Here is a 224,340-nt window from a genome sequence, read left to right on the forward strand (position 1 = left end):
CACGCGCTGGCCTGGCTCGATCAGCAGCTTGGCGGCGATATGGCGCTTCTTGGCCAGCTGTGCCGTTTCCAGGTCTTCGTTGCCCTGCTCGAAATAGGCGCAGGAGTACTGGCGCTCGCTGTCGAGAAACAGCTGATAGAGCCGGTCGTCCAGATCGTAGTGATGCGCCACGTTGGCACGCGATTTGCCGCGCAGATTGTTCTGCAGCAAGGGCCGCAGCTTCATGCGCCAGGCATCGAGCAGGCGCACCGTGGCGCTGACGGGCACCTGCCTGGCGCCGCGCAGCACCAGCTCCAGTACGTCATAGACCGTGCCTTGCTCGACCAGCAGGCGCTGCTGCATGAACAGCTCGCCAAAGTTGAGGTCGGGGTCGCGCAGCAGCGCAAGGACGGCACGTCTGTCGGCAAAGCGCAGGCGCGCCTGAGGCTGGCCGCCGTCGCCGAAGATCAGCGCCTTTCCTGAAGGAGTGATGACTTCGAGCCGTCCCGTGGTGACCAGAGGTGCAAATGCCTGTTGCAGCAATTTTTCGGTCAACCGATCCAGCATGTCAGCTCCTTGAAGCGAAGTGTTGAAAAGTGGCCGGTGAAATCGCTCTAACTCGTGCTGCTGAGCGCTATGCGCTGTATCAGCCGCTGGTTCAATGCATGCTGCCCGGCCTGCCAGCCGGCCAGCGTAGCAGCGTCAATCTGTGTGTCCTGGCCGTCGCCTGCGCTCATCAGTCGCTTCCACCAGGTGCCATAGTGCCATGACGACACGTCGCCCGTGATGTCACTGCCCGCGATCTGTCCGCGCAGCGCATCGATCAGCTGCACGGCCTGCTCTTCCAGCATCCGGCCCTGGTCCCAGTTGGTGCGCACGACTTCGGCGGCGAACACATCCTTGTCTATGCTCAGATACGTGTCCTGCGGCCAGTCATGCAGATGGCTGGACAGCGCCTGTACCAGCTCCGAGATATTGGCAAAGCTGCGAAACGCCTTGCCCGCGCCCAGGCGCCGGGCCCAGCCGGTGTCCACGCCGCAGCTCCAGTAGGTGAGCTTGCCGGCGCGCAGCGGCCGCAGATAGTTCTCCCAGGCGTGGGCCGAGCCAATGTCCTGCGAGGTAATGCCTGCCACATGGACCTGCGACACGGCCGGGTGCATGGCCACGCGTCGCACCCAGGAGCCGCAGTGCACACCCCAGGGAAAGCGCATATTGTCCGGGTGGTTGTCCAGCACCACCACGCGCAGCGGATGCTTGGCGCTGAAGCCCTTCTGGGCAATGCAGCGCTCGATCAGCGGCCAGCTCAGATGGTGAAAGTCGCCGCTGCCCATGAGCACGGTACCGTGCTGCGCGGGCAGCTGCTCCTGCATGGCCTGGGTGAAGCGCCTGAAGCTGCGCAGGCCGCAGCCAAAGCGCACCAGCTCCTGCCACTGGGCGAGCGCAAGCCGCTTCTCCTGGAGCAGCGGGCCTACCGATTCATCGACATCCAGCACCACAGGTGTTTGTTGCATCATGCCTTGTCACTCCACTGGCGATCGCTTTCAAACAGACCGGAGAAGCGCCGGCCCAAGGCGCGCAGCAAGGGGTTGCGGATGAAGACCAGATGCTGCGTCATGGTGAAGCTGGCGCCGAGCTGGGCCTTGACTTCCGGGTCGGTCCAGCCCGCTACATAGTGGGACAGGCCCCGCTCCAGTGCGTATTCAAGATTGACCATCCAGCTCACGAAATAGAGATTCGCTTCGCGCGCTGCGGGGTAGGACAGGCCTATGTATTTGTCGATCAACCTGCCGTCATGCTCGAAGCACAGATTCCAGCCCAGCAGCGCATCGCTTTGCCGATCCCGGTATTCGAACACGATGCCGCCGTTGTCCTCATCGCGCAGCAGGCCGGCCAGGAAGGCGCGAGAGAGTTTGTCGAAATGGATCTCGCTTTGCGCATACACCGCCTCGAACAAGGCGTAGTAGGCGTCGATCCGGTTCTCGTCGGCAAAGGCCGCACCGGTCGGCAGGCGGCGAATGTCAAGCTCGGCACGGCTCTTGAGCTTGCGCCTGAGGCTGCTGCGGCGGTTCTTGGACAGGCCGGCCAGATACTCGTCCGTGCTGGCAAAGCCAAGAGGTACATAGGCCAGTGCTTGGCCTTCGAGCGTCACAAAGCCTTGCTCGGCCAGTGCCTGGGACAAGGCCTTGGCAAAGTCGTTGTCGCTGGCGCTCAGAAGGGGTGATGCCTGCGGCAGATCCTTGACGATGGTGAGCATGGTCCGGCCCGCCACGGCGCGCAGCTGCCGCGCCAGCGTGGCCGCATCCACGCCCTGGGGCAGGGGCGCATACTCGCTGACCGTGCTGCCGATGAAGTCCGTCTTCAGCCTGAGCCTGGAGCTCAGAAAGCGCCCGCCCGGCAAGGACAGAAGACGCGCCTTGAGCGCGTCATCTGCGGTGGTCAGCAAATCGAAGGGGGCGGTGAATGCTGGCGCCGGCCATTCCTTCAGCAAGGCAAAGCCTTCTGGAGGATGGTTGGTGAACTGCTGCAGCAAGCCACTGGGTTCGAGCTGGTTGCGGAAATTTTCCGTCGCCATTTCGCCTTTTTGTAGTCGGTTGTGATGGCGCCTGAGTGTGTCTGCAGCGCAGAAAACTGGCACAACCCAAGCAAGAGACAGCGAGCAAGACCTGGGCGGCCCCCGCCGCCGCACAGCGAGGCTGTCGTCCCCCTCCCGAAGACAGAGGGGAAAGCGGCGGGGCCGCCTAGGCAAAGCCGCTCAGGGCGGTTACGCCTTTTTAGCCTTGCTCAGCAACTGATCCAGCAGCACCATGGCTTCGTCGATCTCGCTGCGCGAAATCATCAGCGAAGGCGCGAAGGTGATCACGTTCTTGTAGTAGCCGCCCACGTCCAGCACCAGGCCGCGCTTCTGGCCCTGGTATTCCAGGCCGCCTTCGAGGCCGATGTCCACCATCTTGTCCAGCAGCGCCTTGTTGGGCGTGAAGCCGTCCTCGGTGCAGATTTCGGCGCGCAGCGCCAGGCCCAGGCCGTCCACATCGCCGATTTCCTTGTGGCGCTTTTGCAGCTCCTTGAGGCCTTCGAGGAAGTAGGCACCCGATTCGCGCACCTGACGGCCGAAGTCCATCTCGTGGGTCATCTTCATGACTTCCAGGCCCAGGGCCGTACCCAGCGGGTTGGAGGCAAAGGTGGAATGGGTGGATCCGGGCGGGAACACCGTGGGGTTGATCAGCTCTTCGCGTGCCCACAGGCCGGACAGCGCATTCAGACCATTGGTCAGTGCCTTGGCAAACACCAGTACATCGGGCTTGATGCCGAAGTTTTCCACCGACCACAGCGTGCCGGTACGCCAGAAGCCCATCTGGATTTCGTCGACCACCATCAGCACGCCGTGATCGTCCAGCACCTTCTTCAGACCCTTGAAGAAGTTGGGAGGAGGAACCACGTAGCCGCCCGTGCCCTGAATGGGTTCCACGTAGAAGGCCGCGTATTCGCACTGGTTGGTCTTGGGGTCCCAGACCGCGTGGTATTCGTTCTCGAACTTGCGCGCGAATTCGCGCACGATCTGGTCCGCATACTCCTCGGACGTCATGCCCTTGGGACGGCGGAAGGGGTAGGGGAAGGGGATGAACTGCGCGCGGTCGCTGAAGTGGCCGAAACGGCGGCGGTAGCGGTAGCTGGAGGTGATCGAGGACGCGCCCAGCGTACGGCCGTGGTAGCCGCCTTCGAACGCGAACATCAGGCTCTTGCCGCCGCTGGCGTTGCGCACGACCTTCAGCGAGTCCTCGATGGCTTGCGCGCCGCCCACGTTGAAGTGCACGCGGCCGTCGTGGCCCCATTTGCGCTTGGCGTCTTCAGCAATGAACTTGGCCAGTTCGATCTTGGTGGGGTGCAGATACTGGCTGGCCACCTGGGGCAGCTCCTGCAGCTGCTCGATCATCTTGGCCTCAAGACGCTTGTTCTTGTAGCCGAAGTTGACGGCCGAATACCACATCTGCAGATCGAGGTAGGACGTGCCTGCATCGTCGTACATATAGCTGCCTTCGCAGCCCGTGAAGATCTTGGGAGGATTGACGTAGTGGACGGTGTCGCCAAACGAGCAGTATTTGGCTTCGTCAGCCAGCAATTGGGCAGTATTGATCACAGCAGAAAGCGCTCCGCAAAAATGGATTCAGTCAACGGTATGCGGCAGCAGTGTGCGTTTGCAATATTTCCGGGCTGTCGAGCATTTGTGTGGGAATTGTGGAGAGCTCTGCGTCGGCCGATTTTCAGCGCCGCAAATGGCGGCGACAGATGTCCGGGCGCGCGCAGCTGCCTGCAGCAGCTTGCCCGGCCCTGTTCAAAGTACGGGGCGCGGCTCGCTGCCGCTCGTCGAGGCGGCGTCCAGACCGCTGCCGAATCCGGGCCGATCAGCCCAGTGCCACCACGCGCAGCACCTCGGCGCCATAGGCATCGAGCTTCTTGGTGCCCATGCCGCTGACTCCCTGCAGCTCCTGCAGGCTCTGGGGGTTGAGTTCGGCAATCGATGCCAGCGTGGCGTCGTGGAAGATCACATAGGCCGGCAGATTGTGAGACTTGGCGACTTCGGCGCGCCAGGCCTTGAGATTGATGAAGCGAACCTGTGCGTCGGGACCCAGATTGACCGCAGCTGCATTGGAGGCCGATTTCTTGCCCTGCTTCTTGCTGCGCGATGCGGCCACGGCCTCGCGCAGCTGCACCTGTATCTCGCCCTTGAGCACGGCACGCGAGCCCGCGGCCAGACACAGGGTGTCAAACACATGGCCGCTGTTCTCGCTCACCACCTTGTGCAGGCCCAGGGCACCCGTGGCCAGCAACTGGCGCATCACGGCGCGCAGCTGTGGCTCCGAATACTCCTTGCCGATGCCGAAGGTGGATACCTTGTCATGCCCGTACTGCGTGACCTTGTCCGTCTCCTTGCCGCGCAGCACGTCCATGATGTGGCCCGCACCATAGGTCAGGCCGCTGGCCTCGTGCACGCGGAAGATGGTGGACAGCAGCTTGCGTGCCGCATCCGTGCCATCCCATAGCGCCGGCGGCTCCAGGCAGTTGTCGCAGTTGCCGCAATGGGTGCGGGCAACGGCCTGCAGTGGCTTGCCATCCAGGCTCGGCTCCTGTCCATATTGCTCGCCAAAATAGGCCAGCAGGCGTACGCGGCGGCAGTCGGTGGCCTCGGCCAGACCGAGCAGGGCATCGAGCTTGCCGCGCATCACCTGCTTGAACTGTTCCTCGGCCGGGCTTTCGTCGATCATGCGGCGCTGGTTGACCACGTCGCTGAGACCGTAGGCCATCCAGGCATCGGCGGGCAGGCCGTCGCGGCCCGCACGGCCGGTTTCCTGGTAGTAGCCCTCGATGTTCTTGGGCATGTCCACATGAGCCACAAAGCGCACATCGGGCTTGTTGATGCCCATGCCGAAGGCAATCGTGGCGCACATCACCACGCCTTCTTCGCGCAGAAAACGGTCCTGATGGTTCTGGCGCATGTCCTGGGGCAGGCCTGCGTGGTAAGGCAGGGCATTGATGCCGTTCTGCACCAGGGTCTGGGCCAGCTCCTCGACACGCTTGCGCGACTGGCAATAGACCACGCCGGCCTCGCCCTCGTGCTCGCGTTCGATAAAGCGCAGCAGCTGGTTGCTGACGTCCTTTTTCTCGGCGATCTTGTAGCGGATGTTCGGGCGGTCAAAACTGCTGATGAAATGCTGGGCCGCTTCCAACTGCAGGCGCTCGATGATGTCGGCGCGCGTCAGCGCATCGGCCGTGGCCGTCAGCGCGATGCGCGGCACATCGGCATAGCGCTGGTGCAGCACACTCAGCGCGCGGTATTCAGGGCGGAAGTCGTGTCCCCACTGGCTCACGCAATGCGCTTCGTCGATGGCGAACAGCGACAGCTTGCCCTGGGCATGCAGATCGTCGAGCAGACCCAGAAAACGTGGCGTGTTCAGACGCTCGGGAGCGGCATAGAGCAGGGTGATGTCGCCGCTTTGCAGGCGCAGCTCCACCTCCTGCGTCTCGTCGTAGCTCAGGGTGGAGTTCAGATAGGCGGCGCTGATGCCGGCCTCATGCAGTGCGCCGACCTGGTCGTGCATGAGCGCGATCAGCGGCGAGACCACGATCGTCACGCCATGGCCGAGCTGCTGGCGCGCAATGGCCGGAACCTGGTAGCACAGCGATTTGCCGCCGCCCGTGGGCATGAGCACCAGCGCATCGCCGCCGTTGATGACATGCGAGACGATGGCCTGCTGGGGGCCACGGAATTGCTCGTAGCCAAAAACGGCTTGCAGAATGGATTGCGCGGAAGACACCGGGTACTCTTGAATCGATAGCTGGTAGCGCTTGCTGTATATGGGGAAGAGGCCGATTTGGCCTCTGGTGCAAGCATCAGAACTGGCCCTATTGTGCGCTGCGACCCGGCGCGCTGCCCGGGCCGGGTTATGCGCAATCAGCCAGCCTGCCCTATGGTGGAGGGCGAAAAATGCGCATCCAGCTCGTAGAGATCGGCGGGATAGGTCAGGCGCACAAAGGTGATGGGCAGCTGCCCGGTCCAGGTACGGCGGTCGATCACCAGGCAGGGAAAGCCGGGCTTGATCTCCAGCAGGCCGGCGGTTTCCTCGCTGGCTGCCTCGGCGCGAATGCGGTGTTCGGCCGAGCTCCAGGGCACGTGGTTGACCATCCAGGAGCTGGGACTGTGCTCGGTGAACGGCTCGTGCTCGGCGTCCGGCACGGATTCGAGATTGATCAGGCGGTCTTCGATGCAGAACGGACGCGATCCCGCCATGTGCAGGCACAGCACATGGACGATGGAGGCCGGCCGGGCCATGCGCATGGCCTCCATGTCCTCGCGCGTGCTGCGCCTTTGCGTGCGCCCGAGCAGCCTGCTCGAATACTCCTGCCCCATGCCCAGCACCACCTGGCGCAGATCGGGAATCTCCAGCACGGCAGAGCTGGTTTGCGGGCGCGTCACAAAGCTTCCCGCCTTGCGCTTGCGCACCAGCAGACCGGCTTCTGCCAGCTTGTTGAGCACCTTGCTCACCGTCATGCGCGAGCATTGGTAATGGACGGTCAGTTCCATCTCCGACGGGATGCGATAGCCGGGCGGCCAGCGGCCACTGAGAATGTTCTGTTCAATCTCGGTGAGAATTTTCCCGTGCAGCGACATGGAAGAGTGTTTGTCCATGGAGTGGATTACACCAGCAAATCCGGCCGGGTGCCGCTGCGCCTTCTAAGCGTTCAATACGGAGCGTGCAATGATGGTGCGCTGAATCTCGGAAGATCCTTCGTAGATGCGCAGAATGCGGGCGTCGCGCACATAGCGCTCCAGGGGCATTTCCCGGGTATAGCCGTAGCCGCCATGGATCTGCAGCGCCTCGTCGGTCACGAAGCCCACCATCTCCGAGGCGAACAGCTTGGCCATGGCCGACTGCTGGGTGAACGGCTGCCCCTGCTGGCGCAGTGCCAGGGCCTGCATGGTCAGCGCCCAGGCAGCTTCCAGGCGCAGCTTCATGTCGGCGAGCTTGAACTGTATGCCCTGCTTGTTGGCTATCGGTTCGCCGCCCACCAGACGCTGGTTGGCCCAGTCGGCCGCCGCCTTGAGTGCGGCCTCGGCGATGCCCAGAGAGGTCGCAGCCACGTCCAGGCGGCTGTTGTCCAGCACCTTCATGGCAGTCTTGAAGCCGCTGCCCTCGGCACCGAGGCGGTTGGCGGCAGGAACGCGCACGCTGTCCAGCGAGACTTCAAAGGCATGGCCGCCACGAATGCCCATGAGCTTCTCGGGCGACGAAATCTGTATGCCGGGCAGATCGCGCGGCACGATGAAGGCGCTGACCCCGCGTGCCGCAGCTTCCGCATCGGTCTTGGCGAACACCACCATGAAGCGGGCCTCCGCCGCATTCGAGATGAAGTGCTTGACGCCTGTGATCAGATAGTCGTCGCCGTCGCGCACGGCCCGGGTACGCATGTCTGCAGGGTGGGAGCCGCCGCGCGGCTCGGTCAGCGCAAAGGCCGCCAGCCATTCCCCGCTGGCGCAGCGCGGCAGCCATTGCTCGCGCTGCGTTTCGTCGCCGGCTATGAGAACGGCATCCGTGCCCAGGTAGTGAGCACCGATCATGGACGAGGTCGCGGCGCAGGCGCGCGAGATGGCGACCAGCGACATCAGCATGGCGGTGGGGGTGACGCCCGGTCCGCCAAAGCGTTCCGGCAGATTCATGCCCATCACGCCCAGCGCGGAAAGGCCGGGCACATGGCGCGTGGCGGAAAAGGCTTCCTCGTCCATGGCCTGGGCCACGGGCGCCAAGGTTTCCTCGGCAAAGCGTGCAACGGCATCGGCAACGGCCTGATCTTCTTCGGTCGCGCCCAGACGAATCAATGACATGGCGGTCTCTCCTTGTTTTCTACCAATCAAAATCAACCCAAAGCGCCTGCTTCGCGCAAAGCGGCAATGGCATCCGTGCTGCGGCCCAGCCAGCTTTGCAGCAGCAGCTCCGTGTGTTCGCCCAGGGCCGGTGCGCGTTGCGCACGATTGGGCAGAGCGCCGTTGAAATGCACGGGCTGTGTCGGCAGCTGCAGGCCCGGGAGGCGTTCGTCCTCGACCTCGCAGAGCAGGCCACGCGAGCGGATCTGCTCGGAGTTCAGGGCCTGCTCTATGTTCCAGATGGGGGCTGCGGGAACGCCTGCCGCTTCGAGCCGCGCCACCACATCGGCCACATCGTGCTGCGTGCTCCAGCCCTCCAGCGCGGCGCGCAATGCGGGCTCGTTGGCCGAGCGGGTTTCATCGCTGGCAAAACGCGGATCGCTGGCCAGCTCGGGCAGGTTCATGGCAGCAGCGGTGGCGTCGAACAGCTTCTTGTTGAGCACGGCCAGGGCGTAATGGCCGTCACGTGCCCTGTAGACGCCAAACGGCGCCGAGAGCGGATGCCGGTTGCCCACACGCCGGGCAGGCTGGCCGGTGAACAGATAGCGCGACATCGATGTCGCCAAAAAGCTCAGCGTGGTGTCGAACATGGCGACATCGACATGCTGGCCGACTCCGGTTCTCTGCGCCTGCAACAGGGCCGCCAGTGTCGCCCAGGAAGCAAACAGGCCGGCAACCACATCGCTGACCGCCTCGCCGACCAGGGTGGGCGCGCCTTGAGGCTCGCCCGTGGCCTCCATCAGGCCGCTCATGGCCTGAACAATGATGTCGTAGGCCGGGCGGTGGGCCAGCGGGCCGGTCTGGCCAAAGCCGGAGACGCTGACATACACCAGCCGGGGATTGAGGGCGCGCAGCGTTTCGGGGCCGATGCCCAGGCGCTCGGCCACGCCCGGCCTGAAGTTCTCGACCACCACATCGACCTGCCGGGCCAGCTCATGCACCACGGCGACCGCATCCGCATGCTTGAGGTCCAGCACCAGGCTTTGCTTGTTGCGATTCATGACCGTGAACAAGGCGCTTTGCCCATTCTTCATGGGGCCGATGGCGCGGTAGTCGTCGCCCTGGGGCGGCTCCACCTTCACGACTTCCGCGCCCAGATCGGCCAGCAAGGCCGTGGACATGGGGCCCGCCAGAACCCGGGTGAAGTCCAGGATGCGGATGCCGTCCAGCGGACGGGAGGCAGTTTTTTCGGTTGATGCAAGCATGGGAGTCCTGCTGTTGATCTGAAGCGATGCCTGCATGCTGCCCAAAACATGAATCAATAGAAAATATTCATTTCCCATTCACTGGATTCAAAAAATTGATTCAGATAAATCTGCGCCAGCTCGAATATTTTGTCGCCGCGGCACGCCACGGCAGCACGGCCAAGGCGGCGCTGGCCATCAATGTTTCACAGCCCTCCATCTCCAAGGCGATTGCCGACCTGGAGGCCCAATGGAGCGAGAAGCTTTTTGTGCGCAAACATGCCGTCGGGCTGGACCTGACCGCGGCAGGGCTGGCCAGAAGCCGGGAGGCCCTGAGTCTTCTGGAGGCTGCGCAACTGCTTCAGGAGCCACGCAAGCAGGCGGTTTCCGGCACGCTGAGGCTGGGCTTTCTGAGCACGCTGGGCGCGCTGTGGATTCCGCAACTGCTCACCCAGATGCAAAAGCGCCACCCGTCCATCGACATCGAGTTGATCGAAGGGGACATCGCCTCCCTGACGCGGCAAGTGGAGCGAGGGGAGATCCATGCTGCACTGCAATATGACCTGGGCCTGGCTCGCCCTTTGCTGACCATGCACCCGGTTGCCGCGTTGCCGCCCTATGCCTTGCTGCCTGCCAGGCACGCCCTGTCTGCGGCGCCCAGCGTGAGTCTGGCGGAGCTGGCCCAGTCGCCGTTGCTGCTGATCAACCTGCCTCAGAGCAGAGAGTACTTTCTCTCGCTGTTTCGGGAGGCGGGCGTGGTTCCCACGGTGAACTATGAACTGGCGTCGATAGAGCTGGTGCGTTCCATGGTCGCCAACGGGCATGGCGTCAGCGTTCTGACCACGCGGCCGGTGGTCGACCGAACCCACGACGGCAAGCGGCTGGTCTGCAAAAGAATCAAGGGCCGCGTCGCCAAGCAGGCCGTGGTGCTGTCGGTGCCCAGGAGCAATGCCTCGGCGCTGATTGCACCATTTCTGACCGTGGCAAAAAGCGTGATTGCACCCGACTAGCGCAACGCGGGGGCTGTTTTGGTGCGCGCCCACAAGGCCGGCGGAGGCGGCTCGCGGGCGAGCGAATTGGCACATAGCTTGCTTTTGTGGATTGTTGACTCATGTCTATACAGCTGGGAAATACGGTAACTATGGCGCTCGGGTAAGCCTGTATATACATGTTCAATCAGCAATCGCAAACTTCGCTGTCTGCACTGTCGTGCAAGGCTTGAAGTCCGCATCAACAACCGAACTGCTTTGGCATCGACCGAGGAGAGTCCCATGAAATCGACACGTCGCGTTCCAATCTGGCAACTGGCATTAGCCGCAACCGTTCTAGTGTCTGCTGCACAACATGCAGCGGCTCAGGAGACCAAGATCGTCCTGGGCATGTCGGGATGGACAGGCTTTGCGCCGCTGACGCTCGCGGACAAGGCCGGGATCTTTAAGAAGAACGGCCTCAATGTCGAAATCAAGATGATTCCTCAGAAGGACCGGCATCTGGCGCTGGCCTCGGGGGCCGTGCAATGCGCCGCCACCACCGTGGAGACGCATGTGGCCTGGAACACCAATGGTGTGCCGATCGTGCAGATCTTCCAGATGGACAAGTCCTTTGGAGCGGACGGCATTGCCGTGCGCAACGACGTCAAGAACTTTGCCGATCTGAAAGGCAAGACCGTCGCCGTCAGCGCGCCGGGTACGGCTCCCTACTTCGGGCTGGCCTGGATGCTGAACAAGAACGGCATGACCATGAAGGACATCAAGACCGTGTCGCTGGAGCCCCAGCCTGCGGCACAGGCCTTTGTCTCCGGTCAGAACGATGCGGCCATGACCTATGAGCCCTACCTGTCCACGGTGCGCGCCAACCCTAGCGCAGGCAAGATTCTGGCCACCACCATCGACTACCCGATGGTGATGGATACCGTGGGCTGTGATCCCAAGTGGCTCAAGGCCAACACGGCAGCCGCCAAGGCGCTGACCCAGTCCTATTTCGATGCCATCGCCATGATCAATTCCGACAAGGAAAAGAGCTACGAAATCATGGGCGCGGCCGTCAAGCAAAGCGGCGAGCAGTTCGGCAAGTCGGCAGCCTTTCTGAAATGGTCGGACAAGGAGGCCAATCAGAAATTCTTTGCCAGCGACCTGCTGCCTTTCATGAAGGAGTCTGCTGCCATCCTCAAGGAGGCCGGCGTGATTCGCAGCATTCCTGAGAACTACGGCGTCATGTACGACGCCAGCTTCATCAAGTAAGCGCAAAGAGGTTGCACATGGAAGCGGTATCACCTTCTATCAAGTCTGCATCACCCGCATCGGTTCAGGTGGCATCGCCTTCCGTGAGGCCGGCTCGCCGGCGCTACATGGCCCCTCTGGAGCCTGTCAGCCCCAAGGCCAAATGGCTGCTCGGCACGGGCTTCTTCGTGCTGTTCCTGCTGATCTGGTCGGCCGTCACCTTTGGCGGACTGGTCTCGCCGACCTTTCTCGCCAGCCCGCTGACGATGCTGCGCGAAGGCATTTTGCTGTTCACGGAGTTCGACTTTCATCATGACATCGGCATGACCGTATGGCGCGTCATGGGGGGCTTCATATTGGCCAGCGTCGTGGCCGTGCCGCTGGGCATTGCCATGGGGGCCTGGAAGCCCGTGGAGGCGTTCTTCGAGCCCTTTGTCTCGTTCTGCCGCTACCTGCCCGCCTCGGCCTTCATCCCGCTGCTGATTCTCTGGGCCGGCGTGGGCGAAGCCCAGAAGCTGCTGGTCATCTTCATCGGCTCGGTGTTCCAGATCACCCTCATGGTGGCCGTGACCGTGGGCGGTGCGCGCAAGGACCTGGTGGAGGCCGCCTACACACTGGGCGCCAGCAATACCGGCATCGTCAAGCGGGTGCTGATTCCCGGTGCCGCCCCGGGCATCGCGGAAACCCTGCGCCTGGTGCTGGGCTGGGCCTGGACCTACGTGATCGTCGCCGAGCTGATCGGCTCGTCCTCGGGCATCGGGCACATGATCACCGACAGCCAGGCGCTGCTCAATACCGGACAGATCATCTTCGGCATCATCATCATCGGGCTCATCGGTCTGGTGTCGGATTTCATCTTCAAAACCGTCAACCGTCGCATGTTCGAATGGAGTTCCCTGTGATGAACCAGCTGTCCATTCAAGGCGTTTCGCGCACCTTCACCAGCCACAAAGGCGTCAGCACCCAGGCCTTGCTGCCGGTGGATTTCGAGGTCCGGGAGAACGATTTCGTGACCATTCTGGGCCCCTCGGGCTGCGGCAAATCGACGATGCTGCGCATTGTTGCGGGTCTGGATTTCCCGACGACAGGGCAGGTGCTGCTGGACGGGAAACTGGTGCAGGAGCCTGGCGCCGACCGCGGCATGGTGTTCCAAAGCTACACCTTGTTCCCCTGGCTGACCGTGGCGCAGAACATCCGCTTCGGGCTGCGCGAGAAAGGCGTGAGCGAAGCCATTCAGAAAGAGCGCAGCGACTACTTCATTGCCAAGGTGGGTTTGCGCGGGTTTGAGAATCACTATCCCAAGCAGCTGTCTGGAGGCATGCAGCAACGCACGGCGATCGCGCGTGCGCTGGCCAACGATCCCAAGATCCTGCTCATGGACGAGCCCTTCGGTGCGCTGGACAACCAGACCCGGGTTCTGATGCAGGAATTGCTGCTGGGCATCTGGGAGGCCGAGCGCAAGACGGTGATGTTCGTGACCCACGATATCGATGAAGCCATCTTCATGGCCAATCGCGTGGCCGTGTTCAGCGCGCGTCCGGGCCGCATCAAGGCAGACATTCCGGTCCATCTGCCGCACCCGCGCCACTACACCGTCAAGACCTCGCCCGAGTTCATGGAGCTCAAGGCCCGGTTGACGGAAGAGATTCGCGCCGAGTCACTGGCTGCGGCTGCTCACTGAGGCCTGCATCATGAATGTCCGAGACCCTGCACAGCGCAAACCGGCTCCTGCCGCCCAGATGCCGCTCGCGCTGTACCAGCAGGTCAAGGACCATGTGCTGCGCAAGATCGGCGACGGATCGCTGGCCGCCGGTGCGCGCGTACCTTCCGAGCAGGAACTGGTGAACGAGTTCGGCGTGGCGCGCATGACGGTGAACCGCGCGCTGCGCGAACTGGCCGAGCAGGGCGTGATCGTGCGTGTGGCCGGTGTCGGCTCCTTCGTGGCCGAGGAAAAGCCGCAATCGACCCTGCTGCGCATCGCCAATATCGGTGAAGAGATCACCCAGCGGGGGCATGACCATCGCTTCGAGCTGCTCGACATGCGCCGCGAGTCCGCCTCGCCCGAGGTCGCTGCGGCGCTGGACCTGGCGGTCGGCGCCTCGGTCTTTCACCTGCACGGCGTGCACTTCGAAAACGAGCTGCCGGTCCAGATCGAAGACCGCTATGTGAACCCCCGTCTGGTCCCCGACTTCATGGACCAGGATTTCTCTGCCGTGCAACCCTCGGTCTATCTGGTGCGCAATGTGCAGTACGACCAGATCGAGCATGTGGTCGATGCGATCTTGCCTACGGCCGAGCAGGCTCGGCTGTTGCAGATGGCTCTCGACCAGCCTTGCCTGATGCTCACGCGCCGTACCTGGCTGCGCGGCGTCCCTATCACCTGGGTGCATTGCGTGCATCCGGGCATGCGCTACCGACTCGGTAGCCGTTTCCGAACCGATTCAGTGCACGGCGGCTGATCCCGGCCAGGCCCTTGAATCCCTCAGTACGTTTTTGTTTCTCTTGACTGTATAGACAGGTATAGCCATGAACACGACCACCACCCAAGAGCTCTCGAACTCCGAACTGGAACTGCATCCCGGCGAGCTCACGCTGGCTCAGCTGCGCCGCATTCAGGACGGCGGCGTGCAGCTCAGCATGGCGCAGGCTGCCTATGGCGCCATGCGCAAGGCCGAGGCGCATGTGCAGCACATCGTCGATGAAGACCAGGTGGTCTACGGCATCAATACCGGTTTCGGCAAGCTGGCTTCGACCAAGATCGCCCATGAGCGTCTGGCCGAGCTGCAGCGCAATCTGGTGCTTTCGCACAGTGTCGGCACGGGCGAGCCGCTGCCGGATCATGTGGTGCGCCTGGTTCTGGCCACCAAGGCCGTGAGTCTGGCCCGCGGGCATTCGGGAGCCCGCACGGCGTTGGTGGACGCGCTGCTGGCCCTGGCCAATGCCGATGTCCTGCCCGTGATTCCCTCCAAGGGGTCGGTAGGGGCTTCGGGCGATCTGGCGCCGCTGTCACACCTGGCCTGCGTGCTGATCGGCGAGGGGCAGGCCAAGGTGGGCGGCAAGCTCGTTTCCGGCCGTGAGGCCATGCAGCATATCGGCCTGGAGCCCTTTGTGCTCGGCCCCAAGGAAGGGCTGGCGCTGCTCAATGGAACCCAGGTTTCCACCTCGCTGGCGCTGGCCGGCCTGTTCCAGGCCGAAAGCGTGCTGGCCGCAGGACTGGTCGCAGGTTGCCTGACGCTGGAAGCCATACAGGGCTCCATCAAGCCCTTCGATGCGCGCATCCACGCGGCACGCGGCCAGCAGGGACAGATCGCCGTGGCGGCTGCCGTGCGCTCGCTGCTGGACGGCAGCGCCATCGACCCCTCGCACCCCAATTGCGGGCGCGTGCAGGACCCCTATTCCATCCGCTGCGTGCCGCAGGTCATGGGCGCCTGCCTGGACAATCTCAGCCATGCCGCGCGCGTGCTGGTCATCGAAGCCAATGCAGCCTCGGACAATCCGCTGGTGTTCGATAACGGCGACGTGATTTCGGGCGGTAACTTTCACGCCGAACCCGTGGCTTTCGCCGCCGACATCATGGCCTTGGCGATCGCTGAAATCGGCGCCATCTCCGAGCGTCGCATGGCCTTGCTGCTGGACACCGGACTATCGCGCCTACCGGCCTTTCTGATCGAGGACAGCGGCGTCAACTCGGGCTTTATGATCGCCCAGGTCACGGCGGCTGCCCTGGCGGCCGAGAACCAGTGCCTGGCCCATCCCAGCAGCGTGACCAGTCTGCCCACCTCGGCCAACCAGGAAGACCATGTCTCCATGGCCACCTATGGCGCGCGTCGCCTGGCAGACATGGTCAGGAACACGGCCGTGATCGTGGGCGTGGAGGCCATGGCCGCAGTCCAGGGCATGGACTTCGACCGCCGGCTCAAGAGCTCGCCGCTGATCGAGGAGCAGTACGCGCTGATCCGCAGTCAGGTGCCCTATCTGGACAAGGACCGCTATCTGGCCCCCGATATCGAAATCATGCGTCTGTGGGCGCTGGAAACCGCCTGGCCCGAGGTGTTGCAGAGCATTCTGCCGAGCACGGAGCGCTGAAACTGCTGCCTACAACCCACACCGCAAAAATCGCCGGTGCCCCAGGCCAGGGGTGCCGAGCAAGAGCCGCCTCGCAGCGAGGGCGCCGTCCCCTTGGGGGAAGGCGGCGCAGCCGCTCAGGGGGATCAGAAATTTCCCGCGAACTGGTAGCGCGAAGCCGGGTGCCACAGGGCCGAAACCGAGGCCACCTGGCCCTGGGAGCGGGTTCTGCGGCGCAATACCAGACAGGGTTCGGTGACCTCCATGCGCAAAAGCTCCGCCACCTCGGCCGTGGGCATGCTCGCTTCGATGGAGAAATTCACGCCCTGCAGCGGAGCCACGCGCACCAGGTAGGCATTGGGCGTCTGGCTTGCAAAGTCCTGGCTCAGATAGTCGGGAGCCACGGCCGGATTCACATAGCGGTCTTCGATCTGGATGGGGACATCGTTCTCGAAGTGCACGACCACGGAGTGAAACAGATGGGTGGCGGCGCTCAGCTCGAACTGGCGCAGCAGGGCGGCATCGACCTTGCAGCGCTCGAGCCGCTGCAACTCCCCCCGGTGCCGGTGGCCGCGTGCGCCAATTTCGTCGGCGATATTGCGCAGCTCCACCAGGGTGGCCTGGTACTTCTGCTGGGCCACGAAAGTGCCCGAGCCCTGGACACGCGTCAGTGTTTTTTCGTCGCTGAGCTCGCGCAGCGCGCGGTTGACGGTCATGCGCGCCACATTGAACTGCTTGACCAGGGCGGCCTCGCTGGGAATGGCCTGGCCTTCCTGCCATACGCCACTTTGAATCTGCTGCAGCACATGGTCTTTGATGCGCTGGAACGCAGGTACGGCGGCGGTGGTATCGGTTCGCGACATAGGGTTTGTGTGGATCAGAAAAGCTGTCTAGATGATTGACGTGGGTGGGAGTAAATCACAAAATTCGTCTATACAACTTCGCGAAAATAAATGAAAGTTGTTCGGACATATAAGAGACATCCAGAGGGATTGACGGAGCAATTCATGAGTATTGATACAGCAACGCTGGGTTCCTCTGGCGCCATAGAGACCAGAACCATAGACATGGTTCCGGAGAGCGAGCGCCACGGCTCGCCCTCCAGCCAGTTCACCCTCTGGTTCGGAGCCAATTGCCAGATCACGGCCATTGTCGACGGAGCGCTGGCCATCGTGTTCGGCGCCGAGGCCATGACGGCCATCATCGGTCTGCTGATCGGCAACATTCTCGGCGGCATCGTCATGGCCCTGCATTCGGCCCAGGGCCCGCGCCTGGGCCTGCCCCAGATGATTTCCAGCCGCGTGCAGTTCGGCGTCAAGGGCGCGGCCCTGCCGCTGCTGCTGGTGATCCTTATGTACCTGGGCTTCGCGGCCACGGGCACGGTTCTCTCGGGCCAGGCCATCAACCGCATGTTCGATTTCTCGGCCCCGCAGACCGGCATGATCATCTTCGGCACGCTGACCGCCATCGTGGCCGTGGTGGGCTATCGCCTCATCCACGTGCTCGGCCGCGTGGCCACGGTGATCGGGCTGCTGGGCTTTGCCTACCTGGCCGTGCGCCTGGGCATGCAGTACGACGTGGCCAGCGCCTTCGGCCAGAAGCCCTTCACCTGGGCGAGCTTCCTGCTCACCATCGCGCTGTCGGCCGGCTGGCAGATGACCTTCGCGCCCTACGTCGCCGACTACTCGCGCTACCTGCCGTCCAACACGCCTACGTCGCGGGCCTTCACCACCACCTTCATGGGCAGCGTGATCGGCGCGCAGATCGCCATGACGCTGGGTGTGCTGGTCGCCGCGCTGGGTGGCCAGTTCCTGAAGAACCAGGTCGGCTTCATCGGTGACCTGGCTGGCCCGGCCGCCATCGTGATCTACCTGGTGATCGTCTCTGGCAAGCTCACGGTGAACTGCCTCAATGCCTACGGCGGCTTCATGACCATCCTGACCACGGTCAGCGGCTTCAACAACAAGACGCAGATCTCTCCCGTCGCGCGCATCGCCTACATCGTCGGCTTCGTGCTGCTGTCGCTGGTGGTGGCCTTGCTGGCCAGCGCCGACTTCCTGAACAACTTCAAGAACTTCGTGCTGCTGCTGCTCGCCGTCTTCGTGCCCTGGAGCGCGGTGAATCTGGTGGACTACTACCTGGTGTCCAAGGAGCGGGTCGACATTCCCGCGCTATACGACCCCCAGGGCCGTTATGGCAGCTACAACTTCATGGCGCTGGGTTGCTATGTGCTGGGCATCCTGGTGCAGATCCCGTTACTGAACCAGGCGCTGTACAAGGGTCCGCTCGCCTCCATGCTGGGCGGTGCCGACATCTCCTGGATCGTCAGCCTGCTGGTGACATCGCTGGTGTACTACCCACTGGCCAAGCGGTCCATGAAGGTGCCTGCGGCCATGATCTATCCCAAGTGCAGCCCGGCCCCAGCCGTCGAGCCCGACTTCTACGCCGAGGCAACCCGCTTCCGCGCCGAGCCGTAACGCCTTTTCCATATTCTCTCCATTACTGTCAAAGGAGCAGCCATGACTACCCCTACCGATTCGCGCATCGACCCCACCCGCGTCATCCGCGCCCCTCGCGGCAACCAGCTCAGCTGCAAGAACTGGCTGACCGAAGCGGCCTACCGCATGATCCAGAACAACCTCGACCCCGAGGTCGCCGAGAACCCGCAAGCCCTGGTGGTCTACGGCGGCATCGGCCGCGCCGCCCGCAACTGGGAGTGCTACGACCAGATCCTGGCGTCCCTCAAGGAACTCAATGAGGACGAGTCCCTGCTGGTCCAGTCGGGCAAGCCTGTGGGCGTGTTCAAGACCCATCCGGGCGCGCCCCGCGTGCTAATCGCCAACTCCAACCTGGTGCCCAAGTGGGCCACCTGGGAGAAGTTCAACGAGCTGGACCGCAAGGGCCTGTTCATGTACGGCCAGATGACGGCCGGCAGCTGGATTTACATCGGCAGCCAGGGCATCGTGCAGGGCACTTTCGAGACCTTTGTCGAAGCCGGTCGCCAGCACTACAACAACGACCTGACCGGCAAGTGGATTCTCACGGCCGGCCTGGGCGGCATGGGTGGCGCCCAGCCCCTGGCCGCCACGCTGGCCGGCGCCTGCTCGCTGAACATCGAATGCAAGCAGTCCAGCATCGACTTCCGTCTGCGCTCGCGCTACCTCGACGAACAGGCCACCGACCTGGACGACGCACTGGCCCGCATCCAGCGCTACACCCAGGAGAAGAAGGCCATCTCCATCGGCCTGCTGGGCAATGCCGCTGAAATCCTGCCCGAGCTGGTCAAGCGCGCCAAGGCCGGCGGCCCCAAGCCCGACATCGTGACCGACCAGACTTCGGCCCACGACCTGATCAACGGCTACCTGCCCATGGGCTGGACCGTGGCACAGTGGGAAGCAGCCGCTGCCGACCCCAGCCAGCACGCCAAGCTGACCAAGGCCGCGGCCCAGGGCTGCGCCGTGCATGTGCAGGCCATGCTGGACTTCCAGGCCATGGGCATCCCCACGGTGGACTACGGCAACAACATCCGCCAGGTGGCATTCGACGAGGGTGTGAAGAACGCCTTCGACTTCCCCGGTTTCGTGCCCGCCTACATCCGTCCGCTGTTCTGCGAGGGCAAGGGCCCGTTCCGCTGGGTGGCGCTGTCGGGCGACCCCGAGGACATCTACAAGACCGACGCCAAGATCAAGGAGCTGTTCCCCGAGAACAAGCACACCCACCGCTGGCTGGACATGGCGCGCGAGCGCATCGCCTTCCAGGGCCTGCCCGCACGTATCTGCTGGCTGGGTCTGGGCGAGCGCCACAAGGCGGCCCTGGCCTTCAATGAAATGGTCAAGAACGGCGAACTCAAGGCCCCCATCGTCATCGGTCGCGACCACCTGGATACCGGCTCCGTGGCCAGCCCCAACCGTGAGACCGAAGCCATGAAGGACGGCACGGATGCCGTCTCCGACTGGCCGCTGCTCAACGCCCTGCTCAACACTGCCGGCGGCGCCACCTGGGTCAGTCTGCACCACGGCGGCGGCGTGGGCATGGGCTACTCGCAGCACTCCGGCATGGTCATCGTGGCCGACGGCACCGATGAGGCCGCTGCGCGGCTGGCGCGCGTGCTGGTCAACGACTGCGGCTCGGGCGTGATGCGCCATGCGGACGCAGGCTACGAGCTGGCCATCGAGACCGCGCGCAAGCAGGGCCTGAAGCTGCCCATGGTGAAGTAAGCGCCATGGCCGCCGCGCACATGACTCAACGGAGAATCCTCCGTGCTCCCGCATTGCTGCGTGGCGTCGCCCTGGCCGCGGCGCTGCTGGTGCCCGGCTGGGCGGCCGCGCAGGAGCCCGCCGCGATCGATCGCCTGATGGGCGAGATGTACCCGCAGCTGGATACGCTGTACAAGGATCTGCACGCCCACCCCGAACTGGGCTTTGCCGAGACCCGTACCGCCGCTCGGCTGGCGAAGGAGCTGCGCAGCCTCGGCTTCGAGGTGACGGAGCAGGTCGGCAAGACCGGCGTGGTGGCCCTGCTGCGCAACGGCACGGGCCCCACGGTGATGGTCCGTACCGACATGGACGCGCTGCCTATGGAGGAAAAGACCGGCCTGTCCTATGCCAGCCGCGCCAAGACCACCTGGAACGGCCGCGAGACCTTCGTGGCGCATAGCTGCGGCCACGACGTTCACATGGCGGCGTGGGTCGGCGTGGCGCGCACGCTGTCGGCTCTGAAGTCGCAGTGGCGCGGCACGCTCATGCTGGTTGCCCAGCCCGCGGAAGAAACCGGCGCCGGTGCGCGTGCCATGCTGGCCGACGGACTGTTCACCCGCTTTCCCAAGCCCGACGTGGCGCTGGCGCTGCACACCGACCCGCGCCCCATCGGCACCGTCAGTTATGCGGTGGGGCCGATGACCTCGGCCGCCAACGAGGTGCAGATCACCTTCAAGGGCCGTGGCGGCCACGGCTCGGCGCCACACAAGGCGCTCGATCCGGTGATGATTGCCGCGCGCTTCATCGTCGACGTGCAGTCGGTCGTCAGCCGTGACAAGGACCCGATGGAATTCGGCGTCGTCACCATCGGCGCGATGCAGGCGGGCAGCTCGGGCAACATCATCCCCGACCGGGTGGTGCTGCGCGGCACGATCCGCAGTTACGCACCGGCGGTACGCGCGCAACTGCTCGACGGCGTGCGCCGTGTCGCGCTTGCCTCGGCCGCAGCGGCTGGCGCGCCGGAGCCCGATATCTCGCTGCCGGACACCAGCTCCGCCACCGTCAATAACCCGGCCGTCGTGGCGAAGGTCGAGTCGGTGCTGAAGGCCGCATTGGGGGCCGACAACGTGGCGCGCACGCCGCCGCTGACCACCAGCGAAGACTTCGCCGAATACGGCGCCGAGGGCGTGCCCTCGATGTTCTTCCTGGTCGGCGTCACCGACCCGCAGGAAGTGGCCGCCTCGCAGCGCCCCGGCGGCAAGCCGCTGGTGTTCAACCACTCGCCGCAGTTCGCGCCGCTGCCGGAGCCCTCCATCAAGACCGGCGTGAAGGCCATGAGCCTGGCGGCGCTGGGCTTCCTGGGCAAGCCTTGACACGCATCATTGCGTGCCAGACGGCTGCGGCCCCGGCTCGGTACTCCCGCGCTGGGGTACGCCGGTTCTAGCGCGGCGTTTGTTTTAATTCTTTGTGCTTTTGATCGATGCAACGCTTTGACCTGAACCAGATTGCGCCCAGCCCGTGGAAGAACGGGGGCGGCAGCACGCGCGAGATTGCCTGCTGGCCGCAGGGTGCGGGCATGGACAGCTTTGGCTGGCGCGTGAGCGTGGCCACAATTGCCCAGGCCGGCCCGTTTTCTGCATTTCCGGGCATAGACCGCCAGATCATGCTGCTTGATGGCGACGGGGTACGGCTGCACAGCGCCCAGGCCGGGCTCGAGCATGCATTGACCGAGCGCTGGCAGCCATTCGCCTTTTCGGGCGATATGGCGCTGGATTGCGATCTGCTGGGCGGGCCGTCCAGCGACTTCAATGTCATGACCCGGCGCGGACAGTGGTCGGCCAGTCTGGAGCAGCTCGGTGGCCAGGCAGAGGCGGGGCTGAGCGCCGCAGGGCTTTGCATGGTGCTGGAGGGTGGCTGGAAATGCGCCGACGGGCGGATACTGCAAGCCGGTCAGGGCCTCTGGTGGACCAGCCCCCAGGCCGAGCCGCTGCTGGCGCAGGACGAGCAGGCCAGGCTGATTCTGGTCAACCTGACGCCGCACAGCTGAAACAGGAGCAGCTTGCGCGCTTTGGTTGGTCATTTCAATATGTATTGATATGAAAAATCAGGAGTGGCAAGCGCATGAAGCTATGAAATTAGTAGTTTCATGGTTTGAATTGCCGTAATCGAACACTAGGAGCATCGCCATGACGCAAGTTATTTCCCATCCTGCAGTCTCTGCCGACGGCTGCTGGTACAACCTGCGTCTGGCGCCGGAGCTGTATGTCTCCGAAGTGGCGGATATTCCCGAGGGCACGCTGGCCTGCATCGTGGTGCAGCAAGGCCGCATGGTCTGGGTGGGCCCGCAGGATGCCATGCCCGCCGAATACCAAGCGCTGCCCCTGCATGATGGCGCAGGGCGCCTGGCCACGCCGGGCCTGATCGACTGCCACACTCACCTGGTCTATGGCGGCGAGCGTGCCAACGAGTTTGCCATGCGCCTGGCCGGGGCCAGCTACGAAGAAGTGGCCCGTGCCGGCGGAGGCATCGTCTCCAGCGTCAGGGCCACGCGCGAAGCGTCGGAGGACGAGCTGGTGGCGCTGGCGTTGCCGCGTCTCGAGCAGTTGCTGGCCGAAGGCGTGACGGCCATAGAGATCAAGTCGGGCTACGGCCTGGCCCTGGAACACGAGCGCAAGCAACTGCGTGCCGCAAGGCGCCTGGGCGAGCTGTGTGCGGTGACCGTGCGCACCACCTTTTTAGGGGCCCATGCGCTGCCGCCCGAATATGCGGGTCGCAGCCAGGAATACACGGATCTGGTCTGTCAGGTCATGCTGCCGGCGCTGGCCGCCGAAGGCCTGATCGATGCCGTCGATGTGTTCTGCGAGCGCATTGCCTTCTCGCTGGCAGAGACCGAGCAGGTCTTTCAGGCGGCCAAGGCCTTGGGCCTGCCCGTCAAGCTGCATGCCGAGCAGCTGTCGAATATGGAGGGTGCAGCCCTCGCGGCCCGCTATGGTGCGCTGTCCTGCGACCACATCGAGCACCTGTCCGAACACGGCATTGACGAGATGAAGAAGGCCGGTACCGTGGCCGTGCTGCTGCCCGGAGCCTTCTACACGCTGCGCGACACCAAAGTGCCGCCGATTGAGGAATTAAGGGCCGCCAAGGTCCCCATGGCCGTTTCTACCGATCACAATCCGGGTACCTCCCCGTGCTTGAGCTTGCTGCTCATGGCCAATATGGCTTGCACGCTGTTCCGTCTGACGGTTCCCGAGGCTCTGGCAGGCATCACCCGGCATGCCGCGCAGGCTCTGGGTCTGCAGGACGAGCAAGGCCTGATTGCCGTGGGCCGTCCCGCCAACTTCGTGCTCTGGCCCGTGAAGCAGGCTGCCGAGCTGGCCTACTGGTTCGGCAGCAAGCCTGACTGTACGGTGGTGCGCCAGGGCCTGATTGCGCAGCAAGCCAAAGCCTGAAAGCGGGGAGCGCGAAAGGTTGCTGATGTCTCACGAACAATTTCTCAATGAACTGATTTCCACCCTGGGCGCCGATGTGGCGCTGCACGGCACGGACACGCCCGAGCGTAGCCGCACCGACTGGAGCGGCACGCCGCCCCAGCAGCCGTTGGCGCTGGTGCGCCCACGGACCACGGAGGAAGTCAGCGCGGTCATGCGTCTGTGCAGCGCCCACCGGATTGCGGTAGTGCCGCAGGGCGGTCTGACCGGGCTGGCCGGTGCAGCGGTTCCGATGGAGGGGGCCGTGGCCCTGTCGCTGGATCGCATGAACCGCATCGAGGACATCGATGCCAAGACCGGGCTGATGCAGGTGCAGGCCGGTGTCACCCTGCAAGCCGTGCAGGAAGCTGCCGTCGATGTCGGCATGGTGTTCGGCGTGGATCTCGGTGCTCGCGGCAGTTGCCAGATCGGCGGCAATGTCTCCACCAATGCGGGCGGCAACGGCGTGCTGCAGCACGGCATGATGCGCGAGCAGGTGCTGGGCCTGGAAGTGGTGCTGGCCGACGGCACGGTGCTGCCCATGCTGCGCCCCATGATCAAGAACAACACGGGCTACGACCTCAAGCAGTTCTTCATCGGTGCCGAAGGCACGCTGGGCATCATCACGCGCGTGCTGCTGCGCCTGCGTCCCGCGCCCCAGGCCACGGCCACGACGCTGGTGGCCATGCCCGATTTCGACTCGGCCCTGGCCGTGCTCAAGCGCATGCAATCGCGCTTCGGCAACAGCGTCGCGGCCTATGAGCTGATGTGGGACAGCTTTGTGCAGGCCTCCATGTCCTGGCTCAAGCTCGCTGCGCCTTTTGAGCAGCGCTACCCCTTGCTGGCCCTGATCAATGTGGACGGCAAGGACGAGGCGCAGCTGCAGGGCGATCTGCAGCAGGTGCTTGAGGAAGCCATGGAGGCCGGCGAGGTGCTCGATGCCATCGTGGCCCAGTCGGTCGCACAGGTGCAGCAGCTGTGGAAGCTGCGCGAGGCACCGGCCGAGCTCAACAACAATATGCATCCCGCGATCAACTTCGACGTGAGCCTGCCCCAGGCCGACATCGGCCGTTTTGCCGAAGCCTGCATGCAGGCCTTTGCCGCGCGCTGGCCTGGTCACCAGGCGCTGTACTTCGGCCATGTGGGCGACGGCAACCTCCATGTCTCGGTGGATGGCAAGACCGTCAACGGCGAATGCGAGCAGGTGGAGGAGCTTCTCTACCGCATCGTGGGCGAGATGCAGGGCAGCGTCTCCGCAGAGCACGGCATCGGCCTGCACAAGAAACCGTATCTGGGCAACAGCCGAACGCCTGCGGAGCTGGCGGCGATGCGGGCCATCAAGCTGGCCCTCGATCCACTGGGCCTGATGAATCCCGGAAAGGTGTTTGATCTATGACGAATTCCCTGGTGGCCTCGCTGGCCCGTGCCCAGGTGCGCCCGCTGCCTGCGTACAACGCCGGCCTGTCCAACGAAGCGGTGCGGGCGCGCTATGGCGTGACCGATATTGCGCGACTGGCCAGCAATGAAAATCCCTTCGGTGCCAGCGCCTCGGTGCGCCGGGCGATTGCCGATGTGGCCAATGATGTGGGCAACTATCCCGATGCCAACTGCACGGCCTTGCGCGAAGCCATTGCCGAGCGCACGGGGCTGCCCGCCGGGCGCCTGGTGTTCGGCGACGGCTCGGAAGACCTGATCAAGATTCTCTGCGAGGTCTTTCTCGCCCCCGGCGATCTGGTTGTGACCCAGCGTCCCGTGTTCGGCCTGCACGAAATCTATCCGAAGATGATGGGCGCGGAGGTCGAGCTCCTCGACCTCAACGAGGAGCTGGGCTTCGATTTGGGCGCCTGGTGCGCTGCAGTGGCCAAGGCCCCCAAGATAGCCTTCCTGCCCAACCCGTCCAACCCCGTGGGCTGCATGATGGATGCGGCGCAGTTTGCGCAGGTGCTGGAGGCCACGCCCGCCAACACCGTGCTGGTGGTGGATGAGGCCTATTACGAATACGCGCTGCATGACGACGACTACCCCGATGTGCTGGCCATGCTGGAGGCGCGTGTCGGGCCCTGGATCGTGCTGCGCACCTTCTCCAAGGCCTGGGGCCTGGCCGGTCTGCGCGTGGGCTACGGCATGGCCGACAGCGCCGAGCTGGTGAGCCTGATGGACAAGGTGCGTTCGCCCTTCAATGTGAACATGGCGGCCCAGCGTGCGGCGCTGGCCGCCTGGAACGATCCCGCGCACATGCGCAGCGGTGTGGCGACCACGGTGGCGCTGCGCGAAGATCTGCGCAGACGGCTGCTGGCGCTGGCAGGGCCGGGCCGGCCGCTGCAAGGCCTGCGCATTGCGCCTTCGGTGGCCAACTTCCTGTTCCTCGACCTCGGCCGTCACAATGGCCCGGTGACCGAGGCGCTGCTCAGGCAGGGCGTGATCGTCAAACCCTGGAAGGAGCCCGGCTTCGAGCATTTCCTGCGCGTGTCCATAGGCACCGAAGGCGACAACGTGCGTTTTGTGCAGGCCTTGCTGGCCGCGCTCGAGGCCTGAGCCATGAAGCTGTTCCGGGGCTGGACGATTGTGGCGGCGGCCCATGGCCTGCTCGCCCTGGCCTTCGGTGCAGCTTATTCCTTTGGCGCTTTTTTCAAGAGCATCCAGACGCAGTTCGATGCGGGCCGTTTCTCCGTGGGCTCGCTGTTTGCAGTGACGGCTTTGCTGTATTACTGCGTGGGCGCTGTTGCCGGCCCCCTGGCCGACCGCATAGGCCTGCGCCGCGTGACTGGTGCGGGGGTCTTGCTGCTGGCCACAGGCTTTGCGCTGGCCAGCCAGACCCGCTCGCTGGCGCAGCTGTTCGTGGTTTTCGGCCTGTTCGTGGGCGCTGGCGTGGGCCTGATCTACGTACCGGCCCTGGTGGCCGTGCAGCGATGGTTCATACGGCTGCGCAGCCGTGCCTCCGGCCTGGCCTCGGCCGGCACCGGCGTCGGCACCTTCGCCGCGCCGCTGTTTGCGGGCTGGCTGCTGGAATTGCAGAGCTGGCAGATCACCATGCAGTGGTTTGCGCTGGCCATCTTGCTGCTGGGACTGCCGGCCGCGCTGTCCATGGTCGGCCAGCCCTCGCAGCTGGGCCTGAGCTGCGACGGCGATCCTCACCCTGCCCAGGCGCAAGCTCAAGCGCAGGGCATGGAGCTGTCCCAGGCCGTGCGCAGCAGCAGCTTCGGCTGGTTTTTCCTGGCCATCTTCCTGGCTTCGGTGAGCCTGTTTGCGGCCCTGGTGCATATCGCTCCCATGGCCCAGGGCCTGGATATCGATGCCGTTTCAAGCCAGTGGCTGATCGCCCTGATAGGCGCTGGCAATGTGCTGGGCCGGCCGCTGCTGGGCGGTCTCGGCGACAGGCTGGGAGCTCTGCGTCTGCTCATGGGTCTGAGCATTTTTCTGGCCCTGCTGCACCTGCTGTGGTGGCAGGCACATGGCTGGGCCGCGCTTGCCGTGTTTGCCCTGCTGTTCGGCGCGGCGCATGGCGGCTGCATCGCCCTGTTTCCCGTCCTTGCCGCCCAGTGGTTCGGCACCTTGCGGCTGGGTGCCATTTTGGGCATTCTTTACATCAGCGTGGGGCTGGCGGCAGTCGTCGGCGCCAGCGCGTCCGGCTGGGTGTTCGACCAGACTGGCGGCTACACCCAGGCCATCCAGGTCAGCGCCGCGCTGGCCTTGCTGGCTGTGGCTGCGCTGGCGCTTGCGGCCCGTGGCCAGCGTTTGGTTTCATCTCCTTCAGGCATTTCGAAATGATCATGCACTCTTCCTCCTCCAGCGGCACACTTTTTGCCGAAGACGCCTTACTGCCCACGGGATGGGCGCGCAATGTCCTGCTCAGCTGGGATGAGAGCGGGCGTCTGGCCGAGGTGCTCACCGATGTGGATCCGCAAAGCGGCGAGGCCGGCGAGGTCGATACCGCCATCCGCGCCGCTGGCCCGCTGATCCCCGGCATGCCCAATCTGCACTCGCATGCCTTCCAGCGTGCGTTCGGCGGGCTGACCGAGTTCCGTGGCCAGGCGCAGGACAGTTTCTGGAGCTGGCGCAAGCTGATGTACGGCTTTGCCAACCGCATGACGCCCGAGGCGCTGGAAGCGATTGCGACCTGGCTGTACCTGGAGATGCTGGAGGCAGGTTACACCTCGGTCTGCGAGTTCCACTATGTGCACCATGATGTGGGCGGCAAGCCCTATGCCAACGATGCCAGCCTGTCCCTGGCGCTGCTGCGTGCGGCGCAGAAGACGGGCATAGGCATGACCTTGCTGCCCGTGCTCTATCAGACCAGCGGCTTCGGGGGTCTTCCGCCTCGCGAGGATCAGGCTCGCTTCATTCGCAGCACGGACAACATGCTCTCCTTGCTGCAGCAGCTGGAGCCCGTGACCAGGGCGCAGCAGGCAGCCCTGGGCCTGGCTCCGCATTCGCTGCGCGCCGTGCCGCCGGACAGCCTCAAGGCCGCGCTCGCAGGCCTGCACGCCATGCTGCCCAAGGCGCCGGTGCACATCCATATCGCCGAGCAGACCCAGGAGGTGGATGACTGCCTGGCCTGGAGCGGTCAGCGCCCCGTGCAATGGCTGCTCGAGCATGCGCCCGTCGATGCGCGCTGGTGCCTGGTTCATGCCACGCATATGACGCCCGAGGAATATGCGGGCGCGGCTCGCAGCGCTGCCGTGGCCGGCATCTGCCCCACCACCGAAGCCAACCTCGGTGATGGGATTTTCGATATGCCGGCGTGGCTCAGGCATGGCGGCCGCTGGGGCATTGGCTCGGACAGCCACGCCACGGTCAACGCGGCCGAAGAGCTGCTGATGCTCGAATACAGCCAGCGCCTGAACCTGCGCCAGCGCAATGTGCTCGGCGGCGGTGCCCAGCCCCAGGTGGCGACTTCCATGACTTTGCAGGCGGTGGCCGGCGGTGCCCAGGCATCCGGCCGCGCCATTGCCGGTCTGGCCGTGGGCCAGCAGGCCGACTTCGTGGTGCTCGATGCCCGGCATGTGGCCCTCAACGGCCTGCCAGCCGACAGCGGTCATGCGGCCCATGTGTTTGCAAGCCATCGCACTTCGGCCATAGCCGATGTCTGGGTTCGCGGCCAGCAGCGCGTGCAGGCAGGCCGCCATGCGCTGCACGAGGTTGCGCAACAGGGCTTTGTCCTGGCCCGCAAGGCATTGCTGCAAGGCGCCTGAGGGCGGCTGCATTCAGATTTTTGACAGAAGAGAGACGCTCCATGAGCCAAGCCATCGCCCCCTTTGTCTTCCACCAGGGTACGGCACCGCTGCTGATTTCCATGCCGCATACCGGCACCCATGTACCGGCCGACATTGCGGCCAGGCTCACGCCCGAAGGGCGCGAAGTCCACGACACCGACTGGCATATGCCGCAGCTCTACGACTTCGCCAAGGCGCTGGGCGCATCCATTCTGGTCGCCACGCATTCGCGCTATGTCATCGATCTGAACCGTCCGCCCGATGGTGCCAGCCTCTATCCAGGCCAGAGCGTGACCGGGCTGTGCCCGGTTGACGGCTTCGACAGCAAGCCCTTGTATGCAAGCAAGGACCAGGAGCCCGACGAGGCGGAAGTCGCGCGCCGCCGCGAACTCTACTGGCAGCCCTATCATGCGCAGCTGCGCGCCGAGCTCGATCGCATCAAGAGCCAGCACGGCGTGGCCATGCTGTGGGATGCGCACAGCATCCGCTCGGTGCTGCCGCGCTTTTTCGAGGGCAAGCTGCCCGATCTGAACCTGGGCACGGCCGACGGCAAGAGCTGCGCGCCGGCGCTGGCCCAGCAGCTGCTGGACATTGCACGGCAGGCGCCGGACCACACCAGCGTGCTCAACGGCCGCTTCAAGGGCGGCTTCATCACGCGCAACTATGGTCAGCCGGAGCAGGGCTTCCACGCCGTGCAGCTGGAGATGACACAGTCCAGCTATATGCAGGAGCAGATGCCGTTTGACTATCTGCCCGAGGTCGCGGCCCGTATCCAGCCCACCATGCAGCGTCTGCTGCAGGCCGTGCTGGCCTTCGCCCAGGCCAGCGGCCGCTGAGCCCTGGCCGAGGCTAATGGTCCTCGGCCTGCAGCTCGTCGCCTAGCCAGCGGCGCGGCCCCGGGCCGCCGCGCTGGCATTGGTCGCCGGGGTTGTACATGCTGCAGACCTTGAGCGACAGACAGCCGCAGCCTATGCACTGGTTGAGGCTGTCGCGCAGGCGCTGCAGCTCGGTGATGCGCTCGTCCAGCCGCTGCTGCCAGATGCGCGACATCTTCTGCCAGTCGCCGCCCGTGGGCACATGCCGCGTCGGCAGCCGTGCCAGCTGCGCGGCGATCTCCTCCAGCGTGAAGCCCACGCGCTGCGCAAACACGATGTAGGCAATGCGCCGCAGGCCCGAGCGGTGGTAGCGCCGCCTGCCGCCGGCGCTGCGCACCGATTCGATCAGACCCAGCGACTCGTAAAAGCGCAGCGCCGATGCGTTGACGCCGCTGCGCTGCGCGAAGTCGCTGATGCTCATCAGCGGATCATCCTCAGTTTTCATGATGTCTTTCTCCGGAGCTTGACTTAAAGTTCACTTGAACTTGAAGAATGCCGCCATTGTGATCGATAGCCGGTGGAGCCGCAATCAACGGCCCAAGCGCTGGCCGGAGTTCTTCTGATATCCGTAGCTGTATTCGCTTGATGAAAAACGACTTCAGATGGTTTTGTGCCTGAAGTCATTTGGTGAATTGCGGCAGCAGCTATCTTTATTGAATCTCTCTCAGCCACCTGCCAATGCTTGTCACAAGCCTGGCTGCTCCTGCGTCTTGTAGGCAGAGGTGGCCGTTCCGTCAGGCCTGCTGCCGCCAGCAGGGCGGGCGCATTCATTCAGGGAGAGTCCATATGTCAGTCCATTCCACGCCGCCGCTGCGGCCCTTGCTGCTGGCCGGCGGCTTCGCGGCGCTGGCCCTGCTTTCCGGCTGCGGCCGCCCCGGCGCGGGTGATGCCCATGCCAGCAACGGCCCGCCGCCCGCGCCCGAGGTACAGGTGGCCGAGGTCGCCTTGCAGGCCATACGTCCCTGGGACGAGTTCAACGGCCGCATCGAGGCCGTGGAGTCGGTGCAGCTGCGCTCGCGCGTGTCGGGCTATATCGAGCGCATCGCCTTCGCCGAGGGCCAGGAGGTGAAGAAAGGCCAGCTGCTGTTCGTGATCGACCAGCGGCCCTATCGCGCGGCCCTGGCCAGCGCCCAGGCCCAGCTCGAACGCGCACGTGCCGCTGCAGGGCTGGCGCAGACGCAGGACCAGCGCGCGCGCCAGCTGGTGGCCGAGAATGCGGTCTCGCGCGAAGAGGCCGATACAAGGGCCGCAACACTGGCCCAGGCCACGGCCCAGGTGCGCGCGGCAGAGGCCGAGCTGGCCACCGCACGGCTGCAGCTAGATTTCACCGAGGTGCGCTCGCCCATCACGGGCCGTGCCAGCCGCGCCCTGCTCACCGTGGGCAATATGGCCCAGGCCGACCAGAGCGTGCTGACCACCCTGGTCTCGCAGGACCCGGTGTATGCCTATTTCGATGCCGACGAGCACAGCTTTCTGCGCTACCAGAAGGCTGGCCTGAGCGGCCGGGGCCGCGCGGTGCGCGTGGCCCTTGTCGGCGACAGCGGCTTTGCCCATGCGGGCGCGCTGGATTTCAGCGACAACCAGCTCCAGCCGGGCACGGGCACCATGCGCCTGCGCGCGCGCCTGGCCAACCCCGACCGGGTGCTGACGCCAGGCCTGTTCGCACGCGTGCAGATGCAAAGCGGCCAGGATCCGCAGGGGGGCGAGTCCCAGGCGCTGCTGATCGACGACAAGGCCGTGCTCACCGACCAGGACCGCAAGTACGTCTATGTGGTGGGCGAAGGCAATGTGGCCGAGCGCCGCGACCTCACGCTGGGTCGCATGGTCGATGGCCGGCGCCTGGTGGAAAAAGGACTGGCCGCGGGTGATCGGCTGGTGGTGGGCGGCGTGCAGCGCATCTACTACCCCGGCATGCCCGTCAATCCCAGGCCGGTGGCGGCAGCGGCCGTGCAGCCTGTGCCCGCCGCTGCGCAGTAAGGGGGGAGTGCCATGGACTTCTCCAAGTTCTTCATAGACCGGCCCATCTTCGCGGTCGTGCTCTCCATCATCATGTTCGCCGTCGGCCTGGTGGCCATTCCGCAGTTGCCGGTGGGCGAATATCCCGAGGTCGTGCCGCCCAGCGTGGTCGTGCGCGCCACCTATCCGGGAGCCAATCCCAAGGAGGTCGCCGAGTCGGTGGCAGTGCCCCTGGAGGAAGCCATCAACGGGGTCGAAGGCCTGATGTACATGAAGTCGGTCGCGGCTTCGGACGGCAGCCTGCAGGTGGTCGCTACCTTCCGCCCCGAAATCGACCCCGACACGGCAGCTGTTCGCGTGCAGAACCGTGTCAGCCAGGCCCAGAGCCGGTTGCCCGAGGAGGTGCGACAGTTCGGCGTGACCACGCAGAAGCAGGCGTCCACGCCGCTGATGTACGTGGGCCTGGTGTCCCGCGACGGCGCGCATGATGCGCTGTATCTGCGCAACCATGTCACGCTCAAGATCAAGGATGTGCTGGCACGCATTCCCGGCGTGGGCGACGTGGGCATCTACGGCGCGGGCGACTATGCGATGCGCGTCTGGCTGGACCCGCACAAGGTGGCGGCACGCCAGCTCACGGCCGGCGAGGTGATCGCCGCCATCCGCGAGCAGAACATCCAGGTCTCGGCCGGCCAGCTGGGCGCGGAGCCCAGTGCGCAGAAGTCCGACAAGCTGCTGTCCATCAATGTGCGCGGGCGGCTGAAGACGGCCGAGGAGTTCGGCAGCATTGTGCTCAAGAGCGGCGAAGGCGGCCAGGTCGTGCGTCTGGCCGACGTGGCGCGCATCGAGCTGGGCGCCAGCGACTACACGCTGCGCTCGTGGAGCGACACCAAGAACATGGCTGCCGTGGGCATCTTCCTGTCACCGGGCGCGAATGCGCTGGGCGTGGCCGAGCAGGTCTACGCGGCCATGGACCGGCTCTCCAAGGACCTGCCCGGAGGCGTGGCCTTCGAGTCCGTCTGGGACCCCACGGTCTTTGTGCGCGACTCGATCAAGGCCGTGCAGAGCACGCTGATCGAGGCCGTGATCCTGGTGGTGCTGGTGGTCATCGTCTTTCTGCAGACCTGGCGCGCCTCCATCATTCCGTTGCTGGCCGTGCCTGTGTCCATCATCGGCACTTTCGCGGGCCTGTACCTGCTGGGCTACTCGATCAACACGCTGACGCTGTTCGGCCTGGTGCTGGCGATCGGCATCGTGGTGGACGACGCCATCGTCGTGGTCGAGAACGTGGAGCGCTACATCGAGCAGGGGCACAGCCCGCAGGAGGCTGCCCATTTGGCCATGAAGGAGGTCTCCGGGCCCATCATCGCCATCGCCCTGGTGCTGTGCGCGGTCTTCGTGCCCATGGCCTTTCTCAGCGGCGTCACGGGCCAGTTCTACCAGCAGTTCGCGGTGACAATCGCCATCTCCACGGTGATCTCGGCCATCAACTCGCTGACCCTGTCGCCGGCACTGGCGGCCAAGCTGCTGCAGCCGCATGGCGCACCGCGCGACGCGCTGGCGCGTGTCATCGACAAGGGCCTGGGCTGGCTCTTCCGGCCCTTCAACCGCTTCTTCGATCGCAGCGCTCATGGCTACCAGAATTCGGTGGGCCGCTCGCTGCGTCGACGCGGCCTGGTGTTCGCGGTCTATGCGGCGCTGCTGGCCGGCACTGCCGTGCTGTTCCATGCCGTGCCCGGGGGCTTCATCCCCATGCAGGACAAGCTCTACCTGTTTGCCGGCGCCAAGCTGCCCGAGGGCGCGTCGCTGAACCGCACCGATGCGCTCACGCGCCAGATGGTGGAGACGGCCAAGAGCGTGGATGGCGTGGACATGGTCGCGGCCTTCGCGGGCTTCAATGCGCTGCAGTCCACGACCACGCCCAATCTGACCAGCTCCTACATCATGCTCAAGCCCTTTGGCGAGCGCACACGTAGCGCCGAGGCCATCAATGCCGAACTGGGTGCCAAGTTCGCGCAGATCGAGGGCGGCTTCGCCTATGCGCTGATGCCGCCGCCCATCCAGGGCCTGGGCAACGGATCGGGTTATTCGCTGTTCCTGCAGGACCGTGCAGGCCTGGGCTATGCAGCGCTGCAGCAGGCGCTTGAGGCCTTTCAGGCCGAGATTGCCAAGACACCGGGCATGACCTACCCGGTCAGCAGCTATCAGTCCAACATCCCGCAGCTGGAAGTGAAGGTGGACCGCATCAAGGCCAAGGCCCAGGGCGTGGCGCTGACCGATCTGTTCCAGACCCTGCAGGCCTATCTGGGCTCGGTCTACGTCAACGACTTCAACGCCTTCGGCCGCGTCTGGCGCGTGATGCTGCAGGCCGATGCCGACTACCGCCAGGCCGTGGAGGACATCGCCCAGCTGCGCACGCGCAACACGCGCGGCGAGATGGTGCCCATAGGCTCCATGGTCACGGTGGTGCCCAGCTACGGGCCCGATCCGGTGTTGCGCTACAACGGCTTTCCGGCCGCCGACCTGATCGGCGACTCCGATCCGCGCCTGCTGTCCTCGGCCGAGGTGCTGACCAAGCTGCAGGAGATTGCGCAGCGCACGCTGCCGCGCGGCATCGAGCTGGCCTGGACGGACCTGAGCTACCAGCAGGTCGAGCAGAGCCATGCCGCAGCCGTGGTCTTCGTGATCGCCGTGATGCTGGTCTTTCTGGTGCTGGCCGCGCTGTACGAAAGCTGGACCCTGCCGCTGGCCGTGATCCTGATCGTGCCCGTGTGCATCTGCGCGGCCCTGTTCGGCGTCTGGCTGGCCGGGGGCGACAACAACGTCTTCGTGCAGGTGGGCCTGGTGGTGCTCATGGGCCTGGCCTGCAAGAACGCGATCCTGATCGTGGAGTTCGCACGCGAGCTGGAGATGCGCGGCTCGCCCATCGTCGATGCCGCGCTGCAGGCCTGCCGTCTGCGGCTGCGTCCCATCGTCATGACCTCCATCGCCTTCATCGCGGGCGCCGTGCCATTGCTGATCGGCGGCGGCGCGGGCAGCGAGGTGCGCGCGGCCACGGGCGTGACGGTGCTCTCGGGAATGCTGGGCGTGACGCTGTTCGGCCTCTTCCTCACGCCGGTGTTCTACGTCACGCTGCGCCGCCTGTCGGGCCGGTCGCTGGCGACCCGCACGCCTGCCCATCCTGCTTCACCTGTTTCACCCACATCCCTGGAGGGCAGCCATGTCTGAGATCCGCAAACCCTTGCGCCGGCATGCTCTGGCATATGCCGTGGCGGGCCTTTCGGCCTTGCTGGCAGGCTGCGCCGTCGGCCCCGATTTCCGCACGCCCGAGCTGCCCCAGGCCGGCGCGCAGTTCGCGCGGGCCGAGCCGTCCGCAGTCCCGCAACAGGCATCGCCAGAGACCGGCTCCGACGCCGCGTTCTGGCGCCAGTTCCAGGATGCGCAACTCACGCAACTGGTCGAGCAGGCCCTGCGGGCCAACCAGGATCTGCGCGCTGCGCTGGCGCGGCTCGATGCGGCCCAGGCCCTGCTGCGCGAGAGCCGTCTTGATCAGCTCCCGACGCTTACCCTGTCGGGCCAGGCGCTGCAGCAAAGACGCAGCGAAAGCCAAGCCATGGGCGGGCCGCGCAGCCAGCGCAGCTACAGCGCCGGAATCAATGCGAGCTGGGAGCTGGATCTGTTTGGTCGCGTGCGTCGCAACATCGAGGCAGGCAGAGCCGATCTGCGGGCCAGTGCCGCTGATCTGGCTGCGCTGCAGGTCGCCATTGCGGCCCAGGTCGCGGCCAGCTACGCCGACCTGCGCGGCTGGCAGCAGCGCCTGCAGCTGGCCGAGGCCAATGCCGTCAATCAGCAAGATACGCTGCGCCTGGTGCAGCTGCGGCTGGCGCATGGCAGCGGCACAGACTTCGACCTGGCGCGCGCCCAGGCGCAGCTGGAGACCACGCGCTCGCGCATTCCCGCGCTGCAAGCCCGGATCGCCGTGGCCCAGCATCGGCTGGCCGTGCTCACCGGCCAGGTGCCCGAGGCACTGATCGCGGCGCTGGACGTGCCGGCCGCGTTGCCGCGGTTGCCGCAGACCATCGCTCCCGGCACGCCCGCCGACCTGTTGCGCCGTCGCCCCGATGTGGCCGCCGCCGAGGCGCGTCTGCATGCGGCCACGGCGCGGGTGGGCGTGACCACGGCCGAGCTGTTCCCGCGCCTGTCGCTGGGCGGTCTGCTGGGCAGCTCCGCTCTCAGCACGGGCGCGCTGTTCGGGGCCGGCAGCGCCAGCCGCAGCGTGTTCCTGGGCGTGGACTGGTCTTTCCTCGACGTGGGCCGCGTACGCGCGCGCATCGCTGCCAGCGAAGCGGGCGCCCAGGTCGCGCTGGCTCAGTACCAGCAAAGCGTGCTGCTGGCGCTGGAGGACACCGAGAACGCCCTGGTGCTTCTCACGCGCACCCGCAGCGAGGACGCCCATCTGGCCCAGGCCGCCGAGCAGCGTGCACGGGCCGAGCAGCTCGCGCAGCGCCGCTACCGCCTGGGCAGCGTGGGCCTGTACGAGGTGCTGGACGCGCAGCGCGACCTCTATGCGGCCCAGGACGCGGCGGCCGACAGCCGCGCGCGCGGCCTGCGTGCCGCCGTGGCGCTGTACCAGGCGCTGGCTGGCGGCTGGGAGGGCCAGTCGCCGGCCAGGCCTATGATGGCGTTGCAATGACGCTTTCGCTGTTTCCTGCCGACTCCCTGCCCGCCGAAATCATTGATGACGGTGCCGTGCTGCTGCGCGGGTTTGCGGCAGCCGAGGAGCAGCGCTGGGTGGCCGAGGTGACGGCTTTGCAGACGCGGGCCGCATTTCGCACCATGCAGGTGCCCGGCGGCAAGTTCATGTCGGTGGCGATCACCAACGCTGGCGGCTGGGGCTGGATTTCGGATCTGCAGGGCTATCGTTACAGTGCCGTCGATCCGCAGACCGGCAAGCCCTGGCCTGCCATCCCGGCTTTTCTGGGCGAGCAGGCCGCCAGGGCTGCGGCGCTGGCCGGCTATCCGGGCTTTGCACCCGATGCCTGCCTGATCAACCGCTATCAGCCGGGCGCGCGCATGGGCTTGCACCGCGACCAGGACGAGCATGACTTTGCTGCGCCCATAGTCTCGGTCTCGCTGGGCTTGCCCTGTCGTTTTCTCTGGGGCGGGCTGACGCGCCAGAGTCCCACCCGGCGCCTTGCGCTCACCCATGGCGATGTGCTGGTCTGGGGCGGGCCCTCGCGCCTGGTGTTTCATGGCGTCGCTCCGCTCATGGAGGGCCAGCACCCGCTGCTTGGCAATGAGCGCTGGAATCTGACGTTCCGCATGGCCAAGGCTCGCTACCCGGCAGGCCAGCCATCGGAATAGGCGCTGGCGACAGGGCAATGCCCGGCTGCCCGGCAAAGTCGGCTAGCTTTCCTACAATGGCGGTCTATGAGCCAGTCGCACCCCACCCCCGCCTACACTCGAGCCCAGGAGCTGCCCGCAACGCTTGCCAAGCGCCTCGTCATTCTTGACGGCGCCATGGGCACCATGATTCAGCGTTTCAAGCTGGGCGAGGCTCAGTATCGCGGCGAGGGCTATGCCGGTGCCGACGGTGCGGGCGAGCGCTTCAAGGACTTCGCCCATGACGTCAAGGGCAACAACGAACTGCTGTCGCTGACCCGTCCCGACGTGATTCGCGACATCCATGAGAAATACCTGGCTGCCGGCGCCGATCTGATCGAGACCAATACCTTTGGCGCGACCACGATTGCGCAGGAGGACTATCACATGGCCGATCTGGCCTATGAGATGAACCTCAAGAGCGCCCAGCTGGCGCGTGCGGCCTGTGACAAGTACAGCACGCCCGATCACAAGCGTTATGTGGCCGGCGCCCTGGGCCCCACGCCCAAGACGGCCTCCATCAGTCCTGATGTGAACGACCCTGCCGCGCGCAACATCACTTTCGAGCAGCTGCGCCAGGCCTATCTGGAGCAGACGCTGGCGCTGATTGAAGGCGGTGCCGACGTGATCCTGGTCGAGACCATCTTCGACACCCTCAACGCCAAGGCCGCGCTGTTTGCCGTGGACGAGGCCTTCGAGCAGACCGGTGAACGCCTGCCCATCATGATCAGCGGCACGGTCACCGATGCCTCGGGCCGGATTCTGAGCGGACAGACCGTGACGGCCTTTTGGCACAGCGTGCGCCACAGCAACCCGCTGTCTGTGGGCCTGAACTGCGCCCTGGGTGCCACGCTGATGCGTCCCTATGTGCAGGAGCTGGCCAAGGCGGCTCCCGACACCTTCATCAGCTGCTACCCTAATGCCGGCCTGCCCAACCCCATGAGCGACACCGGTTTTGACGAAACGCCCGAGATCACCAGCCGTCTGGTGCACGAGTTCGCGGCCGAAGGTCTGGTCAATATCGTGGGCGGCTGCTGCGGCACCACGCCCGACCATATCGGAGCCATTGCCAAGGCTGTGCAGGCCACGGCCACGCGCAAGCTGTTCTACCCGGCCGAGGCCTGATTCCGCCTGGAATGGTTCGCCCCTGACCCGCGCTTCGGATCGCCGGTGTGAACCATGCGGCCCCGGCACGATCCGGGCAGCCCTGGTGCTTGAGCCACAAGCATTGGCAGCTCTTTTTCCGATGCTTATCCGCAGGGGCGGGCACAATGCCCTGATTCCGGCTTTGCTGCCCCGCCACCGACGACCGCATGACTGCACCACTGCAACCCGTTGCCTCCGTACTGCCCGTGTCCGTGCCCACGGGCCAGGCGGCTGCGCAGGCCGGCAATGTGGCTGCAGCCGCTGTCTCGGAGCTTCCCGCAGCGCAGCAACCGCCTGCTGCTCAAGCTGCGCCCCCGGCGACCAGCATGGTGCAGTGGTCGCCGCAAACCTTGCAGAACCTCAAGCTCCAGGCTTTTGAGCATCTGATTGCGCAGCTGGCACTGCAGGTGCAGGCCCAGCCCGGTGCGCCTGCGGCGAGCTGGCCCAGTCAGGGCCTGCCAGCGGCCGTGCAGCAGTTTGTGCAAAGCCTGCTCGCGCAGGTTCAGGTCAGCCTGCAGGGACAGGCCCAGCCCTTGCAACTGCTGGCCGGCCAGCAGGGATCGGTTGCGCTGATGCAGGCCTTGGCGCAGGCTGCGGTGTCTGGCGCGCAGCCGCCCAGCTCGGCTTTGCAGACGGCTGCGGCCCTGTCGCCCACGGCGGCCGTGGCGCTGGAGCAGGCACAGCAGGGCATGGCTGCAACCGCTGCTGGCGGCGCTGCCGCACCGCGTCTGCCCCAGCTGCAGAACTGGCTGGTGCAGCAAGGCACGCTGGTCACGCCGCAAGGCGAGCGCAGCTTTTCCCTGACATTGCAGGTGCCCGCCGCCTGGGCGCAGGCTGTTGGCGCGCCAAGCATCCCGGCAGCCCAGGGGCCGGGGACGGCCCTGCGCCTGCCCATGGCGGATCCGGGTGTCTTGAGCAGCGGTCCTCTGGCTCTGGTGGTGCAACCGCAGTCGTCGGTGGCGACCAGCACACTTGCTACCAGCGCATTGCTGTGGCTGGAGCTGCAGCCCGTCACGGCGAGTTCCGCTCAGGCGACGCCGGTACAGATGGCCGGTCTGCCTCTGGCCATGCCCGCACCGGCGCTGGCGCAGGAAGTGCAGCAACTGCTGCAGAACAAGTCCGATCCCTGGCTGATGATGGCCGCGGCCCAGGCTGCCAATGCCCTGCCTGTGCCGCGCCGCAGCGGCGAGCACCGTTCGCATCTGTGCATGACCGAAGGCTGCCAGTACCAGGGCCTGGCACCCTGCGCCCAGCCGTTCTGCAGCGAGATGAATCGCATCTGGGCCGCCTCCGGCGTGGCGCGCAGCGGCTGAACCAAGCTGACGCAGGGCTGGACTCTGCGCGTGCCGCACTTTCATAATGCTTCCCGTTGCCTGCTTTTTGAGCAGGCTTCTCGGGTCGGAATTGGCAGCCAGGCTGCCAGCCATGTTCCGGCTGTCTTCAGTGCATCAGGCAGGGCCTGACTGCCTGTCATCACCTCATCTCACAGGTCTTCGACCTTCTCTGTCTTCTGCTGTGCCAAGAGCTGGCTGCGGGGCAGTGACTTCACAATTCAAGGAGAACCACCGGCATGCGCTTGCGTACTGGCATTGCTTGTTCCACATGTTTCACTCTTTTGTCTGCCGTGCTGCCTGCGGCGGCCCAGTCGTCCAGCGTCAGCATTGGCGGTCTGATCGACGGCGGCATTTATCGCGGCTTTGATGGCACGGCGCAGGCCGGCACGATTCAGCGCAGCAATCTTGCGATTGCCGGCTGGGAGGACCTGGGCGGTGGCCTCAAGGCCACCTTCCGTCTGAGCGCACGTTTCGATATCGATACCGGGCGTCTGGAGGATCAGGGCCGCAAGCCGTTCTGGCACGACGAGTCCACGGTGGGCTTGCAGGGCGGCTTTGGCCACTTGCGCCTGGGCCGCGCCCTGTCGGCCATGTGGTCGCAGGACTGGAAGTTCGACCCCTGGGCCAATTTCAACCGCATTTCCTCGCCCGCCTGGTATCAGTGGCACTACCTCACGCCTACCGACCGCTACAGCAACAACGGCACCGCCGAGTATGGGCGCATGGCCAATGGCATCTTCTACGACTCGCCCACGGTGGCCGGCTTCACCCTGCATCTGAGTGCCTCGCCGGAGCGCACCGAGGTACCGCTGACCTTGCGCCGCGAAGGGCGCGGTTATTCGGCCTCTCTCAACTACGACTCGGAAAGCCTGAGCGGGATGCTGGCCTTCGAGCGCAACGGCAGCGGTGACAAGGACACTTTCGTGGCTGGCAAATACCGCTTTGGCGCAGCCGCCGTGATGGCCGCCTGGGACTATTCGCGCGTGGCACAGACGGCACTCTCGGCCAAGGCCGTGACGTTGGGCGCTACCTATCAGATGGGACAGACCACGCTGAAGGCCGGTTATGGACGCCAGCGCATGCAGGAGCAGACCAATCATTTCTACTCTCTGGGCGCCGACTACGCGCTGTCCAAGCGCACCACGCTCTATGCCAGCCTGGGGCGCAAGAGCTACGAGTACGGCGCGGACTCGGGAACTTCGTTCGGCGTGGGCATGGCTCACGCCTTCTGAGCCCAGGCCTCCAGCCCCACAGCCGCAGCCTTGCTGCGGCTTTTTTGCGCCCGGTGCGAATGTCCAACAAGAGTTGAGGGAATTAAATCCGCCAGTTTGGGGTGTTTGTCCGCCTTTGCACGGGCGGTACAGCACCGTTTCTGGCCCTGATCCAGGCCTTGTCCGGGTAAAAATCACCAAAACCCGTGTTTTTTGCCGATATCTACGCTCTTCCTCGTTGAACTCCAAGGTCTGAATCTGGTGTATTCCACTTAATTGAGTGCACAAGAGCTCAATTTGGCAGAAGTTATGGCTGGCTGTTTCTAATGAGTGCTGAAAATCTGTCAAATGCATTGAAATAGCGCTCAAAAATAGCGCTTCTTGTTGCAACTCTTTGGTGAGCAACTATTTGCATGCGGGCTCTGTAAATCCTTGATTTTTTTGCCCAAAATGCGCGGCATTCCCCCGATTGAGGAGAGACCGCGATGTCCTATTCCGTGCCCGAGCAAGACAACCCAGTGCGCGCCGCCGACGCGCAGCAAGCCGCTGCCTGCGGCAGCCAGACCATGCACTGGCATGCGCCGGCCAAGCCCGCCGCGGCTCCCGAAGCGCAGCGCTGGCCCGTGGAGGCAGTGCAGTCCTTGCTGGACCTGCCTTTTCTGGACTTGTTGCACCGTGCTCAGAGCGTGCACCGTGAGAACTGGCCTGCAGGCGAGATCGAGCTGGCGACCCTGTTGTCTGTCAAGACCGGCGGCTGCCCCGAGAACTGCGGCTATTGCCCGCAGTCGGCCGAGTTCGATACGGGCGTGAAGGCCGAGAAGCTGATGAGCGTGGAGGAGGTCACCCGCGCCGCCAAGGCGGCCCAGGATGCCGGAGCCACCCGCTTTTGCATGGGCGCTGCCTGGCGCGCGCCCAAGGACCGCGACATCGAGAAGATGAACGAGCTGATCGGTGCCGTGAAGGGACTGGGCATGCAGACCTGCGCCACGCTGGGCATGCTGCAGCCCCACCAGGCAGCATCGCTGCGCGATGCGGGTCTCGACTACTACAACCACAACCTCGACACCGCGCCCGAGTACTACAAGGATGTGGTCAGCACGCGCCAGTACCAGGATAGGCTGGACACGCTGGCTGCCGTGCGTGATGCGGGCATCAGCGTCTGCTGCGGCGGCATCATCGGCATGGGCGAGACCGAGGTCCACCGTGCCGGCCTGATTGCCCAGCTCGCGAACATGGAGCCCTACCCCGAGTCCGTGCCCATCAACAGCCTGGTGCCCGTGCCCGGCACGCCGCTGGCCGACAGCGAGCCGGTGGATCCGCTGGACTTTGTCCGTGTGATCGCCGTGGCGCGCATCACCATGCCCAAGGCCCGCGTGCGCCTGTCGGCGGGCCGCCAGCAACTGGGCGAGGCCGTGCAGACCCTGTGCTTCATGGCGGGAGCCAATTCCATCTTCTACGGCGACAAGCTGCTGGTGACCGGCAATCCAGATGTGGAGGCCGATACCACCTTGATGCGCAAGCTGGGCCTCAAGGGGCTGGGGGCATCGGCTGCAAGCTGATCCCTGAATCTTCCCCGGCCATCGCGCCGGGGCTTTCTCATTGCAAATTGCATGGCCCTGCCTCTGGTGCGGGCCAGGCCGCGCTGCGCCTGCGTTTTGACAAGGCGGGTGATTCGCCTCAGGAGTTTTTGATGGAACACAGTCTTGCCAGCCGCAGCGTGCGCCATGTCTGGCACCCCTGCACCCAGATGAAGCGGCACGAAGCCGCGCCGCCGATTGCCATTGACCACGCCACCGGGCCCTGGCTGGTGGACACCGAGGGCCGCCGTTATCTGGACGGCATCAGTTCCTGGTGGGTCAATCTGTTCGGTCACTCGCATCCGCATATCCGGGCGGCGCTGACCGAGCAGATGTGCAAGCTCGATCATGTGATGCTGGCCGGCTTCACCCATGCCCCCGTGGTCGAGCTGTCCGAGCGCCTGGCCGGCCTGACCGGCCTGGGCCATGCGTTCTACGGCAGTGACGGTGCTTCGGCCACCGAGATCGCACTGAAGATGAGCGCTCATTACTGGCGCAACCAGGGGCATCCTGCCAAGCACCGCTTCGTGGGCCTGGCCGGCGGCTACCACGGCGAGACGGTAGGCGCGCTGTCGGTCACCGATATTGCGCTGTTTCGCGATGCCTATGGCCCCCTGCTGCGTCTGTCGGCCACAGTGCCCAGTCCCGATGCACGCCAGGCCAGGCCCGGCGAAACCGCTGCCGATGTGGCACGCCGCGCAGCAGAGGGTCTGGAGTCCTGGTTGCAGGCGCATCACCAGGAGACTGCTGCCCTGATTCTGGAGCCGCTGGTGCAGTGCGCCGCCGGCATGGCCATGCATGACGCCGAATACCTGCGTCTGGCCCGTGCGCTGTGCGACCGCTATTCAGTGCATCTGGTGGTGGACGAGATCGCCGTGGGATTTGGCCGCACCGGCAGCCTGTTTGCCCACCAGCAGGCCGGTATCAGGCCGGACTTCATCTGCCTGTCCAAAGGGCTGACCGGCGGCACGCTGCCCTTGTCTGCCGTGCTGACCACCGACGCGGTCTATGCCGCTTTTTATGACGACGATGCCGCTCGCGGCTTTCTGCATTCGCATTCCTATACCGGCAACCCCCTGGCCTGTCGCGCTGCCGTGGCCACGTTGGAGCTGTTCGAGCAACTGGACCAGCTGGCTGCCAATCGGCAGCTGGCCCGGAAAATCAGTGCTGCATTCGCCGGGCTGAATGCTCACCCCCGCGTCAGCAACGCGCGCCAGCAGGGAATGATCTGGGCCTGGGACATCGATACTGCCTTGCCGGACTTTGCACAGCGCTACCACGAGGCGGCTCTGGATCTCGGTCTGCTGCTGCGCCCCATAGGACGCACGCTGTACTGCATGCCGCCCTATGTGCTGAACGATACCGATATCGCCCACCTGGGTCAGGCCGCGCTGGCCGCGTTGAATACCACCTTGCAGCAGGAAGCGGAGCTCGCCGCGAAGAAGGGAAAAGCATGATCGGCTGTTTCGTCACGGGCACCGATACCGGTGTGGGCAAGACCCTGGCCAGCTGCGCGCTGCTGCACGCACTGGCAGGCCACCATTCGCGCGTGGTGGGCATGAAGGCCGTGGCCGCAGGCGCCGAGCCCGACGGGCAGGGCGGCTGGGTCAACGAAGACACGGTGGCCTTGCGCGCGGCCTCCACGCTGGCCGTGCCGGCAGCGCTGGACAACCCCGTGCTGCTGCCCGACCCCATGTCGCCGCATATTGCAGCCCGGCGCGCGGGCGTGGAGGTGACGCTGGCGCCGATTCTCGACGCCTACCGACAACTGGCCGCACAGGCCGACGCCGTGGTGGTCGAGGGCGCGGGTGGCTGGCGCGTGCCGCTGTCCGAGACTCTGTGCATTGCCGATCTGGCCGTGGCGCTGCAACTGCCGGTGGTGCTGGTGGTGGGGCTGAAGCTCGGTTGTCTGAACCATGCGGTGCTGACCGCAGAGGCGATTCGCGCCGCCGGCTTGCCGCTGGCGGGCTGGGTGGCAAGCCGTGTGGAGCCGCAGATGCTGGTGCCCGAGGAAAACATGGACTGGCTGCGCAACCAGCTGGGACGGCTTGGCGCTCCGCTGCTGGCCGATATTCCGTGGCAGGCCACTCCCGATCCTCGCCTGACCAATTTCTCCTTGCCCAAGGAATGGCAATGACCGCATCTTCCAATTTCTGGCTGCAGGATATTCCACAGCAGCTGGCAGCCCTGGACGCCGCCGCGCTGCGCCGTACCCGCCGTACCGTGGCGCCCCTGCAAGGCGCGCGCATTCTGGTCGACGGGCAGCCCATGCTGCAGTTCTGCAGCAACGACTATCTGGGGCTGGCACAGCACCCGGCCATGATTGAGGCGGCCTGCGCTGGTGCGCAGGATTTCGGTGTGGGCTCGGGCGGCTCTCCAATGGTCAACGGCCATAGCACGGCCAATGCCGCGCTGGAGGAAGAACTGGCCCGCTTTGTGCAACTGCCCCGTGCGCTTTACTTCTATGCCGGGTTTGCCACCAACGCCAGCATCATCCCGGCGCTGGTGGGGGCGGGCGACGCCATTTTCTCTGACGCTCTGAACCACGCCAGCCTGATCGACGGCTGTCGCCTGTCGCGTGCCCAGATCCACCGTTTCGAGCATGGCGATCTGGCTGCCTTGGAGCAGTTGCTGGCTGCTTGCCCGGTGCAGCGCAAGCTGGTGGTGAGCGATGCCGTCTTCAGCATGGATGGCAATGTGGCAGATATCGAGGGGCTGCTGGCACTGTGCGAGCGCTACGACGCGTTGCTGCTGCTGGACGATGCCCACGGCTTCGGCGTGCTCGGCCCGCAAGGCCGTGGCAGCCTGGCGGCTGCGGGGCTGACAGGGGTCAAGGCCTCGCCGCGTGTGCTTTACATGGCCACGCTGAGCAAGGCGGCTGGCGTGTCGGGGGCCTTTGTTGCAGGACATGCGCTGCTGATCGAATGGCTGCTGCAGAAAACGCGTAGCTATACCTTTGCGACCGCCGCCCCTGCGATGTTGGCGCGCGCATTGCAAACCAGTCTGCAGCTGATTGAGGAGCAGAGCGCTTTGCGCGAGCAGCTGCAGGCTCGGATTGCCCAGCTGCGTGCGGGGCTGCAGCCCTTGTTGCAGGGCAAGGGCTGGCGGCTTTTGCCATCGGACACGGCCGTGCAGGCACTGGTGGTGGGCGGAAATGACGCTGCGCTCGGCCTTATGGAGGGGTTGCGCCGCCATGGCCTGTGGGTGCCGGCGATTCGCCCTCCCACCGTGCCCGTGGGCACGGCGCGGCTGCGTATTGCCTTGTCGGCGCTGCATACCGAGGCCGATGTGAAGCAATTGCTGGCGGCGCTGCAGGAGCTTGCCGGCTGAGGCCTGGCCGTTTTGCGCTGGCGCGCCGGTCGCTGTCAGTGGCGTAGCGCCTGCAGTACCTGCGCCAACTTCCTCGCGGCGACTTCCAGCTCATGCGGTGTGTGAGCGGCAAATCCCATGAGAAAACCCGCCTGTTGCGGGCTTGATGCATGCAGCTGCGTCAAGCCGAGCAGGTCTATGCCCGCCCTGCGCGCGCTATCCACGGCGGCGCGTTCAGCAATGCCGTGCAACAGGGTGCAAGGCATCTGCATGCCTCCCGCCGGCACCCGTGGCTCTAGGAAGTCGCCCAGATGCTCGCGCACCAGCCGCGCCAGCACATCGCGTCGCTCGGCATAGACGGCGCGCATGGTACGCACATGCGCACCCAGGTGCCCGCCTTCGATGAACCGCGCCAGCGTCAATTGCGCAATCGCTGCGCTGTGTCCATCCAGCAAGGTTCGCGCCACCGTCATGGGGGCGACCAGCGAAGCCGGCAACACCATATAGCCTATGCGTAGCCCAGGGAACATCGACTTGGTGAAGGTGCCGACATAGATCGTGCGCTCGTGCTGATCCAGCCCCTGTACGCAGGCCATGGGCTTGCCGGCGTAGTGAAATTCGCTGTCGTAGTCATCTTCGATGATCCAGGCCTGCTCCTGCTGCGCCCAGGCTATGGCGGCCAGCCGGCGATCCAGAGCCAGAGTGGTGCCCGTAGGGAACTGGTGGGAGGGTGTCAGAAACACCGCCCTGGCAGCGGGTAGGGTCTGCAGTAAGTCCACCCGCATGCCGTCGCCGTCCAGCGGCACGGGCACACATTCCAGCCCGGCCGCATCGAAGGCTTTGCGTGCGCCGTGATACACAGGGTCTTCGATGAAGATGCGATCACCGGCATCGAGCAGTACATTGGCGCACAGGGTCAGAGCCTGTTGCGAACTGGTCAGCACCAGCACGCGCTCGGGCGTGGCACGCGCGCCGCGCTCCAGGTTCACATAGGCGGCAATGGCCTGGCGCAAAGCCTTGGTGCCCTGTGGCGGACTGTGCAGCAGAGCCCGGGTGCCGTGCTCCTTGAGCACCTGCCGCTGCAAGCGCTCCCAGGTCTGAAGCGGGAAGTTGCGTGTCTCGGGCACACCGGGCGCAAAAGCGCGTGGCGCGAGGAAGTCACGCAGGCCACCGCCCGCGAACATGGCTGCGCCGCGTTGGCTCAAACGCAGGGCGGGAACGCGCGCCAAAGGACTTTGCATCAGGCCGCGTCCCGGAAGGCGTTGCACCTGCTCGGACACAAAGCTGCCGCTGCCCGTGCGTCGTTCGATAAAGCCTTCGGCATGCAGCTGGCCATAGGCGGCCTCCACCGTATCGCGCGAGACACCCAAGGATTGGGCCAGGGCTCGCGATGCCGGCAGGCGCCGGCCCACGTCCAGCGCGCCATCGAGGATCAGGTGCCGTATGGCCCGCTGGATGCGGGCATGCAGCGGCAAGGCGCCATGAGCGGGGTCTCCGATCCAGGCTTTGACGGATTCGAGTTGGGCGTGCTTGAACAAATGGTCTGTATTCCTACAAAAAAGTGGCTGGGGGTATCAGGCCATTTCGATTCTATAAATCTGTTGCCCCATGGGGTCAATCACTTTTCCGGGAGCCCTTGCAAGACCATGTCAACCACCCACTCGCCTTCGTCTCTTCGCTGGAACGATCTCACACATCCCATAGTGGCAGGCCTGATCTCGGTCATCGTCAACTACGGCGGTACCTTCATCCTTGTGTTCCAGGCGGCCAAGGTGGCGGGCCTCGGCCCCGAGCTGACGGCCTCCTGGGTATGGTCGATCTCGATTGGCGTAGGGGTGACAGGTCTGCTGCTGAGCTGGGTGACGCGCGAGCCCATCATCACGGCCTGGTCCACACCTGCTGCGGCATTCCTGGTGACTGCCTTGGCGAGCACGCCCTATGCCGAAGCAGTGGGGGCCTACCTGGTCTCCGCGCTGGCTTTCGTGGTGCTGGGACTGTCGGGATATTTCGAGCGCGTCATCCGGCTTATTCCTGCCGGCATTGCGGCCGGATTGCTCGCGGGCATCCTGCTGCAATTCGGTATCAAGGCGTTTGGTGGCATGAGCGTCGATCCCATGCTGGCGGGCCTGCTGATCGCGACCTATGTGGTGCTCAAACGGATTTCGGCACGCTATGCCGTCGTCGGCATCCTGGTGCTGGGGCTGGTCTTTTTGCTGTCGCAGAATCGGGTCGATCTGTCCGGGCTGGAGTTGCAGCTTGCTGCCCCAGTGTTCACCAGGCCGGAGTTCTCGCTCAATGCCTTGCTCAGCGTCGCGCTGCCGCTGTTTCTCATCACGCTGACCGGCCAGTACATGCCCGGCATGCTGGTGCTGCGCAACGATGGCTTCAAGACCAGCGCCAATCCCATCGTCACGATCACGGGTCTGGGCTCGCTGCTCATGGCTCCGTTTGGCTCGCATGCGTTCAACATCGCCGCGATCACGGCCGCAATCGCTACCGGCCCGCAGGCGCATGAAGATCCCTCCAGGCGCTGGATTGCCGGCGTTGCTGCAGGCATGTGCTACATCCTGGTCGGCGTGTTCGGGGTCACGCTGGCGGCGGTCTTCATGGCCTTTCCCGCCACCTTCATCACCACGCTGGCAGGTCTCGCCCTGCTGGGCACCATTGGCGCCAGCCTGGCCACGGCCCTGGCGGATGCCAAGGTGCGCGAGGCCGCGCTGATCACCTTCCTGGCCGCCGCCGCCAACATCACGTTGCTGGGTATTGGCGGCGCCTTCTGGGGACTGGTCATAGGGCTGCTCGCCTATGCCGTCCTCAACGGCCGGCTGCCGTTGAGCGCACAGCCGGGCGCGATAGCCGCCATGGAAAAAGGATGAGGTGATGCCCATGACTTCAGAAACCCCGACCCGTCACGATCAACATGGCCTGTACCCCGAGGCCGGCACGATAGAGGATTTGCGCCGCAACCTCGCCACCGTGCAGGAGCGCATTGCATCTGCCTGCCAGCGCGTGGGGCGTGATCCAGCCAGCGTGCGCTTGCTGCCCGTCAGCAAGACCAAGCCGCAAGCCAGCCTGCGTCTGGCTTATGCAGCGGGCTGCCGCCTGTTGGGCGAGAACAAGGTACAGGAAGCGTTTGGGAAATGGGAGTCCATGCAGGACCTGGCCGATCTGCGCTGGTCGGTCATCGGTCACCTGCAGACCAACAAGGCCAGACTGGTGGCACGTTTTGCCAGCGAGTTCCAGGCATTGGACAGCCTGCGCGTGGCAGAGGCGCTGGACAGGCATCTGCAGGCCGAAGGGCGGTCGCTGGACGTGTTCGTGCAGGTCAATACCTCGGGCGAGGCCAGCAAATATGGCTTGAATCCCGAGGATGTGCCGGGTTTCATCCAGCAACTGCCCGTGTTTTCCGCGTTGCGCGTGCGTGGTGTGATGACGCTGGCGCTGTTTTCCGCCGAAGCCGAACGGGTGCGTCGGTGTTTCATTCTCCTGCGCGAGCTGCGCGATCAGCTGCAGCAAAGCGCGCCTGCGGGCATGGAGCTGGATGCGCTGTCGATGGGGATGTCCGGCGATTTCGAGATCGCCATCGAGGAGGGCGCTACCGTGGTGCGCGTGGGGCAGGCCATCTTCGGCGCGCGTCCGTTACCCGATAGCTATTACTGGCCAACGCGCTCTGATCCGGATACGCCGGAATCCGTTACCGATTGATATGGCATAGGCGCAATCGCAGGTGGCTTGTGCCTGCGCTGTGCGTTGCGGCCGTAGCAAGCCGGCCAACCTGCCGCCAAGTCCTGCAGGCGCAATGCGCGCTTTTGCCGCTGAGACCGGGCATTGGCCCGCTGCAGAGTTCTCTTGAACTGGTTGATATCCGCCAGTTTTCTTTTACATCCCACGGAGCAATGCATGCCACAAACCGATTCCCATCTGATGAGGGCATACGCCCGCCAACCTGTTTCTTTTGTGCGCGGTCGCGGTGCCCGCCTCTGGGACGAGCAGGGGGTGGAATACCTGGACGCCATCGCCGGCGTGGCTGTCACCAGCCTGGGTCATGCCCATCCGGAGATCGCCGCCGTCATGGCCGAGCAAGCCGCGACGCTGCTGCATACCTCCAACGTGTTCCGTATCGACTGGCAGGAGCAGCTTGGCGAGCGCTTATGCGCGCTCGCCGACATGGAAAAGGTGTTCTTCTGCAATTCGGGTGCCGAGGCCAATGAGACGGCTCTCAAGCTCGCCCGCTTGCACGGGCATCGCAAGCAGGTGGCCGAGCCGCAAATTCTCGTGATGGAGAACGCTTTTCATGGCCGCACGCTGGCGACACTCGCCGCCACGGGCAACGCGGCCAAGCAACAGGGCTTCGAGCCGCAGATGCCGGGCTTTGTGCGCGTGCCCTATGACGACATCGATGCAGTGCGCCGTGCGGCCCAGGAAGTACCTGGTATCGTCGCCGTGCTGGTCGAGCCCGTACAGGGCGAAGGCGGCATCCGTGTCGCCAGTCGCGGCTACCTGCGCGCTCTGCGCGAGCTCTGCGACAGCCAGGGCTGGCTGCTGATGCTCGACGAGATACAGACCGGCCTGGGCCGTACGGGGGCCTGGTTCGCGCACCGGCACGCCGGTATCACGCCCGATGTGATGACCCTCGCCAAAGCACTGGGCAATGGTGTTCCCATTGGCGCCTGTCTGGCGCGTGGCTCCGCCGCGAACCTGTTCTGTCCCGGCCAGCACGGCTCCACCTTCGGTGGCAATCCGCTGGCATGCCGCGTGGCCTGCGCCGTGCTCGACATCATGGAAAGAGACGGCATTGCGCAGCGGGCAGCCCTGCTGGGCGAGCGCCTGTTGGCCGGGCTGCGGCTGGCTCTGGGAGGACACCCAGACGTGCAGGCCATCCGAGGCCTGGGCCTGATGGCAGGGATCGAGTTGAACCGTAACTGCCAGGAGCTGGTCGGCCGCGCGCTGTCCGAACAGCGATTGCTGATTACCGTGACCCGTGAGCGCACGATCCGGCTGTTACCGCCGCTGATCTGCGACGAGGCGCAGATTGACGACATCGTTGCCAGAGTCGCCAGCCTGTGCCAGGACAGTGCACCAAGCCGCCACGCTGTTTAGCTGCCGGTGCGTGAGCGCTGTGGCCGAAGTCGTCGCTGGTCCGATGAGGTCGTTCCTGGCGCCGCATTCCGGGCTCTGATGCGCGGTCCTGCATGCCTGCATCGCGTCGGGTGCAGGCATGTCTACGCTTTCTGAATCGATAAAAAGCCGCTGTGCTTGCAGCGGCTTTTTGACGGGAGCAGGCCGGTCTACTTGCCTGCTCCCTCCACCTGCTTGGGGACGCGGGGAGCCACGGCGCACATCAGCTCGTAGCCCAGTGTGCCGGCAGCAGCGGCTACCTCGTCGATGGGCAGCACGGCGCCATTGCTGGCGCGACCCCAGAGCGTGACCTCGCTGCCCAGCCTGGCCTTGGGAACGGGGCTCAGGTCCACGGCCATCATGTCCATGCTGACGCGGCCCAGCGTGCGGGTGCGCACACCGTCCACCAGCACGGGCGTACCCGTGGGGCAGACGCGCGGATAGCCGTCCGCATAGCCGCAGGCCACCACGCCCAGGCGCAGTGGTCCGTCGCATTGAAAACGCGAGCCGTAGCCCACGGTGTCGCCGGCATGCAGCTCCTGCGTGCCAATGATTTTTGACGACAGCGTCATGGTCGGCTCAAGACCCCAGTGAGCCGCATCATGGGTGGGAAAGTCTGGCGAGCTGCCGTAGAGCACGATGCCGGGGCGCACCCAGTCGCAGCGCACATTGTTTTCATCACCATGCAGCAAGGTGGCAGCGCTGTTGCTGACGCTGCGCTCGCCGGGCAGGTCCAGCGTGGTTTCGTGAAAGACCCTGAGCTGGTGATCCAGGCCATGCTCCACATCGGCATCGCTGAAGTGGGTCATGAACGAGATCTCGTCGACCTGGGGCAGAGCGTTCAGCCGCGCATAAGCCGCACGAAAACGCTCGGGTGTAAAGCCCAGCCGGTTCATCCCGCTGTTCATCTTGAGAAAGACACGGTGGCCGACCTGGGTCTTGTGGGCGGCCAGCCAGTCGATCTGCTCGTCGCAGTGCACTGCATGCCAGATGCCCAGACGCGAGCAGATTTCCAGGTCGCGCAACTCGAACACGCCTTCGAGCAGCAGGATGGGGCCGCGCCATCCCAGATTGCGCACGCGCTGGGCCTCATCGAGGTCCAGCATGGCAAAACCGTCCGTCGCTCGCAGACCCTCAAACACGTTTTCGATACCGTGGCCATAAGCGTTGGCTTTGATCACGGACCACAATTTGGCATCAGGGACGGCTTGCCGTACCCGCTCCAGGTTGTGGCGAACGGCTTCAGGATGGATGGTGGCAGTAATGGGACGAGGCATGGTTTTTCTCAATCAGACCAGTGGGATTCTGGCACTGTCAGCTGGAGCCTGCGTGATATAACCGCCAGTCACTTGCCACGGGGTCTATTATTTCCTTGGCATCGGTCCGTCCGGTGCCAGTTACAGCTAATTCATGAAGCGCGGTTTCTACACCATCATGTCAGCGCAGTTTTTCAGCTCGCTGGCAGACAACGCCTTGTTTGTGACCGCTGTAGAGCTGTTGCGTGCCAATGGTGCCCCCGAGTGGCAACGTGCTGCCCTGGTGCCCATGTTCGCCCTGTTCTATGTGGTCCTGGCCCCCTTTGTCGGAGCCTTTGCGGACGCCTTGCCCAAGGGCAAGGTCATGTTCATCAGCAATGCCATCAAGGTGATGGGTTGTCTGATGATGCTCTTCGGCCATCATCCCTTGATCGCCTACGCCGTCATCGGGCTGGGCGCGGCCGCCTATTCGCCGGCCAAGTACGGCATCCTGACCGAGCTGCTGCCGGCCTCTCAACTGGTCAAGGCCAATGGCTGGATCGAGGGGCTGACGATCACCTCCATCATTTTGGGCGTGCTGGTAGGCGGCCAACTGGTGGGGCCGACCATTTCCCAGCATCTGCTGGGCTTTGACTTCCCGTATTTCAATACCGGCGTGGACACCCCTGCCGAGGCCGCAATTGCCCTGCTGATCCTGATCTACGTCGTGGCGGCCTGGTTCAATCTGCATATTCCGCTGACGGGCGTGGCCATGCGCCCGCTGCGCGAAGACCCGAACAAGAGCCTGGTTGCCAATCTGCTGGGTCTGCTGCCCGACTTCTGGCAGTGCAGCAAGCGCCTGTGGGCCGACAAGCTGGGCCAGATTTCGCTGTCCACCACCACGTTGTTCTGGGGGGCTTCGGGCAATTTGCGCTATATCGTGCTGGCCTGGGGAGCTGCGGCCCTGGGTTACAGCACCACCCAGGCCTCGGCCCTGGTGGGGGTGGTGGCAATCGGTACGGCCGTCGGTGCGGTGCTGGCATCCATGCGCATGCGCCTGGACAACGCCACGCGTGTGATCCCCCTGGGCGTGCTCATGGGCCTGCTCGTGGTCTGCATGATCTTTATCGACAATCTCTGGGTGGCCGTGCCCTTCCTCATTCTGCTTGGCGGTTTGGGCGGATTTCTGGTTGTTCCCATGAATGCGCTGCTGCAGCATCGCGGCCATAATCTCATGGGCGCGGGTCGCTCGATTGCGGTGCAGAACTTCAACGAGCAACTGGCCATTCTGGCCATGGGCGGCTTCTACAGCCTGTCCACCAAGATGGGGCTGACTGCCTTTGGTGCGATCACGGTATTCGGTCTGCTGGTTGCCGCTAGCATGGTGCTGATCGGCATCTGGCACTGGAATAATTGCAGAAGGCACCCGGCAGAGGTTGAAAAGCTGCTGGAAGTCGCCCGCCGCGACTGCCATTGAAGCTCTGCAGCTGGCGCCGGCAAGCTGCATTCACTACACGATCAATAGCTTCTAACGCTTGCAGAGCAAACGTTAGAAGCCTTTTTTATGCATAGTCCACTGCCTGTATTTGCGCTGCTGCTCAATGCCCTGATCTGGGGCTTGTCATGGTGGCCGTTTCGTCTCATGCATGAGGCCGGACTGCATCCGCTGTGGGCCACGGCATCGATGTATGCGCTGGTGCTGGCCGGTCTGCTGGCGCTGCGTCCCGCCAGCCTCAGGCAGGCCTGGCAATACCCGGTGCTCCTGCTGCTGGCTGCCAGCTCGGGCCTGAACAACGTGGCTTTCAACTGGGCCGTGACCGTGGGCGACGTGGTGCGCGTCATCCTCTTGTTCTATCTCATGCCCGCCTGGGCGGTGCTGCTGGCCTGGAAGCTGCTGGGCGAAAAGCCCACGCCCATGGCGCTGCTGCGCCTGTTGCTGGCCTTTGGCGGTGTGGTGCTGGTGTTGCTGCCCGCCGATGCCTCGCTCTCCGGGTTGTTTGCCGGTCTCACCCTGGCCGATGCGCTGGCCGTGTTCGGCGGCTTCATGTTTGCGCTGACCAATGTGTTGCTGCGCCGCTTTCAAGGCATTCCGGCCCAGGCCCGCATGCTGGCCATGTTTGCCGGCTGCATGAGCATGGGCCTGCTGACCGCCTTGAGCGCCAGCAGCGCTGGCATGGTGCCGGGCTTTCCTGCTTTTGATAGCAGTTGGGCCTTTCTCGCACTTGGCTTGGCCGTGGTTTTGATGTTTGGCAACTGGGCTCTGCAATTTGGCGCAGCGCGTCTGCCCTCGGGTGTGACCTCGGTGGTCATGCTGTCGGAAGTGGTGTTTGCCAGCATCTCCTCGGTGCTCATCGCCCACGAGCAGCTCAGCGCACGCACGCTGGCCGGCGGTGCGCTCATCATGGGAGCAGCCTTGCTGGCCACCTTGGGCAGAGCCCCGAGAAAATAGCCCAAACCACATCAAGGACACCGAGGAAGGGCCTGGGCCGGCCGCGCCGCCCCGCACCGAAGGTGTCGTCCCCCTCCCGAAGAGAGAGGGGGAAGGCGGGGCCGCCCAGGCGCACAGCGCCTCAGGGGGTCACATCAGCTTCCCCGCCAGGATCAGGTACCCGGGTACCCAGCCCGTAAGCACGCCCTGGGCAATGCACAGCCAGCCCGTGGGGCGTTCAATGCTTTTCCTCAGGGCCAGCAGCGCGAAGAACAAGGCCCAGAGTACGGCCCAGGCGGCCCAGTTGACGCCCATCCACCAGTCCAGCCCCGAGCTGGCGCTGGTCAGCGTATCGAGGGCGACGGGAACAGCGGTGATCGCCACGAACAGGCTGAACCAGCCCAGACCCCGGCCGTCGGCACCGCTGAAGCGATTGAAAGCCACCCAGAGATAGGTGAAGGCGAACAGCAGGGTCAGAGCGCCGCTCTTGACCGATGCCGCATCGGCTGCCGGACCGAAGATGCTGGCCAGACCAATACATAGCGACACCACCCCGGTGAAGATATTGATGACCCAGATTTCCTTGTCGGCAATCTTGCCCAGCATCCACAGGCCGTTGAGAAACAGCACCGCACCCACATAAAACAGCGACAAACCCAACCACATACACGCTCCTTGGCTGCAGGCCGGTGCAGCGCGGCCAGGATTGTGGGGCCGAGCGGGGCGGGGCGGAACCCTGGGCGAACGCAAAAGAGTCTTGCGCCATGGGTCGGGAATGGGCTCAGAAACCCTCGTCCCGACCGCCACGCAGGCGGCGATACAGCGTGCCGCGCGAGATGCCCAGGGCGCGCGCGGCCTGGGAGACATTGCCGCCATGCTGGTCCAGCGTCTCCCGGATCAGCTGCGCGCTGTGCTCGCGCAGCGTCGCCAGGGGCTGTGCCTCGGCGACGGGCGTTGCTTCGGTGGTTGCGGGGCTGGCCTGGTCTTCCACGCTGCTGGTGTCCAGGTGCGAGCCAAGGCCATGCGAGGTTTGTAGATGCGCCTGCATCCAGACGCCCAGGCCGCTGGCCAGGCGCAGCGGCGCGGGGCCGGGCTGGCCGCTCAGTTGCAGCAGGCGCGATAGATCATGGCCCAGCAGTTCCTGCGCGCTGCACGCTGTGTCCAAGGGCTGGCCGATGAGCTGGGCGGCGGTGCCGTTCATCCAGGCGACGCGGCCATCGGCGGCCACGCCCATCAGCGCCTGCAGCGGCGTGTGCAGCAGGGCAGGCGTCACCTGAAAGCGCAGCACCAGATGCTCGTGCGACTGAGCCTGCAGCAAGGTGTTTTCGATGGTCGTGGCGTACATGCCGACCACGGGAGCGGCATCGAAACTGAAATGCTGCTGCTCCACCATCAGATTGAGCACCCCGGCCAGGCGGCCGTGCACGTCGCGTATGGGGGCTGCTGCGCAGCGGAAGGCGTGCAGCTCGTCGAAATAGTGCTCGCCGTTGGTGACGGTGCAGGCCTGGCCGGTGGCGGCGACGATGCCCGGGGCGGTCGTGCCCATGGCCTGCTCGGACATGTTCAGGCCGACCCGCTCGTCACGGGGCCTCATGGATGCTGGGGAGACATGGAGCACGATGCCCTTGTCGTCCGTCAGCATCACGCGCGTGCCGGTGCCCGCCAGCGCCTGCTCCAGGGTCGGCAGCTCGTGCTGCAGTGCCTGCAGCAGGCCGCGGCAGCGCTCCTGCGTGGCATGCAGCCGACTGGGGCTGACCGGAGCCAGAGCCAGCCGCCGTCCATTGCAGTGCTGGCGCTGGCTGCGCAGCCAGGACTGGATGACCGCCTCGCTGACCAGGCCCGAGGGGCGTATGCCGGCCTCGAAGAACTGGCGGCGAGCCTGCAAGGCCCGCTCCGCCCCGGTGCTCGAGAAGCACTGCTGTAGCGCGTCCATCGCGCGTGGCTCATCAACGTTCATGTCATGCCCAGGCTGTCCGCAGGAGCGGTCAATGTGTTCCGCAATGGAACAGTTCTAGCCTGGGGAAATCCCGATCATGAAGAAAAACAGGCGATACACCATGCTTTGCGGCATAGCAATCACAACAGGAGACCTCGATGAAACGGCTGATCGACAACTCTCGCGGACGGCCCGGCCGCATGGCCTGGATGCTGGCCGCCTGCCTGGGCAGCGCAGCGGCCCTCGCGCAAGCCGACGACCCTGCGGCGCAGGCCGCGGCCGCCGTGCAGCGAGTCGATGGCGCTTTCATCCGTGCCAATGCCGCCAAGACGCCCGACTGGCCCACCATCGGCGTGGACTATGCCGAGACCCGCTACAGCCGCCTCGATCAGATCAATGCCGCCAACGTCAAGGACCTGGGCCTGGCCTGGTCGTACAACCTCGAATCCACGCGCGGCGTGGAGGCCACGCCTGTCGTCGTGGACGGCATCATGTACGTCAGTGCCTCGTGGAGCGTGGTGCACGCCATCGACACTCGTACCGGCAACAGGATCTGGACCTATGACCCGCAGGTCGACCGCAGCACCGGCTTCAAGGGTTGCTGCGACGTCGTCAACCGCGGCGTGGCGCTGTGGAAGGGCAAGGTCTTTGTGGGTGCCTGGGACGGCCGCCTGATCGCGCTGGACGCTGCCACCGGCAAGGAGGTCTGGCAGAAAAATACCTTCGAGGGGCAAAAGGGGTCGCTGACCATCACGGGTGCGCCGCGCGTGTTCAAGGGCAAGGTCATCATCGGCAACGGCGGTGCCGAATATGGGGTGCGCGGCTACATCACGGCCTATGACGCCGAGACCGGCGAGCAGAAATGGCGCTGGTTCAGCGTGCCCGGCGATCCGTCCAAACCCTTTGAGGACGAATCCATGAAACGCGCCGCCAGGACCTGGGACCCCAGCGGCAAATGGTGGGAGGCCGGCGGTGGCGGCACCATGTGGGACAGCATGACCTTCGATGCCGAGCTCAACACCATGTACGTGGGCACGGGCAACGGCTCGCCCTGGTCGCACAAGGTGCGCAGCCCCAAGGGCGGCGACAACCTGTACCTGGCTTCCATCGTGGCCCTGGATCCCGACACCGGCAAATACAAGTGGCATTATCAGGAAACGCCGGGCGACAACTGGGACTACACCTCCACCCAGCCCATGATCTTGGCCGATATCAAGATCGCCGGCAAGCCGCGAAAGGTCATACTGCATGCGCCCAAGAACGGCTTCTTCTTCGTGCTCGACCGCACCAATGGAAAGTTCATCTCGGCCAAGAACTTCGTGCCTGTGAATTGGGCCAGCGGCTACGACAAGAACGGCAAGCCCATCGGCATTGCTGCGGCACGCGACGGCAGCAAGCCCCATGACGCGGTTCCCGGCCCTTATGGCGCGCACAACTGGCACCCCATGTCCTTCAACCCCCAGACTGGCCTGGTGTATCTGCCTGCGCAGAACGTGCCCGTCAACCTGATGGACGACAAGAAGTGGGAGTTCAACCAGGCCGGACCGGGCAAGCCCCAGTCGGGAACGGGCTGGAACACGGCCAAGTTCTTCAATGCCGAGCCGCCCAAGAGCAAGCCTTTTGGGCGCCTGCTGGCCTGGGACCCGGTTGCGCAAAAGGCTGCCTGGAGTGTGGAGCATGTCTCGCCCTGGAACGGCGGCACGCTGACCACGGCGGGCAATGTGGTGTTCCAGGGCACGGCCGATGGTCGCCTTGTGGCCTATCACGCGACCAGCGGCGAAAAGCTGTGGGAAACGCCCACGGGCACCGGTGTGGTGGCCGCGCCCAGCACCTATATGGTGGACGGCAAGCAGTATGTCTCGGTGGCAGTGGGCTGGGGCGGTGTCTACGGCCTGGCTGCGCGCGCCACCGAGCGCCAGGGGCCGGGCACGGTCTACACCTTCGTCGTGGGCGGCAAGGCCAGGATGCCGGAATTCGTGGCCCAGCGCACAGGCCAGTTGCTGCAGGGCGTGAAATACGACCCCGCCAAGGTCGAGGCGGGCACCATGCTGTACGTGGCCAACTGCGTGTTCTGTCATGGCGTGCCTGGCGTGGACCGCGGCGGCAACATTCCCAACCTGGGCTACATGGACGCGAGCTATATCGAGAACCTGCCCAGCTTCGTCTTCAAGGGCCCGGCCATGGCGCGCGGCATGCCGGACTTCACGGGCAAGCTGTCGGGCGATGACGTGGAGTCCATCAAGGCCTTCATCCAGGGTACGGCGGACGCCATCCGGCCCAAGCCCTGAAGCTTGCACTTCACCGCGCCGATGCGTCGGGCCGCCGGAGCGTCGGACCGCCGGTGCGCCCGAGTCACGCACCGGCGGGCCCAGATCGCAAACCTCTTCTTTTGACTCGATACCAAGGAAATAGCCTCATGCAAGACCATCTGCAGTTCTATATCGACGGCCAATGGGTGAATCCGGTCAGCCCGCGCAGCCTGGAGGTCATCAATCCCTCCAACGAGCAAGCCATTGCCCGCATCAGCATGGGCTCGGCCGCCGACGTGGACAAGGCCGTGGCCGCCGCGCGCCGCGCCTTCGAGAGCTACTCGCGCACCAGTCGCGAAGAGCGCCTGGCCCTGCTGGCCAAGGTGCTGGAGGTCTACCAGAGCCGCTACGGCGACTTTGTGCAGACCATCTCGCAGGAGATGGGGGCGCCGCTGTGGCTGTCTAAGGCGGCGCAGGCCGCCATGGGCGTGGCCCATCTGAGCTCCACCATCGAGGTCCTCAAGAACTTCGCCTTCGAACATGTGCAGGGCAGCACGGCCGTCGTGCATGAGCCCGTGGGCGTGGTCGGCATGATCACGCCCTGGAACTGGCCCATCAACCAGATCATGTGTAAGGTCGCCCCGGCCCTGGCCGCTGGCTGCACCATGGTGCTCAAGCCCTCGGAGGTCGCTCCGCTCAACGCCCTGCTCGTGGCCGAGGTGCTGCACGAGGCGGGCGTGCCGGCCGGCGTCTTCAACCTCGTCAACGGCGACGGCCCCGGTGTGGGCGAGGCCATGTCCTCCCACCCCGGCATAGACATGATGACCTTCACGGGCTCCACGCGCGCGGGAATTGCCGTGGCCAAGGCCGCGGCCGACAGCGTCAAGCGTGTGGCCCAGGAACTGGGCGGCAAGTCTGCCAACATCGTGCTGGATGACGCCAACCTGCAGAAGGCCGTGACCCAGGGCGTGCAGGCGGTGCTGATGAATTCGGGTCAGAGCTGCAACGCACCCACGCGCATGTTTGTGCCGCGCGCCCTGCATGGGCAGGCCGTGGAGATCGCCCGTAGCGTCGCCGGCGCAGCGACCGTGGCCGATGCGCTGGCCGAGGGCATGCACATGGGCCCCGTGGTCAGCGAGGCGCAATGGGGCAAGATCCAGGCCCTGATCCGCAAGGGCATTGAAGAGGGGGCGACCCTGGTGGCGGGCGGAACAGGCCGCCCCGAAGGGCTGGCCCGGGGCTACTTTGTCAAACCCACGGTGTTTGCCGACGTGAGCAATGACATGAGCATTGCACGCGAGGAAATCTTCGGTCCCGTGCTGGTGATGATTCCCTACGATGACGAGGAAGACGCCATCCGCATGGCCAACGACACGGTGTACGGCCTTTCGGGCTATGTGCAGTCGGGCAGCCTGGAGCGTGCGCGCCGCGTGGCCGCGCGCCTGCGCACGGGCATGGTCCACCTCAACGGCGCGGGGCCTGACTTCAATGCGCCGTTCGGCGGCTACAAGCAGTCAGGCAATGGCCGTGAATGGGGCGAGCACGGTTTCCGCGATTTCCTCGAAACCAAGGCAGTCATGGGCTACGGCGCGGCCTGATCTATTCAAAATCAATAGCTGCTGGTGCATGTCTGGTACGCGCCAGCAGCTATTTTTATTGAATATTCTGCTGGCGGCGACGCGCGCGTTCCAGCTGCTGTACGACCTGACGCGGATTCATGCCGTACATCTCGGCGAACTCCTGCTCCGAAGTCTGGCCGCTGAGCTGGAAGGAGCGCAGCAGCGCCTCGTCCTTGGCGGCGCGGGCATCGGCCTCGGCCAGGGCATCTACTACCAGGGCGTTGGTCTTTTCGTCACGGCCCTGCACGCGCTCGGCGTATTCCTCGCGCGTGAGACCGGAGGCTTCGTAGGCGACGACGATGCGGTTGCGCAGCTTGGGCGTCAGGTCTTCCTGCGTGCGCTGCTGGCGGCGGCGGAAGACTTCGATCAGCGCGTGGTGAACATGCTCGGGCAGAGTGGCTTCCACGGGCTGACCGCTCAGGTCATGGCGCTGCTGACCGCTGGCCATGGCCGCCAGATAGCGACCGGAGCGGGTGTGCTGCTGCAGCGCGCTCTTGAGTGCGTCCTTGTCCAGCTCCGGGTGGGCGGCCAGCAGGTCTTCAAAAATGCCGCGCTTGAAGGGCAGCAGCTGTTCGCCGAACAGGGCCGGGTGCCACTGTGCCAGCTGCTCCAGCAAGGGGTGTTGCGGACGTGCGGCCTGCGGGGCGGCTTTGGCTGCGGGAGCCGGGTTCTGGCGGCCACGGCCGCCTCGGCGCGAGCGTGAGCCGGGCTGCGAGTCCTGCACGCTGTGCTGCGATGCCGCTTGCGAGGCTTTCTGCTCTTGTGATTCAGACACGATTTCAGTCATGGCAAAGCCCGTGGGCCTGGGAAAACAAAACCCCCAATCATGCCAGCATTGCAAACTGCAGTGGCATGCGGGGGTGTCAGCCGGTGGCCAGGGCCTGATCCAGCAGCTCCACCCAATGCATGACCGGGACCTCGGTACCGTTTTGCAGATGGACGATGCAGCCCATATTGGCCGAGAGAATCGCTGCGGGCTTTTCTGGGGCGAACGGCTCGTCCAGTGCGGCGATCTTGCGGTCGCGCAGCTGGTGCGAGATTTCAGGCTGCAGCACCGAGTAGGTACCTGCAGAGCCGCAGCACAGATGGGATTCGGTGCGCGCCACGCGCAGATCGAACCCCAGCTCGCGCAGGCCCGCTTCCACGCCGCCGCGCAGTTTCTGCCCATGCTGCAGCGTGCAGGGCGGGTGATAGGCCACGGGGGCCCGGGGCACCGTGATGCGGTCCTTGAGCTTGTCCACCAGCTCGGGCAGCATGTCGGGCAGCAGTTCGCTTAGGTCGCGGGTCAAGGCGCTGATGCGCGCGGCCTTGTCGGCGTATTGCGGCTCCAGCCGCAGCAGATGACCGTATTCCTTGACGGTGACGCCACAGCCCGAGGCGTTCATCACGATTGCCTCGACCTCGCCGCGCTCCACCAGCGGCCACCAGGCGTCGATATTGGCGCGCATCTGGGTCTTGCCGCCGTCCTGGTCGTTGAGGTGGAACTTCACCGCGCCGCAGCAGCCGGCCTTGTCGGCAATCACGGTCTGCACGCCCACGGCGTCCAGCACCCGGGCCGTGGCGTAGTTGATGCGCGGCATCATGGCCGGCTGCACGCAGCCTGCCAGCAGCAGCACCTTGCGCGCATGTTCCTGTGCGGGCCAGGCTCCGGCCTCCTGGGCGGCCGGAATTTTTTCGCCCAATGACTCCGGCAGCAGGCCTTTCACGGCGCGGCCCAGCTTCAGCGCGGGGGCGAACAGCGGGGAGTTCATGCCCTCCTTGAGCAGCCAGCGCTGCAGCTTCTCGCCCGCCGGGCGTTCGACCTGTTCATCGACGATCGTGCGACCGATATCGACCAGATGGCCGTACTGCACGCCGCTGGGGCAGGTGGATTCGCAGTTGCGGCAGGTCAGGCAGCGGTCCAGGTGCAGCTGTGTGGCCCGCGTGGGTGTTTGCCCTTCGAGCACTTGCTTGATCAGATAGATGCGGCCGCGCGGGCCGTCCAGCTCGTCGCCCAGGGTCTGATAGGTGGGGCAGGTGGCGGTGCAGAAGCCGCAATGCACGCATTTGCGCAAGATGGCTTCGGCTTCCTGGCCTTCTGGCGTGGCACGGTATTCGGGCGCGAGATTGGTTTGCATGGGGTGCTGTCCTTGTTCTTACCAATGCGCCGAGAGACGGTTCACATTGAGAATGCCGGCGGGGTCGAATGCCTGCTTGAGCCGGGCATGCAGCTGTGCCGATGTGCGGCCGGCCGGGCTGGCCTGCGCATGAACATCAAGATCGCTGTTGGCGCTTGTCTGATTGGCGTCCTCGGCTCTGAAAAGAGAAGCGGACCCGCCGGCTGCCTGCGCGAGTTGCTGCAAGGCTGCGGCAGCCGAACGCGGGGCCTGCACCCAGCGCTGAGCTCCATGCCAGTCGATGAACGGGCCTGCTGCACCTTGCGGCAGCTGCAGCGGCGCCGTGGTCGCGGGAACGGACAGACGCCACAGGCAATGATTGGCAGCGCGCTGCTGGAACCAGGGCAGGTTCAGATCGCGGCTGGCGCTCCAGTCGGCGGCAACGGCGTCGCTGTCCAGCCGCTCGCCACCCAGGCGCAGCGTGGCGGCCTGAACGGCGGCGCGGGCACCGCGCAGTCGCAGATACAGCGTGCCCTTGCCGTCTTCTTCCAGCCAGTTGCTGGCATTGAGCGGCAAAGGCTGGCCGCCCCAGTGATTGAGCCAGTCCAGAGCCTGTTCCTGGCTGCAGGCGTCAAAGCGCAGCGTGGCCTCGGCCGGAGCCACGGGCAGAACCTTGAGGCTGATCTCGGTGATCAGGCCCAGCGTGCCCCAGCTGCCCGTCATCAGGCGCGAGACGTCATAGCCGGCCACATTCTTCATGACCTGGCCGCCGTAGCGCAGCAGCTCGCCCTGGCCGTTGATCATCTCCAGGCCCAGCACGAAGTCGCGTACTGCTCCAACGCTGGCACGCGACGGACCGGACAGGCCTGCGGCGACCATGCCGCCCACGGTGCTGGCGGCGCCGAAGTGTGGCGGCTCGAAAGCCAGGCACTGGCCCTGGCTGGCCAATGTTGCCTCCAGCTCGGCCAGCGGCGTGCCAGCGCGAACGGTGACCACCAGCTCGCTGGGCTCGTAGCTGACGATGCCGCTGAGCGCGCGCGTGGACAGCGGCTCGCCCTGCAGACGCAGGCCGTAGAAGTCCTTGCTGCCGCCGCCGCAGATGCGCAGCGGGGTCTTGTCACTGGCAGCGGCGCGAATGCGCTCGCCGAGCTGATTGATTTGGCTGGTGGCTGAATCCATGGCCTGCATGGTAGCCGGGGCGCCCCCGGGGCAGGAAGGCCTGGTCTTTGATTTTTTTGAAAAGCAGGCGTGAATAAAAAAGCCCCGCAGTTCGCACTGCGGGGCAACGTAATGAAACTGAACTTGCGAAGAGCCTGCCGCTTAACGGGTGTAGGCCACCTCGCCGTGAGAAGTGATGTCCAGGCCCTGGCGCTCGGACTCTTCCGAGACACGCAGACCCACGGTCAGATCGGCAATCTTGTAGGCCAAGAAGGAGACCACGCCGGACCAGACGATGGTCACCAGCACGCTCTCGACCTGCACCCACAGCTGATGCGCCATGTTGTAGCCCTCGGGCTCGATACCGCCCAGGCCCTTGGCGCAGAACACGCCGGTCAGGATGGCACCCAGGATACCGCCGACGCCGTGGACGCCGAACACGTCGCAGACGTCGTCAACCTTGAGCAGGCGCTTGAGGCCGGACACGCCCCAGAAGCACAGAGGGCCGGCGATGATACCCATGACGATGGAGCCCATGGGGCCGACAAAGCCGGCGGCGGGGGTGATGGTCACCAGACCGGCCACGGCACCCGAGGCAGCGCCCAGCATGGAGGCCTTGCCGCGCAGCAGCGCTTCGGCCACGATCCAGGAGATGGCGGCAGCGCCGGTCGCGAGGATGGTGTTGATGAAGGCCAGGCCGGCAGCGCCATTGGCGGCACCGGCAGAGCCGGCGTTGAAGCCGAACCAGCCCACCCACAGCAGGGAAGCACCCACCATGGTCAGCGTCAGGCTGTGAGGGGGCAGGGCTTCCTTGCCGAAGCCGATGCGCTTGCCCAGCATGTAGGCACCCACCAGACCGGCCACGGCGGCGTTGATGTGCACCACGGTGCCGCCCGCGAAGTCCAGCGCGCCATCGGCACCCAGCAGACCGCCGCCCCACACCATGTGGGCCATGGGGATGTAGCTGAAGGTGAACCACAGCACGGAGAACACGATCACGGCCGCGAACTTGATGCGCTCGGCAAACGCTCCCACGATCAGCGCCACGGTGATGGCGGCGAAGGTGGACTGGAAGGCCACGAACACATATTCGGGGATGGTCTTGAGCATGGACGACAGCGTGTCAGGCGTGATGCCCATGAGGAACAGCTTGTCGAAGCCTGCGAAGAACTTGCCCTCGCCGCCAAAGGCCAGCGAGTAGCCGTAGATGGCCCACAGCACGGTGATCAGCGAAAAGATCACGAAGACCTGGGCCAGCACGGACAGCATGTTCTTGCTGCGCACCAGGCCGCCGTAGAACAGCGCCAGGCCGGGGATGACCATCAGGATCACCAGCATGGTCGAGGTCAGCATCCAGGCGGTATCGCCGGCGCTCAGGGTGGGAACGGCCTCGGCCGCTGCTTCGGCCACAGGCGCTGCGGCGGCGGCAGCCGTTGCAGCTTCCTGGGCAAAGCCGGTGGCGCCGGCAGCCAGCAGGCCCAGTCCCAGGCCTGCGCTCAATAGTTTCTTGATCATGGCAATCTTTCTCAAAACGGTTCCAGAGAGACTGGGCCTTTACAGGGCCGCGTCGCCGGTTTCTCCTGTACGGATACGGATCGACTGCTCCAGCGCCTGCACAAAAATCTTGCCGTCGCCGATCTTGCCGGTACGGGCTGCGCCCTCGATGGCGTCGATGGCGGCATCGACCAGATCGTCGGCAATCGCGGCCTCGATCTTCAGCTTGGGCAGAAAGTCCACCACATACTCGGCACCGCGGTACAGCTCGGTGTGGCCTTTCTGACGGCCAAAGCCCTTGACTTCGGTCACGGTGATGCCTTGAACACCGATTTGGGAAAGAGCTTCACGCACTTCGTCGAGCTTGAAGGGTTTGATGATGGCGATCACCATTTTCATGACGGGCTCCTGAAAAATTAGAAAGTCTTGGAGAGCGTCAGAATCAGACGCGCCTTGTTCACATCGCCGAAGTAGGCCTTCTTGTTGGCGCCGGTCACTGCCGCAGCGGCAGAGAAGCCGTCGCCCAGGTCATAGGCACCACCGACGCTGTAGTCCACATAGTTGGGAACGCCCAGGTCCTTGATGTCGCTGGAGAAATGGGTGTAACCAACTGATGCTTTCAGTGTCACCTTGGGCATCACTTCCTGGCTGTAGGAGAACTGCAGATAACCGGTATTGCGGCCCTTGAGACCCGAGCCCGCCTTGGCGCCGGCCCAGCCGAAGTAGTCCTTGGACACCGTGTGCGAGTACTTGGCCGTGAACGGGCCGTAGGTGCCGGAGCCGTAGATCTCGGTGGTGTTGCCGTTGGCGTTGCCCGAGTACACATAGGTCAGCATGCCCACGTCCCAGTCCACATCGGCAGCCTTGAACTTGTAGCCGCCGTAGAAGTCGGTTTCCAGCGAGTTGCCGGGCAGCCAGTCCACGGAGGAGTTCCAGTTGCCGACGTAGAAGCCGCTGTCGCCGAACGTGTAGTCAAAACCGCCTTGCAGCGCGGGCTTGACGGCCCTGGTACGGCTGGCGTCCTGGTCCTGACCGCGGAACTTGTAGTTGGTGGTCAGGGCAACGTTGGCGGAGAGCTGGGCATGGGCCCACATGGGGGCGACAACGGCGCAGGCCAGGGCGGCAGTCTTGGCGAAAGTCTTGAAACGGCTTGCAGCGGGACTAGGCATTCAGGGTTCCTCCGGTTTGAAAATTTCGTGGCAAAAATCTCGGATGAACTCTCAAAGCACAGACCGTGCCAGTCTCTGCGGTGGCTGCGGCGCGGTTCGCTGCCCAAGGCCCTAGAACAGGCAGCGGGCCATAGCTGCCCGGTACAAAAAGCTACGAATTTTCACAATCACTGAGCGCAACTTTCGCCACCCGGTTTGCGGCCTGAACCGAATGCACCAGGATGGTGCGTTTTTGCAATGCACCGCCATGGCCCGGTTTTTATCCGGTTTTTTGCACCAAACAGGTGATTTGAAAGTGAGTGCATGCTCTCTGTTTGGGCGCGAACGCAAAAAAGCCCATCGCCTGGGCGATGGGCTTGCAGGCAGCGCTCAGCTCAGAAGCTGGCCTGCGGCAGGTCTGCCTTGGTGAACACCAGCGAGACCTTGGCTTCCTCGGGAATCGGCGGCAGCTCCTGATTCCAGTGCTCCCAGGCGCTGCGCAGCTCGGCCAGACGCAGGGGCTCGCGATCACGCAGATTGGCGCGCTCGCGCGGGTCGCTGGTGATGTTGAACAGGTATTCGATGCCCTCGATCTGCAGATATTTCCAGTCGCCGCGTATCAAGGCCTTTTGCTCGCGGTGCTTCATGCGCCAGGCCAGGTCGCGCTCGGGCATCCAGCTTTGATCCTGCATCAGGGGCAGCAGGCTGATGCCGTCCAGCGGATAGTCGGCATGTGCGGCTACGCCCGCTGCAGCCAGGAAGGTGGCCGACCAGTCCATGGTCAGGCTGGGCGTGTCGCAGACGGCGCCGGCCGTCATGCGCGCCGGCCAGCGGGCCAGCAAAGGCACGCGGATGCCGCCTTCGAGCAGGTCCATCTTCTGGCCCACGAAAGGCCAGGTATTGGAGAAGCGCTCGCCGCCGTTGTCGCTGGTGAAGACGATGAGCGTGTTCTCGCTCAGGCCTTTTTCCTCCAGCGCATCCAGCAGCCAGCCTATGCCTTCGTCCATGTGATGGATCATGCGCTGGTAGGTGTCGATGGAGCCGCCGTCGATATGCTTGCCCATGCCTTGCAGGCGCTCGGATTCGGCGCGGTCCTCGCGCGTCAGCCAGGGCCAGTGCGGGGCGCTGTAGTGCAGCGAGAGGTAGAAGGGCTGCTCGGCGCTCTGGCGCTTGACGAAGTCCACCGCGCGGCGGCTCAGCAGATCGGTGAGGTAGCCGTCTTCGGTGTGCGGCTCCTCGTTGATCCAGAAGTCGGGGCGCCCGCGCGGGTCGCAGTGGGCGAAGTAGTCGGCGCCGCCGGCATGAAAGCCGTAGAACTCCTCGTAGCCCGACAGGCGCGGGCCGAAATGCGGCGGGTAGCCCAGATGCCATTTGCCGACCAGGGCCGTGGCGTAGCCGGCATCGCGCAGCAGCGAGGCCACCGTGGGGTGATCGGGCGGCAGACCCAGCACCTTGTCGCCATGCACGCTGGCGATGGGTTCCTCGGCCGCACCGCGCAGGCGGTACTGCCAGCGGCCCGTGGCCAGCGCAAAGCGCGTGGGCGAGCACACCGAGGAGTTGGAGTAGCCGCGTGTGAAGCGCAGGCCCTGGGCGGCCATGGCGTCCAGGCGCGGCGAGACGTCAGTGGCGTTGTTGTGCGCATCGCGCGCACCGGTGCAGCCCAGGTCGGCATAGCCGAGGTCATCGGCCAGGATGAAGATCAGATTGGGGCGGGAGTCGGTCATGAGATAGCGGAGAACATTCAAAAACAGGAGCTTCTATCGATTGTTATGCAAGGATTTTGGATAGATTTGATGCTGAAAATGTTTGGTAACAAGCGATAGCTGCTCCTCAAACATCAGGGCTTGAAGCCCGAGCGCTGAACCACCGGCGCCCATTGCGCGCGGTAGGCCTTGAGCATTTTTTCCGTGTCCTGCGCGCTGCTGACCACGGGCACCAGGTTGGAGGCGGCGAACTTCTGCTGCGTGTCGGCTTCCTTCATCACCTCCTGCACCAGTTGGGACAGGCGTTGCACCGTGGCCGGCGCCATGCTTTGCGGCGCGAACAAGGTGTTCCAGCCCGTGCCGACCAGGTTCACGCCCAGCTCCTTGAGCGTGGGAATGCCGGGTGCCATGCTGCTGCGGCGCTCGCCCGAGGTGGCCAGCACGCGCAGCTTGCCCGCCTCGTGCTGGGCGATCTGGGTGTCTAGAGTGTCCACGGCGATGGGGACCTGCCCGCCCATCAGGTCGGTGAGCAGCGGGCCCGAGCCCTTGTAGCCCACGACCTCGACGGGCACCTTGGCGGTCTCGCCCAGCATCAGCGCGAAAAAGTGCGGCAGGCTGCCCGTGGCCGGCACGCCGAAATTGGCCTGCTGCGGATTGGCCTTGAGCCAGGCCAGCAGATGCGGCAGCTCCTTCACGGGCACGGCGCTGGCCACGGCCAGGCCGAACTCGTAGCGGTTGACCTCGCTGATGGGGCGGAAGTCCTTTTCCGGCTCGTAGCCCGAGTCCGGAAACACCAGCGGCGCGACCACCATCACGGCGGGATTGGCCAGCAGCACGGCGGGCTGGGAGGCGGGCGCGTTCTTCACGTACTGGGCCGACAGGCGGCCGCCTGCGCCGGGCTTGTTTTCCACGATCACCGGGCTGCCGAGGCGGGCCTGCAGCCGGTCGGCCACGATGCGTGCCACGCGGTCGGTGGCGCCGCCGGGCGGATAACCGACCACCATGCGCAGCGGTGTCTTGTTGGGAAACAGTGCATGGCTCTCCTGGGCCTGCAGCGCGCCGCCGCCCAGCAAGCCTGCGCTCAGGCAGAGCCCTGCGGCGAGCTTGCCGAAGATTCTTCTTTGCATCGTCATGTCTCTCCTGGTCTGTGGTCCGCGCCGGTACCGGCTCGCAGATTCACACCATTAATGATTGGAAACCGGGCAGTGTAGGTGGGTTCCGGCACCGGCCTGAAGCGCTCAGATGGCCGGCGCCCGTGCCCGAGGCATCAATCGGGTTTCAGATTGATCTTGCGGGTCAGCGCTTCCCATTTGTCGGAGATCTCGCGCACCCTGGCCTGGGCCTGCTCGGGGCTGCTGCCCACCATCTCGATATCCACGGCCTTGACCCGCTCCTGCTGCTGCGGCGAGCGGATGGCGGCATCCATGGCTGCGAGAAAGCGCTTCTGGATCTCGGCAGGAACGCCCTTGGGAGCCGCCAGCAGCAGCCAGTAAGTGCCGTCGAAATCGGGGTAGCCGGACTCGGCAATCGTGGGCAATGTCGGCAGCAGCGGCGAGCGCGTGCGCCCCGAGGTGGCCAGGGCGGTGACGCGACCGCTCTGGATCTGGGGCAGCACTGTGGGTGCCGCCAGGAAGCCGCAGTTCACCTGGCCGCCCATGAGGTCCTGCATGGCCGGTGCCGGCCCCTTGTAGGGCACATGCACCATTTTCACGCCGGTGCTGGACAGCAGCGACTCCATGACCAGATGACCGGGCGAGCCCGCGCCGCCGGTGGCATAGGTCAGCTCGCGCGACTTGGCGGCCTCCAGCATGTCCTTGACGGACTTGAAGCCGAGGCCGGGGTTGCAGATCAGGGTCTGCGAGAACCTGGCGGCGGCGTTGAGCACCACGATGGCATCGCTGGAATAGCCGATGTTCTTGTAGATATGCTTGTTGACGGTGAGCACCGGGTCCATGGCCCACAGCCAGGTGTAGCCGTCGGCCGGGGCTCGGGCGACCTCGGCCGCACCGATATTGCCATTGGCACCGGCCCGGTTTTCCACGATCACGGCTTGACCTAGTGCCTTTTGCACGGCCGCTGCGAGCGGGCGCACGGCGATGTCGGAAGGGCCGGCGGGCGGCGTGGGAACGATGATGCGTATGGGCTTGGCGGGCCAGTTGTCGGCAGCATGGGATGCCGTCAGAAGCGCGGCGGCCGCCAGCCCGGCCAGAGTGCGGCGGGCGATACGGGTGCAAGGCATGGTGTCTCCTGTCGTTTTCTTTGGAGCCACTGTAAGCAGTGACTCGATAATGGATCTAATCCATCATTCCTAGAGAAAACCCACAAAGACCCATGACCAAGGCGCAGCGCCACCCCTGGCGGCAGCCGTCCGAGCTGGACGATCTGTTCCTCTACCATCTGGCCTGCCTGATGAGCTCGGCCGGGACCATGGTGGTGCGCCTGTGCGAGGGCGGCTTCGGAATCACCCGGCGCGAGTGGCGCATGATCGGCCTGCTGGCCACCAAGGGCGCCATGCAACCCTCCAGGCTCGCGGAGCTGGCGCAGCTCGATCGCACGCGCACCTCGCGCACCATCTCCACGCTGATTGCCAAGGGGCTGCTGCACAAGCAGGGCATGGCCGGCGACGGGCGCCAGGCCATGGTGCAGCTGACGGACGCCGGGCTGGCGCTGCACACCCAGCTGTTTCCGCAGATACAGGCGATCAACCAGGAGCTGCTCGGCGACGTCAGCGATGCCGAGCTTGAGGTGTTGTCCCAGGTGTTCGAGCGCGTGCGCAATCGGGCGGCGCTCATGCAGGAGCAGGGCAGCTTTCCCAAGGCCGAGCGCCGCCGTGGCCGGGCTGCCGGCAGGCAGCCTGCCCGTGACGACGACGCCGCCGGCTGACGGCCTGTGCACACCCCTATTGCCTGTTTGAGCCGCTGGCGCATACGCTAGGCCCTACAGTCCGGCTTGAAGGGGAGGAGCGTGATGGGTCTGGCACTGGTTCAAAGTCGTGCACTGCTGGGCTTGCAGGCACCGGCTGTCACGGTGGAGGTCCATCTGGCCAACGGACTGCCTTCGTTCACCCTGGTGGGTCTGGCGGATGTGGAGGTCAAGGAGGCCCGCGAGCGCGTGCGCGCAGCCATCGTCAATGCGGGGCTGGAGTTCCCGAACAATCAGCGCATCACGGTCAATCTGGCTCCGGCGGATCTGCCCAAGGATTCAGGCCGCTTTGATCTGCCGATAGCGCTGGGCATTTTGGCGGCCAGCGGGCAGATCGATGCACAGCGGCTCGCCGATTATGAGTTTGCAGGAGAGCTGTCGCTGACCGGTGCCCTGCGCCCGGTACGCGGCGCCCTGGCTACTGCGCTGGCCCTGCAGCGTCAGCAGCAGCGCGTGCGGCTGGTGCTGCCGCCAGACAGTGCGCTGGAGGCCGCCTTTGTGCCGGCCATCGAAGTCTTCGGCGCCGCGCATCTGCTGGATGTGGTCAGGCAGTTCATCGCGCATGACGCCACCCTGTCGGAGCAGGGCGATGACGTGGAGGGCTGGCAGCGGGTGCACTCCAGACCTGCTGAAGCTTCTTTGCCGTCGCTGGATCTGCGCGAGGTGCGCGGCCAGATGCAGGCCAAGCGCGCGCTTGAAATTGCAGCTGCCGGCGCTCACGGTGTGCTGATGATCGGCCCTCCTGGTTCGGGGAAATCCATGCTGGCCCAGCGCTTTGCGGGTTTGCTGCCAGGCATGACCGATGAGGAAGCGCTCGAAGCCGCCGCCATTGCCAGCCTCAGCGGTCGTTTCACGCCGCAGCTGTGGCGCCAGCGGCCATTTGCCGCTCCTCATCACACGGCCAGTTCCATCGCGTTGGTCGGCGGCGGCTCTCCGCCCCGGCCCGGCGAAATCTCCTATGCCCATTGCGGGGCGCTTTTCCTGGATGAGCTGCCCGAGTTCGCGCGCAGCGCCCTGGAGGCTCTGCGAGAGCCGCTGGAGACCGGGCGCATCACCATCGTGCGGGCCGTGCAGAGGGCGGAGTTTCCGGCCCGTTTTCAGCTGGTGGCAGCCATGAACCCCTGCCCCTGCGGTTACTGGGGCTCGCGCATCAGGGCCTGCCGCTGCTCGCCCGATCAGGTGGCACGTTATCAGGCACGCATCAGCGGTCCCTTGCTGGACCGTATCGATCTGCATGTGGAGGTGGCGGCACTGTCGCCCGAGGAGTTGCTGGCAGCGCCCGAAGGGGAGAGCAGCGCTGCCGTGCAGCAACGCGTGAGCGCGGCCAGGGACAAGGCCTTGCAGCGTCAGGGCCTGCCCAATCATCAGTTGCAGGGGGCACAGCTCGACACGCATCTGCAACTGGAGCCCGAGGCGCTGACCTTTGCCCACAAGGCTGCAGCGCGCCTTGGCTGGTCGGCGCGCGGCACGCACCGGGCGTTGAAGGTGGCGCGAACCATTGCCGATCTGGCGGACTCGGATGCCATCACGCAAACCCATCTGGCCGAGGCATTGCAGTACCGCCGCGCGCTGATGCAGCCGTGATGTCCTGCCGCTCTCAGGCGGCAAGAGCCAGCGCCACGGGCTGTGCCCGTGTGGCCTGCGGATTGACACCCAGTACCTGCGCAAATGCATGCAGTGCCGGCGACCAGCCTTGTACGGCAGCGGTCACAAAACAGGTGTCGACAAAGGCCAGCTCCTGTCCGCTCCTGCCGGGAAGAGTCATCCAATGCACGCCAAAGCGCTGCTGCTGGGCCTCGACCAGCGAGCGCGACAGCAGCGCATAGCCCATGCCGGCAGCCACGCAGCCGAGGATGGTGTCCAGCATGCCCAGCTCCATGATGCGTACCGCCGTCACCCCCATGGAGGCCATCAGCAGCTCGATCCGCTGGCGGTAGCTGCAGCCCTGGCGAAAGGCCAGAAACACGGAGCTGCTGAACTCTGCTGCGGTGGGGAAGCGCGTCAGCGGCTGTCCGCTGACCAGCACCAGCTCTTCACGAAATACCGGCCAGGATTGCAGCTCGTTTTGTGGTGCGGCACCGTTGATGAAGGCACAGTCGATGTGACCGGCCGCCAGCTCCATCAGCAATGCGGCGCTGGGCTGGGCGTCCAGCTCCAGGTCGATACCCGGATGCTGCCTGCGCAACTCGGCCAGCAGTGGCGGCAGACGCAGTGCGGCCGTGGTTTCCATCGAACCTATGCGCAAGGCGCCCTTGACCTGGCCGGCTGCAAATTGCCGGGCCTGCAGCATGGCCAGCACCCGGTCATGCGACTGCAGCATCTGCCGCGCAGATTCCAGCAGCGTGCGTCCGGCCGGAGTGGGAAAGACCGGGTTGGCTCGCATCAGCAGCTGCACGCCTGCTTCGTCCTCGAGCTTTTTGATATGGGCCGTGACATTGGATTGCACGGTGTGCAGAAGCTGGGCTGCGGCACCAAAGCTGCCGCTTTCGCAGACGGCTTCGAACATGCGCAGGGATTTGAGTTGCATATGCGGCTCCAATATCTTGAATTGAGATGCAAGTCATCATTTTGAATCATTGGACATGATCGAGTCGCAGCGTTTAGGCTTGATGCCAATTTCCCTCCATAACCCGAGCTGTGATCGAACGCAAAGAACTTCCCCTGCTGTTGACCGGCTTCATGGCCACCCTGAGCGGCGTCGGCCTGGCTCGTTTCGCCTATACGGCGCTGATGCCGCAGATGGTGCATGCGGGCTGGTTCAGCGGCGAGCAGGTGGCTTATCTGGGGGCCGCCAATCTGCTCGGCTATCTGATCGGGGCTTTGGTCGCCGCGCCGCTGGCCGAGCGCATGGGCGCGCTGCGCGTGCTGGTGATCTGCTGGGTGGCCGTGATGCTGAGCTTTGCAGGCTGCAGCCTGCCCCAGCCCATGGCCCTGTTCTTTGTCTGGCGGCTGGTCTCGGGCATTGCCGGTGCCGCGCTGATGGTGCTGGGCCCGTCGGTGGCCATGGCTGCAGCAGCGCCGCAGCGCCGTGCCACGCTGGGCCCGCTGATGTTCTGCGGCATTGGCGTGGGCGCCTTGCTGGCCGCCACGCTGGTGCCCATGTTTGCGCGCAGCAGCCTGAGCGCCGTCTGGTGGGCGTTGACGGCGCTGTCTGCGCTGGCGCTTTATAGCGGCTGGCATGCTGCGCGCCAGATCCCGCTGCATGCACCGGTGGCTATCCAGCCCACGGCGGTCGCAGCCTCCAGCACAACGCCGTGGAGCCTGGCGGTGATTCTGGTGCTGGTCGCCTATGCCTGCGACGCCTTCGGCTTTGTGCCGCACACCGTGTTCTGGGTGGACTACCTGGATCGCGAGCTGCAGCTGGGCGGCGCCTATGCCTCGACGCAATGGGCATTCTTCGGGCTTGGCGCGATGGTCGGGCCGCTGTGTGCGGCCTACTGTGCCACGCGCTGGGGCTGGTGGGGTACGACCACGGGCGCCTATGCCCTCAAGGCCGTGGCCATCGGCCTGCCGCTGGCCTGGGCCGGTTTCGGCGGCCATGCGCTGTCGGGCTTTCTGGTGGGGGCGCTGTCGCCGGGCATGGCAGCCATCACATCGGGCTATCTGATGCAGCTGATCGGCCCCGGCCAGCACAAGAAAATGTGGGGCTACGCCACGGCGGCATTTGCGCTGTTGCAGGCCAGCTCCGGCTATCTGATGGCATTCGTCTACGCCAGCAGCGGCAGCTATCGCCAACTGTTCGTGCTGGGCTGCGCGGCGCTGGGGCTGGGCGCGCTACTGGTGGCCTCAAGCCGCCTGGCCCGCACTGCGCAATGATCAGGATCGAGAAGTGACAACCGGGAGACGCACGATGAGCAAACTACCTTTGTGGATGACAGGCCTGGGTCTGCAGCATCCCATCATTCAGGCCCCGATGGCCGGGACCTCGACCCCGCAACTGGCGGCTGCCGTGAGCAATGCATACGCCCTGGGTTCGGTCGGCATAGGCGCCTACGGCCTTGAGCAGGCGCGCCAGCACATCGAGCAGACGCGTGCGCTGACCGATCGCCCCTTCAACGTCAACCTCTTCTGTCATCGTGCGCCGGTAGCAGATGCCGAGCGCGAAGCGCAGTGGCTGCGCTATCTGGCGCCGGAGTTCGAGCGCTACGGCGCGTCCGTGCCGTCTGGCCTGCGCTGCATCTACGAGTCAGCGCTGGGCAATGCGCGGTTGCAGGCCATGCTGCTGGAGCTGCGCCCTGCCGTGGTGAGCTTTCATTTCGGCCTGCCGGAGCAGAGCTTTGTCGATGCCTTGCGCGCCGCCGGCATCACCACGCTGGCCTGTGCCACCAGTCTCGACGAGGCGCGCCAGATCGAGCAGGCCGGGGTGGATGTGATCGTGGCCCAGGGCATGGAGGCGGGCGGCCATCGCGGCGCTTTCGTGCCCGAGCAGGACAGACTGATGGGGACTTTGGCGCTGGTGCGGCTGCTGGCGCGCGAGTCCCGCCTGCCCGTGGTCGCCGCTGGCGGCATCATGGACGGCGCAGGCATCGCTGCCGCTTTGCAGCTCGGAGCCTGCGCCGTACAGATGGGTACGGCCTTCATCCTCTGCCCCGAATCCGCAGCCAGCCAGGCCTACCGCGCCGAGCTGCAAGGCGACAGCGCGCAGCACACGGCTATCACCGCCGCCATTTCCGGGCGTCCTGCGCGCGGCATGTTCAACCGTCTGCACCAACTGGGACGGGACTATACGGGAGCGCTGCCCGCCTATCCCATGGTGTATGACGCGGGCAAGGCGCTGCACCAGGCAGCCAGCGCGCAGGGCAGCAGCGACTATGCCGCGCACTGGGCCGGGCAGGGCGCACCGCTGGCTCGCGCCATGCCAGCGGCCGAGCTCGTGCGCACGCTGGCGCAGGAGCTGGAGCAGGCGGAGCACGCCTGAGCGGGCTGGAGCGGATATTCTGTGCGCCTGGAGCAACCATCTGATTTGATAGCTGTCATCGCTTGTAATGCATAAGATCTGGATTGTTTACGCCAAGATTTGAATACTGACTCGCGATGACTGCTATGGTTTTAGCTGTTGCAGCGAATGACCGATGCATCCTTTGAAGCGAACAGACGTCGCACCGCATCGGCGCGCCGCGTCAGCACCGCGCGCTGGTTGACGTAGCCCTTGTCGGTGATCTCTCCGGCCTCCGCGTCCGGCGGATCGGCCAGCACCAGCGCACAGCCGGGGCTTTGCGAGCTGCCCGCGCCTGCGTCGCGCTGCTCGTGCATCACGCGGCGCAGTGCCTGTGCCAGGGTTTCGGGGGCGGCAGCGCCTGCGGGCGTGGCAAACACCAGCAGACCCAGCTCGTCGCGGTCGTGGCCTGCGATGACGATGTCCTGTACCCATGGCGCCAGGCGCGACACCAGTTCCACGCGCAGCGTTCCCACCGAGACCCAGGTGCCGCTGGAGAGCTTGAAGTCCTCGGCCACGCGGCCGTTGAAGATGACGCCGCGCTCGGGCCGCTGCTCGTCCACGACGAAGCCTGCGTCGCCGATGCGGTAATAACCTTCCTCGTCGAAGGCCGCAGCCGTTTCGCGCGGTGCGTCGCGGTAGCCGGGGAAAACCGACACGCCCTTCACGCGCATTTCCTGCTTGTTGCCGTTGGGCACGAACTTGAGCTCCAGCCCGGGCAGCGGCGCACCTATGCAGCCTGCGCCGTCGAGCTGCCAGTGGGCCGAGGTGATCGCGGGCGAGGTCTCGGTGCAGCCCCAGGACGTGGTCAGCCACAGGGGGCGGCCCGGGCGCACGCGCTGGGCCACTGCCTCCAGCCGCTTCCAGGTCGAGGGGGCCAGCGCCGCAGCTGCGTAGAAGGCCAGGCGAAGGCGCGAGAGCATGTCCGCCGCCAGCGCGTCGTCGGCCTCCATCAGCGGCAGCACCATGTCGAAGCCGCGCGGCACGTTGAACCACAGCGTGGGGCGGACTTCGCGCAGATTGCGCACCGTCTTCTCGATCAGACCCGGTGCGGGCCGGCCCTCGTCGATGTAGAGCGTGCCGCCGTGCGCCAGTACCAGATGCAGGTTGTGGTTGCCGCCGAAGGTGTGGCTCCAGGGAAGCCAGTCCACGAGCACGGGCTTTTCCTGCTCCAGGAAGCGCCAGGTCTGCGCCATTTGCTGCTGGTTGGCGCACAGCATGCGGTGCGTGTTGATGACGACCTTGGGCGTGCCTGTGGAGCCCGAGGTCAGCAGGTATTTGGCATGCGTGTCGGGCGCGATGGCCTCATAGGCGGTGCGCACGGCGGCCGTCTCGGGTCTGGCCATGAGCGCCTCGAAATCCAGCCCGCCAGGCCAGTGCTGTGCATGTGCGCTGAAGACGCAGGGCGTGCGGGTTTCGCAGGCCGCCAGCGCCGGTCCGTACAGGCGCGCGTCCGATGCGTAGATCAGCGCGGGCTGCAGCACCTGGAGCATCTGGCGCAGCCGTCCGAAGTCGCGCGCCGTGCGCGAGTAGGCACTGGACAGCGAGCAGGCTGCCCGGCCCACGTGCATGGCGGCCAGCATCAGCACCGCGTGATCGATGGCGTTGTCCGACAGGATGACCACAGGGCCGGGGGGCAGATCCAGGTCCAGCAGCCCCTGGGCCGTGCGTCCCACGGCCTCGCGCAGCTCGCCCCAGCTCAGCATGCGCCAGCCGCCGCTGCCGTCGGGCGTGCGCTCGGCCAGGGCCGGCGCCTCGGGGGTCTCGCGCGCCCAGCGTTCCAGCCACTCGCCCACGCAACGTGCATAGGGCTTGAGCGCCACGGGCGATCGCAGCACGAAGCTGCCGTCGTCGAGATCGATGCGCAGGCTTCGCGGCGGGGCCACCTGCTGCGGATCGGACAGGAAGTCTATGGCTTGCATGCATGCTCCTTTATGTGGGCTCAGAACAGCGAGCCCTGGGCCTTGGCACGTATCAGGTCGGCCAGCAACTCGTCGCGCGTGCGCTCCAGCTCCTCCTCGCGGCGCATGCCGCGCGCCTCTGCCACGCCCTGCACCACATGAGCCTTGAGCGCCTCTGTCATGGCCGGATTGCCAAGATCGCGCCACCAGCTTTCGATGGGGCCGCCCAGGTGCTCCAGCAGATGCTGCATGCCGCCCTGTCCGCCAGACAGATGCAGGTTCATGAATGGCCCCATCAGCGCCCAGCGCAGGCCGGGGCCGTGGGCGATGGCCGTGTCGATGTCGCTGACGCTGGCCACCCCCTGGTCAACAAGGTGAAAAGCCTCGCGCCACAGCGCGGCCTGCAGGCGGTTGGCGATGTGGCCAGCGATCTCGCGCCGCACATGAATGGGGCGCTTGCCCAGCGCTGCGTAGAAGTCCGTGGCGCGCTGGATGCTGTCTGGCGAGGTGGCATCGCCACCACCCACTTCCACCAGCGGAATCAGGTGCGGCGGATTGAAGGGATGGCCCAGAACCACGCGCTGCGGCGTCTTGCAGCGTGCCTGCATGCCGCTGACCGGCAGACCCGAGCTGCTGCTGGCCAGCAGTACCCGGGGTGGTGTGGCCGCGTCCATGCGCGCATAGAGGTCAGCCTTGAAGTCGGCGCGCTCGGGGCCGCTTTCCTGCACGAAGTCGCAGCCGTCCAGCGCACGCTCAAGTTCGGCGTCGAAGCGCAGGCGTTCGAGCGAAGCTCCATCCACCAGCCCCATGCGTTGCATGGTCGGCCAGTGGCGCTGCACCGCTTCGCGCAGGCGCTGCTCGGCGCCGGGTGCTGGATCGGTGGCCGTCACATCCAGGCCGCGCGCCAGGAAGAACGCTGCCCAACTGGCACCGATCACGCCGGTGCCGACCACGGCCACGCGCCGTATCACGGGTGCGGCTGCGCTCATGATGTCTTCCATTGCGCGCAGCGCGTCTCGGCGCGTGTGGTCCAGGCGGCCTCGCCCCGGATGGTCTCGACCACCTTGTAGTAGTCCCAGGGCTCTCTGGATTCGGCCGGCGTCTTCACCTGCATCAGATGCATGTCATGCACCATCAGGCCGTCGGCGCGCAGCCAGCCATCCTTGACGAACATGTCGTTGAAACGGGTCTTCCTGAGCTGTTCCATCACCTTGGTGCCATCGTCCGTGCCCGCGGCCTGCACGGCCTTGAGGTACTGCAGCGTGGCGGAGTAGTCGCCCGCATGGAATGAGGTTGGCATGCGCTTGTGCTTGTCGAAGAAGCGCCGCGCCCATGCGCTGGCCTCGGGGCTCTGGTTCCAGTACCAGCTGTCGGTCAGATACATGCCCTGTGCTGTCTTCAGGCCCAGGGCGTGCACGTCCTGAATGGTGATGATCATGCCCGCGAGCTTCATCTTCTGCGCCAGCCCGAATTCCGCCGCCGACTTGATGGCGTTGACCGTGTCGCCGCCTGCGTTGGCCAGGGCCAGTACATCGGGCTTGGCCGCCAGAGCCTGCAGCATGAAGGACGAGAAGTCGCTGGCGCCCAGCGGGTGCTTGACCGCACCGGCCACGTTGCCGCTGCCGGCTTCGAGCACTTTGGCGGCATCGGCCTGAAGCGCATTGCCGAAGGCATAGTCGGCCGTCACGAAGAACCAGCGCTTGCCGCCGCTCTTGAGCACGGCGCTGGCCGTTCCGCGCGCCATGGCCACCGTGTCGTAGGCATACATGACCGTGTAGGGCGAACACTGCTCGTTGGTGAGGCTGGAAGCACCCGAGCCGACCACGAAATAGGGCTTGCGCTTATCGCGTGCCACGCCCGCCATGGCAATGGCTGCGCCCGAGTTCACGCCACCGATCAGCATGTCGAAGCGCTCCACGTCGAACCATTGGCGCGCCTTGGCTGCGGCGATATCAGCCTTGTTCTGGTGGTCGGCCGCCACAAGCTCGATCTTCTTGCCGTTGATGGCTCCGCCCATGTCGGCGATGGCCATGCGTATGGCCTCTGCGCCTGCCGGTCCGTCGTAGTCGCGGTATACGCCCGACATGTCGCTGATGAAGCCTATGCGTATCACATCGTCCGAAATCTGAGCTGCTGCCGTGGCCGCACCGGCCAGCGTCACGGCGCCGGCCAGGGCCTTGCATGTGAAGTTCATGATGCTGTCTCCTCGTTGTTGTGCGAACTGTGCTGCGTCGTGTGCTGCTCAGGCAGCCTGTGCCATGGCGGCGGGCGCGAACGCGGGCAGCGGCATGCCGCCGCGTTGCAGCCCCATGATCTGACGCGCTTCCTCGGGTGTGGCGGGCTCCATGTCGAGCTCGCGGATCAGGCGCACGATGCGCTCCGTCAGCTGCACATTGGTGGCCAGCTCGCCCTGGCGGTAGTAGAGGTTGTCCTCCAGGCCCACACGCGCATGGCCGCCCAGCAGCAGCGCAGCCACATTGGCCTCCAGCTGTGAGGGGCCGATGCCGCTGACGCAGAAGATGCTGTTGGCGGGCAGAACGTCCACCATCTGCTGCAGATAGCGCGGCGAGAACGGCATGGCGTTCTGGAAGTTGCGGTGGACGTTCATCACCAGGTTGATGAAGTGCGGTGCGGCATCGTGGTCTTCCTCGATCAGCGTGGTCACGTCCTGCAGGATATGGGTGTGTGCGAAGACTTCCCACTCTGGCTTGATGCCGCGTGCCTTCATGCCTACGGCCAGCTCGCGGCCCCGGGACAGCGGCGTGTCCATGAGGATCTCGCGCCCGCCGAAGCTCAGGTTCAGCGTGGTCGCATCCAGCGTGCACATCTCGGCGCCTGCGTCCATGCCCTTGATGCGTTCCTCCCAGGCGATTTCCCAGCGCCCGCCCTGCAGCTCGCGCACCATGTCGCCGTGCACGCCACCACCCGTGGAGTTGTTGATCACGATGTCGCAGCCCGCAGCGCGGATGCGGGTGTTGATGTCGCGGTAGATGTCGGCATTGCAGGTGGCGCCGTCGTCGGGGCGGCGCGCATGGATGGCGGCCACGCTGGCGCCCGCATTGCAGCAGCGCACCACGTCCTCGGCGATCTCGTCCGGCTGGGTAGGGAGATGGGGGTTCTGCGATTTGTGGGCCATGCCGCCCGTGGGGGCAATGGTCACGATCACCTTGCGCTTGCTCATGGCGTCTCCTGATGCGTGGGGTTGGGTCGTCAGCTATTATTTTTTTCACCCCTGCACGAATCAGTCGTTGCGATGACATTTGACCTCGGGGTAAGTACGCAAGGAGCTTCACCATCGCCCGCCATCACCGCTCAACGGCCGCGGCCCGTCCCACCCTCGACGAACTGCTCTCCGGCTCGGCCTGGTTTCCCGTGCTCGACGTTGCCGTGCGCGAACGCGTGCGTGCCGAGATGCGCGAGGTGGACCTGCCCGCGGGCACTGCACTGTGCCGCATGGGCGATGCGCCCCGACACTGGTATGGCGCCATCGAAGGGCTGCTCAAATGGTCGGTGAGCAGTGCCGACGGCCGCTCGGTCACGCTGGGAGGTCTGTCGGTGGGCAGCTGGTTCGGCGAGGGAACGGTGCTGCGCGGAGTGGCGCGCACGGCGGACGTGATCGCTCTGCGAGACAGCCGCGTGGCCTTGATGCCTGCCGAGGTCTTTGAATGGCTGCGCGGCAGCGAGCGCAGCTTCGAAGCCTTTTTGCTGCGTCAGATCAACGAGCGCATGCACTGGTTCCTGGGCAACTTTGCGGCCCACCATCTGCTCGATACCGACAGTCAGGTGGCGCGTGCACTGGTAGGCCTGTTCCACCCCTGGCTGCATCCGGGAAGCGACCCGCGCCTGCGGGTGTCCCAGGAGGAGATCGCCAACCTCTCTGGCCTGTCGCGCCAGCGCTGCAACGCAGCGCTGCGGCGCCTGGCGGCGGCCGGCCAGATAGAGATCGAATACGGCGGCATCACCGTCATCGACCTGCCGCGGCTGCGATCACGCGTGCTCGCAGCTGCGTCGTTCTAGCGGCCAGATTCGCTCTGCGTCACGTTGCTCTCGCCGTGCTCATGGTAGGCAGCGATGGCGTCCATCAGTTCCTGCAGCTGGGCCGATACCTGCTGCTCCTCGCGCACCAACATATAGCGGGGGCGCACTGCCCAGGCGTCGGTCAGCGGCACGCGGCAGACGCGCGGCAGGCCGCGGTAGCGCTGGGCCACGGTCTCGGGAACCACGGCCACGCCCACGCCTGCCGCGACCATGCGGCACATCGAGTCGAAGCTGGACAACTGTATGCGCAGCTTCAGCGTGGTGCCCAGTTGCTGGCTCAGCCGCTCCAGAAAGGTCTGCAGCGTGCTGCCGCGGTGCATGCCCACAAAGCGCTCGTGCAGCACATCGGCAAAGGCCACGCTGCTCATGTCCGCCCAGCGCGCTGTGTCGGGGGTCACCAGCACCAGCCGGTCGGTGCTGAAATGCAGCACGCGCAGGCCGTGCGTGTCCACCTCGCCAGCCACGATGCCCAGGTCGGCGCGGCCGTCGCGGATGTCGGCGGCAATGCCGGCATTGGGGTGCTCCTGCAGATCCACGCTGATGTGCGGGTGCTGGGTGAGGTAGGCCGCAAGTATGTCGGGCATGAACTCCGTCACGGCCGTGGTGTTGGCGAATACGCGCACATGGCCGCGCAGGCCCGCGCCGTACTCCTGCAGGTCGGCTTGCAATTGCTGCGAATGCTGCAGCATGGCGCGCGCATGGTGCAAAAAGGCCTCGCCGGGTGCCGACAGTTTTACCCCTCTAGCCTCTCGTATCAGCAAAGGCATGCCGGCCTGCTCCTCCAGTGCCTTGACACGTGCGCTGGTGGCTGCAAGCGATAGGTGAGATTGTTCAGAAGCCCTTGTCAGGCTTCCTGTCTGTGCTATCAAAACAAAGAGTCTTAAATCCTTGAGATCGAATTGCATGGCGGCTCATGGTTTATACCAATCAAGTCAAGGCTTCGGAAAAACAAAAGGCTTGATTCCAATATCAGAGATTGTGCACAGAGCTGGCGCCAGCGAGCATAGGGCTATCAACCCCAAAAGAGGAGACAGTCGCCGTGCCAGTCCGATCAGCCCCGCCCTCCACTCCAGCGGTATCGCGCCGCAGCCTCTGCGCCGGCGCCCTGCTGACTCTGGGCCTGCCGACCTGGGCGCAGACCTCCTATCCCGCCCGCCCCATCGTGCTGGTGGTGCCCCAGGCAGCGGGCGGAACCAATGACATCGTGGGCCGTATCGTGGCGCAGAAACTGGGCGAGAAGCTGTCCGTGGGCACGGTGGTCGAGAACCGTCCCGGTGCGGGTGGCAACATCGGTACCCAGGCCGTGGCCAAGGCCGCCAGGGACGGCCATACATTGCTGATGACCATCAGCAGCAGCCAGGCCATCAATCCCGCACTCTACAAGTCGCCGGGCTTCGATCCGGTGGGCGACTTCACGCCGGTGAGCATGATCGGCGCCGTGCCCAATGTGCTGCTGGCCCATCCATCATTTCCTGCCCGGACTGTTCCCGAGCTGCTGGCCCTGGCCAGGTCCAAGCCCGGTGAATTGCAATATGCATCGGCAGGCAACGGTACGCTCAACCACCTGCTGGGCGAGATGCTTAACCAGATGGCCGGCGTGCAGCTGCAGCATGTCCCCTACAAGGGCGTGGCGCCGGCACTTAACGATGTGCTGGGCGGGCAGCTGCCGCTGCTGTTCGGCAGCCTGCCGTCCACGCTGCAGTACATCAAGTCGGGCAAGCTGCGGGCACTGGCGGTCAGCAGTGCAGCGCGCTCGCCCTTGCTGCCCGACGTGCCCTCGCTGGGTGAGTTCGTGCCCGGCTACAACGGCACGCTGTGGATTGCCCTGTTCGCGCCACGCGGCCTGCCGCCTGCGGTGATGAGCCGGCTGCGCGAAGGCATGCAGCAGGCCATGGCGGACAAGGACATGCGCGCCCAGTTGCAGGCCCAGGGCGTGGAGCTTGCGGGCACGCCAGAGCGTCAAGTCACGCCCGACGAGCTGGCTGCCGTCCTCAAGCAGGACATCGCCAAATGGGCGCATATCGTGAAGACCTCCGGCGCCACGGTGAACTGAATCTCTTCCAGCACTTCCATCCATGCACCCGAACACTGTCCAGATCGACGCAGCCGCGCTGACCAAGCTCCAGTCTTGGCAGGAGCGCAGCGAGACCATGTCAGACATCATCACCGCCGCCCCGCTGAGTGCCCTGTCGGCCACGCTGGACCGGGATGACCCTGCTCCCGCACACGGTACGCCGGTGGCGCCGCTGTGGCACTGGCTGTATTTCCTGCCGCATGCGCGCCAGAGCGAGATCGGCCCCGACGGGCATCCCCGGCGCGGCGGCTTCCTGCCGCCCGTGCCGCTGCCGCGCCGCATGTGGGCGGGCGGGCGGCTGCGCTGGGAAGCGGGCAATCCGCTGCGTGTGGGGCAGCAAGTGCAGCGCGTCTCCACCATCCGCAGCGTGCAGCACAAGACCGGACGCTCGGGCGAGTTGCTGTTCGTGCTGGTGGAACACCGGTTCTCGAACCAGGACGGTCTGGCGCTGACTGAAGAGCACGACATCGTCTACCGGGCCGCTGCAAGGCGCGGCGACCCGGTGCCGCCACCGCAGCAGCCGCCGCTCGCGGGCCAGGCTGCCTGGTCGCGCACCATCGTGCCCGATGACGTTCTGCTGTTTCGCTACTCGGCGCTGACCTTCAACGGCCACCGCATCCACTACGACCGCCGGTACGTGACCCAGGTCGAGGGCTACCCGGGCCTGATCGTGCATGGTCCGCTGATTGCCATGCTGCTGCTCGATCTGCTGCGCCGCCAGGTGCAGGGCGCCAGGGTGGTCGCGTTCGACTTCAAGGCCTTGCGACCGACCTTCGACCTGCATCCTTTCAGCGTGCACGGAAAGCCGCGCGAGGACGGCAGGACCATCGACCTGTGGGCGCAGGACCACGAAGGGCTTCTGACCATGCAGGCCACGGCCACAGTGGCTTGAAGACTGAAACCCATAGCTGATAGCGCTTGCTGGACAAGCGTTTGTCGCCAGAAGGCTTGAAATGATCGAACACACCAGCTCCAACAACCACCATGAGATCCGCGATGCCATCCGTGCGCTGTGTGCGGAGTTTCCCGACGAGTATTTCCGCAAGATCGACGAGCAGCGCGTCTACCCCGAAGCCTTCGTCAACGCGCTCACGCAGGCAGGCTGGCTGGCCGCGCTGATTCCGCAGGAGTACGGCGGCAGCGGCCTGGGCCTGACCGAGGCCAGCGTCATCATGGAGGAAATCAACCGCTGCGGCGGCAACTCGGGCGCCTGCCACGGCCAGATGTACAACATGGGCACACTGCTGCGCCATGGCTCGCCTGCGCAGAAGGAGAAATACCTGCCGCGCATCGCCTCGGGCGAATGGCGGCTGCAGTCCATGGGTGTCACAGAGCCCACCACGGGCACGGACACCACCAAGATCAAGACTAGCGCCGTGAAAAAGGACGGGCGCTATGTGATCAACGGCCAGAAGGTCTGGATCAGCCGCATCCAGCACAGCGACTTCATGATCTTGCTGGCGCGCACCACGCCGCTGGCAGAAGTGAAGAAGAAAAGCGAGGGCATGTCCATCTTCATGGTCGATCTGCGCGAGGCCGAGAAGAAGGGAATGACCGTGCGCCCCATCCTCAATATGGTCAACCACGAGACCAACGAGCTGTTCTTCGAGGATCTGGAAATTCCCGAGGAGAACCTGATTGGCGAGGAAGGAAAGGGCTTCAAGTACATCCTCGACGGCCTGAACGCCGAGCGCACGCTGATCGCGGCCGAGTGCATAGGCGACGGCTACTGGTTCCTGGACCGTGTGACGAATTACGTGAAGGACCGCCAGGTGTTCGGCCGTCCCATCGGCCAGAACCAGGGCGTGCAGTTCCCGATCGCCGATGCCTTCATCGAGGTCGAGGCTGCCAATCTCATGCGCTGGAAGGCCTGCGAACTGTTCGACGCGCGAGAGTCCATGGGCGCTCAGGCCAATATGGCCAAGTATCTTGCGGCCAAGGCCAGCTGGGAGGCCGCCAATGCCTGCATCCAGTTCCACGGTGGCTTCGGCTTTGCCTGCGAGTACGACGTGGAGCGCAAGTTCCGCGAAACCCGCCTCTATCAGGTGGCGCCGATCTCCACCAACCTGATCTATTCCTATGTGGCCGAGCACCTGCTGGGTCTGCCACGTTCGTTTTGAAATGGAAGACCCCCTGAGTCGCTTCGCGCCTTCCCCCTGAAAGGGGGCATACGGGCGGCCGGCGACAGCCCGCTGCGGGGCGGTGCGGCCGGCCCAGGCCCTTGCTTGCTGACCCTGGCTTTGAGCGCGCCAGTTGTTCGGGTCGTGAGTTTCGCCAAAGTGCAATGGATTTCCAAGATGAAAAAACATAGTCTTCGCCCCCTCGACGGCATCACCGTCGTTTCGCTGGAACATGCGGTGGCTGCGCCTTTCTGCACCCGCCAGCTCGCCGATCTGGGTGCGCGCGTGATCAAGGTGGAGCGACCCGGTGCGGGCGACTTTGCGCGTGGCTACGACCAGCGCGTCAACGGCCAGTCCTCGCACTTCACCTGGATCAACCGCAGCAAGCAAAGCCTGGCGCTCGATCTCAAGCGGCCCGACGCACTGGAGGCTCTGATGCAACTGCTCGAAGGCGCCGACGTGCTGGTGCAGAACCTGGCGCCCGGCGCGGCCGCGCGCATGGGTCTGTCCTGGGAGGTGCTGAAGGCCCACAACCCCAGGCTCATCGTCTGCGACATCAGCGGCTATGGCGCCGACGGTCCCTACCGCGACAAGAAGGCCTACGACCTGCTGATCCAGAGCGAGGCGGGGTTTCTCTCGGTCACGGGCACGGAGCAGGTTCCGTCCAAGGCCGGCATCTCGGTGGCCGACATCGCGGCCGGGATGTACGCCTACACCAATATTCTTTCGGCCCTGCTGCTGCGAGGCCGTACGGGCGAGGGCAGCCATATCGACGTCTCCATGCTGGAGGCGCTGGGCGAGTGGATGGGTTACCCCATGTACTACGCCTGGGACGGCGCGCCGCCGCCGCCGCGCACGGGCGCATCGCATGCCAGCATCTACCCCTATGGCCCCTTCGAGGCAGGCGACGGCGGCACGGTGATGCTGGGCCTGCAGAACGAGCGCGAATGGAAGCTTTTCTGCGAGCAGGTGCTGCTGCAGCCTGCGCTGGCCAGTGATGCTCGTTTCGACAGCAATGCGCAGCGCAACGCCAACCGCGAGGAGCTGCGAGCGCTGATTCTGGATGTGTTCAACGCGCTGGATGCGGCCCAGGTCGTGCAGCGGCTGGACGCGGCAGGCATTGCCAATGCGCGAGTCAACGACATGGCGGGTCTGTGGGCCCATCCGCAGCTGGCCGCACGCCAGCGCTGGTGCAGTGTGGGAACGCCGGCCGGGCCGGTGCAGGCACTGCTGCCGCCCGGTGCCAACAGCGCCTTTGACTACCGCATGGAGGCTGTGCCCTCCGTAGGCGAGCACAGTGCGGCCATCCTGGCCGAGCTGGGCTGGTCGGCCGAGCGCATCCGTGCTCTGTACGCCGAAGAAGCAACTCTGTGAAAGCTGTGCGCAGCGTATGCGCGGGAGTGATTCCATGAAGAACGAGACCCAAGTGAGCATTCATCCGCTGGCCCGGTTCGCGGCCACGCTGTGCTGGGAGGGTGTCCCGCTGCAGGTGCAGCGCCGCGCCGAGGATCTGTGGGTGGACTGGTTCGGCTCCGCTCTCGCAGGCCAGAACGCGCGCCCCGTGCAGAGCATCACGCGCTTTGCTCTGTCCCAGGGGCCGGCCGCGGGCCCCTGCGAGATACTGGGCAGTGCCGCAACCAGCTCACCGCTGATGGCGGCCCAGGCCAACGCCGCTGCTTCGCATGTGGCCGAGCAGGACGATGTGCACAACGGCTCGGTGTTCCACCCTGCGGCCGTGGTCTTCCCGCCCGCGCTGGCGGTGGCGCAGAGCCTTGGTGCCAGCGGCGTCGAGCTTATGCAGGCCTGTGTGGCCGGCTATGAAGTCGGCATCCGGGTGGGCGAGTTTCTGGGCCGCAGCCACTACCGCATCTTCCACACTACGGCCACGGCAGGCACGCTGGCGGCGGCTGCCGCCGTGGGTCGTCTGCTCAAGCTGACACCCGAGCAGATGCAGCATGCCTTCGGCTCGGCCGGCACGCAGTCGGCGGGGCTGTGGGAGTTTCTGCGCACAGGCGCCGACAGCAAGCAGCTGCACACGGCGCATGCTGCCTCAGCAGGACTGACGGCCGCCTTCCTGGCGCAGGACGGCTTCACGGGCGCGCAGGACATCTTCACGGGGCCGCAGGGACTGGCTGCAGGCATGTCCACGGATGCCGACCCGGCACGGCTCAGTGATGGACTGGGCACACGCTGGGCCACGGCCGAGACCTCGTTCAAATGGCATGCCTCATGCCGCCACACCCACCCGGCCGCCGATGCGCTGCTGCAGGTCATGCAGGACCATGACCTGATCCCCGCCGACCTGGCCCAGGTCACCTGCCATGTGCACCAGGGCGCCATCGATGTACTGGGCCCCGTGGTCAGGCCGAGCACCGTGCACCAGAGCAAGTTCTCCATGGGCACCGTGCTGGCGCTGGCGGCGCGTCACGGTCATGCGGGGCTGACGGAGTTCGACCGCGACTATCTGGCACAGGAAACCGTGGAGCTGCGCGACAAGGTGAGCATGGAGCTTGATGCCGAGGTCGACGCGGCCTATCCCCGACGCTGGATAGGCAAGGTCAGCGTGCAGACCACGGATGGCCGTTTGCTCAAGGGCCGTGTCGACGAACCCAAGGGCGACCCCGGCAACACGCTGTCGCGCGAGGAAATCACGGCCAAGGCGCTGCGGCTGATTGCCTATGGCGGCCATGTGCCCGCCGAGCGCGCCCAGGCAGCGGTGGCAAGGCTGTGGCAGGTCGCGCAATGGCCGCGCGTGCAGCGCCTGTTGGACTGAGTTTTCCCGCCGGCCCCGGCCGGCGGATCCAAGGGAAAGGCTCCGTCACAGAGCGCCTCCCGCTTCCACCAAAGTGCACAGGAGACAAACCATGCAAAGCACAAACCCTTTCCGCCGCCGCCTTGTTCACGCAGCGGCCGCCGCCTGCGCGCTGGCGGCATGCGCCGGCGCCCAAGCCAGTTCCTGGCCGGAGAAGCCGGTTGTCCTTGTCGTTCCCTACAGTGCGGGCGGACCTACCGACGTGGTGGCGCGCCTGCTGGCCATCCCCATGGGACAGGTGCTGGGCCAGAGCGTGCTGGTGGAAAACACCGTGGGAGCGGGCGGCACCATCGCACCGGCCCGCGTAGCCAAGGCCAAGGCGGACGGCTACACCATCCTCATCCACCACATGGGCATGGCCACGGCGCCGGCGCTGTACAAAAAGCTGCCCTACGACCCGCTCAAGGACTTCGAGTACATCGGTCAGGTGCTGGACGTCCCCATGACCCTGCTGTCGCGCAAGGACTTCCCGGCCAGCAACTTCGCCGAGCTGCTGGACTACGTGAGGAAGAACCAGGACAAGGTCTCTCTGGCCAATGCTGGCATCGGTGCCGTGTCCCAGTTGTGCGGCATGCTGTTCATGCACCAGGCGGGCGTCAAGCTCACCACCGTGCCCTACAAGGGCGCGGGCCCGGCCATGAACGACCTCATGGGCGGTCAGGTGGACTTGCTGTGCGACCAGACCACCCAGACCGTGCCCGTGATCAAGGACGGCCAGCGAGCAAAGGTCTTCGGCGTGACCACGCCCAAGCGTCTGTCGTCCCTGCCCAGCATTCCGACGCTGGACGAGCAGGGCCTCAAGGGCTTTGACGTCAAGGTCTGGCACGGCATGTACGCGCCCAAGGGTACGCCCAGGGAGGTGGTCATGGCCATCAACAAGGCGCTGAACGTGGCCATCAAGGACGAGAACGTCAAGAAGCGAATTGCCGAACTCAGCTCTGACCTGGTGACGCCTGAGAAGGCCACGCCCGAAGGCCTGCGCACCCACCTGCAGGCCGAGGTCGCGCGCTGGGACAAGGTCATCAAGGCGGCCGGCGTCTCGGCCGAATAAGCACTCCCGCAAGGACATACGCATGCACGATCTGGCACGACAGGCCACCTCCTTTCTTTTCATTCCTGCCACGCGCCCCGAGCGCCTTGGAAAGGCCATGGGCAGCGGTGCCGACATGGTGATCGCCGACTGGGAGGACGCCGTGGCACCGGCCGACAAGGAGGGCGCGCGCCAGGCGCTGGCCCAGGCCGTGGAAGCGCTGGAAGGCGCGCAGCGCGCACGCCTGCTGGTGCGCATCAACGCGGAAGGAACACCCTGGCATGCCGAGGACCTGCGTGCGCTGGCGCAACTGGTGGAGATGGGCGTGGCCGGTGCAGTGGTTTCCAAGGCAGAGCGTGCCCAGACCCTGCATGCGGTGGCCCGGGCTGCTGGAGCGCAGGCGGCCTTGCTGCCTCTGATCGAGAGCGTGGCCGGACTGGACGCCGCTGCTGCTCTGGCTGCCGCTCCTCAGGTGGTGCGGCTGGCCTTCGGCCATCTGGACTTCCAGGTCGATGCAGGCATGGCCTGCGGCCAGGACGAAGAGGAGCTGCTGCCCGTGCGCATGGCCCTGGTCCTGGCCTCGCGCCGCGCCGGCATTGGCGCGGTCGTGGACGGCGTGACCGTAGACATGTTCAACCCCGAGCGCCTGGCACTGGACGCGACGCGCGCCAGGCGCATGGGCTTTGGCGGCAAGCTGTGCATTCACCCGGCCCAGGTGCAGCCGCTGCACGCTGTCTTCGACCCCGACACCGCTGCAGTGACCCAGGCGCAGCGCCTGCGCCAGGCACTGGCCGAGGCCGGCGGCGGTGTCTGCGTTCTGGACGGCCGCATGGTCGATGCGCCCGTGCTCCATATGGCGCAGCAGACACTGGCCCGCCACGCCTGGGCTCTGCAGCGCATGCATCGCAATACATAGTCTTATCGGACGTTGCCGGGTGCCGTGGTTTGCTCCAGATTCATTCTGCTTCAAGACACAAAGGAAAGAGCATGAACCAGGCTTTGGTATGTGTGGTGACGGGGGCCAGCCGTGGCGTGGGTCGGGGAGTGGCGCTGGCGCTGGGCGCGTCGGGGGCCACCGTCTATGTCACCGGGCGCAGTGTGAAGGAGGGCGACTCGCCCTTGCCCGGCACGGTGGGCAGGACGGCCGCCGATGTGACGGCTGCCGGCGGCCAGGGCATTGCCGTGGCCTGTGATCATGGCGATGATGGCCAGGTAGCGGCGCTGTTCGAGCGCGTGCGCCGCGAGCATGGCCGGCTCGATATTTTGGTCAATTGTGCGATTGCGATTCCCGATCCGTTGACCGTACCCGGCCCCTTCTGGCAGAAGCCGCTGGAGATGACCGGGCTGCTCGATGTGGGTCTGCGTTCCACCTACGTGGCCAGTCATTGCGCGGCCGGCCTGCTGATCGCGGCGCGCGGCCTGGTGGTCAATATCTCGTCGGCAGGCAGCCGCTGCTATATGCATGGGCCGGCTTATGGCGCGGGCAAGGCCGGCACGGACAAGATGAGCTTCGACATGGCCCACGATTTCAAGCCTGCCGGCGTGAGCGTGGTCTCGCTCTGGCCCGGACTGGTCAGGACCGAACGTTCCGAACGCGTCTGCGCGGCCGAACCCGACAAATACGGCGACAGCTTCGACAGCGCCGAAACGCCGCAATTCATAGGTCGGGTGGTACTGGCCTTGCATGGCGATGCCGACTGCCTGGAAAAGCGCTCCGGCGGCGTGTTCTATACGGCCGAGCTGGCCAGCGAGTACGGCGTGCAGGATATCGATGGCGCGCAGCCTGCGTCGCCGCGCGCCTACTTCGGCGCGCCACCGGAGTTCAGTCCGGTGGTGGTCGAATAGGTCGGTGCACTGACTGCACGCAAGAGCAGGGCCGTTGTGGCGACTACACTGCGGCCTTCTTTGCTTTTGCTGTACCGGTTCGTGTCTGCTTCTGTCTCCCTTTCCCGCCGCCGCTGTCTGCTTCTTCCCTTCTCTCTGGCTCTGGGTCTGTCGGCCTGTGCCACGACCACCCCTGAACAAAGTCAGGATGAGCTGATCCAGCGCTTTTACGCGCTGGTTGCGGCCGGTGATTTCGACGCCTGCATTGCCCTGGTCTCGGCACGCAATATTTCCAGGGAGCAGCTGGCGAGTTTTGAGTACAAGCTGCGCCGCATGCTGGCAGGCTCCAAGGGAATGATCGACTCCAAGGGCGGCCTGGCCAAGGTGGAGGTGGTGGAAAGAACGCTCTCCGAAGACGTCGTCAAGCTGCGGGTGCTGGTCAGCTATCGCGATGGCAGCACCCGCCGCGAGCGCATCAATCTGTTTCAGGAACAGGGCGTCTGGAAAGTGCAGCTGTGATTTCTCGGCGGCTGGCAACGGCCGCTGTGATGGCGCTGTCGGCCTGCTGTGCCGGCCTGGCTTTTGCAACGCCGCAACTGCCGCCGCAGGCTGCGCCGGGCGATCTGATCTTTCGCCAGGGTACGGAGAACGTCAGCCAACTGGTGCAGGCCGTGGACGGTGGTGACTTCAGCCATGTGGGCATGCTGGTGGGCCGGCCCGGTCACTGGCAGGTGCTGCATGCCACGCCGTCCGAACGCGAGGGCCAGCCCGATGCCGTGGTGCTGGATTCGCTGGACTTTTTCCTGGGCGTTCAGCGCGCTCAGGCCTTTCGCCTGTATCAGGTCGCGGCAGACCCCGGTGCGCGCGAGCGGGCCGTGACCTGGGCCATGGCGCAGCAGGGTAAGCCGTTTCAGCTGCGGAGTTCGGGTCAGGGCGTCTATTGCACCACGCTGGTCTGGCAGGCTTGGCTGCAAAGCGGCGTGGACCTAGGGGTGGTTTTTACCGAGGTGGAACTGCCGATTTTCGGGGGGAGCTACCTGCTGCCCGGAAAGCTGCTGCGCTCATCCCGTTTGCGCCCGCTGACGCCATTGCTGTCGTTACGCTAGACCAGGGTTTCAGACGCCCAGATATTGCTGGCGCACTCCCTTGTCGCCTGCCAGTTCGGCCATGCTGGCTGCGTGTACGATCTGGCCCTTTTCCAGTACATAGGCCCGGTCGGCCACGACCTCGGCAAACGGCAGGTTCTGCTCGCTGAGCAAGATTCCTATGCCCTGCGCCTTCAGCTCCAGAATCGTGCGCGCCATCTGCTCGACGATCAGCGGAGCAACCCCCTCGGAGGGCTCGTCCAGCAGCACCAGACAGGGCTGGCCCATCAGCGTGCGGGCCACGCTCAGCATCTGCTGCTCGCCACCGCTCATGCGCCCGCCCAGGCGGTCAGGCATCTCGCCCAGGTTGGGGAAAAGCGCAAACAGTTTTTCGGGCGTCCAGTGCGGAACGGCCTGGCCATCGGGCCAGCGGCGAGGCTTTTGCTTGCCGACCTCGAGGTTTTCCAGCACCGTCAGTTCGGTGAAGATGCGGCGATCCTCGGGCACATAGCCCAGGCCGCGCTGCGCGATCTGGTGCGGGGCCTTTTTTTCCATCGCCTCACCCATGAAGCGGATACTGCCCTCGCGGCGCGGCACCAGAGCAGCAATGCTTTTGAGCGTGGTGGACTTGCCCGCGCCATTGCGCCCCATCAGCGCCACGACTTCGCCCCGCCCCACGGCCAGAGATACCTGATGCAGGATATGGGCCGCGCCATACCAGGCGTTGAGGTTCTGGACTTCAAGCAATTTTTGGCTCTTGCCCTTATCCATCAATCGCTGGTTGCTATGCATTTGATTCATTGCTGTTTTTCAAGAACGAGGCCGGTACCGAGGTAGGCTTGCTGCACGCGCGCATCGTCGCGAATGGCTTGCGGCGTACCTTCGGCCAGCAACTGGCCGCGCACCAGCACGGCCACACGGTCCGCCTGACCGAAAACCACATCCATGCTGTGCTCGGTAAACAGCACGCCCATGCGGCGCTGCTGCGCAAGCTGGCGCGTCAGCTGCATCAACGCGACACGCTCGCCCGGGGCCATGCCGGCCGTGGGTTCGTCCATGAGCAGCAGCAGCGGATCATGGGCCAGCGCCATGGCCAGCTCGACTCGTTTCACATCGCCATAGGCCAGAGCGCTGCAGGCTCGATCGGCCTGAGCCGCCATGCCCACCTGCTCCAGCAGGGCCAGTGCGTCGGAACGCCGGTGGCTGGCGGCACGCTGCCACCAACTGAAGATCCTGCGATCGGCCGACAGCAAAGCCATCTGCACGTTTTCCACCACGCTGAGCGAGGCAAAAGTCTGTGCAATCTGGAAGGTGCGTCCCACACCCTTGCGCCAGATGGCGCGCGGCGGCAGGCCTGTGATGGACTGGCCGTTGAGCAGCACCTGGCCACTGTCGGGCGGCAACTGGCCGCCGACCATATTGAAGGTGGTGCTCTTACCAGCGCCGTTGGGGCCGATCAGGGCCAGCAGCTCGCCCGCCTGCAGGCTGAATGAGACCTGCTGCACGGCCTTCACGCCGCCAAAGGCCTTGCTGACGTTCTGTACCTGCAGCAGCTTCATGTCCTTGCTCCTGCTTTGTCCTTGGCGCATACCTTGCCACATGTGCGCGACCACAGCAGCTGCGCATAGCCTGCAATGCCCTGCGGTGCCAGCAGCACCAGAATCAGCATGGTCGCCCCCATCAGCGCGCGCCAGTATTCGGTGTTGCGTGCCACGGTGTCGTGCAGCCAGGTAAAGGCGGCCGCGCCCACCACGGGGCCGGCCAGTGTCTGCACGCCGCCCAGCAGCACCATGACCAGTGCATCCACCGATTTGGTGACCGACATGGCGTCGGGCGCAACGCCGCCCTTGCTGAAGGCAAACAGCGCTCCGGCCAGACCGGCAAACAGCCCGGCGATCACGAATGCCGTCCACTGAATGCGTCGCACGTCGATGCCGATCGCATCGGCCCGCAGCGCCGAGTCGCGCGATGCGCGCAGCGCATATCCCAGAGGAGAAAATAGCAGGCGACGAAGCAAATAGATGCCAAGCGCGCAGATGCCCAGAGCCAGCCAGTAAAACGCCGGGCCCTGCGATGCCCATTCGGGGGGCCAGACGCCGGTCAGGCCGTTGCTGCCGCCCGTGAAGTCATCCCACTGAAAGACGATGGCCCAGCTGATCTGCGCAAACGCCAGCGTCAGCATGGTCAGATAGACGCCCGACAGCCGAACGCAGAACCAGCCATAGAGCAGGGCGCCCGCAGCGGCGGCCAGGGGGCCGAGCAGCAGCGCCGCTTCCATGGGCAGATCCAGCGTACGCACCAGCAGTGCCGCACCGTAGGCACCCAGGCCAAAGTAGGCCGCGTGACCGAAGGAGTGCAGGCCGCCGGGCCCGAGTATGAAGTGCAGACTGCTCGCGAACAGCGCGGCGACAAAGATGTCGGCCAGCAGCACGGTGGCGTAGCTGCCGCCTTCGGAGCCGCTGGCCATCATTGGCAGCAGCACCAGCAGGGTCAGCAGGCCCAGCCATGCGGCTGCTGCTCCACGGCCAGCAGGATGTAGCGGTTGTTCGGGCTCGCCAGCGCTGCGTGCCAGCGCCTGTGGCTTGCCCAGCAGGCCCCAGGGCCGCCAGATCAGCACCACGGCCATGACCAGGAACTCCACCACCAGCGTGAGCTTGGAGAACGACAGCTCAAGACCCGCGATCTCCTGCACGCCCAGCCAGATGCAGACGGCTTTGAGCTCCGCCACCAGCAACGCGGCAATGAAGGCGCCCGGTATGCTGCCCATGCCGCCGACCACGACCACCACAAACGCGGCGCCAATGGTGAGCATGTCCATCTCGAGGCTCGCGGGCTCGCGCGGCAGCTGCAGCGCTCCGCCCAGGCCTGCCAGCAGCGTACCCAGTGCGAAGACGGCGGTGAACAGCCAGGCCTGGTTGACGCCCAGGGCGCCCACCATTTCGCGGTCCTGCGTGGCGGCACGCACCAGGGTGCCAAAGCGGGTCCTGGTCAACAAAAGCGTCAGGCCCAGGAGGACGCAGGGACCGACCGCTATCAAGAAAAGATCGTAAGTGGGGAACTGGCGGCCCAGAATCTCCACCGAGCCTTCAAGCCCTGTGGCACGCGGGCCGAACAGTTCCTCGGGGCCCCACAGCCACAGCGCAGCATCCTTGATGACCAGTACCAGCGCAAACGTGGCCAGCAGCTGAAACAGCTCTGGCGCCTTGTAGATGCGACGCAGAAGCAGTGTCTCGGTCAGCGCACCGAGTGCGCCGCAGGCCAGCGGAGCCAGCAGCAGCGCGGGCCAGAAGCCGATATGGGGCGAGAGCAGGTCCACGCTGCTGTAGGCGATGAAGGCACCCAGCATATAGAACGAGCCATGGGCGAAGTTGATGGTGCGGGTGACACCGAAGATCAGCGACAGCCCGACCGAAACCAGAAACAGCGAAGATGCGCTGGCCAGTCCGTTGAGCAGCTGGGCCAGCAGGCCGGATGCACTCATGCTGCGTAGCTCCTGAAGCTCGACATAGTGTGTTCAGAGATGAAAAAGCCACCTGCTGCAGTGCAGGTGGCCTGGTATTTTCGCCGAAGCGAAATCAGTTCGCTGTCACGGGGCGCAGCTTCTTCACTTCCTCGTCCGTGGGCTGGTAGTTCTTGCCGTCGGCATAGTGGTAGTTGACCAGCACGCCGCGCCCCAGCTTCTCGTCATAGGCGGTTTTGCCGATATAGGCGCCCATGGTGGACTGGTTGTCCTGTGCCCGGTAGGTGATGGGGCCGAAAGGTGTGGCGACTTCCAGGCCCTTGAAGGCCGCAATCAGTTTCTCGGTGTCGGGGTCGCCCTTGGTCTTGCGCAGGCCCGCAGCAATCGACTGGATGGCGTTGTAGCCCACGATGGTGCCCAGACGCGGGTAGTCCTTGAACCTGGCCTGATAGGCCTTGAGGAAGGCAGCGTGCTCGGGGGTGTTGATGGAATACCAGGGGTAGCCGGTCACGGTCCAGCCGACAGGCGCTTCCTTCTTGAGCGGATCCAGGTATTCGGGTTCTGCCGTCAGCAGGCCCACGACTTCACGACCCTTGAACAGGCCGCGTGTATTGCCTTCGCGCACGAACTTGCCCAGGTCGGTGGCGAACAGCACGTTGAAGATGGCATCGGGCTTGGCGTCAGCAAGCGCCTGCACGACGGAGCCGGAGTCGATCTTGCCCAGCGCAGGTGCCTGCTCGGCCACAAACTCGATATCGGGCTGCTTGGCCTTCATCAGCGTCTTGAAGGTGGCAACCGCGGACTGGCCGTATTCGTAGTTGGGGTAGACGATGGCCCAGCGCTTCTTCTTGAGCTTGAGCGCTTCCTCCACCAGCATGGCGGTCTGCATATAGGTGGAGCCGCGCAGACGGTAGGTGTAGTGATTGCCGTCGGCCCAGACGATCTTGTCGGTCAGCGGCTCGGAGGCGAGGAAGAAGCGCTTTTTCTGCTTGGCGTAATCGGTCAGTGCCAGGCCCACATGCGAGAGAAAACTGCCCGTGAGCACATCGATCTTTTCGCGCGTGTAGAGCTCTTCGGCGGCACGCACGGCATCGCCCGGCGTGGCGTTGTCGTCGCGCACGATGAGCTGCAGCTTCTTGCCGGCAATGCCGCCTGCGGCATTGACCTGTTCAACCGCCAGCTCCATTCCCTTCTTGTAGGGCTCCAGAAACGCGGGTTGGGCCTTGTAGCTGTTGATTTCGCCAATCTTGATTACGCCCTGTGCCCAGGCGGGCAGGGCGGCCAGTGTCAGCAGGGGCAGGGACCAGCGCAACTGCATTGTCATTCTCCTCGATGCTAGGTGGGCGACCATGGCCTGAGACACAGGGTCGCCGCAATTACTAATGCTCAATCTGAGCATTTATATAGACAAATAAAGCGCTTGTTCAAAGCGCGTGGGGACTGATCCTAGAGCAGCGTTTTCCCTGAGTCAAGAACGACGGGGCAGTTTTTCGTCGATACCGCGGTATCGGACAGCTTCATTCTGCTTATCACTATTCGATCTCAAGACATTCATGTGTGATTCACCCGTTTCTGTGCAATTGCCGGACAATATAGGTCTTGTCCCGCTTGGCAACCGGCAGCCAACGCGCTAGCAGCTCCGACCTGCAGTGCCCCGCCACCGCCCAGCATTTGCCGCGCAGGTTTTCTGCTTAGAGTTTTTATTTCAGACGAATCATGAGTGCTTTTCTTGAAGAACGCGTGCTGTCCGTCCACCACTGGACCGACCGTCTTTTCTCCTTCACCACCACCCGCGACACATCGCTGCGCTTTTCCAACGGCCATTTCACCATGATCGGCCTGAAGGTGGATGGCAAGAACCTGCTGCGCGCCTACTCCATTGCCAGCCCCAATTACGAAGAGCATCTGGAGTTCCTGTCCATCAAGGTACCCGAAGGCCCTCTGACCTCCAAGCTGCAGAACATCCAGGTGGGTGACACCATCATCGTGGGCAAGAAGCCCACGGGCACGCTGCTGATCGACTATCTGCTGCCCGGCAAGAATCTGTATCTGATCGGCACGGGCACCGGCCTGGCTCCCTGGCTGGCTGTGGCGCGCGACCCCGAGACCTATGAGCGTTTCGACAACGTGGTCGTGGTGCATGGCGTGCGTCAGGTGCAGGAGCTGGCCTATCAGGAGCTGTTCGAGAAGGAATTGCCCGAGCACGAATTCCTTGGCGATATCGTCAAGGGCAAGCTGCACTACTACCCCACGGTGACACGCGAGCCCTTCCGCAACCAAGGGCGTATCTCCGCCCAGATCAACAACGGCACCTTCCCGCAAAACCTGGGTCTTCCCGATCTGAATCCCGAGACCGATCGCGTCATGCTGTGCGGCAGCCCCGCCATGCTGTCCGAACTCAAGGAGCTGCTGGAAAAGCGCGGTTTCAAGGAAGGCAACACCACCACGCCCGGCGACTTTGTCATTGAGCGTGCGTTTGTGGAAAAGTGATTCCACCTCGCCCCGAGCAAAAGGCCTGCATCAGCAGGCCTTTTTACATTGTCGACATGGCGCAGATGGTTGCGAGCCCAGGTATGGCAGTCGATCTCGGCGGCTTCATATGTTCTCCCCTGCATTTTCGGGAAGACGCTGCACATCCATGGGGGTGGCGCTGGATGGCTTGCGCGAGACAAACGGGATGCCCAGCTGGACCTTGGATTTGCTGCAGGCCTTGGCCGTGGCGGCCGAGAACAGCAGGATGGCCGAGGTGAAATAAAACCACATCAGCACGACCACCAGCGAGCCGGCTGCGCCATAGGCCGATACCACGGCGGCGGTGGACAGATACCAGGCCAGGGCCTGCTTGCCTATGGTGAACAGCGCGGCACCCGTCAGCGAGCCCAGCAGCAGGTATCTGGTGACGGGTTTGATGCCGGTACCCATGCGCATCAGGCCCCAGAACAGCAGCACCGCAATGCCGAAGGACAGGCCTTCGTTGATCAGTCCCATCAGCGGGCCCAGCGGCACAAGCTGCAACTCGTCATTGGCCCATTTGGTGATCATCTGGATGGCGGTCGAAAGCACCATGGACACCAGCAGCAAAAAGCCCAGGCCCACGACATAGCTCAATCCCCACAGACGTGAGATGGCCATGCTCCACCAGGGCTTGTTCTCCTGCGGGCGAGACTCTTCGCCCATGGACCAGAGCTTGTCCAGTGAGGCCTGCAGCTCCACAAATACACCGGTGGCGCCCGAGAGCATCATCACCAGACCGAGTACGGACGCGAGCGAGCCCTGATTGGCATTCTGGGCGCTGGCCAGAGCGCTCTTGACGACCTGTGCTGCGCGCTCCCCGACCACGCTCTGTATCTGGCTGATCAAGGTGCTTTCCACATAGCTGCGATCCAGCCACCAGCCGAGCAGCCCCACGACGGCCAGCAACAGCGGCGCCAGGCTCAGCATGCCGTAGAAAGACATGGCGGCACTCATGCGCAGACCGTCGGCCTGCAGCCAGAGCTGTACGGAGTCGATCAGCGGTTGCAGGGGGTGGGCGAGGCGTCGCAGCTTGTGCTGCCAGCCGGAGGTATCAAAAGCCATGTGTCGAATTCTGGTTGCTGAACCATGGTGGTTTTGTCAGCCTATGTCTGCTGGCAGTGAGTACAGGCAAATATTTTGTAATTTCCGCCTGCATTCTGGCAACTCTGTCATGGTGGTCGATTTCAGCGGTTTCAAGTTTTCATCCTTTATCCGTTGAGCGATGAATGCTCACTTTTTTGAGTTATGAATCCAACTTCGTCGGCTTCTTTAAAGAAAGCGCATCGGGGTTTTCTCTAGTCAACTACGCTTGGCGACTCTCTGTGTGTCGTAGTTCAATCCGGGTTTGCACCAGTCAAAGTGCAACCATTGGACTACAAAAAAATGCCTTCCCTCTTCAAGAAGGCTGGCAAGACGAGACACATTACATGCAGACTTCCTTTTCCACCGCTTCTCCTGCAGATCGCGTGCTTTGCCCTGTCTTGCGCGAGCGCATCATGACGGCGGACCAGGCCGCCGGCCTGATTCAATCCGGCATGACACTGGGCATGAGCGGTTTCACACCCGCAGGTGCACCCAAGGCTGTGCCCCAGGCACTGGCACGCCGCATTGAAGAGCGCAACGCCAACGGCGGAAACTTCCGCATCAGTCTGTGGACGGGAGCTTCGACCTCGCCCGAACTCGATGGCGCACTGGCCAAGGTGCATGGCATCGAGCGCCGTCTGCCCTATCAGTCGGACCCCACGGTGCGCAGGGAGATCAACGAGGGCCGCATGCAGTATGTGGACATCCATCTGTCCCATGTGGCGCAGCATGTGTGGTTCGGTTTCCTCGGTCATCTTGACGTGGCGGTGATCGAGGTGGCGGGTGTTTTGCCCGATGGTCGCCTGATTCCATCGACCTCGGTGGGCAACAACAAGACCTGGCTGGAGCAGGCTGACAAGATCATTCTCGAAGTCAACAGCGCCCAGCCCGCCGAGCTCGAAGGCATGCACGATATCTACTACGGCGCGGCCGTGCCGCCAAAGCGCAAGCCCATACCCATGGAGCATCCGTTCGACCGCATCGGCGAGCCCTATCTGCATTGCGACCCGAGCAAAGTGATTGCCGTGGTGTCCACTGCCCAGCGCGACAGGCTGGCGGCGTTCACGGCACCCGATGAAGGCTCCATGCGCATTGCCGAGAACATCATCGACTTTTTGCAGCACGAGGTGAAGGCGGGTCGCCTGCCGCCCGAGTTGCTGCCGCTGCAGTCGGGTGTTGGCAATATCGCCAACGCCGTGCTGGCGGGGTTGAACAAGGGCCCGTTCGACCACCTGAACGCCTATACCGAGGTTCTGCAGGACGGCATGCTGGACATGTTGGAGTCGGGCAAGCTAGATACCGCGTCGACCACCTCGCTGGCGCTGAGCCCGGCGGCCATGGAGCGCTTTCTGGCCAACATCGACTACTACCGCCAGCGCATCATGCTGCGCCCGCAGGAGATCTCGAACCACCCGGAGCTGATCCGTCGCATGGGCCTGATTTCGATGAACGCGCTGATCGAGGCCGATATGTACGGCAACGTCAACAGCACGCATGTCATGGGCTCGTCCATCATGAACGGCATTGGCGGCAGCGGCGACTTTGCACGCAACGCCTATCTGTCCATCTTCATGACGCCATCCACGGCCAAGGACGGCAAGATCAGCTGCATCGTGCCCATGGTCTCCCATGTCGATCACACCGAGCACGACGTGCAGGTCATCGTGACCGAGCAGGGCCTGGCCGATCTGCGCGGCCTGGCTCCGGTGCAGCGCGCGCGTCTGATCATCGAGAAATGCGTGCACCCCGATTACAAGGTGGCGATGAGCGAGTATCTGGAGCGCGCGCTGCGCGACGCACCGGGAAAGCACACGCCGCATTTGCTCGACCAGGCTTATGCCTGGCATCAGCGCTATCTGAAGACGGGCTCCATGCAGGCCTGAGGGCGCACGCGCAAACCGGAAACGCTGCCATGGCAGCGTTTCCGGCGATTCTGTCTGCAGCTCAGGCAGCAGCTTCGCAAAGCGCTCTGGATTGGCAAGCGTTTCAGAGGTGAGGGCGCCGTACGGCTTCAGGTCACCGGGGCCGGGTTGAACAGCACCAGCGCGTTATGCAACTGCCAATGTTCGGCCCAGGTCTTTTTGCGACCGCTGGCGACATCGAGCATCAGCCTGAACATTTCCCAGCCTATGTCTTCGATCGTGGCCTCGCCGTCGGCAATGCGTCCGGCGTTGATATCCATCAGATCGTGCCAGCGTCGCGCCAGGTCGCTGCGCGTGGCCACCTTGATCACCGGCACCTGTGCCAGACCGTAAGGCGTGCCGCGGCCCGTGGTGAAGACATGCAGGTTCATTCCGGCCGCCAGCTGCAGCGTGCCGCAGATGAAGTCGCTGGCCGGCGTGGCCGCATAGACCAGGCCCTGGCTGATGTCGCGATCGGCCAGCCGCTGGCCCGGCGACAGCACGCCGGTGATGGGGGCCGTGCCGCTCTTGATGATGGAGCCCATGGCCTTCTCGACGATGTTCGACAATCCGCCTTTTTTATTGCCCGGCGTGGTGTTGGCGCTGCGGTCCACGCGGCCCTTTTCGAGATAGGCGTCGTACCAGGCCATTTCCTCGATCATGGCTTCGGCCACCTCGGAGCTTGCGGCGCGCGAGGTTAGCTGGTCGATGCCGTCGCGCACCTCGGTCACCTCGCTGAACATCACGGTGGCGCCCGCGCGCACCAGCAGGTCGGTGCAAAAGCCCACGGCGGGGTTGGCCGTGACGCCGCTGAAGGCGTCGCTGCCCCCGCATTGCACGCCCACCACCAGGGCGCTGGCGGGCACGGTCTCGCGGCGGCGGGCGTCGAGGCGGCGCAGATGCTGCTCGGCCTGGCGCATGATGGAGTCGATCATGGACATAAAGCCCACATGGGCCTCGTCCTGCAGGCAGACCACATCGAGTGCTGGTTCGCGTTCGTCGACGATGGGAAAGCTGCCCGGCGGCAGCAGGCGCTCGGGCTGCAGCTTTTCGCAGCCCAGGCTGACCACCATGACCTCGCCGCCGAAGTTAGGGTTGCGGCTGATATTGCGCAGCGTGCGCTGCGGGATCTCGGCGCCCACGGCATCGATGGCCACGCCGCAGCCATAGCTGTGCTCCAGGCCCACCACGTCGTCGACATGGGGGTATCGGGGCAGCAGCTCGGACTTGATGCGGCGCACGGCAAAGTCGAGCACCCCGGCCACGCACTGCACCGTGGTGGTGATGGCCAGGATGTTGCGCGTGCCTACCGTGCCGTCCGCATTGCGGTAGCCCTCGAAGCTATAGCCTGTCAGCGGCTCCAGCACGGGCGGCTTGACGGTGGCGATGGGCAGGCCCTCAAGCGAGCGTGCTTCGGGCATCTGCAGCAAGCGCTCGTGCACCCAGCTGCCGGCGGCAATGGGCTTGAGCGCATAGCCGATGATCACGTTGTAGCGGCGCACCTCGCCGCCCTCGGGAATGTCCACCAGTGCCACCTTGTGCGCCTGCGGCACCTTGTCGAGCAGCGTGAGGCCGGACGGCAGCACGGTGCCCGCAGGCAGGCCGCCGTCATTGGCCACGATGGCCACGTTGTCGGCCGCGTGCATGGTGATGGAAAGCGGAAGTGGGGTACTCATGGCAATGTCTCAATTTTCTAGAGGGCCAGCACGGCTACGGCGCAGCCCAAGGCGAGGGACACCGAGCAAGGGCCGCCCCGCAGCGATGGTGTCGTCCCCCTCCCTTGCGAAGCAAGTTAGAGAGGGGGAAGCCGCGAAGCGGCTCAGGGGGGCCTTACTTATTCAGCCTTTATTCCAGCAGACTTGATCACCTTGGCCCACTTGCTCACCTCGGCCTTCTGATAATCGGCCAGCTCGACGGTGCTCATGTTCGACGGCAGCATGCCGAAGTTCTTGAGGCGGGCCTGGACTTCGGGGGTGGCGATGATCTTCAGGATCTCGGTATGCAGGCGGTCCACGATAGGCTTGGGCGTGCCCGCAGGGGCGAAAACGGCCTGCCAGGAGCCCATGTCGAAACCCTTCTCGCCGGCCTCGGCAATCGTGGGTACATCGGGCAGCGATTCCAGGCGCTTGGAGCTGCTCACGGCGATGGGGCGCAGCTTGCCGGACTGGATGTGCGGGCCGACGACCAGGGCAGTGTCGAACATCATGTCCACCTGTCCGCCCATGACATCCTGCACGGCGGGGCCGCTGCCCTTGTAGGGCACATGGGTGAACTTCACGCCGGTCTGGTAGGCCAGCAGTTCCAGCGCCATGTGGTTGGAGGTGCCGTTGCCCGGAGAGGCAGAGGTCAGGCCGCCCGATGAGGCCTTGGCCTTGCTGCCGGCCAGCACGTCGGCCAGAGTCTTGTAGGGGCTGGAGGCAGGCACCACCAGAACCAGAGGGCCGGAGCCGAGCATGGCGACGGGCGTGAAGGACTTGACGGGGTCATAGTCCAGCTTGGAGTACAGGCTGACATTGATGGCGTGCGAGCTGATGGTGCCGCCCAGAATGGTGTAGCCGTCGGCCGGGGCGCGTGCCGCCAGGGCCGAACCCACGCTGCCGCCGGCGCCGCCCTTGTTCTCGATGACCACGGGCGTGCCCAGGGCCTTGCTCAGCGGCTGAGCAATCACGCGCGCCAGGGTGTCGGTATTGCCGCCGGGGGGGAACGGCACCAGATAGGTGATGGGCTTGCCCGTGGGCCAGTTGCCCTGTGCCAGGGCCGGTGTGGCGACAAGGGATGTGCCCAGCAGCAGGGCGCTGGCGGCGAGGGTGGATTGAAGCAGGGTGCGGCGTTGCATGATGGTTGTCTCCGGTTGAAAAGCGTCTTTTCGCGCTGTGGAAAGGGGGGCGATCGAACCAGCTCGGCTTGGGCTGGATGTTTGCTCTTTGCGGTCTTTTCTGTGCAAGGGCTGGAGTTCAGAAGCGCGGTTGCTTGCCGGTGAATTCCGGGTCGTATTTGCGCATCTGGCCCAGGTCGTCGCGGTTGCGGATGCCGCAGTGCAGATAGTTGTCGTGCAGGCGGGCCAGGGCTTCGCGATCCAGGGTCACGCCCAGGCCAGGCGTGGTGGGCACGCGCAGGCTGCCCTGCTCGAACTGCAGGCGACCGCCTTCGACGACTTCCTCGTCCTGCCATGGATAGTGGGTGTCGCAGGCATAGGTCAGCAGGGGCACGCTGGCGCACAGATGCGTCATGGCCACCAGGCTCACGCCCAGGTGGGAGTTGCTGTGCATGGACAGGCCCAGATCGAAGGTGCGGCACAGCGTGGACAGGCGCTGTGTGGCGCGCAGGCCGCCCCAGTAATGGTGGTCGCTGAGTACGATCTTCACGGGGCAGCCCATGTCGGCGTTGCGGCGGAACTCGGCAAAGTCCGTCACCACCATATTCGTGGCCAGTGGCACATCGCACTCGGGTGCCACGGCGGCCATGCCGTCCAGGCCCGGGGCCGGGTCCTCGTAGTACTCAAGCACGCCGCGCAACTGCTGCACGATCTTCAGGCTGGTTTCCACGGTCCAGTTGCCGTTGGGGTCGATGCGCAGCGGTGTGCCGGGGAACGCCTCGGCCAGCGCCAGTATGCCGGCGGCCTCCTGCTCGGGCGGCAGCGTGCCGGCCTTGAGCTTGATGCTCTGGAAGCCGTACTGATCGATCATGCGCCGGGCCTGGGCCACCAACTGGGCCGGCGCCAGGGCCTCGCCCCAGGCGTCGGGTGCATAGGGCTGGTCCACATGCTCGGCGTATTTGTAGAACAGATAGGCCGAGTAGGGCACGCGGTCGCGTGCGGGTCCGCCCAGCAGGTCGACGATGGGGGCCTGGGCCATCTGGCCCTGCAGGTCCAGCATGGCGACCTCGAAGGCGCTGACCACCTTGGCCACGGTCTTGGAGACATGGGTGCCAGGGGCCAGCGAGAACTGCTGACCTAGAAATTCCGAGGCCGTGAGCTTGGGCGGAGTGACCAGGGCGGCGACACGGGCCTCCATTTCATTGAGGGCCCAGGGCGAGAGCCCGACCAGGGCCGGTGCGGCCTTGGCCAAAGCATCCAGCATGGGCTGGTCGCCATAGCTCTCGTTGATGCCGACCAGGCCGGAAGCAGTTTCGATCTCGATGATGGAGCGCAGCGCCCAGGGCTCGTGAATGCCGGCGGCGTTGAGCAGCGGCGGATCACGGAAGGCAATCGGCGTGATGCGGATGTGGCGGATCTGGTGAGAAGTGCTCATCTTGAGATGACTGATGCGGCGCAGGAGCTGCGGACCGAAGTTGAAATAGGGAGGTTTTGTGGTATGTTGTCGTACAACTGAAAGCCATTATCATCAGGCTCATGAGTACTCAGACATCGGAATTACCCCAATCAACCCCGTCTTTGCCGCTGACGGAGGGGTACGCGCTGCGCAGCAAAGCCAGCAAGGGCAGCCGCAGTCTGGCGAATCTGTTGTCCGAGGAGTTCGAGCACAAGATCCGCCAGGGCCTGCTGCATGAGGGGGACAAGCTGCCCACCGAGTCCGAACTCGTGCGCAGCTATGACGTCAGCCGCACCGTGGTGCGCGAGGCGCTGTCCAAATTGCAGGCTGCAGGGCTGGTCGAGACCCGCCATGGCATAGGCACGTTTGTGCTGCCCGCGCGCCAGAGCGCAAGCCCCATGCTCAGCGCGCGCGAGCTCAGCGAGTCCGTCGATGTGCTGGCTGTGCTGGAGCTGCGCATCAGTCTGGAGACCGAGGCTGCCGGTCTGGCAGCCCAGCGCCGCAGCGAAGCCCATCTGCAGGTCATGAGCGAGGCTCTGCAGGCGTTCGAGCATCATTTCGCCCTGGGGCACGACACCGTCGAGCATGATCTGGCCTTTCATCTGAGCATCGCGCAGGCCACAGGCAACCGGTATTTTCAGGACATCCTGCAGCACTTCGGAACGCTGCTGATTCCGCGCAATCGCATTGCCTCCATGCATACGCCGGCACGCGATCCCGACTATCTGCGCCGGGTGAACCGCGAGCACGAGGAGATCTATGCCGCCATCGTGCGCCAGGACGCCGATTCGGCCCGTGCCGCCATGCGCATCCATCTGACCAACTCGCGGGAGCGTTTGCGCCTGGCCCAGCGTCTGAGTCTGAGCGCAGAGTCCTGAGCCCACTGCGCCCAGGCGCTTGGGTGGGACAGCGCCTGACCGCAGTAACGGGCTGCCAGTGCCAGCGGCATGCTGCGGCCTCTGTGTCCCCGCTGCGCGGAGCCCTTTACGATGATTCAAAAATAATAGCTGCAAGCGCTCTATGGTATTCAGCTTGAAGCGTATTTAATGGGTGAGAGTGGCGCCAGTTGAAGCCTGGTAAACGGCGGTGCCCCGTGCTTACCCTTAGAAAAAATGTCTTGGTGTTCAAAAAAACCTAGTTGTATGATGACTGACCACAACAAGGAGACATTTCACCATGGTCCGACGCTCGCACTTTCTGCGCTCTCTGCTGGCCCTGGCGGCCGGCGGTTTGCTGTCGTCCACATTGCTGGCTGCCGATGCCTGGCCCAGCAAGCCCATCCGTCTGGTCGTTCCCTATCCGCCCGGCGGCAGCTCCGACATCATTGCGCGCTCCATCGGGCAGCTGATTTCCCAGGAGCTCAAGCAGACCGTGGTGATCGACAACAAGCCCGGCGCCAATGGCAATTTGGGGGCTGAATTCGTCGCCCGCGCACCGGCCGACGGCTATACCTGGCTGCTCTGCGATCTCGGTGCACTGGCCATCTCTCCCTCCATCTATACCAAGCTCAGCTTCGACCCTTCCAAGGCGCTGCGCGGTGCGGCCATGCTGGCCTATTCGCCCCATATGCTGGTGGTGCATCCCTCCGTTCAGGCCGGCAATCTCAAGGAACTGGTGGAGCTGTCCAAAAAGCAGGACCTGAACTTTGCCGTTACCGCATCGGGCAGTGCCCCCCATCTGGCTGGCGTGGAGCTGGCCCGCATCACCGGCGCCAAATGGGTGTATGTGCCCTACAAGGGCGGCGTGCAGTCGGTGCAGGACACGGTAGCCGGCCAGACCCAGGTGCTGATGAACGGCATGCTGGCTACCTATCCGCATGTGCAAAGCGGCAAGCTCAAGCTGCTGGGCATTTCCAAGAACACCCGCATGCCGCTGATTGCCGATGTGCCGACGCTGGCGGAGCAGGGCGCACAGGGTTTTGCCTCGGGCACCTGGCAGGGCGTGGTGCTGCCCGCCAAGACGCCTGAAGCCGTGGTGCAGCGTGTGAACCAGGTGTTGCTCGCTGCCATCCGCTCCACCGAGGTCCGCTCCCGACTGACCGGCCAGGGTGCCGAGGTCGTCACGATGACGCCCGCCGAAACCGACAAATTCTTCAACGCCGAGCGCGCGCGCTGGCGCGCCGTGGTGCAAGCCGCCCAACTGCAGCTGGATTGAGCTGCCAGATCTTTTTTGCTCTCTTCTTTTCAAGGATTACCATGACACCCCAAGACCTCAAAGACGTGATGAGTTCCGGCCTGCTGTCCTTCCCCGTGACGGACTTCGATGCCCAGGGCAACTTCAATGCCAAGGGTTATGCCGCACGCCTTGAATGGCTGGCACCCTATGGCGCCAGTGCCCTGTTCGCCGCTGGTGGCACCGGCGAATACTTCTCGCTGTATGGCGAGGAATACGGCCAGATTATCAAGACCGCCGTGGATACCTGCCGTGGCAAGGTGCCCATCATCGCCGGCGCAGGCGGCCCCACACGCAACGCCATCGCCCATGCCCAGGAGGCGGAACGACTGGGTGCCCACGGCATTCTGCTGATGCCTCATTACCTGACCGAAGCCGGCCAGGAAGGCCTAATCGCCCATGTGGAGCAGGTCTGCAAGAGCGTGAAGTTCGGCGTCATCGTCTACAACCGCGACCGCTCTCGCTTCACGCCTGAATCCCTGGCCATCCTGGCCGAGCGCTGCCCCAACCTGGTGGGCTTCAAGGACGGTCTGGGCAATATCGAGACCATGTCCTCCATCTTCATGAAGATGGGTGATCGCTTCGCCTATCTGGGCGGACTGCCCACGGCCGAGGTCTACGCGGCCGCCTACAAGGCTCTGGGCACGCCCGTGTATTCCTCTGCCGTCTTCAACTTCATCCCCAGGACGGCGATGGCGTTCTACGAAGCCGTGCGCACCGATGACCAGGCCACGCAGCACAAGCTGCTCAAGGAATTCTTCATGCCCTACCTGAAGATCCGCAACCGTGTCGAAGGCTACGGCGTGAGCATCATCAAGGCCGGCGCCAAGCTGGTCGGCCACGATGCCGGTCCCGTGCGCGCTCCCCTGACCGACCTCAAGCCTGCCGAGATGGAAGAACTCAAGGTCCTGATCGACAAGCTCGGCCCCCAGTAAGACCCGATGCAGGGGTCAGGCCAAGAACCGGGCCCCGCGTCTTCAGGAGACAAAGCATGAAAAAGATACTGATCACGCTGGGTGCCACCCTGGCCCTGGCCGCCCAGGCGGCTGGCAACTTTCCCGACCGGCCCGTGAACATCATCGTGCCGTTCCCGGCTGGCGGCTCCACCGACACGGTGGCGCGTGCGGTGGCCCTGAGCATGGCCGAGCAACTGGGCAAGCCCTTTGTCGTGGAAAACCGTCCTGGAGCCACGGGCACCATCGGTGCGGGAGCCGTCAAGCGCGCTGCGGCCGATGGCTACACCTTGCTGGTGGCATCGCTGGGCCCCTTTGTGGTGACCCCGCATATGGTGAAGAACGTGCCCTATGACGCCAGCAAGGATTTCGACTACATCACCATCCCCGTGCAGGCGCCCAATGTGCTCGTTGCCAGCCCGACGCAAAAGGCCCGCAGCGTGAGCGAGGTGATTGCCGCGCTCAAGGCCAATCCCGGCAAGATCAGTTTTGCAAGCTCCGGCAATGGCTCTTCGGATCATTTGTCGGCCGAGCTGTTCTGGCAGCAAACGGGCACCGAAGCCGTGCATGTACCCTACAAGGGCGGAGCACCGGCCATCACCGATCTGCTGGGTGGACAGGTGGATTTTTCCTTCCAGAACGTCAACGCCGTGCTGCCCCATCTGCGTAGCGGCAAGCTGCGCGCCATTGCCGTGACCGGTAGCCAGCGTTCGCCTGTGCTGCCCGACGTTCCCACACTGGCCGAGTCCGGCGTCAAGGGAGCCGAGGTCTATTCGTGGCAAGGCATGGCCGCTCCCAGGGGCTTGCCGGCGGATGTCAAGTCCAGACTGGCCAAGGCCGCCATTGTCGCCGTGCAGCAACCCGATATCCGCAAGCGCTTTGTGGAGCAGGGGCTGGAAATCGTGGGCAACACGCCCGAAGAATTCACACGCTTTCAGGCCCAGGAGAACGAGCGCTGGAAAACCCTGATCCAAACGCGAAAGATCACCGCAGATTGAGCTAGAAACAACGGGATGGCCCCCAGGCCGTTTCCCGCAGGCCTGCCACCACGCAGGCCCTTTTCACAGGGGCTTTCAGTCCCCGCAAGTTCCAAGGATTCCAAGGCATGGCGACCATCCGACCACGCGTTCTTCAATACGGCAAGATGCCGCTGACCCAGCTTGATGCCGAACTGGCTCAGGCCTACGAGGTGAGCATCCTCTCCGAGCAGCCCGATCCCGAGCGCTTTCTTGCCGAGCATGGCGGCCAGTTCGAATATGCGGTCACCTCGGCCGCCATGGGCCTGCCCGCCCGTGTGGTCGACGCCCTGCCCAAGCTCAAGTTCGTGAGCAGCTTCGGCGTGGGATTCGATGCCCTCGACAAGGACGCCCTGCTGCGCCGCGGCGCGCGTGTGGGCTATACGCCGGGCGTGCTCGACGACTGTGTGGCCGACCTGGCCTTTGCCCTGCTGCTGGACGCCACGCGCGGCCTCAGCGAGTCCGACCGTTTCGTGCGCCGCGGCGACTGGAGCAAGAGCCGTTTCGGCATCCGCACCCGCGCCAGCGGCAAGCGTCTGGGCATCTTCGGCATGGGCCGCATCGGCAGCACCGTGGCGCGCCGCGCCTCGGGCTTCGACATGGAAGTGGCCTATCACAACCGCCGCCCCGTCGAAGGCTCGCCCCACCAGTACCTGCCCTCGCTGCTGGAGCTGGCACGCTGGGCCGACATCCTGGTCATCACCGCCGCCGGCGGCGAAGGCACGCGCCACCTGGTGAATGCCGAAGTACTGGCCGCCATGGGCCCACAGGGCTTCCTGGTCAACGTGGCGCGCGGCAGCGTGGTCGACGAAGCCGCCCTGGCCGATGCTCTGGAGAACAAGCGCATCGCCGGTGCGGGCCTCGACGTGTTCGAGGACGAGCCCCGCCCCCTGCCTGCCCTGCTGGCCCTGGACAACGTGGTGCTGGCCCCCCATATCGCCAGCGGCACCCATGAAACCCGCCGCGCCATGGCCGACCTGGTGCTGCAGAACCTGCAGCAGTTCATCGCCACGGGCCGCCCTGCGGCCGAGGTGCCCTGGTCCGCCGCGCAGTGATTTCCTTTTCCTTCCGAGTCTGTTGAAGAGTCTTCCCATGTCCACTACCCCGACCATCACCGCCATCGAAGTCATTCCCGTCGCCGGCCGCGACGGCATGCTCATGAACCTCAGCGGCGCGCATGCGCCCTACTTCACGCGCAACGTCGTGCTGGTGCACGACAGCGCGGGCCGTACCGGGGTGGGCGAGGTGCCGGGCGGCGAAGGCATTCGACAGGCTCTGGAGGACAGCAGGCAGGTGCTGATCGGCCGCTCTGTCGGCCAGCACCTGCAGCTGCTGCAAGAGCTGCAGAAATCCCTGGAAGGCCGCGACACAGGCGGCCGCGGCCTGCAGACCTTTGACCTGCGCATCGGCGTGCACGCGGTCACGGCCATCGAATCCGCTCTGCTGGATCTGCTGGGCCAGCACCTGGGTGTGCCCGTGGCCGCCCTGCTGGGCGAAGGCCAGCAGCGCGATCGCGTGGAAATGCTGGGCTATCTGTTCTTTGTGGGCCCCAGCGACAAGACAGGACTGGACTACGTCAAGCCCGGCGAAGACAAGCTGGGCACGGACGACTGGACCCAGGTGCGCCACATGACGGCCATGACGCCCGAGGCCATCGTGCGCCAGGCCGAAGCCGCCTACGCACGCTACGGCTTCAACGACTTCAAGCTCAAGGGCGGCGTGCTGGCTGGCGAGCAGGAAGTGGAGGCAGTGACGGCCCTGGCGAAACGCTTTCCCGACGCCCGCGTCACCCTGGACCCCAACGGCGGCTGGCTGCTCAAGGACGCCATCCGCCTGATGCGCGACATGCGCGGCGTGCTGGCCTATGCCGAAGACCCCTGCGGCGCCGAAGGCGGTTTCTCGGGCCGTGAAGTCATGGCCGAATTCCGTCGTGCCACCGGCCTGCCCACGGCCACCAACATGGTTGCAACCGACTGGCGCCAGATGGTGCACGCCCTGTCGCTGCAGTCCGTGGACATCCCCCTGGCCGACCCCCATTTCTGGACCATGGCCGGCTCGGTGCGCGTGGGCCAGACCTGTCGCGACTGGGGCCTGACCTGGGGTTCGCACTCCAACAACCACTTCGACATCTCGCTGGCCATGTTCACCCACGTGGCCGCCGCCGTGCCCGGCAAGGTCACGGCCATCGACACGCACTGGATCTGGCAGGACGGCCAGTACCTCACGCAGCAACCCTTGCAGATCAAGGGCGGTTTTGTGGAAGTGCCCAAGACCCCCGGCCTGGGCGTGACCGTGGACCGCGAGGCGCTCAAGCGCGCCAATGCCCTGTATCTGGAGCACGGCCTGGGCGCGCGTGACGACGCCATTGCCATGCAGCACCTGATCCCCGGCTGGAAGTTCGACAACAAACGGCCTTGCATGGTGCGCTGAGCACCCCCTGAGCGGCTGGCGCCGCTTCCCCCTCTCTCGCTGCGCGGGAGGGGGACGACACCTTCGCTGCGGGACGGCCCTTGCTCGGTGTCCATCGCTTTGGGCCGCGCCTGCTTCAAATGCAGCGCCCAACTAGCTCACCTCTTTTATCGAATCTCTCTTTTGGAGCATTTCATGTCCCGTTACGACAACCTCATCAACGGCCAGTGGACGGCTGCTGACAGCTATTCCCCCAACACCAACCCCAGCGACCTGTCCGATGTGATCGGCGAGTACGCCCAGGGCGGTGCCGAGGATGTGCAGGCCGCCGTGGCCGCCGCCACCGCCGCTTTCCCGGCCTGGTCCACCTCGGGCATCCAGGCGCGTTCCGACGCCCTGGACAAGATCGGCACGGAGATCCTGGCGCGCAAGGCGGAGCTGGGCGAGCTGCTGGCGCGCGAAGAAGGCAAGACCCTGCCCGAAGCCATTGGCGAAGTCGGCCGCGCCGGCCAGATCTTCAAGTTCTTTGCCGGTGAATGCCTGCGCCTGACGGGCGAGAGCGTGCCTTCGGTGCGTCCCGGCATCGGCGTGGAAATCACGCGCGAGCCCATCGGCGTGGTCGGCCTGATCACGCCCTGGAACTTCCCCATCGCCATTCCCGCCTGGAAGATCGCCCCGGCCCTGGCCTTCGGCAACTGCGTGGTGCTCAAGCCCGCCGACCTGGTGCCCGGCAGCGCCTGGGCCCTGGCCGACATCATCCACCGCTCGGGCATTCCCGCCGGCGTCTTCAACCTGGTCCTGGGCCCGGGCCGCGTGATCGGCGAAGCCCTGGTGAGCCATGCCGATGTGGCCGCCATCAGCTTCACAGGTTCGACGGGCGTGGGTCGCGGCATTGCGGCGGCCTGCGTGGCTTCGGGCAAGAAGGTGCAGCTGGAGATGGGCGGCAAGAACCCCCAGATCGTGCTGGACGATGCCGACCTGAACCAGGCCGTGGAACTGTCGGCGCAAAGCGGCTTCTACTCCACGGGCCAGCGCTGCACGGCATCAAGCCGCCTCATCGTCACCGACAAGATCTACCCGGCCTTCATCGAGGCCCTGCAGGCCCGCATGGCCCAAATCAAGGTCGGTGACGCACGCGCCGCCGGCACCGATATGGGCCCCGTGGTCAGCCAGGCCCAGCTGGAGCAGGACCTGAGCTACGTGGAGATCGCCAAGGCCGAAGGCGCGCGCCTGGCCGCCGGCGGCGCCCGCGTCGCCTGCCACACGGGCAGCGGCAAGGACGGCTTCTACATGGCGCCCACGTTGTTTGTGGACACCGAAGCCGGCATGCGCATCAACCGCGAAGAAGTCTTCGGCCCCGTGGCCAGCGTGATCCGCGTCAAGGACTACGAAGAGGCCCTGGCCGTGTCCAACGACACGCCGTTTGGCCTGTCGGCCGGCATTGCCACCACCAGCCTCAAGTACGCCACGCACTTCAAGCGCCACAGCCAGGCCGGCATGGTCATGGTCAATCTGCCCACGGCGGGCGTGGACTACCACGTGCCGTTCGGCGGTCGCAAGGGCTCAAGCTACGGCCCGCGCGAGCAGGGGCGCTATGCCCAGGAGTTCTACACCACGGTGAAGACGGCCTATACGCTGGCCTGATGCTTGGGGGCTGTTCAAGCAAGCTGCAAAGCTTGAGCGGCCCATTTTTCAGAAGAAGAGCGAGCATGCCCGGGCCGCGTCGGCCTTGCTGCGAAAGCTGCTACGCTGCGGCCCAGGTTTTCGCTCTTCTCTTCCATGGATTCGCTCACCCCTTTGCGCGCCTTTCGGCGCATTGTTGAACTGGGCAGCATTGCCAGGGCCGCCGATGCACTCGATCTTTCCTCGGCGGCTCTCAGCAAGCAGTTGCGCGCGCTGGAAGCACAGCTGGGTGCGGTGCTGATCCAGCGCACCACGCGCCGCATGAGCCTGACCGATACCGGCCGGGCCTACTACGCCGAATGCTGTCGGCTGCTCGATGGCTTTGACACGCTGGAGCAATCGGTGCGGGCGCAGTCCGAGCTGGTGACGGGGCGGCTGCGCGTGAACGCGCCGCTGTCGTTTGCGCTGAGCACGCTGGCGCCGCTGCTGGCGCGCTTTATGCAGCGCCATCCGCAATTGCAGATCGACCTATCCATGGAAGACCGGCTGGTGGACGCTGTTGGCCAGGGCTTTGATGTCTCCATACGCCTGAGCGCCGAACTGGCGGACTCATCGCTGATTGCGCGGCGCCTGGCCTCGCTGTCGCAAATGTTGTGCGCTTCGCCGGCCTATTTACAGCAACACGGCCGCCCGGCCAGCGTGGCCGCACTGCGTGGCCATGCACTGCTGAACTACAGCTTGGCACAGGCTGACGACGGCCTGCAAGTTCCGAGCGAAGCACGAGCCAGCGTCAACAACAGCCTGATGTTGCGGGAGCTGCTGGTGGCCGGCCTGGGCATCGGTGCACTGCCGTCCTTTCTGGCCCGGCCCGCCATCGCTCAGGGCCAGCTGGAGGCATTGAGCCTGCAAGACTGGGCAGAGCCGCCACGCCATGTCTACGTGGTCTACCCCACGCAACGCCACCTGCTGCCCAAGGTGCGCGCCTTTGTGGACTTTCTGGCAGAAGAGCTGCCTGCGGCCATGGGCGGCGATTCTTGACGCCGGATTAAGAGTCTCTCAAGCGCAGGCCTCTTACTCCTGCGAGGCCTGGGCCCTACGCTTGCTGTCCATCAGCCATGAAGGACACAAGCATGACGCAATGCCATGATTTTTCCTGCGCTCTGCCCGCGCAGGTCGCAGCTCATCCAGCCCCTGACCCGGTACTGTCCGCGGCAGTTGAGGCTGCTCCCACCATCGATTTCTTCCACGACGTGGTTTGCGGCTGGTGTTATGTGATGTCACCACGCCTGCGCCAGGTGGCCGGCGAGCTGGGCCTGCGCGTACGTCAGCGCAGCTTTGTGCTGCAAGCCTCCCGCGCCGAGATGGTGGCAAGGTTTGGCTCCATGGTGCAGGCCAAGCAGATCATTCTTGGGCACTGGGAGGCCTGCGCACGGCATGACGATACGCAGCGCATCGACATCGAAGGCATGCGCCGCGAAACCTTTGAGTACCCCAGTGGCCTGGCCGGCGCACTGGCCTGCCAGGCTGCCCAGATCCTGGAGGGCGACGAGGCCCACTGGAATCTGTTCGATGCCATACAGCACGCCCATATGAGTGCCCATCGCAACATAGGCGACGCCGAGGTGCTGCTGGACATTGCCACGCACACCGGCTTCGAGCGCAATGCGTTTGCACGCTGCATGGAAAGCACCGAGGCCTTGAACATGGTTCACCAGGACATCGCACTGGCTCAGCACCTGGGCCTGCGCAGCATTCCCACCTTGATCGCCCAGGGCCTGCCACCGCTGCAGACCCAGCCCCTGAACATGCTGCGTGAACGGCTGCGCGCCCTGGTGGGCTAAGCCATTTCCTCTCACTTTTTCACTGGCGCCGAAAGGCGCACCGCTTCTTAGGAAACACTCATGAACTTCTCTTTCCGCGCCGGTGTCCGGCGCTTGCCCACCCTGTTGCTCGCGATGGCAGCAGCGTTCTCCGGCCTGGCTCATGCCCACGGTGGCCACACGTTCCCGGCCGGTGCCGGCCAGGATGTGGGCACCAGCCCCTGGGGGCCGGGCGACGAGATCGGCCGCCTGAACCTGATAACGCCCGCCTCGCGCGCTGCCATCCTGCAGCGCATCGCAGGTGGCCAGGTCTATGACCTCGCCACCGAGTACTACGTGGGCATGCCCAGCTGGCAGGACGCCGGCGATCCGCACTACCAGTTCTGGATGACGCACACGCCACGCGGCACCGTGGTGGACGACCCCATGAACGTGGGCAAGAACATGAACGCCACGCGCAGCTACACGGGCACGGCGTTCTCCATGTACAGCCATACGGGCACGCACATCGACGCACTCAACCACTTCGGCATACGCGGCAGGATCTGGAACGGCTTCAGCGCCGACGAGCATCTGGGCGACCGCGGCTGGCAGCGCACAGGCATAGAGAAATTCCCGCCACTGGTGGCGCGCGGCGTGCTGATTGACGTGGCTGCGGCCAAGGGCCTGGACATGCTGCCCGACCAGTACCGGATCACGCGCCAGGACCTCAAGGACGCGCTGGAACGCCAGAACGTGACGCTGCAGAAGGGCGATGTCGTGCTGATTCGCACGGGACGCATGAAGCTCTACGAGCAACCCCAGGCCTATATGGCCAAACCGCCAGGGCTGGGCCTGGATGCCGCACACTTTCTGGCCGAGGATGCCGGCGCCATGATTGTCGGCGCTGACAACCTGAGCCTGGAGACTTTCCCCTCAGAAGTGGACGATGACTATGTGCCGCTGCACAGCTACCTGCTGGCCCAGCAAGGCATTCCCATCATGGAATTGGTGGCCCTGGACGGGCTCTCGCGCGACAAGGTCTATGAGTTCGCCTTCATAGGAAACCCGTTGAAGATCCGAGGCGGCGACGCCGCGCCGCTGCGCCCGATTGCCATTCCGGTGCGCTGAGTGCGGCACTTCACGCGGCCCGTGCCGGACCTGCCCCTGCAGTGCCAGTCGCGCAGCGATGCGGGAGTGGCGCAGGCACCCGGTGCCTCAGGGGGTCAGAAAAACAGTGTCCGCACCCAGGGAGCTGCCAGCACGTTGACGGCACCGGCAATCATCATCACCAGCGATGCCATCACGGCCTGCACCTCGCCGGCCTGGCGCGCCCTGGCCACGCCGCTGCCATGGGCGGCTCCGCCCCAGCTGGCGCCCGTGGCCAGCTTGCTGCGGATGCGGGGCAGCACACGCAGCACGGTCTCGCCCAGCAGCATGGCACTGACACCGGTCAACAGCACGAACAGCGCCGCCAGATCGGTGGGGCCACCCAGCACTTTCTCGGCCTCGATCGCAAACGGTGTCGTGATGCTGCGCACGGCCAGGCCTTTTTGCAGCGCCTCGGACAGGCCGAACATATCGGCAAACGCAATGGTGGTGGAGATGGACACCAGGCTGGCCACAACCACGCCGGTGGCAATCGACATCCAGTGCTTGCGCAGAAGCTTGCGGTTCTCGTACAGAGGCAGTGCAAATGCCACCGTGGTGGGGCCCAGCAGCCAGACCAGCCAGTGTGTCTGGGCGATGTACTGCGGGTAGCTGACATGGGTCAGCAGCGACAGGCCGATCAGCACCATGGGAGTGGCGACTATGGGCATCAGCAACGGGTGGGGATGCTTGCGATACAGGCGCTTGTTGACCCAGTAGCAGGCCACGGTGGCCAGCAGCGACAGCAGGCCGATGACTTCATTCGACAGCATGGCTTACTCCTCATCCAGGGCAGAGGTATCGCGGCTGGACTTGCGCCTTGCCAGCCACAGCTCGAAGCGGTAGACACGATCGACTGCCAGTGCGGTCACGGCCATCACGCAGGCTGTGCTGGCCACGATGACGGCCAGAATGCGCAAGCCCTGATGGCGGATCAGATCGGGGTATTCGGTGACCACCAGCATGGCGGGCACGAAGAACAGCAGCATCTCGGCCAGCAGCCAGTTGGTGCCGCTTTGCAGCCAGCGTGCCTTGACCAGGCCCGAAAAAAGGCCCACGGCCAGCAGGCCGAAACCGATCAGGCCGGCGGGCATGCTCCAGCCGAAATGCTGGCGCAGCACATCCATGGCAATCCAGATGGCGCTGAGCAGGCACACTTGCAGCACGGCCTTGAGCAGTGGCCAGAGTGTCTGGGCGAAAGAATGGCTGCCGCCCTGGGCGCGAGGAGCGACAGCTTCCGTAATCTGTGACATGGGTGAATTCTAGGGTTTTTACCTATATTCATAAAATGACTTATTTTCATTTTTTCCATGCGTAAAAGGAATTGTCATGGACTTGCGCGCCCTGCGCTATTTCATCGAGGTTGTGCGCCAGAACGGCTTCACCCGCGCGGCCGACACCCTGCATGTGACCCAGCCCACCATCAGCAAGATGGTCAAGGCGCTGGAAGATGAATTCGGTGGCCGCCTGCTGCTGCGCGAGGGGCGGGGCGTGCAGCTCACCGATGCCGGCCAGGTGGTCTATGACCGCGGGATGGAGATTCTCGAGCAGGCCCAGCTGCTGCGCCGCCAGGTGGCCGAGGTCGACCACATCACGCGCGGCGAGCTGTCCCTGGGCATCATGCCCACCACGGGCCATTACATGGCGCCGGTGATCGCGCTGTTCCAGCAGCGCTATCCGGGTGTGAACCTGCAGGTCAACGAGCAGGGGGCGCGTGCCCAGTACCAACTGATTCAGGAAGGCAAGCTGGACATGGCGCTGGGCTTGTTCGCGGCCCCCGATCCGGCGCTGGAGCGCTACACCGTGGCGCGCCAGAAGACGCGCGTGGTGCTGCCCGCCCGGCAGGTGGCAGATCCGGGCCAACCCATGCGCTGGAGGGATCTGCGCGACCTGCCGTTTGTGCTCTACACCTCGGACTTTGCTCTGCACGAGCATGTGCTGCAGCAATGCGAGGCGGCTGGCTTCACGCCACAGGTCAAGCTGCAGACGCGCTACTGGGATTTCATAGGCCATCTGGTCGCGGCCCAGGTGGGCGTGGCTGTGATGTTCGAGCATGTCATCGCCCGCTATGACCCGCTGCGTGTGGCCAGCCGCCCGCTGGTGGAGCCCGAGATCCCCTGGGATGTGGCGCTGATGTGGCGGCCCGGCTACCTGTCGCGTGCGGCCCAGGCCTGGCTGAACTGCGTGCGTGAGGTGTATCCACAGCCGCTCCTCGGTGCTGCTGTTCCGGATTTTCAAAACTGATAGCTGTTTTCCATTGTCCAGTAAGCGATACAAGGCTTTTTGATGCTTGATGCTAGTCCAGGTCTTTGTTGCTAAGCTTGTTGCCATGCCCCGCCCGTTCTCTTCCAATCGCTCCAGCAACTTGCGCCGCAGCACCGTGGTGCGCCAGCCCGCGCCCCGGCCTGAAGTCACGCGTCTGCTGTGCTTTCACAAGCCTTATGGAGTGCTCAGCCAGTTCACGCCCGAGGGCAAATGGCAGGGCCTCAAGGACTGGATCGATGTGCCTGGTGTCTATGTGGCGGGCAGGCTCGATGCCGACAGTGAAGGCTTGCTGCTGCTGACCAATGACGGCCAGTTGCAGGCCCGCATTGCCGATCCGCGCCACAAGATGGAGAAGACCTACTGGGTGCAGGTCGAAGGCATGCCTGACGAGGCCGCTTTGCAGCGCCTGCGCGACGGCGTGGAATTGAGCGACGGCAAGACACTGCCCGCCAAGGCCCGCCTGATAGAACCCCAGCCTCTGATGTGGCCGCGCAACCCGCCGATTCGCGTGCGCCAGAACATTCCCGATTGCTGGATCGAGCTCATCATCCGCGAGGGCAGGAACCGCCAGGTGCGCCGCATGACGGCAGCCGTCGGCCACCCCACGCTGAGGCTGGTGCGCATGGCCGTGGGGCCTTATTCGATTGAAGGGCTGGAGCCCGGCCAGTGGCTGGATGTGTTGCCGCTCAGTGGTTCCTAGCGCAAAGTATCGAGCCGCTGCAGCTCATCTTCATCTTCCGGCAGGGCTGCTGCCTGCCAGCGCGGCAGAGCCGGCCAGGGGCGAAAGCGAATCCAGCCCACTTGCACCTCCTGTAGATTGCCCCGCAGCAATCGAAGAGCGGTCGCCAGCTCGGATTGGCGAGTCCGCACGCATTCGCGCAGCGATTGCATGGCTTGCTGGCCACGCCCGAAAAAGCGCTGTCTGCCCAACCAATCGGGGGACGGTTGACATTGGGCATAGGCCAGAGGCAGGCTGCTGGCCTCTCCTTCCACCACGGAAATCAGGGCTTGCAGATGCATGTTGAGTTGCTCCTGCGGCATCAGGCCCGCCAGTTGCAACTCCAGCGCATCCTCATGAAAACGATAGCGTGCGGGCAGGGCGGCGCTCAGGGTATAGCTGCCGCCGCTGCGCGAGCGGGCTCGGTGACTCAGGATGCGGCTGCCTTGCTCCAGCATCGGGCGGACCAACTGCAACAAGGCCTGCTGGTGCTCGGCATCGTTGTGCTTCAGGGGGATGCGCAATTGCGTGCTGTCATAGCCCCGCCATTGCTCGCGCCAGACCATCCAGCCCGCCGTATGCGGTACGAAGAAAATCAGGGTGATCAGGGACAGCATGGGCACAATGCCCGCCGCCAGCGACCAGGCGGCCCTGATCTTGGCAGCGGCAGCGGCCTCCTCACCCAGGCTGACTAGATTGCCGCTCAGTTTGATGAGGGTGGCAAGACTGATGGCAAATACCAGACCACAGATCAGAGAAAGCAGCTCGGGCGAGTAAAGGCTGTCGGGCAGATGAATCAGGGTGGCCAGTGCGGCGGCGCATCCCAGCAGAACCACGGCTGCGGACAGCAGATAAAACAGGGCGCAAGGGGCCTGCTGCTGGACATCGAGAGCCGGGTTCTGCTCCAGCTCGCGCAGCAACTGCCTGCGGCGCCACCAGCGCAGCGGTTGCCAGAGCAGGGCGCTGACCGCCAGGCCGGCGAGCATGCTGATGAACAGCGCCGAAAAAGCCCATAGCAGCAAGGCTGCCATCAGCAAGATACCCAGTCCGACCAGCCAGCTCATGCCCGCGATTGTCCTTTTGAATTGATAGCTGCTTGTGTTTGATGGACAAGCAATCTAGCCTGTTGTGAATGAAAAATCGCGCTGCCTGCAATCGCAGGTCAGCGCGATGGTTTGATGCTACAGGTTCAGCTGCAGCTCTTGTTGTTGGCGCCATGCATGCCGGCGGCCTTGGCATCGGCCTCGCTCATGTACTTGCCGTTCTTGGTGGTGCCGTAAAAGCGGGTGCCGTGGCAGTGGTAGATCTTGCTGTCCTCATTGGCCCAGACCTTGCCTGCACCGCCGCCAGGTGCGGCGGTCGAGGCCGGCTTGGCGCCTGCAGCAGCCTTGGCAGTGGCCTGCTGATCAATGCCCTTGCGGCCCGAGCAAGCTCCCTTGGAGGACGCCGCGCTCATGGTGGAGCCATCCTTGCAGACAAAGGTCTGCATGTCCGCCTTGGCAGCAGCAGGGGCCGGCGCAGCCTTTGCTGCGGGTTCTACCGCCGGCTTGACGGGCATGGGGGCTGTTTTGGCGGCCGGTGCGGCAGGCGCCGCTGCCGGTGCCTGAGCAAGGCTCGCCCATGAGCTGCTGACCAGGGCTGAAGCCAGGCAAATTTTCCATAAATTGCGCATACGAACTCCCTCCAATAGATGTGATGTCACAAGGCGTGACAGGCGCATGCTGCTACGGAAGACCTGATTCCGCAAGCTTCGGCCGTCAGGCTTCAGGTCCCGCTGACATAGGGGTTCAGCTTGCGCTCGCGGCCAAAGCTGCTTTCCGGGCCATGCCCGGGGATGAAGATCGTCTGGTCACCCATGGGCCACAGGCGCTGAACGATGGAGTCGATCAGCTGCTGATGATTGCCCTGCGGGAAGTCCGTGCGGCCTATGCTGCCGGCAAACAGCACATCGCCGACAAAGGCGCGGTCGATCTGCGGTGAGTGGAAGACCACATGGCCGGGCGTGTGACCTGGGCAGTGGCGCACGTTCAGCGTTTCCTGGCCGATGCTCACGGTGTCGCCGTCATGCAGCCAGCGCGTGGGCACAAAAGGCTCGGAATGGGGAAAGCCGAACATGGCGCCCTGCTGGGGTAGACCGTCGATCCAGAACTGGTCGCCCTCATGCGGGCCAATGATGGGTAGCTCGTACTTGGCCGCCAGCTCGCTGGTGCCGCCCGCGTGGTCGATATGGGCGTGGGTGATCCAGATGGCCTTGAGATTCAGGCCCAGGCGTTCCACCTCCCACTCGATCTGCTCGATATCTCCGCCGGGGTCGATGACGGCCGCATCCATGGTCTGGTCGCACCAGACGAGAGAGCAGTTCTGTTGAAAGGCTGTGACGGGGACAGTGTGATATTGCAACATGGGTGACTTGTATTTTTCGGGCGTTTGCGTAGTCTCGCGGGCTGCGAACCCCGCAAGCATGACACGGCATGACACGCGCATCAAAAATGCCCGCTCAGATTCTGGCGTCATCCCTCATTTGAGCTAGCATGGATGCGAGTGCCCCATTTTGGTGCGGGCTGCTAAAACGTATTTGTGCTGCAAGGCAGCGGGCATTCGCTTCATGGGAGGCGCCCCGACACAGTTTCAAGATCGTTCAGGCCGTGCCAATGCCCATGCAAGCAAGTTCCTCCTGCGGTAGGAATGGTTGGGGGGCGGGTCGGCCTGAAGGGAACCAGTTTTTAAACTCCAGGAGACTCCTCATGTCTACCTCTTCCAACCCGCCGACCGACGCCCAGCGTAGTGACGCCCAGCGTGGCAACGCCCAACGCATCGGCATCCCACGGGAAACCTTCCCGCTGGAAAAGCGCGTGGCCACCGTGCCCGATGTGGTTGAAAAACTCATCAAGTTGGGTTTTTCGGTCGCCATCGAATCGGGCGCCGGCGATGCCGCCAACTTCAGCGATGACGCTTATCGCGCAGTGGGTGCCGAGGTGCTGCCCAACGCTGCGGCGGTCTGGGCTGCCGCCGACATCATCTTCAAGGTGCGCCCGCCCACCCCGCAAGAAGTCGCGCTGATGCGCGAAGGCCAGATCCTGATCGACTTCATCTGGCCGGCCCAGAATCCCGACCTGATGCAGCAACTGGCTGCCAGGAAGGTGACGGTGCTGGCGATCGACTCGCTGCCCCGGACATTGAGCCGCGCGCAGAAGATGGATGCACTGACCTCCATGGCCGGTGTTTCGGGTTACCGCGCCGTGATCGAGGCCGCCAACGCCTTCGGCCGCTATTTCAACGGCCAGATCACGGCCGCAGGCAAGGTGCCGCCAGCCAAGGTCTTCATTGCCGGCGCAGGTGTGGCCGGTCTGTCGGCCATTGGCACGGCCGCCAATCTGGGCGCCATCGTGCGCGCCAACGACACGCGCGCCGAAGTGGCCGATCAGGTCACATCGCTGGGCGGTGAGTTCGTCAAGGTCGACTACGAAGAGGACGGTGCTGGCGGCGGCGGCTATGCCAAGGTGATGAGCGAGGGCTTCCAGGCTGCGCAGCGCCAGATGTATGCCCAGCAGGCCAGGGAGGCCGACATCATCATCACCACCGCGCTGATCCCCGGCAAACCGGCGCCCAAGCTGATCACGGCCGAGATGGTGCAGAGCATGAAGCCCGGCAGCGTGATCGTCGACATGGCGGCCGAGCAGGGCGGCAACTGCGAGCTGACCGTTCCCAACGAGGCTGTGGTGCGCCACGGCGTGACCATCATCGGCTACACCGACCTCGCATCGCGCCTGGCCAAGCAGTCGTCCACGCTGTACGCCACCAACCTGCTGCGCCTGACGGAAGAGCTGTGCAAGGCCAAGGATGGCGTCGCCGTGGTGAATATGGAAGACGATGCGATTCGCGGCCTGACCGTGGTCAAGGACGGCGAAATCACCTGGCCTGCCCCGCCCCTTGCCCAGGCACCCAAGCCAGCCCCCAAACCGGCCGCGGCTGTGGTGGAACAGAAGAAAAGCGGTCATGGCCATGGCGCTGCCGGCCCGCTGCCTGCCAAGACCTTGGCCATTATTTTTGCGATTGCCGCCCTGGCCTTCTGGTTCATCGGTGCCTACGCGCCGGCGGCCTTCCTGGGCCACTTCACGGTGTTCGTGCTGGCCTGCTTCATCGGCTACATGGTGGTGTGGAATGTGACACCGGCCTTGCACACGCCGCTGATGAGCGTGACCAACGCCATCTCCAGCATCATCGCCATTGGCGCTCTGGTGCAGATTGCACCGCCGGGAACGGCGGGTACCGCTCGCCCTGATGACTTGATTCGTTGGCTGGCCTTTGCAGCGCTTGTGCTGACTGCCATCAATATGTTTGGCGGCTTTGCCGTGACACGTCGCATGCTGGCCATGTTCCGCAAATAAGAAGAACGAGCACAAGAGAGAAACATCATGTCCCAAAGTCTCGCAACGGTGGCCTATCTGGGGGCTGCCATTTTGTTCATCCTCAGCCTCGGTGGCCTGTCCAACCCCGAAACCTCGCGCCGCGGCAATCTGTTCGGCATGGTCGGCATGGCGCTGGCCGTGCTGGCCACCGTGTTCGGCCCGCGCGTCGATGCCGGCGGCATCGCCTGGATCGTCGGCGCGCTGGTGGTCGGTGGCGGTATCGGCCTGTATGCGGCCAAGGTCGTCAAGATGACCCAGATGCCCGAGCTGGTCGCCCTCATGCACAGCCTGGTCGGCCTGGCCGCCTGTCTGGTGGGCTTTGCCAGCTATGTCGATACCTCCATCGAGCTCGCCGGCGCAGAAAAAGCCATTCACGAGGTGGAAATCTACGTGGGCATCCTGATCGGTGCCGTCACCTTCTCGGGCTCGCTGATAGCCTTCGGCAAGCTCAACGGCAGGATAGGCGGCAAGCCGCTGCTGCTGCCCGCACGCCACTGGCTCAATCTGCTCGCGCTGCTGGTGGTGATCTGGTTCGGGCGCGAGTTTCTGCATGCCCAAACCGTGGCTGACGGCATGTTGCCGCTGATCGTGATGAGCGTCATTGCGCTGCTGTTCGGCGTGCACATGGTCATGGCCATTGGTGGAGCCGACATGCCCGTGGTGGTGTCCATGCTCAACAGCTACTCGGGCTGGGCGGCTGCGGCGACCGGCTTCATGCTGGGCAATGACCTGTTGATCGTCACCGGCGCGCTGGTGGGCTCCTCGGGTGCGATCCTGAGCTACATCATGTGCCAGGCCATGAACCGCAACTTCATCAGCGTGATTGCGGGCGGCTTCGGCTCCGGCGCTCCCGCCAAGAAAGGCGATGCTTCTGCGGCTGCCGAGCCCCAGGGCGAAGTGGCGCCCGTCAGTGCAGCCGAGACCGCCGAGATGCTGCGCGAAGCCAAGAGCGCCATCATCGTGCCCGGCTACGGCATGGCCGTGGCCCAGGCCCAGCACACCGTCAATGAAATCACCCGGACCCTGCGCGAGCAGGGTGTGGATGTGCGCTTTGCCATCCACCCGGTGGCGGGCCGCATGCCCGGCCACATGAACGTGCTGCTGGCCGAGGCCAAGGTGCCTTACGACATCGTGATGGAGATGGACGAGATCAACGAAGACTTCCCCGAGACCGACGTGGCCATCGTCATCGGCGCGAACGACATCGTCAATCCGGCAGCCCAGGACGATCCCGAGAGCCCCATCGCCGGCATGCCGGTGCTGGAAGTCTGGAAGGCCAAGACTTCCATCGTGATGAAGCGCTCCATGGCCTCCGGTTATGCGGGCGTGGACAATCCGCTGTTCTACAAGGACAACAACCGCATGCTGTTTGGCGATGCCAAGAAGATGCTGGACGAGGTGCTGGGGGCACTGAAGAGCTGATGAGATGGAGTGGCCTCTGCTGAGGCGCTCTGCCCCCTCTGCCGCCTTGCTTTGCAATGCGGGAGCCCGGTGTCCCGGGTTGTGGCATATGCCTGTTCTTGAAATGCCTGCGGTTTTCGGCCGCAGGCATTTTTGCTGTCAGAGATGCTGAACGGCGATTTCACCGAGCAGCACGGCGGCAATCACCAGCATCAGCGTGCCAGACAGGCGCGAGACGGCAAGCGCGGCGGCAGGCCGCGAGCGCAGCACGCTTTGGGAGCTCCAGCCCACGCCGAAGTAGACCACGGCGCAACTGGCTGCATGGACCGCGCCCAGAGCCATGATTTGCGCAAACACCGGCCAGCTCTCGGCAGGCCGCACAAACTGCGGCAGCAAGGCCAGCAACAGCAACAGCTGCTTGGGGTTGAGGCCGCTGACGCTGGCTCCCTTGACCGTCCAGTGCCAGCGCGTGCCGCTCTCGGCGTCGCCGGCGCTGCCTATGGCTGCCGGGCTGCGCCACAGGCCCACGCCCATCCAGGCCAGGTAGAGCGCGCCGGTGGCAGTCAAGGCGGTGAGCAGGGCCGGGTTGCGCGCCACCAGGGCGCCCACGCCCGCAGCCACGGCCAGCGTGGCCAGCAGCGCGCCGCAGGCCAGGCCCAGCGTGGCGGGCAGCACCAGCCGCCGGCCACGCAGACCGGCCGAGATCACATAGGCCCAGTCGGCCCCGGGCGTGAGCACCAGAAGAAAGGAGACGGCCCAGAAGGCGGTCAAGGCGGCGTAGGACACGAAATTCCCTCGAAAAGCGTTGATGCCGAGAGAATATGGAAGAGGAGAGAGAATGTGCTCTCAATATTCGCCGCCTATCGGCTTGAAATTGGAAGAAACTGCCTCGTGAACTCGCTGGATCGAAAAATTCTTGCTGCGCTCGAAAACAATGGCCGCCTCACGGTGACCGAGCTGGCCGAGCAGGTGGGCCTGAGCCTGTCGCCCTGCCACCGGCGTGTGCGTGCGCTGGAGGAATCGGGCGTGATTCGCGGCTACCGCGCCGAGCTGGACCCCGCGGCGCTGGGGCTGGATTTCTCGTCCCTGGTCTTTGTCACGCTCAAGGACAGCAAGTCCGTGCCTGCGTTCGAGGACGCCGTGGCCCGGCTCGACAATGTGGTGCAGGCCCAGCGCCTGTTCGGTGATCCCGACTATCTGCTGCAGGTCGTGGTGCGCGATCTGCCTGCCTACCAGCGGCTTTATGACGAGCAGCTGACCCGGCTGCCCGGCGTGCTGCGCATGACTTCCACGCTGGTGATGAAGCATGTGGTGAGCAACAGGCCGCTGACGTCTGCGATGGAATAAGCCATGAAAAAAGCGCCCGTGACGTGAATCACAGGCGCTTTGGTGTTGCCGATGGCGCTCCTTATTTAGGAGCTTTTGGCGCTTTACTATCAATGCTTTTGATTTGAAATCAATTCAGAAGCTATATTTGTAAAGCACTTGATGCTCCTGAATCGGGAGCATTGGAGCTCAGGAGCCCAGCTTGAGCGAGCCCTTCATGAGGGCCGAGTGACCGGGGAAGGAACAGAAGAAGGCATAGTCAGTGCCAGCCTTGAGCTTGCTCGCATCGATGTCGAACTTGGTAGTCTCGCCGCCACCGATCACCTTGGAGTGAGCCAGCACGCGTGCATCGCCGGCCTTCACATAGTCGGCGCCAGCACCAGCGGCCATGCCATCGGTGATCACGGCCTGCATGTCGGCAGCGGTGCTGACCACGATGTTGTGGCCCATGGCGGTCTTGGGCATCTTGCCCACATGCTTGAGAGTCACGCTGAACTTCTTGCAGGACTTGGGCACATCGATGCTTTTGACATTGAACTGCATGGCATCGTTGCTTTCAACGACGGCTTCGCAGCCTGCCGCCATGGCGGGTGCGCTCAGGGCACCGACTGCACACAGGGCCAGGGTCATCAGGATCTTCTTCATTGGCTATTCCTTTTCCTAAAAGCGAAACGGGAACCGCTGTGGCCTTGTCGCCCTCCAGGTTCCGCAGTTCATTCTTTCGGAAACCTGCCCAGCCGGCTCAGTACAACTCATGCTCGCATGGGTTGTACTGTTGCACCTTGCGCTAACTCAATTCGCCGAGCATGCGTGCGTTCACTGCCTTGCAGGTCGCTGCCGGCGTTGCTTGCGCGCTTCAGATCGCCATGTCGTAACCAATGGTGATGGGCGCGTGGTCCGAGAACTTCTCGCCCTTGTAGATGGACTCGGTTCGCGCCAGGGCCGCGATCGCCGGTGTGGCCAGGTGGTAGTCCAGTCGCCATCCCACGTTGTTGGCATAGGCCTGGCCCCGATTGCTCCACCATGTGTAGCAGGCATCCGTGGTGTCGGGCTGAAGCTGACGATAGACGTCGACCAGACCGCCGCTGGCCTCGGTCTTGTGCAGCAACTTGCTCATCCAGTCGCGCTCTTCGGGCAGGAAGCCGCTGTTTTTCTGGTTGCCGCGCCAGTTCTTCAGGTCTTCCTTCTGGTGCGCGATATTGATATCGCCGCAGAGCACGAAGTCGCGCTCGGCCTTGAGGTGCATCAGGTGGCTGTGCATCTTGGCGAGAAAGCGGAACTTGGCCTCCTGGCGCAACTCGCCCGAGCTGCCGCTGGGAAAGTAGGCGCTGATGACGGAGAACTTGCGGCCTGGCGTGTCGAAGCGGGTTTCGACATAGCGGCCCTCGGCGTCGAACTCTTCGATATCGAAGCCCACGACCACATCGCTGGGCTCGTGGCGGGTATAGACGCCCACGCCCGAATAGCCCTTCTTCTCGGCAAAGTGGAAGTAGCCCTTCATGCCGGCCAACACCTCGAAGCGCCCGGCCATATCCGAAGCCTGGGCCTTGATTTCCTGGACGCAAATACAATCCGGCGCAGTGGCTTCGATCCAGGCTTCGGCGCCTTTGGTCGTGGCAGAGCGGATACCGTTGAGGTTGAGGCTGGTTAATTTGAACAAGGATGAATCCATGGTGGTGAGTGAGAAGCCAATGGGCGGTGCAGACCGTCTGGCGCAGGATTTTGTGCAGTTTGCCGTCGATGCGGGCGTGCTGCGTTTTGGTGAATTCAAGACCAAGGCCGGGCGCATCAGCCCGTACTTCTTCAATGCCGGCCTGTTCGACGATGGCGCCAAGATGGCCCGTCTTTCCGAATTCTATGCAAAAGCCATTCTGGCCAGCGGCATGGAGTTTGATATGGTCTTCGGGCCTGCCTACAAGGGCATCCCTTTGGCAGCCACGGTTGCGGTGGAACTGGCGCGGCAGGGCAAGAACGTACCCTTTGCCTACAACCGCAAGGAAGCCAAGGACCACGGTGAAGGCGGTACTTTGGTGGGCGCTCCCCTCAAGGGCCGCGTGCTCATCATTGACGACGTGATGTCGGCCGGTACGGCCGCGCGCGAGTCGATTGCTATCATCAAGGCGGCCGGTGCCGAGCCGCATGCCGTGGCTATCGCTCTGGATCGTCAGGAAATGGCGACAGAGAATGGCCAGGACGTGCCGCACAGCGCCGTGCAATATGTGCGCAATCAACTGGGCATGCAGGTCTGTGCGATTGCCAAGCTGGCAGATCTGTTGCTTTATCTCGAGCAGCAGGGCGGGGATGCCGGCCGCGAGCATCATGAGCGCGTGCTGGCCTACCGTCAGCGTTATGGTGTTGAAGACAAGGAATAAACACGCAAATGAAGCAGGCCTTGCATGCAAAACTGAGTTTGTATGTGGTAGCTACCGTCTGGGCAGGCGCCATGCCGGCTCAAGCCCAGGCCCCAGCCAATAGCGGCGGTATCTACGCCTGCACGGATGCCAATGGGCGGCGCATCACGGCCGACAGACCTATTGCCTCCTGCGTCGATCGCGAGCAGCGTGTGCTTGGTACCACGGGCGTCGAGTTGCGCCGCGTGGGCCCCACGCTGACCGATCAGGAGCGCAGTGCACAGGAGGCCAAGCGCCGCCAGGACCAGGCCGAGCAGCAACGCCTGCGTGAGGAGCGCTCGCGTGACCGCGCGATGCTGGCGCGCTTCCCCAATCAGGGCGTGCATGACGCCGCCAGAGCCGAGGCCATTGCCCAGGTCAACGATGTGATCGGCGTGGCCCAGCAGCGCCAGGTCGATCTCAAGGAACGCCGCCGCAAGCTCAATACCGAGCTGGAGTTCTATCAGAACGACCCGAAGAAGGCTCCCGCCAATCTGCGCCGCCAGCTGGACGACAACACGGAATCTCAGGCCGAGCAGCAGCGCTTCATCAAGCAGCAGGAAGAGGAAAAGCAGCGCATCAACCAGCGCTTCGATGCCGAGCTGCAGCAGCTGCGCAAACTATGGGCTGATCTGCAGCCGGCCGCAACGCGCTCGCACTGACGGCTGTGCCTTCAGTCTTCGTGGCCGTCTTTGTGCATGGCCATGACCCGACCCAGCAGCAGGGTCGCAATCCAGGCCACTCCGGCGATGATCAAGGGCATCTGCACCAGCAACGGTGCCTGAGCCATGAGCATCAGCGCATCGGCTTGCCACAGCGCCCCATAACCCTTGAACAAGCCATAGGCCAGCCATAGCAGCAGGCCTGCGCTGGCAATGGCGGCCATGCTGCGCATATTGCGGCCGTCACGGCTGCCTGCGGGGATGCGCAGGGCGGTACGCCATAGCCAGCCCACGGCGGCCAGTACCAGCAGCACGCAGGCCGCAACGGACAGCGGCATCCACAACGAAAGAGGAATCAGCGACATGGCGCCGCACTTTAGCCCAGTTGATCCCTGGATGAAAAAGAAAATGCCCACCGAAGTGGGCATGCATGAAGGGGCTTGTCAGCGGCTCAGTTTGCGCGCCAGACCACATGGTGGCCCGGCACGGACTGAATGCCCAGCACGGTGGCGTGGTGGGCGAGCAGCTCTTCGAAGGTCTTGGTGATTTCGCTGCTGGCAGTGCTGCCTTCATATTCCGTGGCCACCTGTGTCGCGGTAAAGGAACTGGCTCCAAAGCTTTGCACGATGTTGCGCAGCTTGTCGAGGTTTGGGGTGAACACGGCGTCCATGGCAGCAACTCCTTTTCGGGCAATCAAACCAGTACTGCCCATAGTTTATCCAGCAGCCCAGGTCAGGCAAGAGGGCCTTTGCCCGCATGGCTATTGATTGATGGAGAGCAAGGTGCGAATCACGTCGGAGCGCGTGATGACGCCGACCAGGGTCTTGCCTCGCAGCACGGCAATGAACTGCACGCTGTGCGATGCCAGCTCGTGCAGCAGATCGCCCATGGGTGTGTCTTCCTGCACGCTCATCTCTGGTGCGCGCATCAGTTCCTGGGCTACGGATTGCACCTTGGATGGCCGGCTGCGCAGGCGCTGCCAGAGGTTTTGCTGCAGGCGCGCGCGGTGATCCTGCCAGAGCCAGTCGAACAGGTCGGCGCGCAGCACGCGGCCAATCAGCTCACCTTGCGCATCGACCACGGGAAGGCTTTTGATCAGATGGCGGTGAAACAGCTCGGCGACCTCTTCGAGCGGAGTCTGAGGGCTCACGGTCAGGAGCTTGGCGGACATGACGGTGCCGCAGTTCACGCTGGACAGCCGGCGCTTGATGGCTTCCTCCTCGGCGGCGGCCAGCAGCTCGCCCAGATCCTCGGGTGTCAGGTTGTAGCTTTGCTCGAAGCGCTGCAACAGCTGCTCCAGATCCTGCTCGCTCAGCGCCAGGCGCGTGGTGGGGCGCTGGGTCTTGGCCGCTTGATGCGGCTGGTGCAGGTAGGGACGGCCGCAGGCGCGGTGGTAGAGCACTCCGACTGCTGCAAGGACGCCTGAGAGCACGGCCATGGGAATCAGCAGATGCCAGCCCAGTGGCGCCATCTGGGCCGCAGCCAGTACCGTCAGCAAGGCCACGGCGCCACCCGGCGGGTGCAGGGCACGCAGCAGCAGCATCAGGGCAATGGCTCCTGCCACGGCCAGCGCGGCCAGCGAGGTCTGGGACAGCGTGGGAAACGCCCAGAGCAGCAGCAAGGTATAGAGCGCAGGCACGGTGTTGCCGACGACACAGTTCCAGGGCTGGGCCAGCGGGCTGCTGGGCACGGCGAAGACCAGCACGGCGGTGGCGCCCAGCGGTGCGAACAGGAACAGGGTGTTGGGAAAGAAATGCTCGACCAGCCCCACCAGAATGCCGGCCAGCGCCAGACCCAGGCCTGCGCCGATGCTGGCGCGGATCAGCTCTTTCCAAGAAGGGCGCGAGGCCACCGGCCCCAGGCGCTGCCACATTGTTTGCATGACGGACATAGGCTCAGGCTACGGGGCGCAAATTTGATAGCTGCTCCCGCAATGTTGTATTGATTAATGCGGCAATTCTGTCAAAAAAAGCTCCACAGGGTGAGTTGTGGAGCTTTGGCGGGATTGGCACCGCTTCAGGCGGTTGCGGCGGCTTGAACGGCTCCGGCACTCAGCATTTCGGCCAGCTGCTTGCGGCCCGAGGGCTGCTCGCGCTCGCGCAGATCGTCGGGCAGAGTGGCTGCATCGGCGCGGCGGCCCACGGCGATCACGCATTCGGGCACCAGATGCTCGGGCAGGTTCAGCACCTTGCGGGCTTCATCGGCAGAGAAGCCGCCCATGGCGTGGGTGGCCAGACCCATGGCATGGGCCTGCAGCGCCAGATAGCCCCAGGCGCAGCCCGCGTCGAAGCTGTGCTTGGCGGCGGAAGCCTGCCTGTCCGACAGCAGCACGATCAGCGCGCCGCCATTCAGGCACCAGCGGCGGTTGGCTTCGTTGGGGATCTGCGAGAACGCCTGCCAGTTCGCGTCATCGCGCAGGGCGTAGGCAAAGTGCCAGGGCTGCTTGTTGCTGGCCGAAGGCGCCCAGCGGGCGGCTTCCACCAGCTGCTCGATCTGGGCAGCGCTCAGTGCTTCAGGCACAAAGGCGCGCGGCGACATGCGCTCGATGAATTGCGTGTGGACGGGGACGGTACTGCTACGGGTGGTGCTCATGGTGATATCGCTGAACTGAAAAGAAAAGGGCCCGCCTACTGTACAGAGGCGGGCCCGAAACCATAGCGCAAGCTCCGGCCTTTGTGCCGGAGCCGGAAAATCAGGACTTCTGACCCGATTGCGCGCCGATACCGCGCAAATGGCGCTCCATGCGGAACATCACCAGCGCCATCATCACCATCACCAGGCAGGAAATCAGCAGCGTGGCAAAAGCCGTGTCCATGCCCAGAAACTCCCACTTTTCCTCATCGGGGTTGTCGCCGCGCAGCTTGGCGGCCGTGCGGTCGAACGACAGTGTGTAGTTGGTCAGCAAGGTGTTGACGATCTGCGGGGCGGACTGCTGCTGCAGCTTCTTAGTCAGGCTTTCGTTGCCCAGCACCTTCTCCAGCGCTACGGGCAGCCCCTTGATGTAGGCCGCATACGAGCCCTCGCCATGCTCCATCTCGGCGGCCTGGGCACGGTCGTTGATTTCGGAGGCCAGGTTCACCGGATCCATCAGCATGGCGTCTTCGCCCGAAGCCTCGGCGGCTGCCGCAATCGCTGCATCGGCTGCAGCATCTGCGGCGGCACGGGCCATGCGGTCCTCGCGGGTCAGCGAGATGCGGCGAGCCGTCCAGGCGGCATCCACTTCGGCTGCGGCCGCGTCGGCAGCCTCCTTGTCGCAGCAGGAGTTTTCACGTGCCTCGCGCATCTTGATCTGGCGGTTGACATCGTCGGCCGAGGGCAGGGCATCGCCCTTGAGCAGGGGGTGGATGGGATCCAGCCCCTGGCTGCTGTTTTCCGTTTCTACGCGTTTGCGCGCAGCCGTGTCCCGGTAGATGAAGCCACGCAGCAGGCCGTCGGCCTTGCGGAAATCCGGACGCAGGGCGGGGTCGGCCAGACGCTTTTCCATGGGCACGGCGTTGCCGAGTACGCTCAGGTCGCGACCGGTCTCTTCTTCCATGTACTTGAGGTCGTAGGGCGCATCCTTCCAGTTCAGCGCCGTTGCGCCGGCAGTGGCGGTATCGGGCTTCTTGGGCTTGTAGTGGTCCCAGATCCAGTGGCCCATGCCAAACAGCACAAAGATGGAAAAGGCGAGCAAGACAAGACGCAGAACTTGAATCAGCAAATCTTCTGCGCGGCGCAAGAGGGTCAGCATAGGCAGCAAATCCTTGTAAAAAGCTTGAGTGGTCTGCACTTTCAACTATGAAATTGGAAGCGCGTGAATGATCGCGATTGTAGGAAGCGAATCGGAAAGTCGTAATTTGTTACAGCTGAGTCGACAAATGCACGCTTCCGTCCCGCCCAGCGCTCGTTTTTGGGCCGGGGACGCCGGTGCTGCTCCTCTTCACTTCATGAAGGGGCGATGCACCCAGATCCTGTAACGGAATTACGAAACCGCTGTAATGGAGTTTTGATGGATCGAGGCTGGATCATGGGTAAGACGTCGCTGGATAAATCGAAGATCAAGTTTTTGCTGCTCGAGGGCATACATCCCTCCGCGCTCAAGGTGCTGCATGACGCGGGCTACACCAATGTGGAGGCACTGACCGGCGCGCTGGACGGCGAGGAGCTCAAGCGCAAGATTGCCGATGTGCACTTTGTCGGCATCCGCTCGCGCACCCAGCTCACGGCCGATGTGTTCGCGGCCGCGCAGAAGCTGGTGGCCGTGGGCTGCTTTTGCATCGGCACCAACCAGGTGGATCTCAACGCAGCGCGCGAGCGCGGAGTGGTGGTCTTCAATGCGCCTTACTCCAACACCCGTTCGGTGGCGGAGCTGGTGCTGGGCGAAGCCATTTTGCTGCTGCGCGGCATCCCCGAAAAGAATGCCGTCTCCCACCGCGGCGGCTGGAAGAAGAGCGCGGAGAATTCCTTCGAGATCCGCGGCAAGACGCTGGGCATCGTCGGCTATGGCTCCATCGGCACTCAGCTGTCGGTGCTGGCCGAAGGCCTGGGCATGAAGGTCATCTTCCACGACGTGGTGACCAAGCTGCCGCTGGGCAATGCCCAGCAGAGCAGCGGTCTCAACGAGCTGCTGGCCCAGTCCGACATCGTCACCCTGCATGTGCCCGAGCTGGCCTCCACCAACGGCATGATGGGAGCGGCGCAGATTGCCGCCATGAAGCCCGGCAGCATTCTCATCAATGCATCGCGCGGCACGGTGGTCGATATCGAGGCGCTGGCGGAATCGCTGCAAAGCGGCAAGCTGCTGGGCGCGGCCATCGACGTCTTTCCCAAGGAGCCCAAGAGCAACAAGGACGAATTCCTGTCGCCGCTGCGTGGCATGGACAACGTCATCCTCACGCCGCATATCGGCGGCTCCACCATGGAGGCGCAGGCCAATATCGGTCTGGAAGTGGCGGAAAAGCTGGTCAAGTACAGCGACAATGGCACAACCACATCGGCCGTCAACTTCCCCGAAGTGGCGCTGCCCGAGCACCCCGGCAACAATCGCATCCTGCATGTGCACGAGAATCGTCCCGGCATTCTCTCTGCCATCAACCAGGTGTTTGCCGACAACGGCATCAATATCGCAGGTCAGTACCTGCGTACCGATGAAAAAGTGGGCTATGTGGTGATCGATATCGATGCCAAGTCCTCGGCGCTGGCGCTGGAAAAGCTCGCGCAGATTGCGGGCACCATCCGCTGCCGCGTGCTGTTCTGAAGCCTTGGCAGCTGAACGGAAAAGGAGACCCTGGTCTCCTTTTTTCATGGACCGGCCATTGGCGATGCCAGGAGCTGGCCCGAAGGGGCGCGGCGGACATGGTGTTGCGCGCCGCTGATGCTAGGCTTGTGCCGTTACAGACCCTCCCGCTTGCACAATGAATACACCAATCAAGAGAGAGTTCACCTTTCGTGGCGTGCTGCTTGGCGCGCTCATCACCCTGGCGTTCACCGCCGCCAACGTCTATCTGGGGCTCAAGGTCGGGTTGACCTTTGCCTCGGCGATTCCCGCCGCCGTGATCTCCATGGCGCTGCTCTATCGCTTCAAGGATTCCAACATCCTTGAAAACAATCTGGTGCAGACCCAGGCCTCCGCGGCCGGCACCTTGTCTTCGGTCATCTTTGTGCTGCCGGCGTTGCTCATGCTGGGGCTGTGGACGGGTTTCCCGTTCTGGCAGACGGCATTGATCTGCGCGGCCGGCGGCACGCTGGGCGTGCTCTACACCGTGCCCCTGCGCCGCGTGCTGGTGGTGCAGTCCGAGCTGCCCTATCCCGAGGGCGTGGCCGCTGCCGAGGTGTTGCGCGTAGGCGATGAGCAGCGCCATCTTCACGATCCGGAGAACCAGGGCAAGCCACGCAGTTCGGGCTTGCGCGAGCTGGGCTGGGGCACGGGGCTGGCCGCGCTGTTCGGCTTTTTCAGCGGCGGTTTGCGTCTGCTTGGCGATGCCTTCAATTTCTGGATTCCCGCAGGCAGCGTGGCCTTTCGCGTGGCGGCAGGCTTTTCGCCCGCCCTGCTGGCTGCCGGCTATCTGATGGGGGCGGCCGCAGGCATTGCCGTGCTTGCGGGGCTGGCGCTGTGCTGGGGCGTGGTCGTGCCCTGGCTGACGGCCCAGGCTTCTCCTGCGGCCGGCCAGGCGCTCTCCGAGCTGTCCACCCAGCTCTGGGGCAGCAAGGCCCGCTTTCTGGGGGCGGGCGTCATCGGCATCTCGGCGCTGTGGACCGTGGCCACGCTGGCCAAGCCCATTGTCCAGGCGATTCGCAACCAGCCTGCACGCAGCGTCGCCGAGGGCGGCGGTGGCGACGAAACCGACAAGGACATGCCGCGCAGCTGGATGCTGACGATAGGAGCCGCCGCCCTGGGCGTGCTGTTCCTGGTGGTCAATGACTTCATCGCCGGGCATATGCCCGATCTGGCCGCTGGCGCACGCTACGGCCTGGCGGCCCTGTGCGTGCTGTTCGCGGCCCTGTTCGGCTTTCTGGTGGCGGCGGCCTGCGGCTATATGGCCGGTCTGGTGGGCTCGTCGGCCAGTCCCATCTCTGGCATCGGCATCATCGCCACCCTGCTCATGGGCGTGGCCCTGCTGGCGCTGCATGCCCTGGTGCCGGCCTATGCCAGCGCCGTCGCTGGGCAGATGGGCATTGCGCTGGTGCTGTTCATGGTTTCGGCCGTTCTGGCCATGGCTGCGATCTCCAACGACAACCTGCAGGATCTCAAGACCGGCTATCTGGTGGGGGCCACGCCCTGGCGTCAGCAGATCGTGCTCATCATCGGCTGCCTTGTGGGCGCGCTGGTCATACCGCCCGTGCTGGATCTGCTCTACAACGCCTACGGTTTTGCCGGCAGCATGCCGCGTGCCGGCATGGACCCGAATCAGGCCCTGGCCGCGCCGCAAGCCACGCTGATGATGCAGATTGCCAGCGGCATCTTCAAGGGCTCGCTGGACTGGAGCATGCTGGGTCTGGGCGTGGCCGTGGGCATTGTCGTCATCCTGATCGATCTGACCCTGCGCAAGAGCGGCAAGGGTGCGCTGCCGCCGCTGGCCGTGGGCCTGGGCATCTATCTCCCGCCCACCATAGGCCTGACGCTGACCATAGGCGCGGTGCTGGGCTGGTGCATTGCCAGAGCCATCAAGGCCTATGCGCAGCGCGGCGGCAAGGACTGGACGGCGGCGGCCGAGGAGCGCGGCCTGCTGCTGGCCTCCGGCCTCATCGTGGGCGAGAGCCTGATGGGCCTGTTGATTGCGGCACTCATAGGCTTCAGCGGCAAGGATGCGCCGCTGGCCCTGGTCGGCGAAGGCTTTGCGCCCGCCATGTGGCTGGGCCTGGCCTATTTCGTGGGCCTGTGTGTGTTCTTTTATCGCCGGGTGCTGCGCAAATGAAGACAGGAAGATTCGACGGGGAACAGGCCGAATATCGCCGGGGCAACTTCGGCTTCGCCCATGAGTGGCTGCAGGAGTTCAAGACGCTGGACGAGGTGCTGGAGCGGCTGGACGCGCTGCGTGCCGCCGACCCTGCACATCGCTACCTCTGCACGCTGGACGATGTGAGCCAGTGCAGCTACACCAGCGGCCATGCGAGCCAGGATGAGCGCCTGTATCTGGATGACCCCGAGGACATGGACTGGGACGACCCGGCGCAGGAGCAGGCCCTGGCGCTGGCTTCGCTGCAGCACCGGGTGGCGCAGCTGCAGCGGCCCGAGCTGGTGCAGGTCTGCGGCACGCTGCTGCTGGCGGCCGAGGATGTAGATGCCCTGCTGCAGGCCAACGGCAGTCCCGAGGTGCTGCTCGACGAGGTGGTCTATGTCCAGCGTCTGCCCGTGCCCAGCGACGAGCTCATGATTGCGGGCCAGCCAAATGGCTATTTCAGCGCGGACTGGGACAGTTTTCAGAACCACGCTGTCATCCGCCATCTTGCGGTGCAATATGGCTATCGCTTCTTCGGCATGGGCGCCGCATGGATGGGGTTTGTGCGCAGCAGCCTGCCCGATGCGGTGCTGGTCGATCGGCTGATAGAGGATTTGCGCATGCTCTACGGCCAGGGGCAGGGCGAGGTGCGGGAACATGCGGGCTGGGTACAGCTGGCGTCTGTGCTGCTATCTCGGCGTACGCTGATGCTGGGCTATGCCGAGAATCTGGCCGAAGGCATGGGGCTGGATCAGCCGCCCTATGAAAGCGCCATGAAAAGCTGACAAGGCTGGATTCATCACCGCCGGAGCCGGCCATGGGATGCCCGGTTTCAGCGGTGATGGTTTTATAGTGTGCGGGCTACCCCCGCGGCGCAGGCCGCTTTTTGCAACTGAAGGAGAAACCAATGGCAGGTCATTTCGAGTTGAGCAAGAGCAGCGATGGGCAGTTCCGGTTTGTGCTGAAGGCCGGCAATGGCGAGATCATCCTCACCAGCGAGCTGTACAAGGCACGGGCGGCGGCCGAGAGTGGCATTGCCTCGGTGCAGACCAACAGCCCGCTGGCCGAGCGCTATGAGAAAAAGACCGCCAGCAACGGCAAGGAGCATTTCAACCTCAAGGCGGCCAACCATCAGGTTATCGGCACAAGCCAGCTCTATGCCTCGGCGGCCTCGCGCGATGCGGGCATCGAGTCCGTCAGGAAAAACGGCGCGACGACGGTCGTCAAGGATTTGACGGGCACTTAACGCATCGCCGGACAGCTCCTGCTGGGAGCGTCAGAGGCCTTTCAGGCCGCTTTGTGATGCCCGTCCACGAACTGCTCTATGGCGCTCCAGAAGCCGTTGGCGCGGAAGATGGTCGAGTGATTCGCCAGGGCGAATTCCTGCACCTGCACCGCCTTGTCCCTGAGGCCGTGCAGCAGGGCGTCGGTGCGCTCGGGCTGCACCACCTGATCGCGTCCGGCGCGCAGCACCAGAATCGGCCCATGGTAATTGCGTAGATGCGCGGCAGAGTCGAACGGGTCGCGCAGCAGCAGTTCCACAGGCAGCCAGTCATACATGCCGCGCACCGTGTTCAGAATGCTGTCGAAGGGCGTGATCAGCACCAACTGGTCCGGCTGGCGCAGGTCGGCCACGGCAGCCGCCACGCCCGTGCCCAGGCTGCGGCCGATCACGGTGATGGGCAGTTGTGGGTGCAGACGCCTGACCTCATCGAACAAGGCTGCGGCATCGAGCTCCATCAGCTCTTGCGTGGGCTCGCCCTCGCTGGCGCCGTAGCCGCGGTAGGCCAGCATATAGATATCGCTGTGCGGCAGGCTGCGCGACAGCTGCTGGCGCCGGTGGGCAATGTTCTCGGCATTCCCGCCAAAGTAGATCACCGCATTGCGCGCCTTGCCGTCGGCCGGGTGCAGCTGCCAGCCCCGCAGCAGCACATCGGCGCGCTGCAGCGAGAAATCGGTGCTCTCGGCCGCCACCCGTGTGCCGCCACCCGGAAAAATCATCTCGCGCTGCTGCGCAAACATATAGCTGCAGATACAGATATAGACCGCCAGGCACAGGGCCAGCAGCCAGAGCAGGGGCTTGAGCAGCTTGGAGAACATGGAGCGCAAAGATATGGGGTTTGCGCCGGATTGTGCGCAGATTTGTGTGGGTTTGGTGTGCGCTTTACCTTGGATTTATGTAATCAACGGTGGCTTTTGAAAAAGATAGCTGTCAGTGCTTGATGTTTTGTTTTGATGAGATGCCTTGTTTGGTTGCTGGTTTACATGAGGGCATGTTTTACAAAGCCAACGACATGCCTGCTTTGCTTGCAGAGGGCGGGTCTCGGCCCGCCTGCCGACCTGCTTTCTGCTGCCGGTATGCCGGACCACCAGAAAGTAGGCAAAGAGCCTGTCCCTACTGCCCACGTCCTCTTCGCTGCGCTACGGGGCAACCTGCGCCGCCCACCTCTTGCGGCTATGCGGCCCAACTCACTTCGCGGCATGCCGCTCCGTTCGAACAAACGGCCGCATATTTGAAGACGATGCAGTCGCACTCTGCGGTGCAACTGCCAGCCCCAAGAGGCCGCTGCCGCAGGCGTGGGCACAAGGGGCGAAAACTGGAAACGGGATAGCTTCTTTAAATTTTTAGCTACTTGCTTAATCTGGATAAGCGCTAGAGGCCGGTTTCGTCAAAACTCAGGCAGTCCGCCTGTACCCGCATCCACCCGTGTGTCAGCGCCTGCGGCACGCGGTTCGGGCTGCGGGCAGCGCTGTCGAAGGACAGCGTTGCATCGTGACCTGACATTGACCTGCGGGCTGATTCAGTTGGAGTCCCTTGTTTCCTGCGAGCATGTGGCGACCTGATCAAGCAGCCCTCACGCCCCCGGCAAAAAGTACCCCGCCTTGTGCTGATTCCGACTGCTGCTGACACATAGCTTCAACCGCGCCTCCATGTACTGGCGCACTTCCGAGCGGTCGCACATCTGGGCCAGGTCTTCCCAATAGAGCAGGCTGGTGAAAGAAGGCTTCGCGGACTCAGCCGCGTCGCCCTCGCTCACTTCTGCGGCGCGCGAAGGGGTGGGAACATAGATAGGTCCATTCATCGGGGCGTAGTGCTGCACGGGGCGGCCTGCTGCTTCCTCCTTGCGCCTGGAAGTCAGCACAAAGTAATGCTGGCGGGCGTCTGCCAGATGGGACTTCTTATCGGCGTCGAAGACCTTGTCCAGCCGCTCCAGCCCTTTGGCCACATCGGCGGCGTAAGTCCAGTTGCTCAGGTATTTGGTCTCGATGAACAGAAAGACCTGCCGTGCGGGGTCTGAGATGAGCACATCGGCCAGCTTGCTGCGCAGGCGCTCGTGGCACAGGTAGGCGTGGGTGTCGAAGGAGATATGGGGGGACTGAAGGCCGAGGTCGTCGCGGCCCGTGACTTCCTGGATGTAGCGGTTGAACTGGACGATGCGCTTGGCATAGCCGGCCGTGAATTCGTTGAAAAAGTAACCGGCAAAAAACTTGCTGCAGAGGTTGCGCTCTTTTTCGGATTCGATGAGTGAGGCGTTCGAGAAGATCACTGATTTTTTCCTGGGCAGGCGCCACAGGGCATGGGGACCGAGGACTGGGATGAGCTGCAAGTAATAAGGCCGCAGGCATATGCTGCCTGCGGCCCTGGAGCGTGCTCCCATTATCTGGGGGCAGAGGCACGCCTTGAGGGACGTGCTTGTAACAGAGTTAGGCCAGCTTGGCCTTGAGCAGCTCGTTGACCTGGCTGGGGTTGGCCTTGCCCTTGGAAGCCTTCATGACCTGGCCGACCAGGGCGTTGAAGGCCTTGTCCTTGCCGGCGCGGTATTGCTCCACGTTGGCGGGGTTGGCGGCGATTACCTCGTCGATGATGGCTTCCAGTGCGCCGGTGTCGTTGGACTGCTTGAGGTCCTTGGCTTCGATGATGGCGTCCACATCGGAGCCTTCACCGGTCCACAGCGCCTCGAACACCTGCTTGGCGGAGTTGTTGCTGATAACGTTGCCGTGGATGCGGGCGATCAGGGTGCCCAGTTGCTCGGCGGAGACCTTGACCTGGTCCATGCCGATCTCTTCCATGTTCAGGCGGCGCGAGATCTCGCCCATGATCCAGTTGGACGCCAGTTTGGGCTGGCCGCAGGCCTTGGCGGCGGCTTCAAAGTAGGCGGCCATGGCCTGGCTTTGCGTCAGCGTGGTGGCGTCGTACTCGGGCAGGCCGTATTGCGCTACAAAGCGCGCGGCCATGGCGCGGGGCAGCTCGGGCATTTCGGCCTTGACCTGCTCCACCCATTCGGGCGCCACGACCAGCGGAGGCAGGTCGGGGTCGGGGAAGTAGCGGTAGTCGGCCGCATCTTCCTTGGTGCGCATGGCGCGGGTCTCGCCCGTGTCGGGGTTGAACAGCACGGTGGCCTGCTGGATCTTGTGGCCGTCCTCGATCTGCTCGATCTGCCAGAGGATTTCGTAGTCGATGGCGATCTGCATATTCCTGAACGAGTTCAGGTTCTTGATCTCGCGGCGCGTGCCCAGGGGCTGGCCGGGCTTGCGCACGGAGACGTTGGCGTCGCAGCGGAATGAGCCTTCCTGCATGTTGCCGTCACAGATGCCGATCCAGGTGACGATCTTGTGCAACTCCTTGGCGTAGGCCACGGCTTCGGCGGTGGAGCGGATATCGGGCTCGGTCACGATTTCCAGCAGCGGCGTGCCGGCGCGGTTCAAATCGATGCCGGACTGGCCGATGAACTCGTCGTGCACGGACTTGCCGGCATCTTCCTCCAGGTGGGCACGCACCAGACGCACGGTCTTGAGGACGTTGTTCTTGCCCTCTTCCAGATAGAAGCTGACTTCACCGCCTTGCACTACGGGGATCTCGAACTGGGAGATCTGGTAGCCCTTGGGCAGGTCGGGGTAGAAGTAGTTCTTGCGCGCGAAGATGGAACGCGGCGCAATCGTCGAGCCCAGCGACAGGCCGAGCTTGATTGCGCATTCCACGGCCTTTTTGTTCATCACCGGCAGCGTGCCGGGCAGGGCCAGGTCCACGGCGCTGGCCTGGGTGTTGGGCTCGGCGCCGAAGGCGGTGCTGGCACGGCTGAAGATCTTGCTGTTCGTGGCCAGCTGGGTATGGGTTTCGAAGCCGATGACGACTTCGTAGCCATTGATTAGTTTCACAGTCATGTTCTTGCTTCAAAAAGTGGGCTGTATCCATGGCGCCGCGCATGAAACTGGCGCGGCCCGATCCAGGGGCAGCGAGCAAGGGCCGCCCCGCAGCGAGGCTGTCGTCCCCCTTGAGGGGGAAGGCGCGAAGCGACTCAGGGGGTGTTTCATTTAAATGCCAACAGGGCTCTTCAGGTGGAAGTCTGTCGCTTGCTGGAAGCGGTGGGCCGCGTTCAGCAGTTTGGCTTCGCCGAAGTAGTTGCCGATCAGCTGCAGGCCCACGGGCATGCCGCCGTCGCCGAAGCCTGCGGGCAGGGACAGGCCGGGCAGGCCGGCCAGCGATGCGGGCAGGGTGAAGATGTCGGCCAGATAGTTGCTCACGGGATCGGCCTTGCCGCCAATGGCCCAGGCCGTCGTCGGCGCGGCCGCGCCGGCGATGACGTCGCAGTCCTTGAAGGCAGCCTGGAAGTCGTCGGCAATCATGCGGCGGATCTTCTGCGCTTGCAGATAGTAGGCGTCGTAATAGCCTTCGGACAGCACATAGGCGCCGATCATGATGCGGCGCTTGACCTCGTCACCAAAGCCTTCGGCGCGGGTCTTTTTGTACATATCGTTGAGGTCTTCGTACTTGGCGGCGCGGTGGCCGAACTTCACGCCGTCAAAGCGCGACAGATTGGACGAAGCCTCGGCCGGAGCCAGGATGTAGTACACGGGCACGGACAGTTCGGTGCGCGGCAGGCTCACGGGCACCAGCTTGGCGCCCAGCTTTTCGTATTCCTTGAGCGCTGCGTCGACGGCTGCGCGGACATCGTCGGACAGGCCTTCACCAAAGAACTCGGCGGGCACGCCGATGCGCAGGCCCTCGATCGAGTCACCCAGGCGGGCGCTGAAGTCCTCGGCGGGGTAGTCCAGGCTGGTGGAGTCGCGGTCCAGATCGGGGCCGCACATTTCGGAGAGCAGCAGCGCGCAATCTTCGGCGCTGCGGCCCATGGGGCCGGCCTGGTCGAGGCTGGAGGCAAAGGCGATCATGCCGTAGCGGCTGGCGCGGCCATAGGTGGGCTTGATGCCGGTGATGCCGCAGAACGAGGCGGGCTGGCGGATGGAGCCGCCGGTGTCGGTACCGGTCACGGCCGGGGCCAGACGCGCGGCCACGGCAGCGGCGGAGCCACCGGACGAGCCGCCGGGCACGCGCTCGGTGTTCCAGGGGTTGCGCACGGGCTGTGCCGCGTCAAAGCCCACGGGGGCCACGGCCGAGTTCTCGTTGGCGCCGCCCATGGCGAATTCGTCGCAGTTGAGCTTGCCCAGGGTGACCACGCCGGCATCGGCCAGCTTCTTCACCACGGTGGCGTCAAACGGCGACTTGTAGCCCTCCAGCATCTTGCTGGCGGCGGTGGTGGGGAAGTCCTTGGTGACGAAGATGTCCTTGTGCGCAATGGGCACGCCGGCCAGCTTGCCGCCCTTGCCTTCGGCAATCAGGGCGTCGGCCGCCTTGGCCTGGGCCAGGGTGGCGTCTTCATCGATGGCGACAAAAGCGCCCAGCTGCTGGTGCTGCTTGGCGCGGGCCAGGAAATGCTGGGCGGCTTCGGTGGCTGAGACCTGCTTGGCGCGCAGCTGCGCGGCCAGCTCGGCCACGCTCAATTGGTGGAGTTCGGTTTGGCTCATGTTCTGATGTGTCCCGCGCGTTTATTCGATGACCTTGGGCACGAGGAAGTAACCCTTTTCGGCTGCAGGGGCGTTCTGCATGTTGGCGTCGCGGTTATTGCCCTCACTTACCAAATCGTCACGTAGCCGTAAGGCGACGTCCTGGATGGCTGCCACCGGATGTGACAGAGGGCTGACGCCCGAAGTATCCACAGCCTGCATTTTTTCGACGATGCCGAAAAAGTTGTTTAGTTGCGCGAGCATGCGCTTACTTTCGTCTTGCGACAGTTCAAGGCGGGCCAAGTTGGCGATGCGCGCAATGTCTTGATCGTTCAATGCCATAGAAATTATTTAACAGGGCCGCCGCGTGTAAAGCAGTGTTTCTAACCCTGACAGTAGAAGTTATTCACAGGGGATACGGTATTATCTCGGCTTTGCCGCAATACCTCCGTTCGGCTGGTCATTGTGCAAAAAATGCCCACCACCCAGACTCCATTACCTTACATCCCGGCGACGGCTAGCCGATGCGCAAGCCGTGCCTGAGAGGACCCTGAATGTTCGGAGCTTTCCGTCGGTACTTCTCCACCGACCTTGCCATTGACCTTGGCACAGCTAACACCCTGATTTTCGCCCGAGACAAGGGCATTGTTCTGGACGAACCTTCGGTGGTTGCGATCCGTCACGAAGGCGGCCCCCACGGCAAGAAGGTGATTCAGGCTGTCGGCCGCGAAGCCAAGGCCATGCTGGGCAAGGTGCCCGGCAACATCGAAGCCATTCGCCCCATGAAAGACGGCGTGATCGCCGACTTCGTGATCACCGAGCAGATGATCAAGCAGTTCATCAAGATGGTGCATCCGCGCTCGGTGCTGACGCCCAGCCCCCGCATCATCATCTGCGTGCCCTGCGGCTCCACCCAGGTCGAGCGCCGCGCCATCAAGGACGCCGCCGAAGCTGCGGGTGCCACGGCCGTGTACCTGATCGAAGAACCCATGGCTGCCGGCATCGGCGCGGGCCTGCCCGTCTCCGAAGCCTCTGGCTCCATGGTGGTGGACATCGGCGGCGGTACGACCGAAGTGGGCGTGATCTCGCTGGGCGGCATGGTCTACAAGGGCTCGGTGCGCGTGGGTGGCGACAAGTTCGATGAATCCATCATCAGCTATATCCGCCGCAACTACGGCATGCTGATCGGCGAGCCCACGGCAGAACTGATCAAGAAGCAGATCGGCTCGGCCTTCCCCGGCTCCGAAGTCAAGGAACTGGAAGTCAAGGGCCGCAACCTGTCCGAAGGCGTGCCGCGCAGCTTCACCATCTCTTCCAACGAAGTGCTGGAAGCGCTGACCGACCCCCTGAACCAGATCGTTTCCGCCGTGAAGAATGCGCTGGAGCAGACGCCTCCCGAGCTGGGTGCCGACATTGCCGAGCGCGGCATGATGCTGACTGGCGGCGGTGCGCTGCTGCGCGATCTGGATCGTCTGCTGGCCGAAGAGACGGGTCTGCCCGTGCTGGTGGCCGAGGAGCCGCTGACCTGCGTGGTGCGCGGCTGCGGCATGGCGCTGGAGACCATGGATCGCCAGGGCAGCATCTTCACCAGCGATTAATCGCTGTGCAATGTGGTGTTTTGCGGCACGCGGCATAGTGCGCGTACCGCAGCCACTTCCATGAACAGGGCCTGAGTCCGTGATACGCCTGCATACCGCGCTCTCTTTTTGCATTCCTTCTGATCCAGGTGGCCGTGCGCATGCGGCCATGCTGCGGGAGCACGCATGAGCCTGGACACCCTGGACCACCGCGCTCCATCACTGTTCAAGCAACAGGCCTCGCGCACTTCCCAGCTTGCCCTCTACAGCGCCTTGGCGCTGTTTTTGATGGTGGCCGACGCGCGTTTCAAGATCACCACGCCGGTGCGCGCGGCCTTGTCGGTGGCGCTGTCGCCCGTGCAATGGCTGGTGGCCCAGCCCGTGCTGGCCTACCAGAACGCCAGCCGCTATGCCGAGGTGCAGCAGCAGGCCGTGGCCCGCGAGGATGCTGCGCGCAAGGAGTTGGTCGTCATGGCTCAGCGCGCCGAGCTGGCCGACGAGTTGATCAAGGAGAACGAGCATCTGCGCTCCATGCTGGAGTTGCGTGAGCGCTCGTTGACGCCGGGGCAGGTGGCCGAGGTGGTCTATGACAGTCCTGACCCCTATACGCGCCGCGTGGTGATCGACAAGGGGCAGGCGGACAATATTGCGCCGGGCTCGCCCGTGCTCGATGAAAAAGGCGTGATAGGCCAGGTCACGCGCGTCTATCCGACGCGTGCCGAGGTCACGCTGCTGATCGATCGCGATCAGGCCATTCCCGTTTTCAACCCGCGCACTGGCGCGCGCAGCGTCGCCTATGGCGATGCATCCTCGACCCGCGCCGGCGGATTGGAACTGCGCTTCATGCCCAGCAACGCCGATGTACAGGTGGGCGATCTGCTCACCACCAGCGGTATTGACGGGCTTTATCCCACGGGCCTGCCCGTGGCCAAGGTGGTGACCGTGGACCGCCGTGCCGATTCTGCCTTCACCCGCATCTACTGCGAGCCCGTGGGCCGCGTGCAGGGTGTGCGCCATGTGATGGTGCTCAAGCCCCAGGGCCGTACCGAGCATCCCGAGGCCGCCAATATGCAGGCCCAGGCCGATGCCGAGAAGGCTGACCGGGCTGCCAAGGCACGTGGCAAAAAGGAGGCGGCCGCTGCCGAAAAGGAGAAGGCCGCCGCTGAGAAGGCGGGGACCAAGGCCGCCAAGCCTGCAAAGGATCCCGCATGATCATGCCGCGCGGCCAGCAGTTGTTGCTGCCGGTCAATCCTCTGTTCATCGTCGTCACCCTGGTGATAGGCCTGGCCGTCAACATGCTTCCGCTGGGTCGCATAGTCTGGCTGCCGGACATGTTGCTGCTGCTGCTGGCCTTCTGGAGTTTGAACCAACCGCAGCGCGTGGGCCTGGGTATTGCCTTTGCACTGGGGCTGGTCATGGATGTGGACCGAGCCTCGCTGCTGGGTCAGCATGCACTGGCCTATACCTTGCTGGTCTTCGTGACGGGCTGGATGAGTCGCCGCCTGCTCTGGTTCTCGAGCCCCGTGCAGGCCCTGCATCTGCTGCCGGTGTTTGCTGCGGCGCACGGCATTCAGGTACTGCTGCGTGTCGCGACGGGAGGTATCTTCCCTGGGCTGGAGTTTCTGATAGCTCCAGTGATCGAGACCTTGCTGTGGCCCGTGGTCAGCGCTTTGCTGCTGGCGCCGCAGCGCCGTGCGCCGGACAGCGATGAAAACCGGCCTCTGTAGATGAAAGCCCCCTTGAGTCGCTGCGCGCCTTTCCCCCTCTCGCTTCGCGGGGGGGAACGACTGCCTCGCTGCGGGGCGGCCCTTGCTTGCAGTCACTGGCTTGGCGTGCGGGGAGCCTGCGCATGATGGAGATTCGCAACACCGAAGTCGAGCTGCAGCGCTTCCGGATGCGTGCAGTCGTCATGGGCTGCGTGGTATTTCTGGCGTTCTGTCTGCTGGTCTGGCGTCTGCTGGTGCTGCAGGTCGAGCGCCATGAGGAGTTTGCCGAGCGGGCCGAGAGCAATCGCACGGCGGTGGTCCCCATCGTGCCCAACCGGGGCCAGATCCTGGACCGCAACGGCGTGGTGCTGGCGACCAATTACTCGGCCTATACGCTGGAGATCACACGCTCCAAGGTCGAGGATCTGGACGAGACCATCGAAGGGCTGTCCGGGGTCATTGAGATCACGCCGCGCGACCGCCGCAAGTTCAAGCGGCTCATGGATGACTCCAAGAGCTTTGAGTCGATTCCTATCCGCTCGCGCCTGACGGATGAGGAAGTCGCCAAGTTTGCGGCCCAGCGCTATCGCTTTCCGGGTGTGGACATCAAGGCCCGCCTGTTTCGCACCTACCCGCTCAAGGAGACCGGCAGCCATTTGATCGGATACATCGGTCGTATCAATCAAAGGGAAAAGGAAGAGATCGACGACTCCGACGATGCGGCCAACTACCGTGGCACCGAGGTCATGGGCAAGCTGGGGGCCGAAAAGAGCTATGAGCTGCAGCTGCACGGTCAGACGGGCTGGGAGGAAATGGAAACCTCGGCTGGCGGCCATGCCGTGCGCCGCCTGGGCAGTCGCCCTGCCACGCCGGGACACAGCCTGCAGCTATCGGTGGACATCAAGCTGCAGAAGATGGTGGAAGACCTCTACGGCAACCGCCGCGGCGTGGCCATCGCCATGGATCCGCGCAATGGCGAGGTGCTGGCCATGGTCAGCAAGCCGACCTACGACCCGAATCTGTTTGTCGACGGCATCGACCAGGAAAGCTGGAAGGCACTCAACGAATCGCTGGACCGCCCTTTGCTCAACCGCTCCATGCGCGGCACCTACCCCGTGGGCTCGACCTACAAGCCCTTCATGGGCCTGGCGGGCATAGAGACCGGCAAGCGCACGCCGGGCACGGTGATCCAGGACGGCGGCTCCTGGACTTTCGGCGGCCACACCTTCCGCTCCGGCCATGCGCTGGGCCCGGTGGATCTGGCGCGCGCCATCCAGCATTCCAGCAACGTCTATTTCTACACGCTGGCCAACGAGATGGGCGTGGATGCGATCCACGACTTCATGAAGCCGCTGGGCTTTGGCCAGATCACCGGCATCGACCTGCCCGGCGAGGTGCGTGGCGTGCTGCCCAGCAAGGAGTGGAAGCGCAAGACCTACAAGCGCGCCGCCCAGCAGCAATGGTTTGCAGGCGAGACGATCTCCCTGGGCATCGGCCAGGGCTACAACAACTTCACCATCCTCCAGCTCTCGCATGCGCTGGCCACGCTGGTCAACAACGGCTTGAGCTTCACGCCCCATGTGGGCAAGGAGCTGATCGACTCCGTCACCGGTACGCGCACGGCCATTGTTCAGCCGGCACCCGTCAACCTGGGCTACAAGCAGAGCAATGTCGATGCCGTCAAGCGTGGCATGGTGGGAGTGGTGACTGGCGGCACGGGTCGTGGCGTCTTCGGCAGTGCCAGCTATCTGTCGGGTGGTAAGACCGGCACGGCCCAGGCAGTAAGCGTGGGCCAGAAGGAAAAGTACAACGCTGCGCGTCTGGCCGAGTACCAGCGCGACCATTCGCTCTATATCGCCTACGGCCCGGCCGAAGCGCCCAGGATTGCCGTGGCCGTGATTGTGGAGAATGCAGGCTTCGGTGCAGCGGCTGCCGCACCTATCGCACGCCGCATACTGGACTACTGGCTGGTGGGCAACTATCCCAGCGAGGCTGATATCGCTGCCGTGCGCCAGGGCAAGGCAGGCGCACCGATCGGCACGCCGCGCCGTGTGGAAGATATCTCGGTGCTGTCCGACGACGAAACAGCACCTTGATAAATTGATAGCTGTTAACGCTTGCTGTGTAATGGTTTAACGCAGAAAAGCGTCATAGCCAGTTTTCAGAATCAGCAGGCTGACCACGCCGATGAAAATCGTGCGCACAAAGCCCGTGCCGTGGCGCAAGGCCATCCAGGTGCCCAGCATGCTGCCCAGCACATTGGCCACGGCCAGCGGAATCGCAAAGTGCCACCAGACATGGCCCTTGAGAGTGAACAGCAGCAGTGCCGCGGCGTTGGAGGCCAGGTTCAGCAGCTTGGCGCTGGCCGAGGCGTTGAGGAAGTCATAGCCCAGCAGGCGCACGAACAGGAACACGAAGAAGCTGCCTGTGCCCGGGCCGAAGAAGCCGTCGTAGAAACCGATCAGCAGGCCGATGGCGCTGGCGGTCAACATCTCGGTGCGCCCTGCCAGGCGCGGCTCGTGGTCGCGGCCCAGCTCTTTTTTGGCCAGGGTGTAGCCCAGCACGCCCAGCAGGATGAAGGGCAGCAGCTTGCGCAGAAAATCGGGCGAAATCAAGGTGACGGCCCAGGCTCCGAGAAAAGCTCCCACCAGCGTCGTGCCGATGGCGGGCAGCAGCGTAGCCCAGGTGATATGCACACGCTTGCTGTACTGCCAGGCGGAAATGGCCGTGCCCCAGACGGCGGCGCTTTTGTTAGTGCCAAACAGCGTGGCGGGCGTGGTGGTGGGGAAGGCTGCAAACATGGCCGGCACCAGAATCAGTCCGCCGCCTCCCACGATGGCGTCAACAAACCCGGCCAGGGCCGAGGCGAGGGAAACAAGAATCCATTCCATGGAGCAAATGCCTGCAATTGGTGCATGCCGTGAGCAACGCGCGTTGCCGCTGGGCGGCGCTGCCGGAGGCGGGATGAAGAAGCCAGGGAGAGAGCGGGCTTGAATGCCCGAGGATGGCGCCGGCATTGTCGCACCGCTGCCTCAAGCCTGTGCGCAGGCATAAAAAAAGCGCCCACTGTGGGGCGCTTTTGAACGCATCTTTGATGCTTTTATATGTATTGGTCTGGTTGTGTCGAGTTGTCTCCTCGGCCCTCCATGCTGCTTCGTGGAGCAGCGAGAGTGACGAGAATGTAAGGGCTGCACCTGTGTGGTGCATTGGGGAATTCCCTTGGGTTATATCAAAAACGTCTGACAAATGAATCAGAAAGTTTCGTGACATCCTTATGAGTTTTGAGATATTTCAAAAACAATAGCGTCATATGCTTATGAGCAAAAGATCTCTGAGGGCTTTGATTCATAGGGCATGACGCCGCGCGGAATTCTTCCGCTCGGACAGACGTTGCGCTCCAGAGCGAATTTCGGGCGCTGACGGGCTTTTCGCAGTGAATCGCTCGGCTTTTCGAGAGGCCGTTTTTCAGGTCGCGTCACGAATCCACTGCGCCGCCTTCTCGGCCATCATCAGCGTCGGGCTGTTGGTATTGCCGCTGGTGATGGTGGGCATGGCGCCGGCATCGACCACGCGCAGACCCTGCACGCCTCGCACCTTGAAACGGCTGTCCAGGACTGCCATCGGGTCGTCGGCGCGTCCCATCTTGGTCGTGCCTACGGGGTGGAAGATGGTGGTGGCGATATCACCGGCCAGACGCGCCAGCTCTTCGTCGCTCTGGTATTGAGCACCGGGTTTGAACTCTTCGGGTTGGAAGAGCGCAAGCGCCGGCTGGCTGACGATGCGCCGCGTGACGCGCAGGCTGTCTGCCGCCACCTGCCGGTCTTCTGCCGTGGATAGGTAATGGGGTGCAATGGCCGGAGCCTGGCGGAAATCCGCACTTTGCAGTTGCACCGTGCCGCGGCTGCTGGGGTTGAGGTTGCAGACGCTGGCGGTGAAGGCGGCAAAGTCGTGCAGCGGCTCGCCAAAGGCATCCAGCGACAGCGGCTGCACGTGATATTCCAGATTGGGGTGGGCCAACGCCGGATTGCTGCGTGTAAAGGCACCGAGTTGCGAAGGCGCCATGCTCATGGGGCCGCTGCGCTTGAGTGCGTATTCCAGGGCGATGGCCGCCTTGCCCCAGAGACTGCCGGCCATGGTGTTGAGCGTCTTGGCGTTCTGCACCTTGTAGACCGAGCGGATTTGTAGATGGTCCTGCAGATTGGCGCCCACGCCGGGCAGATCGCGGCGCACAGCCATCCCATGGCGCTGCAGCAATTCGCCGGGGCCTATGCCCGACAGCTGCAGGATATGCGGCGAGTTGACCGCACCCGCGCAGAGCAGCACCTCGCGCCCGGCCTGCACAGTCACCATCTCCTCTCCGGTCCAGACTTCGGCGCCGGTGCAGCGCTGGCTGCCGTCCGGCAGATCTTCCAGAATCAGCCGGCGCACCTGGGCGCGGGTCCACATCTCGAAGTTGGGACGGCCGTAGCAGGTGGGGCGCAGAAATGCCTTGGCAGTGTTCCAGCGCAGACCTGACTTCTGATTGACTTCAAAGTAGCCCACGCCCTCGTTGCAGCCGCGGTTGAAGTCGTCGGTGGCAGGAATGCCTGCCTGCTGCGCGGCCTGGGCAAAGGCGTCGAGTATGTCCCAGCGCAGACGCTGCTTCTCCACGCGCCACTCGCCGCTGCCGCCGGTGCTCTTGCTGCCGTGCAGGCGCATGAATTCTTCGCTGGCGCTGCCGACGGCGTCGAGACGCCAATGGTCTTCATGCTGTTTGAAGGCCGGCAGGACCTGCTCCCAGCGCCAGGTGTCGTCGCCGGTCAGCTCGGCCCATTGCTCGTAGTCGCGGGCCTGGCCGCGCATATAGATCATGCCGTTGATGCTGGAGCAGCCGCCCAGTGTCTTGCCGCGCGGGTAGCGCAGGCTGCGACCGTTGAGGCCGGGGTCGGGCTCGGTCTGATAGAGCCAGTCGGTGCGTGGGTTGCCTATGCAATAGAGATAGCCGACGGGGATATGGATCCAGTGGTAGTCATCCTTGCCGCCGGCTTCGATCAGCAGAATCCGGTGATTCTTGTTGCGGGTGAGACGGTTGCACAGCAGCGAACCTGCTGTGCCTCCGCCAATGACGATGTAGTCGAACTGGGTATCACTCATGGGCAGATCAAAAGGCCGGTACAGCTAGGCGCAGAGGCCAGAGCATCAGGCAGTCATGGGCAAAAAGGCTGGTTCATTAGGTGTGATGAGCTTGCGGGTGTCGATAGGGAAAGCGCTCGCATACTCCTGTTTTGGAAGCTGTCGGCGCAGTGCTGGTTTTGACTTTCGCGGATTTTTGATAAAAATTGCAACGCTATCATTACGTGGCATGCGGCAGCGGCCTACGTGCTGTGCTTGGCATGTTCCCCGCGTGGCGCGTTATGCTGGCCCCTGCGGCCAGCCCGCCTCCCTCAAGTTCTAGGAAGCTTTTCTTTGTCCAGCTCAGACCAACTACCTCAATGTCCGCTGCAGTCCCGCGAGGGTCAGCAATGGGCCGTGCCTGTGGGCCGCTGGAGTGCAGCAGAGCTGGGCGACCGCCATATCTGGCGCCGGCTGGCGCCGCAGATCAGGGCGGTGCCCAAGGGCGCGGCCTGGGATTTGCAGCAAATGGTCTGGTTCGACCATATCGGTGCGCAGCTGCTGTGGGAGCAATGGGGCAAGGCCTGGCCGGCCCACTTGCTGACGACCAAGACCCAGCGCTCCATGCTGGAGCGTGTGGCCAGGTTCAGTGAAGTGCCCGAGTCCAAGCCCGAGCCCTCGGGATGGATGTGCGAGGTCAATCGACTGGGCCAGATGGTGATCGATGCCTGCGGGCACTTTTTCAACTTGATCCAGCTGGTTGGTCAGTTGCTGCTGGACTGCCTGCGCTTGCTGCGCAATCCGTTTCGTGGCCCCTGGCGCGATATTTCGGGCCACCTCTATGCGACGGGGGCGACAGCCTTGCCGATCACGGCGCTGGTCGGCTTTCTGATCGGCGTGGTGCTGGCCTATCTGATGGCGCTGCAGTTGCGCCAGTTCGGGGCCGAATCCTTTATCGTCAACATTCTTGGCATTTCGCTGATCCGCGAACTCGGGCCGCTGCTGGCGGCGATTCTGGTGGCTGGGCGCAGCGGCTCGGCCATCACGGCGCAGATCGGCGTGATGCGCGTGACCGAAGAGCTCGACGCCATGCAGGTCATGGGCATTTCCCAGGGGTACCGGCTGGTGCTGCCGCGTGCGCTGGCTCTGGCCGTGTCCATGCCGCTGGTGGCGTTGTGGACCATTCTTGCGGCACTGGCTGGCGGCATGGTCGCGGCGGACCTGACCATGGACATCACGCCCTCCTATTTCGTGCAAAGCCTGCCTGCGGCCGTGAAGATCGGCAATCTGGTACTGGCCATGGGCAAGTCCGTGGTGTTTGGCGTGCTGATCGCCCTGATCGGCTGCCACTGGGGCCTGAAGGTAGAGCCCAATACCCAGAGCCTGGGGCGTGGCACCACGGCGGCGGTGGTGTCATCCATCACCATGGTCATCATCGTGGATGCCATTTTCGCCATCCTCTTCAGAAACGTGGGCTTTTAGGATGAACTACCCCCTGTGCGGCTTCGCCGCTTCCCCCCAAGGGGACGACACCTTCGCTGCGGGGCGGCCCTTGATAGGCGTCTCTGGCTTGGGTCGCGCCAGCCTCGTGGAGCGGGGGGCACGCAAATGACAGAGGTGATGCACAACCGCCGTATCGAGGGTGCCGTGGGCGATTACGCGCCGCCACAGGATGTGAAGCCGCTGGTGCAGGCAGTGGACCTGTGGACCGAATTTGGCGAGGGCGAGTCGCGCTTTGCCGTGCACCAGGACTTGAACTTCGATGTCTACCCGGGCGAGATTCTTGCCTTGGTGGGCGGCTCCGGCACGGGCAAGACGGTGCTGCTGCGCCAGATACTGGGGCTGCTCTCGCCATCGCGCGGCACGGTGACCGTGGATGGCAGGCCCTCGCGCGAGGTCATCAGCGGCGAGCTGGCGGCGAGTCAGGTGGGCATGCTATTCCAGCAAGGGGCGCTGTACTCGGCCTTCAACGTGCTCGACAACATCGCATTTGCGCTGCGTGAGCAGGGCACCCTGCCCGATGCCGTGGTGCGCGATGCGGCCATGGTCAAGCTGCAGATGGTGGGCCTCAAGCCCGAGCATGCCTCGCGCATGCCTGCAGACCTGTCGGGCGGCATGATCAAGCGTGTGGCGCTGGCGCGTGCACTGATGATGGATCCGCCGCTGCTGCTGCTCGACGAACCCACAGCGGGGCTGGACCCCAAGGGCTCGGACGAGTTCTGTGAGCTGCTGCGCGATATCCATGCCGAGCTGGGCCTGACCGTGATCATGGTCACCCACGATCTGGATACGCTGTTCGCGCTGTCCACGCGCGTGGCCGTGCTGGCCGAGAAAAAAGTGCTGTTCACCGGAGCCCCGCGCGACGTGGCCAGGATCAAGCACCCGTTTATTGAACATTTCTTCCAGGGAGAGCGTGGCCGCCGTGCCATGGCCCCGGTGCAAGGCGGCGTGGCCGCAGAGGAAAGCTGATGGAAAACAAGTCCCATGCCATGGCTGCCGGCATCTTCGTGCTGGTGGTGGCGACCCTGCTGGCAGGGCTGGCCGTCTGGCTGACGCGCGACAACCGCGAATACCAGCTCTATGAAATGTCCACCAAGGACGGAGTCAGCGGCTTGCAGCCCCAGGCCACGGTGCGCTACAAGGGCGTGCCCGTGGGCAAGGTGGTGCGCATCGGCTTTGACCCGCAGATTCCTGGCAATGTGCTGATTCGCATTGCCGTGGGCGAGGACACGCCGGTCACGCCGGCCACTTACGCCCAGCTCGGCTATCAGGGAGTGACAGGTCTGGCACATATCCAGCTCGACGATGACAGCAAGTCTTCGCAGCCGCTCAAGCCCGGGCCCAGCGGCCTGCCGCGCCTGCCCATGAAGTCATCGCCGCTGAACATGCTGGCCGACCAGGGGCCGGTGCTGCTGGAGCGGGTTGACGAAATTTCACGCCGCCTCAATTCCATGCTGGGTGAGGACAACCAGAAGCGGGTGAGCGTGGCGCTCGACAATATCGCTGCCGCATCCGGCGGGATCAAGGATCTGGCCGAGACCATGAACAAGACGGCCAAGGACTTTCCACAGATCACGGCAGATGCGCACCAGACCCTGCAGTCCCTTACCAAGGCCGGCAATGCCGCCACGGGCGTGGCGACCGATCTGCAGCAGACCGTGCGCAAGGTCAATGCCCCCGACGGCCCGCTGCAGCAGATTGCCGAGGGCACGCAGGCCCTGTCGCAGGCGGCCGAGTCGCTGGGACGCAGCACCTTGCCGCGCATGAACGGCGCGGCTGACGATGTCTCGCGCGCCGCGCGCACCATGGGCGCGGCCGCGGGCCGCTTCAATGACAACCCGCAATCCGTCATCTACGGCCAGGGAATGGGCTTGCCAGGTCCCGGCGAGCCAGGGTTCGTGGCGCCGGCCAAGTGAAGCCGCAACAAGGACACGACTTGCGCAAATTCGGATCAGGCAGGCTGTTTTTCGATGGAAATGCCTGCTGCCCAGCCTGGCTGGCCTAAGTCCCAAAGGAATCAATATGGCAGACACAAAGACTTCATTCACCGGCCGCGGAGCATGGCGATTGCTGGGCGCTTCTTCCCTGGTACTGGCGCTCGCCGCCTGCTCGGGCCTGCCCACGGCGCCCACGCAGCCGGTGCGCTATGACCTGGGCGTGGCCGACCTGGCCGCGCCGGCCGCCAACGCAGCCGCCCCTTTGGTGGCGCCGGTGCCTCTGGTGCTGGCCGAAGTCCAGGCTCCGGGCCTGCCCGAGGGCCTGACGGCCATGTTCTACCGTCTGAACTACAGCGACAGCCAGCAACTGCGTGCCTACCAGAACGCGCGCTGGAGCCTGCCTCCCGCCCAGATGGTGGAGCAGCGCCTGCGCATGCGTCTGGGGCTGGAGCGCCCCGTGCTTTCGGGCAAGGACAATGTCCGCCCCCTGTTGGCCGACAAGCGCTCGATTGCGCAGCTGCGCGTGACGGTGGACGAGTTCAACCAGGTCTTCGACAACGCCAGCAACAGCCGTGCGCTGCTGCGCCTGAGCGCCAGCCTGATCGGTGTCGGCGAGAGTGCAGGCAACCAGTTGCTGGGCCAGAAGGTGTTCACGGTCGAGGTTCCGGCTGCCTCGGCCGACGCAGCCGGCGGTGCCCAGGCCATGGCACGCGCGGTGGATGAGGCGGCTGTCCAGCTCAGCCGCTGGTTGCAGGGTTACGGGCGCTAGGGCCTGACCAGTCCCAGGCATTTCCGCTCCCAAAGCCCTGCCATGCAGGGCTTTGTTGATTCCGGGCAAGTCCTGCTTACTCGCGGGCAGCTGCTTTGCTGATGTGGGTCAATGGCCGGGCCGGGCCTTGTTCTTAAGCTGCCAGTTCCTCAACCTCGCACAAGGAACTGCCATGGCCAGCCTCGAATGGAATGCCGCTCTCATCCTGGATTTTCCCGTCATGGACGCGGTGCATGAAGAGTTCGTCACCCTGCTGGCCCAGGTGGAAGCTGCGGGCGACGAGCAGCTGTGCGCGCTCTGGGACGAGCTGATTGCCCATACCCAGCAGCACTTCGATCAGGAAGACCGCTGGATGCAGACCACGGGCTTTGCCACGGGCAACTGCCACAGCCAGCAGCACAAGGTGGTGCTGGCCGTGCTGCGCGAGGGGGCGGTCAAGGGCGGGCAGGGCGATCTGGCCACGATCCGCCATATGGCGGCCGAGCTGGGTCCGTGGTTCAGCCACCATGCGCAGAACATGGATGCCGCCCTGGCCCTGCATATGCGCCGCGCGGGCTTTGACCCGGTGACCGGCGCGGTGCTGGTGCCCGAGGCTTTGCCTGCAGAGCCGATCACCGGCTGTGGTGGTGCCTGTGGTGAAACTGAAAAAATGGAGTGGTAACTGCCTGAAACTGGCACGCGCTAAGGAGAGAGACAGCGAGCAAGCGCCGCCGCGCCGTCCCCCTTGGGGGAAGCGGCGCAGCCGCTCAGGGGGTCAAGGGTATATTGCCGGGGAGGCCAGGATGGGGAAGATCTTGATCAGTCCGCCGGCCATCACCTCGATGGCCAGCGCGGCCAGAATCAGTCCCATGAGCCGGGTCATCACATTGATGCCGGTCTTGCCCAGTACGCGGGCAATCGGGTGGGCCAATGAAAAGCACACCATGATGGCTGCGGCCACCACCACGCCGTAACCGACCAGCGCCACATGCTGCCAGATGGTGCGCGCCTGATCGGCATAGATCACCACGGTGGACATGGCGGCAGGCCCGGTCAGCAGCGGAATGGTCAGCGGCACGACGGCAATGCTGTTGCCCTCGGCGGCCTTTTCGACGCCGGCTGCCAGCGTGGCATTGTTGGGGCGGTCTTCGGCGGGACGGGCGTTGAGCATGTTCATCGCGCTGATCAGCAGCAGCAGACCGCCGCCGACCTGAAAGCTTTGCAGCGAGATATTGAAGAACTGCAGAATCTGCAGCCCCAGCAGGGCGCAGACCGCAATCACGCAGAAGGCGGCAAAGGCGGCGGTGCGAATCGTCTGCCAGCGCTGCTCGGCGTCGAAGCCGGCCGTGTAGTGGATGAAGAACGGGACGATGGCCAGCGGGTTGATGATGGCGACCAGGGTGATCAACGGCTTGATATCCATTACAGCTCGCCTCCTGGCATGGGGGGCTTCTTGCGACTGTCGGCCTTTTGTGGGGCTGAGATAGCTTGCATCAACACTCCTGTGAAAAAATGGCCGAATCATCGACGCGGCATCAGCCATTACAGCATTGCTGGCGGCCGCGTCGCGGATTTCCCTTTTGAACCATGTTAAGGAGCTTCGCAATGGGCAGCTTTGTTGAACTGACAGCCGTGGATGGCGCAAAAACCCCGGCTTATGTGGCCATGCCCGAGGGCCAGGCACGCGGTGCCATTGTGGTGCTGCAGGAGATCTTCGGCGTGAACTCGCATATCCGCTCCGTGGCAGACCGCTACGCAGCCCAGGGCTATGTGGCCGTGGCGCCCGCCATGTTTGCCCGCGTCAAGCCCGATGTGGAGCTGGGTTACAGCGAAGAAGACATGAAGGCCGGCTTTGCGCTCAAGACCGCGGTAGAAGCCCTGCCCGAGCCGGGCGCGCTGCGCGATGTGGAAGCTGCCGTGGCCCATGCGGCGACTCTGGTGCCTGGCGGCAAGATCGGCGTGGTGGGCTTTTGCTGGGGCGGCCTCATGACCTGGCGCTCGGCCTGCAATCTGGCCAGCGTCTCGGCTGCAGTCTGCTATTACGGTGGCGGCATGACGGGCGAGCTGGAAGCCAGCCGTCAGGCGCTGTGCCCGGTGCTGGCCCACTTCGGCAGCAAGGATCATTACATCTCACTGGAGTCCGTCGAAGCCTTCAAGAAGGCCCAGCCCAAGGTGGAAGTCCATATCTACGAGGCCGACCATGGCTTCAACTGCGATCAGCGCGGCTCCTACAACGAAGCCGCTGCAGCGTTGGCAGGTGAGCGCACTCTGGCCTTCTTCGCCCAGCATCTGGGTTGATATAAAAACAATAGCTGCTTGTGCTTTATATATAAGCGCAAGCAGCTGTTTTTATCTAAAGCCCGTTGCCGCTGGGCGGTCCCCCATCAGAGACATCAAGCAAGCGCCGCCGCGCAGCGAGGATGTCGTCCCCCTTGGGGGAAGGCGCGGAAGCGCCTCAGGGGGTCATTCTTTTTCTTCGCTTTCCAGATAGCGTCGGCGCCAGAAATAGGCCACCAGCACCACGGTGATGAACACCATGGCCACCAGCGCCCAGATGAAGCCGTCCTTTTTGTGCACGAACGGGATGAACTCGAAGTTCATGCCGAAGATGCCGGCAATCAGGTTCAGAGGCAGAAAGATGGCCGTCACCGTGGTCAGCGTGCGCATGATGTCGTTGGCGCGGTTGCTCTGAGCCGAAAAGTGCATCTGCACGGCGGTCTCGGCGCTTTGCTCCATGCGGTGAATGTGGTGGGTCACGCGCTCTATATGTTCGAGCACGTCACGCGAGCGCACGCGCAGCAGTTCGCGCTCATGCTGGCGCGCAGGTGTGTGCTCGGGCGGCCATCCCTCCAGCGCCTCGGTCCAGTCCTGCACGGCGGCACGCTGGTCTTCGCAGATTTCATCAAGCTGGTGCAGCGCCAGGCGCACGTCGAGCACGCTGGCCCAGTTGCTGAAACGCCTGTTGGGCTTGAGCAGTGCCATCTGCCAGTGGTCGATCTGGCGCGTCAGTGTGCGGCGCAGGTCCAGATAGCCGTCCACCATGCCGTTGACCATGCGCAGCATCAGGTCGGCAGGCTCCACGGGCATCTTGGTGCTGACCTGGCGGCTGTCAGTCTTGGCGGGGCCGGAAATCAGGCGTTGCCAGAAGTTTTCCAGCACAAAGCAGCCGTCGGGATGCACGGACAGCAGGATCTGGTCATACAGCGCAAAGCCCACGGGCTGGGTTTCCACGCGTTGCAGCACCGGCGCTTCGCGCTGGCCGCTGTGGGCCGGGTTGTGCGATGGAGGCGGGGCGCTGGATGCAGCACTGCCGGTGCCTGCCATCACTGCAGGCAGGTCTGGCGGTGTGGCCACGGCTGGCGAGGCGGGGCTTCCATTGAGCGGCGGCAGATGGGCGTTGGCCAGGCGGCGGAACACCAGCACGTCGTACACCGAGGTGTAGTCGTAATTGGAAGGGATTGCCGGATTCAGCAGGTCGGAGACATGCAGGTCCACGAGGGCGGAGCCGCCCAGCCTGACCAACATGGTCTGAATGGCCGGCAGCTGAGCCTCCAGCTCCGAGCGTGTGCAGGAGACCCAGTAAAACCCCGTTGTTGCCGCCTGCGTGGGCAGTCCGTCAACAGGCTGGGCATAGAGGGGAGAGATATGCAGCACGCGCATGGGGATAGGCAGTCTCGATGTCAGTGCAAAAAGCAGATGCAAAACGGCCCGTGCAAGCTGCACGGGCCGTCAGATCATGCCTGAAATGCTCTCAGGCGCAAGCATGACCTGCGCTGACAGCTATCAATTTTGTTACAGGCCGCGCAGCTTCTTGGCGGCGTCGATGGCAAAGTAGGTCAGGATGCCGTCGGCGCCCGCGCGCTTGAAGGCCAGCAGGGCTTCCATCATCACGGCGTCGTGATCGAGCCAGCCGTTGGCGGCAGCAGCCTTGAGCATGGCGTATTCGCCGGACACCTGATAGGCGAAGGTCGGTACCTTGAACTCGTCCTTGACGCGGCGCACCACGTCCAGATACGGCATGCCGGGCTTGACCATGACCATGTCCGCGCCTTCGGCGATGTCCTGCGCCACTTCGCGCAGGGCTTCGTCGGTGTTGGCGGGGTCCATCTGGTAGACATTTTTGTCGGCCTTGCCCAGGGCGCCGCGTGTGCCCACGGCGTCGCGGAAGGGCCCGTAGAAGGCGCTGGCGTACTTGGCGCTATAGGCCATGATGCGGGTGTGAATATGGCCTTGCAGCTCCAGTGCCTCGCGGATGGCGCCGATGCGGCCGTCCATCATGTCGCTGGGGGCCACCATGTCCACGCCGGCTTCGGCATGGGCCAGGGCCTGACCGACCAGCACTTCCACGGTGTCATCGTTGATGATGTAGCCGCTCTCGTCGAGGATGCCGTCCTGGCCGTGGCTGGTGTAGGGGTCCAGGGCCACATCGGTCATCACGCCCAGCTGGGGGAATTCCTTTTTCAGCGCACGCACCACGCGCGGGATCAGGCCGTCGGGGTTCAGGGCTTCCTTGCCATCTGGGGTCTTGAGGCTGGATTCGATGGCGGGGAACAGCGCCAGGTAGGGAATCTCCAGCTTCACGCACTCCTCGGCCACGGGCAGTAGTAGGTCCAGGCTCAGGCGGTCCACGCCGGGCATGGAGGACACGGCCTCGCGCTTGTTCTGACCTTCATGCACGAACACGGGGTAGATGAAGTCGTGCGGCGTCAGCACGCTCTCGCGCACCAGATTGCGGGTGAAAGCATCGCGGCGCAGGCGGCGCGGACGATTCTGGGGAAAAGGAGTAGGGCTGGACAAATGCATGGGGAAAATTGTGCCCCATTCGTCATGGCTTGGCTTGCAGCTGCGTGACTATTCCATGACGGCCGGCGCGACAAGGCCCGAGCTTCGAGGTAAAGACGCGGCGCGCAGCGGCTGTGGCGCAGCGCAGGCCTTTACACTGGCTCCATGCTATGGGTCAAAGCCTTTCACATCGTTTTTGTCGCCAGCTGGTTTGCTGGTCTGTTCTACCTGCCGCGCATCTTTGTCAACATCGCCATGGTCACGCCGGGCTCGGTGGCCGAACGCGAGCGCCTGCTGCTGATGGCGCGCAAGCTGCTGCGCTTCACCACCATGCTGGCCGTGCCCGCGCTGGGACTGGGCCTGTGGCTGTGGCTGGGCTGGGGCTTCGCGGGCGGCTGGCTGCATGCCAAGCTGGCCGTGGTGCTGCTGGTCATCGGCTACCACCACAGCTGTGCCGTGCTGCTGCGCCAGCTGGCGGACAACACCTGTCATAAAAGTCATCGCTGGTTCCGTTTCTATAACGAAGTGCCGGTGCTGCTGCTGATCGCTGCCGTGATTCTGGTGGTGGTCAAGCCCTTCTGAATCTTGCGCTGAGAGTAGGAGGCGACTGTGTCCGATTCCGCGGTGCCGGTGATTTCCATGCGCCATACCTCGGCCTGGCCGCTGGCGCTGGTCTATGGCCTGCTCATCGTCTTTGCCAGCCTGTTCCCGTTCGACGGCTGGCGCGCCCAGGGCATAGATCCCAGCGTGTTCCTGTTCGCCAGGATTCCGCCGCCTTACTGGACCTGGTTCGACGTCAACACCAATATCGTCGGCTATGCGCCGCTGGGCTTTTTCCTGGCGCTGGCCCTGATGCGCTCGGGCCAGCCCAGGCTGGCCGTGCCGCTGGCTTTTCTTGCCGGCACGCTGCTGTCGCTGTGCATGGAGTTTCTGCAGATCTATCTGCCGCGCCGCGTGCCGTCCAATCTGGATCTGGTGCTCAATGCCGGCGGTACCTTGATCGGTGCCTTGCTGGCTGCGCTGCTGGAGAGGCTGGGGGCTCTCTCGCGCTGGAGTGCATTTCGCAACCAGTGGCTGGGCGAGGGCGGTGCTGGCGTGCTGGTGCTGCTGGCGCTGTGGCCGTTTGCGCTGCTGTTTCCGGCAGCAGTGCCGTTTGGCCTGGGCCAGGTGCTGGAGCGCATCGACGACACCTTGCAGGACTGGCTGCTGAACACGCCGTTCGAAGACTGGCTGCCGCTGGGCGATTTCGCCATGACGCCGCTGTCGCTGGTGACGGAGATGCTATGCGTAATGCTGGGGCTGTGGATTCCCTGCCTGCTGGCCTATTGCGCCGTGCGCCATATGGGCCGCCGCGCGCTGGCCGGACTGCTTCTGGTGGCGGCAGGGGTGGGGGTGACAGCACTGTCGGCCGCGTTGAGCTGGGGTCCGGCCCATGCCTGGGAGTGGGTGGATCTGCCGGTGCGCCTGGGTGTCTGGGGTGGGCTGGGTCTGGCCGTGATTGCATTGCCTGCCTCGCGCAGCATGTGCGCCGTGCTATTGCTGCTGGTGCTGGTGCTGCATCTGAGCATCCTCAATCAGGCGCCGACGAATGTGTACTTCGCCCAGACCCTGCAGGCCTGGGAGCAAGGCCGTTTCATCCGCTTCTACGGCCTGGGCCAATGGCTGGGCTGGCTCTGGCCTTACGTGACACTGGCGTATGTAGTGATTCGACTCTCACGTCGCCAACAGCCTGCCTAGAATGATCCACCATGAGCGACATCCAGAATCAAGACCAGGCCGGCGGCTACTACCAGCGTCATATTTTCTTTTGCCTGAACGAGCGTCCCAACGGTGAGGACTGCTGTGCTCTGCATGGCGCCAAGGCGGGCTTTGACCACTGCAAGCGCAAAGTCAAGGAAGAGGGGCTTGCCGGAAAGGGGCAGGTGCGTGTGAACAAGGCCGGCTGCCTGGATCGCTGCGCCGGCGGTCCCGTGGCCGTGGTCTATCCCGAGGCTGTCTGGTACACCTTCATCGACGACAGCGATATCGATGAAATCGTCGAATCCCATCTCAAGAACGGCAAGGTGGTCGAGCGCCTGGTGCTGCCCGAAAGCGTGGGGCGCTGATCTGGCTGCCTTAAGTCCTTTGGCCGTCCCGACAGGCTTGCGGCAAGGCGGCGCTTGTCTGGTGCGGCCGACTTTGGGCTTGCTTGTTCAGGAACTTTAAGCGTTTTCAAGCGTCAGCCCAATTACAGCAAGCGCAAAAAGCTACAACTAGGATAGCAATCGTGAATTCCCAGACCGAACGACTGACGCTCACCGGCACCGCCGGTGCCATTGAGGCCCTGCGCGATGCGCCGCAACTGGTCGAAGGCCAGAGCCCCAAGGGCGTGGCCATCATCGCCCATCCGCATCCGCTGTTTGGCGGCACCATGGACAACAAGGTGGTCCAGACCCTGGCGCGTGCCTTTGTTCAGTGCGGCTACACGGTCGTGCGTTTCAACTTTCGCGGCGTGGGTGCCAGTGCCGGCGAATATGACGCCGGCAAGGCCGAGCTGCAGGATTTGCTGGCCGTGGTGCAGCAGGTGGCTCCCGAAGGCCCTGTAGCTCTGGCCGGCTTTTCCTTCGGCGCTTTCGTCACCAGCCATGCGCTGGCCCAGCTCTGGGGTACAGGCCGGGTGCAGAAGGCCGTGCTGGTAGGCACCGCCGCCAGTCGCTTCGAAGTGGCTCCCGTGCCTGCCGAGGCCCATGACCAGACCCTGGTGATCCACGGCGAGGCGGACGACACCGTCGAGCTATCCGCAGTGATGGACTGGGCGCGCCCGCAGATACTGCCTGTTACCGTGATTCCGCAGGTCGGCCATTTCTTTCACGGACAATTGCCTCTGCTCAAGAGCCTGGTGGTGCGCCACCTGAAGTCCCTGTAAGAGCCATTTCCCACACCTTGACGCACGTGAATTGCTGCCCCGTCTTGGTTAACTCCCTTTTCATAGCGCCAGGCCGAGGTATATCCTTGGCTTTGGCCGTTTTCGACGGTAAATCACCGCGCTTACCTTTGCTTTAGCGAGAGTCCTCTTCATGAAGCCCATCTACTCCACACTGCGTGTTCTGGCCGTTGCTGCCGCAGTGGCGCCCGTGTTTGCCATGGCACAGGTGGCGGCCCCTGTTCCTCCCGAAATTGCAGCCCGCAACTATCTGCTGGTGGACGTTACTGCCGGCCAGGTGCTGGGTGCCAAGGACGTCGATGCTCCCGTCGAGCAGGCATCGCTGACCAAGCTGATGTCGGCCTATGTGGTGTTCGACGCCCTGCGCTCCAAGAAAATCACGCTGGAGCAGCGCATGCCAGTGAGCGAGCGTGCCTGGAAGATGCCCGGCTCGCGCATGTTCATCGACCCCAAGATGCAGGTGCCCGTCAATGACCTGCTCAGCGGCATGATCATCCAGTCCGGCAACGATGCCACCATGGCATTGGCCGAGGCTGTGGGCGGCACGGCCGAGAACTTCGTCAAGATGATGAATGACCAGGCCAAGGCCCTGGGCATGAAGAACACCAGTTACAAGAACCCCGAAGGACTGACCGAGCCCGGTCACCTGACGACGGCTCGTGATCTGTCCATCCTGGCCCAGCGATTGATGCATGACTTCCCCGAGTACATGCACTACTACGCCACCAAGCAATACAGCTACCCCGGCACGCCTGCCTCCAACGGCAGCAACCGCAATGCCTTGCTGTTCCGCGATCCCACCGTGGACGGCCTGAAGACCGGCCACACCAACGCCGCAGGCTATTGCCTGGTGGCCACGGCCAAGCGCGACCTGCCCAATGTGGGCCAGCGCCGCCTGCTGTCCATCGTGCTGGGAACGGCCAGCGAAAAGGCGCGTGCCAACGAAAGCCAGAAGCTGTTGAACTGGGGTTACACCGCTTTCGATGCTGTCAAGCTGTTTGATTCCGATCAGCCCGTGGCTACTCCCGCCGTCTGGAAGGGCGCTGCCAATGCCGTCAAGATTGGCAAGGCCGACGGCGCCGTGGTGGTGACCGTGCCCTCGGGCACCGGCGGCAAGCTGACCACCGAGGTTGTGCGCCAGGATCCGCTGATCGCTCCTATCGCCAAGGGCCAGTCCATGGGCGTGCTCAAGGTCAAGTCGGGCGCGGATGTGGTGGCCGAGGTGCCGCTGGTAGCGCTTGAGGCCGTCGAGCAGGCCGGCTTCTTTGGCCGTCTGTGGGACACCATCCGCCTCTGGATCAAGTAAGTTCCCTGGCAGGCAGGAGGCGCTCCTGCCGGCGATAGCCCTTGGTCGGTCATGCAAAGTGTCTTGCTGCCTGGGGGCTATTGCCCACAGGTGGTTGTGCTGATTTGCACAAGCTGGTACATTCGAGGGCTTTTCGGAATTTCCGAAGGGATTCACGTTTCCGCATCGGCATCTGTTGCTGCGGATAAACCTTTTGCTTTCACGAAGCAAATTCACGTTTAGGGACGTTTAATTAATGCCAACCATTAACCAACTCGTGCGTCAGGGCCGCACGGTAGAAGTTGTTAAATCCAAGAGCCCTGCTATGGAAAACTGCCCCCAACGCCGTGGCGTGTGCACCCGTGTGTACACCACCACTCCCAAGAAGCCTAACTCGGCTCTGCGTAAGGTGGCCAAGGTTCGTCTGACCAACGGTTTCGAAGTGATTTCGTACATCGGCGGTGAAGGCCACAACCTGCAAGAGCACAGCGTTGTGCTGGTGCGCGGTGGTCGTGTGAAGGACTTGCCCGGTGTGCGTTACCACATCGTGCGCGGTTCCCTGGACCTGCAAGGCGTCAAGGACCGTAAGCAAGCTCGCTCCAAGTACGGTGCCAAGAAGCCTAAGGCTAAGTAATCAGCCCTGGTTTTTTGAAAACAAACGGTGTTTGATTCGCCTGACTGGCGCGGTCAAACGTAGTGGCCCTGAGCACGAATGTTTTGTGCGGGTCGAGTAAGTGAGAGTTTTGAATAGCTCTCGCGGTATCTGAAAAGATGCCAACTGAAGCAAAGATAGAGGTAAAAAATGCCACGTCGTCGCGAAGTCCCCAAACGTGAAATCCTGCCGGATCCCAAGTTCGGCAATGTAGAGCTGTCCAAATTCATGAACGTGATCATGGAAGGCGGCAAGAAGGCGGTTGCTGAGCGCATCATTTACGGCGCTCTGGACCTGATCGAGAAGAAGCATCCCGGCAAGGACCCTCTGGAAGCTTTCGTTGTTGCCATCAACAACGTCAAGCCCATGGTTGAAGTGAAGTCCCGCCGTGTTGGCGGTGCCAACTACCAGGTGCCCGTGGAAGTGCGTCCCGTCCGTCGTCTGGCTCTGGCCATGCGCTGGATCAAGGAAGCCTCCCGCAAGCGTGGCGAGAAGTCCATGGCTCAACGCCTGGCCAACGAGCTGCTGGAAGCTACGGAAGGCCGTGGCGGCGCCATGAAGCGTCGTGACGAAGTGCACCGTATGGCCGAAGCCAACAAGGCCTTCAGCCACTTCCGCTTCTAATCGGAATCTCGCTCGAGATACAGGGCCGCATGCAAAAACTTGCTGCGGCCTTGTGTCGATTCTGAGCGCCCCCATATAGAGCTGCTGCCTCCTGCGCACAATGCGGGGCCGGCAGTACTCCCATACGATCAAGCAAGGATCCATCATGGCTCGCAAGACCCCCATTGAGCGCTATCGCAACATCGGTATTTCCGCTCACATTGACGCAGGTAAGACAACCACTACAGAACGTATCCTGTTCTATACCGGTGTGACCCACAAGCTGGGCGAAGTGCACGACGGCGCTGCCACCACCGACTGGATGGAGCAAGAGCAAGAGCGTGGTATCACCATCACTTCCGCTGCAGTGACCTGCTTCTGGAAGGGTATGGATCTGTCCTACCCAGAACACCGTTTCAACATCATCGACACCCCCGGTCACGTGGACTTCACGATTGAAGTGGAACGTTCCATGCGCGTGCTGGACGGTGCTTGCATGGTGTATTGCGCTGTGGGTGGCGTGCAGCCCCAGTCCGAAACCGTGTGGCGTCAGGCCAACAAGTACAAGGTGCCTCGTCTGGCCTTCGTGAACAAGATGGACCGTACCGGCGCCAACTTCTTCAAGGTCTATGAAGGCATGAAGACTCGCCTGAACGCGAACCCTGTGCCCGTGGTGATCCCAATCGGCGCTGAAGAAAACTTCCAGGGCGTGGTCGATCTGGTCAAGATGAAGGCCATCATCTGGGACGAAGCTTCCCAGGGCATGAAGTTCGAATACCAGGACATCCCCGCCGAGCTGGTGGAAACCGCCAACAAGTGGCGTGAAAACCTGGTGGAAGCCGCTGCCGAAGCTTCGGAAGAGCTGATGAACAAGTACCTGGAAGAAGGTACTCTGACTGAAGAAGAAGTGAAGCTCGGCGTGCGTACCCGTACCCTGGCCACCGAAATTCAGCCCATGCTTTGCGGCACCGCGTTCAAGAACAAGGGTGTGCAGCGCATGCTGGACGCCGTGATCGACTATCTGCCCGCTCCTGTGGACATCCCTGACGTTACCGGTACCGACCCCGATGACGAAGAGAAGAAGCTGAGCCGCAAGGCTGACGATGCTGAGAAGTTCTCGGCTCTGGCCTTCAAGCTGATGACCGACCCCTTCGTGGGCCAGCTGACTTTCGTGCGCGTGTACTCTGGCGTTCTGTCCAAGGGTGAGACCGTTCTGAATGCCGTCAAGGGCAAGAAGGAACGTATCGGCCGTATCGTGCAGATGATGGCCAACGACCGCGTGGAAGTGGAAGAAATCCGTGCTGGCGACATCGCTGCCTGCGTGGGCCTGAAGGACGTGACCACCGGTGAAACCCTGTGCGACATCGCCGCGCCTATCGTGCTGGAGCGCATGGTGTTCCCTGAGCCCGTGATTGCGCAGGCTGTGGAACCCAAGTCCAAGACCGACCAGGAAAAGATGGGTATCGCTCTGTCGCGTCTGGCTGCAGAAGATCCTTCCTTCCGAGTGCGTACCGACGAAGAATCCGGTCAGACCATCATCGCCGGTATGGGCGAACTGCACCTGGAAATCATCGTTGACCGCATGAAGCGCGAATTCAACGTGGAAGCCAACGTGGGCAAGCCCCAGGTTGCCTACCGCGAAACCATCCGCAGCACGGTCAAGGACGTGGACGGCAAGTTCGTTCGCCAGTCCGGCGGTAAGGGCCAGTACGGCCACGTGGTTCTGACTCTGGAACCCCAGGAAGCCGGCAAGGGCTTCGAGTTCGTCGACGAAATCAAGGGTGGTGTGGTTCCTCGCGAATACATCCCTGCGGTGGAGAAGGGCGTGATCGAAGCTCTGACTTCCGGCGTGCTGGCTGGCTACCCTGTGGTGGACGTCAAGGTTCGTCTGACCTTCGGTTCGTACCACGATGTGGACTCGAACGAAATGGCGTTCAAGATGGCCGCTATCTTCGGTTTCAAGGAAGCTGCCCGCAAGGCCAACCCCGTCATCCTGGAACCCATGATGGCTGTGGAAGTGGAAACGCCTGAAGACTACGCTGGTACCGTGATGGGCGATCTGTCCTCGCGTCGCGGCATGGTTCAGGGTATGGACGACATGGTTGGTGGCGGCAAGGCCATCAAGGCTGAAGTGCCTCTGTCCGAAATGTTCGGCTACGCCACTTCGCTGCGTTCCATGACTCAAGGTCGTGCCAGCTACACCATGGAGTTCAAGCACTACGCTGAAGCTCCTCGTAACGTGGCTGAAGCCATCGTTGCTGCCCGCGCCAAGTAATTGACGCAGGTTTGACGAATCCGTCATAATCTACGGCTTCCAATCGCGGCAGTCCTTTGAGGATTGCCGCGATTTTTGCCGGTCTGCGATCCCATGCCGTCCTGTTTCCTGTGCGGGGCGAGTCAGCAATGAGGTGCAGACCTTAAACATCACACAGGTTTTTGCTCTTTCGGAGAAATCATGGCAAAAGAAAAGTTCGAACGTACCAAGCCCCACGTGAACGTGGGCACCATCGGTCACGTTGACCACGGCAAGACCACCCTGACTGCTGCTATCGCTACCGTGCTGTCCAAGCACTTCGGCGGTGAAGCCAAGGACTACTCGCAGATCGACAACGCCCCCGAAGAAAAGGCTCGTGGTATCACGATCAACACTTCGCACGTTGAGTACGAAACTGCCAACCGCCACTACGCTCACGTGGACTGCCCCGGCCACGCTGACTATGTGAAGAACATGATCACTGGTGCCGCTCAGATGGACGGCGCTATCTTGGTTTGCTCCGCTGCTGACGGCCCCATGCCCCAGACTCGCGAGCACATCCTGCTGTCGCGTCAGGTGGGCGTGCCCTACATCATCGTGTTCCTGAACAAGGCCGACATGGTGGACGACGAAGAACTGCTGGAACTGGTCGAAATGGAAGTGCGCGAGCTGCTGTCCAAGTACGACTTCCCCGGTGACGACACCCCCATCATCCGCGGCTCCGCCAAGCTGGCCCTGGAAGGTGACCAGTCCGACAAGGGCGAGCCTGCCATCCTGAAGCTGGCTGAAGCTCTGGACACCTACATCCCCACTCCCGAGCGTGCTGTTGACGGCGCCTTCGTGATGCCCGTGGAAGACGTGTTCTCCATCTCCGGTCGTGGTACCGTGGTGACCGGCCGTATCGAGCGCGGTATCGTCAAGGTCGGCGAAGAAATCGAAATCGTCGGTATCAAGGACACCGTCAAGACCACCGTCACCGGCGTGGAAATGTTCCGCAAGCTGCTGGACCAAGGTCAAGCTGGCGACAACGTGGGTCTGCTGCTGCGCGGCACCAAGCGTGAAGACGTGGAACGCGGCCAAGTGCTGTGCAAGCCCGGCTCCATCAAGCCCCACACCAACTTCACTGCTGAAGTTTACGTGCTGTCGAAGGACGAAGGCGGTCGCCACACTCCCTTCTTCAACAACTACCGTCCCCAGTTCTACTTCCGTACAACTGACGTGACCGGCTCCATCGAACTGCCCGAAGGCAAGGAAATGGTGATGCCTGGCGATAACGTGTCGATCACTGTGAAGCTGATCTCCCCCATCGCCATGGAAGAAGGTCTGCGCTTCGCTATCCGCGAAGGTGGTCGTACTGTGGGCGCTGGTGTGGTTGCCACGATCATTGCCTAATTCTTAGAAAAGCTAGGAATTAACAATGTCTAAGCAAAAAATCCGCATCCGTCTGAAGGCTTTCGATTACAAGCTGATCGACCAGTCTGCAGCCGAAATCGTTGATACCGCCAAGCGTACCGGCGCCATCGTCAAGGGTCCCGTGCCCCTGCCGACACGCATGAAGCGCTTCGACATCCTGCGTTCGCCTCACGTCAACAAGACCAGCCGTGACCAGTTCGAAATCCGTACGCACCAGCGTCTGATGGACATCGTGGATCCGACTGACAAGACTGTTGACGCTCTGATGAAGCTGGACCTGCCCGCAGGTGTGGACGTCGAGATCAAACTGCAATAAGAGTTTTGAAAGCCTCGCAAGAGGCTTTTAAGGGTCTTTGTTTAACGCGAACTTGCTTGAAAAAGCAGTTCGCGTTAAAATTTGGAGCTTCGCCTTTGATGCGAAGTTTTATTAACCTTCTTTTGTGTGCTAGGCATGATTGCTAAAGCACAACGCTGGGCCAATTGCAGTTTCAGCGGCAAAAGTTTTGGAGCAAACAAATGAGTCTGAGCAACTCCCTGGGGTTGCTGGGTCGCAAGGTGGGCATGATGCGTCTGTTCACTGATGATGGGGACGCAGTGCCTGTCACAGTGGTGGATGTTTCTAACAACCGCGTGACTCAGGTCAAAACCCAAGAGAACGATGGCTATGTGGCCCTGCAGGTCACTTTCGGTGCACGCAAGGCTTCTCGCGTGACCAAGCCTCAAGCCGGCCACCTCGCCAAGGCGGGTGTCGAAGCCGGTGAAGTGACCCGTGAATTCCGCGTGACTGATGAAACCGCTGGCAAGTATGCCGCTGGTGCCGTTCTGCCTGTGGCAGAGCTGTTCAGCGTTGGCCAGAAGGTGGACGTGCAAGGCACCTCCATCGGTAAGGGTTACGCCGGCACGATCAAGCGCCACAACTTCAGTTCGCAGCGCGCTTCGCACGGTAACAGCCGTTCGCACAATGTTCCCGGTTCTATCGGTATGGCACAAGACCCCGGTCGCGTGTTCCCCGGTAAGCGTATGACTGGTCACATGGGCGACGAAACCGTCACTACTCAAAACCTCGACGTGGTTCGTATCGACGAAGCACGCCAACTGCTGTTGATCAAGGGTGCCATTCCTGGTGCCAAGGGTGGCTTCGTTTCCGTGCGCCCCGCGATCAAGGCTAAAGCTTCCAAAGGAGCGAACTAATGCAGCTCGAACTCCTGAATGAACAAGGCCAGGCCGCTTCCAAGGTGGAAGCTCCCGAGACTGTGTTCGGTCGTGAATTCAACGAAGATCTGGTCCACCAGCTGGTGACTGCCTACCGTGCCAACGCACGTCAAGGCACTCGCGCCCAGAAGGACCGTGAACAAGTGCGTCACACCACTGCCAAGCCTTTCAAGCAAAAGGGTACAGGCCGTGCACGTGCTGGTATGTCCTCCTCGCCTCTGTGGCGTGGCGGCGGTCGAATCTTCCCCAATCTGCCCGAAGAAAACTTCTCGCAGAAGATCAACAAGAAGATGTACCGCGCCGGCATGGCTTCCATCCTGTCTCAGCTGGCCCGCGAAGGCCGTCTGGCAGTTGTGGAATCCCTGACGCTGGATACCCCCAAGACCAAGGTGCTGGCAGACAAGTTCAAGGCTATGAACCTGTCTTCGTCGGTGATGGTGATCGCTGAAGAAATCGACGAGAACCTGTACCTGGCATCCCGCAATCTGAAGAACGTGTTCGTGGTTGAGCCGCGCTATGCAGACCCCGTGTCGCTGGTGCACTACAAGAAAGTGCTCGTCACCAAGGGTGCGATCGACAAACTCAAGGAGATGTTCGCATGAGCACTACCAAGTTTGACGAAGGTCGTCTGATGCAAGTGCTGGTCGCTCCCATCGTGTCCGAAAAGGCCACTCTGGTTGCTGAAAAGTCCAATGCTGTGACATTCAAGGTGCTGCAGAACGCTACCAAGCCCGAAATCAAGGCCGCTGTGGAATTGATGTTCAAGGTTGAAGTGGCTGGCGTGTCTGTGGTGAACACCAAGGGCAAGACCAAGCGCTTTGGCAAGACCGTGGGCCGTCGCGACAATGTGCGCAAGGCATACGTGATGCTCAAGCCCGGTCAAGAGCTGAACCTGTCTGGGGAGGCTGCGTAATCATGGCTGTTATCAAGCTCAAACCTACGACCCCCGGCCAACGCGGCGCGGTGAAGGTTACTCGCGACCACCTGCACAAGGGTGAGGGTTTTGCCCCCCTGCTGGAAGCTCAATTCCAGAAGGCCGGTCGTAATAACAACGGTCACATCACAACTCGCCACAAGGGCGGTGGTCACAAGCACCACTACCGTGTGGTGGACTTCAAGCGCAACAAGGACGGTATCCCCGCCAAGGTTGAGCGCATTGAATACGACCCCAACCGTACTGCCCACATCGCTCTGGTGTGCTACGCAGACGGCGAGCGTCGCTACGTCATTGCTCCTCGCAACCTGGAAGTCGGCGCTACCATCATCAGCGGCTCCGAAGCTCCTATCCGCGTGGGCAACACCCTGCCTATCCGCAACATCCCCGTGGGCTCGACCATCCACTGCATCGAACTGAAGATCGGTGCCGGTGCTCAGATCGCTCGCTCGGCTGGTACCTCCGCCACTCTGCTGGCTCGCGAAGGCATCTACGCTCAAGTGCGTATGCGTTCGGGCGAAGTCCGCAAGGTGCACATCGAGTGCCGCGCCACCATCGGTGAAGTTGCCAACGAAGAACACAGCCTGCGCCGTCTGGGCAAGGCCGGTGTGAAGCGTTGGATGGGTATTCGTCCTACCGTCCGCGGTACGGTCATGAACCCTGTCGACCACCCGCACGGTGGTGGTGAAGGTAAGACCGGTGAAGGCCGTCACCCAGTTGACCCATGGGGCAATCTGACGAAGGGCTACCGCACCCGTAACAACAAGCGCACACAGACCATGATCGTGTCGCGCCGTAAGAAGTAAGGGGTAGCAAATGACTCGTTCTCTTAAAAAGGGTCCGTTTGTTGACCATCACTTGCTGGCCAAGGTCGAAAAGGCCATCGCCACCAAGGACAAGAAGCCAGTGAAGACCTGGTCGCGTCGCTCCATGGTCCTGCCCGAGTTCATCGGTCTGACCATTGCCGTGCACAACGGCAAGCAACACGTGCCGGTTTATGTGACTGACCAGATGGTTGGCCACAAGCTGGGTGAATTCGCGCTGACTCGTACCTTCAAGGGTCACCCTGCGGACAAGAAAGCCAAGAAGTAAGGAATAGAACATGTCTGAAACACGTGCTGTTCTCCGTGGCGTCCGCCTGTCTGTTGACAAGGGTCGCCTGGTCGCGGATCTGATCCGCGGCAAGAAGGTGGATCAAGCTCTGAACATTCTCCAGTTCACGCAGAAAAAAGCTGCCGTGATCGTGAAGAAGGTTCTGGAATCCGCTATCGCCAACGCTGAGCACAACGACGGCGCCGATATCGACGAACTGAAGGTCAAGACCATCTACGTCGAGCAAGGCACTACGCTCAAGCGTTTCACTGCTCGCGCCAAGGGCCGCGGCAACCGCATCAGCAAGCCTACCTGCCACATCTACGTGACAGTGGGTAACTGAGGCCTTAAGGAAGAATATGGGACAGAAAATCCATCCTACCGGCTTCCGTCTGGCGGTGAGCCGCAACTGGGCAAGCCGCTGGTACGCTAGCAACCGTGACTTCGCCGGCATGCTGGCCGAAGACATCAAGGTGCGCGAGTACCTGAAGGCCAAGCTGAAGAACGCCGCCGTGGCTCGCGTTCTGATCGAGCGTCCTGCCAAGAACGCCCGCATCACCATTTTCTCGGCTCGTCCGGGCGTGGTGATCGGCAAGAAGGGTGAAGACATCGAAGCCCTGAAGAAGGAACTCGCTGCTCGCCTGGGCGTGCCCGTGGCTGTGAACATCGAAGAAGTGCGCAAGCCTGAAATCGATGCCAAGCTGATCGCTGACTCCATCTGCCAACAGCTGGAAAAGCGCATCATGTTCCGCCGCGCCATGAAGCGTGCCATGCAGAACGCCATGCGTCTGGGTGCTCAAGGCATCAAGATCATGTCTTCCGGTCGTCTGAACGGTATCGAAATCGCTCGTACCGAGTGGTACCGCGAAGGCCGCGTGCCTCTGCACACTCTGCGTGCCGACATCGACTACGGCTTCTCCGAAGCCAAGACGACTTACGGCATCATCGGCGTGAAGGTCTGGGTCTACAAGGGTGACACCCTGGGCCGCAACGATCTGCCCGCCGTGGAAACGCCCCGTCCTGAAGACGAGCGTCGTCCTCGTGGTCCCCGTCGTGACGGTCGCCGTGATGGCCGTGATGGCGCTGGCCGTGGTGGCCGTCGTCCCGCAGGCACCAATGCCGCTCCTGCCGATGGCAGCGACAAGCCTGCTGGCGCTGGTGCTGATTCCGTTAAGCGCGTTCGTAAGGCCGACGCGCCCGCTACAGCAGCGGACGGTAAAGGAGAATAAACATGCTGCAACCTGCACGCCGCAAGTTCCGTAAGGAACAAAAAGGCCGCAACACCGGCATCGCTACCCGTGGCAACTCCGTTGCCTTCGGCGATTTCGGTTTGAAGTCTACTGACCGTGGTCGTCTGACCGCACGCCAGATCGAAGCTGCACGTCGTGCAATTTCCCGTCACGTCAAGCGTGGTGGTCGTATCTGGATCCGCGTGTTCCCGGACAAGCCCATCTCTACCAAGCCCGCCGAAGTGCGTATGGGTAACGGTAAGGGCAACCCCGAGTACTACGTGGCCGAAATCCAGCCCGGCAAGGTGATCTACGAAATCGTGGGTGTGCCTGAAGAGCTGGCCCGTGAAGCGTTCCGCCTGGCTGCTGCAAAGCTGCCTCTGCGCACGACCTTCGTGTCCCGTCACATTGGTGCTTAAGGAGATCAACATGACGAAATCTGCTGAACTCCGCCAAAAAGACGTGGCTGGTCTGGAAGCTGAAGTGAAGTCCCTGCAAAAGGCTCACTTCGGTCTGCGCATGCAAAAGGCCACGCAACAACTGGGCAACACTGCGACCATCAAGGCTACACGCCGTGACATCGCTCGTGCCAAGACCATCCTTGCTGAAAAGCAAGCCGCCAAGTAAGGAGCCGACATGACGGAAGCTAAAACATCCCTCAAGCGCACCTTGATTGGCAAGGTGGTCAGCGACAAGCGTGCCAAGACTGTGACCGTTCTGGTGGAACGCCGCGTCAAGCACCCCATCTACGACAAGATCATGATCAAGTCGAGCAAGTACCACGCTCACGACGAGCAAGGTGAGTACAAGCTGGGTGACGTGGTTGAAATCACCGAGAGCCGTCCTCTCTCCAAGACCAAGAACTGGGTTGCTACCCGCTTGGTTCAAAAGGCTGCTCTGGTGTAAGCCTAACCAGGCCCGCCGGCTGCAAAGCCCTTGAAAACGACCCACAATGCTGTGGGTCGTTTTTTTATTTGGGCCGCCAAGAATGCGGTCCGTGCTTTGCAACAAAGGAGATAGTCATGATTAAAGTTGGTGATACCCTGCCCGCAGTGACCTTGATGGAATATGTGGAAGTGGAAGGCAATGGCTGCAGCCTTGGTCCCAACCCCGTGAAGCTGCCCGAGGCTCTGGCCGGCAAGACTATTGCCGTGTTTGCCGTGCCCGGCGCATTCACGCCCACCTGCTCCGAAAAGCACCTGCCAGGCTATGTGGCCAAGGCCGAAGAGCTCAAGGCTGCCGGCGTGGACGAAATCTGGTGCCTGGCCGTGAACGATGCTTTCGTGATGGGCGCCTGGGGCCGCGATCAGAAGGTGGCTGGCAAGGTGCGCATGATTGCCGACGGCGATGCGGCATTCGCCAAGGCGACCGGCCTGACGCTGGACCTGAACGGCAAGGGCCTGGGCCTGCGCGCCAACCGCTTCTCCATGCTGGTCAAGGACGGCAAGGTTGCGACCCTGAACGTGGAAGCTCCCGGCAAGTTTGAAGTCAGCGATGCCGGCACCATGCTGGCTCAAGCCAAGGCTTGATGGCTGAAGCCCTGAGTTGCTGGGCGCGGGAATGACGCTCTCGCCGCAAGGCGGCTTGGCACCACAGAAAAAAGGCATTGCCAAACTGGCAATGCCTTTTTCGCATCAGAGGCTCAGAACAGATTCGCCTTGAGGTAGTGCGCGCCTGGAAGCGGGTTGTGATAGTAAGGTTCGATGGGCTCGAAGCCCAGGTCCACATACAGTGCGCGGGCAGACTCCATGTCGTCCAGGGTGTCGAGCAGCACATGGTCATAGCCAGCCTGGCGGGCAATGTCGAGCATTGCTTCGGCCAGTTGACGCCCCAGGCCGAAGCCACGAAAAGCCTTGCGCACGAACAGGCGCTTCATCTCGGCGGCGTTGGGGTAGTCCGAGTCGTCCAGAGGACGCAGTGCGCAGCAGCCCGCAATGCTGCCATCCACGCGAGCCAGCAGAATCTGTCCACGAGGCGCAGCATATTCGCCAGGGAGGGCGGCGAGTTCGGATTCGAATCCTTGAAATTCCAGGTCGATGTTCAGGCTGTCCGCATACTCCTGAAAGATCTGGCGCACAGCACCCATTTCCTCCAGGCTGGGCGTCAGCAAGTCCACGGCAGGCTTGTCCACGGCAACTAGGCAATGATGAAAGAAGGCCCAGTGTAGCGGCAAGTGCTTTACATGGTTAAAGCAGCTGCCTGCAGCGTCAGAACTCAGAAAGCAGCGCTCTGGCCCAGTTGATGGACCCACCAGGAGAGAGCGCTTGCCACCACGGCCAGCAGTGCGGCCAGAACCCGGGTGCTGGCGGTGTCGCGGCTCGCAGCAACGGGTTCCTCCAGCAATTTGTCGCCCGTGACCATGGCCGGGACCAGTTTGTCGCCCTTGAGGCTGTAGCCGATGAGGGCCAGCAGATGCAGTGCGACCAGTGCGTAAATCAGGTACTGGCCCCAGTGGGCGTGGTAGTCGGTGGCCTTGGAGATCAGCTCGCCGGACACAAAACGCGTCAACGGTCCGCTGAAGGCAATTTCATCATCGCTCATCAGCCCGCTTGCTATCTGCGCTATCAGAACGATTAGCATCGCGATGACCGACAGTGAGCCCAGCGGGTTGTGGCCTGCGCGGTCCTGCGTGGTCGACGCGCCACTGAGATAACGCCTCATGGCCGCCGCAGAAGGGATGAAGCTGCCAAAGCGCGACCAGTACCCGCCGACCAGGCCCCAGAGAATGCGAAAGATCAGCAAGGCCAGCACGACCTGTCCCAGCAGCAGATGCCAGTTCATGGCATTGCCGCCCATCTTGGCGGTGACCACCAGGGCCACGATGCAGATTGCCAGCAGCCAGTGAAACAGCCGGGTGGGCAGATCCCAGATGCGTACCTTGTGTGGCCCTGCTGCGGCAGGTCGAATAGGGTTTGTCATGGCTTGTTCATCGCGAATCGACACCGGCATTGTGCCTGCATGGCGTCGAAAGCCAAGCCCGGAAGGGGCAGTGCGTGCTTTCATGTTCCTCTGCCATACTGGACAGGCAGCCGCCTGCGGCAGGCTGTAGAACCAAGAAAGGATACCCCGATGAAAGCTTTTTCCACTCTGGCATTCGCTGCTGTGGTTGCCACCGTGGCCCTGCCTGCCTCGGCACAGTTCGCCAAGGCTGAAGATGCCATCAAATACCGCCAGAGCGCCCTGAGCGTGCTGGGCACGCATTTCAGCCGTCTGGGCGCCATGGCCAATGGCAAGATGCCCTTCGATGCCAAGAGCGCGCAGGAAAGTGCGGAAATTGTGGCCTTCATGTCCAAGCTGCCCTGGGCCGGCTTCGGCGCCGGCACCGAAGGCGGCAAGGCCAAGCCTGAGGTGTGGAAGGAGCAGGCCAAGTTCCATGATCTGTCGGGCAAGATGGAAGCAGAAGTCGTCAAGCTCAATGCTGCCGCCAAGACCGGTAATCTGGACAATCTCAAGACGGCTTTCGGCCCGGCCGCCAATAGTTGCAAGAGCTGCCACGACAGCTTCCGGAATAAGTAGCCCCCTGAGCCGCTGCGCGGCTTCCCCCAGGGGACAGCATCTTCGCTGCGGAGCGACCCTTGCTCGATGCTCCAGGCATGAAAAAACCGACCATTGGTCGGTTTTTTTTGTGAGCTGCTGTCGCTTGCTATTTCTGTGTTTTAGGCGCTTTTGATGTTGAAATGACCTGCTATCAAGCGCTGTAAGCTATGGCTTTTAATCAAGCTGCAGCTGGTTGTGCCAGCAGCTTCTCGATCAGCTTGTGCAGTTGCTCAAAGTCAGGCGCGCCGATATAGCTTTTCACGATCTCGCCGCGCTTGTTGACGATGAAGGTGGTGGGTGTGAGTTGCACATCGCCCCAGGCCTTGGCCACGCTGCCGGTGTTGTCCAGCGCGACCTGGAAGGGCAGCTTGCGCGATTCGACAAAGTTCACGACATAGCTGGGCGGGTCGTAGCTCATGGCCACGGCCAGGGTGTCAAAGCCCTTGCCCTGGTACTTCTGGTAGGTGCTGATGATCTCGGGCATCTCTGCCACGCAGGTGGTGCAGCTGGTGGCCCAGAAGTTCACCAGCGTCACCTTGCCCTTGAGGTCGGCCGTGGTTTTCTGGCTGCCGTCCAGCAGCACAAAGGTGGATTGCGGCGCCGCGGTCTGCCCTGCACCCGAATACACCCAGGCCCCGACGCCGATGACGGCGGCCGCCACAATGCCTGCGATCCAATGTTTGCTTGCCATAGAGTTTGATTGTGCACAAATCTTCAGCACCTTGCTGATCTGTGGGTTGGTGTGTCAAACCCGCTAAAAGTTCAGTTCTTACTGCTTGACCCACGGGTCAACCCTAGGCTTGTGTGACAGGTCGGGCCCGTGCCGCTGCCGATAATGGGCCATGAAGAAAACCGGACTCTGGGCTGCGACGCTACTGGTCAGCTGCGCGCTGCTGGTCGCCTGCAGCCCGGCGCTGAACTGGCGCACCACCCAGCTCAAGGATGCGCCGCTGCAAGCACTCTTGCCCTGCGATGTGCAGACAGCCACCCGGCCGATAGAGCTGGGGCTGGGTCAGGTACAACTGTCGGTCGTGGGCTGCGAGGCCCAGGGCGCGACCTATGCGGTGTCGCATTTCGCCGTGGCCGAGCCTGCACGTGCTGCCGAGGCACTGACGTTCTGGCAGCAGGCAGTGCTGGCGCAGCTGAAGTCGGCAGACGGTGCTGCCGCAAGGCTCGATGCCAGGGGCGATGGCCTGTGGGTGCCCAAGGGCACGTTGAATCTGCCGCAGTCCCTGCGCATGACCTTCGAGGGGCTCGGTCCCCGGGGGCAGAAAGTGGTGGGGCATGGTCTGTGGTTTGCTCGCCTGGAGGGCAGTGGCGCCAGGGTCTATCACGCAGTGATCTATGCCGACAAGCTCAGGTCTGCCGAGGCCGAGATGTTTTTTTCGGGTCTGCAATTGCAATAAGTCCCATCCAGATCATGAGCTTTGTGCTTCATCCACCTCATTGCCCTTGTTGATGGCGGCAACAGGCCATAATTTGCTTTCAAGAACTGTGACTACATGACCACGCGCATTCTTTTGCTCACTCACGCTCCTCTGGCCGCTGCATTGCGCGAATGCGCCCTGCATGTGTTTGCCGATAGCGCTGACGACTTGCTGGCCCTGGACGTGCCTTCCGAAGAGGCGCCCGAGGCCACGCTGGAGCGCGCCCTGGCCATGCTGGTGGCGCATGGCGGTCTGGATGCACCGACCCTGGTGCTGACCGATCTGTTTGGCGCCACCCCATGCAATGTGGCCCAGCGTCTCACGGGCCTGTTGCAGGCCAGGCTGGTGGCGGGCGTGAACTTGCCCATGCTTTTGCGCTCCATAGGCTATCGGCATGAGCCGCTGGATGCCCTGGTTTCGCGGGCCATGGTGGGCGGCAGCCAGGGGGTGATGCAGGTGGCCGGCAGTTCCCGACAAAATCAAAGCGCACGACCTTCCAATGATCAAGACCAATATCACCATCAGCAATAAATTGGGCCTGCATGCCCGTGCATCGGCCAAGCTCACCAAGCTCGCCGGCAGCTTCCCCTGCGAGGTCTGGCTGACCAAGGGCGAGCGCCGCGTCAATGCCAAGAGCATCATGGGCGTGATGATGCTGGCGGCGGGCATAGGCTCCGAGCTGGAGCTGGAAACCGATGGCGCACAGGAGCAGGAAGCCACGGATGCGCTGGTGGCCCTGATCAATGACAAGTTTGGCGAAGGCCAGTAAAGGCTGCCTCGCCTGTGCCGCGGCTTGACCGCGTGCAGGTGGCAGTTGGACGGTTAGCTCTTTTGATAGCAGGCAGGGTCTTGCTGTTAATGAAGTAGAGCGGTTTTGATGCTGTAGTGCAGCGATAGTTGGCGCTGACTGCTGCAAAAACAAGAGCAAGAAGCAAGCAAAAAGCAATCGCGAAATTCGCGAAAGGGCATTCGCCATGACATTTGCCATCCACGGCCTGGCCGTCTCACGGGGGGTTGCCATCGGGCGCGCGGTCGTTGTGGCCTCCAGTCGCATGGAGGTGGTGCACTACTTCATCCGGCCCGATCAGGTGGAGTCGGAGATCCAGCGTGCCCGCACGGCACGCAATGCGGTGATTGATGAGCTGCGCCGGCTTCAGGAGGAAATGCCCAAGGACGCGCCCGGCGAGCTTGATGCGCTGCTCGATGTGCATCTGATGCTGCTGCAGGACCAGGCACTGGCCGAGGCCATCCGCAACTGGATCTCGGAGCGTCTGTATAACGCCGAATGGGCGCTGACCACGCAGCTGGAAATCGTCTCGCGCCAGTTCGACGAGATGGACGACGAGTACCTGCGCGAGCGCAAGGCCGATCTGGAGCAGGTAGTGGAGCGCATTCTGCGCCACATGAAGGGCGCGGCCAGTCCGCTTGCGCAGGTTGCTCCACCGTTGTCTCCGACGGGCGCTGCACCTGCAACCGATGGACAGCAGCTGCCTCTCGACGTCACCACGGAAACCCCGCTGGTGCTGGTGGCACAAGACCTGTCGCCAGCGGACATGCTGCAGTTCAAGAGCAAGGTCTTTGCGGGCTTCATCACGGCCGTGGGCGGCAAGACCAGCCACACGGCCATCGTCGCACGCAGCATGGACATTCCGGCCGTGGTTGGCGCGCGGGCCGCAAGCCAGCTGATTCGCCAGGATGACTGGGTCATCATCGACGGCAACGAGGGCGTGGTCATCGTGGACCCCACACCCATCATCCTGGCGGAGTACAGCTTTCGCCAGCGCCAGACCGAACTGGAGCGCGAGCGCCTGACCCGTCTGCGCTACACGCCGTCCCTCACCATGGATGGGCAGAAGGTGGAGTTGCTGGCCAATATCGAGCAGCCCAGCGACGGGGCGGCGGCCGTGCGGGCTGGCGCAGTCGGGGTGGGGCTGTTCCGTACCGAGTTTCTGTTCATGGGGCGCAGCGGCAATCTGCCCGGCGAGGAAGAGCAGTACCGTGCCTATCGCGAGGCCATAGACGGCATGCAAGGCATGCCGGTCACCATCCGCACGCTGGACGTGGGGGCCGACAAGCCGCTGGACAAGGCACAGCCCAAGGACTACTACCTCAACCCTGCGCTGGGCCTGCGCGCCATACGCTGGAGTCTGGCCGACCCCGTGATGTTCCGCACCCAGCTGCGCGCCGTTCTGCGCGCGGCAGCGCACGGGCAGATCAAGCTGCTGTTTCCCATGCTGGCCCATCGCAGCGAGATCGAGCAGACCCTGGCCCAGTTGCGCCAGGCGCAGCATGAGCTCGATGTGCGCGGCGTCGCCTACGGCCCGGTCAAGCTGGGCGCCATGATCGAGATTCCGGCGGCCGCCCTGACGGTGCGCAGCTTTCTCCAATATTTCGACTTTCTGTCCATAGGCACCAACGACCTGATCCAGTACACGCTGGCCATCGACCGTGCCGACGAAACCGTGGCCCATCTCTACGACCCCATGCATCCGGCGGTGTTGCGCCTGGTGGCGGAGGTCATCGCAGCGGCCAATGCCGCAGGCAAGGAAGTCAGCGTTTGCGGCGAAATGGCCGGTGATCTGAGCATGACCCGGCTGCTTTTGGGCCTGGGGCTGCGCAGCTTTTCCATGCACCCCGCGCAGATTCTGGCCGTCAAGCAGGAGGTGCTGCGTGCGGACTCCAGCAAGCTTGCTCCCTGGGCCACCGAGGTGCTGGGCAGCGAATGCCCGGCGCAGATGCTGGCGCCCTGAAGAACCCAGGGAACGACCTCGAGGCCGGCAGAAAAGGGATGGATGAATTACGCACATTCGCAGGAAATCGCCCGTGCGCTCGAGCCGGTGCTGGAAGAGGCAGCGCTTGCGCAGCAACTGGCTGCGCAAGCCAGGCCGGCCGTGTGGCTGCAGACCACTGCGGTGAAGGATGAAGCGGAGATTGCGTCCGGCAGCACCAAACTTGGCGGCTGTCCCGACCTGCCAGCCGGTGTGGCCTGGCCCGAGCGAGGACGCTATCCGGACCATGAGCAGCGGGTGAAGCCCCATCGCGAAGACAGCCTTGCTCCCGACAGCCGTTGGCGATGGGCCAGGCCGGAGCAAGTCCAGCTATTTCGCAAAGAGGCCTTGCAGCACGTCGCAAGGCTTGAAAGCACTTTTCCGCTGAGCTTTGTGGCGCAGATCAACTTCGCCGAAGCTCGCTCCGCCGGGACTCTGGATGCGGATTTCCCCGAGTCTGGACTGCTGTCCGTCTTCTACGACCTGATGGAGCAGCCCTGGGGTTTCGATCCTGCCGATGCCTGTGCGCTGAAGCTGATCTTCTCCGAGGGCGATGCCGAGCTCGAGCGGCGCCCGCAACCGCCGGCGCTGCTAGAGCTGCCCGATCACTGCCAGCTCGCTCCTATGGCCTGCGAACTGCATGCCTGCGTCACGGCCTTGCCCCTGGAGAGCGCCGAGTGGGGTTCGCAGGGCCTGGAGCTTGACGAAGAGCAGCGTGACCGCTTTGTCGAATGGTGGTTCGATGACGCACAAAACGCTGCCAGCAGCGGTGGAGAGGATAGCGGCTGCCATCGCATCGGTGGCTGGCCCACACCCGTCCAGGGGGATATGCAGACCGAATGCGCGCTGGTGGCTGCGGGGCATTACTGCGGTAATGGCGATGCCTACGCGGACGAGGCCACGCGGGCCGTTCGCGATACCGCAACGCAGTGGCTTTTGCTGCTGCAGATAGGCTGCGATGAAAAAGGCGGCATGGGCTGGGGCGATGAAGGCCAGCTCTATCTGTGGATGCGCCGAGACGATCTGCGCGCACGTCGCTTTGACCGGGCGCGGTTGGTGCTGCAGTGTTGCTGAAACCCGCCTGCGCCGTGGCTGCAGGTGTCAACGGTTGCGAAATGGCTGCGAAACAGGTGTTTGGAGATTTCTTTTTGTGGGAAATGAAAATTAATTGATATTGATTCTCATTTGATGTTACTATCCATCCCAGCTTGCAGCACAGGACTCTGGTGGGGTATCAAGTGCTGCATGGCTCAGTTTCATCGTGGGGCGACTCGTCGGGCCTGTTCAGCCTGCAGTCGTTTTTGCCAGCCAGCGGTTTGCCGGTTAGCCAGGCGTTTTTTCGATGCAAACAGTGGGTTATCAAATTTCATAGCTCTTGGCGCATGGTCTGTAACGATCCTGCTATGAATTGACTACGTAAGCTTTACTAGAAAAGCGCAACAAGCTCCTTATTCAGGAGCTTTATTTTTTTGGCAAATCCTGGAGCGTGCAGCACTGCTCGTCGCGTGCGGCCATGAAAAAAGCAGCCCTCGGGCTGCTTGTGGGTGAGTACTTTCTTCGGTGCTCAGACGCCTGCGGCATGTGCCTGCTGGTCGGCGTGGTAGCTGGAGCGCACCATGGCGCCGACGGCGGCGTGGGTGAAGCCCATCTTGTAGGCCTCTTGCTCGAACATCTTGAAGGTGTCGGGGTGCACATAACGGCGCACGGGCAGGTGGCTGTTGGTGGGCGCCAGATACTGGCCGATGGTCAGCATGTCGATGTTGTGGGCACGCATATCGCGCATCACCTGCAGGATTTCCTCGTCCGTCTCGCCCAGGCCCACCATGATGCCGCTCTTGGTCGGGACATCGGGGTGCAGTTCCTTGAACTTCTTGAGCAGGTTCAGGCTGAACTGATAGTCGGAGCCGGGGCGCGCTTCCTTGTACAGGCGCGGCGCGGTTTCCAGATTGTGGTTCATCACATCGGGGGGGGCCGACTTGAGGATTTCCAGCGCGCGGTCGTCACGGCCGCGGAAGTCGGGCACCAGGATCTCGATCTGCGTCTCGGGCGAGAGCTCGCGGATGTTCTTGATGCATTCCACGAAGTGGCCCGAGCCGCCGTCGCGCAGGTCGTCGCGGTCCACGCTGGTGATCACCACGTACTTCAGGCGCAGCGCGGCAATGGTGCGCGCCAGATTCAGCGGCTCGTTCACGTCCAGCGGATCGGGGCGGCCATGGCCCACGTCGCAGAAGGGGCAGCGGCGCGTGCACTTGTCGCCCATGATCATGAAGGTGGCTGTGCCCTTGCCGAAGCATTCGCCGATATTCGGGCAGCTGGCTTCCTCGCAGACCGTGTGCAGATTGTTCTTGCGCAGAATGTCCTTGATTTCGTAAAAGCGCGTGCTGGGGCTGCCGGCCTTGACGCGGATCCATTCCGGCTTTTTGAGGACTTCGGCCTGCTCCACCTTCACGGGGATGCGTGCCAGCTTGGCGGCAGCCTTCTGCTTGGCCAGCGGGTTGTAGTTTTCGGCGGACTGCGCTTCGCGCACGACTTCATTGGTGCTCATGATCTTGCCTTCAGGGTGAGAGACGCGCCTTCAGCTGGCGGCCCAGCACGGATGCGGCCTCGTCCCAGGTTGTCTGTACGCCGATTGTAGAAAGGTCCACCGTTCTCAGCCCTGCGTATCCGCAAGGGTTGATTCGCAAATAAGGTTCCAAATCCATATCGACATTGAGGGCCACTCCGTGGTAGGTGCTGTGGCGGCTGACCTTGATACCCAGGGCGGCAATCTTGCCCAGGCCCTCGAAATGCGGCTCGGGCGCCGGGCTGCCCGGTTCGCGATGTTGCGGACGCTGCTCCAGCATGGCATGGCTGCGCGGATCGTCCAGGCGCACATAGATGCCGGGGGCGCCTGCCACGCGGTGGCCGGTGACGCCGAAATGATCCAGCGTGCGGATCACCGCATCTTCCAGCCGATACACATACTCTTTGACGAAGTAGCCCATGCGTTGCAGATCCAGCAGCGGATAGGCCACCACCTGACCGGGGCCGTGATAGGTCACCTGGCCGCCGCGATTGGTTGCCACCACGGGAATATCGCCGGGGTTCAGAACATTTTCAATTTTGCCGGCCAGCCCCTGGGTGAAGTGGGGTGAGTGCTCGCATACCCATACTTCGTCACGTGTAGCCGAGTTGCGTGTGCGCGTGAACTCCTGCATCGCGACCACGGTTGCTTCATAGCCGGTGCGGCCCAGAAAGCGCAGGTCCATGGCTTCGGGGGGCTGCAAGGCGGAAGCAATCGGGTTATGGCTCACAGCACGACCTTCACCAGGGGGTGAGAGGTCAGTGCGCGGTAGGTATCGTCCAGCTGCTCGCGGCTGGTGGCCGTGATGGTGATGGTCACGCCCAGGTAGTTGCCGCCAGAGCTGGGGCGCAGCTCCACCGTGCTGGCGTCAAAGCTGGGGTCGAATTTTTCGGCGATCTTGGTGATTTCATGCACCAGATGCTCATTCTTGACGCCCATCACCTTGATGGGGAACTGGCTCGGATACTCGATCAGCGAATCCTTGCGCGGGTCTTCTTGCTGGCCGTTCTCGTTGGCGGCAGATGGGTTGGGCGTGTCGCTCATGAAGAGTCCTTGGCTGGAATGAAAAATTGCCGTTGGTGAAACAGCCGGTCAATGAGTAAGAAAGATTGTGCGCCACGCCGGGCAGCCCTGCGCGCGTGGGCCTAATCCATGGCTTGGCGAGGCCCGCCAACCGGCAAAGCCCCTGGTAGGCGGCAGACAATTCAGGGTAATCAGGTATTTCAATTAGGGCACACTCGCGCCGCACCAAAGCTGAGGGTGGCAGATGTTGTCACTCAGCGACAACCCTCAGGTCTTGTCAAAGACGTTTTGCGCATGACAGTATCAACCCCTATCTAACGACGGGGGTTTTTACTTATAATCAGAGGCTTTGTAAAAAAGTCTTGCCTGGTCAGCGGTGTGAAAGAAAACATGACAAACATGCCCGCTGATTTTCAGGATGAGGACGAAGTCGAAGACTTCAAGCCCCTGACTGCACAAGAAGCCTCTGCATGGCGTTCGCGCTTTCCGCAGGTTTCTGTCTGGCGCATCGTCATCGTTCAGACGCTGGTCGGCGTTATCGTGGCTTTGCTGTCGTGGTTGATGACGGGGCGAGCAGCCGCAGGCTGGTCGGCGGCGTATGGAGCGCTGGCGGTCGTGTTGCCAGCAGCGCTGTTTGCAAGAGGTGTGGTTCGTCAACGGCCGGGAGGTGCCGGGGCGGCCATGGCGGGGATTTTCGGTTGGGAACTGGTGAAGCTGGTGCTGTGCATCGCGATGCTGGCGGCTGCGCCAAAGTTGGTTCCCGATCTCAGTTGGCTGGCGTTGCTGGCCGGTTTGATTGTTGTGATGAAAACGTATTGGGTTGCACTGCTGGTGCGATCCAGTGTCCGAAAAACTGAAGCTTAAGAAGAGAGTTGACGATGGCCGCTGATGCGCACGCCCCAACTGCAAGTGAATACATCGTTCACCACTTGCAACACCTGCAAAACATCAAGCAGAAGTCCGTCATTGATTTCTCAGTCATCAACTACGACTCGATCGTGGTGGCTGGCGTTCTGGGTCTGCTCGGCATCTTCGTGCTCTGGCTGGCTGCCCGCAAGGCGACTTCTGGCGTGCCCGGCCGCTTCCAGGCCGCCGTGGAAATCCTGGTCGAGATGGTGGACAACCAGGCCAAGGCCAATATCCACAACGCCCAATCGCGCAAATTCATCGCTCCTCTGGCACTGACCGTCTTCGTCTGGATCTTCCTGATGAACGCCATGGACATGCTGCCCGTGGATCTGCTGCCCTATCTGTGGCAAGGCGCTACCGCCGACGAACACGCCTATCTGCGTGTCGTGCCCACCGCCGACCTGTCCACCACGCTGGGCCTGTCCTTCGCCGTGCTGGTCCTGTGCCTGTTCTACAGCGTCAAGATCAAGGGCATGGGCGGCTGGGCGCATGAACTGGTGACTGCACCGTTCGGCACTTCCAAGAATCCCGTCTTCGCCCTGATCCTGGGCGTGGTGAACCTGCTGATGCAGGTGATTGAATACGTTGCCAAGACCGTGTCGCATGGCATGCGACTGTTCGGCAACATGTACGCTGGTGAGTTGGTGTTCATGCTGATTGCCCTGATGGGTGGTGCGGCGGCTATGTCGCTCTCTGGTGTGTTGCTCCCCGTGGGGCACATCATTGCAGGCTCTATCTGGGCAATCTTCCACATCCTGGTGATTACCCTGCAGGCCTTCATTTTCATGATGCTGACGCTGATTTACCTCGGCCAGGCACATGAAGCTCACTGACCTTTCCCTCTTCAACCTTTCTTTCCTTTAATCCCTAGGAGTCATCATGGAAAACGTTCTCGGTCTCGTCGCTCTGGCTTGTGGTCTGATTGTTGGTCTGGGCGCTATCGGCGCTTCGATCGGTATCGCCCTGATGGGTGGCAAGTTCCTGGAATCTTCGGCACGTCAGCCTGAGCTGATCAACGAACTGCAAACCAAGATGTTCATCTTGGCTGGTCTGATCGACGCCGCCTTCCTGATCGGTGTTGCTATCGCCCTGCTGTTCGCTTTCGCCAACCCCTTCCAACTGGTGGCCTAAGCTCCGATCAACGCCCTAAATAGAAAGGTGTTGCCGTGAGTATCAACGCGACCCTGTTCGTTCAGGCCATTGTTTTCCTGATCCTGGTGCTGTTCACGATGAAACTCGTGTGGCCCCCGATTGCGAAGGCACTGGATGAGCGAGCCCAGAAAATCGCCGATGGCCTCGCTGCTGCCGACAAGGCCAAGACCGAACTGACCGCTGTCAACAAGCGTGTCGAACAGGAATTGGCCCAGACGCGCAACGAAACAGCTTCGCGGCTTGCGGACGCCGAACGCCGCGCCCAGGCCATCATTGAAGAAGCCAAGGCCCGCGCGACAGAAGAAGGCAACAAGATTGTTGCTGCTGCCCGCGCTGAAGCTGACCAGCAAGCCATTGCTGCCCGTGAAGCCCTGCGTGAGCAAGTGGCAGCGCTGGCCGTCAAGGGTGCCGAGCAGATCCTGAAGAAGGAAGTCAATGCCGGTATCCACGCTGATCTGCTGAACCGCCTGAAGACAGAGCTGTAAGGAAAGCAAAAAATGGCAGAACTCGCCACCATTGCCCGCCCTTACGCCGAAGCATTGTTCAAAGCCTGCGCCGACAAGGCTGCAGACTTGAACAGCACTGTCGCTTGGGTGGAGGAATTGGCGGCGATTGCCGCCAATCCGCAATTGCGCCAACTGGCCGACAACCCGAACGTGAGCGACGCGCAAGTGTTCGATCTCATCACGGGTGTGGCCAAGTCGGCATTGCCCGAGTCCGCACGCAACTTCCTGCGTGTGGTCCTCGAAAACGGCCGTCTGGACGTGCTGCCTGAAGTGGCAGCCCAGTTCCGCAGCCTCGTGAACAGCAAGAGCGGCTCTTCGGATGCCGTGGTGTACAGCGCTTTCCCGATTGAGGATGCAGCGCTGGCCGAGCTTGGCGCCACGCTGGAAAAGCGCTTTGGCCGCAAGCTGAATCTCACCGTGAAGCTCGATGAATCGCTGATCGGTGGCGTTCGCGTCGTGGTGGGCGACGAGGTGCTGGACACCTCCGTCAAGGCCCGTCTGGAACAAATGAAAGCGGCCCTCACCGCGTAATGCGCTTGAGGTCTCGGCTAACACACAAGAAAGAAGGAAAGAGTCATGCAACTCAATCCCGCAGAAATTTCTGAACTGATCAAGAGCCGCATCGAAGGGCTGGCTGCTAGCACTGACGTCCGTAACCAAGGCACCGTGGTGTCGGTGACTGACGGTATCGTGCGCGTGCACGGCCTGTCGGACGTGATGGCTGGCGAAATGCTGGAATTCCCAGCAGGCGCCGACGGTCAACCCACTTACGGTCTGGCTCTGAACCTGGAGCGCGACTCCGTGGGCGCCGTGATTCTGGGTGCTTACGAGCACATCGCAGAAGGCAACACCGTCAAGTGCACCGGCCGTATCCTGGAAGTGCCCGTGGGTCCCGAGCTGGTCGGCCGCGTGGTGAACGCCCTGGGTCAGCCTATCGACGGCAAGGGCCCCATCAACGCCAAGATGACGGACGTGATCGAGAAGGTCGCTCCTGGCGTGATCGCACGTCAATCCGTGGATCAGCCCCTGCAGACCGGTATCAAGTCCATCGACTCCATGGTTCCCGTGGGCCGTGGTCAGCGTGAACTGATCATTGGTGACCGTCAGACTGGTAAGACGGCTGTCGCTATCGACGCCATCATCAACCAGAAGGGCCAGGGCGTTATCTGTATCTACGTGGCTATTGGTCAGAAGGCTTCTTCGATCAAGAACGTGGTGCGCTCTCTGGAACAAGCCGGCGCGATGGACTACACCATCGTCGTGGCTGCCACCGCCTCTGAATCTGCTGCCATGCAGTACGTGTCGGCCTACGCTGGCTGCACCATGGGCGAATACTTCCGCGACCGCGGCGAAGACGCTCTGATCGTTTATGACGACCTGTCCAAGCAAGCCGTGGCCTACCGTCAAGTTTCGCTGCTGCTGCGCCGTCCTCCCGGACGTGAAGCTTTCCCCGGCGACGTGTTCTATCTCCACAGCCGTCTGCTGGAGCGTGCCGCTCGCGTGAACGCCGACTACGTCGAAGCCTTCACCAAGGGTGAAGTCAAGGGCAAGACCGGTTCTCTGACCGCTCTGCCTATCATCGAAACACAAGCTGGCGACGTGTCCGCTTTCGTTCCCACGAACGTGATTTCGATTACCGACGGCCAGATCTTCCTGGAAACCAGCCTGTTTAACGCCGGTATCCGTCCCGCTATCAACGCCGGTATTTCGGTGTCCCGCGTGGGTGGTTCCGCTCAGACCAAGGTTGTGAAGGGCCTGTCCGGCGGTATCCGTACCGACCTGGCTCAGTACCGTGAACTGGCTGCCTTTGCGCAGTTCGCTTCCGACCTGGACGATGCAACCCGCAAGCAGCTGGACCGCGGTGCCCGCGTGACCGAACTGCTCAAGCAGGCTCAGTACTCTCCTCTGTCGACCGCTCTGATGGCTTCTTCGCTGTTCGCAGTGAACAAGGGCTTCATGGACGACATCGAAGTCAAGCAAGTGCTGCCCTTCGAATCTGGTCTGCACCAGTTCCTGAAGACCAGCCACGGCGCTCTGCTCGACCGTCTGAACGAAAAGCGTGCTTTCGACAAGGAAGGCAAGGACGAAGCTGAACTGACTGCAGCCATTACTGCATTCAAGAAGTCCTTCGCTTAATACCGGCGAGGAGTCATCATGGCAGCAGGTAAGGAAATACGCGGCAAGATCAAATCGGTGGAAAACACCAAGAAGATCACCAAAGCCATGGAAATGGTGGCTGCATCCAAAATGCGCAAGGCGCAGGACCGGATGCTGGCTGCCCGTCCATATAGCGAAAAAATCCGCAACATTGCAGCCCATCTTGGCGAAGCTAACCCTGAATATGTGCATCCGTTCATGCAAGTGAACGATGCCAAGAAGGTCGGCGTCATCGTGGTGACGACCGACAAGGGTTTGTGCGGCGGCATGAACACCAACGTGTTGCGTGTCGTCACCAACAAGTTGCGCGAACTGCAGGATGCGGGTGTTGCGACAGATGCAGTGGCCATTGGCGGCAAGGGACTGGGTTTCCTGAACCGTGTCGGTGCCAAGGTGGTCTCTCACGCTACAGGCTTGGGCGACACGCCTCACCTTGACAAGCTCATCGGGCCTGTCAAGGTGTTGCTGGACCAATATGCTGAAGGCAAGCTGAGCGCGGTGTACCTGGCGTACACCAAGTTCATCAACACCATGAAGCAGGAGTCGGTGGTGGAGCAACTGCTCCCCCTGTCGTCCGAAAAATTGCAAGCCGAGAAGACGGGTGCATCGTGGGAATACATCTACGAACCTGACGCTCAAAGCGTCATCGACGAACTGCTGGTTCGTTACGTGGAGTCCCTCGTGTACCAGGCAGTTGCGGAAAACATGGCGTCCGAGCAATCGGCGCGCATGGTGGCCATGAAGGCCGCTACCGACAACGCCGGCAACGTCATCAGCGAGTTGAAGCTGGTCTACAACAAGACGCGTCAGGCAGCGATTACGACCGAGTTGTCGGAAATCGTGGCAGGCGCAGCCGCTGTGTAAACGGCTTTAACGAACAAACAGATTGGAGCAAAAAATGGCTCAAGTACAAGGCAAGATTGTTCAATGTATCGGCGCCGTGGTGGACGTGGAGTTTGCCCACGGCCAGGTGCCCAAGGTGTATGACGCCTTGAAGCTGGAAGGCTCGGCCCTGACCCTGGAAGTTCAGCAGCAGCTGGGCGACGGCGTGGTGCGTACCATTGCCCTGGGTTCTTCGGACGGTCTGAAGCGTGGCCTGATGGTCACCAACACCGGCAACCCCATCACCGTTCCCGTGGGTAAGGCTACCCTGGGCCGCATCATGGACGTGCTGGGTAACCCCATCGACGAACGTGGTCCCGTGGACCAGACCCTGACCGCTGCCATCCACCGCAAGGCTCCTGCTTACGACGAACTGTCGCCTTCGCAGGAACTGCTGGAAACCGGTATCAAGGTGATCGACTTGGTCTGCCCCTTCGCCAAGGGCGGCAAGGTGGGCCTGTTCGGTGGTGCCGGTGTGGGCAAGACCGTGAACATGATGGAACTCATCAACAACATCGCCAAGGCCCACAGCGGTCTGTCGGTGTTCGCTGGTGTGGGTGAGCGTACCCGTGAAGGTAACGACTTCTATCACGAAATGTCCGACGCTGGCGTTGTGAACCAAGAGAACCTGGGCGAGTCCAAGGTTGCCATGGTTTACGGTCAGATGAACGAGCCCCCAGGAAACCGTCTGCGCGTGGCGCTGACCGGCCTGACCATGGCTGAGTCGTTCCGTGACGAAGGCAAGGACGTGCTGTTCTTCGTGGACAACATCTACCGCTACACACTGGCCGGTACCGAAGTGTCCGCTCTGCTGGGCCGTATGCCTTCCGCCGTGGGCTACCAGCCTACCCTGGCTGAAGAAATGGGCAAGCTGCAAGAGCGTATTACCTCCACCAAGGTTGGCTCGATCACTTCCATCCAGGCCGTTTACGTGCCAGCGGATGACTTGACCGACCCCTCGCCCGCCACCACTTTTGCTCACTTGGACTCCACCGTGGTGCTGTCCCGTGACATCGCTTCGCTGGGTATCTACCCCGCTGTGGATCCTCTGGACTCCACCAGCCGTCAGCTGGACCCCCAAGTGGTTGGCGAAGAGCACTACAAGGTGGCTCGCCAAGTGCAGGGTACGCTGCAGCGCTACAAGGAACTGCGCGACATCATCGCGATTCTGGGCATGGACGAACTGGCTCCCGAAGACAAGCTGACCGTGGCTCGTGCTCGTAAGATCCAGCGTTTCCTGTCTCAGCCTTTCCACGTGGCTGAAGTGTTCACCGGCGCTCCCGGCAAGTACGTTCCCCTGTCTGAAACCATCCGTGGCTTCAAGATGATCGTGAACGGCGAAGCCGACCACCTGCCCGAACAGGCTTTCTACATGGTTGGTACCATCGACGAAGCCTTCGAGAAGGCCAAGAAGCTGGCTGCCTAACTGGCTTGCACCCCCTGAGCGGCTTGCGCCGCTTCCCCCTCTCTTTCAGGAGGGGGACCGCCCTCGCTGCGGGGCGGCCCTTGCTCGGCGTCTCTGGCTTGGGGTGTGCTTGTTTTAGGACCAGTTTTTACCTTTTCTAGGAGCAAAGATGAACACTATTCACGTTGATGTGGTCAGTGCCGAAGAGTCCATCTTCTCCGGTGAAGCGCGCTTTGTCGCCTTGCCCGGTGAAGCGGGCGAGTTGGGCATTTATCCCCGCCACACACCGCTGATCACCCGTATCAAGCCGGGTTCGGTGCGCATCGAAATGCCTGACGGCAGCGAAGAGTTCGTCTTCGTGGCCGGCGGCATTTTGGAAGTGCAACCCAACTGCGTGACCGTGCTGTCCGACACCGCCATCCGCGGCAAGGATTTGGACGATGAAAAGGCGCAAAAGGCCAAGGCTGCGGCCGAGGAAGCCCTGAAGAACGCCAAGGGCGAACTGGACATCGCTCGTGCGCAGTCCGAGCTGGCCGTGATGGCAGCTCAGATTGCGGCTCTGCGCAAGTACCGCCAGAAGCGTTGATGTGCTGTGCCCATGAGCACATGCATTAGCAGCAAAAAGCCACCGCATGCGGTGGCTTTTTTTATGGACTGTTGCTGCGGAAATCGAAGCGCACTGTGCTTGTCCCAAAAGGAACTGATCCCGAAACCAGCAGGATTCCGAACCGCGGCAGCGCGCAAGCAGCTTAGCCGTTGCAGGCGGCCTGATAGCCGTAGACCACGGAGCTGTCCTTGGGGTCCACATGGCGTGATTTGCGCACCACGGCCTTGCTGGGGTCTTCGCAGAGGGCTCGGATCTGGGCTTCGCACTTCTTGGGGTCATCCTCCTTGAGCTTGCAGCTCAGTGCGTAGTCGTATTCAGCCGGTGCTTCGGCGCCTCTGGGGCTGATGGAGGAGCAGGCGCTCAGTGCCAGGGCAGAGCTGATGACGGCCAGAGAGAACAGAGATTTCTGCATGCTTGAGTGCTTTCTTAAGAAAATACGGCTGCCCCAAAACTAACACAGCCATGCGGGTAAAAAGGTTTTTTCTGGATGGGGCCCACCTGCTTTTTGCATCACCGGGCCTGTTCGCGGTGCCAAAAACAACAAAGGACATGGATGCGCTACAGCGGTACCTTGACGCAATGGAATGACGAGCGTGGCTTTGGCTGGATAGAGGCCGATGGCGGTGGCGAGCGTCTGTTTGTCCATATCAGTGCTTTTGAGCCGCGCCCGCCCGCAGAGCAGCGTCCTCGGCCCGGTCTGCGCCTGGAGTTTTCCGTTGGCATGGAGCAGGGCAGAAAACGCGCGCTTCAGGTTGCATGGCGCGCTGGCGGCCCAGTGCCTCAGGCACGGTCTTCTTCGGTGCGGCGCAACAGCCCTTCTGCAGGGCGTTTGCAGTCCTCGCGTGCGGTGCCTCAGGGCTGGCATGCCTCCAGTGGCTTCAGCTATGGCGTGTTGCTGGTCTGGCTGCTGATGATGCTGGCCACCGCCGTGATTTGGGGCATACCGCGTATCCTCTGGCTGACCTATGCAGGCCTGAGCATGCTGACCTTCATGGCCTACTGGCAGGACAAATGGGCCGCCCAGAAGGGGCAGTGGCGCACGCCGGAAAACACGCTGCAGACCATGGCGTTGGCCGGAGGCTGGCCCGGTGCCCTGCTGGCCCAGCAGTGGCTGCGCCACAAAAGCAGCAAGACCAGCTTTCAGCTGCAGTTCTGGCTCATGGTCCTGATCAATGTGGTGGCCGTGCTCTGGCTGTGTTCGCCGTATGGGCGACATGTGCTGGCCTGAGGCCTCTGAGGTCTGCAGCCGGTGGGTGCGGCTGCAGAACCGGATCAGCGGTTGCGGCCCGGCAGATGCCTTTGGACCACGGGTGTATCGGGCAGGTTTCGCTGCGTGTTGGCCGCGGATTTGCGCGGGAAATGCGCCTGCAGTTGCCGGTTGACGCGCTCCAGTGCCGATACCAGGCCCATGCTGAAATGCCCGCCCTGGAAGGCGGACTGCATATCGCTGATCAGCGTTTGCCATTGCTCGGCGTTCATGGTGCGGTCCAGGGCGCGGTCGGCCACGATTTCTATGGCGTGGTCGGCCAGCAGCAGGTAGATCAGGACGCCGTTGTTGTGCTCCGTGTCCCAGACATGGAGCTTGGCGAACTGCGAGAGCGCGCGCTCGCGAGCCGTGGCATCGCGCCAGATGTAGCTCCAGGGCAGGCCGGCCTCGACGCAGATGCGGACCTGGCCGGTGTGGCCCAGCTCGCTTTTGGCAATCAGCAGCTCCAGCTCCTTGAGCGTGGCAGGCGGCAAGGCCTTGCGCAGATGCTGTTCGGCCCAGCGGTGTCGCACCAGACGTGCCAGGCGTTGAAAGACATTGCTCATTTCACCAGTCCCCCGAGGCGCCACCGCCACCAAAGCTGCCGCCGCCACCGGAGCTGAAACCGCCTCCCGAGCTGAAGCCTCCCCCGCTGCCGCTGCTCCAGCCGCCGCCCCCGCCGGTACTGATATACGGTCCGCCTCCGCCCCGCGAGAGGTTGGAGAGCAGGGTGAAGATCAGGCCAACAACGCTGGCCACGCCTGCAATCAACAGGCTGGTGGTGATCACATAGGCGGCCGTCCCGGCAATGCCTCCGATGATCAGCGAACCCAGCACGCGGCCGAAGATAGCGCGGGCGGCGGCAATCCCGATCGGAAAGCCGAAAAACAGCAGCGGAAGCAGAAAGTCCAGATTTTCGGACCAGGATGGGCCCGACTTGCGCGCCTCGGACTGCGGCGCGGGCAGTTTCTCGCCGTGAATCAGCAGGCTCATCTGCTCGATGGCGGCAGACAGGCCACCCGCATAGTCGTCGGCGCGGAAGCGCGGCTTCATGGCGCCGTCGATGATGCGTGCGGCCTGGATGTCGGGAATCGCGCCCTCCAGCTTGCGCGCCACCTCGATGCGCATGCGCCTGTCGTTCTTGGCCACGACGATGAGAGAGCCGTCGCCTATGTCCTTGCGCCCCAGCTTCCAGTTGCTGGCCACGCGCCAGGCATAGGCGGCAATGTCCTCCGGAGCCGTGGTGGCGACCATGAGCACGGCGACCTGGGCGCCGGTCTCGTCCTCCAGCTTCTTGAGCTGCTCGCTCAGCGCCTGTTGATCGCTCTGGCTCAGCGTGCCGGTCTGGTCGATGACGCGCGCCGTCAGCTCGGGCACGGGCTGCAGCTGAGCGCCTGCGCCACCCTGCGCCAGGGCTGGCAGCGCCGACAGCAGCACCATGCTGGCAAAAACAATAGCTGCAAGCGCTTTGTAGAAAAGGGCTTGAGGCGATTTTTGCATGGGTTTAAAGAGCTGTGCGCGCAATTACTTGCTGCCGGCAGGCGCTGCGGGTGTGGAAAAGTCAACGGCTGGTGGTTGCGAGATCTGGGCTTCGTTCTGTACCGTGAAGGTCGGCTTGACCTTGTAGCTGAATACCTTGGCCGTGATATTGGTGGGGAAGCTGCGCGCCAGCACGTTGTAGGCTTGTACGGTGCCTATGTATTCGTTGCGCGCCACGGTGATGCGATTTTCCGTGCCCTCCAGCGTCACGCGCAGATCGCGGAACGCCTGGTTGGCCTTGAGTTCGGGGTATTTTTCCGCCACCACCATCAGGCGCGAGAGCGCGCTGGAAATCTCGCCCTGAGCCTGCTGGAACTTGTTGAAGGCTTCGGGGTTGTTGATCAGCTCGGGTGTGGCCTGAATCGAGGTGGCCTTGGCGCGTGCTTCGATCACCCTGGTCAGGGTCTCCTGCTCGAAGTTGGCCTCGCCCTTGACCGTGGCGACAATGTTCGGGATCAGATCCGAGCGGCGCTGGTACTGATTCAGCACCTCGCTCCAGGCAGCCTTGGATTTTTCATCCAGGCGCTGAAAGTCGTTATAGCCGCAGCCCGTGAGGGAGAGCATGGAGGCCGCAGTTGCGATTGCCAGAAGCCAGCGTTTCATGGGTGTTTCCATTCACGAGATTGAGACGGAAACCATAGCATAAGGCCTTGGCAGGCCAGTGTGCGAGCGCAGCCTGTTGCCCTGTCCGCTGCCCGGTGGCGCTAGCATTGCAATCATGTCCACTGTTTCTCCACTCGATGCCCTGCGTGGCGCACAGCGTCCCGGCCCGAAAACTGCGACCTTGCCGCGCCTGTTGCTGGTCGGGGCCACGGGGCCGCTGGGCAACGAGGTGCTCAGCCGCGTGGTAGGCGCGCAGAACTATGCGCTGGTCCAGGTGCTGGCACGCGAGCCCTATGTCCAGGGCCTGCGTGGCATGGAGTTGCTGACGCAACTGCACGGCGATGTGCAGCAATGGCCTGTGCAGAGCGCCGATGTGGGCCTCATCATGTTTGAGCCTCCGCGTCCCTATTACCAGCGCGAGCGCGCCTTGTGGACGCCCCGGCCCGATCAGCTGCAGGCGGTGGCGCAGTGGATGCAGCGCTGTGGTGTGCATACGCTTGCCGTGGTGCTGCCCCACGATATGGGCAGCCTGCCCCAGGCTTTGAAGCAGGGGCTGGCCAATCTCAATGAGCAAGGCGTGGCCGCACTGGGCTTCGAACGGCTGATTTTTGTGCGCTCGGCCAGAGAAGCCCAGAAAATCAATGCAGGCCATTGGCTGCAGCGCACGGCAAAGATCATGCTTTCGGCGCTCAGCTATATGCTGCCGCAGACGGAGCGGCCGGTGCGCGCCATGCATGTGGCCCGTCTGGTGGAGGCAGCCTTGCTCAAGGCACCGCCGGGAATTCATGTGGCTCCGCCTGAACTGGTCTGGCGTGCGGCACAGAAAGACGCCCTGCAGTCAGAGCTGCGCAGCTGGTTGGGTTCCTCATGAATTTCGAACAATTTCGTGCACCTTGGTGGCAGCCCGGAGGTCATGTCCAGACCATTTGGGCTGCACTCTGTGCGAAGGGCGGAGAGTCTCCGGCGTGGCGGCGCGAACGCTGGGATACGCCCGATGGCGATTTCATCGATATCGATTTTTCAAGCCGCCTGGCAAGTGCAAGCGCTCCCACACTGGTGCTGTTTCATGGCCTGGAAGGCTCTTCCTCCAGCCACTACGCCAAGGCCCTGGCACAGGTCTGCGCGCAGCGCGGCTGGCATCTGGCCGTGCCGCATTTTCGCGGCTGCAGCGGTGAGCCCAATCGCTTGCTGCGTGCTTATCACTCTGGCGACTCGGACGAGGTGGACTGGATTTTGCGCCGGCTGCAGCAAAGCGCGAGCGGCGAATTGCTGGCAATGGGTGTATCGTTGGGCGGCAATGCCCTGGCGCGCTGGGCCGGGCTGCAGCAGCAGGCGGCTGCAGAACTCGTCAAGGGTGCGGCAGTGATTTGTGCGCCGCTGGACCTGGTGGCCGGAGGCGTCAATCTGGGCCAGGGGCTCAATCGCTGGATCTACACCCCCATGTTCATGCGTACCCTGGTGCCCAAGGCCCTCGCCAAATGGCAGCAGTCGCCGGGGGTGTTCGATAGGGAGCGGCTGCAGCGCGCACGCACTCTGCATGACTTTGACGATGTGTTCACGGCCCCGGTCCATGGTTTCAGGGATGCTGATGATTACTGGAGCCGGGCCTCGGCCAAGCCCCTGCTCAAGCAAGTGGCCGTGCCCTTGTTGCTGCTCAATGCGCGCAACGATCCGTTTGTGCCGGCGCACAGTCTGCCCAGGCCCGATGAGGTCAGTGCCACCGTGCAGCTATGGCAGCCGCCGCACGGCGGACATGTGGGCTTTGCCAGCGGGGCCTGGCCTGCCCATGTGCAGGCCATGCCGCTGGCCGTGACCGAATGGCTGGAGCAGTGGCTCTGAGCGTTCGCAGAATAATCAGGAGATGAGTGATGGATGACATCGTGAAGCAGGCCATGGCGAAATGGCCCAACGTGCCGGCCTGCAGCGGCTGGCTGGGTCTGGATGCGCGCGGCCAGTGGTGGCTCAGAGACGAGCAGGCCCAGGCATGCGGCGCGTTTGCCGGCGGCAAGCCCGGAGCCAGGGGCAATCTGCTGCGCCACGAAAAGCTGGCTGAATTCATCGGTCGCAACTATTTGGCCGAGTCAGATGGTCGCTGGTATTTCCAGAACGGCCCGCAGCGTGTGTATGTGGAGCTGGAGAGTGCGCCATGGATATGGCGTCTGCGATGCACAGAGCATGGCCTGCGGCTGAGCAGCCACACGGGCCAGGAGCTGGCGATCGAACAGGTGCAGCAGGTGCTGCTGGATGAACAGGGGCGGCTTTTCCTGGCGTTGCCGCAGGGCCTGGGCATGGTGCACAGCCTGGACATGCTGGATGCCGCGAATGCGCTGGAAGGCGGCGTGCTGCCCGAGGTGCAGGAGGTCGACAGCGCTTCGCTTCCATTGACGTTTGGCTTTGTGCCTAGCCCGCAGGCTCATCAAGTCTGATCGCTGCCTGTACTGGCGTACAAAAGGCGTCCGGTCAAAAATAACAAAACCGGCCAAAGGCCGGTTTTTGCGGAGCAAAGAGCAGAGCTTACTTGGCTGCATCCACCATGTACTGAATGGCGGCCTTGAAGTCTGCGTCCGAAGCAGTGGAGCCGCCCTTGGGAGGCATGGCCCCAACACCTTGAGTGGCCTTCTGCACCATATCGTCCATGCCCTTGGCAATGAAAGGTGCCCAGGCAGCCTTGTCGCCAAACTTGGGAGCTCCGGCTACGCCACTGGCGTGGCAGGCCATGCAGGTGGTGTTGTAGATGTTCTTGCCCACATCGGAGGCCGCGGCAGCTGCGGGAGCCGGGGCGGATGAAGGTGCTGGCTCGGCGGCTGCAACAGCTGCTGCAGGTGCAGCGGCGACGGGGGCCGCAGGTGCTGCTGCGGGGGCATCACCGGCTGCTGCGCCGGCTGCAGGCTGGGGCTCGGGGAAGTTGGCGCCGGCAGCATTGCTCATATAGACCACGCCACGGGCAATTTCCGTGTCATTGAACTCGCCGCCACCCTGGGCCGCCATTGCACCCTTGCCGGCCAGGGCAGAGTGCACCAGCGTTTCCAGACCCTGCTTGATGCGCGGGCCCCAGGCTGCTGCATCCTGGAATTTGGGTGCGCCGGCTACGCCGGTTTCATGGCAGGCCGCGCATTGCGACTTGAAGACTTCCGCGCCACCGCGCAGAGGGCGGTTGGCATCACGAATTTCTACCGTTCCCACTTTTTGCAGACGCATGGCCTTGGCCATTTCGGCATTGGCCGTGCCTGCGCCCGTGGTGTCGGACGAAGTCACGAACTTGACCAGACCGATGATGACGAAGATGGGAACCACAAACGAGAAGAAGACGGCAAGCAACAGCTGCTTGGGTTTTTTAATGGGGCCTGTATGGGCTTCTTCGTGGTGTTGCTCGCTCATGAAGTCCTCTGAGATCGTGGGATGGGGATGAACAAACCATTATAGAAGTGAGGGTTAAGAACGCCAGTGCACGACGATCCGGGTTGACGGCTGCTGCATAAAGGAGTTGAGTTGGATCAACTTTGTGCAGCCAATTTGTGGCGTGCATGAAAAAAGGCGTCCGAAGACGCCTTGTGTGAGAGTGCAAATCTTGGCCCGATTACTGGGCTGTAGTTGCTGCCGCAGGGTTGTTGCTGGCGCTTGCCTCCGTCCAGCCGCCGCCCAGCACCTTGTAGAGATTGACTTGGTTTTGCAGCTGCGCCAGGCGGACCTGAACCACGGATTGCTCCAGTGCAAACAGTGAACGCTGCGCATCCAGCAGATCCAGGTAGCTGGCCACGCCGTTGGTGTAGCGCAGGTCCGACAGCTTGTAGCGAACCTGCTCGGCCTCCAGCTGACGCGATTGGGCATCAAGCTGATCCTTGAGTGCTCGGCGATTCACCAAGGTGTCGGACACCTCGCGGAAGGCCGACTGAATGGAGCCTTCGTATTGAGCCACGGCAATCTTCTGGCTGGCTTCTGCAACCTGCAGATTGGCGCGATTGCGGCCTGCATTGAAGATGGGCAGATACAGCGAAGGCGCAATCGTGAACGCCGCAGAGTCCGACTTGAGCAGATCGGAGATGTCGGAGCTTGCGAAACCTGCCGAGGCGGTCAGGGAGATGTTCGGGAAGAACAGCGCACGTGCCGCACCAATGCTGGCATTGGCGGCAATCATGCTTTGCTCGGCCTGACGGATGTCGGGCCGGCGCAGCAACAGGTCAGAAGGCAGGCCCGAAGGAACATCGGCCAGGGCAGGCAGATCGCGCAGTTGCTTGCCTTGCATGCTGGTCATCAGATCGGCAGGCAGAGTCTGGCCCACGAGCAGGGTCAGGGCGTTGACGTCGCGCTCGCGCTGACCGGCTTGCTGGGCCAGCGTGGCGCGTGCGCTTTCGGTCAGCGACTGAGCCTGGCGGTAGTCCAGCTCGGAAGCGACACCGGAGTCCAGTCGCAGCTTGGTCAGCTTGATGGACTGCTCGCGTGTGCCCAGGGTACGACGGGAAATGGCCAGCAACTCCTCGTCAGCCTGCAGGTTCAGCCAGGTGTTGGCGACCGTTGCAATCAGACTGATCTGGGCCGCTTTGCGGCCTTCCTCAGTCGCCAGATACTGGGCCAGAGCTTGCTGCTTGAGGCTGCCGATGCGGCCCCAGAAGTCAATCTCCCAGCTGGGCATGGAAAGGCCTGCCATGTACGAGTTGGCATAGCGGCCCGTGGCGGCACTGGGCTGGCGGCTGGCGCTGCCTGCCACACCGAACTCAGGAAACTGGGCGGCACGCTGGATCTGGTACTGAGCCTGCGCCTTTTCGATGTTGAGCACGGCCACACGAAGGTCGCGGTTGTTGTCCAGCGCGAGCTGGATCACCTGCTGAAGGCGAGGGTCCGTGTAGAACTGCTGCCATGGGATGTCGGCGGCCGCGGTGGTGCCAGCCTGCTCGTCGGCGGCAGAGTAATGCTCAGCCACCGGAGCGGCAGGGCGCTCCAGCGTGGGGATGAAGGAGCAGCCGCTGGCCAGCAGCGCGCCGGCCAGTGCTACGGGTAGCAAGGTTTTATTCATGTTGCGAGCCTCCCTGTGCTGCAGAAGTTGCCGCCGGGGGAGTGGCGTTGGAGTCCTGCTTGGACTTCTTGCCAAACAGATTGAACACGGCCACAAAGAACACGGGCACCAGGAACACGGAGATCGGCGTGCCAATCACCATGCCCCAGAACACGCCGGTGCCGATCTCCTTCTGGCTGGCAGCGCTGGCGCCGGAGGCGATGTACAGCGGCACCACGCCCAGAATAAAGGCCAGCGAGGTCATCAGAATCGGACGGAAACGCAGATGACCGGCTTCCAGCGCGGCTTCCAGCGCGCTCTTGCCTTCCGCATGCAGGTCCTTGGCGAACTCCACGATCAGAATGGCGTTCTTGGCCGACAGACCGATCACCGTGATCAGCGCCACCTGGAAGTAGATGTCGTTGGGCATGCCGCGCATCAGCATGCCGGCTACGGCGCCGAACACGCCCAGAGGCACGACCAGCAGCACGGACAGCGGGATGCTCCAGCTTTCATACAGTGCGGCCAGACACAGGAACACGGCCAGGATGGAGAACGCATACAGCAGCATGGCCGAGGAGCCCGCCTTTTTCTCGTCCAGAGACTGGCCGGTCCACTCGTAGCCGAAGCCGTCGGGCAGCTCCTGGGCCAGCTTTTCCATTTCCTTCATGGCGTCACCGCTGGTAAAGCCGGGCTTGGCCTGACCAGTGATGCTCATGGAGGGGTAGCCGTTGTAGCGTGTCAGCTGCATGGGGCCGCTGATCCACTTGGCGCTGACCATGGTGGAAAGCTCCACCAGTTGGCCTTGCGCGTTGGGCACCGTCAGGCGCATCACGTCCTCGGGCTGCATGCGACGAGCCGCATCGGCCTGGATGGTCACACGCTGCATGAAGCCGTTGTTGGGGAAGTCCGTGGAGTTGGACGAACCCAAAGCGGTCGCCAGCGTGGTGGCCAGATCGCCCATGCTCACGCGCTGGGCATAGACCGCATCGCGGTTGATGTCGACCTGCCATTGTGGGGCGTCATCCACGCCATCAAAGCGCACGCCGGCCAGAACCGGGCTCTGGTTGGCCTTGGCAACCAGCTGGTTGCGGGCTGCCAGCAAGGCTGCATGACCCTTGCTGCCACGATCCTGCAGGCGGAAGGTGAAGCCATCGCTATTGCCCAGTTCCGAGATGGATGGAGGCACCAGGGTAAAGATGAAGCCATCGCGCAGCGCTGACATGGCGCCCTTGGCTCGGTCGGCGAAAGACGTGGCGTCCGAGCCCGGGGCTGTGCGCTCGGACCAGTCCTTGAGCGTGGTGAACGCCAGACCCACGTTCTGGCCCTGGCCCATGAAGCTGAAGCCCAGAATGCTCACGATGTGATCGACTTCGGGCTGGCTCAGCACAAACTTTTCCAGCTCTGCAACGGTCTTGCTCGTGCGTTCCAGGCTGGCGCCGGGAGGCAGTTGCGTCAGCGAGATGACATAGCCCTGGTCTTCCGTTGGCAGGAAGGCCGTAGGCAGTCGCATGAACATGAAGACCACGCCGGCAATCACCAGCAGATAGACGATAAAGGCTTGAGCGGAGCGCTTGACCACACCGGAGAGTGCGGAAGAGTAGCGCTTCGTGCCTGCGTCAAACTTGCGGTTGAACCAGTTGTAGAACGGGCCGAGCAAGCCGGTCTTCTTGTCGTGCGCGTGGCCCTTGGGAATGGGCTTGAGCATGGTGGCGCAAAGCGCAGGCGTCAGCGTCAGCGCAAAGAAGCCCGAGAAGAAGATCGAGATGGCCATCACCAGCGAGAACTGGCGATAGATGTTGCCCGTCGCGCCGGAGAACATGGCCAAGGGCAGGAACACCGTCACCAGAATCACGGTGATGCCGACCACGGCGCCCTGGATCTGGCCCATGGCTTTGATGGTGGCTTCCTTGGGCGGAAGGCCTTCCTCGGCCATGATGCGCTCGACGTTTTCCACCACCACGATGGCATCGTCCACCACGATACCGATCACCAGCACCATGGCGAACATGGCCAGAATGTTGATGGTCAGGCCGGCCACCAGCATCACGGCAAACGTGCCGAGCAATGCAATGGGGACCACGATGGTAGGGATCAGGGTGTAGCGGATGTTCTGCAGGAAGATCAGCATCACGATGAACACCAGCACGATGGCTTCAAGCAGCGTGTGCACCACCTTTTCGATGGAAATCTTCACGAACTTGGAGGTGTCGTAGGGCGAGGACCACTTCACACCGGCAGGCAGGAAGGGCTCCATCTCGGCCATCTTGGCCTTGACCAGCTTGGCAGTTGCCATGGCGTTGGCAGTCGAAGTCAGCTGCACGGCCATGGCCACAGCAGGCTTGCCGTCCAGGCGGGACTCGAAGGCGTAGCTCTCGATGCCCAGCTCGATGCGGGCCACATCCTTGAGGCGCACGGTGGAGCCGTCGGAATTGGAGCGCAGAACCACTTCACCGAATTCTTCGGGCGTGGTCAGCTGGCCGGGCACCACGATCGTGGCAGTGGTAGTGGTGCCGGGTGTGCTGGGCAGGTTGCCAAGGGCACCACCGGAGATCTGCTGGTTCTGCGCGGCAATCGCTGCGTTGACCGATGCAATCGACAGACCGAAGCCCTGGAGCTTGGCAGGATCCACCCAGACGCGCATGGCACGACCCGATGCAAACAGCTGCGCCTTGCCCACGCCGTCCAGACGTTGGATTTCAGGCACCACATTGCGGTTCACGTAGTCGGCAATGTCGTCACGCGAAGTCTCTCCAGACTCGGCCTGGAAGGCCAGAATCATCAGGAAGTTGCTCATGGACTTGTCCACGCGCACGCCCAGGGCCTGAACGACCTGAGGCAGGCGAGGCAGCACGCGCGAGAGGCGGTTTTGCACGTCCACCTGCGCCAGATCGGGGTTGGTGCCTGGAGCAAAGGTGACGGTCAGCGTGCCTTGGCCACCCGCAGGGGCGGAGGCTTCCATATACATCAGACCTTGCGCGCCGTTGATTTCGCGCTCGATCAGTTGCAGAACGGAGTCCGTCATGGTCTGTGACGTGGCGCCCGGGTAGGTCGCTGTCACGTTGATGGTCGGAGGTGCGACCGATGGGAACTGTGCCACCGGTAGCTTGGTGATGGAGATCACGCCCGCAATGATCACGAAAATCGCGATCACCCAGGCAAAGATCGGTCTGTGGATGAAAAACTTTGACATGGATCGTGCCTGTTACTTGGCTGCCTGGCCTTCGCCAGCACCTTCGGCTGGTGTGGTGGCTTTCTCTTGCGCAGGTGCGGCGGGGGCCGCAGCAGAGGGTTGTGCTGGTGCGCCGGCAGCCGCATTGTTGATCTCGACGGGCTTGACCTTCTTGGCCCCCATACCCACCTTGATCAGGCCGTCCACCATGACTTTTTCTCCAGCTTTCAGACCGGATGTGACAACCCAGTTATTGCCACTGGACTGACTGATCTGAACGGGGCGTGGTGCCACGGAGCCATCCTCGGCCACGATCATGACGAAGTTGCCCTTTTCGTTGCGGGTCACGGCTTGTTGCGGAATCAGCGCGGCGTTCTCGACCTGTGCCTGCTCCAGGTGCACGCGTACGTAAGTGCCGGGCAACAGCAGTCCGTCGGGATTGGGCAGCTCCGCGCGCACGCTGACCTGGCCGGTAGTCGGGTCCACGGTCAGGTCGGTGAACAGCAGCTTGCCGGTATGTGCGTACTCCTTGCCATCGTCCAAATAGACGTGGACGCGCGCTGCGTTGTCACCTACCTTTGCTAACTTGCCGGAACCGAGCGCTTCACGCATGCGCATGATGTCGGAAGAGGACTGAGTCAGGTTCACGTACAGCGGGTTGACTTGCTGAATGGTCGCCAGCTGCGTGGCTTCGCCCTGGCCGACCAGAGCGCCTTCCGTCACCAGAGCGCGGCCGATGCGTCCGGAGATGGGGGCTGTCACGCTGGCATAGCCCAGGTTGACGTTGGCATTGGTGACTGCCGCCTTGCCTGCCGCAACTTGTGCCAGTGCCGCCTTTTCGTTGGCAATGGCCGTGTCGTACTCCTGCTTGCTGATGGCATTGGCTTCCACCAGGGGCTTGTAGCGGCGTGCGGTGGCAGATGCCTGGGCGAGATTGGCTTCGGCCTGTGCCAGGGTCGCCTGAGCGCTCTGCAGGTTGGCCTTGTATGGGGTGTTGTCAATCTGGAACAGGGCTTGGCCAGCTTTGACATCCGAGCCTTCCTGGAACAGGCGCTTTTGAACGATGCCGGCTGCGCGGGCGCGAACCTGAGCAATGCGCGATGGCTCCAGGCGGCCTGGCAGATCGGAGATCAAAGGCACGTTCTGCATGGATACCGTCACTACACCTACTTCGGGTGGCTGTGCCTGAGCGGCTGCTTGTGCTTTTTGAGCTTCCGCGTTTTTGTCACTGCATGCGACTAGGCCCAGTGCAGCAGCCAAGCTCAGGCCGATGACCATGGAGCGGGTGCCGGATGCGGCTGAATGGGACTGATTGTCGGGAGCCTGGTTTGCTTCATACATCGGGTGCATGAACGTCCTTCCGGTTGACATTGTGAAAACGAGAAAAGAGCGCTGTCCGCAGTGGAGCGCTCGTTCGGGTGGAAACCCTAGATGGTTTCCTGCATATCGGTGCTAGGGAAATTATACATACATGCATAAATGTATAATTGCAAACGCTGCGTAAAGCAGTTGAGAAATGGCTTTTCTCGCGGCGATCTATGGCCGGCGATTGATGAAGAGGGTGAGTGATGGCTCGAAGAACCAAGGCTGAAGCGGATGAGACGCGCACCAAGCTGCTGGATGCGGCTGAAGAGGTGTTTTTCGAGAAAGGTGTATCTCGAACCTCTCTGGGCGATATCGCGCAGCGTGCAGGGGCTACACGCGGGGCGGTGTACTGGCACTTCAAGGACAAGATGGATGTCTTTGTTTCCATGCTTGGGCGCATATGCCTGCCTTTCGAAGAAATCTGTGACGACAGGTATGGTGACCTGTTGCCGCTAGAGCGCATTCGTCACTCCATCCTGTGTGTGTTCGAGAGCTTGGACGAGGATGAGCGCAGACGCAAGGTGTTTGAAACGGCGCTATTCAAAATGGAATACGTGGGCGAACTGGCTGATGTGCGTTTGCAGCATATAGAAAGTTCAGGCTTCGCTCGGGAAAAATTTGCGCACGACCTGGCGGCTGCGGCACAGGGGCAGTCCGTGCAGTTGTCGGTATCCCCGGAAGAGGCTGCTCTCGGTTTGCACTCTCTTTTTGTAGGTCTTATACATGGTTGGGTATTGACGGAAGGGAGTTTCTCATTGGTCAAGGTTGGTTCGATGTCGGTGGATGTCTACTTGTCTGGTTTGGGATTTCAGGTGAATTTGTGATTTGGGTGTCCAAACCCGTGCAATAATTGCGGCTGTTGAATTGTTGTTGGCCGTGCAAGCGGCCTGACGGATTCGCGGCTGTAGCTCAGTGGATAGAGTATTGGCCTCCGAAGCCAAGGGTCGTGGGTTCGATCCCCGCCAGCCGCGCCAGCATCGATCTTCGGCAAGAAAAAAGAAATTTCAAAATTTCTTTTTAAGCTGGAAATAGATGCTACAATTCAAGTCTCTTCGGAGGGGTGGCCGAGTGGTTAAAGGCAGCAGACTGTAAATCTGCCCGCTAACGCGTACACAGGTTCGAATCCTGTCCCCTCCACCAGCAATGGTTGAGAAGAGCGATTGCTAGAAATAGCAGTCACGTGCAGTAGTAAATCTGTGCGGGAGTAGTTCAATGGTAGAACCCTAGCCTTCCAAGCTAATGACGCGGGTTCGATTCCCGTCTCCCGCTCCAGTTTGCGAGCAAAGATTTTAGAAGTTGTTTTTGCAGCTTCTTTGCCCATGTGGCTCAGTGGTAGAGCACTCCCTTGGTAAGGGAGAGGTCGCGGGTCCGATTCCCGCCATGGGCACCATTTTCTGGTGCGCTCGCTTGATAGGGTTGCGCCGAAATCCTCTTGCAGTGAATTAATTTTTTCGGAGTCGGAAAAATGGCAAAAGAAAAATTCGAGCGCACCAAGCCCCACGTGAACGTGGGCACCATCGGTCACGTTGACCACGGCAAGACCACCCTGACTGCTGCTATCGCTACCGTGCTGTCCAAGCACTTCGGCGGTGAAGCCAAGGACTACTCGCAGATCGACAACGCCCCCGAAGAAAAGGCTCGTGGTATCACGATCAACACTTCGCACGTTGAGTACGAAACTGCCAACCGCCACTACGCTCACGTGGACTGCCCCGGCCACGCTGACTATGTGAAGAACATGATCACTGGTGCCGCTCAGATGGACGGCGCTATCTTGGTTTGCTCCGCTGCTGACGGCCCCATGCCCCAGACTCGCGAGCACATCCTGCTGTCGCGTCAGGTGGGCGTGCCCTACATCATCGTGTTCCTGAACAAGGCCGACATGGTGGACGACGAAGAACTGCTGGAACTGGTCGAAATGGAAGTGCGCGAGCTGCTGTCCAAGTACGACTTCCCCGGTGACGACACCCCCATCATCCGCGGCTCCGCCAAGCTGGCCCTGGAAGGTGACCAGTCCGACAAGGGCGAGCCTGCCATCCTGAAGCTGGCTGAAGCTCTGGACACCTACATCCCCACTCCCGAGCGTGCTGTTGACGGCGCCTTCGTGATGCCCGTGGAAGACGTGTTCTCCATCTCCGGTCGTGGTACCGTGGTGACCGGCCGTATCGAGCGCGGTATCGTCAAGGTCGGCGAAGAAATCGAAATCGTCGGTATCAAGGACACCGTCAAGACCACCGTCACCGGCGTGGAAATGTTCCGCAAGCTGCTGGACCAAGGTCAAGCTGGCGACAACGTGGGTCTGCTGCTGCGCGGCACCAAGCGTGAAGACGTGGAACGCGGCCAAGTGCTGTGCAAGCCCGGCTCCATCAAGCCCCACACCAACTTCACTGCTGAAGTTTACGTGCTGTCGAAGGACGAAGGCGGTCGCCACACTCCCTTCTTCAACAACTACCGTCCCCAGTTCTACTTCCGTACAACTGACGTGACCGGCTCCATCGAACTGCCCGAAGGCAAGGAAATGGTGATGCCTGGCGATAACGTGTCGATCACTGTGAAGCTGATCTCCCCCATCGCCATGGAAGAAGGTCTGCGCTTCGCTATCCGCGAAGGTGGTCGTACTGTGGGCGCCGGTGTGGTTGCCACGATCATTGCATAATTGATTTGTAGGGGTATAGCTCAATTGGCAGAGCGTCGGTCTCCAAAACCGAAGGTTGTAGGTTCGATTCCTACTGCCCCTGCCACCTCTTAATGGTGGAATCAACAAGAGCCCGCCTTTGGCGGGCTTTTGTGTCTTGAAATTGCACATTTTTGTGCATTTGAAACAAAATATGGCCACTACTCAGGTTGAAACAGTCAGCTCTGCTGCTGACAAAGCAAAATTAGCCGCTGTTGCGGCTTTAGTTGTTGCTTCTATTGCTGGCTTTTATCTGTTGAGCAAGCAAGGTGCGCTGGTTCAGTGGGCGGCTCTGATTGTCGGCCTGGTGCTGGCTGCTGGCGTGTTTCTGATCTCTGAGCCGGGCAAGCGCTTCATTGGCTTTGCTCGTGATGCTTGGCGTGAGGTGAAGAAGGTGGTCTGGCCCACCCGCAAGGAAACCATGCAGATGACACTGTATGTCTTTGCGTTTGTGGTGGTGATGGCCTTGTTCTTGTGGTTCACCGATAAGACGCTTGAATGGGTCTTGTACGACTTGATTTTGGGCTGGAGGAAGTAATGGCTGATGCAGTCGAAACAGATGTGAATGGTGGAGCAGCGGGACCCGCCAATCCCGATCTGCGCTGGTATATCGTCCATGCCTATTCGGGTATGGAGAAGGCTGTCGAGCGCAATATTGCGGAGCGTATTGCTCGCTCGGACATGCAGTCCAAGTTTGGCCGCATCCTGGTGCCTTCCGAAGAAGTGGTGGAAATGCGCAACGGCACTCGCCGCACCACAGAGCGCCGCCTGTTCCCCGGTTATGTGTTCGTCGAAATGGTGATGGATGACGATACCTGGCACCTGGTGAAGCACACCAGCAAGGTGACCGGTTTCGTCGGCGGTGCCAAGAACCGTCCTGCCCCCATTTCTGAAGAAGAAGTTCGCAAGATCGTCGACCAGATGCAGGAGGGTACCGAAAAGCCCCGCCACAAGGTCGAGTTCATGGTCGGCGAAATGGTTCGTGTCAAGGAAGGTCCGTTCGCGGACTTCAACGGCTCCGTCGAGGAAGTCAACTACGAAAAGAACCGTCTGCGTGTCTCGGTCACCATCTTTGGCCGCGCGACTCCTGTGGAATTGGAATTCTCTCAAGTTGAGAAAACTTGAGATTCGCAATAGAATCTAGGGCTTCGCATTTTTTGACTCGATGCGAAGCTTTTTTGTAGAGTCAGCAACCTCGGGGAGCTGTTTGCAGATATTGCAAATGGCGCTATACCCGTAAGGAGCTCAACATGGCGAAAAAAATCGTCGGCTTCATCAAGCTGCAAGTGCCAGCTGGTAAGGCCAATCCTTCTCCTCCCATCGGTCCTGCGCTGGGTCAGCGCGGCCTCAACATCATGGAATTCTGCAAGGCGTTCAACGCCCAGACCCAAGGTGTCGAGCCCGGCCTGCCTCTGCCCGTGGTGATCACGGCTTTTGCTGACAAGAGCTTCACGTTCATCATCAAGACCCCTCCCGCAACCGTTCTGATCAAGAAGGCTGTGAAGCTGGACAAGGGCTCTTCCAATCCTCTGAAGAACAAGGTTGGCAAGATCACACGTGCTCAGCTGGAAGAAATCGCCAAGACCAAGCTGAAGGACATGAACGCCGCTGACGTTGACGCTGCTGTGCGTACGCTGGCTGGTTCTGCCCGTTCGATGGGCGTGATCGTGGAGGGTGTGTAAATGGCCAAGTTGACCAAGAAGCAAAAAGCTCTCCAGGGCAAGGTTGATTCCAACAAGCTGTACTCTTTCGCTGACGCCGTGGCGCTGGTGAAGGAAGCTGCAACTGCCAAGTTCGATGAATCCATCGACGTGGCCGTGCAACTGGGCGTGGATGCCAAGAAGTCGGACCAAGTGGTGCGTGGCGCCGTGGTGCTGCCTCACGGTACCGGCAAGACTGCTCGCGTGGCTGTGTTCGCACAAGGCGCCAAGGCTGAAGAAGCCAAGGCCGCCGGCGCTGACGTGGTCGGCATGGACGACCTGGCTGCTCAAGTCAAGGCCGGCGACATGCCCTTCGACGTGGTGATCGCTGCTCCCGACGCTATGCGCGTTGTGGGTCAGCTGGGTCAGATCCTGGGCCCCCGCGGCCTGATGCCCAACCCCAAGGTTGGCACCGTGACTCCTGACGTCGCTACGGCCGTGAAGAACGCCAAGGCTGGTCAGGTGCAGTTCCGCGTGGACAAGGCTGGTATCGTGCACGGCACGATCGGTCGCCGTTCGTTCGATGCCGACAAGCTGCAGGGCAACCTGGCTGCTCTGATCGATGCACTGAACAAGGCCAAGCCTGCTTCCAGCAAGGGTCTGTACCTGCGCAAGGTGGCTGTTTCGTCGACCATGGGTGTGGGCGTTCGCGTCGATACACAATCCATCTCGGCGTAATTGCTAGAAATCGTCAGATGAGCTTTGCTCATCTGGTGTGGTGGGCTGCGGGAGTTGTTGCTCCTGCAGGTCATCCAAGACCGTTGGTGTGATTTGATCACTTAATCACGAAGGCCAACGCAGATGGCGATCCCGCTGCAGATGGAAATTTTTCCTAAACAGTTGGTCGCTGCAACAAGAGCGTGTATGCAGGGCTTGCCTTGCATATGCATTTGAAGGAGTAGACCTTGAGTCTTAATCGCAGTGAGAAAGAAGCGGTCATCAACGAAGTGACCAGCCTCGCCGCTAAAGCTCAAACGCTTGTGATCGCGGAATACCGTGGCATCACGGTCGCCGACATGACCAAACTGCGTGCCGATGCTCGCAGCAAGGGTGTGAGCCTGAGCGTGTTGAAGAACACCCTGGCCCGCCGTGCTGTTGCCGGTAGCGCGTTTGACGTGGTGGCTGACCAGATGACTGGTCCCCTGATCTATGGCTTCTCTGAAGACGCAGTGGCTGCCGCCAAGGTGGTGGCCGACTTCGCGAAGACCAACGACAAGTTGGTGATTCGCGGTGGCGCGTTCGGAGGCAAGGCCCTGGACATCGACGGCGTTAAGCAACTGGCAAACATCCCCTCCAAGGAAGTACTGCTCGCACAACTGTGCGGCTTGCTCATGTCGCCTATCTCGCGTACAGCCGTTGTGCTGGGCGCTCTGGCGGCCAAGAAGGGCGAAGGCTCTGCCGAAGCGGCAACAGAAACAGCCGCAGCCTGAGTGCTCGGCAAAACCAACCAATTTTAGGAAATCAAAATGGCATTCGATAAAGACGCATTCCTGACCGCCCTGGACAGCATGACTGTTCTGGAACTGAACGACCTGGTCAAGGCTATTGAAGAGAAGTTTGGCGTGTCCGCCGCTGCTATGGCTGCTCCCGCTGCTGGCGGCGCTGCTGGTGGCGCTGCTGCTGCTGAAGAAAAGACCGAGTTCAACGTCGTTCTGACCGACGCTGGCGCTAACAAGGTGTCCGTGATTAAGGCTGTGCGCGAAATCACCGGCCTGGGTCTGAAGGAAGCCAAGGATCTGGTCGACGGCGCTCCCAAGACCGTGAAGGAAGCCGCTCCCAAGGCTGACGCTGAAGCCGCTGTAAAGAAGCTGGTTGAAGCCGGTGCCAAGGCTGAACTGAAGTAATTCAGTGAAATCAAGGGCTGGAGACTCGTAAAAGGGTCTCCAGCCTTTGGCGCTTGTGGAGTGCGCTTAAAGAACACACCAAAAAGCAGGTTTCCTAGGGAGTCTGCTTTTTAGTGTCTTCTGACAATCCGACAGCAGAAGATGCCTTGGTTCGGGCGATGTGCAACGCATCGCCGTCAGCCATGGTTGGTAGTGGCCAACCGCCAAGCCCGCAGGAGAACCCTGTGGGGCAGTCGTCGCAGACCCAGGACTCATGTCTTTGCCCGGAGATCTCATGGCCTATTCTTATACCGAACGCAAGCGAATCCGCAAAAGCTTCGGGAGCCGCGATAGCGTGCTCGAAGTGCCTTATCTGCTGCAGATGCAAAAAGATGCCTATACAGCATTCCTGCAGGCAGATGTAGCCCCCAAAAAACGTACCATTGATGGCCTGCAAGCGGCCTTCAATTCCGCCTTCCCCATCGTCTCCCACAATGGTTTTGTGGAGATGAAGTTTGTCGAGTACAACCTCGCCAAGCCCGCTTTCGACGTGCGTGAATGCCAGACCCGTGGTCTGACCTTCGCCTCCGCTGTCCGCGCCAAGGTCCAGCTGATCATCTATGACCGCGAGTCCTCCACGGCTCAGTCCAAGGTGGTCAAGGAAGTGAAGGAACAAGAGGTCTACATGGGCGAAGTGCCCCTGATGACCGACAAGGGTTCGTTCATCATCAACGGTACCGAGCGCGTGATCGTGTCTCAGCTGCACCGTTCGCCTGGCGTGTTCTTCGAGCACGACAAGGGCAAGACCCATAGCTCGGGCAAGCTGCTGTTCTCGGCTCGCATCATTCCTTACCGCGGCTCCTGGCTGGACTTCGAGTTCGACCCCAAGGACCTGCTGTACTTCCGCGTCGACCGTCGCCGCAAGATGCCCGTGTCGATCCTGCTGAAGGCCATCGGCATGACGCCCGAGACCATCCTGGCAACGTTCTTCGTGAACGACAACTTCCGCCTGATGGACAGCGGTGCGCAGATGGAATTCGTGGCCGATCGCCTGAAGGGCGAAGTCGCGCGTTTCGACATCACCGACAAGTCCGGTAAGGTCGTGGTCGCCAAGGACAAGCGCATTACCGCTCGCCACACCCGCGAGCTGGAGCAGTCCGGCACCAAGTTCGTCAGCGTGCCCGAAGACTTCCTGCTGGGTCGTGTGCTGGCCAAGAACATCGTTGATCCCGATACCGGCGAAATCATCGCCAAGGCCAACGAAGAACTGACCGAAGCCCTGCTCAAGAAGCTGCGCAGCGCCGGTGTGCAGGACGTTCAGTGCATCTACACCAACGAACTGGACCAGGGCGCCTACATCTCGCAGACCCTGCGCACCGATGAAACCGTGGACGAGTTCGCTGCCCGCGTTGCCATCTACCGCATGATGCGCCCTGGCGAGCCTCCTACCGAGGACGCCGTGCAGGCCCTGTTCCAGCGCCTGTTCTACAACGCCGACACCTATGATCTGTCGCGCGTGGGCCGCATGAAGTTCAACGCCAAGATCGGCCGCGAAGGCGCGACCGGTCCCATGGTGCTGTCCAACGAAGACATCCTGGCCGTGGTCAAGATCCTGGTGGACCTGCGCAATGGCCGTGGCGAAGTCGACGATATCGACCACCTGGGCAACCGCCGCGTGCGTTGCGTGGGCGAACTGGCCGAGAACCAGTACCGCACCGGTCTGGCGCGTATCGAAAAGGCTGTGAAGGAACGTCTGGGTCAGGCCGAGCAAGAGCCTCTGATGCCTCACGACCTGATCAACTCCAAGCCCATCTCTGCGGCCCTGAAGGAGTTCTTCGGTGCCTCGCAGCTGTCGCAGTTCATGGACCAGACCAACCCTCTGGCAGAAATCACGCACAAGCGTCGTGTTTCCGCTCTGGGCCCAGGCGGTCTGACCCGCGAACGTGCCGGCTTTGAAGTGCGTGACGTGCACGTGACCCACTATGGCCGTGTCTGCCCTATCGAAACGCCTGAAGGTCCCAACATTGGTCTGATCAACTCGCTGGCTCTGTACGCCCGCCTCAACGAGTACGGTTTCATCGAAACCCCGTACCGTCGCGTGGTGGACGGCAAGGTGACGATGGACATCGACTATCTGTCGGCCATCGAAGAAGGCAAGTACGTGATCGCCCAGGCCAACGCCGATCTGGATGCCGAAGGCAATCTGGTGGGCGAGCTGGTGTCGGCCCGTGAAGCCGGTGAATCGACCCTGGTGTCGGCCGAGCGCGTGCAGTACATGGACGTGTCGCCTGCGCAGATCGTGTCCGTGGCCGCCTCGCTGATTCCGTTCCTGGAACACGATGACGCGAACCGTGCCTTGATGGGCGCCAACATGTCGCGTCAGGCCGTGCCTGTGCTGCGTCCTGAAAAGCCCATGGTCGGTACCGGTATCGAGCGCGTTGCTGCCGTGGACTCCGGCACCGTGGTCACTGCCAAGCGCGGCGGTATCGTGGACTATGTCGATGCCACCCGCATCGTGATCCGTGTGAACGACGACGAAGCCGTGGCCGGTGAAGTCGGCGTGGACATCTACAACCTGATCAAGTATCAGCGTTCCAACCAGAACACCAACATCCACCAGCGTCCCATCGTCAGCCGTGGCGACAAGCTGGCCAAGGGTGATGTGCTGGCGGACGGCGCTTCGACCGACCTGGGCGAAATCGCCATCGGCCAGAACATGCTGATCGCGTTCATGCCCTGGAACGGCTACAACTACGAAGACTCGGTGATGATCAACGAGCGCATCGTGGCTGACGATCGCTACACCTCGATCCACATCGAAGAGCTGGTGGTGATGGCTCGCGACACCAAGCTGGGTGCCGAAGAAATCACACGCGACATCCCCAACCTGTCCGAGCAGCAACTGAACCGCCTGGACGAGTCCGGCATCATCTACGTGGGCGCCGAAGTGCAACCCGGCGATGTGCTGGTGGGCAAGGTCACGCCCAAGGGCGAGACCACGCTGACGCCTGAAGAGAAGCTGCTGCGCGCCATCTTCGGCGAGAAGGCTTCCGACGTGAAGGACACTTCTCTGCGTGTGGATCAGGGCTCGCAAGGTACCGTGATCGACGTGCAGGTGTTCACGCGTGAAGGCATCCAGCGCGACAAGCGTGCCCAGCAGATCATCGACGATGAACTCAAGCGCTTCCGCCTGGACCTGAACGACCAGTTGCGCATTGTTGAAGCCGATGCTTTCGACCGTATCGAGAAGCTGCTGACCGGCCGTGTGGCCAACGGCGGTCCTCAGAAGCTGTCCAAGGGCGCCAAGATCGACAAGGCCTATCTGGACGGCGTGGAGAAGTTCCACTGGTTCGACATTCGCCCTGCCGAAGACGATGTGGCCGCTCAGCTGGAGTCCATCAAGAACTCCATCGAGCAGCAGCGTCACACCTTCGACCTGGCGTTCGAAGAAAAGCGCAAGAAGCTCACGCAAGGCGACGAGCTGCCTGCCGGCGTGCTGAAGATGGTCAAGGTCTACCTGGCCGTCAAGCGTCGTCTGCAGCCCGGCGACAAGATGGCCGGTCGTCACGGCAACAAGGGTGTGGTCTCCAAGATCACTCCTGTGGAAGACATGCCTTTCCTGGCCGACGGCACCACTGCCGACATCGTGCTGAACCCGCTGGGCGTGCCTTCGCGTATGAACATCGGTCAGGTGCTGGAAGTGCACTTGGGCTGGGCCGGCAAGGGCCTGGGCCAGCGCATTGGCGACATGCTGCAAAAGGAAGCCCGTGCTGCTGAAGTGCGCGCCTTCCTGGAAGAGATCTACAACCGCAGCGGTCGCAAGGAAGAGCTGTCTCAGCTGGATGACGGCGAAGTCATGTCCATGGCCAAGGAGCTGACCACGGGCGTGCCATTCGCAACGCCGGTGTTCGACGGTGCTTCCGAAGCCGAAATCAAGGACATGCTGAAGCTGGCCTACCCTGACGACATCGCTGCCGCCAAGGGCCTGACCGAGACACGCACTCAGGCGTATCTGTATGACGGCCGCACCGGCGAGCGCTTCGAGCGTCCGACCACCGTGGGCTATATGCACTACCTGAAGCTGCACCACTTGGTTGACGACAAGATGCATGCCCGCTCCACCGGTCCTTACTCGCTGGTGACGCAACAGCCTCTGGGCGGTAAGGCCCAGTTCGGTGGTCAGCGTTTCGGTGAAATGGAAGTGTGGGCGCTGGAAGCTTACGGCGCCGCCTATGTGCTGCAGGAAATGCTGACTGTGAAGTCCGACGACGTGGTCGGTCGTACCAAGGTGTACGAGTCCATCGTCAAGGGCGAGCACTCGATCGAAGCGGGCATGCCCGAATCGTTCAACGTGCTGGTCAAGGAAATCCGCTCTCTGGGCTTGGACATCGAGCTCGAACGTTCTTAAGCACTATTAAACAGAGAGCTGCAACCGCTTTAAAACAAAGGATTTGCGCTTGGTTCGTTGCTGAAACCAAGGCAAATCCAGCGGTGGCTGCAATGATTTTTGACGAAAAGGAAAGAGTTACATGAAATCGCTACTCGACCTGTTCAAGCAATTTACGCCTGATGAGCATTTCGATGCCATCAAGATCGGCCTGGCCTCGCCCGAGAAGATCCGTTCCTGGTCTTTCGGTGAAGTGAAGAAGCCTGAAACGATCAACTACCGTACTTTCAAGCCCGAGCGTGATGGTCTGTTCTGCGCCAAGATCTTTGGCCCGATCAAGGACTACGAATGCCTGTGCGGCAAGTACAAGCGCCTCAAGCACCGCGGTGTGATCTGCGAGAAGTGCGGCGTTGAAGTCACACAGACCAAGGTGCGTCGCGAACGCATGGGTCACATCGACCTGGCCGCGCCCTGCGCCCATATCTGGTTCCTGAAGTCCCTGCCTTCGCGCCTGGGCCTGGTGCTGGATATGACGCTGCGCGACATCGAGCGCGTGCTGTACTTCGAAGCCTATGTGGTGACCGACCCCGGCATGACTCCGCTGAAGAAGTTCAGCATCATGACCGAGGACGACTACGACGCCAAGCAACTCGAGTACGGCTACGATGAGTTCACCGCCAAGATGGGCGCTGAAGGCATCAAGGACCTGCTCGAAGGCATCGACATCGACGTCGAGATCGAGCGCCTGCGCAACGATCTGACCGGCTCCGAAGTCAAGGTCAAGAAGAACGCCAAGCGCCTGAAGCTGCTGGAAGCGTTCAAGAAGTCCGGCATCAAGCCCGAGTGGATGGTGATGGAAGTGCTGCCCGTGCTGCCTCCCGATCTGCGTCCTCTGGTGCCTCTGGACGGTGGCCGTTTCGCCACTTCCGACCTGAACGACCTGTACCGCCGCGTCATCAACCGCAACTCGCGTCTGCGTCGTCTGCTCGAGCTCAAGGCTCCTGAAATCATCGCGCGCAACGAAAAGCGCATGTTGCAGGAAGCGGTGGACTCGCTGCTGGACAACGGCCGTCGCGGCAAGGCCATGACGGGCGCCAACAAGCGTGCCCTGAAGTCTCTGGCCGACATGATCAAGGGCAAGAGCGGTCGTTTCCGTCAGAACTTGCTGGGCAAGCGCGTGGACTACTCCGGTCGTTCCGTGATTACCGTGGGTCCTTACCTCAAGCTGCACCAGTGCGGTCTGCCCAAGCTGATGGCGCTGGAGCTGTTCAAGCCCTTCATCTTCGCGCAGCTCGAGCAGCGCGGCATTGCCACGACCATCAAGGCTGCCAAGAAGGAAGTGGAAGCCGGTACCCCCGTGGTGTGGGACATCCTTGAAGAAGTCATCAAGGAACACCCCATCATGCTCAACCGTGCGCCTACGCTGCACCGTCTGGGTATCCAGGCTTTCGAGCCCATCCTGATCGAAGGCAAGGCCCTGCAACTGCACCCGCTGGTCTGCGCGGCCTTCAACGCCGACTTCGACGGTGACCAGATGGCTGTTCACGTGCCCCTGTCTGTGGAAGCGCAGATGGAAGCCCGCGTGCTGATGCTGGCCTCGAACAACGTGCTGTTCCCCGCTTCGGGCGAACCCTCCATCGTTCCTTCGCAGGACGTGGTGCTGGGTCTGTATCACGCCACGCGTGAAAAGATCAACGGCAAGGGCGAAGGCATGGTGTTTGCCGACCTGATGGAGCTGCAACGCGCTCTGGATGCCGGCGAGACCGAGCTGCACGCCAAGATCAGCGTGCGCCTGACCGAGTGGAACAAGAACAAGGAAACCGGCGAATTCGAGCCCGTGACCTCGCTCGTGGAAACCACCGTGGGCCGTGCTCTGCTGTCTGAAATCCTGCCCAAGGGCCTGGCTTTCAGCAACATGAACAAGGCGCTGAAGAAGAAGGAAATCTCCAAGCTGATCAACGCCTCCTTCCGCAAGTGCGGTCTGAAGGCCACGGTCGTGTTTGCCGACAAGCTGCTGCAAAACGGTTTCCGTCTGTCCACGCACGCCGGTATCTCGATCTCCATCGACGACATGCTGGTGCCTCCGCAAAAGGCCGACATCCTGGCCCGCGCAGAGTCCGAAGTGAAGGAAATCGAGCAGCAGTACGTCTCGGGTCTGGTGACCTCCGGCGAGCGCTACAACAAGGTGGTGGACATCTGGGGCAAGGCCGGTGACGACGTGTCCAAGGTGATGATGGACCAGCTCAAGGTCCAGAAAACCACCGACCGCCACGGCAACGAAGTCGATCAGGAATCGTTCAACGCGATTTACATGATGGCCGACTCCGGCGCCCGTGGCTCCGCAGCGCAGATTCGTCAGCTGGCCGGTATGCGTGGTCTGATGGCCAAGCCTGACGGCTCCATCATTGAGACGCCTATCACCGCGAACTTCCGCGAAGGCCTCAATGTGCTGCAGTACTTCATCTCGACCCACGGTGCCCGTAAGGGTCTGGCCGATACGGCGCTGAAGACGGCTAACTCCGGTTACCTGACTCGTCGTCTGGTGGACGTGACGCAGGATCTGGTCGTGAACGAACAGGATTGCGGTACCTCCAACGGCTATCTGATGCGCGCCATCGTCGAAGGCGGTGAAGTGATCGAATCCCTGCGCGACCGCGTGCTGGGCCGTTCGACCGCCGAAGAAGTGCTGCACCCCGAAACCCGTGCCGTGCTGGTGCCTGCCGGTACCCTGCTCAACGAAGACACCATCGAAGAGCTGGAAGCCCAGGGCGTGGACGAAATCAAGGTGCGTACGGCTCTGACCTGCGAAACCCGTTTCGGCCTGTGCGCCACCTGCTACGGTCGCGACCTGGGTCGTGGCGGCCTGATCAACCTCGGCGAAGCCGTGGGTGTGATCGCTGCCCAGTCCATCGGTGAACCCGGCACGCAGCTGACCATGCGTACCTTCCACATCGGTGGTGCCGCTTCGCGTGCCGCCATCGCCTCGAGCGTGGAAGCCAAGTCCAATGGTGTCATCGGCTTCAACAGCACGATGCGCTATGTGTCCAACACCAAGGGCGAGCTGGTGGTGATTTCGCGTTCCGGCGAGATCGTGATCAGCGAAAACGGCCGCGAGCGCGAGCGTCACAAGGTGCCCTACGGCGCCGTGCTGACCATCAAGCCCGATGAAGCCATCAAGGCCGGCAAGATCCTGGCGAACTGGGACCCGCTGACCCGACCCATCATTACCGAATACGCCGGTCAAGTGCGTTTCGAGAATGTGGAAGAAGGTCTGACGGTGGCCAAGCAGGTCGACGAAGTGACCGGTCTGTCCACTCTGGTGGTGATCGACCCCAAGCGTCGTGGCTCTGCCAAGGTGGTGCGTCCCCAGGTCAAGCTGATCGACGCCAACAACCAGGAAGTCAAGATCCCTGGTACCGACCACGCCGTGACGATCGGCTTCCAGGTCGGCGCCCTGATTCAGGTGCGCGACGGCCAGGACGTGGGCCCCGGCGAAGTGCTGGCCCGTATCCCTGTGGAAGGTCAGAAGACCCGCGACATTACCGGTGGTCTGCCCCGTGTGGCCGAACTGTTCGAAGCCCGTACGCCCAAGGACAAGGGCACTCTGGCCGAGATGACCGGTACCGTGTCCTTCGGCAAGGAAACCAAGGGCAAGATCCGCCTGCAGATCACCGATCTGGAAGGCAAGGTCTGGGAAGAGCTGGTGCCCAAGGAGCGCAACATTCTGGTCCACGAAGGCCAGGTGGTGAACAAGGGCGAGTCCATCGTTGACGGTCCTGCCGATCCTCAAGACATCCTGCGTTTGCTGGGTATCGAAGAGCTGTCGCGCTACATCGTGGACGAGGTGCAGGACGTTTACCGCCTGCAGGGTGTGAAGATCAACGACAAGCACATCGAAGTGATCGTGCGTCAGATGCTGCGTCGAGTGATCATCGAGAACTCCGGCGATACCACCTACATCCAGGGTGAACAGGTCGAGCGTTCCGAGGTGCTCAACACCAACGAACAGATGCAGAAGGAAGGCAAGCTGCCTGCCACGTACTCCAACGTGCTGCTGGGTATCACCAAGGCTTCGCTGTCGACCGACTCGTTCATCTCTGCGGCTTCCTTCCAGGAAACCACCCGTGTTCTGACCGAAGCTGCCATCATGGGCAAGCGCGACGAACTGCGTGGCCTGAAGGAAAACGTGATCGTGGGTCGTCTGATCCCCGCCGGTACCGGTCTGGCCTATCACCAGGCTCGCAAGGCCAAGGACGAAATGGACGATGCCGAGCGTCGTGCCATCGCCGAAGCCGAAGAAGCCGAGCTGGCCGGTGTGCTGGCTGATGACGTCGAAGCACCTGCTGGCGACGCCTCTGCCGACTAAGCATGGCATTGGGCCGCGGCCGGAAACGGCTGCGGTTCGCTGCTGATGCACCGCGCTCCCGCTCTGCCTTGTGCAGACGGGAGCGTTTTTCATTGATCAAGAAACGACTTGCGCAAGCTCGTATCAGGCATGGTGTTTTCTCGATAGAAATGCCCGCTGTGCATCCTGGTCTGCGTCAGTTCTACAAGATTTTCAGGTCTGCTCTTCATGACTTCCAAGCCTTCTCAACCCAAGAACGCCGCTGCCGGTACTGCCGTGCCCAACGCTCCTGCCCTGTGGCAACAGCTGGATGCAGTGGCCAAGGCCTTGCACGGCATCCTGGGTGGTCAGTCCAGCAAGGCTGTGCTGGCACAGGTGCCGCAGCGCTTGCGTCCGGGAGTGCAGGCCTTGCTGTTCCAGGTGCTGCGCAATCTGGGGCGTGCCCAGGCGCTGCAAAAGCAACTGGCGCCGCGCCCACCGGCACCCAAGGTCAGTGCCTTGCTGAGCACGGCGCTGGCTCTGGCCTGGGATGAGACCCAAGCCCCATATCCGCCCTTCACCCTGGTCAACCAGGCCGTGGAAGCCGCCAAGAACGGCGCGGCACGCGCGCAGTCCGGCTTCATCAACGCCTGCCTGCGCCGCTTTCTGCGCGAGCGCGATGCCCTGGTGAGCGCGACCGACAACGATCCCGTGGCCGTCTGGAATCACCCCGCATGGTGGATTGCCCGGCTCAAAAAAGACCATCCCCAGGATTGGCAGACCATTTTGGCGGCCAACAACGCCCAGCCGCCCATGACGCTGCGGGTGAATGCACAGAAAAGCACTCCAGCTCAGTACCAGAAGACGCTGGAAGCCATGAATCTGAAAGCGACCGCAGTCGCCGAATGCGGTCTGCAGCTGGAGCAGGCGGTGCCTGTGCAGGAGCTGCCGCAGTTTGAAGAAGGTTGGGCCTCGGTGCAGGACGGCGCGGCACAGGCCGCTGCACCGCTGCTTCTGGCTGGCTTGCCCCAGCCCCAGGGCCGCCCGCTGCGCGTGCTGGATGCCTGTGCTGCACCCGGCGGCAAGACTGCCCATCTGCTTGAGCGCGCTGTGCCCGGCGGCATCGAAGTCACGGCCCTGGAGATCGACCCCGAGCGGGCTCGCCGCATCGGTGAAACCCTGTCGCGCCTGGGCTTGAAGGCCAAGGTGCTGGTGGCCGATGCGTCCGCGCCCCAGGCGTGGTTTGAATCGCAATGTGGCGGTCAGCTCTTCGATGCGATCTTGCTCGATGCGCCTTGCACGGCATCTGGCATTGTGCGTCGCCAGCCCGATGTGCGCTGGCTGCGCCGTGAGAGCGATGTGGCCCAGCTGGCAGACATCCAGTCCAGGCTGCTCGATACCCTGTGGCCGCTGCTGCAGCCCGGCGGCCGCATGGTCTATTGCACCTGCTCGGTCTTCAAGGCAGAGGGCGATGCCCAGATGCAAGCGTTTCTTGCACGCAACACTACGGCGGCCAGCTTGCCTGCTCCGGGTCATTTAATTCCCGGCAAAGCTGCCAAACACGATTCCGTGGCAGACAATCCCCTGGGTGACCACGACGGCTTTTTTTACGCTCTGCTGGAAAAATTGCGCTAACGCTGTAGCGGGGGCCTTGCGGCGTGCGGCCCGTGCAGCTTCGCTGGTGCTGGCGCTGTCCCTGGTTTTCGTGCTGGCCCGGGCCGATACCGTGCCGCCGGATATCAGCTCCATGCAGGTCACGCGTACCGACGAGGGGGTGTTTCTCTCGGCCAATCTGCAGTTCGAGCTGCCCGGTCAGGTTGAAGATGCCCTGCGCCAGGGCATTCCCATGTATTTCATTGCCGAGGCTCAGGTGCAGCGCGAGCGCTGGTACTGGTCCGATCAGCAATTGGGCGTCGCCACCCGCTATTACCGCATTACGCACCAGCCGCTGACCAGGCGCTGGCGTTTGCATATCTCCAATTCCGCCTTCACCGGCGGCAGCGGCACCGGACTGGCGCTGGGCCAGTCCTACGAGCAGCTGGAAGATGCCATCGCAGCCATTCAACGCATTTACCGCTGGAAGATTCTGGAGTCCGGTCAGCTCGGCTCCACTTCCGGCGTCTCGGTGCAACTGCGCTTTCGCGTAGATCTGTCGTCCCTGCCCAGACCTTTGCAGATTGGGGCTCTGGGGCGCTCGGGCTGGAATCTGCAGCTGTCGCGCACGCAGACGCTGGAGGCCGCTCCCTGATGGCTGACATCAAGCTCCCGGACGGCGAAGCCGGCGGCTCCTCTGCCGCGCGCTGGTCGCGCGCCACGCGCTGGGCCGTTGGCACGGGCGTGGCGCTGATGGTGGTGGTTGGGGTGCTGCTGCTGTTCCTGCTGACCCTGGCCACGAATAACCGGCTGGCCTATGAGCGCAACTACAACTGGCTGTTTGCCGCCAATGTCGTTGTGGCCGGATTGCTG

At 63.2% G+C, this 224,340-nt stretch carries 209 protein-coding genes and 5 tRNA genes (2 of these 214 running past the window's edge); 140 read left to right on the forward strand and 74 right to left on the reverse strand.

The annotated features are described in order from the left end of the window. The 8 genes from MPZ60_RS00750 to MPZ60_RS00785 form a co-directional block, all read right to left on the reverse strand. Positions 1–546: the 5' portion of a cyclopropane-fatty-acyl-phospholipid synthase family protein gene (locus MPZ60_RS00750; RefSeq protein WP_034351345.1), read on the reverse strand. 768 nt of this gene lie to the left of the window's left edge; 546 of the gene's 1,314 nt are visible here — the first part of the coding sequence; its start codon is at positions 544–546; the stop codon falls past the left edge of the window. Positions 547–593: 47 nt separating this feature from the next. Beyond that, on the reverse strand, positions 594–1,493 hold the full coding sequence (locus tag MPZ60_RS00755) for a hypothetical protein (protein ID WP_080746056.1): 900 nt from the start codon (positions 1,491–1,493) through the stop codon (positions 594–596). Then, positions 1,490–2,551: a peptidogalycan biosysnthesis protein gene (locus MPZ60_RS00760; protein WP_034351347.1), complete on the reverse strand. Its 1,062-nt coding sequence runs from the start codon at positions 2,549–2,551 to the stop codon at positions 1,490–1,492. The genes MPZ60_RS00755 and MPZ60_RS00760 overlap by 4 nt, the downstream gene beginning before the upstream one ends. A 189-nt stretch (positions 2,552–2,740) precedes the next feature. Continuing rightward, on the reverse strand, positions 2,741–4,114 hold the full coding sequence (locus MPZ60_RS00765) for an aspartate aminotransferase family protein (RefSeq protein WP_034351349.1): 1,374 nt from the start codon (positions 4,112–4,114) through the stop codon (positions 2,741–2,743). Positions 4,115–4,379: 265 nt separating this feature from the next. After that, positions 4,380–6,290, reverse strand: a complete 1,911-nt coding sequence (recQ, locus tag MPZ60_RS00770; protein WP_034351351.1) for a DNA helicase RecQ — start codon at positions 6,288–6,290, stop codon at positions 4,380–4,382. Between the two features lie 137 nt (positions 6,291–6,427). Further along, entirely contained in the window at positions 6,428–7,162 is a 735-nt protein-coding gene (hutC, locus tag MPZ60_RS00775; RefSeq protein ID WP_223305653.1) for a histidine utilization repressor, read from the reverse strand. Between the two features lie 45 nt (positions 7,163–7,207). After that, entirely contained in the window at positions 7,208–8,356 is a 1,149-nt protein-coding gene (locus tag MPZ60_RS00780) for an acyl-CoA dehydrogenase family protein (protein ID WP_034351353.1), read from the reverse strand. Positions 8,357–8,388: 32 nt separating this feature from the next. Further along, complete coding sequence (locus tag MPZ60_RS00785) at positions 8,389–9,678, reverse strand: CaiB/BaiF CoA-transferase family protein (protein ID WP_187771839.1); 1,290 nt, start codon at positions 9,676–9,678, stop codon at positions 8,389–8,391. 17 nt (positions 9,679–9,695) lie between these two features. Here MPZ60_RS00785 and MPZ60_RS00790 point away from each other — a divergent pair, with 17 nt between their 5' ends. The 6 genes from MPZ60_RS00790 (at position 9,696) to hutH (ending at position 15,884) form a co-directional block, all read left to right on the forward strand. Continuing rightward, positions 9,696–10,589 carry a LysR substrate-binding domain-containing protein gene (locus tag MPZ60_RS00790; RefSeq protein ID WP_034351355.1) on the forward strand — a complete coding sequence of 298 codons (894 nt, stop codon included), beginning with the start codon at positions 9,696–9,698 and terminating at the stop codon, positions 10,587–10,589. A gap of 261 nt (positions 10,590–10,850) precedes the next feature. Beyond that, complete coding sequence (locus MPZ60_RS00795; RefSeq protein WP_034351357.1) at positions 10,851–11,819, forward strand: ABC transporter substrate-binding protein; 969 nt, start codon at positions 10,851–10,853, stop codon at positions 11,817–11,819. A gap of 17 nt (positions 11,820–11,836) precedes the next feature. Continuing rightward, a complete protein-coding gene (locus MPZ60_RS00800) occupies positions 11,837–12,700 on the forward strand; it encodes an ABC transporter permease (RefSeq protein ID WP_034351359.1) in 864 nt (287 codons plus the stop codon). After that, positions 12,700–13,479, forward strand: coding sequence for an ABC transporter ATP-binding protein (locus MPZ60_RS00805; protein WP_034351586.1), 780 nt, complete (start codon positions 12,700–12,702; stop codon positions 13,477–13,479). The genes MPZ60_RS00800 and MPZ60_RS00805 overlap by 1 nt, the downstream gene beginning before the upstream one ends. A gap of 10 nt (positions 13,480–13,489) precedes the next feature. Further along, the gene (gene hutC, locus MPZ60_RS00810) at positions 13,490–14,257 is read left to right on the forward strand and encodes a histidine utilization repressor (protein ID WP_034351361.1); all 768 of its coding nucleotides are present in this window, start codon (positions 13,490–13,492) and stop codon (positions 14,255–14,257) included. Between the two features lie 67 nt (positions 14,258–14,324). Continuing rightward, a complete protein-coding gene (hutH, locus tag MPZ60_RS00815) occupies positions 14,325–15,884 on the forward strand; it encodes a histidine ammonia-lyase (protein ID WP_034351362.1) in 1,560 nt (519 codons plus the stop codon). 125 nt (positions 15,885–16,009) lie between these two features. Here the strand turns inward: hutH and hutC (MPZ60_RS00820) are convergent, their stop codons facing one another. Beyond that, positions 16,010–16,726 (reverse strand): histidine utilization repressor, encoded by a 717-nt coding sequence (gene hutC / locus MPZ60_RS00820; protein ID WP_034351364.1) that lies wholly within the window; start codon positions 16,724–16,726, stop codon positions 16,010–16,012. Positions 16,727–16,870: 144 nt separating this feature from the next. Between hutC (MPZ60_RS00820) and MPZ60_RS00825 the strand changes: the two genes are divergently transcribed. The 10 genes from MPZ60_RS00825 to hutG all read left to right on the forward strand — a co-directional run bounded on the left by MPZ60_RS00825 (position 16,871) and on the right by hutG (position 29,575). Continuing rightward, positions 16,871–18,340 carry a cytosine permease gene (locus tag MPZ60_RS00825; RefSeq protein WP_242881946.1) on the forward strand — a complete coding sequence of 490 codons (1,470 nt, stop codon included), beginning with the start codon at positions 16,871–16,873 and terminating at the stop codon, positions 18,338–18,340. A gap of 42 nt (positions 18,341–18,382) precedes the next feature. Then, entirely contained in the window at positions 18,383–20,080 is a 1,698-nt protein-coding gene (gene hutU, locus MPZ60_RS00830) for a urocanate hydratase (protein WP_034351367.1), read from the forward strand. 20 nt (positions 20,081–20,100) lie between these two features. Next, positions 20,101–21,432, forward strand: coding sequence for an amidohydrolase (locus MPZ60_RS00835; RefSeq protein WP_052057552.1), 1,332 nt, complete (start codon positions 20,101–20,103; stop codon positions 21,430–21,432). A gap of 107 nt (positions 21,433–21,539) precedes the next feature. Then, on the forward strand, positions 21,540–22,106 hold the full coding sequence (locus tag MPZ60_RS00840) for a HutD family protein (protein ID WP_034351370.1): 567 nt from the start codon (positions 21,540–21,542) through the stop codon (positions 22,104–22,106). 139 nt (positions 22,107–22,245) lie between these two features. Then, the gene (gene hutI, locus MPZ60_RS00845; RefSeq protein ID WP_034351371.1) at positions 22,246–23,508 is read left to right on the forward strand and encodes an imidazolonepropionase; all 1,263 of its coding nucleotides are present in this window, start codon (positions 22,246–22,248) and stop codon (positions 23,506–23,508) included. Positions 23,509–23,533: 25 nt separating this feature from the next. After that, positions 23,534–24,922 (forward strand): FAD-binding oxidoreductase, encoded by a 1,389-nt coding sequence (locus MPZ60_RS00850; RefSeq protein WP_034351373.1) that lies wholly within the window; start codon positions 23,534–23,536, stop codon positions 24,920–24,922. Next, a complete protein-coding gene (locus MPZ60_RS00855; RefSeq protein ID WP_034351375.1) occupies positions 24,919–26,061 on the forward strand; it encodes a histidinol-phosphate transaminase in 1,143 nt (380 codons plus the stop codon). The genes MPZ60_RS00850 and MPZ60_RS00855 overlap by 4 nt, the downstream gene beginning before the upstream one ends. Positions 26,062–26,064: 3 nt before the next feature. Then, complete coding sequence (locus MPZ60_RS00860) at positions 26,065–27,294, forward strand: MFS transporter (RefSeq protein ID WP_034351377.1); 1,230 nt, start codon at positions 26,065–26,067, stop codon at positions 27,292–27,294. Continuing rightward, entirely contained in the window at positions 27,291–28,718 is a 1,428-nt protein-coding gene (locus MPZ60_RS00865; protein ID WP_034351378.1) for a formimidoylglutamate deiminase, read from the forward strand. The genes MPZ60_RS00860 and MPZ60_RS00865 overlap by 4 nt, the downstream gene beginning before the upstream one ends. 41 nt (positions 28,719–28,759) lie before the next feature. Then, the gene (gene hutG, locus MPZ60_RS00870; RefSeq protein ID WP_034351381.1) at positions 28,760–29,575 is read left to right on the forward strand and encodes an N-formylglutamate deformylase; all 816 of its coding nucleotides are present in this window, start codon (positions 28,760–28,762) and stop codon (positions 29,573–29,575) included. Between the two features lie 13 nt (positions 29,576–29,588). Here the strand turns inward: hutG and soxR are convergent, their stop codons facing one another. Continuing rightward, positions 29,589–30,059: a redox-sensitive transcriptional activator SoxR gene (gene soxR, locus MPZ60_RS00875; protein WP_034351383.1), complete on the reverse strand. Its 471-nt coding sequence runs from the start codon at positions 30,057–30,059 to the stop codon at positions 29,589–29,591. A gap of 341 nt (positions 30,060–30,400) precedes the next feature. On the opposite strand from soxR, the gene MPZ60_RS00880 reads away from it, so the two are divergent. The 11 genes from MPZ60_RS00880 (at position 30,401) to bioF (ending at position 45,550) form a co-directional block, all read left to right on the forward strand. Continuing rightward, positions 30,401–31,591, forward strand: coding sequence for an efflux RND transporter periplasmic adaptor subunit (locus MPZ60_RS00880; protein ID WP_034351384.1), 1,191 nt, complete (start codon positions 30,401–30,403; stop codon positions 31,589–31,591). 12 nt (positions 31,592–31,603) lie between these two features. Then, entirely contained in the window at positions 31,604–34,798 is a 3,195-nt protein-coding gene (locus MPZ60_RS00885; RefSeq protein WP_034351386.1) for an efflux RND transporter permease subunit, read from the forward strand. Further along, complete coding sequence (locus MPZ60_RS00890; RefSeq protein WP_034351389.1) at positions 34,791–36,263, forward strand: efflux transporter outer membrane subunit; 1,473 nt, start codon at positions 34,791–34,793, stop codon at positions 36,261–36,263. The genes MPZ60_RS00885 and MPZ60_RS00890 overlap by 8 nt, the downstream gene beginning before the upstream one ends. Continuing rightward, on the forward strand, positions 36,260–36,934 hold the full coding sequence (gene alkB, locus MPZ60_RS00895) for a DNA oxidative demethylase AlkB (protein WP_034351391.1): 675 nt from the start codon (positions 36,260–36,262) through the stop codon (positions 36,932–36,934). The genes MPZ60_RS00890 and alkB overlap by 4 nt, the downstream gene beginning before the upstream one ends. A 66-nt stretch (positions 36,935–37,000) precedes the next feature. Further along, a complete protein-coding gene (locus tag MPZ60_RS00900) occupies positions 37,001–38,077 on the forward strand; it encodes a homocysteine S-methyltransferase family protein (RefSeq protein ID WP_003070538.1) in 1,077 nt (358 codons plus the stop codon). 188 nt (positions 38,078–38,265) lie between these two features. Then, positions 38,266–39,411: a Fe-S oxidoreductase gene (locus MPZ60_RS00905; protein ID WP_242881947.1), complete on the forward strand. Its 1,146-nt coding sequence runs from the start codon at positions 38,266–38,268 to the stop codon at positions 39,409–39,411. A 257-nt stretch (positions 39,412–39,668) separates the two neighbouring features. After that, positions 39,669–40,664, forward strand: coding sequence for a porin (locus MPZ60_RS00910; protein WP_034382781.1), 996 nt, complete (start codon positions 39,669–39,671; stop codon positions 40,662–40,664). Positions 40,665–41,209: 545 nt separating this feature from the next. Next, on the forward strand, positions 41,210–42,202 hold the full coding sequence (gene bioB / locus MPZ60_RS00915; protein WP_052057553.1) for a biotin synthase BioB: 993 nt from the start codon (positions 41,210–41,212) through the stop codon (positions 42,200–42,202). Positions 42,203–42,333: 131 nt separating this feature from the next. Next, a complete protein-coding gene (gene bioA, locus MPZ60_RS00920; RefSeq protein WP_034351591.1) occupies positions 42,334–43,677 on the forward strand; it encodes an adenosylmethionine--8-amino-7-oxononanoate transaminase in 1,344 nt (447 codons plus the stop codon). Then, on the forward strand, positions 43,674–44,357 hold the full coding sequence (bioD, locus tag MPZ60_RS00925; protein WP_034351399.1) for a dethiobiotin synthase: 684 nt from the start codon (positions 43,674–43,676) through the stop codon (positions 44,355–44,357). Before bioA ends, bioD begins: the two co-directional genes overlap by 4 nt. Continuing rightward, positions 44,354–45,550 (forward strand): 8-amino-7-oxononanoate synthase, encoded by a 1,197-nt coding sequence (bioF, locus tag MPZ60_RS00930; protein ID WP_080745908.1) that lies wholly within the window; start codon positions 44,354–44,356, stop codon positions 45,548–45,550. Before bioD ends, bioF begins: the two co-directional genes overlap by 4 nt. 35 nt (positions 45,551–45,585) lie before the next feature. On the opposite strand, the gene MPZ60_RS00935 is transcribed toward bioF, so the two are convergent. Beyond that, a complete protein-coding gene (locus tag MPZ60_RS00935; RefSeq protein WP_034351403.1) occupies positions 45,586–47,067 on the reverse strand; it encodes a PLP-dependent aminotransferase family protein in 1,482 nt (493 codons plus the stop codon). A 108-nt stretch (positions 47,068–47,175) separates the two neighbouring features. On the opposite strand from MPZ60_RS00935, the gene MPZ60_RS00940 reads away from it, so the two are divergent. The 3 genes from MPZ60_RS00940 to MPZ60_RS00950 all read left to right on the forward strand — a co-directional run bounded on the left by MPZ60_RS00940 (position 47,176) and on the right by MPZ60_RS00950 (position 50,629). Further along, positions 47,176–48,405 carry a benzoate/H(+) symporter BenE family transporter gene (locus MPZ60_RS00940; RefSeq protein WP_034351405.1) on the forward strand — a complete coding sequence of 410 codons (1,230 nt, stop codon included), beginning with the start codon at positions 47,176–47,178 and terminating at the stop codon, positions 48,403–48,405. A gap of 4 nt (positions 48,406–48,409) precedes the next feature. Then, a complete protein-coding gene (locus MPZ60_RS00945; RefSeq protein WP_034351407.1) occupies positions 48,410–49,234 on the forward strand; it encodes a YggS family pyridoxal phosphate-dependent enzyme in 825 nt (274 codons plus the stop codon). 195 nt (positions 49,235–49,429) lie between these two features. After that, a complete protein-coding gene (locus MPZ60_RS00950) occupies positions 49,430–50,629 on the forward strand; it encodes an aspartate aminotransferase family protein (protein WP_034351408.1) in 1,200 nt (399 codons plus the stop codon). Between the two features lie 188 nt (positions 50,630–50,817). On the opposite strand, the gene alr is transcribed toward MPZ60_RS00950, so the two are convergent. Beyond that, positions 50,818–51,924, reverse strand: a complete 1,107-nt coding sequence (gene alr, locus MPZ60_RS00955; RefSeq protein ID WP_003070517.1) for an alanine racemase — start codon at positions 51,922–51,924, stop codon at positions 50,818–50,820. A 133-nt stretch (positions 51,925–52,057) separates the two neighbouring features. On the opposite strand from alr, the gene lplT reads away from it, so the two are divergent. After that, positions 52,058–53,359, forward strand: a complete 1,302-nt coding sequence (gene lplT / locus MPZ60_RS00960) for a lysophospholipid transporter LplT (protein WP_034351410.1) — start codon at positions 52,058–52,060, stop codon at positions 53,357–53,359. 87 nt (positions 53,360–53,446) lie between these two features. Further along, positions 53,447–54,331: a DMT family transporter gene (locus tag MPZ60_RS00965; protein ID WP_034351411.1), complete on the forward strand. Its 885-nt coding sequence runs from the start codon at positions 53,447–53,449 to the stop codon at positions 54,329–54,331. 129 nt (positions 54,332–54,460) lie between these two features. On the opposite strand, the gene MPZ60_RS00970 is transcribed toward MPZ60_RS00965, so the two are convergent. Next, on the reverse strand, positions 54,461–54,976 hold the full coding sequence (locus tag MPZ60_RS00970; RefSeq protein ID WP_003070509.1) for an AmiS/UreI family transporter: 516 nt from the start codon (positions 54,974–54,976) through the stop codon (positions 54,461–54,463). 115 nt (positions 54,977–55,091) lie between these two features. Further along, positions 55,092–56,243: a helix-turn-helix domain-containing protein gene (locus tag MPZ60_RS00975; protein ID WP_034351413.1), complete on the reverse strand. Its 1,152-nt coding sequence runs from the start codon at positions 56,241–56,243 to the stop codon at positions 55,092–55,094. Positions 56,244–56,404: 161 nt separating this feature from the next. Between MPZ60_RS00975 and MPZ60_RS00980 the strand changes: the two genes are divergently transcribed. Both MPZ60_RS00980 and MPZ60_RS00985 read left to right on the forward strand, forming a co-directional pair. After that, on the forward strand, positions 56,405–58,534 hold the full coding sequence (locus MPZ60_RS00980) for a PQQ-dependent dehydrogenase, methanol/ethanol family (RefSeq protein WP_034351414.1): 2,130 nt from the start codon (positions 56,405–56,407) through the stop codon (positions 58,532–58,534). Positions 58,535–58,662: 128 nt separating this feature from the next. Next, entirely contained in the window at positions 58,663–60,093 is a 1,431-nt protein-coding gene (locus tag MPZ60_RS00985) for an aldehyde dehydrogenase family protein (protein WP_034351415.1), read from the forward strand. 55 nt (positions 60,094–60,148) lie between these two features. Here MPZ60_RS00985 and MPZ60_RS00990 read toward each other — a convergent pair whose 3' ends face one another. The 9 genes from MPZ60_RS00990 to MPZ60_RS01030 all read right to left on the reverse strand — a co-directional run bounded on the left by MPZ60_RS00990 (position 60,149) and on the right by MPZ60_RS01030 (position 69,952). Further along, the gene (locus tag MPZ60_RS00990) at positions 60,149–60,901 is read right to left on the reverse strand and encodes a ProQ/FinO family protein (RefSeq protein ID WP_045839249.1); all 753 of its coding nucleotides are present in this window, start codon (positions 60,899–60,901) and stop codon (positions 60,149–60,151) included. A gap of 76 nt (positions 60,902–60,977) precedes the next feature. Then, positions 60,978–62,231 carry a glycolate oxidase subunit GlcF gene (glcF, locus tag MPZ60_RS00995; RefSeq protein WP_034351419.1) on the reverse strand — a complete coding sequence of 418 codons (1,254 nt, stop codon included), beginning with the start codon at positions 62,229–62,231 and terminating at the stop codon, positions 60,978–60,980. A gap of 18 nt (positions 62,232–62,249) precedes the next feature. Next, positions 62,250–63,398, reverse strand: coding sequence for a glycolate oxidase subunit GlcE (gene glcE / locus MPZ60_RS01000; RefSeq protein ID WP_034351421.1), 1,149 nt, complete (start codon positions 63,396–63,398; stop codon positions 62,250–62,252). Positions 63,399–63,530: 132 nt separating this feature from the next. Further along, on the reverse strand, positions 63,531–64,883 hold the full coding sequence (locus MPZ60_RS01005) for an ammonium transporter (protein ID WP_034351424.1): 1,353 nt from the start codon (positions 64,881–64,883) through the stop codon (positions 63,531–63,533). 39 nt (positions 64,884–64,922) lie between these two features. Beyond that, positions 64,923–65,261 (reverse strand): P-II family nitrogen regulator, encoded by a 339-nt coding sequence (glnK, locus tag MPZ60_RS01010; protein ID WP_003059648.1) that lies wholly within the window; start codon positions 65,259–65,261, stop codon positions 64,923–64,925. Positions 65,262–65,278: 17 nt separating this feature from the next. Then, positions 65,279–66,031 carry a TorF family putative porin gene (locus MPZ60_RS01015; RefSeq protein ID WP_052057548.1) on the reverse strand — a complete coding sequence of 251 codons (753 nt, stop codon included), beginning with the start codon at positions 66,029–66,031 and terminating at the stop codon, positions 65,279–65,281. Positions 66,032–66,405: 374 nt separating this feature from the next. Continuing rightward, positions 66,406–67,734 carry a sulfatase gene (locus MPZ60_RS01020; protein ID WP_034351426.1) on the reverse strand — a complete coding sequence of 443 codons (1,329 nt, stop codon included), beginning with the start codon at positions 67,732–67,734 and terminating at the stop codon, positions 66,406–66,408. A gap of 113 nt (positions 67,735–67,847) precedes the next feature. Further along, positions 67,848–68,840 carry a Bug family tripartite tricarboxylate transporter substrate binding protein gene (locus tag MPZ60_RS01025; RefSeq protein WP_034351428.1) on the reverse strand — a complete coding sequence of 331 codons (993 nt, stop codon included), beginning with the start codon at positions 68,838–68,840 and terminating at the stop codon, positions 67,848–67,850. A 140-nt stretch (positions 68,841–68,980) separates the two neighbouring features. Continuing rightward, positions 68,981–69,952, reverse strand: coding sequence for a tripartite tricarboxylate transporter substrate binding protein (locus tag MPZ60_RS01030; RefSeq protein WP_012836691.1), 972 nt, complete (start codon positions 69,950–69,952; stop codon positions 68,981–68,983). 92 nt (positions 69,953–70,044) lie between these two features. Here MPZ60_RS01030 and MPZ60_RS01035 point away from each other — a divergent pair, with 92 nt between their 5' ends. After that, positions 70,045–70,596 carry a MarR family winged helix-turn-helix transcriptional regulator gene (locus MPZ60_RS01035; RefSeq protein ID WP_034351431.1) on the forward strand — a complete coding sequence of 184 codons (552 nt, stop codon included), beginning with the start codon at positions 70,045–70,047 and terminating at the stop codon, positions 70,594–70,596. Between the two features lie 84 nt (positions 70,597–70,680). Continuing rightward, positions 70,681–72,219, forward strand: a complete 1,539-nt coding sequence (locus tag MPZ60_RS01040; protein ID WP_242881948.1) for a YifB family Mg chelatase-like AAA ATPase — start codon at positions 70,681–70,683, stop codon at positions 72,217–72,219. 13 nt (positions 72,220–72,232) lie between these two features. Here MPZ60_RS01040 and MPZ60_RS01045 read toward each other — a convergent pair whose 3' ends face one another. Next, positions 72,233–73,162, reverse strand: coding sequence for a LysR substrate-binding domain-containing protein (locus tag MPZ60_RS01045; RefSeq protein WP_034351607.1), 930 nt, complete (start codon positions 73,160–73,162; stop codon positions 72,233–72,235). Positions 73,163–73,272: 110 nt separating this feature from the next. Between MPZ60_RS01045 and MPZ60_RS01050 the strand changes: the two genes are divergently transcribed. Next, a complete protein-coding gene (locus tag MPZ60_RS01050; RefSeq protein WP_034351451.1) occupies positions 73,273–74,451 on the forward strand; it encodes a YbfB/YjiJ family MFS transporter in 1,179 nt (392 codons plus the stop codon). A gap of 34 nt (positions 74,452–74,485) precedes the next feature. Beyond that, on the forward strand, positions 74,486–75,553 hold the full coding sequence (locus MPZ60_RS01055; RefSeq protein ID WP_034351452.1) for a nitronate monooxygenase family protein: 1,068 nt from the start codon (positions 74,486–74,488) through the stop codon (positions 75,551–75,553). Between the two features lie 131 nt (positions 75,554–75,684). Here the strand turns inward: MPZ60_RS01055 and MPZ60_RS01060 are convergent, their stop codons facing one another. From MPZ60_RS01060 to MPZ60_RS01075, 4 genes are read right to left on the reverse strand one after another with little or no spacing between them, the layout of a single operon-like run. Further along, complete coding sequence (locus MPZ60_RS01060) at positions 75,685–77,493, reverse strand: feruloyl-CoA synthase (RefSeq protein ID WP_034351453.1); 1,809 nt, start codon at positions 77,491–77,493, stop codon at positions 75,685–75,687. 20 nt (positions 77,494–77,513) lie between these two features. Beyond that, the gene (locus MPZ60_RS01065; protein ID WP_034351454.1) at positions 77,514–78,461 is read right to left on the reverse strand and encodes a 3-hydroxyacyl-CoA dehydrogenase NAD-binding domain-containing protein; all 948 of its coding nucleotides are present in this window, start codon (positions 78,459–78,461) and stop codon (positions 77,514–77,516) included. Beyond that, complete coding sequence (locus MPZ60_RS01070) at positions 78,458–79,666, reverse strand: ABC transporter substrate-binding protein (protein WP_012836699.1); 1,209 nt, start codon at positions 79,664–79,666, stop codon at positions 78,458–78,460. Before MPZ60_RS01070 ends, MPZ60_RS01065 begins: the two co-directional genes overlap by 4 nt. A 48-nt stretch (positions 79,667–79,714) precedes the next feature. Then, entirely contained in the window at positions 79,715–80,653 is a 939-nt protein-coding gene (locus tag MPZ60_RS01075) for a 3-keto-5-aminohexanoate cleavage protein (protein ID WP_034351455.1), read from the reverse strand. A 191-nt stretch (positions 80,654–80,844) separates the two neighbouring features. On the opposite strand from MPZ60_RS01075, the gene MPZ60_RS01080 reads away from it, so the two are divergent. Then, positions 80,845–81,489 carry a Crp/Fnr family transcriptional regulator gene (locus MPZ60_RS01080; protein WP_012836701.1) on the forward strand — a complete coding sequence of 215 codons (645 nt, stop codon included), beginning with the start codon at positions 80,845–80,847 and terminating at the stop codon, positions 81,487–81,489. Here MPZ60_RS01080 and MPZ60_RS01085 read toward each other — a convergent pair. Continuing rightward, positions 81,486–82,415, reverse strand: a complete 930-nt coding sequence (locus MPZ60_RS01085) for a LysR substrate-binding domain-containing protein (RefSeq protein ID WP_034351458.1) — start codon at positions 82,413–82,415, stop codon at positions 81,486–81,488. The two genes, MPZ60_RS01080 and MPZ60_RS01085, sit on opposite strands and share 4 nt — an antisense overlap. A 134-nt stretch (positions 82,416–82,549) precedes the next feature. On the opposite strand from MPZ60_RS01085, the gene MPZ60_RS01090 reads away from it, so the two are divergent. The 10 genes from MPZ60_RS01090 (at position 82,550) to MPZ60_RS01135 (ending at position 92,476) form a co-directional block, all read left to right on the forward strand. Further along, on the forward strand, positions 82,550–83,563 hold the full coding sequence (locus MPZ60_RS01090; RefSeq protein WP_034351461.1) for a tripartite tricarboxylate transporter substrate binding protein: 1,014 nt from the start codon (positions 82,550–82,552) through the stop codon (positions 83,561–83,563). 22 nt (positions 83,564–83,585) lie between these two features. Next, positions 83,586–84,476: a MaoC family dehydratase N-terminal domain-containing protein gene (locus MPZ60_RS01095; protein ID WP_034351463.1), complete on the forward strand. Its 891-nt coding sequence runs from the start codon at positions 83,586–83,588 to the stop codon at positions 84,474–84,476. Positions 84,477–84,537: 61 nt separating this feature from the next. Next, positions 84,538–85,704 carry an acyl-CoA dehydrogenase family protein gene (locus MPZ60_RS01100; protein WP_034351465.1) on the forward strand — a complete coding sequence of 389 codons (1,167 nt, stop codon included), beginning with the start codon at positions 84,538–84,540 and terminating at the stop codon, positions 85,702–85,704. Between the two features lie 177 nt (positions 85,705–85,881). Next, positions 85,882–87,078: a CaiB/BaiF CoA-transferase family protein gene (locus MPZ60_RS01105; protein ID WP_034351609.1), complete on the forward strand. Its 1,197-nt coding sequence runs from the start codon at positions 85,882–85,884 to the stop codon at positions 87,076–87,078. Between the two features lie 34 nt (positions 87,079–87,112). Beyond that, positions 87,113–88,477, forward strand: a complete 1,365-nt coding sequence (locus MPZ60_RS01110) for an MmgE/PrpD family protein (protein WP_034351467.1) — start codon at positions 87,113–87,115, stop codon at positions 88,475–88,477. A 91-nt stretch (positions 88,478–88,568) separates the two neighbouring features. Continuing rightward, positions 88,569–89,567, forward strand: a complete 999-nt coding sequence (locus MPZ60_RS01115; RefSeq protein WP_034351468.1) for a tripartite tricarboxylate transporter substrate binding protein BugD — start codon at positions 88,569–88,571, stop codon at positions 89,565–89,567. Positions 89,568–89,589: 22 nt separating this feature from the next. Next, entirely contained in the window at positions 89,590–90,462 is an 873-nt protein-coding gene (locus tag MPZ60_RS01120) for a CoA ester lyase (RefSeq protein ID WP_034351470.1), read from the forward strand. 71 nt (positions 90,463–90,533) lie between these two features. Then, on the forward strand, positions 90,534–91,391 hold the full coding sequence (locus MPZ60_RS01125; RefSeq protein WP_034351472.1) for an SDR family NAD(P)-dependent oxidoreductase: 858 nt from the start codon (positions 90,534–90,536) through the stop codon (positions 91,389–91,391). A gap of 81 nt (positions 91,392–91,472) precedes the next feature. After that, positions 91,473–91,889, forward strand: coding sequence for a DUF4878 domain-containing protein (locus MPZ60_RS01130; protein WP_034351611.1), 417 nt, complete (start codon positions 91,473–91,475; stop codon positions 91,887–91,889). Then, positions 91,886–92,476: a YiiX/YebB-like N1pC/P60 family cysteine hydrolase gene (locus MPZ60_RS01135; RefSeq protein WP_034351474.1), complete on the forward strand. Its 591-nt coding sequence runs from the start codon at positions 91,886–91,888 to the stop codon at positions 92,474–92,476. Before MPZ60_RS01130 ends, MPZ60_RS01135 begins: the two co-directional genes overlap by 4 nt. Positions 92,477–92,485: 9 nt before the next feature. On the opposite strand, the gene MPZ60_RS01140 is transcribed toward MPZ60_RS01135, so the two are convergent. The 4 genes from MPZ60_RS01140 to MPZ60_RS01155 all read right to left on the reverse strand — a co-directional run bounded on the left by MPZ60_RS01140 (position 92,486) and on the right by MPZ60_RS01155 (position 97,233). Then, positions 92,486–93,256, reverse strand: coding sequence for an ABC transporter ATP-binding protein (locus MPZ60_RS01140; RefSeq protein WP_034351475.1), 771 nt, complete (start codon positions 93,254–93,256; stop codon positions 92,486–92,488). After that, positions 93,253–94,014, reverse strand: coding sequence for an ABC transporter ATP-binding protein (locus MPZ60_RS01145; protein ID WP_034351476.1), 762 nt, complete (start codon positions 94,012–94,014; stop codon positions 93,253–93,255). The genes MPZ60_RS01140 and MPZ60_RS01145 overlap by 4 nt, the downstream gene beginning before the upstream one ends. Next, positions 94,011–95,936, reverse strand: a complete 1,926-nt coding sequence (locus MPZ60_RS01150) for an ABC transporter permease (RefSeq protein ID WP_034351478.1) — start codon at positions 95,934–95,936, stop codon at positions 94,011–94,013. Before MPZ60_RS01150 ends, MPZ60_RS01145 begins: the two co-directional genes overlap by 4 nt. Positions 95,937–96,030: 94 nt before the next feature. After that, entirely contained in the window at positions 96,031–97,233 is a 1,203-nt protein-coding gene (locus MPZ60_RS01155) for an ABC transporter substrate-binding protein (RefSeq protein WP_034351480.1), read from the reverse strand. A gap of 398 nt (positions 97,234–97,631) precedes the next feature. On the opposite strand from MPZ60_RS01155, the gene MPZ60_RS01160 reads away from it, so the two are divergent. Next, positions 97,632–98,405: a ferredoxin--NADP reductase gene (locus MPZ60_RS01160; RefSeq protein ID WP_003059561.1), complete on the forward strand. Its 774-nt coding sequence runs from the start codon at positions 97,632–97,634 to the stop codon at positions 98,403–98,405. A gap of 105 nt (positions 98,406–98,510) precedes the next feature. Here the strand turns inward: MPZ60_RS01160 and MPZ60_RS01165 are convergent, their stop codons facing one another. Continuing rightward, positions 98,511–99,491 carry a YihY/virulence factor BrkB family protein gene (locus MPZ60_RS01165; RefSeq protein ID WP_012836717.1) on the reverse strand — a complete coding sequence of 327 codons (981 nt, stop codon included), beginning with the start codon at positions 99,489–99,491 and terminating at the stop codon, positions 98,511–98,513. Positions 99,492–99,856: 365 nt separating this feature from the next. On the opposite strand from MPZ60_RS01165, the gene MPZ60_RS01170 reads away from it, so the two are divergent. Then, entirely contained in the window at positions 99,857–101,395 is a 1,539-nt protein-coding gene (locus tag MPZ60_RS01170; RefSeq protein WP_034351481.1) for an acetyl-CoA hydrolase/transferase family protein, read from the forward strand. A gap of 128 nt (positions 101,396–101,523) precedes the next feature. On the opposite strand, the gene garD is transcribed toward MPZ60_RS01170, so the two are convergent. The 3 genes from garD to MPZ60_RS01185 form a co-directional block, all read right to left on the reverse strand. Beyond that, positions 101,524–103,089, reverse strand: a complete 1,566-nt coding sequence (garD, locus tag MPZ60_RS01175) for a galactarate dehydratase (protein ID WP_034351483.1) — start codon at positions 103,087–103,089, stop codon at positions 101,524–101,526. A gap of 158 nt (positions 103,090–103,247) precedes the next feature. After that, positions 103,248–104,249 carry a tripartite tricarboxylate transporter substrate binding protein gene (locus tag MPZ60_RS01180; RefSeq protein WP_034351484.1) on the reverse strand — a complete coding sequence of 334 codons (1,002 nt, stop codon included), beginning with the start codon at positions 104,247–104,249 and terminating at the stop codon, positions 103,248–103,250. Between the two features lie 118 nt (positions 104,250–104,367). Beyond that, positions 104,368–105,663: a glucarate dehydratase family protein gene (locus MPZ60_RS01185; RefSeq protein WP_242881949.1), complete on the reverse strand. Its 1,296-nt coding sequence runs from the start codon at positions 105,661–105,663 to the stop codon at positions 104,368–104,370. Between the two features lie 143 nt (positions 105,664–105,806). Here MPZ60_RS01185 and MPZ60_RS01190 point away from each other — a divergent pair, with 143 nt between their 5' ends. The 10 genes from MPZ60_RS01190 to MPZ60_RS01235 all read left to right on the forward strand — a co-directional run bounded on the left by MPZ60_RS01190 (position 105,807) and on the right by MPZ60_RS01235 (position 116,787). After that, the gene (locus MPZ60_RS01190) at positions 105,807–106,562 is read left to right on the forward strand and encodes a FadR/GntR family transcriptional regulator (protein WP_080746061.1); all 756 of its coding nucleotides are present in this window, start codon (positions 105,807–105,809) and stop codon (positions 106,560–106,562) included. 298 nt (positions 106,563–106,860) lie between these two features. Next, entirely contained in the window at positions 106,861–107,838 is a 978-nt protein-coding gene (locus MPZ60_RS01195) for a tripartite tricarboxylate transporter substrate binding protein (protein ID WP_034351486.1), read from the forward strand. Positions 107,839–107,879: 41 nt separating this feature from the next. Then, positions 107,880–108,791 (forward strand): 5-dehydro-4-deoxyglucarate dehydratase, encoded by a 912-nt coding sequence (kdgD, locus tag MPZ60_RS01200; RefSeq protein WP_034351488.1) that lies wholly within the window; start codon positions 107,880–107,882, stop codon positions 108,789–108,791. 56 nt (positions 108,792–108,847) lie between these two features. Beyond that, positions 108,848–109,807 carry a tripartite tricarboxylate transporter substrate binding protein gene (locus tag MPZ60_RS01205; RefSeq protein WP_034351490.1) on the forward strand — a complete coding sequence of 320 codons (960 nt, stop codon included), beginning with the start codon at positions 108,848–108,850 and terminating at the stop codon, positions 109,805–109,807. Positions 109,808–109,914: 107 nt separating this feature from the next. Beyond that, entirely contained in the window at positions 109,915–110,880 is a 966-nt protein-coding gene (locus MPZ60_RS01210) for a 2-hydroxyacid dehydrogenase (RefSeq protein ID WP_034351492.1), read from the forward strand. A 37-nt stretch (positions 110,881–110,917) separates the two neighbouring features. Next, positions 110,918–112,255 (forward strand): enolase C-terminal domain-like protein, encoded by a 1,338-nt coding sequence (locus MPZ60_RS01215; protein ID WP_034351494.1) that lies wholly within the window; start codon positions 110,918–110,920, stop codon positions 112,253–112,255. 174 nt (positions 112,256–112,429) lie between these two features. Next, on the forward strand, positions 112,430–113,878 hold the full coding sequence (locus tag MPZ60_RS01220; RefSeq protein WP_034410701.1) for an aldehyde dehydrogenase family protein: 1,449 nt from the start codon (positions 112,430–112,432) through the stop codon (positions 113,876–113,878). 135 nt (positions 113,879–114,013) lie between these two features. Beyond that, a complete protein-coding gene (locus tag MPZ60_RS01225) occupies positions 114,014–114,895 on the forward strand; it encodes a LysR family transcriptional regulator (protein ID WP_034357831.1) in 882 nt (293 codons plus the stop codon). A gap of 92 nt (positions 114,896–114,987) precedes the next feature. Then, positions 114,988–115,698: a DsbA family protein gene (locus MPZ60_RS01230; RefSeq protein ID WP_034357833.1), complete on the forward strand. Its 711-nt coding sequence runs from the start codon at positions 114,988–114,990 to the stop codon at positions 115,696–115,698. 60 nt (positions 115,699–115,758) lie between these two features. Beyond that, positions 115,759–116,787 (forward strand): cyclase family protein, encoded by a 1,029-nt coding sequence (locus tag MPZ60_RS01235; RefSeq protein ID WP_034357835.1) that lies wholly within the window; start codon positions 115,759–115,761, stop codon positions 116,785–116,787. A gap of 95 nt (positions 116,788–116,882) precedes the next feature. Here the strand turns inward: MPZ60_RS01235 and MPZ60_RS01240 are convergent, their stop codons facing one another. Together MPZ60_RS01240 and MPZ60_RS01245 are read right to left on the reverse strand one after the other, a co-directional pair. After that, a complete protein-coding gene (locus tag MPZ60_RS01240) occupies positions 116,883–117,578 on the reverse strand; it encodes an LrgB family protein (RefSeq protein WP_003059524.1) in 696 nt (231 codons plus the stop codon). Positions 117,579–117,581: 3 nt separating this feature from the next. Then, on the reverse strand, positions 117,582–118,058 hold the full coding sequence (locus MPZ60_RS01245; protein ID WP_034357837.1) for a CidA/LrgA family protein: 477 nt from the start codon (positions 118,056–118,058) through the stop codon (positions 117,582–117,584). Between the two features lie 76 nt (positions 118,059–118,134). Between MPZ60_RS01245 and MPZ60_RS01250 the strand changes: the two genes are divergently transcribed. Both MPZ60_RS01250 and MPZ60_RS01255 read left to right on the forward strand, forming a co-directional pair. Further along, positions 118,135–119,049, forward strand: a complete 915-nt coding sequence (locus MPZ60_RS01250; protein WP_034357839.1) for a LysR family transcriptional regulator — start codon at positions 118,135–118,137, stop codon at positions 119,047–119,049. 49 nt (positions 119,050–119,098) lie between these two features. Beyond that, on the forward strand, positions 119,099–119,770 hold the full coding sequence (locus tag MPZ60_RS01255; RefSeq protein WP_034357842.1) for a pseudouridine synthase: 672 nt from the start codon (positions 119,099–119,101) through the stop codon (positions 119,768–119,770). Here MPZ60_RS01255 and MPZ60_RS01260 read toward each other — a convergent pair. From MPZ60_RS01260 to MPZ60_RS01270, 3 genes are all read right to left on the reverse strand, one after another. Further along, on the reverse strand, positions 119,767–120,852 hold the full coding sequence (locus tag MPZ60_RS01260) for a hypothetical protein (RefSeq protein ID WP_034357845.1): 1,086 nt from the start codon (positions 120,850–120,852) through the stop codon (positions 119,767–119,769). The two genes, MPZ60_RS01255 and MPZ60_RS01260, sit on opposite strands and share 4 nt — an antisense overlap. A 125-nt stretch (positions 120,853–120,977) precedes the next feature. Continuing rightward, positions 120,978–121,460 (reverse strand): hypothetical protein, encoded by a 483-nt coding sequence (locus MPZ60_RS01265; RefSeq protein WP_242607059.1) that lies wholly within the window; start codon positions 121,458–121,460, stop codon positions 120,978–120,980. Positions 121,461–121,552: 92 nt separating this feature from the next. Then, positions 121,553–122,191, reverse strand: a complete 639-nt coding sequence (locus MPZ60_RS01270) for an MBL fold metallo-hydrolase (RefSeq protein WP_034357848.1) — start codon at positions 122,189–122,191, stop codon at positions 121,553–121,555. Between the two features lie 341 nt (positions 122,192–122,532). Between MPZ60_RS01270 and MPZ60_RS01275 the strand changes: the two genes are divergently transcribed. Both MPZ60_RS01275 and pntB read left to right on the forward strand, forming a co-directional pair. Continuing rightward, on the forward strand, positions 122,533–124,176 hold the full coding sequence (locus tag MPZ60_RS01275; RefSeq protein ID WP_231905970.1) for a Re/Si-specific NAD(P)(+) transhydrogenase subunit alpha: 1,644 nt from the start codon (positions 122,533–122,535) through the stop codon (positions 124,174–124,176). A 27-nt stretch (positions 124,177–124,203) separates the two neighbouring features. Then, complete coding sequence (pntB, locus tag MPZ60_RS01280; RefSeq protein WP_003070358.1) at positions 124,204–125,619, forward strand: Re/Si-specific NAD(P)(+) transhydrogenase subunit beta; 1,416 nt, start codon at positions 124,204–124,206, stop codon at positions 125,617–125,619. Positions 125,620–125,757: 138 nt separating this feature from the next. Here the strand turns inward: pntB and MPZ60_RS01285 are convergent, their stop codons facing one another. Further along, positions 125,758–126,384: a LysE family translocator gene (locus MPZ60_RS01285; RefSeq protein ID WP_034357851.1), complete on the reverse strand. Its 627-nt coding sequence runs from the start codon at positions 126,382–126,384 to the stop codon at positions 125,758–125,760. A gap of 105 nt (positions 126,385–126,489) precedes the next feature. On the opposite strand from MPZ60_RS01285, the gene MPZ60_RS01290 reads away from it, so the two are divergent. Next, entirely contained in the window at positions 126,490–126,945 is a 456-nt protein-coding gene (locus MPZ60_RS01290) for an Lrp/AsnC family transcriptional regulator (RefSeq protein ID WP_003070362.1), read from the forward strand. A 168-nt stretch (positions 126,946–127,113) separates the two neighbouring features. Here MPZ60_RS01290 and azu read toward each other — a convergent pair whose 3' ends face one another. Both azu and MPZ60_RS01300 read right to left on the reverse strand, forming a co-directional pair. Then, entirely contained in the window at positions 127,114–127,569 is a 456-nt protein-coding gene (azu, locus tag MPZ60_RS01295) for an azurin (protein ID WP_003070364.1), read from the reverse strand. 211 nt (positions 127,570–127,780) lie between these two features. Further along, positions 127,781–128,584: an exodeoxyribonuclease III gene (locus MPZ60_RS01300; RefSeq protein WP_034357855.1), complete on the reverse strand. Its 804-nt coding sequence runs from the start codon at positions 128,582–128,584 to the stop codon at positions 127,781–127,783. A gap of 10 nt (positions 128,585–128,594) precedes the next feature. Between MPZ60_RS01300 and pyrE the strand changes: the two genes are divergently transcribed. Together pyrE and MPZ60_RS01310 are read left to right on the forward strand one after the other, a co-directional pair. After that, on the forward strand, positions 128,595–129,296 hold the full coding sequence (gene pyrE / locus MPZ60_RS01305; protein ID WP_045839220.1) for an orotate phosphoribosyltransferase: 702 nt from the start codon (positions 128,595–128,597) through the stop codon (positions 129,294–129,296). A gap of 8 nt (positions 129,297–129,304) precedes the next feature. Continuing rightward, positions 129,305–129,976 carry a hypothetical protein gene (locus MPZ60_RS01310; protein ID WP_034357858.1) on the forward strand — a complete coding sequence of 224 codons (672 nt, stop codon included), beginning with the start codon at positions 129,305–129,307 and terminating at the stop codon, positions 129,974–129,976. Positions 129,977–129,987: 11 nt separating this feature from the next. Here the strand turns inward: MPZ60_RS01310 and MPZ60_RS01315 are convergent, their stop codons facing one another. The 5 genes from MPZ60_RS01315 to MPZ60_RS01335 all read right to left on the reverse strand — a co-directional run bounded on the left by MPZ60_RS01315 (position 129,988) and on the right by MPZ60_RS01335 (position 133,706). Beyond that, the gene (locus MPZ60_RS01315) at positions 129,988–130,341 is read right to left on the reverse strand and encodes a hypothetical protein (protein ID WP_003070374.1); all 354 of its coding nucleotides are present in this window, start codon (positions 130,339–130,341) and stop codon (positions 129,988–129,990) included. 86 nt (positions 130,342–130,427) lie between these two features. Beyond that, positions 130,428–130,646, reverse strand: coding sequence for a hypothetical protein (locus MPZ60_RS01320; protein WP_003070377.1), 219 nt, complete (start codon positions 130,644–130,646; stop codon positions 130,428–130,430). Between the two features lie 90 nt (positions 130,647–130,736). Beyond that, positions 130,737–131,858 (reverse strand): HPP family protein, encoded by a 1,122-nt coding sequence (locus MPZ60_RS01325; RefSeq protein ID WP_242607060.1) that lies wholly within the window; start codon positions 131,856–131,858, stop codon positions 130,737–130,739. Positions 131,859–131,992: 134 nt separating this feature from the next. Beyond that, positions 131,993–132,568, reverse strand: coding sequence for a nitroreductase family protein (locus tag MPZ60_RS01330; RefSeq protein ID WP_034357865.1), 576 nt, complete (start codon positions 132,566–132,568; stop codon positions 131,993–131,995). A 100-nt stretch (positions 132,569–132,668) separates the two neighbouring features. Continuing rightward, positions 132,669–133,706 carry a hypothetical protein gene (locus tag MPZ60_RS01335; RefSeq protein WP_034357916.1) on the reverse strand — a complete coding sequence of 346 codons (1,038 nt, stop codon included), beginning with the start codon at positions 133,704–133,706 and terminating at the stop codon, positions 132,669–132,671. 276 nt (positions 133,707–133,982) lie between these two features. On the opposite strand from MPZ60_RS01335, the gene serA reads away from it, so the two are divergent. The 4 genes from serA to MPZ60_RS01355 all read left to right on the forward strand — a co-directional run bounded on the left by serA (position 133,983) and on the right by MPZ60_RS01355 (position 138,640). Beyond that, entirely contained in the window at positions 133,983–135,212 is a 1,230-nt protein-coding gene (serA, locus tag MPZ60_RS01340) for a phosphoglycerate dehydrogenase (RefSeq protein WP_034357918.1), read from the forward strand. A gap of 157 nt (positions 135,213–135,369) precedes the next feature. After that, on the forward strand, positions 135,370–137,370 hold the full coding sequence (locus tag MPZ60_RS01345) for an OPT family oligopeptide transporter (RefSeq protein ID WP_034357868.1): 2,001 nt from the start codon (positions 135,370–135,372) through the stop codon (positions 137,368–137,370). After that, positions 137,367–138,179, forward strand: coding sequence for a hypothetical protein (locus MPZ60_RS01350; protein ID WP_034357871.1), 813 nt, complete (start codon positions 137,367–137,369; stop codon positions 138,177–138,179). Before MPZ60_RS01345 ends, MPZ60_RS01350 begins: the two co-directional genes overlap by 4 nt. A gap of 122 nt (positions 138,180–138,301) precedes the next feature. After that, positions 138,302–138,640 (forward strand): YegP family protein, encoded by a 339-nt coding sequence (locus MPZ60_RS01355; protein ID WP_034357874.1) that lies wholly within the window; start codon positions 138,302–138,304, stop codon positions 138,638–138,640. 41 nt (positions 138,641–138,681) lie between these two features. Here the strand turns inward: MPZ60_RS01355 and MPZ60_RS01360 are convergent, their stop codons facing one another. The 5 genes from MPZ60_RS01360 to gatC form a co-directional block, all read right to left on the reverse strand. Further along, the gene (locus tag MPZ60_RS01360; protein ID WP_034357876.1) at positions 138,682–139,494 is read right to left on the reverse strand and encodes an alpha/beta hydrolase; all 813 of its coding nucleotides are present in this window, start codon (positions 139,492–139,494) and stop codon (positions 138,682–138,684) included. A 755-nt stretch (positions 139,495–140,249) separates the two neighbouring features. Next, entirely contained in the window at positions 140,250–140,942 is a 693-nt protein-coding gene (locus tag MPZ60_RS01365; RefSeq protein ID WP_034357878.1) for a hypothetical protein, read from the reverse strand. A gap of 157 nt (positions 140,943–141,099) precedes the next feature. After that, positions 141,100–142,557: an Asp-tRNA(Asn)/Glu-tRNA(Gln) amidotransferase subunit GatB gene (gatB, locus tag MPZ60_RS01370; RefSeq protein WP_034357880.1), complete on the reverse strand. Its 1,458-nt coding sequence runs from the start codon at positions 142,555–142,557 to the stop codon at positions 141,100–141,102. Positions 142,558–142,707: 150 nt separating this feature from the next. Continuing rightward, a complete protein-coding gene (gatA, locus tag MPZ60_RS01375; protein ID WP_034357883.1) occupies positions 142,708–144,198 on the reverse strand; it encodes an Asp-tRNA(Asn)/Glu-tRNA(Gln) amidotransferase subunit GatA in 1,491 nt (496 codons plus the stop codon). Between the two features lie 21 nt (positions 144,199–144,219). After that, on the reverse strand, positions 144,220–144,519 hold the full coding sequence (gene gatC / locus MPZ60_RS01380; protein WP_003070403.1) for an Asp-tRNA(Asn)/Glu-tRNA(Gln) amidotransferase subunit GatC: 300 nt from the start codon (positions 144,517–144,519) through the stop codon (positions 144,220–144,222). Positions 144,520–144,731: 212 nt separating this feature from the next. Between gatC and MPZ60_RS01385 the strand changes: the two genes are divergently transcribed. The 4 genes from MPZ60_RS01385 (at position 144,732) to mrdA (ending at position 149,556) form a co-directional block, all read left to right on the forward strand. Continuing rightward, on the forward strand, positions 144,732–145,775 hold the full coding sequence (locus tag MPZ60_RS01385; RefSeq protein WP_003059473.1) for a rod shape-determining protein: 1,044 nt from the start codon (positions 144,732–144,734) through the stop codon (positions 145,773–145,775). 165 nt (positions 145,776–145,940) lie between these two features. Further along, a complete protein-coding gene (gene mreC, locus MPZ60_RS01390) occupies positions 145,941–146,966 on the forward strand; it encodes a rod shape-determining protein MreC (RefSeq protein ID WP_003070406.1) in 1,026 nt (341 codons plus the stop codon). Next, positions 146,963–147,481 carry a rod shape-determining protein MreD gene (gene mreD / locus MPZ60_RS01395; RefSeq protein WP_034357886.1) on the forward strand — a complete coding sequence of 173 codons (519 nt, stop codon included), beginning with the start codon at positions 146,963–146,965 and terminating at the stop codon, positions 147,479–147,481. Before mreC ends, mreD begins: the two co-directional genes overlap by 4 nt. A gap of 122 nt (positions 147,482–147,603) precedes the next feature. Then, positions 147,604–149,556 (forward strand): penicillin-binding protein 2, encoded by a 1,953-nt coding sequence (gene mrdA, locus MPZ60_RS01400; RefSeq protein WP_034357888.1) that lies wholly within the window; start codon positions 147,604–147,606, stop codon positions 149,554–149,556. A gap of 36 nt (positions 149,557–149,592) precedes the next feature. Here mrdA and MPZ60_RS01405 read toward each other — a convergent pair whose 3' ends face one another. Together MPZ60_RS01405 and MPZ60_RS01410 are read right to left on the reverse strand one after the other, a co-directional pair. Beyond that, positions 149,593–150,351, reverse strand: coding sequence for a TSUP family transporter (locus MPZ60_RS01405; protein WP_003074636.1), 759 nt, complete (start codon positions 150,349–150,351; stop codon positions 149,593–149,595). Positions 150,352–150,925: 574 nt separating this feature from the next. Next, positions 150,926–152,593 carry a GMC family oxidoreductase gene (locus MPZ60_RS01410; protein ID WP_034357890.1) on the reverse strand — a complete coding sequence of 556 codons (1,668 nt, stop codon included), beginning with the start codon at positions 152,591–152,593 and terminating at the stop codon, positions 150,926–150,928. 312 nt (positions 152,594–152,905) lie between these two features. Here MPZ60_RS01410 and MPZ60_RS01415 point away from each other — a divergent pair, with 312 nt between their 5' ends. The 5 genes from MPZ60_RS01415 (at position 152,906) to MPZ60_RS01435 (ending at position 157,418) form a co-directional block, all read left to right on the forward strand. Then, positions 152,906–154,033 carry an ABC transporter permease gene (locus MPZ60_RS01415; RefSeq protein ID WP_034357892.1) on the forward strand — a complete coding sequence of 376 codons (1,128 nt, stop codon included), beginning with the start codon at positions 152,906–152,908 and terminating at the stop codon, positions 154,031–154,033. A gap of 126 nt (positions 154,034–154,159) precedes the next feature. Beyond that, positions 154,160–155,020 (forward strand): ABC transporter ATP-binding protein, encoded by an 861-nt coding sequence (locus MPZ60_RS01420; protein WP_003070417.1) that lies wholly within the window; start codon positions 154,160–154,162, stop codon positions 155,018–155,020. Further along, entirely contained in the window at positions 155,020–155,967 is a 948-nt protein-coding gene (locus tag MPZ60_RS01425; protein ID WP_034357894.1) for an MlaD family protein, read from the forward strand. The genes MPZ60_RS01420 and MPZ60_RS01425 overlap by 1 nt, the downstream gene beginning before the upstream one ends. Before the next feature lie 106 nt (positions 155,968–156,073). Continuing rightward, complete coding sequence (locus MPZ60_RS01430) at positions 156,074–156,757, forward strand: ABC-type transport auxiliary lipoprotein family protein (protein ID WP_034357896.1); 684 nt, start codon at positions 156,074–156,076, stop codon at positions 156,755–156,757. 172 nt (positions 156,758–156,929) lie between these two features. Next, entirely contained in the window at positions 156,930–157,418 is a 489-nt protein-coding gene (locus MPZ60_RS01435; protein WP_034357898.1) for a hemerythrin domain-containing protein, read from the forward strand. A gap of 93 nt (positions 157,419–157,511) precedes the next feature. Here MPZ60_RS01435 and MPZ60_RS01440 read toward each other — a convergent pair whose 3' ends face one another. After that, positions 157,512–158,159: a MarC family protein gene (locus MPZ60_RS01440; protein WP_003059455.1), complete on the reverse strand. Its 648-nt coding sequence runs from the start codon at positions 158,157–158,159 to the stop codon at positions 157,512–157,514. Between the two features lie 182 nt (positions 158,160–158,341). Here MPZ60_RS01440 and MPZ60_RS01445 point away from each other — a divergent pair, with 182 nt between their 5' ends. After that, positions 158,342–159,034: a dienelactone hydrolase family protein gene (locus MPZ60_RS01445; protein ID WP_034357900.1), complete on the forward strand. Its 693-nt coding sequence runs from the start codon at positions 158,342–158,344 to the stop codon at positions 159,032–159,034. A 165-nt stretch (positions 159,035–159,199) separates the two neighbouring features. On the opposite strand, the gene MPZ60_RS01450 is transcribed toward MPZ60_RS01445, so the two are convergent. Both MPZ60_RS01450 and hemB read right to left on the reverse strand, forming a co-directional pair. Next, a complete protein-coding gene (locus MPZ60_RS01450) occupies positions 159,200–160,396 on the reverse strand; it encodes a magnesium transporter CorA family protein (RefSeq protein WP_034357903.1) in 1,197 nt (398 codons plus the stop codon). 132 nt (positions 160,397–160,528) lie between these two features. Beyond that, positions 160,529–161,539 carry a porphobilinogen synthase gene (gene hemB, locus MPZ60_RS01455; protein WP_034357905.1) on the reverse strand — a complete coding sequence of 337 codons (1,011 nt, stop codon included), beginning with the start codon at positions 161,537–161,539 and terminating at the stop codon, positions 160,529–160,531. A gap of 144 nt (positions 161,540–161,683) precedes the next feature. Between hemB and MPZ60_RS01460 the strand changes: the two genes are divergently transcribed. The 21 genes from MPZ60_RS01460 to MPZ60_RS01560 all read left to right on the forward strand — a co-directional run bounded on the left by MPZ60_RS01460 (position 161,684) and on the right by MPZ60_RS01560 (position 176,644). After that, a complete protein-coding gene (locus MPZ60_RS01460; protein WP_034357907.1) occupies positions 161,684–162,100 on the forward strand; it encodes a CopD family protein in 417 nt (138 codons plus the stop codon). A gap of 57 nt (positions 162,101–162,157) precedes the next feature. Next, on the forward strand, positions 162,158–163,255 hold the full coding sequence (locus MPZ60_RS01465) for a VanZ family protein (protein WP_034357922.1): 1,098 nt from the start codon (positions 162,158–162,160) through the stop codon (positions 163,253–163,255). 11 nt (positions 163,256–163,266) lie between these two features. Next, on the forward strand, positions 163,267–163,623 hold the full coding sequence (locus MPZ60_RS01470) for a ferredoxin (RefSeq protein WP_034357909.1): 357 nt from the start codon (positions 163,267–163,269) through the stop codon (positions 163,621–163,623). A gap of 161 nt (positions 163,624–163,784) precedes the next feature. After that, positions 163,785–164,423: an alpha/beta hydrolase gene (locus MPZ60_RS01475; protein WP_003064008.1), complete on the forward strand. Its 639-nt coding sequence runs from the start codon at positions 163,785–163,787 to the stop codon at positions 164,421–164,423. A gap of 151 nt (positions 164,424–164,574) precedes the next feature. After that, the gene (locus MPZ60_RS01480) at positions 164,575–165,747 is read left to right on the forward strand and encodes a D-alanyl-D-alanine carboxypeptidase family protein (protein ID WP_003064007.1); all 1,173 of its coding nucleotides are present in this window, start codon (positions 164,575–164,577) and stop codon (positions 165,745–165,747) included. Positions 165,748–165,982: 235 nt separating this feature from the next. Beyond that, positions 165,983–166,360 (forward strand): 30S ribosomal protein S12, encoded by a 378-nt coding sequence (gene rpsL / locus MPZ60_RS01485; protein WP_003059441.1) that lies wholly within the window; start codon positions 165,983–165,985, stop codon positions 166,358–166,360. A gap of 168 nt (positions 166,361–166,528) precedes the next feature. Further along, the gene (gene rpsG / locus MPZ60_RS01490) at positions 166,529–167,002 is read left to right on the forward strand and encodes a 30S ribosomal protein S7 (protein ID WP_003059438.1); all 474 of its coding nucleotides are present in this window, start codon (positions 166,529–166,531) and stop codon (positions 167,000–167,002) included. Positions 167,003–167,147: 145 nt separating this feature from the next. Further along, on the forward strand, positions 167,148–169,256 hold the full coding sequence (gene fusA / locus MPZ60_RS01495; protein ID WP_003064006.1) for an elongation factor G: 2,109 nt from the start codon (positions 167,148–167,150) through the stop codon (positions 169,254–169,256). A gap of 180 nt (positions 169,257–169,436) precedes the next feature. Beyond that, the gene (gene tuf, locus MPZ60_RS01500) at positions 169,437–170,627 is read left to right on the forward strand and encodes an elongation factor Tu (protein WP_012836789.1); all 1,191 of its coding nucleotides are present in this window, start codon (positions 169,437–169,439) and stop codon (positions 170,625–170,627) included. Positions 170,628–170,652: 25 nt separating this feature from the next. Beyond that, positions 170,653–170,964 carry a 30S ribosomal protein S10 gene (rpsJ, locus tag MPZ60_RS01505; protein ID WP_003059431.1) on the forward strand — a complete coding sequence of 104 codons (312 nt, stop codon included), beginning with the start codon at positions 170,653–170,655 and terminating at the stop codon, positions 170,962–170,964. A gap of 200 nt (positions 170,965–171,164) precedes the next feature. Then, positions 171,165–171,839: a 50S ribosomal protein L3 gene (gene rplC / locus MPZ60_RS01510; RefSeq protein ID WP_003059417.1), complete on the forward strand. Its 675-nt coding sequence runs from the start codon at positions 171,165–171,167 to the stop codon at positions 171,837–171,839. Beyond that, positions 171,839–172,462, forward strand: coding sequence for a 50S ribosomal protein L4 (gene rplD, locus MPZ60_RS01515; RefSeq protein WP_003065421.1), 624 nt, complete (start codon positions 171,839–171,841; stop codon positions 172,460–172,462). The genes rplC and rplD overlap by 1 nt, the downstream gene beginning before the upstream one ends. Then, on the forward strand, positions 172,459–172,773 hold the full coding sequence (gene rplW, locus MPZ60_RS01520) for a 50S ribosomal protein L23 (protein ID WP_003059415.1): 315 nt from the start codon (positions 172,459–172,461) through the stop codon (positions 172,771–172,773). The genes rplD and rplW overlap by 4 nt, the downstream gene beginning before the upstream one ends. A gap of 2 nt (positions 172,774–172,775) precedes the next feature. Beyond that, complete coding sequence (gene rplB, locus MPZ60_RS01525; protein WP_003059414.1) at positions 172,776–173,600, forward strand: 50S ribosomal protein L2; 825 nt, start codon at positions 172,776–172,778, stop codon at positions 173,598–173,600. Between the two features lie 10 nt (positions 173,601–173,610). Then, positions 173,611–173,886, forward strand: a complete 276-nt coding sequence (gene rpsS / locus MPZ60_RS01530; protein WP_003059413.1) for a 30S ribosomal protein S19 — start codon at positions 173,611–173,613, stop codon at positions 173,884–173,886. Positions 173,887–173,896: 10 nt separating this feature from the next. After that, positions 173,897–174,229: a 50S ribosomal protein L22 gene (rplV, locus tag MPZ60_RS01535; RefSeq protein WP_003059408.1), complete on the forward strand. Its 333-nt coding sequence runs from the start codon at positions 173,897–173,899 to the stop codon at positions 174,227–174,229. A gap of 16 nt (positions 174,230–174,245) precedes the next feature. Continuing rightward, the gene (rpsC, locus tag MPZ60_RS01540; protein WP_003059406.1) at positions 174,246–175,115 is read left to right on the forward strand and encodes a 30S ribosomal protein S3; all 870 of its coding nucleotides are present in this window, start codon (positions 174,246–174,248) and stop codon (positions 175,113–175,115) included. Between the two features lie 2 nt (positions 175,116–175,117). Further along, the gene (gene rplP / locus MPZ60_RS01545) at positions 175,118–175,534 is read left to right on the forward strand and encodes a 50S ribosomal protein L16 (protein WP_003059405.1); all 417 of its coding nucleotides are present in this window, start codon (positions 175,118–175,120) and stop codon (positions 175,532–175,534) included. Between the two features lie 10 nt (positions 175,535–175,544). After that, positions 175,545–175,742 carry a 50S ribosomal protein L29 gene (gene rpmC, locus MPZ60_RS01550; RefSeq protein WP_003059403.1) on the forward strand — a complete coding sequence of 66 codons (198 nt, stop codon included), beginning with the start codon at positions 175,545–175,547 and terminating at the stop codon, positions 175,740–175,742. Positions 175,743–175,751: 9 nt separating this feature from the next. After that, the gene (gene rpsQ / locus MPZ60_RS01555; protein WP_003059401.1) at positions 175,752–176,021 is read left to right on the forward strand and encodes a 30S ribosomal protein S17; all 270 of its coding nucleotides are present in this window, start codon (positions 175,752–175,754) and stop codon (positions 176,019–176,021) included. Positions 176,022–176,137: 116 nt separating this feature from the next. Then, complete coding sequence (locus tag MPZ60_RS01560; protein WP_034359041.1) at positions 176,138–176,644, forward strand: peroxiredoxin; 507 nt, start codon at positions 176,138–176,140, stop codon at positions 176,642–176,644. A 113-nt stretch (positions 176,645–176,757) separates the two neighbouring features. On the opposite strand, the gene MPZ60_RS01565 is transcribed toward MPZ60_RS01560, so the two are convergent. Both MPZ60_RS01565 and MPZ60_RS01570 read right to left on the reverse strand, forming a co-directional pair. Further along, positions 176,758–177,246, reverse strand: coding sequence for a GNAT family N-acetyltransferase (locus tag MPZ60_RS01565; RefSeq protein WP_034359042.1), 489 nt, complete (start codon positions 177,244–177,246; stop codon positions 176,758–176,760). 83 nt (positions 177,247–177,329) lie between these two features. Next, positions 177,330–178,064: a cytochrome b/b6 domain-containing protein gene (locus MPZ60_RS01570; RefSeq protein ID WP_080745943.1), complete on the reverse strand. Its 735-nt coding sequence runs from the start codon at positions 178,062–178,064 to the stop codon at positions 177,330–177,332. Positions 178,065–178,184: 120 nt separating this feature from the next. On the opposite strand from MPZ60_RS01570, the gene MPZ60_RS01575 reads away from it, so the two are divergent. Beyond that, entirely contained in the window at positions 178,185–178,631 is a 447-nt protein-coding gene (locus tag MPZ60_RS01575; protein WP_034359043.1) for a cytochrome c, read from the forward strand. Positions 178,632–178,830: 199 nt separating this feature from the next. On the opposite strand, the gene MPZ60_RS01580 is transcribed toward MPZ60_RS01575, so the two are convergent. Continuing rightward, a complete protein-coding gene (locus MPZ60_RS01580) occupies positions 178,831–179,343 on the reverse strand; it encodes a TlpA disulfide reductase family protein (RefSeq protein WP_242881950.1) in 513 nt (170 codons plus the stop codon). Between the two features lie 151 nt (positions 179,344–179,494). Between MPZ60_RS01580 and MPZ60_RS01585 the strand changes: the two genes are divergently transcribed. From MPZ60_RS01585 to MPZ60_RS01605, 5 genes are all read left to right on the forward strand, one after another. After that, complete coding sequence (locus MPZ60_RS01585; protein ID WP_034359047.1) at positions 179,495–180,058, forward strand: hypothetical protein; 564 nt, start codon at positions 179,495–179,497, stop codon at positions 180,056–180,058. A 96-nt stretch (positions 180,059–180,154) separates the two neighbouring features. Then, positions 180,155–180,610: a PTS sugar transporter subunit IIA gene (locus MPZ60_RS01590; RefSeq protein ID WP_034359049.1), complete on the forward strand. Its 456-nt coding sequence runs from the start codon at positions 180,155–180,157 to the stop codon at positions 180,608–180,610. After that, positions 180,579–180,848: an HPr family phosphocarrier protein gene (locus MPZ60_RS01595; RefSeq protein ID WP_034359051.1), complete on the forward strand. Its 270-nt coding sequence runs from the start codon at positions 180,579–180,581 to the stop codon at positions 180,846–180,848. Before MPZ60_RS01590 ends, MPZ60_RS01595 begins: the two co-directional genes overlap by 32 nt. A 205-nt stretch (positions 180,849–181,053) precedes the next feature. Further along, complete coding sequence (gene ptsP, locus MPZ60_RS01600) at positions 181,054–182,829, forward strand: phosphoenolpyruvate--protein phosphotransferase (RefSeq protein ID WP_034359054.1); 1,776 nt, start codon at positions 181,054–181,056, stop codon at positions 182,827–182,829. 42 nt (positions 182,830–182,871) lie between these two features. Beyond that, entirely contained in the window at positions 182,872–183,921 is a 1,050-nt protein-coding gene (locus tag MPZ60_RS01605) for a YwqG family protein (protein ID WP_034359056.1), read from the forward strand. Positions 183,922–184,411: 490 nt separating this feature from the next. Here the strand turns inward: MPZ60_RS01605 and lipA are convergent, their stop codons facing one another. From lipA to MPZ60_RS01620, 3 genes are read right to left on the reverse strand one after another with little or no spacing between them, the layout of a single operon-like run. Beyond that, positions 184,412–185,392, reverse strand: a complete 981-nt coding sequence (gene lipA, locus MPZ60_RS01610) for a lipoyl synthase (protein ID WP_003059385.1) — start codon at positions 185,390–185,392, stop codon at positions 184,412–184,414. A 10-nt stretch (positions 185,393–185,402) separates the two neighbouring features. Further along, positions 185,403–186,095, reverse strand: coding sequence for a lipoyl(octanoyl) transferase LipB (gene lipB / locus MPZ60_RS01615; RefSeq protein WP_034359058.1), 693 nt, complete (start codon positions 186,093–186,095; stop codon positions 185,403–185,405). Positions 186,096–186,136: 41 nt separating this feature from the next. Continuing rightward, positions 186,137–186,454 (reverse strand): YbeD family protein, encoded by a 318-nt coding sequence (locus tag MPZ60_RS01620; RefSeq protein ID WP_003065410.1) that lies wholly within the window; start codon positions 186,452–186,454, stop codon positions 186,137–186,139. A gap of 378 nt (positions 186,455–186,832) precedes the next feature. Between MPZ60_RS01620 and MPZ60_RS01625 the strand changes: the two genes are divergently transcribed. The 9 genes from MPZ60_RS01625 to MPZ60_RS01665 all read left to right on the forward strand — a co-directional run bounded on the left by MPZ60_RS01625 (position 186,833) and on the right by MPZ60_RS01665 (position 194,030). Then, positions 186,833–187,297: an ATP synthase subunit I gene (locus MPZ60_RS01625; RefSeq protein WP_003065409.1), complete on the forward strand. Its 465-nt coding sequence runs from the start codon at positions 186,833–186,835 to the stop codon at positions 187,295–187,297. Between the two features lie 14 nt (positions 187,298–187,311). After that, on the forward strand, positions 187,312–188,175 hold the full coding sequence (gene atpB / locus MPZ60_RS01630; protein ID WP_003065408.1) for a F0F1 ATP synthase subunit A: 864 nt from the start codon (positions 187,312–187,314) through the stop codon (positions 188,173–188,175). Positions 188,176–188,221: 46 nt separating this feature from the next. After that, positions 188,222–188,473 (forward strand): F0F1 ATP synthase subunit C, encoded by a 252-nt coding sequence (atpE, locus tag MPZ60_RS01635; RefSeq protein WP_003059376.1) that lies wholly within the window; start codon positions 188,222–188,224, stop codon positions 188,471–188,473. Between the two features lie 35 nt (positions 188,474–188,508). After that, positions 188,509–188,979 (forward strand): F0F1 ATP synthase subunit B, encoded by a 471-nt coding sequence (locus tag MPZ60_RS01640; RefSeq protein ID WP_003065405.1) that lies wholly within the window; start codon positions 188,509–188,511, stop codon positions 188,977–188,979. Positions 188,980–188,991: 12 nt separating this feature from the next. Then, a complete protein-coding gene (locus tag MPZ60_RS01645; protein ID WP_003065404.1) occupies positions 188,992–189,531 on the forward strand; it encodes a F0F1 ATP synthase subunit delta in 540 nt (179 codons plus the stop codon). Positions 189,532–189,576: 45 nt separating this feature from the next. Next, positions 189,577–191,136, forward strand: a complete 1,560-nt coding sequence (gene atpA, locus MPZ60_RS01650; protein WP_034359061.1) for a F0F1 ATP synthase subunit alpha — start codon at positions 189,577–189,579, stop codon at positions 191,134–191,136. Between the two features lie 18 nt (positions 191,137–191,154). Further along, positions 191,155–192,021 (forward strand): F0F1 ATP synthase subunit gamma, encoded by an 867-nt coding sequence (gene atpG, locus MPZ60_RS01655; protein ID WP_003065400.1) that lies wholly within the window; start codon positions 191,155–191,157, stop codon positions 192,019–192,021. A 34-nt stretch (positions 192,022–192,055) separates the two neighbouring features. Then, on the forward strand, positions 192,056–193,465 hold the full coding sequence (gene atpD / locus MPZ60_RS01660; RefSeq protein WP_003065399.1) for a F0F1 ATP synthase subunit beta: 1,410 nt from the start codon (positions 192,056–192,058) through the stop codon (positions 193,463–193,465). Between the two features lie 148 nt (positions 193,466–193,613). Next, entirely contained in the window at positions 193,614–194,030 is a 417-nt protein-coding gene (locus tag MPZ60_RS01665) for a F0F1 ATP synthase subunit epsilon (protein ID WP_003059364.1), read from the forward strand. Between the two features lie 163 nt (positions 194,031–194,193). Here the strand turns inward: MPZ60_RS01665 and MPZ60_RS01670 are convergent, their stop codons facing one another. Then, the gene (locus MPZ60_RS01670) at positions 194,194–194,463 is read right to left on the reverse strand and encodes a hypothetical protein (RefSeq protein ID WP_034359063.1); all 270 of its coding nucleotides are present in this window, start codon (positions 194,461–194,463) and stop codon (positions 194,194–194,196) included. 159 nt (positions 194,464–194,622) lie between these two features. Here MPZ60_RS01670 and MPZ60_RS01675 point away from each other — a divergent pair, with 159 nt between their 5' ends. Further along, positions 194,623–195,279 (forward strand): cold shock and DUF1294 domain-containing protein, encoded by a 657-nt coding sequence (locus tag MPZ60_RS01675; protein WP_238585806.1) that lies wholly within the window; start codon positions 194,623–194,625, stop codon positions 195,277–195,279. 44 nt (positions 195,280–195,323) lie between these two features. On the opposite strand, the gene MPZ60_RS01680 is transcribed toward MPZ60_RS01675, so the two are convergent. From MPZ60_RS01680 to MPZ60_RS01690, 3 genes are read right to left on the reverse strand one after another with little or no spacing between them, the layout of a single operon-like run. After that, a complete protein-coding gene (locus MPZ60_RS01680; RefSeq protein ID WP_034359067.1) occupies positions 195,324–195,863 on the reverse strand; it encodes a TPM domain-containing protein in 540 nt (179 codons plus the stop codon). 1 nt (position 195,864) lies between these two features. After that, positions 195,865–196,797, reverse strand: a complete 933-nt coding sequence (locus MPZ60_RS01685; protein WP_370688540.1) for a YgcG family protein — start codon at positions 196,795–196,797, stop codon at positions 195,865–195,867. A 24-nt stretch (positions 196,798–196,821) separates the two neighbouring features. Continuing rightward, the gene (locus MPZ60_RS01690) at positions 196,822–197,439 is read right to left on the reverse strand and encodes a LemA family protein (protein ID WP_003065385.1); all 618 of its coding nucleotides are present in this window, start codon (positions 197,437–197,439) and stop codon (positions 196,822–196,824) included. 115 nt (positions 197,440–197,554) lie between these two features. Between MPZ60_RS01690 and MPZ60_RS01695 the strand changes: the two genes are divergently transcribed. The 3 genes from MPZ60_RS01695 to MPZ60_RS01705 are packed head-to-tail and all read left to right on the forward strand — an operon-like array spanning position 197,555 to position 199,865. Beyond that, a complete protein-coding gene (locus tag MPZ60_RS01695; RefSeq protein WP_034359084.1) occupies positions 197,555–198,310 on the forward strand; it encodes a hypothetical protein in 756 nt (251 codons plus the stop codon). Next, positions 198,307–199,278 carry a YheT family hydrolase gene (locus tag MPZ60_RS01700; RefSeq protein WP_034359069.1) on the forward strand — a complete coding sequence of 324 codons (972 nt, stop codon included), beginning with the start codon at positions 198,307–198,309 and terminating at the stop codon, positions 199,276–199,278. Before MPZ60_RS01695 ends, MPZ60_RS01700 begins: the two co-directional genes overlap by 4 nt. A gap of 29 nt (positions 199,279–199,307) precedes the next feature. Beyond that, on the forward strand, positions 199,308–199,865 hold the full coding sequence (locus MPZ60_RS01705; RefSeq protein WP_034359070.1) for a DUF2946 family protein: 558 nt from the start codon (positions 199,308–199,310) through the stop codon (positions 199,863–199,865). A gap of 88 nt (positions 199,866–199,953) precedes the next feature. Here MPZ60_RS01705 and MPZ60_RS01710 read toward each other — a convergent pair whose 3' ends face one another. The 4 genes from MPZ60_RS01710 to MPZ60_RS01725 form a co-directional block, all read right to left on the reverse strand. Then, complete coding sequence (locus tag MPZ60_RS01710; RefSeq protein WP_034359072.1) at positions 199,954–200,817, reverse strand: cytochrome c5 family protein; 864 nt, start codon at positions 200,815–200,817, stop codon at positions 199,954–199,956. Between the two features lie 199 nt (positions 200,818–201,016). Further along, positions 201,017–202,450, reverse strand: a complete 1,434-nt coding sequence (locus MPZ60_RS01715; protein WP_034359075.1) for an efflux transporter outer membrane subunit — start codon at positions 202,448–202,450, stop codon at positions 201,017–201,019. After that, positions 202,443–205,622 carry an efflux RND transporter permease subunit gene (locus MPZ60_RS01720; RefSeq protein ID WP_034359077.1) on the reverse strand — a complete coding sequence of 1,060 codons (3,180 nt, stop codon included), beginning with the start codon at positions 205,620–205,622 and terminating at the stop codon, positions 202,443–202,445. Before MPZ60_RS01720 ends, MPZ60_RS01715 begins: the two co-directional genes overlap by 8 nt. A 12-nt stretch (positions 205,623–205,634) precedes the next feature. Next, the gene (locus MPZ60_RS01725; protein ID WP_052057678.1) at positions 205,635–206,942 is read right to left on the reverse strand and encodes an efflux RND transporter periplasmic adaptor subunit; all 1,308 of its coding nucleotides are present in this window, start codon (positions 206,940–206,942) and stop codon (positions 205,635–205,637) included. Between the two features lie 227 nt (positions 206,943–207,169). Here MPZ60_RS01725 and MPZ60_RS01730 point away from each other — a divergent pair, with 227 nt between their 5' ends. The 18 genes from MPZ60_RS01730 to MPZ60_RS01815 form a co-directional block, all read left to right on the forward strand. Beyond that, the gene (locus tag MPZ60_RS01730) at positions 207,170–207,790 is read left to right on the forward strand and encodes a TetR family transcriptional regulator (RefSeq protein ID WP_003065361.1); all 621 of its coding nucleotides are present in this window, start codon (positions 207,170–207,172) and stop codon (positions 207,788–207,790) included. A 74-nt stretch (positions 207,791–207,864) separates the two neighbouring features. Then, positions 207,865–207,940, forward strand: a tRNA-Arg gene (locus MPZ60_RS01735). Positions 207,941–208,020: 80 nt separating this feature from the next. Further along, a tRNA-Tyr gene (locus tag MPZ60_RS01740) sits at positions 208,021–208,106 on the forward strand. A gap of 58 nt (positions 208,107–208,164) precedes the next feature. After that, positions 208,165–208,238, forward strand: a tRNA-Gly gene (locus MPZ60_RS01745). A 43-nt stretch (positions 208,239–208,281) separates the two neighbouring features. Beyond that, positions 208,282–208,356: transfer RNA gene (locus MPZ60_RS01750), tRNA-Thr, on the forward strand. A 75-nt stretch (positions 208,357–208,431) separates the two neighbouring features. Next, positions 208,432–209,622: an elongation factor Tu gene (tuf, locus tag MPZ60_RS01755; RefSeq protein WP_012836789.1), complete on the forward strand. Its 1,191-nt coding sequence runs from the start codon at positions 208,432–208,434 to the stop codon at positions 209,620–209,622. Positions 209,623–209,631: 9 nt separating this feature from the next. Beyond that, positions 209,632–209,707: transfer RNA gene (locus MPZ60_RS01760), tRNA-Trp, on the forward strand. An 87-nt stretch (positions 209,708–209,794) separates the two neighbouring features. Next, a complete protein-coding gene (gene secE / locus MPZ60_RS01765) occupies positions 209,795–210,178 on the forward strand; it encodes a preprotein translocase subunit SecE (RefSeq protein ID WP_012836790.1) in 384 nt (127 codons plus the stop codon). Continuing rightward, complete coding sequence (gene nusG, locus MPZ60_RS01770) at positions 210,178–210,765, forward strand: transcription termination/antitermination protein NusG (protein ID WP_003065695.1); 588 nt, start codon at positions 210,178–210,180, stop codon at positions 210,763–210,765. Before secE ends, nusG begins: the two co-directional genes overlap by 1 nt. 125 nt (positions 210,766–210,890) lie before the next feature. Further along, a complete protein-coding gene (gene rplK / locus MPZ60_RS01775) occupies positions 210,891–211,322 on the forward strand; it encodes a 50S ribosomal protein L11 (protein WP_034359623.1) in 432 nt (143 codons plus the stop codon). Then, positions 211,323–212,018: a 50S ribosomal protein L1 gene (gene rplA, locus MPZ60_RS01780; RefSeq protein ID WP_003065693.1), complete on the forward strand. Its 696-nt coding sequence runs from the start codon at positions 211,323–211,325 to the stop codon at positions 212,016–212,018. A gap of 227 nt (positions 212,019–212,245) precedes the next feature. Further along, positions 212,246–212,770 carry a 50S ribosomal protein L10 gene (gene rplJ, locus MPZ60_RS01785; protein WP_003065692.1) on the forward strand — a complete coding sequence of 175 codons (525 nt, stop codon included), beginning with the start codon at positions 212,246–212,248 and terminating at the stop codon, positions 212,768–212,770. 36 nt (positions 212,771–212,806) lie between these two features. Continuing rightward, a complete protein-coding gene (gene rplL, locus MPZ60_RS01790) occupies positions 212,807–213,184 on the forward strand; it encodes a 50S ribosomal protein L7/L12 (protein WP_003065690.1) in 378 nt (125 codons plus the stop codon). A gap of 274 nt (positions 213,185–213,458) precedes the next feature. Next, entirely contained in the window at positions 213,459–217,571 is a 4,113-nt protein-coding gene (gene rpoB, locus MPZ60_RS01795; protein ID WP_003065687.1) for a DNA-directed RNA polymerase subunit beta, read from the forward strand. 121 nt (positions 217,572–217,692) lie between these two features. Further along, positions 217,693–221,916, forward strand: coding sequence for a DNA-directed RNA polymerase subunit beta' (gene rpoC, locus MPZ60_RS01800; RefSeq protein WP_003065685.1), 4,224 nt, complete (start codon positions 217,693–217,695; stop codon positions 221,914–221,916). 207 nt (positions 221,917–222,123) lie between these two features. Continuing rightward, the gene (rsmB, locus tag MPZ60_RS01805) at positions 222,124–223,509 is read left to right on the forward strand and encodes a 16S rRNA (cytosine(967)-C(5))-methyltransferase RsmB (RefSeq protein ID WP_034359624.1); all 1,386 of its coding nucleotides are present in this window, start codon (positions 222,124–222,126) and stop codon (positions 223,507–223,509) included. A 43-nt stretch (positions 223,510–223,552) separates the two neighbouring features. Then, positions 223,553–224,122 carry a DUF4390 domain-containing protein gene (locus MPZ60_RS01810; RefSeq protein WP_034359628.1) on the forward strand — a complete coding sequence of 190 codons (570 nt, stop codon included), beginning with the start codon at positions 223,553–223,555 and terminating at the stop codon, positions 224,120–224,122. Continuing rightward, positions 224,122–224,340 carry the start of an ATP-binding protein gene (locus MPZ60_RS01815; RefSeq protein WP_012836793.1) on the forward strand. The gene runs 2,103 nt beyond the window's last position, so 219 of the gene's 2,322 nt are visible here — the first part of the coding sequence; its start codon is at positions 224,122–224,124; its stop codon lies off the right edge, out of view. Before MPZ60_RS01810 ends, MPZ60_RS01815 begins: the two co-directional genes overlap by 1 nt.

The organism is Comamonas sp. 7D-2 (assembly GCF_022749555.1).
Taxonomy (GTDB): domain Bacteria; phylum Pseudomonadota; class Gammaproteobacteria; order Burkholderiales; family Burkholderiaceae_C; genus Comamonas; species Comamonas thiooxydans.

What these genes read in the sequence shown, in the direction of transcription:
- MPZ60_RS01275 (WP_231905970.1), top strand. Translation starts at nt 122,533, where the DNA reads ATGTCTACCTCTTCCAACCCGCCGACCGACGCCCAGCGTAGTGACGCC.
- MPZ60_RS01150 (WP_034351478.1), bottom strand. Translation starts at nt 95,936, where the DNA reads ATGAGTGCATCCGGCCTGCTGGCCCAGCTGCTCAACGGACTGGCCAGC.
- MPZ60_RS01100 (WP_034351465.1), top strand. Translation starts at nt 84,538, where the DNA reads ATGATCGAACACACCAGCTCCAACAACCACCATGAGATCCGCGATGCC.
- MPZ60_RS00885 (WP_034351386.1), top strand. Translation starts at nt 31,604, where the DNA reads ATGGACTTCTCCAAGTTCTTCATAGACCGGCCCATCTTCGCGGTCGTG.
- MPZ60_RS01120 (WP_034351470.1), top strand. Translation starts at nt 89,590, where the DNA reads ATGCACGATCTGGCACGACAGGCCACCTCCTTTCTTTTCATTCCTGCC.
- MPZ60_RS01060 (WP_034351453.1), bottom strand. Translation starts at nt 77,493, where the DNA reads ATGCAAGCCATAGACTTCCTGTCCGATCCGCAGCAGGTGGCCCCGCCG.
- rpoB (WP_003065687.1), top strand. Translation starts at nt 213,459, where the DNA reads ATGGCCTATTCTTATACCGAACGCAAGCGAATCCGCAAAAGCTTCGGG.
- MPZ60_RS01195 (WP_034351486.1), top strand. Translation starts at nt 106,861, where the DNA reads ATGGTCCGACGCTCGCACTTTCTGCGCTCTCTGCTGGCCCTGGCGGCC.
- MPZ60_RS00890 (WP_034351389.1), top strand. Translation starts at nt 34,791, where the DNA reads ATGTCTGAGATCCGCAAACCCTTGCGCCGGCATGCTCTGGCATATGCC.
- MPZ60_RS01595 (WP_034359051.1), top strand. Translation starts at nt 180,579, where the DNA reads ATGATCAAGACCAATATCACCATCAGCAATAAATTGGGCCTGCATGCC.
- MPZ60_RS01320 (WP_003070377.1), bottom strand. Translation starts at nt 130,646, where the DNA reads ATGGACGCCGTGTTCACCCCAAACCTCGACAAGCTGCGCAACATCGTG.
- MPZ60_RS01695 (WP_034359084.1), top strand. Translation starts at nt 197,555, where the DNA reads ATGTCCACTGTTTCTCCACTCGATGCCCTGCGTGGCGCACAGCGTCCC.
- MPZ60_RS01465 (WP_034357922.1), top strand. Translation starts at nt 162,158, where the DNA reads ATGCGCCATACCTCGGCCTGGCCGCTGGCGCTGGTCTATGGCCTGCTC.
- gatC (WP_003070403.1), bottom strand. Translation starts at nt 144,519, where the DNA reads ATGGCATTGAACGATCAAGACATTGCGCGCATCGCCAACTTGGCCCGC.
- MPZ60_RS00880 (WP_034351384.1), top strand. Translation starts at nt 30,401, where the DNA reads ATGTCAGTCCATTCCACGCCGCCGCTGCGGCCCTTGCTGCTGGCCGGC.
- MPZ60_RS00945 (WP_034351407.1), top strand. Translation starts at nt 48,410, where the DNA reads ATGCCCATGACTTCAGAAACCCCGACCCGTCACGATCAACATGGCCTG.
- rpsS (WP_003059413.1), top strand. Translation starts at nt 173,611, where the DNA reads ATGACTCGTTCTCTTAAAAAGGGTCCGTTTGTTGACCATCACTTGCTG.
- MPZ60_RS01165 (WP_012836717.1), bottom strand. Translation starts at nt 99,491, where the DNA reads ATGGCTTTTGATACCTCCGGCTGGCAGCACAAGCTGCGACGCCTCGCC.
- MPZ60_RS01085 (WP_034351458.1), bottom strand. Translation starts at nt 82,415, where the DNA reads ATGCAATTCGATCTCAAGGATTTAAGACTCTTTGTTTTGATAGCACAG.
- MPZ60_RS01605 (WP_034359056.1), top strand. Translation starts at nt 182,872, where the DNA reads ATGAATTACGCACATTCGCAGGAAATCGCCCGTGCGCTCGAGCCGGTG.
- MPZ60_RS01345 (WP_034357868.1), top strand. Translation starts at nt 135,370, where the DNA reads ATGAATACACCAATCAAGAGAGAGTTCACCTTTCGTGGCGTGCTGCTT.
- MPZ60_RS01685 (WP_370688540.1), bottom strand. Translation starts at nt 196,797, where the DNA reads ATGCAAAAATCGCCTCAAGCCCTTTTCTACAAAGCGCTTGCAGCTATT.
- MPZ60_RS01210 (WP_034351492.1), top strand. Translation starts at nt 109,915, where the DNA reads ATGGCGACCATCCGACCACGCGTTCTTCAATACGGCAAGATGCCGCTG.
- soxR (WP_034351383.1), bottom strand. Translation starts at nt 30,059, where the DNA reads ATGAAAACTGAGGATGATCCGCTGATGAGCATCAGCGACTTCGCGCAG.
- MPZ60_RS00785 (WP_187771839.1), bottom strand. Translation starts at nt 9,678, where the DNA reads ATGGGAAATGAATATTTTCTATTGATTCATGTTTTGGGCAGCATGCAG.
- MPZ60_RS01560 (WP_034359041.1), top strand. Translation starts at nt 176,138, where the DNA reads ATGATTAAAGTTGGTGATACCCTGCCCGCAGTGACCTTGATGGAATAT.
- MPZ60_RS00950 (WP_034351408.1), top strand. Translation starts at nt 49,430, where the DNA reads ATGCCACAAACCGATTCCCATCTGATGAGGGCATACGCCCGCCAACCT.
- atpE (WP_003059376.1), top strand. Translation starts at nt 188,222, where the DNA reads ATGGAAAACGTTCTCGGTCTCGTCGCTCTGGCTTGTGGTCTGATTGTT.
- MPZ60_RS01180 (WP_034351484.1), bottom strand. Translation starts at nt 104,249, where the DNA reads ATGCAACGCCGCACCCTGCTTCAATCCACCCTCGCCGCCAGCGCCCTG.
- rplC (WP_003059417.1), top strand. Translation starts at nt 171,165, where the DNA reads ATGAGTCTGAGCAACTCCCTGGGGTTGCTGGGTCGCAAGGTGGGCATG.
- MPZ60_RS01430 (WP_034357896.1), top strand. Translation starts at nt 156,074, where the DNA reads ATGGCAGACACAAAGACTTCATTCACCGGCCGCGGAGCATGGCGATTG.
- gatA (WP_034357883.1), bottom strand. Translation starts at nt 144,198, where the DNA reads ATGAGCCAAACCGAACTCCACCAATTGAGCGTGGCCGAGCTGGCCGCG.
- rpsL (WP_003059441.1), top strand. Translation starts at nt 165,983, where the DNA reads ATGCCAACCATTAACCAACTCGTGCGTCAGGGCCGCACGGTAGAAGTT.
- bioB (WP_052057553.1), top strand. Translation starts at nt 41,210, where the DNA reads ATGCACTGGCATGCGCCGGCCAAGCCCGCCGCGGCTCCCGAAGCGCAG.
- MPZ60_RS01360 (WP_034357876.1), bottom strand. Translation starts at nt 139,494, where the DNA reads ATGTTCTCCAAGCTGCTCAAGCCCCTGCTCTGGCTGCTGGCCCTGTGC.
- MPZ60_RS01245 (WP_034357837.1), bottom strand. Translation starts at nt 118,058, where the DNA reads ATGTCACAGATTACGGAAGCTGTCGCTCCTCGCGCCCAGGGCGGCAGC.
- MPZ60_RS01025 (WP_034351428.1), bottom strand. Translation starts at nt 68,840, where the DNA reads ATGCAAAGAAGAATCTTCGGCAAGCTCGCCGCAGGGCTCTGCCTGAGC.
- MPZ60_RS01145 (WP_034351476.1), bottom strand. Translation starts at nt 94,014, where the DNA reads ATGAAGCTGCTGCAGGTACAGAACGTCAGCAAGGCCTTTGGCGGCGTG.
- rpsQ (WP_003059401.1), top strand. Translation starts at nt 175,752, where the DNA reads ATGACGGAAGCTAAAACATCCCTCAAGCGCACCTTGATTGGCAAGGTG.
- MPZ60_RS01445 (WP_034357900.1), top strand. Translation starts at nt 158,342, where the DNA reads ATGGGCAGCTTTGTTGAACTGACAGCCGTGGATGGCGCAAAAACCCCG.
- MPZ60_RS01015 (WP_052057548.1), bottom strand. Translation starts at nt 66,031, where the DNA reads ATGCCTAGTCCCGCTGCAAGCCGTTTCAAGACTTTCGCCAAGACTGCC.
- MPZ60_RS00905 (WP_242881947.1), top strand. Translation starts at nt 38,266, where the DNA reads ATGACTGCACCACTGCAACCCGTTGCCTCCGTACTGCCCGTGTCCGTG.
- MPZ60_RS01440 (WP_003059455.1), bottom strand. Translation starts at nt 158,159, where the DNA reads ATGGATATCAAGCCGTTGATCACCCTGGTCGCCATCATCAACCCGCTG.
- MPZ60_RS01020 (WP_034351426.1), bottom strand. Translation starts at nt 67,734, where the DNA reads ATGACCGACTCCCGCCCCAATCTGATCTTCATCCTGGCCGATGACCTC.
- MPZ60_RS01715 (WP_034359075.1), bottom strand. Translation starts at nt 202,450, where the DNA reads ATGAATAAAACCTTGCTACCCGTAGCACTGGCCGGCGCGCTGCTGGCC.
- MPZ60_RS00900 (WP_003070538.1), top strand. Translation starts at nt 37,001, where the DNA reads ATGAGCCAGTCGCACCCCACCCCCGCCTACACTCGAGCCCAGGAGCTG.
- MPZ60_RS01030 (WP_012836691.1), bottom strand. Translation starts at nt 69,952, where the DNA reads ATGCCTTGCACCCGTATCGCCCGCCGCACTCTGGCCGGGCTGGCGGCC.
- rpoC (WP_003065685.1), top strand. Translation starts at nt 217,693, where the DNA reads ATGAAATCGCTACTCGACCTGTTCAAGCAATTTACGCCTGATGAGCAT.
- rpsJ (WP_003059431.1), top strand. Translation starts at nt 170,653, where the DNA reads ATGTCTAAGCAAAAAATCCGCATCCGTCTGAAGGCTTTCGATTACAAG.
- MPZ60_RS01075 (WP_034351455.1), bottom strand. Translation starts at nt 80,653, where the DNA reads ATGAGCAAGCGCAAGGTGATCGTGACCATTGCCCCCACGGGCGGCATG.
- MPZ60_RS00835 (WP_052057552.1), top strand. Translation starts at nt 20,101, where the DNA reads ATGACTCAACGGAGAATCCTCCGTGCTCCCGCATTGCTGCGTGGCGTC.
- MPZ60_RS01255 (WP_034357842.1), top strand. Translation starts at nt 119,099, where the DNA reads ATGCTAGTCCAGGTCTTTGTTGCTAAGCTTGTTGCCATGCCCCGCCCG.
- MPZ60_RS01185 (WP_242881949.1), bottom strand. Translation starts at nt 105,663, where the DNA reads ATGAGCACTTCTCACCAGATCCGCCACATCCGCATCACGCCGATTGCC.
- MPZ60_RS01420 (WP_003070417.1), top strand. Translation starts at nt 154,160, where the DNA reads ATGACAGAGGTGATGCACAACCGCCGTATCGAGGGTGCCGTGGGCGAT.
- MPZ60_RS00850 (WP_034351373.1), top strand. Translation starts at nt 23,534, where the DNA reads ATGTCTCACGAACAATTTCTCAATGAACTGATTTCCACCCTGGGCGCC.
- MPZ60_RS01645 (WP_003065404.1), top strand. Translation starts at nt 188,992, where the DNA reads ATGGCAGAACTCGCCACCATTGCCCGCCCTTACGCCGAAGCATTGTTC.
- hutC (WP_034351361.1), top strand. Translation starts at nt 13,490, where the DNA reads ATGAATGTCCGAGACCCTGCACAGCGCAAACCGGCTCCTGCCGCCCAG.
- MPZ60_RS01065 (WP_034351454.1), bottom strand. Translation starts at nt 78,461, where the DNA reads ATGAGCGCAGCCGCACCCGTGATACGGCGCGTGGCCGTGGTCGGCACC.
- serA (WP_034357918.1), top strand. Translation starts at nt 133,983, where the DNA reads ATGGGTAAGACGTCGCTGGATAAATCGAAGATCAAGTTTTTGCTGCTC.
- alr (WP_003070517.1), bottom strand. Translation starts at nt 51,924, where the DNA reads ATGCCTCGTCCCATTACTGCCACCATCCATCCTGAAGCCGTTCGCCAC.
- MPZ60_RS01410 (WP_034357890.1), bottom strand. Translation starts at nt 152,593, where the DNA reads ATGAGTGATACCCAGTTCGACTACATCGTCATTGGCGGAGGCACAGCA.
- MPZ60_RS01570 (WP_080745943.1), bottom strand. Translation starts at nt 178,064, where the DNA reads ATGCCGGTGTCGATTCGCGATGAACAAGCCATGACAAACCCTATTCGA.
- rpsC (WP_003059406.1), top strand. Translation starts at nt 174,246, where the DNA reads ATGGGACAGAAAATCCATCCTACCGGCTTCCGTCTGGCGGTGAGCCGC.
- MPZ60_RS01700 (WP_034359069.1), top strand. Translation starts at nt 198,307, where the DNA reads ATGAATTTCGAACAATTTCGTGCACCTTGGTGGCAGCCCGGAGGTCAT.
- nusG (WP_003065695.1), top strand. Translation starts at nt 210,178, where the DNA reads ATGGCTGATGCAGTCGAAACAGATGTGAATGGTGGAGCAGCGGGACCC.
- glcE (WP_034351421.1), bottom strand. Translation starts at nt 63,398, where the DNA reads ATGCAGGCCATGGATTCAGCCACCAGCCAAATCAATCAGCTCGGCGAG.
- MPZ60_RS01040 (WP_242881948.1), top strand. Translation starts at nt 70,681, where the DNA reads ATGGGTCTGGCACTGGTTCAAAGTCGTGCACTGCTGGGCTTGCAGGCA.
- MPZ60_RS01665 (WP_003059364.1), top strand. Translation starts at nt 193,614, where the DNA reads ATGAACACTATTCACGTTGATGTGGTCAGTGCCGAAGAGTCCATCTTC.
- MPZ60_RS01265 (WP_242607059.1), bottom strand. Translation starts at nt 121,460, where the DNA reads ATGCGCAATTTATGGAAAATTTGCCTGGCTTCAGCCCTGGTCAGCAGC.
- MPZ60_RS00965 (WP_034351411.1), top strand. Translation starts at nt 53,447, where the DNA reads ATGCATAGTCCACTGCCTGTATTTGCGCTGCTGCTCAATGCCCTGATC.
- MPZ60_RS00780 (WP_034351353.1), bottom strand. Translation starts at nt 8,356, where the DNA reads ATGTCATTGATTCGTCTGGGCGCGACCGAAGAAGATCAGGCCGTTGCC.
- MPZ60_RS01335 (WP_034357916.1), bottom strand. Translation starts at nt 133,706, where the DNA reads ATGCTGACCCTCTTGCGCCGCGCAGAAGATTTGCTGATTCAAGTTCTG.
- MPZ60_RS00980 (WP_034351414.1), top strand. Translation starts at nt 56,405, where the DNA reads ATGAAACGGCTGATCGACAACTCTCGCGGACGGCCCGGCCGCATGGCC.
- mreC (WP_003070406.1), top strand. Translation starts at nt 145,941, where the DNA reads ATGAGCCTGGACACCCTGGACCACCGCGCTCCATCACTGTTCAAGCAA.
- MPZ60_RS01215 (WP_034351494.1), top strand. Translation starts at nt 110,918, where the DNA reads ATGTCCACTACCCCGACCATCACCGCCATCGAAGTCATTCCCGTCGCC.
- rpsG (WP_003059438.1), top strand. Translation starts at nt 166,529, where the DNA reads ATGCCACGTCGTCGCGAAGTCCCCAAACGTGAAATCCTGCCGGATCCC.
- atpD (WP_003065399.1), top strand. Translation starts at nt 192,056, where the DNA reads ATGGCTCAAGTACAAGGCAAGATTGTTCAATGTATCGGCGCCGTGGTG.
- MPZ60_RS01230 (WP_034357833.1), top strand. Translation starts at nt 114,988, where the DNA reads ATGACGCAATGCCATGATTTTTCCTGCGCTCTGCCCGCGCAGGTCGCA.
- MPZ60_RS01705 (WP_034359070.1), top strand. Translation starts at nt 199,308, where the DNA reads ATGGATGACATCGTGAAGCAGGCCATGGCGAAATGGCCCAACGTGCCG.
- MPZ60_RS01325 (WP_242607060.1), bottom strand. Translation starts at nt 131,858, where the DNA reads ATGCAAACAATGTGGCAGCGCCTGGGGCCGGTGGCCTCGCGCCCTTCT.
- MPZ60_RS01680 (WP_034359067.1), bottom strand. Translation starts at nt 195,863, where the DNA reads ATGAGCAATGTCTTTCAACGCCTGGCACGTCTGGTGCGACACCGCTGG.
- rplW (WP_003059415.1), top strand. Translation starts at nt 172,459, where the DNA reads ATGAGCACTACCAAGTTTGACGAAGGTCGTCTGATGCAAGTGCTGGTC.
- hutH (WP_034351362.1), top strand. Translation starts at nt 14,325, where the DNA reads ATGAACACGACCACCACCCAAGAGCTCTCGAACTCCGAACTGGAACTG.
- MPZ60_RS01005 (WP_034351424.1), bottom strand. Translation starts at nt 64,883, where the DNA reads ATGATCAAGAAACTATTGAGCGCAGGCCTGGGACTGGGCCTGCTGGCT.
- MPZ60_RS01170 (WP_034351481.1), top strand. Translation starts at nt 99,857, where the DNA reads ATGCAGACTTCCTTTTCCACCGCTTCTCCTGCAGATCGCGTGCTTTGC.
- tuf (WP_012836789.1), top strand. Translation starts at nt 208,432, where the DNA reads ATGGCAAAAGAAAAATTCGAGCGCACCAAGCCCCACGTGAACGTGGGC.
- rsmB (WP_034359624.1), top strand. Translation starts at nt 222,124, where the DNA reads ATGACTTCCAAGCCTTCTCAACCCAAGAACGCCGCTGCCGGTACTGCC.
- MPZ60_RS01205 (WP_034351490.1), top strand. Translation starts at nt 108,848, where the DNA reads ATGAAAAAGATACTGATCACGCTGGGTGCCACCCTGGCCCTGGCCGCC.
- MPZ60_RS01105 (WP_034351609.1), top strand. Translation starts at nt 85,882, where the DNA reads ATGAAAAAACATAGTCTTCGCCCCCTCGACGGCATCACCGTCGTTTCG.
- MPZ60_RS01035 (WP_034351431.1), top strand. Translation starts at nt 70,045, where the DNA reads ATGACCAAGGCGCAGCGCCACCCCTGGCGGCAGCCGTCCGAGCTGGAC.
- MPZ60_RS01330 (WP_034357865.1), bottom strand. Translation starts at nt 132,568, where the DNA reads ATGAGCACCACCCGTAGCAGTACCGTCCCCGTCCACACGCAATTCATC.
- alkB (WP_034351391.1), top strand. Translation starts at nt 36,260, where the DNA reads ATGACGCTTTCGCTGTTTCCTGCCGACTCCCTGCCCGCCGAAATCATT.
- MPZ60_RS01670 (WP_034359063.1), bottom strand. Translation starts at nt 194,463, where the DNA reads ATGCAGAAATCTCTGTTCTCTCTGGCCGTCATCAGCTCTGCCCTGGCA.
- MPZ60_RS01480 (WP_003064007.1), top strand. Translation starts at nt 164,575, where the DNA reads ATGAAGCCCATCTACTCCACACTGCGTGTTCTGGCCGTTGCTGCCGCA.
- hutC (WP_034351364.1), bottom strand. Translation starts at nt 16,726, where the DNA reads ATGTCGCGAACCGATACCACCGCCGCCGTACCTGCGTTCCAGCGCATC.
- MPZ60_RS01110 (WP_034351467.1), top strand. Translation starts at nt 87,113, where the DNA reads ATGAAGAACGAGACCCAAGTGAGCATTCATCCGCTGGCCCGGTTCGCG.
- MPZ60_RS01385 (WP_003059473.1), top strand. Translation starts at nt 144,732, where the DNA reads ATGTTCGGAGCTTTCCGTCGGTACTTCTCCACCGACCTTGCCATTGAC.
- MPZ60_RS01225 (WP_034357831.1), top strand. Translation starts at nt 114,014, where the DNA reads ATGGATTCGCTCACCCCTTTGCGCGCCTTTCGGCGCATTGTTGAACTG.
- MPZ60_RS01260 (WP_034357845.1), bottom strand. Translation starts at nt 120,852, where the DNA reads ATGAGCTGGCTGGTCGGACTGGGTATCTTGCTGATGGCAGCCTTGCTG.
- MPZ60_RS00855 (WP_034351375.1), top strand. Translation starts at nt 24,919, where the DNA reads ATGACGAATTCCCTGGTGGCCTCGCTGGCCCGTGCCCAGGTGCGCCCG.
- hemB (WP_034357905.1), bottom strand. Translation starts at nt 161,539, where the DNA reads ATGCATTTGTCCAGCCCTACTCCTTTTCCCCAGAATCGTCCGCGCCGC.
- MPZ60_RS01710 (WP_034359072.1), bottom strand. Translation starts at nt 200,817, where the DNA reads ATGAGCGAGCAACACCACGAAGAAGCCCATACAGGCCCCATTAAAAAA.
- rplV (WP_003059408.1), top strand. Translation starts at nt 173,897, where the DNA reads ATGTCTGAAACACGTGCTGTTCTCCGTGGCGTCCGCCTGTCTGTTGAC.
- MPZ60_RS01055 (WP_034351452.1), top strand. Translation starts at nt 74,486, where the DNA reads ATGAGCAAACTACCTTTGTGGATGACAGGCCTGGGTCTGCAGCATCCC.
- rplK (WP_034359623.1), top strand. Translation starts at nt 210,891, where the DNA reads ATGGCGAAAAAAATCGTCGGCTTCATCAAGCTGCAAGTGCCAGCTGGT.
- MPZ60_RS00975 (WP_034351413.1), bottom strand. Translation starts at nt 56,243, where the DNA reads ATGGACGCGCTACAGCAGTGCTTCTCGAGCACCGGGGCGGAGCGGGCC.
- secE (WP_012836790.1), top strand. Translation starts at nt 209,795, where the DNA reads ATGGCCACTACTCAGGTTGAAACAGTCAGCTCTGCTGCTGACAAAGCA.
- MPZ60_RS01350 (WP_034357871.1), top strand. Translation starts at nt 137,367, where the DNA reads ATGAAGACAGGAAGATTCGACGGGGAACAGGCCGAATATCGCCGGGGC.
- MPZ60_RS01425 (WP_034357894.1), top strand. Translation starts at nt 155,020, where the DNA reads ATGGAAAACAAGTCCCATGCCATGGCTGCCGGCATCTTCGTGCTGGTG.
- MPZ60_RS01575 (WP_034359043.1), top strand. Translation starts at nt 178,185, where the DNA reads ATGAAAGCTTTTTCCACTCTGGCATTCGCTGCTGTGGTTGCCACCGTG.
- garD (WP_034351483.1), bottom strand. Translation starts at nt 103,089, where the DNA reads ATGAGTACCCCACTTCCGCTTTCCATCACCATGCACGCGGCCGACAAC.
- bioA (WP_034351591.1), top strand. Translation starts at nt 42,334, where the DNA reads ATGGAACACAGTCTTGCCAGCCGCAGCGTGCGCCATGTCTGGCACCCC.
- MPZ60_RS00910 (WP_034382781.1), top strand. Translation starts at nt 39,669, where the DNA reads ATGCGCTTGCGTACTGGCATTGCTTGTTCCACATGTTTCACTCTTTTG.
- mrdA (WP_034357888.1), top strand. Translation starts at nt 147,604, where the DNA reads ATGATGGAGATTCGCAACACCGAAGTCGAGCTGCAGCGCTTCCGGATG.
- MPZ60_RS01220 (WP_034410701.1), top strand. Translation starts at nt 112,430, where the DNA reads ATGTCCCGTTACGACAACCTCATCAACGGCCAGTGGACGGCTGCTGAC.
- MPZ60_RS01450 (WP_034357903.1), bottom strand. Translation starts at nt 160,396, where the DNA reads ATGCGCGTGCTGCATATCTCTCCCCTCTATGCCCAGCCTGTTGACGGA.
- MPZ60_RS00795 (WP_034351357.1), top strand. Translation starts at nt 10,851, where the DNA reads ATGAAATCGACACGTCGCGTTCCAATCTGGCAACTGGCATTAGCCGCA.
- glcF (WP_034351419.1), bottom strand. Translation starts at nt 62,231, where the DNA reads ATGCAAACCAATCTCGCGCCCGAATACCGTGCCACGCCAGAAGGCCAG.
- atpA (WP_034359061.1), top strand. Translation starts at nt 189,577, where the DNA reads ATGCAACTCAATCCCGCAGAAATTTCTGAACTGATCAAGAGCCGCATC.
- MPZ60_RS01725 (WP_052057678.1), bottom strand. Translation starts at nt 206,942, where the DNA reads ATGTATGAAGCAAACCAGGCTCCCGACAATCAGTCCCATTCAGCCGCA.
- lplT (WP_034351410.1), top strand. Translation starts at nt 52,058, where the DNA reads ATGAAGCGCGGTTTCTACACCATCATGTCAGCGCAGTTTTTCAGCTCG.
- MPZ60_RS01315 (WP_003070374.1), bottom strand. Translation starts at nt 130,341, where the DNA reads ATGTCGCTGATTCCTCTTTCGTTGTGGATGCCGCTGTCCGTTGCGGCC.
- MPZ60_RS01250 (WP_034357839.1), top strand. Translation starts at nt 118,135, where the DNA reads ATGGACTTGCGCGCCCTGCGCTATTTCATCGAGGTTGTGCGCCAGAAC.
- MPZ60_RS01070 (WP_012836699.1), bottom strand. Translation starts at nt 79,666, where the DNA reads ATGAACTTCACATGCAAGGCCCTGGCCGGCGCCGTGACGCTGGCCGGT.
- MPZ60_RS00805 (WP_034351586.1), top strand. Translation starts at nt 12,700, where the DNA reads ATGAACCAGCTGTCCATTCAAGGCGTTTCGCGCACCTTCACCAGCCAC.
- MPZ60_RS00755 (WP_080746056.1), bottom strand. Translation starts at nt 1,493, where the DNA reads ATGATGCAACAAACACCTGTGGTGCTGGATGTCGATGAATCGGTAGGC.
- ptsP (WP_034359054.1), top strand. Translation starts at nt 181,054, where the DNA reads ATGACATTTGCCATCCACGGCCTGGCCGTCTCACGGGGGGTTGCCATC.
- hutU (WP_034351367.1), top strand. Translation starts at nt 18,383, where the DNA reads ATGACTACCCCTACCGATTCGCGCATCGACCCCACCCGCGTCATCCGC.
- glnK (WP_003059648.1), bottom strand. Translation starts at nt 65,261, where the DNA reads ATGAAAATGGTGATCGCCATCATCAAACCCTTCAAGCTCGACGAAGTG.
- MPZ60_RS01045 (WP_034351607.1), bottom strand. Translation starts at nt 73,162, where the DNA reads ATGCAACTCAAATCCCTGCGCATGTTCGAAGCCGTCTGCGAAAGCGGC.
- bioD (WP_034351399.1), top strand. Translation starts at nt 43,674, where the DNA reads ATGATCGGCTGTTTCGTCACGGGCACCGATACCGGTGTGGGCAAGACC.
- MPZ60_RS01625 (WP_003065409.1), top strand. Translation starts at nt 186,833, where the DNA reads ATGCCCGCTGATTTTCAGGATGAGGACGAAGTCGAAGACTTCAAGCCC.
- MPZ60_RS01235 (WP_034357835.1), top strand. Translation starts at nt 115,759, where the DNA reads ATGAACTTCTCTTTCCGCGCCGGTGTCCGGCGCTTGCCCACCCTGTTG.
- rpmC (WP_003059403.1), top strand. Translation starts at nt 175,545, where the DNA reads ATGACGAAATCTGCTGAACTCCGCCAAAAAGACGTGGCTGGTCTGGAA.
- MPZ60_RS01155 (WP_034351480.1), bottom strand. Translation starts at nt 97,233, where the DNA reads ATGCAGTTGCGCTGGTCCCTGCCCCTGCTGACACTGGCCGCCCTGCCC.
- azu (WP_003070364.1), bottom strand. Translation starts at nt 127,569, where the DNA reads ATGAAGAAGATCCTGATGACCCTGGCCCTGTGTGCAGTCGGTGCCCTG.
- MPZ60_RS00865 (WP_034351378.1), top strand. Translation starts at nt 27,291, where the DNA reads ATGATCATGCACTCTTCCTCCTCCAGCGGCACACTTTTTGCCGAAGAC.
- MPZ60_RS01125 (WP_034351472.1), top strand. Translation starts at nt 90,534, where the DNA reads ATGAACCAGGCTTTGGTATGTGTGGTGACGGGGGCCAGCCGTGGCGTG.
- MPZ60_RS00800 (WP_034351359.1), top strand. Translation starts at nt 11,837, where the DNA reads ATGGAAGCGGTATCACCTTCTATCAAGTCTGCATCACCCGCATCGGTT.
- hutC (WP_223305653.1), bottom strand. Translation starts at nt 7,162, where the DNA reads ATGGACAAACACTCTTCCATGTCGCTGCACGGGAAAATTCTCACCGAG.
- MPZ60_RS00840 (WP_034351370.1), top strand. Translation starts at nt 21,540, where the DNA reads ATGCAACGCTTTGACCTGAACCAGATTGCGCCCAGCCCGTGGAAGAAC.
- MPZ60_RS00970 (WP_003070509.1), bottom strand. Translation starts at nt 54,976, where the DNA reads ATGTGGTTGGGTTTGTCGCTGTTTTATGTGGGTGCGGTGCTGTTTCTC.
- MPZ60_RS01580 (WP_242881950.1), bottom strand. Translation starts at nt 179,343, where the DNA reads ATGGCAAGCAAACATTGGATCGCAGGCATTGTGGCGGCCGCCGTCATC.
- MPZ60_RS01405 (WP_003074636.1), bottom strand. Translation starts at nt 150,351, where the DNA reads ATGGAATGGATTCTTGTTTCCCTCGCCTCGGCCCTGGCCGGGTTTGTT.
- gatB (WP_034357880.1), bottom strand. Translation starts at nt 142,557, where the DNA reads ATGACTGTGAAACTAATCAATGGCTACGAAGTCGTCATCGGCTTCGAA.
- tuf (WP_012836789.1), top strand. Translation starts at nt 169,437, where the DNA reads ATGGCAAAAGAAAAGTTCGAACGTACCAAGCCCCACGTGAACGTGGGC.
- MPZ60_RS01690 (WP_003065385.1), bottom strand. Translation starts at nt 197,439, where the DNA reads ATGAAACGCTGGCTTCTGGCAATCGCAACTGCGGCCTCCATGCTCTCC.
- atpG (WP_003065400.1), top strand. Translation starts at nt 191,155, where the DNA reads ATGGCAGCAGGTAAGGAAATACGCGGCAAGATCAAATCGGTGGAAAAC.
- MPZ60_RS00985 (WP_034351415.1), top strand. Translation starts at nt 58,663, where the DNA reads ATGCAAGACCATCTGCAGTTCTATATCGACGGCCAATGGGTGAATCCG.
- rplB (WP_003059414.1), top strand. Translation starts at nt 172,776, where the DNA reads ATGGCTGTTATCAAGCTCAAACCTACGACCCCCGGCCAACGCGGCGCG.
- bioF (WP_080745908.1), top strand. Translation starts at nt 44,354, where the DNA reads ATGACCGCATCTTCCAATTTCTGGCTGCAGGATATTCCACAGCAGCTG.
- MPZ60_RS01095 (WP_034351463.1), top strand. Translation starts at nt 83,586, where the DNA reads ATGCACCCGAACACTGTCCAGATCGACGCAGCCGCGCTGACCAAGCTC.
- kdgD (WP_034351488.1), top strand. Translation starts at nt 107,880, where the DNA reads ATGACACCCCAAGACCTCAAAGACGTGATGAGTTCCGGCCTGCTGTCC.
- MPZ60_RS01720 (WP_034359077.1), bottom strand. Translation starts at nt 205,622, where the DNA reads ATGTCAAAGTTTTTCATCCACAGACCGATCTTTGCCTGGGTGATCGCG.
- MPZ60_RS00990 (WP_045839249.1), bottom strand. Translation starts at nt 60,901, where the DNA reads ATGACTGAAATCGTGTCTGAATCACAAGAGCAGAAAGCCTCGCAAGCG.
- mreD (WP_034357886.1), top strand. Translation starts at nt 146,963, where the DNA reads ATGATCATGCCGCGCGGCCAGCAGTTGTTGCTGCCGGTCAATCCTCTG.
- MPZ60_RS01140 (WP_034351475.1), bottom strand. Translation starts at nt 93,256, where the DNA reads ATGAATCAAATGCATAGCAACCAGCGATTGATGGATAAGGGCAAGAGC.
- MPZ60_RS01590 (WP_034359049.1), top strand. Translation starts at nt 180,155, where the DNA reads ATGACCACGCGCATTCTTTTGCTCACTCACGCTCCTCTGGCCGCTGCA.
- MPZ60_RS01355 (WP_034357874.1), top strand. Translation starts at nt 138,302, where the DNA reads ATGGCAGGTCATTTCGAGTTGAGCAAGAGCAGCGATGGGCAGTTCCGG.
- atpB (WP_003065408.1), top strand. Translation starts at nt 187,312, where the DNA reads ATGGCCGCTGATGCGCACGCCCCAACTGCAAGTGAATACATCGTTCAC.
- MPZ60_RS01460 (WP_034357907.1), top strand. Translation starts at nt 161,684, where the DNA reads ATGCTATGGGTCAAAGCCTTTCACATCGTTTTTGTCGCCAGCTGGTTT.
- pyrE (WP_045839220.1), top strand. Translation starts at nt 128,595, where the DNA reads ATGGTGGTGAGTGAGAAGCCAATGGGCGGTGCAGACCGTCTGGCGCAG.
- MPZ60_RS01620 (WP_003065410.1), bottom strand. Translation starts at nt 186,454, where the DNA reads ATGAGCGACACGCCCAACCCATCTGCCGCCAACGAGAACGGCCAGCAA.
- MPZ60_RS00860 (WP_034351377.1), top strand. Translation starts at nt 26,065, where the DNA reads ATGAAGCTGTTCCGGGGCTGGACGATTGTGGCGGCGGCCCATGGCCTG.
- rplP (WP_003059405.1), top strand. Translation starts at nt 175,118, where the DNA reads ATGCTGCAACCTGCACGCCGCAAGTTCCGTAAGGAACAAAAAGGCCGC.
- rplA (WP_003065693.1), top strand. Translation starts at nt 211,323, where the DNA reads ATGGCCAAGTTGACCAAGAAGCAAAAAGCTCTCCAGGGCAAGGTTGAT.
- MPZ60_RS01470 (WP_034357909.1), top strand. Translation starts at nt 163,267, where the DNA reads ATGAGCGACATCCAGAATCAAGACCAGGCCGGCGGCTACTACCAGCGT.
- MPZ60_RS00760 (WP_034351347.1), bottom strand. Translation starts at nt 2,551, where the DNA reads ATGGCGACGGAAAATTTCCGCAACCAGCTCGAACCCAGTGGCTTGCTG.
- hutG (WP_034351381.1), top strand. Translation starts at nt 28,760, where the DNA reads ATGAGCCAAGCCATCGCCCCCTTTGTCTTCCACCAGGGTACGGCACCG.
- MPZ60_RS00825 (WP_242881946.1), top strand. Translation starts at nt 16,871, where the DNA reads ATGAGTATTGATACAGCAACGCTGGGTTCCTCTGGCGCCATAGAGACC.
- MPZ60_RS01435 (WP_034357898.1), top strand. Translation starts at nt 156,930, where the DNA reads ATGGCCAGCCTCGAATGGAATGCCGCTCTCATCCTGGATTTTCCCGTC.
- MPZ60_RS01160 (WP_003059561.1), top strand. Translation starts at nt 97,632, where the DNA reads ATGAGTGCTTTTCTTGAAGAACGCGTGCTGTCCGTCCACCACTGGACC.
- hutI (WP_034351371.1), top strand. Translation starts at nt 22,246, where the DNA reads ATGACGCAAGTTATTTCCCATCCTGCAGTCTCTGCCGACGGCTGCTGG.
- MPZ60_RS01310 (WP_034357858.1), top strand. Translation starts at nt 129,305, where the DNA reads ATGAAGCAGGCCTTGCATGCAAAACTGAGTTTGTATGTGGTAGCTACC.
- MPZ60_RS00940 (WP_034351405.1), top strand. Translation starts at nt 47,176, where the DNA reads ATGTCAACCACCCACTCGCCTTCGTCTCTTCGCTGGAACGATCTCACA.
- MPZ60_RS01240 (WP_003059524.1), bottom strand. Translation starts at nt 117,578, where the DNA reads ATGCTGTCGAATGAAGTCATCGGCCTGCTGTCGCTGCTGGCCACCGTG.
- MPZ60_RS01730 (WP_003065361.1), top strand. Translation starts at nt 207,170, where the DNA reads ATGGCTCGAAGAACCAAGGCTGAAGCGGATGAGACGCGCACCAAGCTG.
- MPZ60_RS01115 (WP_034351468.1), top strand. Translation starts at nt 88,569, where the DNA reads ATGCAAAGCACAAACCCTTTCCGCCGCCGCCTTGTTCACGCAGCGGCC.
- pntB (WP_003070358.1), top strand. Translation starts at nt 124,204, where the DNA reads ATGTCCCAAAGTCTCGCAACGGTGGCCTATCTGGGGGCTGCCATTTTG.
- lipB (WP_034359058.1), bottom strand. Translation starts at nt 186,095, where the DNA reads ATGGACCTGCGCTTTCTGGGCCGCACCGGCTATGAAGCAACCGTGGTC.
- rplD (WP_003065421.1), top strand. Translation starts at nt 171,839, where the DNA reads ATGCAGCTCGAACTCCTGAATGAACAAGGCCAGGCCGCTTCCAAGGTG.
- lipA (WP_003059385.1), bottom strand. Translation starts at nt 185,392, where the DNA reads ATGAGCACCAATGAAGTCGTGCGCGAAGCGCAGTCCGCCGAAAACTAC.
- rplL (WP_003065690.1), top strand. Translation starts at nt 212,807, where the DNA reads ATGGCATTCGATAAAGACGCATTCCTGACCGCCCTGGACAGCATGACT.
- fusA (WP_003064006.1), top strand. Translation starts at nt 167,148, where the DNA reads ATGGCTCGCAAGACCCCCATTGAGCGCTATCGCAACATCGGTATTTCC.
- MPZ60_RS01270 (WP_034357848.1), bottom strand. Translation starts at nt 122,191, where the DNA reads ATGTTGCAATATCACACTGTCCCCGTCACAGCCTTTCAACAGAACTGC.
- MPZ60_RS01585 (WP_034359047.1), top strand. Translation starts at nt 179,495, where the DNA reads ATGAAGAAAACCGGACTCTGGGCTGCGACGCTACTGGTCAGCTGCGCG.